The organism is Dactylosporangium sp. NPDC051541 (genome assembly GCF_044454505.1).
GTDB lineage: Bacteria > Actinomycetota > Actinomycetes > Mycobacteriales > Micromonosporaceae > Dactylosporangium.
Map to the genome: position 1 here is coordinate 1 of NZ_JBITDU010000014.1, position 223,166 is coordinate 223,166.

The following is a 223,166-nucleotide window of genomic DNA, read 5'->3' on the forward strand; positions in this document are numbered from 1 at the left end:
GTCACGATGGCGTAGACGCAGGCAAGCACAGGCCCGAGCCGCTCATTACCGCAAACGACTCGAACCGCCGTAGGACACGACCCGCCGTTGCAGTACTAAGAGCTCCTAACACAATGATCGATGCTGGTCCGCGTTGGTGCGATCGATGATCTAGAGTGGCGCTTCGTGCGCAAGGGCGAGCGGCTGCCATGGATGGTGCCGGACGGGTTGTGGGAACGGATCGAGCCGCTGCTGCCGGTGCAGGAGCGCAACTTCCGCTATCCGGGGCGTAAGCGGTTGCCGGATCGGCAGGTGCTGTGCGGGATCCTGTTCGTGTTGTACACCGCGATCCCGTGGGAGTTCCTGCCCCAGGAGCTCGGGTTCGGCTCCGGGATGACCTGCTGGCGGCGGCTCGCCGAGTGGCAGGAGGCCGGCGTTTGGCAGCGGTTGCATGAGTTACTGCTGGCCGAGTTACACGCCGCGGACCAGCTGGACTGGTCCAAGGCGGTGATCGACGGCTCACACGTGCGGGCCATGAAGGGCGGCCCAAAATCGGCCCGAGCCCGGTCGATCGCGCCCGGACCGGCTCGAAACACCACGTCATCACCGACGGCACGGGCATCCCGCTGGCGATCTCCCTCACCGGCGGCAACCGCCACGACGTGACCCAGCTGATGCCGCTGATCGACGCCGTACCACCAGTGCGCGGCAGGGTCGGGCGGCCCCGCCGGCGACCGAAGCAGATCTACGCCGACCGGGCCTACGACTTCGACATCTACCGCGAACGGGTCCGTGCGAAGGGCATCACCCCACACATCGCCCGCCGCGGCGTCGCACACGGCTCCGGACTCGGCGTGCACCGCTGGGTCGTCGAACGCACCATCGCGCTGCTGCACTGGTTCCGCCGACTCCGCGTGCGCTGGGAAGTCCGCGACGACGTCCACGAAGCGTTCATGAGCCTGTGGCCCGGCTGACGTGCAGGGTCCGAATGTCCGGGGTTTGCAGTAGTGCGGCACCGAGTTGCGCGGGGCGTTGTGGTTTGGCCGTTGGCGGTGGTCGAGCGGTTGACCGAGGTCGGTTTCGAGGCGGTGCAGATGCCCGATGAGGGCTGGTGAGCCGGGCAGCGCGGGGCCGGTCCGGGGTGCATGCCGGCTCGGTGGGCTCAGCTCCGGCACTGGCGGCCGGTCCGGAGTTGGCTGCGGCGAGGCTCGTCGGGTTTCCAGCCGTGTGGTGGTTGACCGTGGTGCTCGACGAGGGCGTGGATGTCGGGGCGACCCAGTGCTTGCAACAGTTGCGCGCCGCGGGTGGTGGGGGTCATCGGCGTGGTGACGGTGCCGCGGTTGATCAGGGTGGCGCCGATGTCGTGTTCGAGCCGGTGGATCTGGTTGATGAGCGCGGAGACTTGCGCGCCGGTCGAGTCGGACACTGATTCGCTTCCAATGACGAGGTCGCTGCTGCGATCCGACAGAACTTGCCGTTGCACTGCGCACTGATGGGCCGCCCCAGCCGGGGGAAGTGTTGGGGCGGCGGCATCGCTGAGTTTCACCAGCTGTGATGGAACCGCGTGGGAACGGGATGGAACGCCTGTGAAGTGGGAACCCTGGTGGCGGGAGAGCGATGTGCGACAACGGGTAGCGCCGGAGATGGGGCGCAGGGTCATGCGGTACCTGCTGAGCACCGTCGACACCCTCGCCGGCGGCGTGCACAGGCCCGTCTGAGCGACGGATTCCACGCCCATTCCACCTCCGGCGGCGACACTCGGGCAACCCGTTCTCACGAAGGGACTCCAACATGTCGGAAACCAACCCACTGACGACCCGGGGCCACCGCAAGCTGATACGCGGCGGTGTGCTGGCGACGGCGGCCTCGGCGCTGGTCATGCTGGCCGGGACGCCGGCCTTTGCGTCCGGCGCCCCGATAACGCCGGGCAATCTGCGCGCGGTGCTCGTCGACGGCTCGGTCAACAGCATCGCCTGGGACGCCTCGGTGTCCAGCTCGCTGTTCTCCTACGTCCTGTACAACACCAACCCGGTCACCGGCGAGCGCAGCTACCTGACGGCGACGACCAAGACGAGCCGGACCGTCCGGGATCTCGTGTACGTCGACTGCATCAGAGCCGGCTCTACGCTCCACCTGACCGTCCAGGCGCTGGCCCAGGACCCGGAGCACAGCACGTCCGGGTTCTCCAACCAGCTGGACGTGACCCTCCCGAAGACGGTCCCGCCGAGGGGCTGAGCGTTCGTTGCCCGGGACACCCGTCCCGGGCAACACCCGCCGATGCCCTCCGCCGCGACGCCACCCGGTCGATCCGGCCCAGCTGCCGGCGATGCGATGTCTGAAGCGCCCACTGGACAGTCCTCGTCACGGGTTCACTGGATGGGCTGCGCTTGTGCCACAGTGGCGGCCAGCGCCTGCCGGATCTCGTCGGTTCGGTTGTGCGCGTTCCCACAACCCGTCCGGCACCATCCATGGCAGCCGCTCGCCCTTGCGCACGAAGCGTCACTCTAGATCATCGATCGCACCAACGCGGACCAGCATCGATCATTGTGTTAGGAGCGCTAAGGCGTGTTGATAATTCGCGATCGTCGCTGCCCACAAGGGCCCGTAGCGGCAATCGGTGATGTGGTGTCCGGATCGATTTGACCGTGGGGCCTTGTGGCTCTACGGTGATGCGCATGGCGGACGGCATAGTGCGGCGGCGCGGGCCGGGCCGGGGTGTGTCGTGGCGCTACGACGGTCCCCGCTCGGTGTTGCGGCTGCCGTTGGATGTCCACGATCCACGGGTGCGGCGGCATCTGGAGGGGGTGTTCGCGGCCGGGTTTCGGGTGCGCCGGGCGGTGCAGCGTGATGCGGTGGCGCGGCTGGCCGCGTACCGTCGCACGCTCGCCGGGTCGGCCGCGCCCGGTCCGGCTGCGTCCGGTCCGGTGGCGGTGCGGGAACGGGTCGGGTTGACGCGGGGCGGGCTGGAACGCGCCGCGTACCGGCATGTGGACGCGGCCCCGCATTTACGCCGGTATCTGACCAAGGCTCTGGCGATGCATTTGGCCGACGGGGTGTGGCAACCTCGCCGTCGTCTCCGTCCCCACCGACCCGTCCGGCCCGGCCGGGCTCGTGGCCACCTACCTTGCCAAGCCTGGTGCTGACCGGGAGCGGCTGGCGGCGCAGCAGTTGCGGCAGCGACGATGCAACCGGGCCCTGGACCGCTCCCGCCGCGCCGGCAATCCCGGCCAGTACCGGCTCTCACCGCGCCAGCAACGTCGCGCCGACCGCCGCCACGCGGCGGGTCTGCCACCCGTCACCGTGACCACCCAGGCGGGCCACGACTGGCGAACGCGGCCGGAATCCCGCGGCAGGCCTACCGCAGCAACACCCTGTCCAATGGGTACCGGCACTTACGTGCGCACATGGCCGCCGATGGCGCGGCCCGCACCCAAGCCGGGCACACCCGCGCCCGCACCGCCGCCGCCCGCATCGTCGCCGTCCACGGCCCACACCTGACCGTCGAGGACTGCGATCTCAGCACCTGGGCGCGGCGGTGGGGCCGCGGCATCCACGCCTTCACCCCCGGCATGCTGCTCCACGCGATCAACCACGAAACCACCGAGGTCGCCAAAGTTGCCGGAGGTGGCGGGCTGCAGCGGGCCGGGACCCGGCACACCGCCTGGACCCAGCACTGCCTCTGCGGCACCCGCGTCCCCAAACATGTGCGCCACCGCCGGCACCACTGCCCGGCCTGCGGCCTGACCGGCGACCGGGACCTCACCGCCGCCCTCATCGGCGCCCACACCGTCCTGACCGAACCCGGCGACCCCGGGTCGGCGCGGATCGACTGGGACGCCGCCCACCACACCTTGGCCACCTACGGGGTGGCCGCCATCAACCACGGGCTGCAAGGAGCCCGGACCGAGTCAACCGGACACCACCGCCCCCACCAGCACAACACTGGCGGACCGCGGCCGCAACGCAGCACCAGCCAACCCGGCCGGTGCCGGCGTGCTCGGCGAAATACCGGCACGGTGACCCCGACAACCCCGGACCACCCCCACACCCCGTGCGGGACCACACCGGAACGACGAGGACCACGAACCGGACTGTTGCCTAACCCAGACCCAAAACCTGGGATTACCAAACAGACCTTAGTCGACGATGAGGCCGGCCGCCGCCTCCACCGCCGCGCAGGTGTGGTCGGGCCCCGGTTCGCCACCGGCCCACGCCCGGCCGCGGCTGATCCAGATCGTGCGCAGACCCGCCGCCCGGCCCCCGGCGATGTCGTGGTCCGGGTTGTCGCCGACCATCCAGCCACCGCCGTCGATGCTCAGCCCGCACGCCGCGGCGGCCGCCGCGAACAGGGCCCGGTCCGGCTTGCGGACACCGAGCGCGCCGGAGACGGCCCACCCGTCGACGGCCGCGGCCAGCCCGGTGCGGCGGATCTTCCCGAGCTGGTTGTCGGCCCGCCCGTTGGTGGCGATCGCGAGCCGCCACCCCTGCCGCCGGAGGTCTTCGAGCAGCGCCAGGACTTCGGGACGGACGTTGACGTGCCAGGGCATTGTTTCGCGGTACCCCCGCCAAAGCTCTTCTGTCGGCTCTTCCAATCCGAACTGTGCGCGCACGTCCGCGAAGAAGCGGTCGCGGGCCGTTCCGCCGCCGTTGTCCCGCCGGATCAGCCAGCCCGAAGCGTCCGCCGGCAGATCGTGTGCTCCGGCGAACTCGGCCGCCCAGCGAGCGAAGGCCTCGTCACGGTCGATGAGCGTGTTGTCCAGGTCGAACAGTGCCAGTCGCTGCACAAGTCAGACCCAGACCGTGCCCAGCCACACCAGGACGGCCGCGGCGATCAGCAGCCCGATGTTCAGCCCGATGAGCCGCGCCTCCCCGCGGGACAGGTGCGTGACGATGCCGCCGACCTGGACGAGGACCAGCCCGACGGCCGCGGCGACGGCCAGCCAGGGCGCGACCCCGGTGGCCGGCGGCAGGATGAGCCCGACCGCGCCGAGCAGCTCGAGCACGCCGATCGCCCGCACGGCCGGCATCGGCATCCGGTCGACCCACCCCATCATCGGCAGCAGCTGCTCCCGGCTCTGCACGGCCTTCTTCCCCCCGGCGTACACGTAGAACAGCGCCAGCAGTCCCGCGACGATCCAGTAGGCGATCTCCATGACCAGGGCCCTCCACCAGGATGGTTACTACAAGTAAGGGACCCCATGATGCGACACTGTCGGGGCCCGTACAAAAGGCACACGCGTGTGCGTGAGGCACAAGGGATGGTCATGTCCGACTACGAACACACCTGCCTGATCCGCGGCGACGGCGGCCGCACGATCCGCGCCATCCTCGACCGCATCTGCAACAAGTGGACCCTCCTGATCGTCGCCACCCTCGACCAGAGCACGGTCCGCTTCACCGACCTGCAACACCAGATCCCGGGCATCTCCCAACGCATGCTCACCCTGACCCTGCGCAACCTGGAACGCGACGGCCTGGTAGCGCGCACCGTCCACGCCGAAGTCCCCCCACGCGTCGAATACAGCCTCACAACAACAGGCAAAAGCCTTCTACCCCCAGCCCTAGCCTTAGCCGACTGGGCAATACAAAACGTCCCGAACATCGAAGCCAGCCGAGCCGCTTACGAATCCCGCACATAAACCAAGAACCCCCACTCCCGCCCCCACCCCCACCACCCCCACTCCCACTCCCAAGCTCTTTTCCCCGCCGCAGGCGCCACGAATCGCTACCACCGAATGCCGACCACGACGGACCCGGACCAAACAACGAACCCTGCCACCGATCGGGCGGCCAAATTACGGTCCGCACCACACTACTCCGGTAGCACCCCTCGGCCGAGCTCACATTTGCGGTGCCCCTCCGACCGGAATACATCGGACGCGAAACCACGCAACACCGCCGACTCTTTTCCCGTCCACCTTCGGCAACGGGCGTACGCTCCTCGACCGCCTCCAGCTCTCCGACCGGCTCCAGCGCTCCGACCGGTTCCGGCGCTGCGACCGCCTCCAGCGCTCCGACCGGCTCCGGCGCTGCGACCGCCTCCAGCGCTCCGACCGGCTCCGGCGCTGCGACCGGTCCTGGCGCCGGCGCAACCTGAGCCCGCCGAGCCGCCCAAACCCGCAGCCACTCCTCTTTGGTCACCGGCACGTTACTCCCGAAGGTCCGACGAAGTTTGGCCGAGTGCCGCCGCTCCAACCCCCAGTCGCGCTGTTCTTTATGCTCACGGCGAAACGCTTCAACCAACGGACTGTATTTTCGCGACCGCGTCGGATCGCGCATCGCCGCCACTTCACTCTTGCCGAGAAGACTCATCTGCCCCCGCATGTATTCATTATCGCAAACCTGAAGATCATGCGCATTACCCATTTTTCAGCCGGCTTCCCCGCTCCCCGGCCGGAGGGGCACCGCAAATGTGAGCTCGGCCGATGGTAACTACCGGAGTAGTGTGGTCCGGACCGCAATTTGGTCGCCCGATCGTTGGCCGGGGTCCGTTGTTCGGTGCCGGGCTCGTCGTGGTCGGCATTCGGTGGTAACGATTCGTGGCGCCTGCGGCGGAAGATTGATTTGTTGCGACGGGCGGCGGGTCGGTGCCTGAGCTGTGGTCCCGGGGCGCTGTTAGGCTTCCTTGCCGTGACCGTCACGGGGTGGGGATGGGCGGCGACCCTGGGTGGTCTGGGCGCCATGGTGCTGCTCGACCTGGTGCTCGTGGCCCGGCGGCCGCATGAGCCGTCGATGCGCGAGTCCGGGATCTGGGTCGGCGTCTACATCACCCTCGCGCTGCTGTTCGGGCTGTTCATCCTGTCGATGTGGGGGCGGGACCAGGCCGGCGCCTTCTACGCCGGTTGGCTCACCGAATACAGCCTGTCCGCCGACAACCTCATCGTGTTCGTGATCATCATGGCCCGGTTCCGGGTACCGCGGGCGCAGCAGCAGCGGGTGCTCATGGTCGGCATCATGCTCGCCCTGGTGCTGCGGGGAGGGTTCATCGCCGCCGGCGCCGCCGCGATCGGGCGCTTCTCGTGGGTGTTCTACCTGTTCAGCCTGTTCCTGGTCTACACCGCGGTGAAGATGCTGACCCAGGGCGAGCCCGGCGGCGGGGACGACTTCAAGGAGAACCCCCTGGTGCGCTGGTCGCGCCGGGTGCTGTCGCCGACGGTCGTGGTCCTGGTCGCGATCGGCACCACCGACCTCATCTTCGCCCTTGACTCGATCCCCGCCGTCTTCGGGCTCACGTCGGAGCCGTACCTCGTCTTCACCGCCAACGTGTTCGCCCTGATGGGTCTGCGGCAGCTGTACTTCCTCATCGGCGGCCTGCTCAACCGGCTCGCGTACCTCTCGCTGGGTCTGGCCGTCATCCTGGCCTTCATCGGCGTGAAACTGTTCCTGGAGGCGCTCGAGATGAACAACCTGACGTTCGTCAACGGCGGCGAACCGGTCGGCTGGGCCCCGCACATCGGCATCCCGCTGTCCCTGGCCGTCATCGTCGGCACGCTCACCGTGACCACGGCCGCGTCGCTGATCAAGGCGAAGAAGGACGCCCGGTAGAACTGCTCGTCTAGGCTCGCCGGATGCACCACCTGTCCCGAGCCGACGCCCGCCGGCTGGCCGTGCGCGCGCAACTGCTGGCCGCGCCGCGACCGACGGACCTGTTCGACGTCGTGCGGCACCTGACGGCGGTGCAGAACGATCCGGCCGCGCACGTCGCCCGCTCCGCCGACCTGGTGCTGTGGGGCCGCCTCGGCAACGGGTACGACCCGGCCGACCTGCGCGACGCCCTCGATGAGCAGGCCCTGCTGGAGCTGCACGGCATGATCCACGTGCCGGCGGACCTGGCGCTGTATCGGGCCGAGATGGCGCAGTGGCCCGGCGAGCACGACCATCGGGGCCTCGCGGTGTGGGTGGAGGCGAACACCGGCTGCCGCCTGGACATCCTGGCCCGCCTGCGCGCCGACGGCCCGCTGACCGCGGCGGAACTGCCGGACACGTGCGTGGTCAGCTGGCGCTCGTCCGGCTGGTCGGACAACCGTAACGTGGGCCGGATGCTCGGCGCACTGGTCCACCGCGGTGAGGTCGCCGCCGCCGGCTGGCGCGGCCGCGAACGCCTGTGGGACCTGGCCGACCGCATCTACCCCGACGAGGTCGTCCCGCTCGAAGAGGCCCGCCGGATCCGTGCCGAGCGCCGCCTGCGCGCCTTGGGCATCATGCGCGGGACGGACGCCGGCGACCCGGCCGTGGTGGAGGGCGTCCGCGGCCAGTGGCGCGTGGACCCCGTAATTTTAGACCAGAAATTCCGCGGTGGTACTGTCCTGTTGTCCCCTTTGGACGGTCTGGTCTACGACCGCAAGCGGATGGCGGACCTGTTCGAGTTCGACTACCAGCTGGAGATGTTCAAGCCGGCCGCGAAGCGCAGATGGGGCTATTGGGCGCTGCCGATCCTGCACGGCGACCGCCTGATCGGCAAGCTCGACGCCGCCGCCGAACACCGCGAGGGCGAACTCCGCGTCACGGCGATCCACGAGGACACCCCGTTCCCGAAACCCGTCCGGGCCGCCGTCCACCGCGAGATCCAGGCCCTGGCGACGTGGCTGCACCTCGAACCGGTGCTCCCATGACAGCCACCCCCACCGTTCGAGCTCGTGCGCGACGACGAACGCGGCCCACGCCGGGTCGCCATGGTCGATCGCGGCCGCGCGGTGCACCGTCTGCACCCCTTCGGGCCGCCCATCACCGTCGCCGGGCCGCCCCTCCCCCGGCCGGCGCCGCAGCTCAACGAGCGGCGAGCCAGTCCAGCGCGTCACCGTAGGCGCTCATCACCGAAACGTGCCCGTCGTCGGGCCGCTCCCACCGGACCGCGCCGGGCACCAGGCCCGCGAGCCGCGAGCCATGCCAGACGGGCACCATCCGGTCCTGGTCCCCGTGCACGATCAGCACCGGTACCGCGACGTCGGCCGGGTCGAAGCCCCACCCCGAGACGTACGCGATGTCGTCGTCGACCTGCCCGTCCGGCCCGAAGGCGGCCGCCCGCCCGGCATCCTGGCCGAGCGCACCCCAGTCCCCGTCGAGGGTCGCCCAGTCCGCGTCGGTGAACACCGCCGGGTTGAACTCCGCGTGTGCCGCCTGCTCCAGCCGAGCCGCCCGCCCTTCGAGCGCGGCCCGCAGAGCCCTGTCATCGGCCATCCCGGCGAACCAGGCGTCCTCGTGCGCATACGGCGCCAGGCCGGCGAAGACGGCCGCCGCCCGGACCCGCCCGCCGAGCAACGCCGCGCAGGCGAGCGCATGCGGCCCGCCCCCGGACGCCCCCATGACCGCGAACCCGTCCACGCCGAAGGCGTCCGCCACCGCCGCCGCGTCACCGGCCGCGGACGCGACATCCCGCCCCGGCACGACGGTCGACCCGCCGTACCCGGGCCGCGCGTACGTCACCAGCCGCACCCCGCGCGCAGCCGCACCGGCCAGCAGCGGCGCGATGAACGCCCCGGTGTGCGGCGTGCCGTGGTGCCAGAACACCACCGCCCCGTCGCCGCCGCTGTCGAAGGCCCGCAACACCCGCCCGTCACCAACCACGACATCCCGCTCAATCACCATCTTCCGATCCTAACCAGGCCGGCCACCCTCATGATCAAGCGGCTCTCCGTCGGCTTCCGGATAGGCCGCCGACGATGGTGGTGCCACGCTGTACGCCATCTCGCGAGCGACCCGGAGGCCGGCTTGAAGATCAGTGTGCGGGAAGTGCTGAGTCTGGTGATCGGCCTCGGCGGCGTCGCCCTGCTCGCGAGCGGCATCTACCACCTGCTCGTCGTCGGCACCTGCGGGACGGGCGGCCCCCACGCGATCGCCCGCGAGTGCCCGCCGGGCTCCGGGATGTGGGGCGTCTTCCTCCCGGTCGGCCTGTTCGTGTGGTTCATCGGCCTGTTCGTGAGCAAGGAGGGTCTGGCCAAGCCGGGCGCCGGGACCATCGTGTGGACGGCACTGTTCGCCGGCGGCGGCTTCGGCCTGCTCTTCCTGCTCCTCACGCAGCCCGACCTCGGCCCCGGCTCAGCGGTCGGCGCCGCCATCATGGCCGCGATCTTCCTCCCGCTCGGCCTCGGCGTCTGGGTCCCCACGCTGCTCAAGCTCGTGCGGAAGCGGCGCGGCCGGGCCGAACCGCAGCCGAGCGCCGCCGCGAACGACGGCGACGGCCCGGCCTCGACGGAGCAGCACCTGGACCAGCTGGGGCGGCTGCGGCTGGTCATCGACGGGGCGCTGACGCGAGCCGAGTTCGATCAGGTCGAGCGCGACCCCGCCGGGTGGGCCGGCCGGCTCGCCCTGATCCAGCAGCTGGCCGACCTGAGGGCGTCGGGCCTGCTGTCGGAGGAGGAGTTCGCGGCCAAGAAGCACATCGTCATGCTGGACGGCTAACTGTCGAAGCCGAACCCGATCCGGTCCATCGCGCGCAGCCACAGATTGCGGCGGCCCTCGTTGGCGTCGGCGCTGATCATGGCCTGGCGGGTCAGCTGGACGCCGGCCCAGCGGACCGGCTCCGGCGGGAACGGCAGTGGGTGTTCGCGGACCATCCGGGTGCGGGTGCGCGCGGTCTCGGCGCCGGCCAGCAGGTCCAGCATGACCTCGGCCCCGAACCGGGTGGCGCCGACCCCGAGGCCCGTGAAGCCGGCCGCGTACGCGACCCGCCCCCGGTGCGCGGTGCCGAAGAACGCCGAGAACCGGGTGCACGTGTCGATCGCGCCGCCCCAGGCGTGGGTGAACCGCAACCCGTCCAGCTGCGGGAACGTCGCGAAGAACTGCGCCGCCAGCCGCTCGTAGGTCGCCTTGCGGTGCTCGTAGGACGGGCGCAGGCGGCCGCCGAAGTGATACACCGCGTCGTAGCCGCCCCACAGGATCCGGTGGTCGCGGGTCTGGCGGAAGTAGTGGAACTGGTTGCCGCAGTCGGACAGGCCCTGCCGGCGCTGCCAGCCGATCGCGGCCCGCTGCTCGGCCGTCAGCGGCTCGGTGACCAGGGCGTAGTCGTACACCGGGACGACGTAGGGGCGGGTGCGGCGCAGCAGCGACGGGAACACGTTGGTGCCGAGGGCGACCTTCGCGGCCCGCAGGCGCCCGCCCGGCGTGCGCAGCGTGATCCCGGCGCCGGTCCGGGACAGGCGGGTGACCTGACTGCCCTCGAACACGCGCACCCCGAGACGTTCGGCCGCCGCCGCGAGGCCCCACGCGAGGCGGGCCGGGTGCAGCAGGGCAGTACCCCCGCGATCCCAAACACCGGCCAGGAAGGCCGGCGAGTCGATCTCGTCGCGCAGCGCTCCGGCGTCCAGGAAATCGACGTCGGCACCGAGCGCGCGGGCCGCGGTGGCGTGTTTGCGCAGCATCTCCACGTGGTGCGGGGCGGTGGCGACGTCGAGTCCGCCGGTCCGCTCGAAGTGGCAGTCGATGTCGTACCGCGACAGGGCCGCCTCGATCGCCGCGAGGTTCTCGGCGCCGAGTCGTTCGAGTTCGCCGAGCTCGTCGGGCCAGCGGCGCAGGCCGTTGCCGAGGCCGTGGGTGAGGCTGGCCTGGCAGAACCCGCCGTTGCGGCCGGAGGCGGCGTGGCCGATCCGGTCGCCTTCGACGAGGACGACGTCCAGGCCGGGGTCGCGCTCCTTGGCGATGAGGGCCGTCCACAGCCCGCTGTACCCGCCGCCGATCACCGCCAGGTCGCACTCCAGCTCGCCGGTCAGCGGCGCGCGGGCGGCGGGGCGGTCGGGGTCGTCGAGCCAGTACGGGGTCATGGCCACATCTCGAAGCGCGAGCATGCACTCATCATCACCGTTGTCAACGACGTCGTCAACAGCGTTGACAACACCGTTCGTCACCTCCCGAGGCCCCACGGCCTGGCGGACGGTCCTCCACCTGATCGTCAAAGTGCCCCTGGCGGCCGTGCCAAAGGCACTCGCCCTGTCCAGCTACGGGGGCGCCGCCTGCACCTCGACGACCGGGTCGAGCGGCTCGCGCCCGGCCGCGACCGGACCCGCGAGGTCGGCGACCGGATCATCGCCCCGCTCGGCCTGCACCGCACCCTCACCCTCGGCGCCTGGCCGTTCCTGCCGTCACCGCACGCCACCAACCATCACCAGTTCGCGCCCGGCCGGCGCCGAAAGCCGCCGGGTCGCGGTGCGGCGCCTGATCGATCGCGCCCTGTGCGCGTAGGAAATCGAACCGATTTACGATAGGGAGCGACCCGATGCACCGGACAGGAGCCCTGATTGCGTACCCGAGCCGCGCTGACGCCCGAGCTGATCATCGACGCGGCCAGCCGGCTCGCGGCCACGGCCGGCGCCGACGCGCTCACCGTCAGAGCCCTCGGCAAGGAGCTCGGCGCCGACCCGACTGCGATCTACCGGCACTTCCGGGACAAGGACGAGATCATCCTCGAGGTCGCGGACCGGCTCGTCGCCGCGACCGTCGAGGCGCTCCCGGCCGACCGGCCGTGGCGGGCCCGCCTGGAGTGGCTGGCCCGGCAGACGGTCCGCTTGTTCGTCGCCCACCCGGCGATCGCCCCGATCGTCGCCCTGCGCACCACCCGCCGGCCGGGCGAGTTCCAGACCGTCGAGGCGGTCCTCGGGGCCCTGCGCGAGGCCGGCCTGTCCGACGCCGACGCGGCGATGCAGCACCTCGTCTTCTCCGAGACCATCTTCTCCTACGCCGCGATGTGCAGTGCCTACGCGGCGCTGGACGAGAAGAGCCGGGAGGGTGACGAGGCGGCCTGGTCGCGGGAGTACCGGTCGCTGCCACCCCAGCGCTACCCCAACATCGCGGCCGCGACCGAGTTCCTGGCCGGCATCGACGACGACATGGTCCTGGAGGGCATCGTGCGCGCCCTCCTCGACCGGGTCGAGTCGCTCGGCGCTCGATCAGAGGACCCGGCGGACACCGGGGATGCGGCGGACCGGGCCGGCCAGTAGGAAGCAGGCCGGGACGGCGACCGCGGCGCCCAGGGCAAACTTGGCGAGCGACGGCCAGTCCAGTGTCGTGAGCGCCCAGGCGGCCGCGGTGACGACGACGGCGTGGATGACATAGACGGTGAAGACGTGGCCGGACAGGTACCGGTGCTCGCGGTTGAACCGGGCCCGAAACAGCACCAGCAGGGCGAGGACCAGGCCGACCGCGAACGTCGAGTCCCACAGCGCGTAGAACAGCGAGCCGGCCGTGCCGCGGCCCAGCCACGCCTCCAGGCCACCCGACAGCGCGAGGGGGAAGAAGACCAGTGTGCCGCCGAGCGCCAGGGCCAGGCCGAGCCAGCCGGTGCGGGCCCGCAGCGAGTCCAGCCAGCCGCGGCGCGCGGCGACGATGCCGACCACGAAGAAGCTCACGTACTGCGGAAGGTAGGCGGCGGTGGGGAAGTCGACGACCGGGACCCAGAAGCCGATCGGGATGACGATCCGCAGTGCCCACGTCGCCAGGGCCAGGCCGGCGATGAAGAGGAGCACAGGGCGGTACCGCAGCGGCGTCTGTGGCTTTGGCTCTTCAACGACAGGTCGATTGCGGGTCGCGAACCGGAACGCGGCGTAGCCGGCGTCGAAGATCAGCAGGGCGAGCACGAACCACAGCGGGCCGGAGCCGATCCCGTGCACGTCCCGCCACAGCAGCGGGTTGACGACGAAGTAGAACACCAGGAACGGCACGCCGAGGCGGAGCAGGCGGTCGCGGAGGAACCGGCGCGGACCCTTGCGGTCGTAGGAGGCCGGGGTGAACAGGCCCGCCAGGAGGAAGAAGGCGCCCATGAACCAGGCCTGATTGACGAGCATGAAGAGGGTCAGCAGCAGCGACTCGCCGTCGCTGGTCGGGGTCTCGGTGACGTACCAGGCGTCGAGGCCGCTGTAGACGCCGGCCACGTGATGCACGACCACCAGGGCGATGAGCAGGACCCGCAGGGTGTCCACAAAGTACAAGCGCATGGATATGAAGCTATGAACGGAGCGCGTTTCGCAGTATCCGGCTGGGCGTACAACCGAGTGGGCCTGGCCCCACTCCCCGCCCGGGCCGCGCAGGAGCAGAGTAGAGGGCATGCAGATCTTGACGGGGTTCGTGCGGTCGTGTGCGGTGGCGTTCGTCGCGCTGCTCGTGCCGGCCGTGTGGGCGGGCGCGGCGACCGTGTGCTGCTGGTGGCGCGGCAGCCCGTGGTCGTGGTTCGCGCCGCTGCTGTGGGCCGCGGTCCTGACCCTCCTGCTGACCCGGCCGGTCGGCCGCCTGTTCCGCGCCCTCGTCCGCCGGTTCAGCGGCACCGACATCCCCGCCGGCTACCGCGAGCCCGGGCCGGTGACGAAGCTGTCGACGGGGTACTGGTGGAACGGGCACTCCTACGCGAAGACCCGCGAACGCGCCCAGGAGGAGCAGCGGTGGCGCACCTGGCTCACCGACCCGGCCGTGCGCCGTGACCTGTTCTTCGTGGCCGTCATACCGTTCGCCGGGCTCGTCGCCGCGGTCCCCGGTGCGGCGCTGGTCCTCGCCGTCGTCCTGCGCGGCTGGTGGCTGACCGGGATCGCCGTCGCCGCCGCGGCCGCGCCGTTCGCCTGGCGGGTCGCCGAGCCGGCCGCCGTCCGGTTCCTGCGCCCGTCCCCGGCGATGCGGCTGGCCGAACGCGTCGACGAGCTCACCGCCCAGCGGGCCGACACGACCGTCGCGCAGGCCGCCGAGATCCGGCGCATCGAACGCGACCTGCACGACGGCGCCCAGGCCCGGCTCGTCGCCCTCGGCCTGTCCCTGGCGACGGCCGAGCGCCTCATGAAAACCGATCCGGACAAAGCGGCGGCGGTACTGCGTGAAGCCCGCACCGGCGCCGCGAGCTCCCTGAGCGAGCTGCGGGAACTGGTCCGCGGGATCAGCCCGCCGCTGCTGCACGAGCGCGGCCTCATCGACGCCGTCCGCGCGTTCGCCATGGACAGCCCCCTGGAGACGACCGTCCACACCGAGCTTCGACTGTCAGGCGACACAGGCCCTGTGGGCGGCAGCGCACTCGGCCGGCGGCGGCTTCGACTCGATTTGCCGATCGAGTCCGCGCTGTACTTCGGGGTCGCCGAACTGCTCACCAACGCCGTCAAACACGCCCACGCCGGCCGCGCCACGATCGCCATCAGCCGCGACGACACCAACCTCGTCGTCGAGCTCCAGGACGACGGCCGCGGCGGCGCCAGCGTCGCTCCGGGTGGCGGGCTCGACGGGCTGCGGCGGCGGCTGGCCGTGTTCGACGGCACCTTGGAGGTCACCAGCCCGGCCGGCGGCCCGACCCGTGCGAGGATGACGGTGCCATGCGAATCGTTGTAGCCGAAGACCTGTACCTGCTGCGCGACGGCATGGTGCGGCTCATCGAGGCGTTCGGCCACGAGGTCGTCGCCACCGCCGCCACCGGCGACGAAACGCTCGCCATGCTCCTCGCACACCGCCCGGACGTAGCGATCGTCGACGTCCGGATGCCCCCGGGCCAGTCCGACGAGGGCCTGCGCGCCGCCCTCGCCGCCCGCCGCGAAGTCCCCGGCCTGCCGATCCTCATCCTGTCCCAGCACGTGGAGCAGCTCTACGCCCGCGAACTGCTCGCCGACGGCGCGGGCGGCATCGGCTACTTCCTCAAGGAGAGCGTCTTCGACGCCGACCAGTTCATCGACGCCCTCGAACGCGTGGCCAAGGGCGGCACGGCGATGGACCCGGCCGTGATCGCGAAGCTGCTGTCGAGCGGCTCGTCCAACCGCCGCCTGGAGTCCCTGACCCCGCGGGAGCATGAGGTCCTCTCCCTGATGGCGGAGGGCCTGTCCAACCAGGCCATCGGTCAGCGGCTGTTTTTGAGCGAGAGCGCCATCAGCAAGTACACGACGACGCTCTTCGGCAAATTGGGCCTGGCCGACGACGACTCCAGCAACCGCCGGGTCCTGGCCGTGCTGACGTTCCTCAACCAGTCCTGAGCTCGAGCGTGCGCACGTCCCCCATGACGTCGAGCACGACCAGCCGCCCCTCGACCCGGTAGGACCACGGCGGCTCACCCAATGGTCCTCGTGAGCCGCGTCTGCTTTGGAACGGGATGGAACGGCATACGGGGTAGCACGAACACCACAAGCGCCGGCCAGGCGCCGAGGTCCGAGCACGCCGTACCCGCCGCGCCGGACCCGCGACCCGCCCCAAAACGGGCCCCGGGTCCTGGGTACGAGCCGCCGACCCGGCAGCCTGGCCGGCCCCCACCCGCTTCCGCCCCGCAGCGGTCGTCGTTGCGGCCCTCCTCGCCGACAATGGGCGGATGTCGGTGACGGTGCGCGCGGTGACTGCCGATGATGGCGTGGATCGGGCTCGGCTGTGGCGGGAGGCCGGGCGATACTTCGCGGACCTCGACCCGGAGGCGGCGCGGGAGCCGGACGAGGAGGGTCTCGTCGAGTGGCTCGACGACATCCGGGAACGCGGCGCCGCCGACCCGGCGGTGCTGATGCTCGTCGCCGAGGTGGACGGCGAGGTCGTCGGCGAGGTGGCCGCGCGCCTGCACGAACCGCTGCCGTCGGCCCGGTGGCAGCTGCAGCGGGACCTGGGCCGCCGCCGGGTGCACGTCGGCGTGCTGGCCGTCGCGGACGATGCCCGCCGGGCCGGCGTCGGGACCGCCCTGATGGCCGCGGTGGAGCGGTGGGCCGCCGATCGCGGCGCGGCGGTCATCACGTTGGAGACCGGCCTGAGCAATCCGACCTCGGTGCCGTTCTACGAGCGGCGGATGGGCTACGCCCGCCAGGAGGTTATCTTCCGCAAGGTCCTGCCCTGATCGCTCACGCCCCGAGGTACGCCGCGAGGTTCGCCAGGGAGGAGTGCATCCCGGTGGCGTGGTCCTCGGCGGAGATACCGGCCGGCACGTCCTCGGCCCGGAACACGACCCGCGTGCCGCCCTCCACCGCCGCGACCGCCCACGTCATCGTCATCGTGCCGGCCTGCGCGGGGTCGTCGGAGACGAAGTCGACCGCCTGCACCACCCGCACCCCCGGGACCAGCTCGACGAACCGGGCCTCGACGACGTCGGAGTCGGCGGTGGTCTTGCCCGGCGCGGCGGAGGCGTCGGCGTAGGTCAGCACGAGCCGGTAGGACCCGCCGGGCCGGGCGTCGAACCGCTCGAACCGCCCGCTCATCCCGCTCGGCGGCAGCCAGGACGTCAGCGCATCGGGGTCGACGAGCGCCGCGAAGACCCGCTCGACCGGGGCCGCGAGCACCCGGGACACCTGATCAGTGCGCGCCATGCGTGGCCTCTCTCGCTCGTCCGGCGACTCCACGATACCGGCGGCGGGCCTTTCAGGTGGTCGACAGGAGCCGGGCCGGGCCGTGCGCGGTGGCCAGCCAGTCGTCGAAGGGGACGGGGATGCCGGTGCCGTACCCCTGCGCGTAGTCGACGCCGATCGCGTACAGCGCGTCGAGCACGACCGTGTCCTCGACGAACTCGGCGATGGTCTGCAGGCCCATCTCGTGGCTGATCCGGTTGACGGACTCGACCATGGCCCGGTCGACGCGGTCCGCGACGATCCCGCGCACGAAGGTACCGTCGATCTTCACGAAGTCGACCGGGAACTGCTTGAGGTAGGTGAAGCCCGACAGGCCGCTGCCGAAGTCGTCGAGGGCGAACCGGCAGCCGAGGTCGCGCAGTTCGGCGATGAACGCGACCGCGCGCCCTACGTCGCCGACGGCGACCGTCTCGGTCACCTCGAAGCAGATGACGTGCGGCGGGATGCGGTGCCGGGCGAGTTGCTCGCGGATGTAGTCGAGCAGCCGCGGGTCGCCGAGGGACGCGCCGGAGAGGTTGATCGAGAACGTCTCGCCGGCGCCGTACCGGGTGGCGAGCGGACCGGGTTCGCCGGTGCGGTACCGGGCCGCGAGCCTGGTCAGGGTCGCTCCGATGACCCAGCGGTCGATCGAGGTCATGAGGTTGTACCGCTCCGCCGCCGGCAGGAACACCCCGGGCCCGATGAGCCCGCCGTCCTCGCCGCGCAGCCGGACCAGCAGCTCCCCGAACGCCCCGGACGCGGCGCCGGCCCCGCCGACCGGCACGATCGGCTGGTAGTAGAGGACCAGGTCGTCACGGTTGATCGCGTTCATCAGCCGCTCGGCCCAGTGTGCCTGGTCGCGCTGCCATTCGAGCTGGTCGTCGCCGCTCGACACGACGTGCACGCGGTTGCGGCCGTGGTGTTTGGCGGCGTAGCAGGCGGCGTCCGCGGCCCGCATGGCGTCCTGGGGGTCGTCGGTGTCGGTGAACGCCGCGACGCCCGCGCTGACGCCGACGGAGAAGACGCGGCCCTGATACGGGAAGCGGTACCCGGCGACGGCCTTGCGGATGCGTTCGGCGACCGCGGTCCCGTGCTCGACGGTGCAGCTGGGCAGCAGGATGACGAACTCGTCGCCGCCGACGCGGGCGAGGACGTCGCCGCTGTGCAGCTGGTCGCGCATGAGGTCGGTGACCTGGCAGAGCAGCGTGTCGCCGGCCGCGTGCCCGCAGCTGTCGTTCACGATCTTGAACCGGTCCAGGTCGAGGCAGATAAGCGCGTGGGTGCCCGCGCCGACGGCGGCCAGCTGCCGGTCGAACTCCCGCCGGTTGAGCGCCCCGGTCAGGGGGTCGTGCCCGGCCTCGTACGCCAGCCGGGCCGCGATGCGCCGCTCGCCGTCCTGGGCCCGGTCGGCGAAGCTCCAGTTGACGACGGCCGCGGCGCCGGCGCCGGTGATGAACGCCGCGTGGACCAGGGCCCAGCGCACCGGGTGGTGCCAGGCGTCGGCGTGGCTGTACACGGTCTGCGGCCACAGCACGCCGACGACCGCGTGCTCGACCAGGACGAACCCGGCGGCCAGCAGGAAGACCCGCCACTCCTGGTAGAACGTGATCACGACGAGCATGACGAAGAAGTGGAAGTGCATCTCGATCATGCCGTGGCCGAACTGCACGAGCACGGCCGACGTCCCCATCAGCCCGAGCGTCGCCGCCGCGGCCCGCACGTTGCGCGAGAACACCGGCTGCCCGGCCGCCGCGAGGGCCACCAGCAGCGGGATCACCGCGAGGACGGCCTCGCCCGCGCCGACGTCGCGCACCAGCGCGAACCCGAACAGCCCGGCGATCTGGGCCGCGAGGATCCACAGGATCGCGCGGTGCCGGACCCACCACTCCCGCTCCGGCAGCGGCCGCCCGCTCGGCAGGAGCCGCGCAAGCCGCCGCAGTACGCTCATGCCCTGGTCATCGTCCACCGGAACGCGGCCCCGAACATCCGCAACCAAACCGCACCCGTGAGCGGCCGCGCCCGATCGGCTCAGCCGACCGGCGTCAGCCCCGTCGACGCGCGGAACGAGCCGTCCATCTCGAACGGTACCGACTCGTGCTCGTGCGTGATGAGCCACCGTCCGTCGATGCGGCGCAGACCCAGCGTCACCCGGAACCACATGCTGAAGCTCTCGGTCGCGCCGCGCGGCACCGCGGTCAGGCAGTCGAGACTGGTCGCGAACGCCACGTCACCGTCCGTGGTGATCTCCAGCCGGGTGACCTCCCGCCGCGGCGGGGCCGCGAACGTGGCGATCCAGTCCGCGAGCGGCGCCGGGTCGCGACCGTCGCCGGGCTGCTGCAGCGGCGGCGCCAGCGTGAACTCCACGAACGTGGGCGCGTAGTAGGACAGGATGGCCTCGGCGTCGCCCTGCTCCAGCCGGGCGGCCTTGCCCTCGATGACGTTCCTGATCTCATCCATGCCGGGATGTCGAAACCGACCGGCCCGGCTTCGACATACGGGCAACAGAGAATTTTCGACGTACGGGCAACAGAGGATGGAGCACAGTCGTGAAGTACCTGATCCTGATCCAGTCCAACCCGCAGTCCCTGGCCGTCTGGGAGACGCTCGACGACCAGCAGCGCGCCGACTTCGGCCGCGGCCACCTGCGGCTCACCGACGAGATGCGCGAGGCCGGCGTCCTGGTGGCCAGCGAGGGGCTCGGCGACCCCGCCCTCGCCACCCAGGTGTCGGTCCGCGACGGCCGGACGATCACCTCCGACGGGCCGTTCGCCGAGGTCAAGGAGCACCTGGCCGGCTTCTACCTGATCGACGTCGCCGACCTCGACGAGGCGGTGGCGTGGGCCGCGAAGGCCCCGGACGCCAGGTACACCCGGGTCGAGGTGCGGCCCGTGCTGGACATGAGCGCATGGGACCTGTGACCGGGCTGCCGGAGCTGCTGCGTGAGTGTGCGCCGCCAGTCCTGGCGGCCGTGGTTCGCCGCTACGGCGACTTCGAGGCCTGCGAGGACGCGGTCCAGGAGGCGCTGCTCGCGGCGGCCCGGCAGTGGCCGGAGACCGGGGTGCCGCAGCGGCCCCGGCACTGGCTGATCACGGTGGCCGCCCGGCGCCGGGTCGAGCTGCTGCGCAACGAGACCGCCCGGCGCCGGCGCGAGGAGGCCGTGCGGCACGAGCCGGCGCCGGAGGTCCGCGGCGACGACGAACTCGCGCTGCTGCTGCTCTGCTGCCATCCCGCGCTGAGCGTCCCGGCGCAGATCACCCTCACCCTGCGGGCCGTCGGCGGTCTCACGACGGCGGAGATCGCCCGGGCCCTGCTGCTGCCGGAGGCCACCGTCGGCCAGCGGATCAGCCGGGCCAAGCAGCGCATCCGCGACACCGGCACCAGGTTCGAGCTGCCCGCCCCGGCCGAGCTCGGCGACCGCCTCACGGCCGTCCGGCACGTCCTCTACCTGATCTTCAACGAGGGCTACACGGCCAGCTCCGGCGACACCCTCCATCGGGTGGAGCTGACCCGGGAGGCGATTCGTCTGACCCGGCAGCTGTACCGCCGCCGCCCCGACGACGGCGAGACCGCCGGACTCCTCGCGCTGATGCTGCTCACCGACGCCCGCCGCCCCGCCCGCACCGGCTCCGACGGCAGCCTGATCCCCCTGGCCGACCAGGACCGCGCCCGCTGGGACCGGACCGCCATCGACGAGGGTGTCGCCATCATCACCAGCACTCTGGCCCGCGCCCCGATCGGCCCGTTCCAGCTGCAGGCCGCGATCGCCGCGGTCCACGACGAGGCCGCCGCGGCCGCGGACACCGACTGGCCGCAGATCCTCGCCCTCTACGGCATGCTGCGCGCCCTGGCCCCGAGCCCGATGGTGACCCTGAACCGGATCGTGGCCCTGGCCATGGTCGACGGCCCGCACGTCGCCCTGGCCGCCCTCGAGGCGGCCGCGGCCGACCCGGTCCTGGCCCGCCACTACCGCACCGCCGCCGTCCGGGCCCACCTCCTGGAGCTGACCGGCGACCGGCCCGGGGCCCGGGAGCAGTACCGGCAGGCGGCCCGGCGCACACTCAGCCGCCCCGAGCAGCGCTACCTCGAGTCGCGGGCCGCGCATGGAACCGGGCCCGGCGGGGCATCGGTTGGGGATGGCCGATGAACCCGAGCGCCCGGCGCCCCTGGTCCGCCCCCCGGAGCTGCGAGTAGAGGGGGAACGGTCGGCGTCGCGGCTGGAGCTGTTCTTCGACCTCGCCTACCTCCTCGTCGTGGCCGAGCTGGCGACGGCGCTGGCCGAGGACCTCACGTGGGCGGGCGCGGCGGCGTTCGCGGGCCTGTTCACGGTCACGTGGTGGTCGTGGGTCACGACGACGCTGTACGCCAACCGGTTCGACACCAACGACGTCATCTACCGCCTGGCGAAGCTCGGCACGGCGGCGGCCGTGGTCGGGATGGCGGCCAGCGCGCGCGACGCGGTCGGCGGGAAGGCGGTCACGTTCGCGCTCTGCTACCTGGGCACGAGGCTGCTGCTCCTGGCCCTGTACGCCCGCGCCTACCGGCACGTCGCCGACGCCCGCGCCACGATCCGCATCTACCTGGCCGGCGTCGGCGCCGGCGCGGCCCTGTGGGCGGCCTCGATCGCCGTCGAGGGCCCTGCCCGCTACGCGTTGTGGGCGGCCGGCATCGTCGCGGAAGCGGTTGCCCCGATCCTGGCGACACGATTCGGCGGCGGGGTACCGCTGCACGTCGAGCACCTCCCCGAACGCTTCGGCCTGTTCGTCATGCTGGTGCTGGGCGAGTCCATCATGTCCCTGGCCGCGGGCATCCACGAGACCGACTGGCACGCGGAGGCCCTCTGGCCGGCCGCGATCGCGTTCCTGGCCATCGCCGCCACCTGGTGGAACTACTTCGACCTGGGCGGCGCCGCGGGCAAGCGCCGCCTGGAGTCCGACGGCGACGAGCAGGAGAGCTGGGTCCCGGACGCCTACATCTACGGCCACCTGCCGCTGACGCTGGGCTTGGCCGTGTTCGCGGTGGGTGTCGAGGAGTACATCGTCCACCCCGGGGACGGCGCCCCGTGGGCGCTGCACGGCGGCATGGGTCTGTTCCTGGCCGGTACCGCCGCCGTGGTGGCCGGCACCAACGGCCACTGGCGCGCCGCGTGGCCCTGGCCGGCCGCCGCCTTGCCGGTCGTGGCCGCGGTGGGTGTCATCGACGGCGCCGCCGGCGTGCTACCACCGCCGATAGCGTTGGGCCTGACCGGCGCGGTGGTCGTGGCCACGGTCCTGGCCGGCATCCGGCAGCAACGCCGAGGCCGGCTCCAGACCGCCGAGACCTGACGCCGTGGACCGGCCGCGGACGTGCCGGCCAGACATCCATGCGGCGTCGCGGAAACGAACCACGGTCGAGTGCTCGGTCGTCGCTCCTGCAGCCACCAGCTCTCCAGCAGCGCTTCACCATCGGCAGCCGCTGCGGCCGGAACTCGGCCCGGCCAGGCACTGAGCCCTGTGGTTGCCGAAACGGGATGTGAGACGCCTTGTCGGCCTTGAGGTGCTGGGCGCCCGCGCGACACTCGCGCCGGAGCTGCCGGCGGCGGCCGAGGACATCGCACGGCGCGCAACCGGACGGCAGGTAGCCGGCGTCGCGCGCTTCGCGGCCATGCGTGCGCGCCTTGCTTGATCACCCTGCGCGGGCCGACAACCGGGTTCAGCAGTCGCCGTCCCGATACCGCCGAGTCGCCTCCGCGGTACGCTTCGGTGCCATGCCACCGCCGACGCCCGGTTCGCCGCAGCGGTCCGCGCTCGTGCACGTCGTCGACCGCACGCACGGTGGGAATCTTGTGCAAGGCCGATACGTTCTCACCCGCTTCCACGCTTTCCCGATCATGGTGCGCCGGCCCGAGCGCGGCACGATGACCGCCGAGCAGCAGTGCGGTGCGTGCGGCGAGGTCCTGCCGCTGCGCGTAGTCAGCGCCGGGCGGCGGGCGCTGGTGCGGGCGGTCGCGGTGGTTATCGGGGCCTCGGCGCTCATCGGTGACCCGCGACGTCGGCGAACCCGCTGCCACGCGCCCGGGAACCTGCACCGCAGCGGGCCGGTGGGCGTCAACTCCCCCTGCGATCCACGTTATCGCCGACGACGTCCTCGAGGGCCGGGTCTCCAGGCATCGGGTCGGCATCGGCAGCATGGCGGCCGGTTGCCGAGGCCGGCAGGATGGTCCGAGTCGCGGCCCACGCGTCACGATCGAGACTGCAAGCCACAACGACGGCCGCCACGAGCAGGGCCAGGAGCGCTCCCCACCGCCCGTGCACACTCCCCCACGTGGCGGCGGGAGCTGAGGCCGCGACCACCATCGGCGGCGCGACCGGCGCCACCGCCACGGCCAGCACCAGCCCCAGCGAAGCCGGCGCGGCGACGGGCCCGCCGACCCCGCGAGCCGTGATCCGCCAGCTCAAGGCCCCGGCCGCCAACGCCAGCGCCCCGACGGTAGCCACCTCCAGCGTCAGCCCGGGCACCGGCAGCCGCAGCCCACCAGCGCGAGCAGCGCCCGCATAGGTGACGCCGAGCGCCGCCGCCCACCAGCCGCCGAACACCGCGAGCCCGGCCACGCCCCGGATCGCGGCCGGGAGCCACCGGGGCGCCGGCACGGCCACCGTGGACGGCTTGGCCGGGTCGTCGAACACGAACGCCAGCCCGAGCGCTCCGCAGACGGCGGCGAGCCGCAGCAGATTCGCGTGGTCGTCGGGGCGAAGCGAGAACTCCGTCGCGACCCCGAGCACCGCCGGCACCAGCACGACCAGCAACGCCACCCCGAGGGCCCCGCCGAGCGGCCGGAACCGCATGGCCCGCACGGTGGGCCACACCAGCGCTCGGACCAGAGTGGTCACCCCGCGCACGTGGGACGCTCCTCAACCGGCCCGGCCGCCGCGACCGGGATGTCGAGCAGCTCCCCGAACCGCTCGAGCGGCGTGTCCGCCGAGGCGAGCTCGTCCCAGTGCGCCCGCACGACCGCGGCGACCGCACCGGCCGGCCGCTCGAGCAACGCCAGCCCGGCCGCCGCGTCCCGGTCCGGCACCGCAACGGACGTCAGCAGGCTCTCGTCGAAGAACGAAACCGCACCCCAGGAGCTGGCATCGAGGTCCCGCAGCCCCCGCCCCGCTCCCGGCGTGGCCTGCCCGACAAGCCAGATCAGCAGCGCCCCGCGGGCCCCGCACACCGGCGACTGGGAGGCGACCGCGGTGCCGGTCAGCACCCGGAAGGCGACGGCCGCCGCGAACGAGGCCGCGTCGGCGTCCGAGCCCCAGGACGTGCCCAGCATGACCGCTTCCGGATGGCCGGCGGCGGTGTCGGCCTGCCGCCAGGCCGCGATCCGGGCCTCGTCCTCGGCCCCGCTGGACGTGTAGGACCCGCCGGCGTCCGGCCGGCCGGTGAGCCAGACCCGCTGCCGCACGGCCAGCGCCGGCCCCGCCACGGTCGGCGCGACCCGCAGCACCCCGCGGACCACCTCGTCCCAGTACGGCACCCACGCCGACAACTCCCCGAGCGCGCAATACTCCACCCCGTCGCGGACCCGGCACGACTCGACCGGCGCCGGGTCGCGGGTCACGTCGGCCCGCAGCCGCTCCACCGCCGGGTCCCCGCGGAACTGCACCGCCCCGGCTCCCACGGCGACGACGACCGCGACGGCGAGCGGCACCAGCGTCCGGCGCGCCCCGGCCCGGCCGAGGGTCACCGCGACGAGGACGCCGATCAGCCCCAGCACGTACAGCAGGTGCCATCCCGGCGCTCGCTCCACCAGCGCCGCCGGCAGCGAGTAGCCGCGCCCCTCCGGCGTGACCGGCGTCAGCCGCAGCACCCACGGCCGCCCCTCCGCCCCGGCGATCAGCGCCGCCAGCATGGCGACCGCCAGCACGACGGTCACGAGGGGCGCGATGACGGCCGACCGCACCGTGACGGCCAGCAGCACCCCGACCGCGCCGAACAGCACGATCACGGCCGGCACGAGCGCCACCTCGGCCGGGTCGGGCCGGCCGACGGCGCCGGGCCGCAGCGCGAGGACGCCGAGGCGCGCACCGACGACCGCGGTCGCCACGGCCGCGTAGGGCACCAGCGCCAGCAGCACCGCCCCGGCCCGCCACGGCGCCGGCAGGACGAGGGTCCCGTACAGCTCGTCAGTCCGGTGCCGGTGTGCCCGCAGCGCCGCCAGGTTGGCCACCGCGAGTGCTCCGCTGCCGAGGGCGAACATGGCGAGGACCTCGAGGTCGACGACGGCGTCGTGCAGCACCGCGAAGGGCCCGGTGCCGCCGGCGGCGACGGAGTAGATCCACGGGGCCAGGAACAGCAGCAGCGCCGCGATCGTCAGCGGGTGGCGCACGAACCGGATCGACTCGACCCGCACGAGGGCCCGCATCGCCCGCCGGTGCGAGACCCGCGCGTCGACCGGCGCCGGGGTCAGCAGCTCAGTCATGGGCGTCGACCAGCGTCAGGTAGCCGTCCTCGATGGTCGGCGCCAGCAGCTCCGCGCCGGCCGGCGGGTCGCCGACGTGCCGGAAGTGCCCGGTCCCGGTCCGCCAGGAGGCGAGGGCGGCCGGTTCGCGGGTCCCGCTGGTCCACACCCGCCCCTCGGCCAGCGCGGCCAGGCCCGCCGGTGGGCCGCTGAACCGGACCCGGCCGCGGTCGATGACGATCACGTCGCGGCACAGCGACATCACGTCCTCGGTCTGGTGGGTGGAGAGCAGCACCACCCGCCGCTCCCCCAGGTCGGCGAACAGCTCCCGGAACCGCATCCGCTGCTGCGGGTCGAGCCCGACCGTCGGCTCGTCGAGGATCAGCAGCTCGGGGTCGCCGACCAGGGCCGCGGCCAGCGCGACCCGCTGCCGCATCCCGCCGGACAGGGTCCGGATCCGGGCCCGGCGGTGCTCGTCGAGTCCGACCGCGGCCAGGACCCGGCGCACCTCGGCGTGGCGGGGCCGCCGGTCGGTGAGCTCCTTGAGGATGGCCACGTAGTCGACGAACTCGAACGCGGTGAACCCGAGGTGGAAGCCCGGGTCCTGGGGCAGGTAGCCGAGCCGGCGCCGCACCGCGAGCCGCCCCGGCCCGGTCAGCGGGTCGTGGCCGAGCACCCGCAGCGCGCCCGCGCCGGGCGTGACCGCGGTGGCGAGGATCCGCAGCAGCGTGGTCTTGCCGGCGCCGTTGGGCCCGAGCAGCCCGGTGACGCCGGGGCCGAGCTCGATCGACACGTCGTCGAGGGCGGTGGTGCGCCCGTATCGCAGTGTCAGCCCCCGTCCACTGACGGCGACGGCGGTGCTGGTGGTGGTCAACGGGTCCTCCTCGGGAAGAAGCGCGCCGGGTCGAGCCCCCGGGCCCGGTGGGCGAGCAGCGCGAACGCGACGGCGGCGGCCACGGCGCTGGTCACCTGCCCGGCGGCGGTGAACGGCGCGTTGTAGGTGAGCCCGACCAGCAGCGTCCAGCCGGCCGCGACCGCGACGGCCGCGGACGTCATGCCGAACCGGGTGGCGAGCAGCAGGGCCAGGACCGTCAGCGCGAGCGACGGCAGGAACCAGGCGGCCGCGGCCAGGCTCAGATCGGGCAGGGTCAGGCAGGCCAGGGTGCACAGCGCGGCGGTGGCCGCGACGACCGCGACGACCCGCAGGAACAGCAGCCGCAGCGCGTCGATCGGCGCGACGAGGCCCATCTCGTAGGTCGGGTCGAGCCCGGGCCCGAACGACACGGCGACGCTCAGCAGCGGCAGCATCGGGGCCGCGCCCAGGAACACCATCGGCTCCGCGACCCAGGCCAACGACACGGTCAGGATCAGGGTCAGGGCGATCGCGCCGAGCCACGACAGGCGCAGCGCGGGGGTGGCGACGAGCAGCCGGGCGGTGTGCTCGGGCACCCCGGCCCAGCCGAGGAGCCGCTCGACCGGGCCGGGTCGGGGCGCGTCGAGGGCGGCGTCGAGAGCGGCCCAGCCGTCGCCGAGCAGGGCCGGCTCGGCGAGGCCGGTGAGCTGCTCCCGGCAGGCGGGGCAGGCGACGAGATGGGATTCGACGGACCACAGCAGCGGCGGCCCGCACCTTCCGGCGGCGTAGAGCCGCAGGTCATCGGTGGTCACGTGCCATGACGACGTCATGTCAGCTCCTGGCGAAGTTGCCGGCGGGCCCGCTGGGACCGGGTCTTGACCGTGCCGGGTGGGATGCCGAGCAGCGCGGCGGTCTCGGCGGTGCTGAGCCCGTCGACGACGGTGGCCTGCACGACGGCCCGCAGCTCGGGTGAGAGCCGCGCCAGGGCACCGGCAAGGTCACCGTGCTCGACGCGGGCGAGGACAACCTCCTCGGCCGACGGCTCGTCCCGCCCGCGCAGCCGCGCGAGGAGCCGGGTCAGCCGGTGCTGCGACCCGTGGCCGCGCATGGCGTCGACGAGCCGGCGGGCCCCGATCCGCCACAGCCAGCCGGCGACGTCACCGTCGTGGCGATAGCGCGCGGCGCCGCGCCACACGTCCAGGAACGTCTCCTGCACCACGTCGTCGACGATCGTGGGGTCGGCGCAGCGATATCGCAGCCGCATGGTCAGCCAGACCCCGTGCCGCCGGTAGAAGACCTCGAACGCCGCCCGGTCGCCGGCCGCCACCAGCCCGAGCAGATCGAGATCTCCCGTTTCTTCCCTCACACACCCTCATCGGAACGACCGCCCCGACCGGTTCACACAAACCCGAACAACTTCAATCGAAAATCAACACGAGCCGCTGACGACCAAGAACCAAAGACGGCCAAGACGGCCAAGACGACCAAGAACCAAAAGGGACACGTCAATCGGAAGCCCACATCGACGCGTACGACGACGGCTCAGCCTCCTCGAAGACCAGCAACGTCCGAGTGTTCACCACCCCCGCCATCCCCTGAATCACATCCAGCACAAGCCGCCGCAGATGCTCGTTGTCCCGCGCCCGCACCAGCAGAATCGCGTCGAACTCCCCGCCGACCAGCGCGATGTGCACCACCCCGGGCAGGGCGCGCAGCTGCGGCGCCACAGTACGCCACTCGGCCTGCCGCAGCGTCACCGTCACGTAGGCGGAGGTTCCCATCCCGGCCGCCACGTGATCGACGTCGGCCCGGAACCCCCGGATGACGTTGGCGTCCCGCAGCCGCTGCACCCGCGCATACGCGTTGGCGCGCGAGATGTGCAGCCGCTCCGCCAGGGTGCGCATCGACATGCGGCCGTCGTCCGAGAGCGCGGCCAGGATCCGCCGATCGATGTCGTCCAGCGAGACGACCACCTGTCCACCGCCTTCCGCCCCGAAGCCCGAGAGCCCGGACAAATGGCTCTCTGAACCAGTACCGAAGCCAACATCTTCTCGGATTTTCCCGCAGTGTGGAACACGATTGGCGCAGCGCCCAGGATTGCGGCATGACACGTGACCCCAGTCACCTGCTGCCGTCCGCCGAGCCGATCACCCTCGTCGACGCGAACGGCCAGGCCGTGGACGATCCGGACCAGAAGCGCCCGGACGACTCCACGCTGCTGCGAGCCCTGCGCGCGATGATCGTCGCCCGCCGGCTCAACGACCAGGCCTACGCGCTGGTCCGCCAGGGGCGGCTGGCCGTGTACCCGTCCTCGCACGGCCAGGAGGCCTGCCAGGTGGCCGCGGCGCAGGTGCTCGCCGCGGACGACTGGCTGTTTCCGACCTACCGCGACACGGCCGCCGTCGCCGAGAAGGGCGTCGATCCGGTCGAGGCGTTGAGCCTGCTCAAAGGCGACTGGCACTGCGGGTACGACCCGTACGAGGACCATGTGGCACCGCATGCGACACCGCTGGCCACGCAGCTGCCGCACGCCGTCGGTGTCGCGGTCGCGGCCCGGCTCAAGCAGGAGCCGACGGTGGTCCTGGCCATGTGCGGGGACGGCGGCACCAGCGAGGGCGACTTCCACGAGGCACTGAACTTCGCCGCCGTGTTCCAGGCGCCCGTCGTGTTCTTCGTGCAGAACAACAAGTACGCCATCAGCGTCCCGTTGTCCCGGCAGACGGCCGCGCCGACCCTCGCGCACAAGGGAATCGGCTACGGCGTGCCCGGTGAGCAGGTCGACGGCAACGACATCGCCGCCCTCCTGGCGGTGCTCGGCGCGGCGGTCGACCGGGCCCGCGACGGCGGCGGCCCGCAGCTGGTCGAGGCGCACACGTACCGCATGCAGGCGCACACCAACGCCGACGACGCCCAGCGGTACCGCGACGACGCCGAGGTCGCCGAGTGGGCCCACCGCGACCCGATCACCCGCCTCGAGACGTACCTGCGCGACCGCGGCGTGCTGACCGCGGAGCACACAACCCAGTTCACCGCGGACGCCGAGCGGGTCGCCGACCACCTCCGGGCGGGCATCAACCGCGACGTGGAGCCGAACCCGGCCGACCTGTTCGGCTACGTCTACGCCACCCCCACCACCCAGCTGCGCGAGCAGGCCGCGATGGTCGCCGACGAGCTGGCCCGCGAAGGGGCCACCCGATGACCACCACGCAGGAGCAACCGACGGCGACCGCCACGCACGAGAAGCTGTCGATGGCGCAGGCCCTCAACCGGGCGCTGCGCGACGCGCTGGCCGAGGACCCTACGGTCGTGGTGTTCGGCGAGGACGTCGGCGCGCTCGGCGGCGTCTTCCGGATCACCGACGGCCTGACCGCCGACTTCGGCGAGACCCGCTGCTTCGACACCCCGCTCGCCGAGTCGGGCATCGTCGGCATGGCCGTCGGGATGGCGATGAACGGCCTCAGGCCCGTCGTCGAGCTGCAGTTCGACGCGTTCGCCTATCCGGCGTTCGAGCAGATCGTCAGCCACGTGGCGAAAATGCGCAATCGGACAAAAGGCAAAGTGCGGCTTCCGATGGTACTGCGTGTGCCGTACGCCGGTGGCATCGGCGGCGTCGAGCACCACTGCGACTCCTCCGAGGCCTACTACGCCCATACGCCGGGCCTGCACGTGGTCACGCCGGCCACCCCCGCCGACGCGTACGCGCTGCTGCGAGCGGCGATCTCGTCCGACGACCCGGTCGTGTTCATGGAGCCGAAGAAGCTGTACTGGAGCAAGGAGGAGGTCCAGCTCCCTGCTGATGTCCCCGGGATCGGCCGAGCGGTGATCCGCCGCGAGGGCACCGATGCCACGCTCATCGCCTACGGCCCGTCCGTCCCGGTCGCCCTGGAGGCCGCCGCGGCCGCCGCCCAGGAGGGCCGCAGCCTGCAGGTGGTGGACCTGCGCTCGATCGTCCCGTTCGACGACGAGACCGTGTGCGACGCCGTCCGCCGGACCGGCCGCGCCGTGGTGGTGGCCGAGGCCGCCGGCTTCGCCAGTGTGGCCTCCGAGATCGCCGCTCGCGTGAGCGAGCGCTGCTTCCACTCCCTGGCCGCGCCGGTCCGCCGCGTGACGGGCCTGGACATCCCCTACCCGCCGCCGAAGCTCGAGCACTTCCAGCTCCCGGGCGTGGACCGGGTGCTCGACGCCGTCGACGACCTGCAGTGGGAGCAGTGAGATGACCGCACAGACCTTCCTCCTGCCCGACCTGGGCGAGGGCCTGACGGAGGCGGAGCTGGTCCGCTGGCTGGTGACCGAGGGCGAGCAGGTGGCGGTCGACCAGAGCATCGCCGAGGTCGAAACCGCCAAAGCGTTGGTGGAGGTACCGTCGCCATACGCCGGCCGCGTCGCGACCCTGCACGCGAGGCCCGGCGAGACGGTGGGCGTCGGCCGGCCCCTGATCACCGTGGAGCACCCGGCCGCCGCGACCTACCGCGAGGAGGAGCAGGCCGGCTCCGGCAACGTCCTGATCGGCTACGGCACCGCCGAGCCGGCGACAACCGGCCGCAGACGCCGCCCGCGCACGACCGCTCCGGCCCCGGCCCCCGCGGTCAAACGCCCGCCCGCCACCGCCCCGCTGGTCATGTCGCCCCTGGTCCGCAACCTCGCGAAGACCAACGGGGTCAACCTGCACGAGGTCGACCCCACGGGCCCAGGCGGCGTCATCACCAGGGCCGACGTCGAACGGGCGGCCCAACCGCCGACGCCCGCCGGCGAGCACCGCATCCCGATGACCGGCTTGCGCAAGGCCGTGAGCACCGCGCTCACCCGCAGCCGCCAGGAGATCCCCGAGGCCACCGTCTGGGTGGACGTGGACGCCACGCCGCTGTGGCAGCTCCGCGAGAGCACCGCCGCGGGCCCGGGCCTGCTCGCCTACATCGCCAGGTTCGTGGTGGCCGGCCTGCGGCAGTACCCGGTCCTGAACGCCCGCATCGACACCGCCCGCCAGGAGATCGTCACGACCGACCGCATCAACCTGGGCATCGCCGTCCAGGGCGACCGCGGCCTGGTCGTCCCCGCGGTCATCGGCGCCGAGTCGATGACGACGGCCGACCTGGACCGGGAGATCCGCCGCCTGACCGCCGCCGCCAGGGAGGGCCGCACCACACCGCAGGAACAGTCGGCGGGCACGTTCACCCTCAACAACTACGGCGCGTTCCGCGTCGACGGCTCGGCCGCCATCATCAACCACCCCCAGGTCGCCATCCTGGGCGTGGGCCGCATCATGGACCGCCCCTGGGTCGTGGACGGCGAGCTGTGCGTCCGCAAGATAACCCAGCTGAGCTTCGTCTTCGACCACCGGGTCTGCGACGGCGGCACCGCGGCCGGCTTCATCCGCGCCGTCGCCGACGCGATGGAGAACCCGGCCTCCATCATCGCGAAGCTGTAACCGCTATCGGCCGAGGACCGGCAGGACCACGGCCACCGGCCAGGCCACGGTCAGGGCGCCGGCCGCGACCGTCCGCCACCGCGGGCGGCCCGCGGCCGCGCCGACCGCGAAGTGCAGCGCGAGCAGGACCATCACCAGCGGCGAGATGATGGCCAGGAAGCCCGGTGCGAGCCCGGCCAGCGACGCCGCCGGCATCGGCAGGCACAGGGCGAGCACCGCGGCGTAGCTCCACGGCGGCCCGAGCAGCGCGTGCGCCCCGATGAGGAGGCCCGCGACGGCGAGGCCGAGCAGGGCGATGACCCACCAGTCCGGCCCGTGCGGCGCCACGTCCGTCAGTCCGAAGTGGACAGGCAGGACCACGGCGGCGAGCGCGACCACCGCGAGCAGGGCGGCACCACCGACCGACGGGAGCGAGGGCCGAGCCGGGCGGGCCGGCCGGTGCACCAGCTGCGCCGCCGCGCCGAGCACCACCCCGCACCCGGCGAAGTACCCGGTCAGATACCCGGTCACGGTGTTCGGCAGCAGGTAGGCGAGGCCGACCCCGACCACCTCCCCCGCGATCGGCGCCACCACCACCGCGCCGAGCCGCAGGCCGAGCCGCTCCCGGCGGCCCGGCACCCGGTCCGGCGACACCCGGCCGGACCCGGTCCGCCGCCGGAGCACCAGCAGCGCACCGGTGACGATCAGCAGCCCGCCGGCCAGGCTCAGGATTCCCGGCAGCAGCCGGTCCTTGGCCGCGATGACCGACCGCTCCGGCCGATGGTGCAAGGCCCGGTCCAGCCACTGCGCGGTCTCGTGGTGCGTACGGTCCGCGAACAGCACCCCGATGTGTTCGACCAGCGGCACCGCGACGACCCGTTCGGCACCCATCGCCCGCTCGGTCGCGCCGATCCCGGCGGGCTCGAACGCGCCGTACATCCCGAGCAGGTGCCGCGGCCCGGGCCGCAGCGCCGCCGAAGCGTCGTCCCCGATGGAGATGGCCACGGTCGCCGCGATCGTCTGATCAGCGGCACCGGCCCGCACCACGGCGGCCGCGCCCATCGAGTGCCCGACCAGCGCGACCCGGTCCGGGTCGGCGTCCGCAAGCCCCCGCGCGAACCGGATCACCGCGGCCAGGTCCCGGTCGAGGGCCTCCTGGGTGAGCCGCTCCGGGTTGGCGCCGTGCCCGGCCAGATCGGGCAGCGCGACCAGATACCCCCGCCGGGCCAGGGTGTCCGCGAACGGCCGCATGAGCCGCCCCGACCCGGCGTAGCCGTGCACGACCACCACCACCGGCCGCGCCACCCCGCCGGAGCCCGGCTCAGAACGAACCAGCCGCACCGGTACCGCCCCCACGCGCGCCGACTCGACCCGCAGCCCGTCATCGACGCTCGCAAATCCGATCAGGCCGCCCGCGAGGAGCACGAAACCGAGCACCACCATCAGCCGCGCCTTCAGCATGCGCGGTACGTTACGCGGACGCCGCAGGCGCAGCGACCGCCCCGCCCGTCCAGTGCAGTGCATTGCCGCAGGGCTGCAACAGCGTGCGGCGGGCCGGCAATAGTAGGGTGTGACGGTCCAGATGAGCTCCACCGACCAGGAGCTGTGGTCGGCGACGGCAGCCGGTGATGCGGCGGCCTTCGCCGTGCTGTTCAACCGCTACGCGCGAGCCGTGTACAACCACGCGTTCAAGCTCACGGGCTCCTGGTCGCTCGCCGAGGATGTCACGCAGGCGGCATTCCTGGTCGCGTGGCGCCGGCGCGCGGATGCCCGCCTGGTCGACGGCTCGGCGCTGCCCTGGCTGCTCGTGGTCACCGCCAACACGGCCCGCACCGAGTCCCGCTCCGCCCGGCGCTGGCTCGCGCTGCTGCGCCGGCTTCCGGCCGAGCCCGACACCGGCGCCGATCTGTCCGACGAGGTCGCGGCCCGCGTCGACGACGAACGGCGGATGCGCGGGATCCTGGCCGCCGTGCGCCGGCTGCCGCGGGCCGAGCGGGAGGCGGTCGCATTGTGCGTGTGGTCCGGCGTGTCGTATGCCGACGCCGCCGCCGTCCTCGGCATCAGCGAGACCGGGATCCGTTCCCGGGTCAGCCGGGCTCGCGCCCGGCTCGCCCGCCAGCTGTCCGACGACACCGCGGAGGATCGATGAACGACCTGTTCACTCCACCGGCGGGGCGGGACCTCCCGCCCGGCCGCGCGGAACAGATGCGCGCCGAGCTGCTCGCCGACATCACCGGCCCGGCCCGTCCGGCGCGGCCCGTGCGCGGTCGTGTCGGTGTCGGGCTCGTCCTGGCCGGTGTCGTCGCGGTGGCCGCGACCGGGGTGTCGGCGTGGTCCGGCCGGGGTGGTGAACAACTGCTGGCCCTCGGCCCCGACGAGATGTCGCCGACGCTGCGGGCCGCGGCCGAGCGGTGCCTCCTCGAAGGCCAGGACATGCACCCCCGGCCGCTGGTGGCCAGTGCCGACCTGGCCGTGGGGGCCGAGCGGGCCGACCACGTCGCGCTGCTGTTCCTCTCCGAGCACCACTATTTCGCCTGCGACGAGTGGGACCCGCCGGGCGAGAGCCGATCCATGAGCCTGGCCGCCGACACGGACGGGCCGGCCTGGCACCACGACTGGCTGCCAGGGCCGGTTGACCGGCTGCTGCTGACCTCGACCGAACGCGACGGCGGCGACGTGGTCGTCATCGGGCGGGTCAGCGCACGGGTGCACCAGCTGGTGCTCGATCACGGCGACGGCCGGAAGACGGTTGCGCGCATCGCCGACGGCGCCTTCGGGATCATCGCCCAGGGCGACATCCACGAGGCCGACCACCCAGCACTGGTCAGCTACGACAGCGCCGGCCGCGAGATCGACCGCCGCCCACTGTTTGTCCCCTTCGACCGGCTCGGCCGGTGCTACGTCGACCCGGAAGGAACCATCGTCTACGGCACACCAGGCCCCGCGTGCCGGCCGGCGGAACCCTGGACCCGCTGAACTGCGGCGCGCATCGCCACGGTCGCGCGGTAAGCCGGCCGGTTACGCTACGACGTCGTGGAAGACCGCGCGCATCGCCGCACCGCACGCATCGCCGCCGGCGCTACGGCCGTCCTGTCGTGCGGGCTGCTGGCCCTGGCGATCGCCCGGGGCTGGCTGGGGCCGGACGTCGGGCGCGGCGGCAATTTCTGTGAGGCGGCCCGACCGGGGCTGATCCGGCAGCCGGCCAATACGTTCAGCAATCTCGGCTTCGTCATCGCCGGGCTGCTCATCGCCTGGCGCACGGTGCCGACGCCCGTCAAGGCGCCGATGGCGGGCATTGTCGTGCTGCTCGGGCCGGCCAGCGCGGCAATGCACGCCACCCAGTCGGCGGCCGGTGGGGCGCTCGACATGCTCAGCATGTATCTCATCGCCGCATTCGCCGTGTCCTACGCCGTCATGCGCTGGTTCGGCCAAGGGTACGCACTGTTCGCGGGCGTATTCGTCGGCTGCGTCGCCGGGTGTGCACTGGCCGGGCTCTACACCGCGCCGATCCCCGTTGTCATGTATGCGGGGAACGTCGCCTTCGGCGTCCTGCTCATCACCGCCGTGGCCCTCGAGGTCGCCATCATCCGGCGACGGCGGACCACGAGCCGGCCTTTGTACGCCTACGCCTCCATCGCCGCAATGCTGCTCGCGTTCGCCATCTGGAACGTCACGAACCATGGCCTCTGCGCGCCCCATTCCCTGCTCCAGGGGCACGCCGTATGGCACCTGTTGAGTGCCGTCGCCGCGTATTTGCTGTACCGGTACTACGAAAGCGAGGTGAACACAAATCCGGTAACGCGGCCGGAACATTGAAGACAGTGACTTGTTGCAGCGGGGTGGTTCGGCGGTCACGCCGTGTTCATCTGCTGTCAGCCCGGAACATGGACATTCCACCGGAGTGGGCACAACCGACGCGGGGCGGCCACTGAGCACAACCGGAAGGAATGTCGCTTGAGCACCGTCGACCGCCCCTGCCTCGGCCACGAGCTGATCCAGCAGCGGCCCGCGCTTCACCGTTACGTCACGTCGCTGGTCGCCGCGGACCCGCACCACGTCGAGGACATCGTCCAGGAGACGCTCCTGCGGGCCTGGCAGGACGCCGACCGGCTGGGCCGCGACGCCCGCCCGATCCGGATGTGGCTGTTCCGCACGGCCCGCAACCTGGTCATCGACGCCTGGCGTAAGCGGCGGGCGGTCCCGGCCGGGCTGACGGCCGAGTTCTTCGCCGACCGGCCCGACGGGATCACCATGGACGAGACCGTCTGCGACCGGGTGGTGCTCACCGACGGGCTGCGTCGGCTGCCGCCCGCCCAGCGGGAGATCCTCGTCCACGTGCACCTGCTCGGCCGGGCCGGTGAGGACGTCGCCGGCGGGCTCGGGATCCCCGCCGGTACCGTCAAAAGCCGCACCCACAACGCGATCCGGGCCCTGCGCAGCGTCCTGGAGCAGGCCGCGTGATCGACCTCTTCACCCGCAACCGCGGCCCCGTCAGCCTGCTCATCGGCGGGCTGGGGCTGCTGGTCCTCGCGCTCATCCTGATCTCCCGGGCGGTGCGCCGGGCCGGCGGCTGGAAGGCCGTCCTCCGCCAGGGGCGGCGCGAGATCGCATTGACCGGGTCCGCGGTGGTCCGGCCCTTCAAGACCTGGCAGCGGTACCGCACAAGCCTGCGCCGCCTCACCGAAGCCCTCCGCGACCAGGCGACCCGCGACGTGGCCCGGCGCGCGCTGAGCGCCGCGGCCACGGGCCCGGGCCAGCCCTACGCGGTGCTCGTCGGGCCGGCGGCCGTCGCCGTCCTGCTGGCCGGCCGCGACCCGGGCGCGCCGGAGCCCCCGTTCGCCGCCGACGACGTCGACCCGCGCCTGTGGTGGGCCGACCGCGACGAGCTCCCGGACGAGGCCGGCGGTGACCCGTTGCCGGTCGCCATGGGCGTGGACGGGCGCCGCGGCCGCGACCTCGTCGTCTACCTCGACCTGCGCACCGGCCCCCGCCTCACCGCCGCCACCGGCGACCCGCGCACGGCCCGGGCCCTGATCCAGGCGCTCGCCGCGCAGCTCGACCACGAATTGCCGGAGGGCCAGGTCCAGATCACCGCGGGCGTCCACGCCGAGTTCGCGGGCCCGGACCCGGACACCGCCCTGGACCGCGATCCGGCGTTCCTCGTCGCGCCCGAGCCGCCGGAGCTCACCGACCCCGAGACCCGGATCCTCGCCATCGGCGGGGCCCGCGGGAGCGCGCGACTCCTCGTGGGCGAGCGCGGCGGCCTGGTCCGCATCGCCGGCGTGCCGATCGACATCGAGACCTCGGCGCTGCCGAAGGCCGTGGCCCGGCTCATCAGCGACCCGGCCCCGCCACTGCCGCCGGCCCCGCCTCCGGCAGTACCCCCGGAGCTGGATTTTCTGGAGCCGGAGTCGGTCACCGGCATCTCCATGACCCGTCCATCCACAGTGGACACGCCGGTCGGGGGCGACGACGACTTCGCCGAGCCCGAGTTCGACAACGCCGCGGTCGGGCGGCCCTCCTCGCAGGGAACCAGCGCATGAAGGTCATGCTCACCGCGTACGACGCCGATGAGGGCACCGCCCGCGACCACGTGGTCGACGTCCCCGACGGCGCGACCGTGCGCGGGCTCGCCGAGGCCGTCGAGGGGCCCGTCGCCGCGGGCGGGCGCCGGGTGTTCCTGGGCGATGACCGGCTCGAGCTCGAGGCGCCCGTGCGCGGCAGCGGCATCCGGCCCGGCGGCACCATCGGCCTCGGCGCACCGGCTCCGGCCGTCCGCGGGGTGCGGACCGACCGCACCGCCGGCGGGCCGCGGCTGGCCGAGATCCACCTGGTGTCCGGGCCCGGGGCCGGCGCGACCTGGCTGCTCGGCGCGGGCAGCTTCGAGATCGGGGCCGACCCTCGGTGCGCGATCCGCCTCGACGGGCCCGGCACGCCGCCCGGCGGGCTGTGGGTGACGGTCGCCCCCGACGGGCGCGCGCACTGGAACCTGACCCGGCCCGACGACACCGTCCGGCCCGCCGGGGTCACACCGCCGCCGGACCCGCACCCGGTCACCGGCCTGCCGACGACCGCCCAGCCCAACCGGCGCAGCCACAACAACGAGCGCTGGTCCGACGGCGACGACCTCGCCGTCGGCCCGGCCCTGCTCCGGCTCAGCGCCCCCGTCGACCCGGACGCCGCCGTCACCGCCGCCGCCGACGGGTTCGGCCTGGACTACAACCGGCCGCCGCGGATCGCCCCGCACCTCGACGCCGAGCGGGTCCGGCTGCCGGTGCCGCCCGGGCGCACGCCCCGCCAGCCGTTCCCGATGCTGCTGCTGCTCGCCCCGATCGTGCTCGGCCTGGTCCTCGTCGGCGTCTTCCACTCGTACTTCTACCTCGTCTTCATCCTGTTCACGCCGGTCATGGCGATCACCAACTGGATGGTCGGGCGCAAGACGAACCGCAAGCAGTTCCAGGAGCAGCACCAGCGCTACACCGAACGCCTGCGCAGCCTGGCCGAGGAGATCGACGCCGCCGTCCGGCGCGAGCGGGACGTGCGGTGCGTCACCGGACCGGACCCGGCGACGACGGGCCTCATCGCCACCGGCCCCGGCGCGCGGCTGTGGGAGCGGCGCCGCCGCGACCCCGACCATCTGCTGCTGCGCCTCGGCACCGTCGACGTGCCGTCGGTGAAGGAGATCGACGACCCGGCCCGCGACGAGAACCACCGCACGGTCCGCTGGACGATCCGCGACGTGCCGGTCGGCCTCGAGCTGCCGGAGTGCGGCGTCCTCGGCGTGGTCGGGGCGCATGAGCCGGTGCAGGCTCTCACCCGCTGGTTCGTGGCCCAGTCGGCGGTCCTGCACAGCCCGCGCGACCTGCGGATCGTGGTGCTCACGAGCCCGGAGCGGGCGGAGAGCTGGGGCTGGGTCCGGTGGCTGCCCCACCTGCGCCCGAGCGGCGCGCACGGCCCGCACGCCGCGATCGGCAACGACCCGGAGAGCATCGCCAACCGGGTCGCCGAGCTCGTCGCCCAGGTCCAGGCCCGGCAGCGGGTCCTCGGCTCGTCGATGGGGCGGGCCATGTTCACCGACCCCGACCTGCTCGTCGTCGTGGACGGCGCGCGGGCCCTGCGGGACGTGCCCGGCATGGTGCAGATCCTGGCCGAAGGGCCCCGGGTGCGGATCTTCAGCGTCTGCCTCGACGAGCACGAGCGGCTGCTGCCCGAGGAGTGCGGCGCGGTCGTCGCCGCCGACACTGTGGGCCTGACGCTGAAGCGGACCGGGACCGCGCCCCTCGAGTCGATCCGGCCCGACCTGGTCCCGGTCCCGTGGTGCGACGGGCTCGCCCGGGCCCTGACCCCGCTGCGGGACGTGAGCCCCGAGCACGACGCCGGGCTGCCCCGCGAGGTGCGGCTGCTCGACCTGCTCGACCAGGAGCCCCCGGACCCGGCCGCGCTCCTGGACCGCTGGCGGCGCCGGCCCGCGTCGACGACGTTCGTGCTCGGCAGCGGCTTCGACGGCCCCCTCGCGCTCGACCTCGTCCGGGACGGCCCGCACGGTCTCGTCGCCGGGACCACCGGCTCCGGCAAGTCCGAGCTGCTGCAGTCGTTCGTCGCCTCGCTCGCCGCGACCAACCGGCCCGACGAGCTCACCTTCGTCCTCGTCGACTACAAGGGCGGCAGCGCGTTCCGGGAGTGCGCGCAGCTGCCGCACACCCTCGGCATGGTCACCGACCTCGACGCCCACCTGGTGCAGCGGGCCATGGACTCCCTCGGCGCCGAGCTGCGCCGCCGGGAGCGGATCCTGGCCGCGGCCGAGGCCAAGGACCTGCCGGCGTACCGCGCGAAACGGGCCGCCGATCCGGCCCTGGCCCGGCTGCCGCGGCTGCTGCTCATCATCGACGAGTTCGCGACCCTCGTGCGGGAGCTGCCCGACTTCGTGCCCGGCCTGATCAGCATCGCCCAGCGCGGCCGGTCCCTCGGCATCCACCTCATCCTGGCCACCCAGCGCCCGGCCGGCGCGGTGACCCCCGACATCAAGGCCAACACCAACCTGCGCATCGCGCTGCGGGTCACCGACACCGTCGAGAGCCAGGACATCATCGACACCGGCGAGGCCGTGCACATCTCACCCGGCACCCCCGGCCGGGCCCTGATCCGCGCCGGGCACCGCAGCGCCGTGCCGTTCCAGGCGGCCTGGGTCGGGGCCGAGCGCCCCGGCGCGGACGCGGACACCGGCCCGGTCGTCGCCGACCGGGTGCGCACCGCCGAACTGTCCTGGCAGCGGCTCGGCCGGCCGGTCGAGCTGCCCGTCGAGGACGCCGACCCGCTGCTGCCCGGCCCCGTCGTCCCGACCGACCTGCAGGCCCTGGTGGAGGCGATCCGGGCCGCGGCCGAGCGGCTCGACGACTTCGTGCCCCAGCCGAGCCCGTGGCTGCCGGCCCTCGAGGACGCCGTGCTGTTGGAAGAGCTTCCGGGGGTACCGTCACCGCCCGGGCGTCACGCGAGCGTCCCACCACCGATCCCGTATGCCCTGGAGGACGTGCCCGCGCTGCAGGAGCGCCGGGTCGCCACGGTCGACCTCGCCACGTTCGGCCACCTCTACGTCGTCGGCGCCCCCCGCTCCGGGCGCACCCAGGTCCTGCGCACCATCGCGGCGTCCGCGGCCCGCAAGGCCTCCGTCGCCGACGTGCACATGTACGGCATCGACGCCGCCGGCGGTGGCCTGGCCGCCCTCGACACGCTCCCGCACTGCGGGGCCGTGGTGTCCCGGCACGACATGGAGCGCCTCGAGCGGCTCCTGCGCCGGCTCGGCCGCGAGCTCACCGAACGCCAGGAGCGCTGCGCCGACGCCAACGCCGCCGGCCTCGTGGAGCTGCGCCGCCGCGTGCCGGAGCGGGACCGCCCGCCGCACATCCTGGTCTTCATCGACGGCTGGGACGCCCTGGCCCCGATCCTCGACGAGCACGACCAGGGCCGGCTCCTCACCGACATCACCCGCCTGGTCCGCGAGGGCGCCGCCGCCGGCATCCACGTCATCGCCACCTCGGAACGCGCCCTGCTCGGCGGCCGGCTCGCCGCCCACAACGACCACAAGCTGCTCCTGCGCCAGGCCGACCGCAACGACTACCAGCTGGTCGGCATCCTGCCGAGCAAGGTCCCCGGCACGATCGTCGCCGGCCGCGGCTGGCACGTGCTCAGCCGCACCGAGACGCAGGTCGCGCTCCTGGACCGGGACGACAGCGGCCAGGCCCAGGCGGAGGCGATCCGGCGCATCGGGACGCGCCTCACGGGCAGTACCGATGCCGCGTCCGCTCCTTTCCCGGTAGCACCGTTGCCGGGCCGCGTCGACTTCACCACCGCCTACGAGATGGTCCCGCCGGAGCAGCGCCGCCCCATGCAGGCCCTGCTCGGCATCGGCGGCGACGAGGGCGGCCCGGTGCTCGTCGACCTGACCGCCACCTCCGCGTTCTTCGTCGGCGGCCCCGCCGGCGCGGGCCGCAGCAACGCCCTGTCCGCGATGGCCGTCTCCCTGCTGACCAGCGGCACCGGCCTGGTCGTGCTGACCCCGCGCGACTCACCGCTGCGGGCCCTGGGCCGCCAGCCGAGGGTCCGCCTCTTCGACGCCCCCGACCCGCCCGCCGACGCGATCGCCGCCGCCATGGACGAGCTGACCGGCCCGGTCGTCGTAATAGTCGACGACGCCGACCTGCTCACCGCCCCCGCCGCCGACAAGGTCCTCCGCGACGTGGCCGCCGGCGGCCGCGACAAATCCCGGGCCGTCGTCTACGCCGGCTCCGCCGACGCCCTGTCCGTAGCCCTCGGCAGCTGGCTCACCGCCGCCCGCCGCTCCCGCCGCGGCCTCCTGCTCACCCCCCGCTCGATCACCGAGGGCGACGCCATCGGCACCCGCCTCGTCACCAGCCAGATCCGCACGGCCGCCCCACCGGGCCGAGCCTTCACCGGCGGCCCCACGGGCGTGGCGATCGCCGTCCAGATCCCCCTCACCCTCCTGCGGGAGGACTAGGCGGCTCGTCCCAGGCGACCTGGATGAGTTGCGGCTGGTCGTTGCGGCGGACCAGGAACCCACGGCCCGGGGGCTGCGGGCCGGGCTTGAGCGTCCCGAACAACTGGCCCTCCTCGCGGCTGCCGGACATCTGCAGGCCGGGAGCGTCGATCTCGCGCAGCCGTTGGATCACGGGCTCGTAGAGCGCCCGTGCCGCGCCACCGGTACGCCGGGCGACGATCAGGTGCAGGCCGACGTCGCGGGCCTGGGGCAGCAGGTCGATCAGCGCGGCGACCGGATTGCCGCCCGGGGCGGAGACGAGGTCGTAGTCGTCGATCAGGACAAACACCTTCGGCCCCCGCCACCAGTTGCGGCGGCGCAGCTGCTCCGGGGTGACGTCAGCGCCGGGCAGGCGGTTGTCGATGGCCTGGCGGACCGAGGCGAGCGTATCGGTGAGGGCCGGCCCGGAAGGCGAGTAGACCAGCTGATACTCGGCCGGAAAGGCGCCGAGCAGCCCTCGCCGGTAGTCACCGACCACCAGCTTCGCTTCGTCCGATGTGTACCGGTCCATGATCTGATGGCCGATGAGCCGCAGCAGGTTGGTCTTGCCGGACTCCGCATCGCCGAACACGATCAGGTGCGGTTCGGCGTCGAAGTTCAGGTATACCGGGGCGAGCTGCGCTTCGTTGATGCCGATCGGAATACCCGGCTGCTCGCGGTCGGTGATCCGGGCCAGGTCGGCCACGGGCAGCAGACGGGGCAGCAGTCGCACCTTCGGGGCCAGCGGGTGCGGCCACGCGGCGGCGATGTGCGCCGCCGCGTCGGCCGTCGCCTCACGCAGGTCATCGGCGGAGTCCTTGCCGTCCAGGCGGGGCAGGGCCGCCACGAAATGTAGCCTGTCCGCGGTCAGACCCCGCCCGGGCCGCATCGCGGGGACGTTCAGCGCCGCGCGCCGGTCGATCTCCGACTCGCTGGGGTCGCCGAGGCGCAGCTCCAGCCGGGTCCCGAGCAGGTCGCGCAGGCTCGCCCGGATATCGGCCCAGCGGGTGGCCGCGACGATGACGTGGACGCCGAAGTTCAACCCGCGCGCGGCTACGGCGGTAGCCGTCAGGGCCAGCTCCTCGTACTCCTGACGCAGCGCGTCCCAGCCGTCGATCACGAGGAAGACGTCGCCGAACTGGTCATCGGTGACCTCACCGGTCTGCCGTCGGCGCTGATAGTCGGCCATCGAGTCGATTTTGAGCCGGGCAAAGCGCACCTCCCGCTCATCCAGCACGGCGTTGACTTCAGCCACGGTACGGCGAACCTTCTCAACCTCGTGACGGCGCGCCACCCCGGACACATGCGGCAGCCCGTCGAGGCTTTGCAGACCACCACCGCCGAAGTCGAGACAGAAGAACTGTGTCTCGTACGGAGTCCGGAGCATCGCCAGCGACAGCAGCAGCGAGCGAACCAGGGTGCTCTTGCCCGATTGTGGACTGCCGACAATCGCTACGTTGCCGCCGCCACCGTCGAGCGGCAGCAGCAGCACGTCGCGGCGCTGCTCGAACGGCCGGTCGACCAGGCCCACCGGAACACCCGGCAAGCGGCCGGGCGCCGACTGCGGAATGGTCGTCTGCAGCAGCTTGTCGAGGCTGGGCGAGACGTCGAGCGGCGGCAGCCAGATCTGATGGGCCGGCCGTTGCTGCCCATGCAGCTGGGCGACGAGCAGGTCGAGCGCCGACCAGGACGCCGTGTCGGCGGTGGGCTGCAGGCCAAGGGCCGTCTGCAGGTCCCGATCGAGCGGCTCGGAGACGTAGGCCGCGCGGAAGCGCAGCATCGTGCTGGCGTCCACCTTGAGGTAGCCGTTGCCGGGCGCGGCGGGCAGCTCGTAGGCATCCGGCACGCCGAGGACGATCCGGCTCTCCAGCGGCGAGAATGTCCGCAAGCCGATCCGATACGACAGGTTGGTGTCCAGACCCCGCAGCTTGCCCTCCTGCAGCCGCTGCGACGCGAGCATCAGATGCACGCCGAGGGATCGGCCCAAGCGGCCGATCTGCAGGAACAGGTCGAGGAAGTCGGGCTTGTCCTGCAGCAGCTCGCTGAACTCGTCGCAGATCACCATCAGGCTGGGCAGCGGTCCGAGCGGCTCACCGGCCAGCCGGGCCTGCTCGTACTCGTGCCGGTTGACGTAATTGCCGGCCGATCGCAGCAGTTCCTGGCGGCGTACCAGCTCGCCCCGGAGGGCCTCCTGCATGCGGTCGATGCCGGACAGGTCGTGCCGCAGGTTGGTGATGACGGCACTGGTGTGCGGCAGCGCCGCCATTGGGGCGAAGGTCGCGCCGCCCGTGTAGTCGATGAGGACGAAGTTGACGTCCTCGGAGGAGTGCTCGGCCGCCAGTCCGGCAACGATGCTCCGCAACAGCTCGCTCTTGCCCGCACCGGGCGCACCGACGACCAGTCCGTGCGGGCCCATCCCCCCGTGCGCCGCCTCGTTGAGGTCCAACTCAACCACGGCACCGTCGATGCCGACACCCAGCGGGACGCGGAGCCGCACGTGCCCGGCCCGGCGGGGGCGGCTCCGGCCGATGTGTTCGAGCCGTTCGATGCCGAGCAGTCGCAGCAGACTCACCGGCTGGGCGAGTCCCGGATGTGCGGCCGCCGAAGGCGGACGAGCGGACGGCTGCGGGGTCCGTTGCGCGGTGTCGTCGCCGAGCACCCGCAGCACCTTCTCCGGCTCGGCGAGCGGCGTGCGCGACGACGGCGGCGTGTCCGGCCCGGCCCGCTCCTGCCATTGCCATGCCTGTACCACTCGCAGCAACAGGTCGCGCGCGCCGTCGTCATGACCGGACCCGGCGGCCGAGCGCTCCGGTGGCGGATCGGCCCGAATATCGGGCAGCGCGATGCGGAACACCTGACCGTCCCGAACCGCCCATCCGGGCCGGCCGTGCGGCAGGCGAAGGCGCCGTTCGGTGGGTGACTGGCCCGGTGCCGCACCGCCGGCCCGCAGCTCGATCCGGGTGTGCGCGAGCTCGATGATGTCCTCCGGCAGATCTTCCCAGCGTCGCGCCGAGATGATGACGTGGGTCGCGTAGTCGAGGCCGCTGTTCGCGATCTCCAGTACCTCCGCGGCGAAGGCCGGGAATCGCTCGTTGAACTCACGCCACCGGTCGATGACGAGGAAGACGTCAGGGTGCGGTCCGCCGGCCCCGAGTTGCGCCCGCAGCCGGCGCAGCCGGCTGGCCGACTCGATGTTCATGGCGCGGAACATGCGCTTGCGGGATGCGATGCACTCACGCACCTCAGCGAGTATCGCGTTGACCTGATCGTGTTCGTCGTCGCCGGCCACGTGGCGGATGTGTCGCAGCTCGCGGAGCGAGCCCAGCCGGTTACCGCCGGACTCCAGGCAGTAGAAGGCGACTTCGTCCGGCGTGTGGGTGAGGACGGTCGAGGTGATGAAGGTCTGCAGCAGCGTGCTCTTGCCGCTGCCCGAGCCGCCGACCAGCACGATGTTGCCGTCCTGCCCGGCCAGGTCGAGGGCGACCACCTCGCCGGGCGGCAGCCCCGGCCGGAACGCGCGGCCGATCGGCACCAGCAGCGGCCCGCGCCCGCGCCACTCGACCGCGCAGAGTGACACGTCGCCGGTCGCGGCCAGCTCACCCAGCAGGTCCGCGAGGCGGACCGTGCTGCTGTCGGCGTCCGCGCGGTATCGGATGCCGGGCACCCGGGCGAGGAAGACGTCGTCCTCCACACTCCCGTGCGTGGTCGGCGTCTGCCACGCCGTGTGCTTGGGCAGCTCGGCGCGGACGTAGCGGCCCAGGTCCTCGGGGGTGACGAAGCCCCGTCCGATCAGATCGGCCGCTCCGGTGCTCAACCCCGCGACGAGCACCTCGGTGAACGCCGAGCGGTCGCGACTGCTGCCGGCGTCCTCGGCCTGCTCGACGGCGTTCGTGGCCGTCAGGACGTATCGCCCGCTGCCGGCCTTCAGCTCCTGGTTGACGTTGACCTCGGCGGCTTTCCCGGCCAGGACGTAGGCTCCGCTGTAGCAGCAGTCGAGCAGGATCACGGTGCTCGCCGCGTCGCTCTCCTCCAGCAGCTCACGCAGCCAGGACGCGGAGATCGCGGTCGCCGCGAGCTGGGTCGGCTCGGAGTCGCGGACGGCAAGGAACAGCCGCCCCCGGCTGGAGAGCTGACCATGTCCGGAAAAATAGATCACGACCAGGTCGCCGGGGCCGGCGGCGCCGAGCGCGTCGGCGATGGCCCGTTCGACGGTGGTCTTGTTCTCGTCGCGCAGCAACTCGACCCGGTCGAACGCGCCGATCTCCGGATTGAGCAGGATCACCCGCAGCTCGGCGGCCTCGTCGACCGGCGCCACGAGCTTCGGCAGATGAAGGTAGCCGCTGTTGGCTACGAGGACCGCCAACCGCTGCCCCATGGTCATTCAGTCCTTCGGGGGCCGCAACCCGGGCAGCCGGTCGAGCGCCGCGCCGATCTCCTTGGCGGTGCCCTGCACCACGACCTCGTCGTCACCGCATTTGATCTTGACTATCCCCGCGCGGCGGTGCTCGATCCACACGCGCAGGACAGTCGCGAGCGCCTTGACGGTCGTCGCCGAGAACACACCGGTCAACGCCAGCTTCCCCAGCTCGACCGCGCCGTTCGATTTCATCCCGGGCAACGGCTCCGCGGGCCACGGATGCGCTCCGAGCCGGGCCCGCTGCCTGATCTCGGCGGCCAGCTCGCGAGCCATCGCATCAAGTTCAGCCGGGCGAATTCCGGGATAGCCGGAAATGACGAGCTCGGCATCCGTCATGAGTATCCTTTCCGGCGGCCGACTTCGGACCACGTATCGGCACAAGAATCCTGCCACCTAGCGGGCGAAGAAGCCATCGGCAGATCGACGACGACCACAGCCACTCGAACGATTCATTCCGACTCCGGCGTGATCGAGCCCGAGACGGCCGCCCGGAAGGGGCGGAAGAAGTCGCGGAGCTCCTGGGCGTAGATCTCGGGCTGTTCGAACGGGGCGAAGTGGCCGCCCCTCGGGTGTTCGGTGACGCGGACCGTGTTCGCGATGCGGTCCAGCCACGCGCGGGGCGGGCGGACCAGGTCGCCCGGGTAGAGCGAGAAGCCGGACGGGACCTCGACGCGGCGGGCGTGCTGGGCGAGCGGGATGTCGCCGTTCACGTGGTACATCCGCATCGACGAACCGATCGTGCCGGTCAGCCAGTAGATGGTGATGTTGGTGAGGATCTCGTCCTTCGTGTAGACGGACTCCAGGTCGCCGCCGCAGTCGCTCCAGCTGCGCAGCTTCTCCACGATCCAGGCGGCCAGGCCGGCCGGGGAGTCGGTGAGGCCGGCGGCGGCGGTCTGCGGCTTCGTGCGGTGCATGGCGGCGTAGGCGCCCTCGGCCGCGCCCCACGCCGCCGCCCCGTCGAGGAACTCCCGCTCCGGCGCGGCCAGGTCGGCCCGGTCGCCGGTGTAGACGGGCAGGCCGGCGTCCATGCGGTGCACGGCGATCACGCGGTCCGGGTGGTCGAGCGCCAGATACCGGCTCACGCCGCTGCCGATGTCACCGCCCGCGGCGCCGAACCGCGGGTAGCCGAGCTCGGTCATCAGCCCGGCCCAGCGGCCCGCCACGGCGATCGTGTTCGGGGGCGGGCCGGTCGGGCGGTCGGAGTACCCATATCCGGGCATGTCCGGGACGACGACGTCGAAGGCATCCGCCGGGTCACCCCCGTGGGCGCCGGGGTCCGTCAAGAGCGAGATGACTTTGGTGTACCGCCAGAAGCTGTCCGGCCACCCGTGGCTCAGGACGAGCGGGAAGGCGTCGGCGGTGCCCGCCTTGGCGTGGACGAAGTGGATGCCGTCCGTTTTGTAGCGGGGCAGGGCGTTGAGCGCGGCCTCCCGGGCCGGCCAGTCGAAGCCGTCGGCCCAGTATTCGACGAGCTCGCGCAGGTAGGCCGGGTCCGTGCCGAGCGACCACCCGGCGTCTTCCGGCGCGTCCGGGAAGCGGGTCGCCCGCAGCCGGGCCCGCAGGTCGTCGAGTTCGGCGGGCGTGGCCCGCGGCCGGAACGGCTGGATCATGCTCCGAACGTACCCCGCCGGCCCCGGTTCGTCGCCGGGGCCGGCGAACGGGCGTCAGCTGCCGGCGGAGCGGATCTTCCCGGCCATGTCGGTGTCCATCTCCTCCATCGAGGTCCGGATGTCCCGGAACTGCTTCGCGAAGTCGTTGATGCCCTTCATCGCGGCGAGCAGCGAGGTGTTGAACTTCTCGTAGGACTCCTTCATCGCCGGGCTCGACTGCTGGAACACGAGGCCGTCCTCGAGCAGGTTGGACACGTCGCTGCGCAGCGACTCGAGCATCGGCAGGATGTCGCGGACGGCACCGTCGAGGCGGGTCGACGTCGCCTCGATCTTCTCGTAGTCGAGTGAGATGTTGGGCATGTGCTTGCGCTCCTCAGATCTACTTAAAACGCTGGCGGGTAGTACGTGTCGTCCTCGGGGCTGGTCTTGCTGGTCTCGTCCCACTTCGCGTACCGGTCCGGCCGCGAGTACTCGGTCACCGTGCCGTCCGGCTCGCTGACGGTCATGGTGCCGCCGCCGCCCGGGTTCAGGGCGATGACGGTGTGCGTGGTCTTGCCGTCCCCGTCGGTGGTGTCGGTCGTCGACGAGCCGTTGTCACCGGTCGTGGTCACCGAGTGCGTCTTGCTCCCGTCGCTGAACACGGTGTCGGTGGTGTAGTTCTTGCCGCCGTCGCTGTAGGTGGTCGTGGAGGTGTACTTCTGATCGCCGTTGACGACCGTCGTCTCCTCTTTGATCACGTTGTTGTGCTCGTCCAGCGTCAGGTGGGTGTGCACCGACCCGGTCGAGGTGTTGATCGTCATGTCGGTGGGCGGCGCACCGGGATCGGTGGCGGAGCAGAAGTCGGGCATCTTCCCGTCGGACCCGGGCACACAGTCAGCCCGATGCCCCTGCAGGTAGTCCCACTCGGCCTTCTTGTCCTTCCACCGGTCGAGGTCGAGGGTGGACCCCATCATGCCCATCCCGTCGGCGATCTGCGCGTCGACGTCGAAGTACCCGTCCGCCACGGCCCCGAAGATGTCCCCGAGCTCACGCAGGTCGTCTTCGGCTTTGCTCATGGGATGCTGGGCCCGCAGGTAGAGGCTGCGGAAACTCTCCGCGAGGCCATCGTTGCCGAACACGGTGTCGGTCTCGCCGTATTCGAGGCTGCCCACCTGCGAGAACACGGTGTCCCCGAGCTTGGGCCCGATCCGGTCCGCGAGGTCGTGCAGGTCTTTGCGAGCCTGATGCAACAGTCCATAGTCGATCGCGAAGTCGGGCACGACACACTCCTTGGCTGGACCCCTTACTCAGGACTCCCGCCAAGACCACGTCCGACCCCCGCACCCGGTTCAGTAACTCCTGCTCGCAACCTCGCGACCGGGAACACTCCGCCTCCACCACCGCGACAGCGCCGCAGCCTTCGACCACACCAACCCCTACCTACACATGACCACGCACGCTGTCCGCAGGAATCCGGTTCGCTTCGGGACCCGGACCGGCCCGATCGCCGACCGGCAGCACGGTCAGCACGTCGCCGGCGCCCAGGCCGACGGAGAGGAGCGTTCGGGCATCACGCTGGGTCATGGAGATCGGGCTGTCCAGACGGATCAGGTTCTCGTCGTCATCGCGTTTCGCGAGGACCCAGGCCTCTCCGTAGGTGTACGCACGAACGTGGTCCGAGATCGCGAACCATATCTGGTCCAGGAGCTCCTCGACGGTCGTGTCCCGGCCGACGGGCACGAAGACCTGCGGGCGCATCAGCGCGATGAGGTCGAGTCGCACTAGCACACCGCCCTGGATCAGCTCGCGCCGGGCCTCGGCGACGGCCGCCGTGGTGATCTCGTGGATTTCGGAGGCCTCGATGTACTTTTCGGCCCCGATCCGGTCCAGTGCCGAGGCCGCCGCCGTGGCCGCCGCGACGTCCACCGACTGGATAGAGGTAACGGTGACCGTCGACGGGCTGCGCATCGCATTCACGAACGACTCGACGGGCGTGTGGCGTGAGAAGTCGCCCGGCGCGTAGAGCACGAACGGCCGTTTCCAGAGGATCACGAACAGCCCGACCGCGATCAGAACCGGGAAGGCGACCGAGAAGATCGCGAACAGACCCTGGACCCAGCCGCTCGTGCTCGCGGCCGCCACGCCCGCCGTCAGCTCGGACAGGCCGAGGAACAATGACACGATCCAGAGCGGATTCACCACGCGTGGCGGCCGACTCTGATGGAAGGGCGCAGTTGTCACGAATTCCCCTCAGCTGGGCGCGAGCAGCTCAGGCACGAAACCGTGTACCACGGTACTGACCGCGCGAAGGCCGCGGAACCGGACGTTCCGGCGAACCTTTTCGGGCGCGGCTGGGTGCGCATGCGGCGACGGAGCGGCGGACGCTCACGACGCTTGCGGCACACGTGCACACTGCAATCCACCGGTCCGGCAGCACGCTGGACTTCGGGATGTGGTGGCGCGCACCGGCGAGGGGCAGATGTGGATGACGGCGGCGGGTCGGACTCCTACGGCGCGGTCGACGACCAGCAGAGCTTCGACCCGGCATCGAGGTTCGTGCGGCACCGCCTGGTGTCGGCTGTCCGTACGTGCTCCGTTCTGGTGATGTTCTTCGCCTGGACCCCGTTCACCCTCCTCGTCGACGACGGCCACACGTTCGGTGGCTGGTGGGTGGTCCTGCTCGTGGTGTGGCTGTCGTGCACCGCGTTCGTCGCTGTCGTCGCGGCCATCGAGAAGTGGGCCTGACAGCCGGCCCGTTCGTCACGGTTCGGTAAGGGTCTGGACGGGCGATTTCGCGGTGTACTGAGCCGGTGATGACGCGTCTGTTCCGCCGGCCGCTGGTCTGGTTTGTCGCGCCGGCGTTGGTGTTGCTGCTCGGTGCGGGGCTCTTCTGGTTTCAGCCGTGGAAGCTCGTGACCGACAACGAGGTCAACGAGCCCCTCGCGGCCGTGCCGAGCGCGGTCGGCAGCCCGGAGGTGGCGGCCGCACCCCAGGTGTCGGCGTCCGCGCCACCGGCCGGGCCGGCGGTGGTGCGGCAGGGAGCGTTCGTCAGCCACGAGCACGACACGAAGGGCCTGGCCCGGGTCGTGCGCGACGCCGACGGCGCCCACTCCCTGGAGCTGGTCGGCCTCGACACGTCCAACGGCCCGGACCTGCGGGTCTGGCTCTCCGACCAGCCCGTGCGGGCCGGAACCGACGGGTGGCGGGTCTTCGACGACGGCAACTGGGTCGAACTCGGCCGCCTCAAAGGTAACCGCGGCGACCAGCGGTACGCCATCCCGGCGGCGACGGACCTGCAGCAGTACCAGAGCGTCACCATCTGGTGCAAGCGCTTCTCCGTCTCCTTCGGCGCGGCCGCCCTGGCGCCCGCCGGCTGACACCGAAGGGTAGCGTCGACGCCGTGGAGGCGTTCTCGCGCAACGGGCTGCGGTTCCAGGTGGTGGACGAGGGGCCGGCGGGCGCTGACGCGGTGGTGCTCCTGCACGGGTTTCCCCAGAGTTCGCGGTCGTGGGCCGGTGTGTCCCGGCGTCTGGTCGCGGCCGGCTATCGGGTCATCGCACCGGACCAGCGCGGCTACCACCCGCAGTCGAGGCCCCGGGCCCGGCGGTCGTACCGGCTCCAGGAGCTCGTGGCCGATGTGGTGGCCCTCGTCGATGCCGCGGGCGTCGACCGGGTGCACCTGGTCGGGCACGACTGGGGCGGCGGGGTCGCGTGGATGGTCGCCGCCATGCGGCCCGATCGCCTGCGCACCCTCACCGCCGTCTCCGCTCCGCACCCGCGTGCGGTGGTGAACGCCATGGTGACCAGCCAGCAGTTCCTGCAGGCCTGGCACGTCGGGTTCTTCCAGCTGCCGTGGCTGCCGGAGGCGGCGATCCGAGCGCGCGGCGGCCGATACGCCATGGCGATGCTCAAGCGGTCCGGCCTCGACGACGACCTGGCGAAGGAGTACGCCGACCGGCTCCTCGCCGACCCCGGCCGCCTCGCCGCCATGCTGCGCTGGTATCGCGCCATGCCCCTCGACACCGCCACCGGCCTGCGCACCGGCGCCGTCACCGTCCCGACGACGTACGTCTGGAGCACCGGCGACATCGCCATCGGGCGCCGGGCCGCGGAGCTGACCGGCCGGTGGGTGACCGGCCCGTTCGACTTCAAGGTGCTCGCGGGCGTCTCGCACTGGATCCCCGAGCAGGCACCGGACGAACTGGCCGCACACATCCTGGACCGGATCGGCTGGAGCGACCGGTAAAGGAGCGCGCTGCCCGCCCTCTGCCACCATCGCTCTTCGGCGGAGACCCCGAAACCCGAAAAGTTCGAGCCAGGAACGACCCGCCGCCGGGCCGGTTCTCGTCGGTTGACGATGTGTTGCTCAACGCGGCCGGGGCCGGACTCGCAGCAGTCCGGTCGCGCCGTTGGTGGTGGCCGCACGCAGGGCGACCCAATTGGGTATGAGCTGCGGGCGGGGATCGTGCGGGGGTGCGGGTGGAGGCGAAGCCTTCCCCGCCGCGAGCGAAGCTAGCCAGCCAGCACTGAGCGGAGCGAGCAGGAGTACTGAACCGGGGAAGGGGGTGGTTCGTGGTCTTGGCGAGGCCGGGGAACCCGGGCGGTACAGGCGCATGAGGAGGCGGGGCCGTGGCTCGCCCGACCGACTGGGACAAGGTTGGCCTGGGGTCCGATCCGACGCCGGGGGATCCGGGGCGGATCGACGAGGTCATCGCGTCGATCCGGGAGCTGGGGTCCGTCGCCCGGGAAGTGGACGACGGGCTGGCGGCGGTGCTGGAGACCGCCGGGCCCAACGCGTTCGTCGGGCAGACGGCTGACGCGCTGCGGGAGAAGATCTCCGGGCGGTTGCGGGGGTTCGTCCAGAGCCTCGCCGAGGCGTTCGAGTGGTCGGTCACGGCGCTCACCAATTACAACACCACGCTGCGGGATCAGCAGTGGCGGGCCGACAATGCGCTCACCCAGGCGCGGCCCATGGCCGATGACGATCCCGGCAAGCAGAGTCTCACCGACACCGCCAACAATGCGAAGACCGCGGTTTCGGACGCGGCTTCGACGGCGTCGAACCGGATCGTCGAAGCGTACGAGAACATCAAGCAGCCCGTCTCCGGCTGCGAGGAGTTCTGGGAGATCTTCAAGTGGATCGCCATCGCGCTGATCCTGCCGGCGCTGGTGTTCGGCGGGCCGATCGCGCTCGTCGCGCTCGGGGTCAACATGGTCCTGTTCATCAAGACCGCCGTCGACTTCGCGCAAGGGAAGGCTTCGGCGCTCGAGTTCTTTCTCTCCGCGCTCGGGATCCTGGCGCCCACGACGCGGGCGGTGCCGATCTTCCAGCTCATCAAGACGGGCGCGCAGCTGGCCTGGAACGGGCTCAAGGCCGGCGCGTTCGCGGTGTTCAAGTTCTTCGGCAACACGTTCAAGAACATTGTTTCCCATCCATTTGTACTGTTTCCCGGTCTGCATGACATGGTCGCGCTCAGTGGCAGCTGGGTGAAGGGCGCGGGGTTGTGGGTCCAGGCCGGGATCAAGGACCTGCCGGCGTTCATGGCGACGACGCTGAGCAAGGGCGGGCTGTTCGTCGTCAACGGCGTCAAGGGGATCGGCAACGTCCTGGCCGGCACGCCCGGGTTCATCGCCAAGTTCGCCAACGGCACCTGGGCATTCCTGCAGCGGGAGTTCGGCGGCAACAAGTGGCTGCGGCTGTTCCTGCCGGCCGAGGCCGACGAGCTGCGCCTCGGGGTCTGGAACGCCACGAAGCTCGCCGTGTGGGACCGCGGTGTCCTCGGCAAGCACATCTTCGGCCTGCCCAAGCCGCACCCGGTGCTGCCGGAGCAGCAGATCACCGGCTCCGCGGTCAAGTTCGCGGAGATGCGGGCCGGCGATCTGGCCGTACCCCCGCGCCTGCAAATGCCGAAGCTGACGGACTTCGGCGGGCTCGGGCATCTGGGGCAGAACATGAGCCCGCCGAGCATGCACATCCCGACCACGTTCGGCGACTCGATGCATTTCAGCGGCGACGCGGTCCGCCAGCTCGACGCGCTGATGCTCTCGCCCATGGACACGATCTCGAAGGTCCGGATCGAGGCCTGGGCCGACCGGTCGATGAGCCCGGTGCTGAACAACGTGGACCACATCACGGGGATCAGCTCGGCCGTGCACCTGCAGCCGCCGGCCGTCACGCACCTGGCCGGCAACAACGCCATCTCGAGCACCGTGCACGCGCTCGACCTGCCCAACCTGCACGTCCCGGCGATGGCCAACGGGGCCACGCACACGAGCACCCTGCACGCCCTGGACCTGCCGAACATCCACGTCAACTCGCTGGTCACGACCACGCCGCATCTCGGGGCCACCCCGGCGTCGGTGCACGCGGTCGAGACGCTCGGGTCGGCCGCGGTCACGCCGCCGGCGCTGCACCTGATGAACGGGGCGCCGACGTCGGCCCTGCACGGCGCCGGGTCGCGGATCCTCGACCACACCGGGATGGCGATCAGCGCGCAGCACGTCTCCCTGGACCTGGGCTCGGTCACCCGCCACGTCGAGGCCCCGCCGGTGAACCTGCAGGCCCCTGTGGTCAACGCGATCGTGACCCCGCCCCCGGTGAGCCATCTGGCCACAAGCGCCCCACCGCCCACGTCGGTCACCCACATCGCCGCCACGACGCCGCCGCCCGTCACGCACCTGGTGTCAACGCCGCCCGCCGCCATCCACACGATCGACAACGCGGCGCACATCGTGGCCACCCCACCCCCGGCGGCCATTCACAGCATCGACAACGCGGCCATCCACAGCGTCGAAACCACGTCGTTCCGCGCCGTCGACACGGCGAGCACCACGACCGCCGCGCACGTCGTCGCGACCCCGCCGCCCGTGCACGTCAACCTGGCCCCGGTCGAGCGGACGCCCACCATCGGCGCCGGGCACATCGAAACGGTCGCCCATCCGGCGCCCGCGCATCCGTCGACGGCACATGCGGTACCAACGCCGAATGTGCACTCCGGAAACGTCAACCCGGCCCACTCGGCGGGCGCACCGAAGGTGGACGACCTGGTCGTGGCGGTGCCGGCGGCCAACGGCACCAGGACGTTCGAGAAGGCACCGGCCGTGAACCCGGCCCACAGCGCCGGCACCGACGTGCACACCGCCGCCATCGACCCGAACGCGATCGTGGCCACGGGGCTGGTGCACAGTCCGGCCGGGGCGCGCGGGTTCCAGGGCGGCGGCGACCTGGTGCACGGGGCCGGCCGCCCCGGCAAGACGGTCAGCCTGCCGGCCGGGGGCCTGGAGGCGGCCTGGCGGCGGGACAGCGACCGGCTCGGCGAGCTGTTCGGCGGGGCCGACGACCCGCTGCGGGCAAAGAAGATCGACACGTGGGCGCAGTACACGCGGGCCCGCAACGAGCTCGGCCGGATCGAGCAGACCTGGAACGATCTCATGGACCGGCCGGGCGGCTCGTCGAAGGGGCCGACGGCGGTCGAGGTGCGGGCCGAGCGGACCTACGCGGCGGCCATCGCCCGCGTCGACCGGATCGCCCGCGACCTGAAGAGCCTCGGCATCGACCCGGTGACGATGGACCTGCGCATCGCCGAGCTCACCGCCCAGTCGATCAAGGCGCGGCCGCGGCTGGTCGGTGGCGGGGCGGTGCACTCGCAGCCGGTCGCTGAGGCGTTCGACCCGCACGTGCCGCTGCGCAACCTGGACGGCAGCCCGTCGAACCTGCGGGTCGAGATCCAGATCACGGGCAACGGCACGGAGACGTACCGCGTGGTCGACGCCCAGGACGCGGTCGTACCCCGCTACACGGCGGCGGCCCACGGCGACCTGGGCTTCCAGATCACCGACACGCTCAACGGCAACGAGTTCCGCCGCTACGACGACGCCGGCACCGTCCTCGCCGACGGCCGCCCCGTGCCGGGCCACGCGGACTGGTATCGGGTGGAGCCCCGGGGCCACCCGCCGCACCTCGAGGTGCCCAACGGCTTCCAGGTCACCCCGCACGGCGGCGCCTTCCAGGTCGACGACCTCGCCAACGCCGGGCACTTCGAACGCTTCGACCTGCAGGGCAACCCGACGGCGACGGGCCGCCCGGTCGCCGGCCACAACGGCTGGTCGCATCTGACCGACGCGGCCGGCGGCCGGCATCTGGAAGTGCCGGCCGGGTTCCAGGCCGGCCCGTACGCGGGCGGCGGCTTCCACGTCGACGACCTCACCAACGCCGGGCACTTCGAACGCTTCGACGTCAACGGCAACCTCACCCACACCGGCCGGCCGGTCCCGGGCCACAACGGCTGGTCGCACCTCACCGACCAGGGCGGCGGGACGCACCTCGAGGTCCCGCCCGGCTTCCAGGTCAACCCGCACCCGGGCGGCGGCGCGGCCTTCCAGGTCGACAACCTCACCAACGCCGGGCACTTCGAACGCTTCGACGCCGCCGGCAACCTCACCCACACCGGGCAGCCGATCGCCGGGCACAACGGCTGGTCGCACGTCACCGACCAGGCCGGTGCGACCCACCTCGAAGTGCCGGCCGGGTTCCAGGTCCACGCGCGGCCGGGCGGCAACGGGTTCCAGGTCGACAACCTGACCAACCGGGCGCACTTCGAGCGGTTCGACAACGCCGGCGTCCTGACCCACACCGGCGTGCGGGCCAACGACCTCACCGGCACCCCGGACCGGTTCCTGGTCCACACCACCGGTGGCGGCTGGCACGCGGAGCGCCCCGGCGGCGCGGCGATCCCGCACCTGCGCGTCCAGCGGACCCCGGCGGGCGACTTCCGGGTCACCGACACGCGCGGCCTGCACCATGGCGAGTACCGCGTCCACAACCCCGACGGGGTGCTGCGGCACCAGGCCTTCAACGTCATCCGCGACGGGCAGGCGACGACCCGGCAGTTCGTCGTGGACGTGCCCGGCGGGCGGTGGACGATGCACGACGCCGGGGCCGCGGTCGCGAACCCGGGGCACTTCCAGCGCGGCGCCGCCGACTTCACCGGCGCCGCCAACGGCCGGATCAAGCTGCTGACCGACACCGGCGCGGAAATGTTCAACCGCAGAGTCATTCCTGGTACTGCGCAGACGTTGGACACGTTCCGCACGGTCGGCGGGGCCAAGTGGGGCGGGTCGCGGCCCCAGTGGGCGAAGTTCGACCAGGCCGGGGCCATCGTCGACCACGGTGTCCGGCACTTCGACAACTCGGCCGTGCAGTGGCGCGACGTCAGTCACACCGGCGACCCGTCGCACACGATCCGCACGTCGCTCGGCGGTGGCGAGATCATCGCCACCCGCGGCGCGATGGGCCGCTGGACCTGGCATCGCGTCGACGCCGACGGCAACTCCCTCGCCAACGGCGTGCGCACCGTCCACAACGACGGCGGCTGGACGGACCGGATGGCCGGGGCCGGGGGCGGGCGCGGGCCGATCGCGCAGCAGCAGTACGGGCCCTGGCACGGCCCGGACAAGTCCGGGATGTACAAGGAGTTCGACCTGGCCGGGGGCGCGCCCGCGGCGACCTGGAAGTCGCAGTCGCCGCACGGCAAGGACGCCGGGAAGGTGCAGAACCTCCAGGGCGGCGGCACGCTGGAGACGGCCCGCTGGTCGGAGCAGCGGCCGCCGCACTGGGCCCGGCGCTTCCTGGCCGGCGTCCCGGACGGGGTGTTCCGGGCCCACGGCAACCAGTTCCTGCGCAACGACACCAAGTTTCAGCTGTTCACCACCACCAAGATCGACGGCGCCGGGGTGCGCACCGACGGGTTCCGGTTCGTGTCGATGAGCGACGCCACCTATGACGTCGGGGCGAACGGCGCCTTCCTGCGGTACACCGGCAAGCTCGACCACGGCAACACGCTCAACGTCGGGCACGACATCGTCGCGCTGCCGCCGGTGGCGGCCCCGGTGGCCGGGCGGACCCCGTGGTCGGAGGGAGCCGGGAAGCTCAGCGGCTGGCGGGAGCACTTCCCGGCCGGCCGCGCGGACGGCAAGGTCTGGGAGGACCGCTTCTACGACACGGTGCCCGCGAACGGCGACTGGTACTCGGCCGGCGCGGGCGGGGCCAACGTCCGGGTCGCCCGGGCCGGGTTCACGGACGGCTCGATCCGCGAGTTCCACCGCCCGCCCGCGGTCCCGGCGGCCGGGGCCGCGGCCGACGGCAGCCGCGGGTTCCGCGCGGACGCGTTCGAGGGCCCGGGCCACGGGTGGACGCAGCGCAACATCCACGGTGTCGTCATCGGCCGCTCGGACGAGTTCGCGAATCACGCCCCCGGCGCCAACGCCAACTTCCACGTCGAGGCCCGCGGCGGGGCCGACACCCGGCGCTGGACGTGGACCGACGGCGCCGGGAACACCGGCACCCGGGACTGGGGCCGCGGCTTCAACGGCCCGCACACCACGTTCGACGACTCGTTCCGCGACTTCGACACCGTCAACGGGGTGCAGACCCTGGTCCGGGAGCGGCGGATGCTCGACGGCGGCGCGTACGTCGACGCGTGGCGGGTCGACAACGCGGCCGGCGGGCACCACTGGGAGTGGCGCCGGATCGACAAGTTCGGCAACGTCCACGCGCCGGGCGGCGCGACCCGCGAGTGGTTCAACCCGCGGCCGCCGGGTGGCGGGCCGGGCGCGTTCCAGCCGGAGTGGTTCCCGGGGGCGGCGCGGTTCCAGGACGTGACCACGGTGCCGGGCGGTGCGCAGACCCTGATCCGGGACATCCCGCCGACCAGCATCGGGGACATCGCGCGGGTGCGGGAGTACAACGGCGGCAATCGCGGTGTCTGGAAGGAGTTCGACATGGGCTCCGTCGTGCGGGAGCGCAAGCCCCGGCCCGGCGGCGGGTTCATCGAGAAGGACGCCTGGCGCGGGCAGTGGCGGCAGTACGACAACGCCGGCGCGATCATCGCGCGCCGGGACGACGCCGGCTGGGTCGAGGTCCCCGGTGTCGGGCGCGGCTACGACCTCGCCGGGCGGGAGCTGGACTACCGGGGCTGGGCGTCGGAGATCCGCGGCTTCAACCGGCGCATCCGGGAGAGCAACCGGATGGAGTGGGGCGGCCAGACCGGCGGGATGTTCAACGAGGCGCTGTACAAGCCGTACTGGCAGCACGCCCTCGAGAAGATCGCGTGGGAGTTCGCGCAGGAGTTCCTGCTCGAGTTCACGGCCAACCTCATCGTCAACGCGATCATCGACGCCATCGCCGGCAAGCAGTTCAGCGGCCAGGACGCGCTCAAAGCCCTCACCAACGCGGCCGTCGGCTCCACCGTCAAGTCGGCGGTCGGCGGCCTCATGCACGAGAACCGCTTCGGCGGGATGCAGCGCACCGCCGACCTCAAGGCCGGCCTGGCCAACATCGACGGCGGCAAGCACTGGTTCCGCAAGCCGATGAACCACGACAAGCACTGGAGCAACGAGTGGGCCGGCAACGAGACGGCGACCCGCTGGCGCGGCGGCACCTATGACTTCGCGTTCAACATCCCGGTCGCCGGGCTCTCCGGCTTCGCCAACGGCGCCATCAACGCGGCCGTCTTCGGCTTCACCAACGCCAACGGCGAGACGGTCAAGGTCGCCGGTGGCGCGGCCGCGTTCGACGGCCTGATCGGCATGGCCAGCGGCATCACCGGCGCGGTCACCACGACGATCGGCAAGACACTGTTCAACTCGGGCCTCGGCGGCCGGGCGTTCCACCGCCAGGGCCTGGCCGAGTTCGGCTTCCAGCTGCCGTGGAAGATCGCCGAGAAGCTCGTGACCTCGGAGCTGACCAAGGCGTTCCGAGCCAGCATCAACCCGTGGTACTACCAGGCCGGAGGCGGCAAGTGACGGTCCATCTGGTGGCTCCCGGCCGCCGGGGTGCAATGAAGGACCTGGCGGCGGCGGTACGGGCAGCCGCGCCGGGCGACGAGATCGTCGTCGCACCGGGCCGGTATGCGGAGACGCTGCGCCTGGAGCGGTCGGTGACACTGCGCCCGGAGGCCGGCATCGGCAGTGTGGTGCTCAGCCCGCCCGGCGCCGAACCGGCGCTGCTGGCCGTGGCCGGTGACTGCGCGGTGCACGGGTTCACGATCACCGGGCGGGTCGAGGCCCGGGCCGAGGCCGCGCTGCGGCTGAGCGAGGTCACCATCGAGGGGGTCGCCGGGGCCGCGCTGCACGTGGTCGGGCCGGCCCGGGCCGAGGCCACCGACGTGCGCATCGGCAACGGCGCCGGGATCGTGGTCTCCGGCGACGCGCAGTTCGCGGCCCGGCGGCTGCGGCTGTACGACACCGCCGGCTCGGCGATCCGGCTGCGCGGCTCGGCCCGGCTGGTGCTGCACGACTGCCGCATCGACCGCACCGGGCGCAGCGGGCTGCTGCTCGAGGACGCCGCGACGGCCATGGCCGAGCAGAGCTCGTTCGCGGCCGCGGGGACGGCCGCGGTCCAGGTGAACGGCAGCGCCCGGGCGAAGCTCACCGAGTGCCGGATCACCGGCCCGGGCGCGAGCGGGCTCGTGGTCGCCGACGAGGCGGAGCTCGTCGCCGAGGACTGCACGGTGCGCGACGCCGGCGCCAACGCGCTGCTCGTCACCGGGTCGGGCCAGGCCCAGCTGACCGGCTGCCACCTGGTCGGCTCCACGTTCGGCGCGGTCCACACGGCCGGGTCGGCCCGGCTGAGGCTGGAGCGCTGCCGGGTCGTGCGCGGGGCCGAGCACGGCGTCCACGCCGCCGACGAGGCCGCCGTCGAGATGACCGGCTGCGACCTGTCGGAGCTGGCGATGAGCGGCGTCCACGCGACCGGGTCGGCCCGCCTCAGCGCCCAGGACTGCCGGGTCGACGGCTCCGACATCGGGCTGCAGCTGGCCTCGGCCGGGCCCGCGACCGTCACCAACTGCACCGTCGTGCGCCCCGGCCGGGTCGGGGTCGAGGTGACCGGGGACGGCGCGGTGGTGCTCACCGACATCACCGTGCGGGACGCGGGTGCGGCCGGGATCGTCGTGGACAGCCCGGCCGACGTGCGCATCGACGGCGCCACCGTGCTCGGCGGGGGCGGGTCGGGGCTGGTCGTGTGGACCGGTGCGAAGCCGCGGGTGTCCGGGCTGCGGGTGCACGGCGTGGCCAAGAACGGCCTGTATGTCGCCGACGACGCCGGGGGCTCGTACGAGCGGTACGACATCACCGAGTCGGGGTTCACGGCCGTACACACCGGTGAGCGCGCCACGGCGGCGCTGCAAAAGCCGCTGGAGGCCGACAAGCCCGTGCTGGAGCCGGAGGCCCCGGCGGAGGAGAGCCTCGAGGACCTCCTGGGCGAGCTCGGCGTCCTGGTCGGCCTCGAGCGCGTCAAGCGCGACGTGCACACCCTGGTCAAGCTGATGCAGACGGTCCGCCTGCGCCAGGAGGCCGGCCTGCCCGCCCCGCCGCTGAGCCGGCACCTGGTCTTCGCCGGCAACCCCGGCACCGGCAAGACCACCGTCGCCCGGCTCTACGGCCGCCTGCTCAAGGCCCTGGGCCTGCTGCGCCGCGGCCACCTCGTCGAGGTCGACCGCTCGGCCCTGGTCGGCGAGTACGTCGGGCACACCGGCCCGAAGACCGCCGCCGCCGTCACCAAGGCCCTCGGCGGCGTCCTGTTCATCGACGAGGCCTACTCGCTGGTCCCCCGCTTCGGCGACGACTTCGGCCACGAGGCCATCGCCACGCTGGTGAAGATGATGGAGGACCACCGCGACGACGTGGTCGTCATCGTCGCCGGCTACCCGGGCGAGATGACCCGCTTCGTCGGCGCCAACCCGGGCCTGGCCTCCCGGTTCACCCGCACGCTGCAGTTCGACGACTACGACACCGGCCAGCTGGTCTCGATCGTCGAGCACCAGGCCGGCGAGCACCGCTACGAGCTCACGGCCCCGGCGGTCGAGGGCCTGTCCGCCTACTTCGAGGCCCTCCCCCGCGGCGAGGGCTTCGGCAACGGCCGCCTGGCCCGCCTGGTCTTCCAGGAGCTGACCGAACGCCAGGCGCAGCGGGTGGCCGAGCTGGACGGCGCCGGGGCCGACGACCTGGTCCTCCTGCTGCCCGAGGACCTGCCCTCTTCAAGGAGTGACCGTGCCACCGTCTGAGGACTCGTTCGCGGCCGCGTACGCGCGCAAGCCCGCCACCCCGGCCCGCGGCCTGCTGCCGGAGCGTCGCGTGTGGGTGGCCGCCGGCGGGCTGGCGACGCTGGCGGTGCTGGTGGCGGTGCCGCTGCAGTTCGCCGGCCACACCACCGCGGCCGATCCCCCGACCGGCGGTGAGACGCAGTACGCCTACCCGGCCGCGGTGACGGACACCGAGACGTTCGTGTCACCGCCACCGTCACCGTCGTCGTCGCCGAAAGCGGCTTCGTCGTCGGCCCGCCCCTCCGGCAGCCCGCCGAAGACCACCACGAGCAAACGCCCACCGGCCGCCAGTTCACCGGCCAAGCCGCCGTCGGCCGCGTCGGTCGCCGGGGCGCCACCGGCCATCCCCGGCCGGGCCATCGTCGGCGTCGGGTCGAACCTGTGCCTGAGCGCGAACTCCGGCAAGGACGGCACCGCCCTCACGATCGCCAAGTGCGACGGCTCGGCGGTGCAGCACTGGGAGGCGCTGTCGGACGGCACGGTCCGCTCGGTCGGCCTGTGCATGGACGCCGCGTGGGCCGGCACCGCCGACTTCACCACGATCCAGGTCGCCAAGTGCAACGGCAACCAGGCCCAGCAGTGGCGCCTCAACCCGTCCAACGACCTGGTGGACGTCCAGGCCGACAAGTGCGCCGACGTCTACCAGCAGGGCACCGCCCCGGGCAGTCCGGTCAAACTGTTCCACTGCAACGGCGGGAACAACCAGAAGTGGTACTGGAAATGAGTTTCTCGAAGCGCAGGCACGCGTGCCCGCGTACGCCCGCTCTGCTGTGCTCGCGGGCTGGTCGTCGCGACCGCGCTGATCCCCGGCGACCTGGCCCGCGTCGCCGCCTCGCCGGTCGCCTCCCGCGTCTACGCCCGCGCACCTAGCGGGCCGGCGACGCGGGCGGCTGGAGTACGAAGTCGATGGTGTGCACGGAGTATCGCATCTGTGCCGGACGCGCCGACGCAAGGCCGCCCGCGCTGCTCGTGGCGGCCGGCTCCGGGTCCGGCACCGGCGGCACACTGCCTTCACGACGTCGACGCATCGAGGCCGCGGGCCGGATCGCCGGCCGCCGCAACGCGCCGTCGGCCCCGGTGGAGTTCCGCACGCCGGCCTGCTGCAGCACCCCGACCGCCAGCGGCTGCAAGGTGACGAGCACGACGAAGGACCTCGGTCGAGCGAGCTGCGCCGGAAACCCGGCCGGCCAGCCGACGAGGAGTCCGGTGAGCCGGCCGTCCGGCCCGCGGTCACCCAGCAGAAACTCACCACCCGGCTCAACCGGGAACCCGCTCTGGCCGTTTGCGGTCAGCAATGAGACGCTCGATGCGACACCAACATCGATCACCGATACATACAGCTTCTGATCGCTGTCATTGCGGACGCTGACATAGACCCGCTCCCCGACCCGGAGCACACCGCCGGACAACGGCAACGGCCGCCTGACACCGCCGGCGACGAGGCCCCACTCCACCGCGATCGGCCCATCGAGCCGCGCGTCGAACGGCGCCTCCAGCCAACGCACGGCGGCGGCCCGGGCAATCCGCTCCAGGTTCTCCACCGTCCGACCGGCCTCAGCCTCGTCCGCCGGCGCCAATGCCGTCAGGGGCCCGATCCGGTCGGCGATCGCGCTGCGGCCGCTCGCGTCGAGCTCAACGACGAGACCCGTCTCCTCCTCGGGTCCAGCCGGACGCACGAGTGGGCTAGCCGCCATAGCCTCGGTCAGCAGAGCCGCCCAGCGCTCGTCACCGGGCATCCGAACCCCAACCAGTCCTCCCACCCCGGGCTCAGGCACAGCCACGGCGCCGATCGGCAGGGTAGGCATTGGATGGACCAGGGTGACCGCAGCTTCGGCCGAGAGCGCAGCGATGCGCTCCACGCGCGCGGTCCCGAGCACAGAGGTACCAGCTGCGGGGACCGAGCCTGGCATGATCGTGAACTCGTCGCCGACCTGCGCGCCGAGCAGCCGGGCCCCCTCGAGCACCGCGCGGCCGGGGCCGAAGTCGATGACCGGGAGCGAGGAGACGGCGTCGACCTCCTGCAGCTCGAACGGCAACCGCCGCGAAGGCCCTTCGACATCGGGCCACTGGCCCGGGACAAGGGTCGTCACGCGCCGGCGCACCAGTTCAAGCACCGTCGTCCAGGCAATCGGGATGCTGCCGATCTCGTCCGATGCAAGAATAAGAGACTCCGTGAACACGCTGACCGGTACCCCCGCGTGGTTGAGATACTCGTACGCGGATTGTTCAGGCGCGCAGGCAACGACTCGCACCGCATACGGGTTCTCGATCGGGCCGCGCAGGTGAGCCGCGAATCCACCGGCCATGACCACCGATACGTGATGAGCGACGAGGTCGTATCCGATCCGCCCCTTCGAGAGCCCGGCCACGATCGGTGCCGGCGAGTCGCCGCCTACCGGCGTCAGCCCGGGGGCCTTGTAGCTCATCGGGTCCCATGTCCAGGAACTGTGCCCGGCATGACTGCAATCGAAGATCTCGGTCACGTTGTGCGTGATGTCCGTCAGGCGCCCTACGAGGACCGCCAGCTCAACGAAGGTGATGCCTCGGAAGTCATTGTCGGTCGACTCGGCGAAGTCGGTCGGAACGATGAATTGCAGCGCCGGTTTCGTCCCTCCATCCGGCGGACGGGCCAGGCCACCGTGGCCAGCGTAGTAGACCACGACCACGTCACCCGGCTCGGTTCGGTCGATCAGCTCCTCATAGGCATCGAGGATGCCGGTTCGCGTCGCCGCTGTACCCTCCAGCCTCGTGACTGCAAACTCGCGACGCTCCAGCATGCCGGCCATCGCCGGCACGTCGTTCTCGACGCCGGTCAGACCACCGGTTTGACAGCCGATCAGCAAAGCCGTCCGCCGCGTGGTCGGCCCGGCCGCCGGAGCGTTTTCGGCCGGCTGCGTTGCGGTCGGCCGGCTCGCCCGGGGGCGCAGCGGTGCGGCCACCGTCCACCGGGCGTGGGCAGCGTCGATCGCGGCCGTGTCGGTGCCGGCCGGGAGCACCGGGAGTTCGATCGGCGAGAACGGCAGGCCGCCCTCGGTCACCAGCGTCAGGCGCAGGGCTCCGGAGCCGTCGGCCGCGAGGTCGCGCTCGGCGCGCACCACGAAGCGGACGGGGCCGTAGGTGCCGCCGAAGCGGTGCAGGACGACGCTGGTCGAGCCGAGGGCCTCCACCGCGAACCGGGCGCCGCCCTCCAGGACGCAGCCGACGACGAACTCTTCGCGCTCGTACGCCCACTCGGCCGCCTCGGCGAGGACGACGTCGACTGTCACGAGGTAGTCCTGGCCGGGGCGGGCCGTCCGCGGCCAGTTGACCACAGGCTGGATGGCGACGGTCCGGTCGTTCAATCCGCACCTCCCCGGTCGACCCGCAGCAGGCTGTCGGGGTGTCCGAAGTAGACGTAGAGGAATGCGTGGAAGAAGTCCTCGATCCGGCCGGGCACGCGCGGGTCGCTCGGGCTGCGGCCGATGACGCGTTGCACATGGTACTGCCGCCACGCGAGCAACAGTCCGGACAGGCGGCAATCGACCGCCGTGCCGTCGAGGAGCCAGCGCAGGAACTCGTGGGTCTGATCCAGGCTGACCTCACCGACGGTCGCGATGACGGCCGAGGCGCCCTTGTGCAGGAACACCTCGACGAAGCTGCGGGTCGCCCGGGACACGTTGGCGCCGACCGGTACGACCTTGGCCGTGTTGCACGCGTTCAGGACGACCACCGGGCGGGAGCCGTCGAGCCCCGGCATCAGCGGGCTGTCAAGGTCGTTCATCGGCAGGCCCGCGATGGTGAACCGGTTGGCGTCGTAGGCGTTCTCGCCGTGGCAGTGCAGGATCATCAGCGCGAGCCGGGGGTCCTTGCGGGCCAGCTCGCTCAGCCAGTCGCCGCTGTCGCGCAGGGCCTCGTAGCCAAGGCGCTCGGCCATCCGCGCCACGCCTTCGTTGCGCGTCTTCGGATCGAGCATCTCCAGCAGCAGCAGTCCGCCGCGGATCGCCAGCTCCTCGGCGTCGTAGGCGGCCTGGGACCCCTGGAGCAGCGAACTCCAGCGGGCGATCTCGACGACCGAGCTGAGCCACACCGAGCGGGCCTCGTTGTCCGCGTCCTGGAGGTACATCAGTTCCCACGGGATCTGAAACGGCGTGTTGTCCCACACGACGAGCCGGACCGAATGCGACGCGCGCAGCTCCCGCATCCAGCGCAGCAGCTGGCTCATCTCCTTCCACCAGCCACGGACCTGCCGATAGTCGTCGACCCAGGTCGCGCGCTCGATGATGTCGGCGAGTCCGAGGCCCGGAACCCGCTGCTGGTCGACGTCTTCGTCGCGCGACTCGTGCGTCGCGCCACGGAAGTGGAATGTCAGGCGGAAGCGGGTGAACCCATCGCCCCATGCCGGAACGCCGGACACGCGCAGGAGGGCGATGTCCGACGACAGCTCGCCCGCCAGCGGCACGGCCTTCGGCGGCAGGAGTTGTTCGTCGTCCGGCTCGACGATCGCCGCGGGCGGCACATTCGGCGGCTGCGGCGCCGATGGGCGGACCGTCGTGGTAGTGGCGCGGCCACCCGTGTCGGCGTCCATCCAGCCGGGCATCCCCGGGCGGCCGGCGGTACCTGTGGTCATCGGGCCGCCTCCGGCCGGCTGTCAACGTACGTCACCGAGCCGCCGAGGGCGTAGGCGAGATCCGCGGTGAGACCGGGGTACTGCTCGTCGACCGGCGCCACCACCAGGGAGGCCACGCCGCGCAGGCCGGCGATGGTCCGCGCCACGGCCAGGGCATCGTCGACACCCTCCCGGGCGACGCGGGCAGAGACGCCGCGCTGTGCGGTCGCCTCGAGGGGCACGTTGCCGCGGCCATCGGTGACGAGCACGAGCCGGGCCGATCGGACCGACGCCCAGCCGCGGTGCATGTGCCGGCGCAGCTCCTCGCCGGCCAGTTCGACGGCGGCGGCGAGTGGTGAAGCGGCGCCGGGCGGGCGGCGCAGCGAGTCGACGATCCGAGGATCGGCGATCGAGCGGGCCCGGTACCGCTCCGGCCGCAGTTCGTCGTCGCTGCCCGCATGGCCGAACTCGATGACCGACACCGCGGCGCCCTGGTCGTAGGCCCAGCGCAGGTGCGGTGCCAGTCCTGGGGAGGCGTCCCAGTCGCGAGCCGCGCTGTGATCCAGCACCAGCACCAGCGTCGACTGGGGGCCGTAGCGGCGCCGGCGGCGGCGCAGATCGGGTAGCTCGACCGCTGGCCGGCCGGCTTCCCGGCCGGTGCGCCGCGCCGTCGCCCAGGTACGGACCAGCGACTGGAGCAGGGTCGGCACGACGGCCAGGTCCCGGAAGTCGGTGCCGCGTTCGTGGCCGACGACCGTGCCGATGGGCCGGTACGTGTGCGCCCGGCCGGTGACAGACCAGCGCAGCAGCCGAGGCTCGGCCAGGGCACCGGGGCTTTCCTCCGGATGCAGCTGGTCATGGTAGGCGAACACGAGCGGCGCGCCGACCTCGACCGCCGGGGCGGGCTCGGGCAGCACGACTTCGTCGAACGCCGGTGCGGCGTCGGGCCTGACCGCACGATCCGGGACCGGCTCGACCAGTTCGCGCGGAACCGGCGGGCTCGCGGGTGCCGCAACGGGCGGCCGCGGTTCCGCCGGCCGGACCGGTTCGCCGCCCGCGGTGATGCCGACGAGGACGGCCGCGCGACGAACGTCGGCCAGCTCCACCGCCGGCGAGCCGCGCCGGGCGGCGACCGCACGGGCGGCCCGCGCGAGGGCGAGGCTGCGGCGGACGCTGGGGCGGCCGGTGTCGAGGTCCAGCACGTCGTCCACCCGCTCCGGCGGCCAGGCCGGGCGGGAGCGCGACCCGGCGGCCCGCCCCAGGACCTCGGCCGGGTCCACGCCGCCGGGGTCCATCGTGCGAGGCGCGGCCCGGCCGTCGACGCGGACCGGAAATCGGTCGAGCAGATGCTGGGACAGCGTCGGCAGATCCGGTCCGGCGCACGCGGCGAGCCACCAGCCACGGGCGGGCCGCTGCTCGCTCACGCCGGGACGTTCGATGTCCACGACCCCGGCCCCGAGCGTCGAGACGATCGCCCGGGTCACGGGCGTTCCGGCGCGGGCCAGGTCCGGCACGACCAGCAGCGGTCCGGGCGATCGGCCGAGGAGTCCGGGCCGAGCCGCGATGGTGAACGTGTGCTCGGCGGTCAGCGCCAGGCCCCAGTCGGGCCACAGCTGCTCGTCCGTGGTGTCGGCACCGACGACCGCCGGCTCCGGTGCGACGCCGCCGACGCCGCCGACGGCGCCGGCCGCACGGGCGAGGACCTCGGCGTATGGCAGCAGCAACCGCGGGTCAAGGTCGATGAACAGCACGCCGCCGATGTCGGGCTCGATCGCCAGGCAGCCGATGAGTTCGACCAGAGGATCCGCCGGCACCGGGCTAACCCCGGTCCACGGTGGCCAGGGCTTCGTTGAGCAGATCGTCTTCGGCCTGGCCCCAGCTGCGCAGCGTCCCGGCGTCGGTACTCGGCCGCCGGTGCCGGATCGCCGCCTTCGCCACCCGCCGGAGGTGCTCGACGTCCGCCCGGTCGCTGCCGTCGAGCGCGGCCCGGGCCCGCGCGGCCTGCAGCATCACGTGTTCGCCGCGGTGGCCGATGATCGTGAACGTCTCGGCCACTGCCGCGCACGCCGTGACCAGCCGCTCGTCGTGCTCGACCCGTGGATACCGGTCGCGCGCCACATCGAGCCGGTCGCGCAGTTCGGCGTTGGACCGGTGGTGAGTGCGCAGGAACGTCGAATCCGGATCGTTGCGCGACATGTCAAAGGCGAGAACGGCCTCCAGGATGTCCCTGCGGGTCTTCCGGTCGTTGGCGTCCTGCACCTCGACGACGAGCGCGAAACGATCCTGCAGCTGCGGGCGTAGCGGGCCCTCATCCGGATTCATCGAACCGACGAGCGCGAAGTCGACGTGCTTCGGCTTGTGATCGGCGTGATCGCGCTCGACGGTCAGGATGCCGGTCGCCGCCGTGTCCAGGATCAAGTTGACGATGTGATCGTCGAGCAGGTTGACCTCGTCGATGTAGAGCAGGCCGGACCGGTCGGCCCGTTCGAGCAGGCCCTCACGCCACGGCTCCCGCCGCGGCGCACCGGCATCCGGCTGGGTCTCGTCGCCACCGAGCAGCACGCCGACGTCCCAGCCGCCGAGGACCCGGTCGTCGGTGACGCCGAGCGGCAGCGTGACAGGCAGACTCCGGTGCGCCATGAGGGAGAACGCCCGGATGGTGGTGGACTTGGCGGTGCCGCGCTGCCCCATCGCCAGCACGCCGAGCCGGGCGATGTGCCCGATCTCCAAGGCCTGGCGCAGGTCCTCCTGGCCGACGATCGCCGAGTAGGGCAGGACCGGGATCGCGGCGTCCTCGATGCTCATGCGGTGGCTCCTCCACTCGGCTGCTTGGCCGGCTCCGCGGCGGCGTACGTGAACGGGTGCGGGATGCTCTGCCGCCACAGGTCGCACAACTGCCGGTTCGCCACCCGCTCGTCGGCCGAGTCCTTGGGCCGGGCGAGGCCGAACGCCGGGCCCAGGGCCAGGTGGTGCAGGTCGAACGCGGCCTGGACGCTCTCGCTGTAAGCGAGCGCCGCCGGGAGCGCGCCCAGGTAGGCGACGACCGCCACCACCAACGGCGCGAGGACCAGCAGGAGCCACCAGCGCGCGTCGTACAGGATCGCCGCCGAGGCGATCGCGGCGACGAAGGACGTGCCCGACAGCCGGGCCGTCATGTCAAGCGTGGTCCGACGGTCATCGACGATCGCCTTCGTAGCCGCACTCAGCAGCGGATACAGGCGCGGCCAGGCCACCACAGCGTCCAGCCCGTAGTCACGACCCGCGCGGTCCTCCATCGCGGCCAGGATGTTGCCGAGGCGGGTCGCCCGAACGAGGTGCTCGGCCAGCGGGTAGCGGGTGCGCAGGCGAAGCCCGGCCGTTCCCGCGCGCCACATCTCGGCCGGGTCGTCCGACTTCGGCTCGGCGGCGGCCAGCAGTCGCTTGCGGCGGTCGCGCTGCCGCTCCAGGCTCCAGTCGCCGCCGAGCCGGTCGGGCCACGCCCCCTCGAGGACCCGCACCAGGCCGAGCTGGAACGGCGTGAGGAGCACGGCGATGATCAGCACGAGCAGCGCGACGAAGACGATCTGGGCCGCGGTCAGCTGCGTCGCCGTGCGCCAGGCCCGCGTGAACGAGGTTCCGGGTCCGCGCACGGCCCAGGCCAGCACCAGCAGGTACAGCAGCGCGATATAGGTGGGCAGGTAACCGACCAGGAAGAACCGGGTCCCGATCGCCGCCGGTGGCGTGGGCGCGGACGGCAGCGTCACGGCATCGCCGCCAGGTTTACCGCCATGCGCCCGTGCTCGGGGCAGCGCGGCGCGGTGCGCTCGTCGTAGAAGCTGGCCAGCGACTTGGCCGCGCAGCCCGTCCCCGCGCAGGCGAAGACGACCGGGCGGTATTCGCCCGGCCGGCCGGGCAGCGTGGCGCCGTCGCTGGATCCGGGATCGACGGTCGCGGCCTCACCGGCGGTGCCCGCGTCGCGATCGGCCGAGGCCCGGGTCGCGATGCCGACGTCGAGATGGTCCATCCGCACGAGGATGCCGTTCACGTTGGAACGCCGACGGTATACGGCCCGCAGCTCCCGGCGAAGCCCGGGCAGGTTCTCGCCGAGCTCCACATCCAGCACGGCTTCGTAATCCGTGGCCCCGGCGTCCAGCACGTCTTCGAACTGCTCCCGCCAGACGCCGACCCGGCTGTCCACCACAACGACCTCGCTCACTGTCCGCACCGCTGATCCCATATGCCACTACGGACATCCGGACAGGAACCGCCGATCGGGCGAAGTCACCGGTCCGTACAGCCGCTCCCGCAAACCGTCCAGTGGTACTCGGCACTTCGAGTGCGTTCTGTCAACACTTTCCGAAACATGTATTGACAGCTTTGGTTGCCCGCGAGTGAGGTGAAAGGCAGCATCTCCGCCGCGTGCTGTCCTCTGCGAGGTTTTTGTGCTCAGACGTCGCCTGCTTCCCCGTGTTCTCGCTGCTCTCTCGCTTGTCGCCGGGGTCCTCGTGGCCCTCGCGCCGCCCGTGCAGGCGGCCACCGCGGTGGTCACTGACGGGAACGCCCGGTTCGATGTGTTGTCGCCTTCGCTCATCCGGCTCGAGTATGCCGGGGACGGGGTGTTTCAGAACGGGACGACGTTCAATGTGGTCAACCGGACGTTCGCGGTGCCGTCCTACACGACGTCCGTGACGGCGGACGGGTATCGGCAGATTCAGACCAGTGCGCTGACGTTGCGGTACAAGCAGAACAGTGGTCCTTTCACGGCCCAGAATCTCTCCGTGACGCTGTCGACGGGGGTCGTCGCGGCGCCCGCGTTCCCCTCGTTCTGTGCCTTCAACACCGCCTGTGAGGCCGAGAACGCGCTGCTCACCGGGAATACCTCGCCCGCGTACGACCACACCGGGTACACCGGGTCGGCGTTCGTCGGCGGGCTGGAGAAGACCGGGTCCACGCTCGCCGTCGACGTCAGCAACGTGCCCGCCGCGGGGAGTTACCAGCTGCAGATCCGCTACGCGAACGCGACGGGCGGCGACGGGCAGAACGTCACGCGGACGGTGTCGGCGAAAGTCAACGCCGCGAACGGGCCGCAGCTGAGCCTGCCCCCGACCGCGAGCTGGGACACCTGGGGCACGGCCAAAGCGACAATCAGCCTGCCCGCCGGGACGAGCACCGTCACGGTGGGGCAGAACTCGGGTGACTCCGGGCACGTCAACATCGACAGCATCGCGCTGACGCCGACCGGCGCGACCACCTACCCGACGGCCGCCAACACGCTGCTCACCACCGGATACGGCGCGGGGCCGAAGGACGCGCTCGGCGGCTGGTCGCGGTCCCTGGACAACCCGCGGACGGTGCCGGTGCCGGAGCACCCGGGCATCCTGGCGAAGTCCGGGTGGTACCTCCTCGACGACAGCCGCACCGCGCTGCTGAACGCCGCACATGTGGTGAGCACCCGGCCCGGGCACGGGAACCAGCCGTATCAGGACGGGTACTTCTTCGGCTACGGGCAGAACTTCAAGCAGGGGCTGGCCGACCTCAACTCGATCACCGGCGGCTCGGCGCTGCTGCCCCAGTCCGCGTACGGCGTCTGGTACTCCCGCTACTACGCGTACAGCACGGCCGACTACCAGAACACGCTGCTGCCCACGTTCCGCAGCACGTTCACGCCGATCGACTGGCTCGTCATCGACACCGACTACAAGTCGCCGTCGCAGTGGAACGGGTGGAACTGGAACACCGCGCTGTTCCCCAACCCGCAGGCGTTCATGGACTGGACGAAGCAGCAGGGGCTGAACGTCTCGCTGAACATCCACACCAGCATCGCCGGCAACGACCCGAAGTTCGCGACCGCCAACAGCCAGGCCGGCGGGCTCATCCCGGACGGCGGCAACTACGTGTTCGACTGGTCGAAGCCGGCCCACCTGAGTGCGTACCTGAACCTGCACAAGTCGTTCGAGCAGCAGGGCGTGCGCACCTGGTGGCTGGACTACTGCACCGGCTGCGGCGCGTCCACGGCGTCGGACCCGCACGTGTCCCCGGACACGCTCATCAACCAGGCGTACGCCGACGCGGCCGCGGCCCGGGGGTTGCGCGGGTTCTCGTTCGGGCGGATCGGCGGGGCCGAGTTCGGCAACGACGACTCCAACTTCGCCGTGGGGCCGTGGGCCGAGCGGCGCAACACGATGCAGTTCACCGGCGACACCCCGGCGACGTGGGACATGCTCGCGTTCGAGGCCCGGTTCACGCCGGACGAGGCCGCGGCCGGGTTCTCCAACGTCAGCCACGACATCGGCAGCTTCCACGGCGGGCACCTCGCCGACGACCTCTACGCGCGGTGGCTGCAGCTGGGCACGTTCCAGCCGATCGACCGGCTGCACTCCGACCACGGCGACCGGCTCCCGTGGAACTACACGGGCGCGGCCCAGGCCAGCGCCGAGACGTTCCTGCGGCTGCGCGAGGCCCTGGTCCCCTACACCTACACCCTGGCCCAGCAGGCCAACGCCACCGGTGTGCCGATCACCCGGCCGCTGTACCTCAACTACCCGGGCAGCGCCGAGGCGTACACGAACCCCAGCGAGTACCTCTACGGCGACAACGTCCTCGTCGCCCCGATCACCAGCAGCTCCGGCTCCCGCTCGGTCTGGGTCCCGCCGGGCTCGTGGACCGACTACTTCACCGGCCAGGTCTACAGTGGACCGTCCACGGTGACCTACACGTCGCCGCTGTCGCAGATGCCGGTGCTCATCAAGTCCGGCGGCATCCTGCCGACCCGCACCGACTACGTCGACAACGCCGCCCAGCGGCCGCTGACCCAGCTGACCGTCAACGTGGCGGCCGGCGCGGACGGCACCTTCTCGCTCTACTCGGACGCCGGCGAGGGCGCGCCGACATCCTCCACCCGGGCCCCGCTGAGCTGGAGCGAAGCGGCGCGCACGCTCACGATCGGCGCGCAGACCGGGAGCTACACCGGCGCGCCGACCTCCCGGCAGTACACCCTGCGGCTCTCGAATGCCAACGCCCCGACCGCGGTCAGCGTCGACGGTGTGCAGGTGCCCGAGACGGCCTGGGCGTGGAACGCCAACCAGCGGACCGTCACCGTGACGACGGCCGCCCTGCCGCTCAACGCCCAGCACACGGTCGCGCTGTCCGGGTCCGCGACGGCCAACCCGACCGGCGGCGAGATCGTCGGGGTGGGCGGGCTGTGCCTGGACGTGCGCGGCGGCACGGCCACGGACGGCACGGCGACGCAGGTGTACGGCTGCAACCACACGGCCGCGCAGACGTTCACCTACGGCGGCGACAACACCGTCCGGGTCCTCGGCAAGTGCCTGACCGCCGGGGCCGCGGTCACGATCGGCACGTGCTCCGGCGCGGCCGCGCAGCAGTGGTCGCACCAGTCCAACGGGGCGCTGAGCTCCGGTGGGCTCTGCCTCGACGTGCCGAACGGCAACACCTCGCCGGGGGCGGTGCAGCTGCAGACGTACACCTGCAACGGCTCGGCCGCGCAGCTCTGGAAGCTGCCGCCGGGCCCGGTCACCGGCCCCGGCGGGCTGTGCGTCGATGTGGCGAACGCGTCGCCGGCATCCGGTACCCCCATCCAGCTCTGGGGTTGTAACAACAGCGATGCCCAGCGCTGGTCGGCGGCGGGCGACCAGTCGCTGCGGACCCTCGGCAAGTGTCTCGACGTCGTCAACGGCGGCACCGCCAACGGCACGGCACTGCAGCTGTGGGACTGCAACGGCACCGCGTCGCAGACGTGGACGACCCGGGCCGACGGCACGCTGCTCAACCCGCAGTCGGGCCGCTGCGTCGACGATCCGAACAACAACCAGAAGGCGGGCGACCTGCTGCGCATCTGGGACTGCAACACGACGGCCGCGCAGAAGTTCCGCCTGGGCTAGAGCCGGCGCGTGACGACGCCGATGGTGGTGCTCGCCGGGACCGGGCCGAAGAGCCGGGAGTCGTACCCGGGGCTGTCCCCGAGCACCACCATCGCATCGTCACCTTCGAATGCCGCGATCCGTTTGACGAGCCGGCCGGTGCGCGGCGGCGGGACCGGGCCGGCCTCGACGGTCACGCCCGGCGGCAGCCGCACCGGCCCGGTCGGGCGGTGCAGAACCACGATGTCGCCGACCCGCAGCGGCTGGCCCCGGTAGCGCCGCACGAGCAGCAGGTCACCGTCGTGCAGGGCGGGCTCCATGCTGCCACCGCGGACCCGCACGAGCCGCCACGGCAGCCACCCCAGGGCATGTACATCGACCACAATCACGGTAATTTACGCGGATGCGTCAATCGCTCCACGATGCCGGGCACGCGCTGCGGCTCGGTGTGCGCGCGGCTCCGGCCCTGCTCGCCGGCGACGCCGTGGTCACCCTGCTCAGCGCGGCCGGGCCCGTCGCCACCGTGTGGCTGCTCAAAATCGCCCTCGATGAAATTTCCAGCGGCGGGGGTACTGCCCAGAGGCTGGTCCTCACCATCGGCGGGCTGATCGTGGCCGGGCTGTTCGCCGCGACGCTGCCGTCGCTCGGCACGTTCCTCGAGCACGAGGTCGGCCGCACGGTCGGCCGCCGGGCCCAGTCCGACCTCTACCGGGCCACCGCCCGCCTCACCGGCCTGGCCCGCCTGGAGGACCCCGAGTTCCACGACCGGCTGCGCATGGCCCAGACCGCCGGCCGCTCCGGCCCCGGCCAGGTCGTCCGCGGCGTCATCGGCACCGCCCAGCTGGCGGTGACGCTCGCCGGCATGGTCGCGGTGCTGGCCGCGATCAGCCCCGCGATCGCCGGGCTCACACTGCTCGGCCTGGTCCCGGCCCTGCTCGCCGAGGTCCGGCTGAGCCGCGCGCAGGCGGCGATGATGTGGAGCATCAGCCCGCACGAGCGCCGCGAGTTCTTCTACGCCGAGCTGCAGACCAGCCTGCCCGCTGCCAAGGAGGTGCGGCTGCTGGGCCTGTCCGAGCTGTTCCGCCTGCGCATGCTGGACGAGCTGGCAACGGCCGACGGTGGCCGCCGCCGGCTCGACGCCCGCACGTTGCGCGTCCAGTTCGCTCTGGGCCTGCTTTCGGCGGGGGTACTGGGTGCGGCCCTCGCCTGGGCCGCCCGCGCGGCGTCGCACGGGGCGCTGAGCGTCGGTGACGTGTCGGCGCTGGTGGCCGCCATCGCCGCGCTGCAGGCGACCCTCGCGGGCCTGGTGACCCGGGTCGCGTTGACGCATCATGCGCTGCTGCTGTACCGCCACTTCCGGACCGTCCTGGAGGCGGAGCCGGACCTCCCCCAGCCCGTCCACCCGGCCCCGGTGCCGAAGCTGCGCGAAGGGATCGAGCTGCGCGACGTGTGGTTCCGCTACGCCCCGGACCAGGACTGGGTGCTGCGCGGGGTCACGCTCGTCATCCCGCACGGCCGGGCGGTCGGCCTGGTCGGCCTCAACGGCGCCGGGAAGAGCACCGTCGTGAAGCTGCTGTGCCGCTTCTACGACCCGGAGCGCGGCGCGATCCGGTGGGACGGCCAGGACCTGCGCGAGCTGTCCCTGGAGCAGCTGCGGGACCGGATCGGCGCGCTGTTCCAGGACTACATGGAATACGAGCTGACGGCGGCCGAGAACATCGGCCTGGGCGACGTGGCCGCGATGGCCGACCCCGCGAAGGTGCGGGCCGCCGCCGCCCGGGCCGGCATCGACGCGACGGTGCGGGCGCTGCCGCGCGGCTACGACACCATGCTGTCGAAGATGTTCACCGACACACCGGGCGACGAATCCCCGGGCGTGCTGCTGTCGGGCGGCCAGTGGCAGCGCCTGGCCCTGGCCCGCACCTACCTGCGCGACCGCCGCGACCTGCTCATCCTCGACGAGCCCAGCGCCGGCCTGGACGCCGAGGCCGAGCACACGATCCACCAGGGCCTGCGGACCCACCGGGCCGGGGCCACGAGCCTGCTGATCTCCCACCGCCTCGGCGCGCTGCGCGACGCGGACACGATCGTCGTGCTGTCCGCGGGCCGCATCACCGAGGAGGGCACCCACGACCAACTGCTGGCCCTCGGCGGCGAGTACGCCCGCCTGTTCCACCTGCAGGCCGCCGGCTACCGCTCGGAGCCGGTGGCCTGACCTGGTACGGACGTGGTCAGGCCGCCGCCCGCAGGGCCGCGACCGGCTCCGCCCCGGCCACCGCGGGCGTCGAAGCACGGACGAGGTCGGCGTGCTGGGCCGCCGGGCAGGGCGCGGGCCAGCCGCAGGCCACGCAGGTCCCGTCCCCATCGGCCACGGCCCGGTGCCGCTCGAGGATCTCGGCGGCGGTCCCCGCCAGAACGCTGCCAGCCAGAACAATGTGCGTCACGGCGCCGCACATACCCCACCACTTGCGCCGTCAACCAAATTCGAGCCCCGCGCGTCACTGATCGAGCCGCGCAGTGTTCGCCCGTGGCCGTGGAACGGGATGTCACACATCAACGGGGGAGTCCAGACCTGCGCCGCGGCCCGCGGTGCGTCATCGCGAGGAGTGAACGTGGGGTCCGAGCTGCACTCGGTGAAGGTGCTCGAGAAGTACGACCGTACTGTGACGCTTGGCGTCGAGGTGGTGAACCCCGGCCAGGACGAGCTGTCGGAGAACCTGAGTTTCGCGTTGATGGTGCTGCGCGAGGGCACGGACGGGCATCCGGATGCTCCCCTCGCCGTGGAGGTCGGCTTCCGCGACACCCTCGACGAGGACTGGCTCCAGCTCTACACGCGGGGATTCATCGAGAGCGTGCGATCAATGCCTGAGCGCTCGCTCACCGTCACCGTCACCGACCCGGCCTGGATCGAGCACCTGCGGCCGGGCGTCGAGTTCGCCGGCCGCGCCTTCGCGGCGGCGTCGGACTTCGACGAGTGCGAACCCATCCACCCCGGCCGGACCGACCCCGACGCGCCGGTGCCCGAGGCGTTCATCTCCGTGCCGGGCGCCCTGTGGACGGCCGGCGGGCTGCCCGCGGCGGTGCGGGCGTCGGCATACAGCGCCGGCGCCTACCACGCGCCGGATCTGCGGACCGGGACCCTCAGCGCCGCCGACCTGACGGATCTCGACGGTGCGGTGGTGTTGTACCAGGAGAGCGGCGACGATGTGCCGGAGGTCGGCCTCCTCGCGCTCGACGGCGACTCGATGGCAATCCATTTCGTGCATCCCGGAGTCCATGGCACCACGAAACGATCGCCGTTCACCGGTTCCATCGGCAAGGCGGAGCTGATCGCCGGCAAGCGCCGCGGCTCCCGGCTGCGCTTGTCACGGGTGCTCCGCCACGTGGAACCGGTCCTGCGCGACGTCATCGTCGACCGCGGCGCCGCCACCTTCAGCATCGTGGTGCCGCCCGGCCACACCGGTCTGCGCGCCCTCAGCGAGGAGCGACTCGTCGGCGGCGCGCTGCAGATGATGCTCGCGCCGCTGCGGGCCGGCGACGAGTTCTTCCCGCGACTCGACCCGGCACCGCTGTCGTGGACGGTGGAACGGGAGGTACGGCGGGTGTGCGGCGACGAGCACGGGCAGTTGCCGGAGTTCCTCGGCCACCCGGTCCACCCGCACGACATGGTGGAGCGGCTGGCCCGCGGCTTCATCGCGTCGGCCGAGGTGGTGTCCCGGACTCCGGACCGGATCGGCGACGCCGACGCGCTCGACGCACTGTCCGAGGCGGGGCAACGGGAACTGCTGGAACAGCCGTGGCCGGAGCTGCGACTGCGGGTGACCCCGTATCACGCGGTGTATCTGCGGCACCTGGACGAGCCGTTCGACCCGCTCCCGTTGGGCGGTTTCCTCGCCGCTCAACCGTGGGAAGGCCGGCCGGCGACACCGGCGACGGCACCATAGGCCGGTCCGCTGTGCGGTCCGACAGATCCACTATATGGACGAACCCTCGGTCGGCGGCTTATCCTTGGGCGGCTTCCGATCCGGTACACAAGGTCCGCCTAGTGGTTTGGAGTATCGGCATGCAGTGGAACCGCCCTGCCCTGTTGACGGTCCTGGTCGCCGCCGCGACCACGGCCGCCATCGGTCTCATCTCGATCCTGCCCAGCGCCGCCCACGACCCGCGGGAGCGCGACACCGGCGCTCGCGAGCTGGGTAGCCCGGACTACGGTGTCTGCCGCGGCACCGACGAGCGCTGCTACCACGACTGGGGCAACTTCAACCCGGCCAACGGATACAAGGTGCTGCTGGTCACCCGGACCGCCGGGCCGCGCCACGCGAACCTCGGCCCGGCCCTGGCGCCTGGCCTCAACCCGCCGCTGACGGCCGCGAACGTGGTGCAGAACGGCGTGGTCGCGCTCGGGTCGAAGCACGGGTTCGCGGTGGACTGGACCGAGGACCTCGCCCAGCTCGCCAGCCCGAATCAGCTGTTCAAGTACAACACCGTCGTCTTCTTCTCGACTTCGCGGGACGCGCTCGACGACGCCGCGCAGACGGCGCTGCGGCAGTACGTTCGCGGCGGGGGCGGGTTCGTCGGCGTGCACAACGCGTTCGGGACCGAGTACAACTGGCCGTGGTACGAGGGCCTGCTCGGCGGCGCGAACTACTACGACCACGGTCCGGCCCAGCCCGGCACGGTCCGCGTCGTGGACCGCCGCGACGCCTCGACCGCGGGGCTGCCGGAGCGGTGGCAGCTGCGCGACGAGTGGTACAACCTGGTCCCGTTCCCGACGAAGGTCCGCGTCCTGGCCGAGGTCGACGAGAGCACCCTCGCGCAGGGCGTGACCGGCTCCATGGGCCACCCCGGCCACGGCCGCGACCACCCGGTGACCTGGTGCCAGTACTACGACGGCGGCCGCGCCTGGCTGACCACCCTCGGCCACGACGCCCAGCTGTTCGGCGACGGCACCACGTTCCCGGGCGCCGTGCAGTTCCAGCAGATGCTCGCCGGTGGCATCACCTCGACGATGGGCGCGGCACCGTTCTGCCGCTGACTCCTTGCGGCGGGCGTCACGCCGCCTCCGGCTCCGGCGCCTGCTCCCACTGCTGGTGGATCTCGGTGACGTGGGTGACGATGTGGAACCCGAGCCCGGCCGCGACGCACCCGAGCGCGCCGTACACCATGTTGAGCCACGGCTCGTAGTGGAACAGGACGCTGGCGTTGACGACGGCGAACTCGTGGAAGGCGAACAGCAGCAGCGAGAGCACGAACGTCACCCACCACCCGAGGACCTTCTTCGGCAGCGGCTCGTTGCCCAGTTTGTCGGTGCGGTAGTAGACCTCGGCCACGACGAGCAGCGGCACCCACAGGTTGAGCACCGGCGTGAACCACGAGGCGACCGGCTGTACCTGCGACCACCTCAGGCCGTCGGCGCCCTGCTCCTCGAGGTTCTCCCGGGCGAGGTACAGCCAGAGGATGAACACGATCGCCGTGTACAGCCAGCCGACGATCAGCAGCCACGAGAACAGCGTGTGCACGACACCGGGCTGGTAGTCGTCGAGGGCCCCGGAGAACATGATGGTGCCGAAGTTCAGCACCGCCAGCCCGCCCAGCCCGACCTGACACAACCCGGCGGGAAGCCCGACCCGGGTGCGCGCCTGGCCGGTCGGCTCGGCCTGTTCGCTCATCGACACCAGCCCCCTCGTCGTTGCCTAGAGCATGGCCGACCCCCGCAAGGGCTCACCCTCCTGCGACAGGACCCGCCGCTTCAGCAGCTGCCGCAAGCGCCAGAGCACCGACGAGATTCCGCGACGCGGGAACGGGATCGTGTACGGTGCCGCGAGTTCGGGTACGTAGTCGCATCCCTCCTCCGCGAGGACCGCGACCCGATCGAACCCGTATTTTCCCTGGAACAGGCCGATCTCGTGGACCACGTTCGGCCGCGCCAGGTGCCTGCCTTCGAGCGTGAGGTCATCGGCCGTGAGGACACAGACGGCGAAGGAGCACAGCGACAGGTTGGCCTCCAACGCCTCGGTAACCGCCACGCTGCCCCACGTCTGCCGCTCGAAAAAGTGCACGGGCAGTCCCAGCTCGTTCTCGATCAGATCCTTGACGGCCAGCCAGTCGGAACTCCCGCCGTGCGCGATGAACACCCCGACGGGCTCGACGGGTGCCCGCCGACCGGCATCCAATGACCGGATCAGCTCCTGTGCCACCCGCGGGAACTGCGAGTGGCCGCTGTGCCCGACATACCGAAGTTTGTGCCGGGCCAACGCCATCCCCAGCAAGGCCCCCAGCTCGACCTGCAGCCGGTCGGAGGTGATGACGGCCAGCAGGCCGGCCGCGAACACGTCCCCCGCCCCGGTCGCGTCCTCGACTTCTCCAGCGGTCAGCGCCGATTGCACGTAATGGTCTCGGCGCACACCCGCCTCGTCCCGGATGAAGGTGGTGATCCCGGACGGCTTCTTGACCAGGATCGTCGCGCCGGGCCGGGCCCGGCGCAGCAGTCGATCCGCTACGTCCGTCTCGTCGTCATCGTCGCGATGGTCACCGAGCGCCTCGAACTCCCGCTTGTTGAGCAGCAGGAAGTCCGCGAGCCGTACGATCTCGGCGATGTCGGGGGTAGGGTCTGTCGCCCACACGTGACCAGGGTCGAACGAGATGAGCGTGTCCGGACTGCATTGCCGGACGGCCTCGAGCACGGCTCGCATCCGCGACGGCGTCCGCGGATCGAGGAACGACGTAACGTGCACGACCCGGGCCGCCGAAAGATACTTCACAACCGCCTCGAAGTCGTCCTCGAGATAATCGGCCATGAGTTCGTTGGCGCCGGCGTGGGTGAGCAGCGTGCGCTCGCCGGCCGTGACGAACGAGAAGCAGATCCCGCTGAGTACGTCGGTGTGACGACGAACCCCGGCATTGTCGATCTCCAGGAGCTCGAGTTGGCGGGTGCTCGACATCCCGGGTATCGGCATCTTTCCGGCGACGCCGACGTAGCCGAGCCGTAGCCCGAGCTTCGTCTGCGCGATCGCCGTGATGGCGTTGAACGCCGAACCGCCAAGGTTGACCTTCAGCGACCCGGCGTCGGCCGCCTCCAGTGCCGCGTAGATCACGTCCGCACTGACATCGCGCTCGACGCCCCACTCGATCGGCGCCTCACCTTCGAGAAGGTTGTTGAGCCGGGCGACGAGTGGGGCGTCGCCGGTCGCAACCCGGCGCTGCAGGGTCGAGGCGGTGGCGATGTAGTCCAGATTGAGGGCGCCGACGCCGACAACGTCGAATTCGAACTTGTCTTTCCGGCTCATCTCGCACCATTCTCCTCGAGTAAACCCTCACGTACGAGCATTCGTTCAATCTCAAGGAAGGTTGCATCGACCTGGCCTCGGGAGAACGCCAAACGAATGAGACCGGCCGCGTTGGAGAACACCTCACAGCCGTCTTCCACAAGCATCGCGACACGACCGAAGCCGTATCTCCCCTGAAAGACGCCCGTCTGATGCACGACGTCCTGATCCGCCCGCCCGTGACCGTCGCTCGTCGCGGCGTCCGATGTCAGCACGCACACAGCAAAGCTGCATTTGTTCAGAATCACCCGCATCGCGTCGGCGATCGGTTTTCGCAACTCGGACCGGTCCAGTTCGAACACCACAAGTCCGCAGTCGGACGCAAGAAACTCGCGGACTTCCAGCGATGGTGGCGTGCCGTCATGGGACAGGAACACACCGGACGGACGCGGCCGCGGCCGGGTCAGGCTTTCCCGGATCTGCAGAAATCCGGCGTCCAATGCGGGCAGACCGTCTCCCTGAAGCTTGTGGCGGGCCAAACTCAGGCCCAGGAGGGAGCCGAGCTCCACCTGGATGTCCCGCGAGGCGAATCCCGCGAGCACGGCCGCCGAGAAGATGTCGCCCGCGCCGGTGGCGTCCTCGAGCACACCGTCGGCCCGGAACGGCAGCGCGAGCCGAAACTGCTCGATACTGCGTCCCTGCGGACCGAGCCGGAAGACCTCGACGAAGTCGTATCGCTTGGTGACCAGCACCGCCGCGCCGGGCGCGCATCGGCCCAGCAGGCTGCGGGCCACCTCGGCATCGAGCTGACCGTGCCGGTATCGGCCCAGCGCCTTGAACTCCCGGAAGTTGACGAACACGAAGTCGGCGAGCCGAAGGATGCCGAGAACCGCCGCGGTGGGATTGACCGCCCAGTCGTGCCCAGGGTCGAAGGTGATGCGCAGTGCCGGGTTGAGCTCTTTGGCCCGGCTCAGCACCGCCAGCTGCTCCGGCGGGCTTTCAGGGTCCAGCAATGACGTCACATGGGCGAAGCGTGCCCCGGCGAGGTATCGCGCGATGGGTTCACGGTTCTCGCGCAGATACGTTGCCATGTAGAGGTTCGCCCCCGGGCAGGTCAGCAGCGTCCGTTCGCCATCATCGATGTATGAGAGGCACATGCCGGATGGACGCATCGGCAGCTTGTGCACCCATTGCCGGTCGATGCCGAGCAGATCCATCTGGTGGGCGAAGGAAAGTCCGAGCATGCCGACCTCGCCCATCACGCCGACATAGCCGCATTGCACCCCGGCCTGCATCTGCACGAGCGCGAACACCGTATTCCACGCCGAACCACCCAGCGCTGTTTGCAGCGACGACGTTCCCAGCTGGTCGATGACCGCCAGGATCGTCTCCTCACTGGCCCGGCCCTCGACATTGCGCTCGAAACGAGCGGCCGACTCGCGCACATGGTCGGCCATTCGCTTGGTGAGGCTCGACGCGCTCGCGATGTAGTCGACGTTCAACGCCCCGAGCCCGACCACATCGAGACGACTCCGGGACTCCGCCACGCTGTCCTCCGACGATGTCGCCGTGCGGGTTTCAAGTGTCGCATCGACGCGCGTATGGGGCAACGCTACGTGACGCATACGTCACTCAAGTGAGGGAGGTGCCGTTCAGCGCATCGCCCAGGCGCGCCAGAGCTTCGCGTAGGTGCCGCCGGCGGCGACGAGGTCCGCGTGGGCGCCTTCCTCGGCGACGCGGCGGGCGGTCAGGACGACGATCCGATCGGCCGCGGCGGCCTGGGTGAGGCGGTGGGCGACGATGAGGGCGGTGCGGCCGGCGGTGGCGGCCAGGGCGATGCGGGCCAGGGCCAGCTGCTGGGCCTGGGCGGCGGTCAGCGCGTGGCCGCCCTCGCCGACGACGGTGTGCACGCCCTCCGGCAACGCGCTGACCCAGTCCAGTGCGCCGACCACCGCCAGGGTGGCCTCGGCCGCGCCGGCCGCCTGGATGTCGGCCGCGCTGAACAGCAGGCCGCCGATCGGGTTGAACAGGCGGTGGAACAGGACCGCGGCGGCCGCGGTCTCGCCGACGGTGACGGCTCCGGTGCGCACGAGGAAGTACCCGGCCACGACGATCGCGGCCACGCCCGCGAACTCGGCCCGGTTGACGCGGGCCACGAGCCGGGTGAACAACGTGAAGACGTTGAGCTCGACGTCGCGGGCGCGGGCCGAGGCCTCGTCGATGCCGCGGAGGCGGCGCGGCTCCAGGTGGTAGGCGTGGACCGTCGGCCGGCCGAGCATGCTCTCGACCAGCAGGCGGGCCCGGTCCGCGATGGCGGCGCGCTGGGCGGTGTAGCCCGGTGCCGAGCGCGGCAGGTACCAGCGCAGGCCCAGGACGTACCAGGGAAGCGCGATTGCTCCGGCCAGACCCAGGCGCCAGTCGATGCCCGCCATGGTCGCGAGGCTGAGCACGGCCAGCAACACCGACGAGATCATGGTCGGCAGGATCTCGGTGACGACCCGGTGGACGGCGGCCACGTCGGAGCCGACGCGGGCGAGCAGGTCGCCGCGGCCGGCGCGCTCGAGGGTGGCGGTGGGCAGGCGCAGGGCCCGTTCGACGGTCGCCTCCCGCAGCTCGGCGAGGAGGCGGCCACCGGCCCGGGCGACGAGGTACGTGGCCAGCCCGGCGGTGAGGCCGGCGACGAGCGTGCCGACACCGAGATGCCGCCGGTGCCGGGTGAGCGCCCGCCGCAGCAGGCCCGGGGCGGACAGGGAAGAGCTGATCATCGCGGTGGTGAGGGTACCCTAACTCCGGGCCGGACGACCAGGCAGCCCAGCAGCACGAGCGCGGGCACGATGTGCAGCACGGCCCCCACCCATTCGCCGGCCCCGAACCTTCCACCGGCGATGTACGCGACGATGATCGCCGCCGGCACGGCGTGCATGACGAAGTTCGGCGCGAGGAACGCCCGGGCCAGCCCTTCCTCGCGCCGGCTGACGATCCAGTTCATGACCCCGATGACGACCAGATCCGTCCCGAGGGCCCGCGCGACGAGCAACGCGTGCGCGTCCGGATCGGCTCCGAGCCCGGCCCCCGGCGCGGCCAGCCACACCGCGCCCAGCACCACGATGTCGAGCACGGCAACGACCTTCAACACGAGCGACAGCCTCACAACGCCTCCCCGCCATTAAGCGGGACAGTCATCCCGCTTCGCTGGCGAAGATACGGGATGCTGGTCCCGCTTGTCGAGTATGCCGGGCGGGTGACCCCGACGACGTCCACCTGATGATGCGTCGACCGGCTACGCCGGGGTGGTGACCGCGGAGACGACCATGTCGCCGAGCATGCGGCGGTAGTGGTCGCGGCGGGCCGGGTCGACGGGGTCGCGCTCGAAGATGGCGGTGAAGGTGTATCGGTTGGCGATCCGGAAGAAGCAGTATGCGCTGATCGCCAGGTGCACGTCGACGGCGTCGACGTCCTCGCGGAAGACGCCCTCGGCCCGGCCCCGTTTGAGGATCTGCTCCAGGATGCGGATCGCCGGGCTGTTGAGGGCGGCCAGGCTTTCCAGCTGGGCGATGTGCTCGCCGCGGTGGATGTTCTCGATGCTGACGAGGCGGATGAAGTCGGGGTTGGCCTCGTGATGGTCGAAGGTGATCTCGGCCAGCCGGCGGATCGCGTCGGCGGGGGCCAGGTGGTCGAGGTTGACGCGGGCCTCCGCCTCCCGGATCCGCGCGTAGGACCGTTCGAGGGCGGCGATGTACAGCTGCCGCTTGCCCCCGAAGTAGTAATAGATCATCCGCTTGGTGGTCCGGGTCCGCTCGGCGATGAGGTCGACCCGCGCCCCGTCGTAGCCCCGGTCGGCGAACTCGGCCGTGGCGACGTCGAGGATCTCCCGCCGCGTCCGCTCCGCATCCCGGCGGCGGACGTCAGGCTGATCCATGCCCTCAGTCTCCCACGAGCCGGACGCTGCGCTGCACCCCGAGCTCAGCGAAGCCGAGCGCCCGGGCCACCCGCCGGGACGCCTCGGGCCGCCGAGCGTGACGATGCCGACCCAGCCGGGCGGGCACAGTTGCGACTCCGGCGCGACCACCACCGCGAGGCCGGCGTCCGGGAACGCGACCGGCACCCCGGCCAGGTCGGTCCAGAGCCGCCGGGCCCGGTCGAGGAGCCGGCCGTCAGTCACGGTCGGCCCGCAGCCCGGCCAGGATCAGCCCGGCGAGCTTCCCGATCACCTGCGCGCTGGTGGCCGGGGGCAGCCGCCGCAGCGAGGCGATGGCCAGCAGGCCGGCCCGGACGTCGTCGGCGCCTACGCCGGGGCGCAGCTGCCCGGCCGCCTGGGCCCGGAGCACGAGGACGTTCAGGGCCCGGGTGTGCTCGCGCCGCTGTTCCAGGAGCGCGTCGTCGGCCTGGTCGGCGCGCAGGAGGACCTCGTTGATGGCCCGATCGTGGATCTGCCGCTCGGCGAACCGCAGGATCGTGCCGGACAGGGCCCGCCACGGGTCCGGATCGTCGAGCGCGAGCCGGACCTGTTCGCCGCACGCCGCGACCCGCTCGGCGAGCACCGTGGTCACGAGGTCGGTCCGGGTCGGGAAGTGCCGGTAGAGGGTCGCCACCCCGATCCCGGCCCGCCGTGCGACCTCCCGCATCGGCGCCTCGAGCCCCACCTCGGCGAACGTCTCCCGGGCGGCGGCGACGACCCGGTCCCGGTTGGACCTGGCGTCGGCCCGCCGCATCTGAGACATCTCCGGCCGCCGTCCTTCTCAGTTGGCTCCACGGGCTCCGTTGCCGATCTACGGTACCGGCAGGATCGCCCGCGCAGAGGAGCCGTGTGATGTTCGCAGTGCAGTACGACCGGTTCGGCGGCCCGGAGGTCCTGGCCCTCGGCTCGGCCGCCGCGCCCCGCCCGAAGCCGGGCCAGGTGCGAGTCCGGGTCCGGGCCGCGGGCGTCTCCCCCGCCGACGCCGCCCTGCGGTCCGGGCGCACGCCGATGGGCGCCCGGCTGTCGCTGCCGCACATCCCGGGCGTCGACGCGGCCGGGATCGTCGACGAGCTGGGCGACGGGGTCACCGGGGTGGCCGTCGGGGATGCCGTGTTCGGCGTCGTGGACCTGGGTGTGCTCGGCGGGGCCACGGCCGAGTTCGCGGTGCTGGACGTGTGGGCGGCCAAGCCGGCCGCGATGCCGTGGCCCCAGGCGGGGGCGGCCGGCTCCAGCGTGGAGACGGCGACCCGGGCGCTCGACCGGCTGGACCTGCGGCCCGGGATGACGCTGCTCGTCGACGGGGCGGCCGGGGGCGTGGGGAGCGTCGCCGTGCAGCTGGCCGTGGCGCGAGGGGTACGGGTGATCGGGACCGCCCGGCCGGCCAGTCACGAGTTCGTCGCCGGGCTGGGGGCCACGCCGCTGACCTATGGGACGGGCTTCCCGGCATCCGTGGATCGAGCGTTGGACGTCGCGGGGGCCGGGTCGGTGCCGGCGCTGGTCGCGGTGACCGGTTCGCCGGCGCACGTGGTGACTCTGGCCGACTTCACCGCGGCCGCGCACGGGGTCCGCCTGTCCATGGGGTCGCTCGCCGGTGAACCCTCGGGCGCACACGGCCTGCAGGCCGTGGGCGGGCTGGTGGATTCCGGGCGGTTCACGGTACCCATCGAAGCTGCATTCGCATTTGAAGAGGCCTCGAAAGCCCACACGGCCATCGAGCACGGGCCCCGCCGGGGCAAGATCGTCCTGCTCCCCTAGCATCACAGGCCCAGGTAGACCTTGCGTACGCGGGCGTCGTGGCGGAGGGCGGACGAGGCGCCGGACATCGCGACCGTGCCGTTCTCCACCACCAGGCAGGTGTCGGTCGCCTCGAAGGTCAGCTTGGCGTTCTGCTCCACCAGCAGCATGCTCAGGCCGTCGGCGCTCAGGCGTTGCAGCGCGGCCAGGATCTCCTCCACGAGCTTCGGCGACAGGCCCATCGACGGCTCGTCGAGGAGGAGCAGTGTGGGCCGGGACATCAGGGCGCGGCCGATCGCCAGCATCTGCTGCTGGCCGCCCGACAGCGCGCCGGCCAGCCGGGTGCGCATCTCGCCGAGGACCGGGAACAGGGTGAACACGTCGTGCAGGTGCCGGCGCGTCTCCGCGTTCCACGGCTTCGCGTAGGCGCCCAGGAGGAGGTTCTTCTCCACGGTCAGCCCGGCGAAGACGTGGCGGCCCTCCGGGACGTAGCCGATGCCCTGGCGGACCATGTCGCGGGCCTTGACGCGGGTCAGGTCCCGGCCCTCCAGGCGCAGTGCCGTCACCGTGCGCGGGACCAGGCCCAGGACGGCTTTGAGGGTCGAGGTCTTGCCGGCACCGTTGGCGCCGATGATGCCCAGGCAGCCGCCGGGCGGGACGGTGAAGCTGACCGAGCGGACCGCGCTGACGCCGCCGTAATGCACCGAAAGGTTCTCCACCTCCAGGGTCATCCGTTCACCTCTTCCATGGAGTCGCCCAGGTACGCCTCGATCACCTGGGGGGCGGTGGCGACCTCGGCGGGGGTGCCGTCGGCGATGATGCGGCCGCTGGCCAGGACCGTGACCCGTTCGCACAGGGACATGACGAGGCTCATGTTGTGTTCGATGAGGACGACCGTGACGCCGCTGTCGCGGATGGCCCGGACGATCTCGCTGAGCTGGCGGACCTCCTCGCCGTTGAGGCCCGCGGCCGGCTCGTCGAGCAGGAGCAGCCGCGGGCGCTGGGCCATGGCCCGGGCGATCTCGACGCGGCGCTGGATGCCGTACGGCAATGCACCCGGCCGCGCTCCGGCGAAGCCGGCCAGGCCGAAGCGGGCCAGCAGGTCGTCGGCGTCGCGGCGCAGGGCGCGGTCGCGGCGCCAGACACCGATCGGCAGCAGCAGGTATCGCCAGATCGACCTGGTCCGGGTCTGGTCCAGGGCCACGAGGACGTTCTCCCGCACGCTCAGCGCGCCGAAGAGCCGCAGGTTCTGGAAGGTGCGGGCCATCCCGGCCTGCGCGAGGCGGTAGGGGCTGGCCCCGGTGACCGGGCGGCCGGCGAAGCGCACCTCGCCGGACGAGGCCTTGTAGAGCCCGGTGACCACGTTGAACAGCGTGGTCTTGCCGGAGCCGTTGGGGCCTACGATGCCGCGGATCTCCCCGGCCTGGACCGACAGCGAGACGTCGTCCAGCGCCCGGAGGCCCTTGAACTGCTTGCCGACACCGGCGATCTCCAGGACGCGGCCCTCGGGCGGCGAGCCCGGTGCGAGGCCGGCGAAGGCCCCGAGCTCCGGCCGCTCCCCCGCGGCGCGGCGGCGGTACAGCCGCCGCGGCAGGCCGGCGAGGCCGGTCGGGGCGAAGACGACGACCAGCACGACGATGCCGCCGTAGGCGATCTGCGCGTAGGTCGGGTAGTCGACCAGCAGTTCCCGCAGCACGGAGAGCGCCACCGCACCGGCGACGCAGCCGAACAGGCTCTGCCGGCCGCCGATGATGACCATGGCGAGCAGCAGGAACATGTTGGCGATGCTGAACGTCTCCGGGGCGACGTAGCGGACCAGGCCCGCGTAGAGCACGCCGGCGGCGCCGCCGTAGACGCTGGCCAGCAGGAACGCGGTCATCCGGAGCATCGGCACCTCGACCCCGATCGCCCCGGCCGCGAGCGAGTCGTCGCGCATCGCCCGCATCCGCCGGCCCAGCGGCGTGTTGACCACGAACAGGCCGAAGGCCAGGGCGATCGCGAACACGATGAGCTCGAGGTAGTAGAAGAGGTACTCGCTGCTCAGGTCGACGAAGAACGACGGCACCGGGATGGCGTTGATGCCCTCGGCGCCGCCGCTGATCGACGCGTTCGTCACCCAGTTGGTGAAGGCGACGGCCAGGCCGAGGGTGACGATGCCGAGGTAGTGCGACTGGACCCGCAGCGCCGGGACGCCGACGAACAGCCCGGTCACGGCGGTCGTGGCCAGGGCCAGCCCGGCGGCGCTCCAGAAGCCCCAGCCGGCCGAGGTGGTCAGGATGCCGACGGTGTAGGCGCCGACGCCGAAGAACGCCACCTGGGCCAGGTTGACCTGGCCGGCGATGCCCATCGCGAGCCCCAGGCCGACGGCGAGCAGGGCGAAGATGAGCGTGACGTCGATGACGTGGATGGCGTAGGAGTCGACGCCGTACGGCAGCAGCCAGAGGGCCACACCGACGGCGAGCAGGACCGCGAGGCGCGCCTTCATGCCCGGTTCACCGTCCTCTCGCCGAAGATGCCGGTCGGGCGGATCATGATGACGGCGGTGAAGACCAGGAAGACGACCAGCTCCGAGTAGCCCTGGAAATGGCCCGCCGCGAAGGCGTCCAGGACTCCGATGGCCAGGCCGCCGACGATGGCGCCCGGAATACTGCCGAACCCGCCGAGGATCGCCCCCGCGAACCCCTTGATCCCCAGGGCCGCACCCATGGCCGGGTACACGTACTGCAACGGCCCGACCAGGCCGCCGGCCAGGGCCGCGAGGGCGGCCCCGATGACGAACGCGATCGAGTTGCTGCGGCCGACGTGGATGCCGACGGCGGTGGCGGCCTCGTGGTCCATGGCGACCGCCTGCATCGCGGTGCCGAGCTTGGTGCGCTGCAGGAACAGCATCAGCAGCACCATGGCCAGCGCACCGATGCAGAGCACCACAAGGTCGTATGTCCGGATGCGAAGGCCGAAGACGTCGAGAGGCGGGCTGGAGATGGGCGACGGCACCGCACGGCCCGTCGCCCCCCAGATCATGATGGCGACGGCGTCCAGGACGATGCCGAACCCGATCGTGCCGATGAGCATCAGGTCGAAGTCCTTGTTCTCCAAGGGCCGCAGCACGAACTCGATGACGAACCCGACCAGGCCGGTCACCACGAGGGCGACGACCATCGCGAGGGCGAACGGCAGCCGGGCCGACATGTAGAACGTGGACGCGACGTACGCGCCGAGCGTGACGACGTTGCCGTGCGCGAAATTGACCAGGCCCATCGTGCGGTACACGAGGGAGAACCCCATGGCCACGAGCGCGTAGACGGCGCCGAGGCTGAGCCCGCCGATCAGAGTCTGCAACGTTACCTGCATCTAGACCGCCTGAAGCTTCCCGCCGGTAATAACCCCGATGGACGTGGCGAAGATGCCGACACCCGTGTCGTCGAAGGCGAAGTTGCCCAGGAGCCCTTGATACTTTGTGGCCCGGATGGCGTCGGCAAGGGCTTTGCCGGACGAAACCCCAGAATTCTTGAGAGCGGTCAGCACGATCTGGGTGCCGTCGTACGCCTTGGCCCCGTGCAGCTCGGCGTCCTCGTTGTAGGCGGCCTTGTACGCGGCCGCGAACTTCTTCGACGCGTCGTTGATGTCGTTGCTGAGGTACGGCGAGCTCACGATCGTCCCCTCGACGTTCGCGGCCCCGGCGGTGCTGAGGAACACGGGTGTCCCCTGTGGAGCGGCCCCGGCGAACGGCACCGTGATCCCCAGATCCCGGGCCTGCTTGACGATCAGGCCGGACTCGACCTCCTCGGCCCCGAGGAAGATCAGTTGCGGGTTCTTGCTGCGGATCGTCGTCAGCGCGGCGCTGAAGTCCTTCTGGTCGGTGGTGACGACCTGGTCGGCGACGGGCGTGACGGAGCGGCTTTGCAGGGCCTTGAGGAACGCGTCGTGCTCGCCCTTGCCGTAGGAGCCGTTGTTGGTGATCATCGCGATCGACTTGATGCCCTTGGTGTCCACGATGTGCTTGGCCAGGGTCTCGTCGTAGGTGGTGCTGGTCGGGCCGTTGAGGAACAGGAACGGGCTCTTGACCCCGACCAGGCCGGTCGACTGCCCGGAGGTGATGTTCGGGATCTGCGACTGCTGCAGGATCGGGGCCATCGCGATCGTCACCGCGCTCTCGGCCGTGCCGATCATGGCTACATAGCCCTCGCTGGCGATCTTGCGGGCCAGGTTGGTGCCGACGGTCGGGTCGCCCTGATCGTCGAAGACGTCGAGCTGGACCTGGCGGCCGTTGACGCCGCCGGCCTTGTTCCACTCCTCGACGGCCAGCTTGGCCCCCTTGAGCTCCCAGGCGCCGAGCGAGCTCAGCTGTCCACTTTGGGCGTCGACCAGGGCCAGCTTGATCGGGCCGGCGGCCGGCTGGGCGTCCTTCTGCTGCTCACCGGGGGCGCTGCAGGCGGACAGGGCGACGACGACAACGGTGAAAACACAAGCTAGGCGGATGGACATGTGCGAATCACCCCAACTATTCGAAGAGACCGTGGTAGATGTCCTTGATGTTCCAGTGCCCGGGGGTGGGCACCGGCTCGTTCACCATTGCCACGTCCAGCACCGCCGGTCGGCGGCGGCGCAGGGCGGTCAGCAGCGCGCCGCGCAGGTCGGCGGCGGCCGCGATCTGGTAGCCGTCGGCTCCGCAGGCCTGCCCGAAGGCGGCGAAGTCCGGGCTGTAGGGGTTGCCGTCGGGGTCGGTGAAGACGCAGCCGTACTCCCGGCCGAAGTTCGACTCCTGCAGGTCGGCGATGGTGCCGTGGGCCCGGTTGTTCATGACGACGAACAGCACCGGCAGGCCGCGTTCGACGGCGAGGGGCACGGCCGGCAGCTGGGCGCTCATGCCGCCGTCGCCGACCAGGGCCACGACGACGGCGTCCGGGCGGGCGATCTGCACACCGAGGGCGGCGGCCGGGCCGAAGCCCATGGTGGAGGCGCCGCCGGGGGTGATGAACCGGCCCTCCGGCGGGAGCGGGTAGCACTGGGCGACGCCGTTCTTGTTCCAGCCGACGTCGGTGACGAGGATCGCGTCGGGCGGGAGGGTCTCGCGCAGGTCGAGCAGGATCCGTTCGGGGCGCAGCGGGAACTGGTCGCTGCGGCCGCGTTCGGTGCTGCCGTCGAACAGCGCGGTCCGGGCGGCGGCGATCTGCTCGCGCAGGGCCGGGCGGCGGCGCGGCTGCGGTTCGCCCCGGCGCACGGCGGCGTCGATGGCCCGCACGGCGTGGGTGGCGTCGGCGACGATCCCCAGCTCGACGGGGTAATTTCGGCCTATTTCCGAAGAGTCGATGTCGATCTGGATAAGTCGAGTAGGCGGCATACGCCAGGTGTAGGCCGGGTTCCACGAGCTCGAGTCGGTCTCGGCAAACCGGGTGCCGATCGCCAGCACCAGGTCCGCCTCGAGCGCGTACGTGTTGGTGACCTCAAGCCCCCAGAAGCCGGTCATGCCCATGACGAGCGGGTGCAGGTCGGGCAGCGCACCTTTCGCCATGAGCGAGTGCGCAACGGGAATGTCCAGATGCTCCACAAGGGACAGCAGGGCTTTACGTCCCTCCCCCGGCCCGAGACCACCGCCGAGGTATACGAGGGGTCGTTCGGCCCCCAACAAGAGATCGGCCGCCCGCTGGGCATCGTCGACCGCCAGCGCCGGCACGGAAGCGCGGACCGGCAAACCCGACATATACGAAATGTCACCCAGCTCGCGCGAAAACACATCCATCGGCACGTTCAACAACACCGCACCGGGCCGCCCCGAAGTAGCGGTCCAGAACGCACGTTCTGTGAACCGCGACAGATCCTCGACCCGGTGCACCTGCCACGCGCGCTTCACAAATGGCCGGTAGATCGCCGTCTGATCCGCGTCCGCATGCAGATTGACCTCTTGATGCGGGTGGCGACCGTACATATAGGACGGTACATCGCCCGCGATGACGACGAGCGGCACCGAATCCAGCGCGGCGGTGGCGACGCCGGTGACCGCGTTCATCATGCCCGGCCCGACGTGCACCAGCACGACCCCGACCTTGCCCGAGGCCCGCGCGTAGCCGTCGGCGGCGTGCGCGGCGGCCTGCTCGTGCCGGGCGATGACGAACGAGATGCGGCTGCGGCCGAGGGCGTCGAGCAGGGCGATGTTCGTGTGCCCGCACGTGCCGAAAACGTATTCCACGCCGTAGGCCTCGAGCTGTGCGACCAGAGCTTCGGCGGCGGTCACCGTGATTCCTCCAACGTGATCCAGGTCTTGCCGGGCAGTGCACGAGCCTGCGCGAACGCCTCGGCAACACGCGTCAGCGGAAACCGCCCGCGCAGAATCCGTCCGGGCCGCAGCTCCCCGGCCCGGGCGATGGCCGCCGCGAAGTCCGCGGGATGGTCGTAGATGAGGCAGCCGAGCAGCGACAGCCGCCGCTGGACCACCGCGAACGTCGAGAGCCGCGCCGGAACCGTGCTCTGTCCGATGAGCACGATCCGCCCGTCCGGGGCCGCGTGCTCCACCGCGGTCTCCAAAGCCGGTGGCGCTCCTGAAGTCTCGAAAATTACAGAAAAATGCTGATGTGTCGGTACGGCCGCCGCCCCCAGCGAAATCGCAGTAGCGAGCCGGCCCTCATGCGGCTCCACGACGAACGGCACCGCACCGAGCGCCCGCAGCGCCAGGCAGACCAGCAGCCCCTGCGACCCCGCCCCGACGACGAGGCACCGCTCCCCCGCCCGCACCCCGGCCCGGGCCAGCGCGGCCAGCGCGACGGCGAGCGGCTCGACGCAGACGAGGTCCTCGTCGGCCAGCCCGGCCGGTGCGGGCCAGGCGAAGCGGGCCGGCACGGCGAGGCGGTCGCGGAGGGCACCGGGCTCGTTGATGCCGAGGATCCTCCGCCGCGGGCAGACCGCGGTCCGCCCGCCGAGGCAGGCCGGGCAGTGCAGGCAGGGGAAGTTGGGCTCGACCGCGATCCGCTCGCCGACCCGGCCCGGCGGCACCCGGGCACCGACCGCGACGATGTCGCCGATGGCCTCGTGCCCGATGGGCCAGGGCAGGCCGGGGACCTCCCGCCGGCCGTCGACGACGGTCAGGTCGGACCCGCACACGCCGACCGCGCGGACGGCGACGAGCACGTCGTCCGGGCCGCACGCGGGCTCCGGCCAGTCGTCGGCCACCTCCACCGCGCCGGGCCCGGTCAGGACGGCGGCCCTCATCCGGTGCCCCAGATCGACAGGCCGCGCAGCAGTAGGGTCTTCACCACGGTGTAGTCCTCGATCATGGCGGCCGGCGACTCGCGGCCGAAGCCGGAGTCCTTGACGCCGCCGAACGGGACGTGGTCGAGGCGGTAGTTCGACGAGCCGTTGACGATGAGCCCGCCGACTTCGAGCTCCCGCCAGGCGGTGAGGATGCGGCCGATGTCGTTGGTGAACAGGCCGGCCTGTAGGCCGTAGCGGCTGGAGTTGCAGTCGGCGAGGACGGCGGCGAAGTCGTCGAAGGGCAGCACGGCCACGAGCGCGCCGAACACCTCGCGGCGCACGACGTCGGCGTCGGCGGGCGGGCCGAGCACCACCGTGGGTGCGAGGGTGGCGCCGGTGCGGGTGCCGCCGAGCGGGATCGTGGCGCCGGCCGCGGCGGCCGCGGCGGTCCAGGTGACGACCCGTTCGGCCGCGTCGTCGTCGACCATCGAGCCGACGTCGGTGGCCGGGTCGAGGGGGTCGCCGACCTTCAGCGCCGCGACCTCCTTGGTGAACGCGTCGGCGAACTCGGTGTAGCGGGAGCGGTGGACGTACACCCGCTGCACCGAAATGCAGCTCTGGCCGGAGTTGGTGTATCCGGTCCGCGCGCAGACGGCGGCGGCGAGGGCGATGTCGGCGTCGGCGCAGACGATGGTGGCCGCGTTGCCGCCGAGCTCCAGGACGAGCCGTTTCGCGCCGGCGGCCCGGGCCACGGCGGCGCCCGTCTCGGCGCTGCCGGTGAAGCTGATGACGCTGACCTCGGGGGCCGCGCACAGGGCCGCGCCGACGGCACCGCCGCCGTGCAGGAGCTGGACCGCTTCCGGGGGTGCGCCGGCGTCGCGGAGCAGGCCGACGACGGCGGCGGAGACGGCCGGGGCCTGGGGCGGGGCCTTGACGATCGTGGTGTTGCCGGCGGCGAACGACGCGCCGAGCTTGTGGGCGAGCAGGTTGGCCGGGGCGTTGAACGGGGTGATGGCGAGGGCCACACCGGCCGGGGCGCGGTAGGTCAGGGCGGTGTTGCCGACGCCGCGGGCCCAGCCGGCGACCGGGAGGACGTCGCCGCCGATGCGCCGGGCCTCGGCCGCGCAGACGGCCAGGGTGTCGGCGACCCGGTCGATCTCGCCGCCGCCGTCCTTGACGGGCTTGCCGAGCTCGAGGGCGAGCAGTTCGGCCAGGGCCGCGCGCTGCCGCAGTGCGGCCGCGGCGGCGCGTTCGAGGATGCCGGACCGGGTGGCCGGGGCCAGCGCGGCCATGGCCTGCCGGCCACCATTGTGGGCGTAGTGAACCGCGGTGCGGACCATGGCGTCGTCGGCCCGGACGGCCCGGCTGACCACCGCGCGGACGTAGGGGCCGACTCGCTCGGCCGTGGCGCCATCGGTTGTCCACTCCCCGGCGATCAGGGCAGGAGCAAGAACATCGGGCATGGGCACCCCTCTGACATACCACTGAGCGGCACATCTGGACCGCTGTGCGGACTGGGTGTAACGTACGGGCGGCCGACCTCCGCTGGCAAGGGTCCGGAGCGAGAAAGTTACGTTCAGTCGGACGGCATCGGACCAAGCAATGGAGACGACATGGTGAAGCCCCTGACCGAGGCCCCGGCCGACGGCGAGGCCCAGGGCGTGCGCAGTGTGCAGCGGGCGCTGGACATCCTGACGCTGCTCACGGAGGACCGGCCGCTGGTGTCGATCCGCGACATCGTCGAGGCCACCGGGCTGGCCAAGACCACCGTCATCCGCCTGGTCCAGACCCTCGAGCAGTGCGGCCTGCTGTGGGGCACCGCGGCGGGCTACATGGCCGGCCCGGGCCTGTGGCGCTGGGCGCACCTGGCCCGGCGCAGCTGGGAGCTGCCGCCGGAGACCCAGCGCTCGATGCGCGACCTGGCCGCCCGCCGCCGCGAGACCGTCAACGTCTACGTGGCCCGGGACATCTACCGGGTCTGCGTCGCCCAGCAGGAGAGCCCGCAGCCGCTGCGGCACGTGGTGCACATCGGCGACGAGCTGCCGCTGTGGGCCGGGGCGTCGGCGAAGGTCCTGCTGCGCAACGCCACCCCGGGCCGGCTGCTGCGGATCGCGAAGAGCTCCCCCTACGGCGAGCCGCACACCAAGCGCCTGCGGGAGTGGATCGACGAGGCCGCGCACCAGGGCTTCGCGGCCAGCCACGGCGAGCGCGAGGAGGGCCTGTCCGCGGTCGCGGTGCCGATCTTCTCCCGCGCCGGCGGTGTCGTGGCCGCCCTGTCCCTGAGCGGGCCGACGCTGCGCTTCACCGACGAGCGCATCGCCGAGTTCGCCGCCGATCTCAAGGAGGTCGCGCAGCGGATGACCGAGCGCGGCTTCGACCACCCGCTGGGCAGCTCGTTGTGAAAGGGGCACCGTATGCAGCGACCTTTGGCCGGTATCCGCGTCCTCGACCTGACCAACGTCCTCGCCGGTCCGTACTGCAGCTACCAGCTCATGCTGCTGGGCGCCGAGGTCGTGAAGATCGAGGTGCCGCACCGCGGTGACCTGGCCCGGCAGCTGGGGTCCGACCCGGAGCTCAACCGGCGCGGGCTCGGCGCGTCGTTCCTGGCCCAGAACGCCGGGAAGAAGTCCGTCGAGCTCGACCTCAAGGACCCGGCCGACCGGGGTGTCTTCGAGGAGCTGGCCGGGGCGGCCGACGTGCTGCTGGAGAACTTCCGGGCCGGCGTCCTGGCCCGGCTCGGCTACGACTGGCCGCACCTGCAGGCCCTCAACCCGCGGCTGATCGCGTGCTCCATCACCGGCTTCGGCCAGACCGGCCCCATGAGCCAGGCCCCCGCCTACGACCAGATCATCCAGGGGCTGTCCGGGATGATGAGCGTCACCGGCACCCGTGACACCGCCCCGCTGCGGGTCGGCTTCCCGGTCTGTGACAGCCTCGGCGGTCTGGCCGCGGCCCTGGCCATCGTCGCCGCCGTCGCCGCCCGGCACCGCACCGGCACCGGCTGCCACCTCGACGTGTCGATGCTGGAGGCGTCCATGTCGGCGATGGGCTGGACGGTCTCCAACTACCTCGTCGCCGGCGTGGCGCCCGAGCCGACCGGCGACCAGAACGCCACCGCCGCCCCGTCCGGCACCTTCGACACCGCCGACGGCCCGCTCAACATCGCGGCCAACCGGCAGGAGCAGTTCGAGACGCTGTGCCGGCTCGTCGGCCGCCCGGACCTCGTCACGGACGCCCGCTTCGCCGAACGCGAGGGCCGCAAGGCTCATCGGACCGCCCTCAACGCCGAGCTGAACGCCGCGCTGCGAGGCCGGACGGCACTGGCTTGGGAGCAACTGCTGAATGCGGCGGGGGTACCGGCGGCGAGGATTCTGACCGTCCCCCAGGCGCTCGACACCGAGCAGCTGCGCCACCGCGGCTTCCTGCGCGACCTGCCGTTCCCGGGCGAGGACGGCCGGCGGCTGCGGGTGGTGAGCAGTGGTGTGCTGTACGACGGCGAGCCGCTCACACCCGAAGCGCCGCCGCCGACGCTGGGCCAGCACAACGCCGACGTGCCCGCGCTGCTGGCGGCCTGGCGCGGTGATGCGGCATGACCGACGACGTCACGCAGCGGGTGGCCGACTGGTGGGCCACCTCGGTGTCGCGGGTCGAGCCGGGCGTCATCGAGCTGCGCGGTCTGCCGATCCAGGAGCTCCTCGGGGGTACCTCGCTGACGGAGGCGGCCTGGCTGCTGCTGCGCGGCGAGCGGCCGACGGCGCGGCAGGTCCAGCTGCTCGACGCGGCCCTGGTCGGCTCGGTCGACCACGGCCCGCACGCCCCGTCGATCGCGGTCGCCCGGATGGCGGCGACCTGCGGGGTGGGGCTCAACAACGCGATCGCCAGCGGGGTCAACGTGATGGGCGACGTCCACGGCGGCGCCGGTCAGCAGTGCCTGGAGCTGTACTCGGAGCTCCTCGACGGCGCCGGCGACGACCCCGACCTGACCGCCGCGACCCGGGCGACGGTCGCGCGGTGGCGGGAGCGGTCGAAGTACCTGCCCGGCTTCGGGCACCGGTTCCACCCGCGCGACCCCCGCCGCGACCCGCTGCTGGGCCTGGTCCGGCGGGCCGTCGACGACGGCGTGGTCGAGGGCCGGTTCCTGGCCGCGGGCCTGGCGGTCGAGGCCGCGATCGCCCCCGTGCCGATGAACATCGACGGCGCGACCGCGGTGATCTACGGCGAGCTCGGCTTCCCGGCGCCGCTCGCCCGGGGCCTGTTCGTGCTCGGCCGCACCGTCGGCGTCCTGGCCCACGCGTGGGAGGAGATGCGCGAAGGGCGGCGGATCAAGGGGCCGATCCCACCGGAGATCCGGCCGACATACCGGCCCTGAGGTGGGCGCGGGTGGCGTCGAGGGCGCGGCGGGCGTGCTCCTTCGCGCCGATCTGGGCCACCAGCTGGGCCCGCGGGATCTCCAGGGCGTAGGGGAGGCCGGCCGGGAGTGCGTCGAGGATGCCATGGACGTCGATCCCGCCTTCGCCGGGGAAGAGCCGCTCGAACCGGGCGGTGTGGATGAGGCCTTCGTTCGTCGGCGGCACACCGGCGGGCGCGTCGCACACGTGCGCGAAGTGGAACCAGGCGGCCGGCAGCTGCCGCAGGTCGGCGATGCTCGACCCGGACCGCGCGAAGTGCAGCAGGTCCACCAGGATTCCGGCGTTGGGCTGGTCCGCGGCCCGCACGACCCGGGCCGCCTCGCGCAGGTCCGGCGTCTCGGTCCAGGACGGAAACTCCAGATCGATCGTGAGCCCGAGCGGCCGGGCCAGCTCGCACAGCTCGGCGAACCGGTCGGTCTTGCGGCTCCGGTCGGGGTCCGGCAGCTGGCAGATGACGTGCCGGGCGCCGAGTTCGGCCCCGGCCTCCAGGAACCGCCGGTAGTCCCGCGGCGCCTTCTCGGGGCTGATCCGGGCCAGCTCCACGTCGAGCACCTCGACCCCGGTCGCGGCCAGCCGGACCTTGGTGTGCCGCATCAGGGCCGGATCGGTCGCGAGGGGGTAGTGCGGCTCCTGCGGCGTGACCTGGATCAGGCGCAGCCCCACGTACCGGTAGCCGCCCTCGGCCGCGGCGTCGACCAGCTCCGGCGGCGACAGGCTGAGCGCGGTCAGGTGGGCCAGGGAGTAGTCGTGCCGGTCGGCTGATCCGTGGGCCGCGACCCGCCGCCGCTCCCGGTGCGCGGCCATCCGCACCGGGACGCTGTGCGGGTCGCCGTGGCCCTCGTATCGCCCGACGCGCTGCACGACCGCGAAGAACACCCGGGAGCCGAGCATCTCGGTGTAGAAGTGCAGGTACTCGCCGTCGGCCTCGCGATCGTAGAGGATCGAGTGCTCGCGCAGCTCGGCCAGGCGCTCCGCGGGGAGGTCGAGCCGGGCGTCGAGGTCGTCGTAGTAGTTGTCCGGAATCTGCAGCACAGTGGCACCGACGGCCCGCACGGCTTTGGCGCAGCCGACGATGTCGTCGGTGCGAAACGCGATGTGCTGCGGGTCGGGGACGGCCGGGGCCCAGTCGCCGCGGCGCAGCGGGGCGGTGTTGAGCGCGATCCGCACGGTCCGCCCGGGGTCGGTGACCACCCGGGTCCGGATCAGCCCGAACGGCGCGACCACCTCCGCCGTCTCCTCCGTCCGCAGGCCGAGCACCGTGCGGTAGAACAGGGCGGCCTCGTCGTAGTCGTCGAGGGAGGCGGTGAGTGACACGTGATCGGTGCTCAGGCCGCCGGACCGCGAGGTCTGGCCGGTGCCCGCGAAGTCGCTCAGCCACGAGTCCTCGATGAGGAACACCGCGGTGCCGTCGGGGGCCGCGACCGAGACCAGGTCCGCCTCGCCCATCTCCCGCAGCCGGGGCAGGGCCGGAGCGAGCAGCGCCTCGGCCCGGCGGGCGGCCCGCGGTGGGTCGGCGCTGCGCAGGCCCAGCGCGCAGATCGAGGCCGTGCCGGGCGTGATGGACCGCTGGGCGCCCGAGTTCAGCAGGATCCGGGCCGCGCCGGACTCCCACAGCTGCACCGGTTTCGAATGGTGTTGACCACTGTGGATGAATCCGAGGGCGCCCAGCGCGGCGGCGATCCGCGGCCCCGACACGTCGTCCACGGCGAGTTCGGTGAACGCGTGCCCGCCGAGCGCCGGTGCTGGTGGCAGACTCTCCTGCAGCCCGAGGAGGGAGCGCATGCCGTCGATCGCCGCATACCTGGGGTCGGTCTGGCGGTAGACGTCGCTGAACACCTCGAGCGACAAGGGTCCGCTGTAGCCGGTGCTGAGCACGTGCTCGACGAAGCCGGGCAGGTCGAACGCGCCCATGCCGGGGAAGAGCCGGTCGCTCCTGGAGCGCGGGGATCCGTCGGCGATCTGCAGCAGGAAGATCTTGTCGCCCGGGATCGCGCGCAGCGGGGCCGGATCGTCACCTCGGGACAGCACGTGGAAGCTGTCGATGCACAACCCCAGCGCGGGATGGCTGGCCCGCCGCACCACTCGCCATGCGTGTGCGTGAGTGCACACATACTTGCCCCAGGCGAGCGCCTCGTAAGCGATGCGCAGGCCGCGCCGACCGGCCCGCTCAGCCAGGGTGTGCAGTTGCTCGGCGGCGAGTTCGTCGTCGTCGATGGCGTCGGGCGACACCGACGAGGTGGCGACCAACGTGGTGGCGCCGAGCTCCTCCAGGAGGTCGAAGGCGCGCTCGGCGCGGCGCAGGTTGCGGGCGAACACGGCCGGCGGCACGGCCTCGAGGTCGCGCACCGATTGGTAGGCGGCGATCTCGAGGCCGCGCCGCTCGCACTCGCGGCGCACCCGGGCCGGTGACCACGGCGAGGCGACGAGGTCGCGGTCGAAGAGCTCGATCGCGGTGAAGCGGGCGGCGGCGGCCGCGGCCAGCTTGTCCTCGAGGGTTCCGGAGAGGCAGACGGTGGCGATGGAGAGCATGGCGGTGCCCCCTCGGCGCGGGGTTAACGTACTAGATAGTTACTTATACTCGCGCCGAGGGCGGCGGGGAAGACCGACCTCAGTACACTTCGATCTTGCCGGTCGGGCGGGGGCTGTAGGAGTCGTTGAAGAAGTATTCGCCGGCGCGCGTGAACGTGTAGGTCGCCGACTGCCCGGGCTCGAGCCGGAAGTCGAACAGCCCCTCGAAGAACTGCGTCGCGCTGTGGGCGTTGGCGTTGTCGGCCGGGTTGACGAACATGACGGTCGTGCCCACCGGGACCCGCAGGTGCGTCGGCGCCATGGCGTTGACGGCCGTCGACTCGACGGTGCCGACCTGCCCGGTGGCCGCGTTGTAGGTGCGGGCCAGGATCACCTTGTTGCCGACCGCGGTGCCCTCGACCGGGCCGCCGGACACCGGGCGGCGCACGACCGGCGGCGGCGGGGTGGGTGCCGGGGGGACCGTCCCGCCGAGCTTGAACGACCACAGGAAGTCGCCGCGCGGGGCCGAGTCGCCGTAGGGGATCCCGGTGCCGCCGGCGTAGACGGCGAGGTACTGCTCGCCGCCGGCCTCGTACATGATGGGGCTGCTGCTGATCGCCGCGCCGCACTGAAATCGCCACAGCTCGCGGCCGGTGCGCGCGTCCAGGGCGATGAGGTTGCCGTCGGGCTGGCCGATGAACGCGAGGTCGGCCGCCGTGGTGAGGATGCCGTTGCCGTGGGCCAGGGAGTAGGGCATGCGCCGCTTCCAGCGGACCGTGTTGGTGCTGACGTCGACCGCGACGACGCCGCCGGTCTGGTACTCCCCCGGCGGCCGCAGCCCGTTGCTCGCCTCCGTCAGCGAGTGCGCCGCGGCGACGTAGCCGAAGCCGGTGTACACCAGACCGGTGCTGTGACTGAAGGACTGCGCGGCCCAGTCGGCGCCGCCGCCGTGCCCGGGGATCGACAGGATCGGCACGTCCCAGTGCGGGTCGTAGAGCCGGCCCGGCACGTAGTTGGGCACGGCCCGGTTCGGATCGCCCGGGACCGCCGTGCCGAGGGGCTGGCTCACGACGCGCTGCTCGGTCCAGGCGCCCTGGCGCGGGAACGGCTGCGTCGGCCAGGTCTTCTGCCGGGCGTCCTGCGGCACCGGCCGCTCGTCGATGCCCAGCGGCGCGGAGCCGTCGGTGCGGTCGAGGATGAAGTACATGCCGGACTTGCTGCCGTAGACGACGACCTTGCGGGGCCGGCCGTGGATGCGCACGTCGGCGAGGACGGGCGCCATGGTGTTGTCCATGTCCCAGATGCCGTGGTGGATGGACTGGAAGTGCCAGCGGTACTGCCCGGTCTTGATGTCGAGGGCGACGATCGAGCTGGAGTACAGGTTGGTCCCGCCGCGCAGCGAGCCGTCCTGCGACGAGCGGCTGCCGCGGGCGTTGCCGAACGTCCAGTAGATCAGGCCGAGCTCGGGGTCGAGGGCGGGGTGCATCCACGGCGTGGCCCCGCCGGTCTGCCACGAGTCGCCCTCCCACGTCTCGTTGCCGGGCTCGCCGGGGCCGGGGATGCCCCAGAAGTGCCAGGCCACGGTGCCGTCGGTGGCGTTGACGGCGACGGCGGCGGCCCGGTCGCTGTCGTGGGTGCCGAGGTGCAGCCGGCCGTCGTGGTAGGTGATGGCGACCTTCTCCATGTTGCCGTACCCGTTGATCTGCACCTCCCACACGACGGCCCCGGTGGCCTGGTCGAGGGCGATGAGCCAGTTGCCCTTGCCGTGCGTGAACACCAGGCCCTGGCCGACCGCGACGCCGCGGCGGGTCAGCGTCCCCCGGGTCTGGTGGTAGGTCCACTTGGTGGCACCGGTGACCCCGTCGACGGCGTGCACGTTGCCGAGCGCCGACTCGATGTACAGCATCCCGCCGACGGCCACGGCCGTGCTCTGGTTCGTGCCGGTGGTCAGCCCGCCCTCGATCCGGTTGACCCAGGCCCCGCCGAGCCGGCTCAGGCTCCCGCGCTGGATGCGGATGAGCGCGGAGAAGTTCTGGTTGCCGTAGTTGCCGCCGACCTTGGGAAAGTCCCGGGCCACGGGCGCGGTGCAGGACGCCGGTACGTGCCCGGCCGCCCCGGCTTCCGCGGCGAACCCCGGGGCCACCGCGGCCGCGGCCGCTCCCTTGAGAATCTGACGCCGATCCATGTGCTGCTGCGTCACCGTGCTCCCCTTCCGGAGCGGTCCACTAGGCGGTCCAGTCGGACCACATTTGGTGACGCGAATATAGAACTGTGCCGCTCAATGGGCAAGCAGGACCACCAGGCGGACGGCGGCGATCGCGGGTCAGTCCGGACTGCGGGTGCTGCCGGTGTAGTACTCGAACAGCAGCCCCGCGGCCGAGAAGATCACCAGGACCAGGCCGGCGCCGGCCAGCCAGAACTGCCAGACCGCGATGCCGAAGGCGGCCGTGGCGGTGCCCAGGCCGACCAGGATCGGCCAGTACGAGTAGGGGCTGAAGAAGCCGACGTCCCCGGACCCGTCGGCCGGCTCGGCGTCCTCGCGGTCCTCCGGGCGCGGCGGCATCCGGCGGGAGATCAGATACCAGGAGCCGCCGATCATCGCGCACAGCAGGACCGACAGGAGCAGCGCGACCGTGCCGACCCGCTCCACGCCGCCGTTCATCACGTGGGTCAGCCAGGCGTAGACGCCGGTGACCACCACCAGGAAGCCGCCGATGACCGCGAAGACCCGCCACTCAGCCCTCATCGTCGAGCTCCTGGGCCGGGCGGACCTCGCGCTGCGGGCGGTCCCGGGCGATGTCGGCGATCTGCTTGCCGTACTTGTGGTCGAAGGCCGGCCGCTCCGAGCGGATGCGCGGCAGGAACTCGAAGTTGTGCCGCGGCGGCGGGCAGCTGGTCGCCCACTCCAGGGAGTTGCCGAAGCCCCACGGGTCCGCGACCGCGACCACGCGGCCGAACTTGTATGACCGCCAGACGTTCCACAGCAGGAACAGGGTCGAGATGCCGAGGATGAACGAGCCGATCGTCGAAATGGTGTTGAACAGCGTGAAGCCGTCCGTCGGCAGGTAGTCGGCGTAGCGGCGGGGCATGCCGCGGCTGCCGAGCCAGTGCTGGATCAGGAACGTCATGTGGAAGCCGACGAACATCGTCCAGAAGTGCAGCTTGCCGAGGCGCTCGTCGAGCATCCGGCCGGTGATCTTCGGAAACCAGAAGTACACCCCGCCGAACGCGGCGAAGACGATCGTGCCGAACAGCACGTAGTGGAAGTGGGCCACGACGAAGTACGAGTCGGTCAGGTGGAAGTCGAGCGGCGGGCTGGCCAGGATGACGCCCGACAGGCCGCCGAACAGGAACGTGACCAGGAAGCCGATGGCGAACAGCATCGGCGTCTCGAACGTCAGCTGGCCGCGGGCCATCGTGCCGATCCAGTTGAAGAACTTGATGCCGGTGGGCACCGCGATCAGGAAGCTCAGGAAGGAGAAGAACGGCAGCAGCACCTGGCCGGTGGCGAACATGTGGTGCGCCCAGACCGTCATCGACAGGGCGGTGATGCCGATCGTGGCACCGACCAGGCCCTTGTACCCGAAGACCGGCTTGCGGCTGAACACCGGGATGATCTCGGTGACGATGCCGAAGAACGGCAGCGCGACCACGTAGACCTCGGGGTGGCCGAAGAACCAGAACAGGTGCTGCCACAGGATCGGCCCGCCGTAGGCCGCGTTGTAGACGGTGGCGCCGAGCTTGCGGTCGGCCTCCAGCACCAGCAGGGCCGCGGCCAGCACCGGGAACACCAGGATGATGAGCAGCGCGGTGCACAGGATGTTCCAGGTGAAGATCGGCAGCCGGAACATCGTCATACCCGGGGCCCGCAAGGTGACGATCGTGGTGATGAGGTTGACCGCGCCGAGAATCGTGCCGAGGCCGGAAATCACCAGGCCCATGACCCACAGATCGCCGCCGACGCCGGGCGAGTGCTGCTGGGTGCTCAGCGGCGTATACGCGGTCCAGCCGAAGTCGGCCGCGCCGCCCGGCGTGGCGAACCCGCTCACGACCATGGTGCCGCCGAGCAGGAACAGCCAGTAGGACACCGCGTTGAGCCGCGGGAAGGCGACGTCGGCCGCGCCGATCTGCAGCGGCACCACGAAGTTGGCGAAGCCGATCACCAGCGGCGTCGCGAACAGCAGCAGCATGATCGTGCCGTGCGCGGTGAACAGCTGGTTGTACTGCTCCGGCGAGAGGAACTGCAGCCCCGGCCGGGCCAGCTCGGCCCGCATGAGCAGGGCCATGAAGCCCCCGAGGATGAAGAACGCGAAGGAGGTCACGAGGTACAGCACCCCGATCTCCTTCGCGTCCGTGGTGCGGATCAGCCGGGTGAACGCGGTGCCGGGCAGCGGCCGGTGGACCAGCGGCCCCTCGATGCGGGCCGGGCGCCGGTCCAGCACCGCCGTGGCCGTCCCCTCGCCGTGCGCGTTGCGGACCGGGTCGCCCTCGCGGTCCGGCGCGGCGTCGGTGCGGTACCGATGCGGCTCCGGGATCTTGATCGGCTGGGCGCCGCTGTCCGGTGGCGGCCCGGTCTCCTCGGCCATCGAAGCTCCTCGCAGTCGGCGTCGGGGCGCAACTGCCCGCCGCGGATCGCTCGAAACATCGGCCCGCCTGGCTTGGTTACCGCCGGACGCGACGGGTACCGGACCGGCATGAACGATTTCATGGACAAGGCCAAGCACCTCGCCGACCAGCACGACGACAAGGTCGACCAGGCCATCGACAAGGCCGGCGACCAGGCCGACCAGCGCACCGGCGAGAAGTACTCCGGGCAGATCGACAAGGGCGTCGACTACGCCCAGCAGCACACCGGCGAGGGCGACACCGACCGCTGAGGTCAAAACGTTTGGTGCCGGGGGTGGTGGTTACTGGAGCGGCGAACCGTTGTCGATAAAGGAGTTCGTCATGGTCAGCAGATCCGAATCGCGCGCCTCCGTGGCCGCGAGTGAGCGATCGACCATCCGCACCGTCGCCATGGCCGTGGGTGTTGTCTTCCTGCTCGTTGGCATCCTCGGCTTCATCCCCGGCATCACCACGGACTACGGCGACATGCGGTTCGCCGGCCACGACTCCGGCGCACACCTGCTCGGCGTGTTCCAGGTGTCGATCCTGCACAACATCGTGCACCTGCTCTTCGGCATCGCCGGCATCGCGATGGCCCGGCGCGTGGACACCGCCCGCCTCTTCCTCATCGGCGGCGGCGCCATCTACCTCGTGCTGTTCCTCTACGGCCTGGTCATCGGCCACGGCTCGGACGCCAATTTCGTCCCGGTCAACACCGCCGACAACTGGCTGCACCTGGTCCTCGGGCTCGGCATGATCGCGCTCGGCCTGATCTTCGCCCCGCGCGCCCGCCCGGTCGCCGGCGGACTCGGCCGCTGAGGGGTGCGGCGATGGCACGGGCGACGGTCGCGGCGTCGGGCGAGCACCGCGATGCCGACGGCATCCGGGTCCCGGCCGGCGAGGCCCACGCGTGGTTGGCCGGCCAGAACCAGACGGTGTGCGGGATGTCGCTGTTCCGGGCCCGGCTGCGCGTGTTTCCGCACGTGCCGTGGGAGTACCGGGACACCGACACCCTCAACCCGGGCGACGATGTGCGCTACATCTGCCCGCGTTGCCTGGCCGCGCTGCGGGGTCGCCCGCAGCGCGGCCGGCGCCGCAACTGGACCCGCACGTCACCGCGCCCGTAGCTCGGCGGTCAGCCGGAGCGGGGCCGGCGCAGCGAGGCCCACACGATCTTGCCGGTGGCCGTCGGGGCGCAGCGCCACGCGGAGGCCAGGCCGTCGACGAGCAGCAGGCCGTAGCCGGGCCCGTCGTCGTCGGGGGTGCGCAGCCGCGGGAGGACCGGGCTGCCGTCGCGCACCGCGACCACGAGGTAGTAGCGGCCCAGCTCGACCGAGAAGCCGATCTCCGTGCCGGCGTGCAGCACCGCGTTGGCGACCAGCTCCCCGGTCACCGCCTCGGCCGCCGTGGACAGCACGGTGACGTCCCAGGCCGCGCACGCCTCCGTCACGATCGCTCGGGCCGCCTCGGCCGACGAGCGCAGCGGGGGCAGGAACGCGTGGCGCCGGGTGGGCACCGGATGCGCGGCCCGCTCGGCCAGCGCATCCTGGAGCGACGCGCAGACGGGCAGCCGCCGGCACACGATGACCCGCTGCAGGGCCGCCGCCAGGGCCGGCGAGGGTCCGCAGAGCACGAACGCGGCCCCGGCCGACGACGCCCGCCGGGCCAGCATCGGCAGCACCGACAGCGCCAGATCGGGTCCCGGCCGCAGCCGGGCGACGTCGAGCAGGACGAGGTCGGGCCGGGCGGTCAGGGCCTTCGCGACGGCCTGGCGGAGGGTCGCGGCGCCCGCCGCGTCCAGCACACCGCGCGGGCTCACGACGACGATCGGATAGTCCTCCGTGACGGGGCATCTGAAGCCCCCGCCGACCCCTGTCCGTTCCACGGCACCTCCCGGGTTCGGCCGACGTCCGATCCTGCCGCAGGCCAGACGTGGTGTGCGCCCGTCTACCCCGGACCCGTTCTCCCAAACTGCAAGTTGCCGCAATGCATACCCTCCGACAAATTTGTGTCGGGGCATGCGATTCGGGTACCGCGCACCTCGATGACCATCACCATCGCGCTGTGGCCGTACCACGACGAGGACCGTTTCGAGGTCCGCGGCGCAATGGACTTCGCCGCCGCGCCGCGCCTCCGCCAAGTGATCTTCGACCGCCTCGACCGGGGCCGCCGGCACATCGTGATCGACCTGACCCACGTCCGGCTGATCGACGCCGGCGCCATCCGCGTCCTGCTGTACCTCCAGCAGCGCGCCGAGCAGCGGGGCGGCTCCCTGCGCACCCCCGGCGCCCGCGGCGCGGCCCGGACCGCCCTGGAGATCGCCGGCGCCGCCAAGCAGCTCGGCGCCCACGAGGACGTCACCTTCGGCGACGGCCCCTACGAGTCGCTCGCCACCGGCCCGATCACCACCGGCTGGCCGCCCGCCGTGACCGACGACCTCATCCGCCTCCACGCGGCCGCGCACTCGCCCGCGCAGCACCGCCGGCTGCGCACCACGATCATCGAGACGTGCATGCCGGCCGCACAGCGCCTCGCCCACCGCTACACGCGCTCCACGGAGCCGATGGCCGACCTCGAGCAGGTGGCGTACCTCGGCCTGATCAAGGCCGTCGACGGCTTCGACCCCGGCCGGCTGATCGAGTTCGGCCCCTACGCGGTGGCCATGGTCACCGGCGAGCTCAAGCGCCACTTCCGGGACCGGGCCTGGACGGTCCGGGTGCCCCGCCGGCTGCAGGACCACTGGCAGGCGATCAACCACGCCTGGGACGAGCTCACCGCCCGCCTCGGCCATCCGCCGACCGCCCGCGACCTGGCCGGGCGCCTCGGCATCGACGTCGAGGAGGCCGCCGAGGCCCTGGAGGTCGGCCGGACCTACCGCCCGCTCTCCCTCGACCTGCCGGCCCACGCCAACCAGGTCGAGTCGGCCACGCTCCTCGACCACCTGGGCGCCGAGGACCCGGACCTGGACGGCGTCGACAACCACGAGTCGCTGCACGTGATCATGACCGGCCTGCCCGAGCGCGCCCAGCGCGTGCTGGCGCTGCGCTTCTACGGCGGCCTGACCCAGCACGAGATCGCCGCCCGGCTGGGCCTGTCCCAGATGCAGATCTCACGCATCCTGCGCCAGTCCCTGGCGACGCTGCGCCGCCGCCTCGAGGAGTCCTGAGGCGCGCCCCGACCGGCCCGTCAGCCGGCGCCGTGGGCCCGCCGCCACAGCTCCAGCAGCGCGAGGGGCAAGAGCCGGTTGGCCTCCGCCTGGTCCACGATCTTCATCGCCACAGGTCCTCCCAGCGGCGCCTCTTGCCAGGTCCGGCGGGTGGAAGCAATTCGTTTTCGCCCGACCCGGCGCGGGTAACGGGCGCCCCATGGGGATCGATCGCGCGTACGGGTTCACCGCCCCGCCCGAGGTGGTGTTCGGCAACCTCACCGACCCGGCCCACCTGGACCGCTGGCTGCCCCCGGGCGTGCACGGCGAGCCGGCCGGGTCCGGCGAGGTCCGCCTCCGCGCCGGCGGCGTGCAGGTCCGCTGCGTCGTCGCCACCACGCCGGAGGACATGCGGCTGCAGTGGCACCTGGCCGACCGCGACGACGTGCGGGGCACGGTGCAGGCCCTCGACGGCCCGGCCGGCGGCGCGCAGCTGCGCGTGCGGGTCTCGGCGCCGGACGCGGCGCTCCCGGCCGGGCGGGCCGAGCAGCTCCTCGCCGACGCGGTCGAGCGGCTGCAGCGCGACGTCGAGGACAACCTCACCGCCGGCTGAGGGCTGGCGCCCGTCGCCCGGCCGGGATGGGAGCGGGGCGGAGTCCAGACCTCCCGCCCAGACCGGCCCGGCGCCGCTGCGCAGTTGCGAACCAGGCCCTACTCTCGCGTGGCGGCCTCAACGGTGGCGGCGGGCGCGGTCTCGATGCGGTAGCCGCCGCCGGCGACGGTGCCGATGAGCGCGGGCTCACCGAGGCGCCGGCCCAGGGCCGAGATCGTGATGCGCACGGCGTCGGTGAACGGGTCGGCGCGCTCGTCCCAGGCCCGGGCCAGCAGCTCCGCGGCGCTGACGACGCCGCCGCCGGCGGTGACGAGGACCTCGAGGACGGCGAACTGCTTGCGGGTCAGCGCGACCGGCCGGCCGTCGCGGTGCACCTCGCGGCGCACCGGGTCCAGCCGCAGCCCGGCCAGCTCGTGCACCGGCGGCCGGTCGCGGCCGCGGCGACGGTACAGGGCGCGTAGCCGCAGCACCAGCTCGCGCAGCTCGAACGGCTTGGTCAGATAGTCGTCGGCACCGAGCTCGAGGCCGGAGATCCGGTCGTCGAGCCGGTCGGCCGCGGTGAGCATGAGGATCGGCAGGCCGCTGCCGGAGGCCACGACGCGCTTGGCGATCTCGTCGCCGGAGGGGCCCGGGATGTCGCGGTCGAGCACGGCGATGTCATAGTCGTTGCGGGCGAGCATGTCCACGGCGGTGTCGCCGTCACCGGCGATGTCGGCGGTGATCGCCGAAAGCCGCAAACCATCGCGGACGGCCTCGGCCAGGAACGGCTCGTCCTCCACGATCAAGACCCGCATCCGCTCGATCCTACGAGCGGCGGTATATTGCCCGCATATCAGAATCTGCATACGGCGGAGCAACACGTTGGCGTTTTCACTGGAACGTATGACCTTGAGCGGTATGACCATCTATGGGTGCGAGCCGGACGAGGCTGCCTTGTTCGAGGCCCTGGCACCCCAGTATGGGGTCATGCCGAGAATGACCGATGAACCGGTCGGCGAGGACAACGCCGAGCTGGCCCGCGGCCACCGGTGCATCAGCGTCGGGCACAAGACCAAAATCACCGACGAGACACTGGTGGCGCTGCGCTCGGCGGGCGTGGAGTACGTGTCCACCCGCAGCATCGGCTTCAATCACATCAACGTGCAATTCGCCGAGAGCATCGGCATCAAGGTCGGCAATGTCGCCTATTCACCCGACAGTGTCGCCGACTACACGCTGATGCTGATCCTGATGACGATCCGCTTCGCGAAGTCGACCTTCGCCCGCGCGGAGGTGCACGACTACCGGCTGCACGACGTCCGCGGCCGGGAGCTGCGTGACCTGACCGTCGGCGTGATCGGCACCGGGCGCATCGGCGCGGCCGTCATCGACCGGCTGCGCGGCTTCGGCGTGCGGATCCTGGCCTACGACAGCGTGCCGAGCACCGCCGCCAACTACGTCGCACTGCACGAGCTGCTGCGCCAGAGCGACATCGTCACGCTGCACACGCCGCTGACGCCGGAGACGCACCACCTGCTGGACCGCCGCCGGATCGAGCTCATCAAACACGGCGCGATCATCATCAATACCGGCCGCGGCCCGCTGATCGAGACCGAGGCGCTGGCCGACGCGCTGGAGACCGGCCGGCTGGGTGGGGCCGCGCTGGACGTGCTCGAGGGCGAGGAGGGTATCTTCTACGCCGACTGCAGCAACCGGCCCTTGGAGCACGAGCTGCTGCTGCGGCTGCAGAAGCACCCGGGTGTGCTGATCAGCCCGCACACCGCGTATTACACCGACCACGCTTTGAGCGACACCATCGAGAACTCCATCATCAACTGTGTGAAATTCGAGAGCGGGGACCACCAGCATGGATAAGTTGCGGATCGGCATTCTGTTCGGCGGCACGGGCGAGGAGCACCCGGTCTCCGTCAAGTCCGCGACTGAGGTGGCCAAGCACCTTGACACGACCCGCTACGAGCCGTTCTACGTCGGCATCACCCAGGGCGGCGAGTGGAAGCTCTGCGACGGCCCCGGCCCGGACTGGGAGAGCGGCACCACCCGCCCGGCCATCGTGTCGCCGGACCGCAACGTGCACGGCCTGCTGGTCCTGCAGGACGGCCGCTACGAGACGATCCGCCTCGACGTCGTGCTGCCCGTCCTGCACGGCAAGCACGGCGAGGACGGCGCGATGCAGGGCCTCTTCGAGCTCGCCGGCATCCCCTACGTCGGCTGTGACATCGGCAGCTCGGCCCTGTGCATCGACAAGGCGCTGACCTACCTGGTCGTCAGCCACGCCGGCATCTCCACGCCGACGTTCACGATCGTCACGGCCGACGAGAAGGTCGACGGCGACGAGCTCACCTACCCGGTCTTCGTGAAGCCGGCCCGCTCCGGCTCGTCCTTCGGCGTCACCAAGGTCTCGGCCAAGGAGGAGCTGGCCGAGGCCATCGAGACGGCCCGGCAGTACGACTCCAAGGTCCTCATCGAGGGGGCCGTGCACGGCCAGGAGATCGGCTGCTCGGTCCTGGGCAACGACGGCGACCTGATCGTCGGCGAGCTCGACCGGGTCGCCCTGACGCACGGCTTCTTCCGCATCCACCAGGAGGCGACGCCGGAGACCGGCTCGGAGAACTCGGCGTTCATCGTCCCGGCCGACATCCCGGCCGAGTCCGCCGCGCTGGTGAAGCAGACGGCTCAGGCGATCTACCGGGCCCTCGGCTGCCGCGGCCTGGCCCGGGTGGACATGTTCCTGCTCGAGGACGGCTCGGTCACGCTCAACGAGGTCAACACGTTCCCCGGCCTCACCTCCTACAGCCGCTACCCGCGGATGATGAACGCGGCCGGCCTGCCGCTCGGCGCGGTCCTCGACAAGCTGGTGGCGCTGACCCTGACCGGCACCGCCCGATGACCGACGACTTCGTCTACATCGACGAGTTCGTGCCCGGCGTCCGCTGGGACGCCAAGTACGCCACCTGGGACAACTTCACCGGCAAGCCCGTGGACGGCTACCTGGCCAACCGGGTCGTCGGCACCCGGGCGCTGGGCACCGCGCTGATCCGCGCCGGCGAGCAGGCCAAGGGCCTCGGCTTCGGCCTGCTGATCTGGGACGCCTACCGCCCGCAGCGGGCCGTGGACAACTTCATCCGCTGGTCGAAGGAGCCCGAGGACGCCCGGATCAAGGCCCGGTTCCACCCCAACATCAACCGGGCCGAGATGTTCGAGCTGGGCTACGTCGCCACCAAGTCCGGGCACAGCCGGGGCAGCACGCTCGACCTGACGCTGTTCGACCGGCGCGACGGCGCCCTCGTCGCGATGGGCGGCGACCACGACCTGATGGACGTGCGCTCCCACCACGGCGCCGAGGGCATCACCGCGGCCGAGACGGCCAACCGGCAGACGCTGCGGACCATCATGGAGGACTCGGGCTTCAACGCCTACGAGGCCGAGTGGTGGCACTACACGCTGCGGGACGAGCCGTATCCGGACACCTACTTCGACTTCCCCATCACCGCCAACATCACCGACACCGACCCCGCCCGGGTGATCGTGGCTGTCGGTTAGCCGTCCATCACCGGCCATGCCCGCGTAGCGCCCTTACGCTGCGCGGGCATGAGACTGCGACAGTCCGTCGGCGCCGGCGCGCTGGTCCTCCTGCTCGTCGCCGGGTGTGACTCCGGCCCGTCGGCGGCCGGCCCGGCATCGGCGACGACAACTGCTCCGGAGGCCTCGGCCACGGAGGCGGCCGAGCCCGCCGAGTCCGTCTCGCTGCCGCCCGGCGCGCAGCCGGGACTGGACGACCTCAACGGCGACAGCACCCCCGACCCCACCTGCGGCCAGCAGGACTTCGGCGGCGGGCTGGTCCTGCGTATCCCGTGTACCGTGCCCAACCCGAACGACCCCGAAGACGGCGTCCGGCTGGTCAAGGACTCGCTCTACCGCCTGCCGGCCCTGGACGCCGACCTCACCGGCATCTCCGGCTCGCTGGTCACGGCCCGCGACGCGGCCGGCAAGAAGGTCGTCATCGTGGTCTTCAACAGCGACAACCTCTTCGCCACCGGCTCCGACCAGCTCAGCGAGAACAACACCCTGGCCGCGGTCATCACGTTGATCAACGCGAAGTTTCCCGGCAGCACCATCCAGGTCCGCGGCCACACCGACACGACCGGCACCGCGGCGAGCAACCAGGCCCTGTCCGAGCGCCGGGCCGGCACCGTCAAGGGCTACCTGACCGGCCACGGCACCAGCGCGGCGGCCGTGACGTCGGTCGGCCTCGGCAGCAGCCGGCCCCTGGCCGAGGAGACGAACGCCGACGGCTCCCCCAGCCTGCCCGGCCGCGCCTTCAACCGCCGCGTCGAGATCAGCCTGCGCCGGCCGTGATCGCCGCGGCCACCGCGGCCGGGTCGACGAGCTGGTGGAAGTGCTCGCCCGGCAGGTGCGTGACGGGCCAGCCGCGCTCCCGGGCGTCCTGCGCGACCACCGCGTAGCCCGGGCTGAACAGCACGTATCGGCACGGGTGCCGGGTCCAGGCCGGCGGATTCGGCAGCGGCTCCTCGTAGAACCGCAGCGGCAGGCGCACCTGCTCGGCCGACACCGCCGCCCGGGTCTGCGCGTCCGGAAACAGCGCCGCGACCTCCTCCTCGGCCCACCAGTCCGTCCAGCGCGGCAGGAGGCCGCCGACCGCCATCGCCCGCAGCTCGTCCAGGCGCTGCGGTGGCGCGGCCCGCGTCGGCCCGGCCCGGGCCGGGAGGGCGGCCTCGACGAACACGATCTCGGCGACCGGGCGCGGCGATGCCTCGACGATGGCCGGCACCAGGCGACCGGCGCCGCTGTGCACCACCAGGCGCACGGGCTCGTTCGGGAGGGTGGCGGCGGCCGCGGCCACCATTTCCGCCACGCGCGGGGCGTATGGCGGGTCGCGATCCCACACCGCGGCCAGGGACGGGACCGCGGCGAGCGGCAGGCGGGCCGCGACCGGCGACCAGGACCGCGGGCCGAACAGGGGGCTCGGCACCAGCAGGTGGGCGGCGGTCATACGGCGGCCGTCCGGTGCTCGAGGAGGGCGCGCAGGCGCAGGGGCATCTCCTCCTTCAGGGAGATGACCGTGCTGGTGCGGACCACGTCCGGGATCTGGACCAGGGTGTCGGAGATGCGGTGCAGGTCGTGGGTGTCGCGTGCCACGACCTTCAGGAGCAGGTCGGCCTCGCCGGTGGTGGCGTGGACCTCGATCACCTCGGGGATGTCGTGCAGGGCGGCGATCGCACGGCGGGCCGTCGTCTGGCTCAGGGAGACCGACACGAACGCGGTCAGGCCGCGGCCCAGTGCGGCCGGGTCGACGCGGCGGCTGAAGTCGCGCAGGGCGCCGGTCGTGCGCAGGCGCTGCAGTCGGGCGTGCAGGGTGTTGCGGGCGATGCCGAGGCGGTGGGCCAGGGCGAGGGTGGTGACGTCCGGGTCGTCGTCCAGGGCCAGGAGGATGCGGGCGTCGAGGCTGTCCATGGTGAGCATTTTGGCACTCGCGCGGGCACTGGCAGTACAATATGCGCAGTAGCTTCTGCCTCTGTTGCGCAGAACGGAGTGCGCGACGCACGCTGGGCGGCATGAGCGTGACCTCTGCCGCGCCGGCGTCCCCGGCGCTCCGGCACACCCTGGTCGACGACGTCCTCGGGATCGTCACCGGGACGTTTCTCGCGTCCGCCGGGCTGTTTCTGCTCGCCGCCGGCGGGGCCGTCACCGGGGGCACGGCCGGCGTCGGGCTGCTGCTCGGGCACCTCGTGCCGGTGCCGTTCGCGATCCTCTACGCGGCCGTGACCCTGCCGTTCGTCGTGCTCGCGGTCGTGCGGAAGGGGTGGCGGTTCGCGCTGCGGTCCGGGATCGCGGTCGGCCTGGTCGCGCTGTTCACGCTGGTGCACCCGCGGGTCGTCGGCGTGGACTGGATCGATCCGCTCTACGCGGCGCTGGCCGGCAACCTGGCGGTCGGGGTCGGGCTGCTGATCCTGTTCCGGCACGACTCCAGCCTCGGCGGGTTCAACGTCGTGGCGCTGGTCTGCCAGGAGCGGCTCGGGTGGCGGGCCGGACACGTGCAGCTGGCCCTGGACGGGGCCGTGATCCTGCTCGGCCTGCTGGTCGTGCCGGTCCGGACCGTCGCCGTGTCGGCGCTCGGGGCGGTCGTGCTCAACCTCGTCATCGCCCAGAACCACCGACCCGGGCGATACGTCACGCGCTGATTTGGTTGACCGCCGGAGCGGCCGGGTAGCGGTCGGCCGTGCGACACATCGATTCCTGCGCCGTCTCCCGACGGATGGGTCGCATGCTCCTGATAGGTGCCCGGCCGGGCCCAGTCCACCCCGGCCGGGTGTCCTGCCACGCATCGGGGTTCAGGGGTTGAGGGCCGTCTCACCGTCGTAGTCGAACACCAGATACGCGTGTCCGCCGGTGGTGAGCCGCCGCCTCGAGAGGGTGTAGCGGTAGAGGAGTTCGTCGATCTCGAACTCGACCACCACCGCGTCGCCGGCGTTGACCGTCGCGCCGTCCCGCGGGCCACCGATCAGCACCGCGTTGTCATCCGTGACCATTGGCGCTCGATGCCCGGGCGGCATCGAATCAAACGAATTGCCCGCCGGGCCCGGATGACGGTTGTTTCGGCGGGGGTACCGCCGGGAAGGTCGAACGCTTATGACGGAGGATACGGTGGCCCATCGGGACCTGGTGGTCGTCGGCGGGTCGGCCGGAGGGCTCGACGCGCTGTGTCGCATACTCGCCGACCTGCCCGCGGACCTCCCGGCCGCCGTTCTCGTCGTGCTGCACATCCCGTCGGAGGCGAAGACGTTCGCCGCCGACGTCCTCGGGCGGTGCGGGCCGCTGCCGGCCTCCCCCGCCGTCGACGGTGAGCCGATCGAGCCCGGGCGGATCTACACCCCGGTGCCGGACCGGCACCTGCTCGTGCACGGCGGGCTGATCCGGCTCAGCCGCTCGGCGAAGCAGAACCGGGCCCGGCCGGCCGTGGACGCCCTGTTCCGCAGCGCGGCCCGATGGTACGGGGCGCGGGCGGTCGGTGTGGTGCTGTCCGGGGTGCTCGACGACGGTGCCGCCGGGCTGGCCGCGATCGCGCAGGCCGGTGGGGCGGCGATCGTGCAGGACCCGCTCGACGCCATGTACGCCGGGATGCCGTCCGCCGCGCTGGCCGTGACACCCGCCGCGCAGGCCGCCGCGACCGCGACGCTCGGAGCCGCCGTCGACCGGCTGGTGCGCGAGCCCGTCGCCTGGGACGGCGCCGCCAAGCCCGATCCCGAACTGGTCACGGAGGTAGCCATGGCCGAGAGTGAGCGCGCGGCCGCCACCACCAAGTCCCTGCCGGGCCGGCCGGTCGGCATCAGCTGCCCGGACTGCACCGGCGGGATGCGCCTCGTCGGCACCGCACCGGCGATCCACTACCTGTGCCACGTGGGCCATTCCTGGTCGCCGCACACCCTCATCGCCGCCCAGCAGGAGAAGGTCGAGGCGGCGCTGTGGACCGCGGTGAGCATGCTGGAGGAGCAGGCCCACATCCACCGCGACCTGGCCAACCGGGCCGCCGCCGGCGACGCCGGGCGTACCGTGGCCCATCAGCTCGCCGCGGCCGACGAGATCCTCGGGGCCGCGGCGGTGATTCGCAAGCATTTCCCGGAGCTGCTGCCGGAGGAGCTCCGCTGGAGCGGGGAGTGACCGTTCCCGGCCACTCCCCGCGCTGTTTCACTTGCGGAAGACGAACCAGTCGACATTCACGAAGTCGGCCGGCTGGCCGCTGGTGAACCGCAGATACACCGTGTGCTTTCCGGTGACCTGCGCGACGAGATTGCCGGGCACTTCTTTGAACGTGCTCCAGCCGCCCGTATTCGCGATCGAGAAGCTGCCGATCGGGCTGTTGTTCACATTGTCGACGCGGACCTCCACGGTGCCGCTGACTCCACCCGCCGCGCCGCTGGAGACGCGGGCCAGGAAGTCACGCGGGGATGTGGTGCCGAAATCGACGTTGTTGTACTGCGCCCAGTCCCCGTTGGCGAGGTAGCCGATCTGGTCCGAGCCCGCGACGACGCCGGACTGGGCGTCGTAGGCCTCGGCCTGGATGGTGGCGTAGGCGCTTCTTCCACCCCCGCCCGACGTTGTCTGTGTGGGTGTGGGTGTGGTCGTCGTGCCGCCGCCTCTGCTGTACACGGCGACGTAGTCGACCAGCATCGGCACGCCCGAGGCGGTGGCGCTGGTCGGCGTCGAGTAGCCCGCGACGCCGTTGGGGAACGAACCGCCCATGGCGAGGTTCAGGAGGATGAAGTACCCCTCGTGGCTCGTCATGTCCGACCAGTAGGAGCCGACCTGGTTCTGGTTGACCGAGTGGAACTGCACGCCGTCGACGTACCAGCGCAGCACCTGGGGGCTGACACTGGTGTCCCACTCGATCGCGTAGGTGTGGAAGTTGCCCTGGCAGTTGCTGCCCGGGCAGGCGCGCACGGCGCCCAGGCCGGTGGTCTCGTTGCAGGGGCCGCCGGGGTTGACGCCGCAGTGCAGGGTGCCCCACACCTGGTTGACGCCGTTGACGTTCTCCATGATGTCGAGCTCACCGATGCCGGGCCAGTTCCAGTAGTTGCCCCGGTAGGGCGAGCCCAGCGCCCAGAACGCCGGCCAGTAGCCCGCGGCCGCGCCGCCGGTCACGTTGGGCATCTGCAGGCGGCCTTCGATGCGCAGCACACCGCCGGACGGCGGCTTGAAGTTGGTGCGCTTGGTCTCGATCCGGCCCGAGGTCCAGCTGGAGCCGCTGCGGATCGGGGTGATCCGCAGGTTGCCGGAGCCGTCCAGGGCGATGTTCGACGTGCTGGTGGTGTAGGACTGGATCTCCCCGGTGCCGAAGTTGGCGGGGCCGCCGGGGTACTGCGTGCCGGTGACGAAGTTCCAGTTGTTCGACGACGGGAGCGTGCCGGCGGCGCCGGTGAAGTCGTCGCTCCACTGCAGGGTCCAGCCCGACGGCGTCGTGGGGATGGAGGCGTAGGCGTTCACGGTGACGGCGGCGGCACCGAGCAGCACCGTGGCGGCGGCGCCGATGAGCAGGAGTCGCCGCTGGCGGCGCGGCGACTCGTGGGCGGTGCGCCGCTGGCGGTGCGGCGACCTGAGGGCGGGTTGCATCGAGAAACCTCCAAGAAGCGTCGTGAGAGCGCTCTCAAACGTTTCTAGACGGTTACCGAATCGCTGTCAATCGTCGTCTTTACTGGTCAGAATGTTAACTGTTTCCGCATTCACCATCGTCAAGATCTCATTGAGAGAGCGCTCTCTGAATAGCTCTCCCGCCCCTTCGAGAAGATTGACGAGCGAATTCGCGGCCGTGCGGCCCATGTCGGCCCACTTCGGCCGGGCGACCGTGAGACCCGGTCGCAGCAATGGCCCCACCCCGGACTCGTCATATGCCGCGACATCCAGGTGCGGGGCCGCGCGTAACACGCCGTCCACGAACTGCGGGGCCGCACAGACGATCGCGGTCGGCGGATCAGCCCGGTCGAGCAGTTCCCGGGCCGCGCGGTAGCCGTCGTCATCGCCACCCGGCCCGGCCGCGGCGATGGTGGCCACCTGCCGGTGCCCGCGCTCGCGCAGGTGGGTGACGAGCGACTGGACGCCGGCCGCGCGGTCCGTCCACACCGCGGAGACCCCGGCCGGCGGTTCGTGCGCATCCACGAGCACAAGGGGGTACAACCGCGGCGTTTCGTCCGTTCCGATGAGGATCGCGCCGTCCACGTCCGGCGGCACGACGCCGGCCCCGGTGCCGAACCGGACCACTCGCCCGCGCCGCTCAAGCGTGTCCACAATGGACTCGACCACGATGCCGTAGGGCCCGCTCAACGCGTGCGGACAGCGCACGAACACCACCCCGCCGGCCCGGCTCCGAACGCCTGCCGCCGCGACGAGCAACGCCGGGTTCTGCATGCTGCCCTACCCCCTTGAGAGAGCGCTCTCCGCGCCTTCTGACTGGTGAATGTCGGGCGCTTGAGAGCGCTCTCAACGCTTGCGTTTGTACGCGGACCGCGCAAGGGGTGTCAAGACAGCGGGTCCGAGCCCGGGTCAGGAACCGGCTGGAGCGCGCAGCCCGTCCGCCTCGGCCGCGCTGATTTTCGGGCGCGCCCGGCAGGCCGGATTCTGGCACTCGACGGCGTAGCGGACCCGGATCGGAAAGAGCGGGATGAAGAACAGGCTGAACTTGGTGACGTCACGCAGCAGTAGCATCCGGCCGCCCGCCCCGCACACGCGGCAGACGAGCGCCACCCACCGCAACACTTCCGTCTTCGTCCGGAACCCGAAGATGACCAGCACGACCCCAAGGCTACGCGGCCGCGGGTGGCGCGGCCGCGCCGAAGGTCAGGTCCCGGCGGTCAGACCATGATCGCCTCGTCGGCGTCGGCACCCGGGCGGACGAACAGCTGCGGGACTTCGTGACCGGGCATCCCGTGCAGCATCAGCGCGGCGACGCCCTGATTGAACGCAACCCGGACCGACCGGCCGAAGCCGAGCGCCGAGTAGAACGCCGCCGCGAAGACCGTGGCCGCCCGGTCGTCGATCGGCGCGTCCATGCCGATGATGAAATCGACATGGAGCCCGATCGCCTGTGCCTGGGCCGTGGAGTAGCAGGCGTTCAGCAGCACGACCCGGATCTCCTCGGGTGTGGAGCCGAACACCTGGGCCAGCGCCGCGGGCGTCACCGGCTGCTCGCCACCGTCGGCCGCGGCCAGCAGGATCTCGCCGGACTGCCGTCCGTGAGCACTGAAGTGCACGATGTGCGGCCGATGCTCGTTGATGGCCTGCAGGAGATCGGCCGGGCGCACCGCCCACCTGGTGATCAGCTCGAAGTCGTCGCGGTCCCGGGACAGCCGCAGCTTCTCCGTGATCTCCCGGGCCTCGTCACCGAGCGCCAGCCGCGTGGTGGGCTGAGGGTTGGCCGCCAGCAACAGGATCCGGATGCGCCGGTCTCTGCCGCCGACGGACCGGAACCGGGCGGAACCGGCCGAGGGGTGAAATATGACGTCGCCGTGGATGGCGCCGGCCGCGACCGTGCTGTGCCCGCTCGCCGTGATGTTCTGGACGAACGGAGCCGGCGGATCGGGCTGGTCGGCCTCACGCACCCTTACCTCCACGAATACCTCAGCTGGTCATCGCCGCGAGTTCGGCGTGCATCTCGCGAGCCTCACGTATCTTCTCGGTGAACTCACCCGGGAAGCGGACACCGAGCTGTTCGTACAGTTGAGCCGCCTCACGCGCGGCGGCACTGGCGATCCGCATCCGGCCGCCGAGGCCGGCCACCGTGACATGGTGACACAGGGCATCCGCGAGGGCGGGCAGACGATCCGGGTCCGACGCGGCCAGCCGGCGCCAGATGGCCACGGCCTCCCGGTGCACGGCCAGCGCCGCGTCCCACCGTTCCAGATCGCCGAGCCGCAGGCTCACCGATCGGAGGGATTTTGCCAGTTCCGGCCGGTACGCAGCCGGCTCGGCGCGCGCCAGCTGCCGGTGGATTTCGACCGCCTCGTGGCATGCGGCCAGGCCGTCCTCGAGCCGTCCGCTCTTGCCGAGCCGACCCCCGAGCCACCGCAACAGGTCGGCGAGCGCCGGCCGCGCGCCGAGGCGGCGGTGGATGGCGACGGCCTCCTCTCCGGCGGCCACGGCTTCGGCCACCAGGCCGACGTCCGACCGGCAGCTGGCGAGCGTATCCAGGGCCTCGGCGAGATCTCCGAGGTGCGCGGCCGGGCGGGCGGCGGCCAGCTCCCGGAACGTAGACACGCTCTCCGCGATCACGGCCAGGGCCTCCTCCCCGCGATCGAGGGCGGCCAGGTGGCCGGCGAGATGCTGCAACGACCGGGCGAGTTCCGGCCGGAAGACGGCGGGCAGTTCGGCCGCGCGCTGCCGGCGGATCTGGATCGCCTCGAGCTCCAGATCCAGGGCGTCCTCAGGGAGTTGCAGCTCGGACAGGTGGAGGCTGAGGCTGTCCAGTGCCCCGGCGAGGTTGCCGCGGTGCCGGTCGGGGTTGGCCTCCGCGAGCCGCCGGAACGCCCGCACGGACTCCTCCGCGGCGGCCCGGCCGTCCGCCCATCGTTCGAGGTCGCCGTAGCGGTTGCCGAGATAGTGCGCGGCGATCGCCAGGCCGGGAAGGTTCGCCGCGGGGTTCTGCTCGGCGAGCTGCCGGTGGAGCGCAACCGCCTCCTCGGCCACAGCCAGGGACTCCTCCGGCCGCCCGAGGCCGGCCAGGTGGACGCCGTCGTCGGCCAACGCCGTCGCGAGCGACGACAGGTGCCGGGCCGGATCCTCGTCGGCGAGCCGGCGGCGGATGGCCGTGCCGCGTTCGGCGTGGGTGTACGCCTCCTCGCCCCGGCCCAGCCGCTGCAGGTTCGCGGCCAGGCTGGCCAGCGCCTCTGCCAGTCTGGGCAGAAACCCGGCCGGATCAGTGCCGGTCAGTTCCCCGAACAGTTCGACCGACTCCTCCATCAGCCCAACCGTCTCCTCGAGCCGGCCCGTTGCCCCCAGGCACGCGGCCAGGTTGTGGGCCGAAACGGCAAGGTCGCGCAGGTGCGCGGCCCGGTCGGCCGCCACGAGCGCTCGCCGCAGGTCGTAGGCCTGCTGGGCAGAGGCCAGGGCGTCTTCCACGCGGCCGGCACCGTCCAGCCGCCAGCTGACGTTCGCGTGCAGGTGGGCCTGCACGGCCGGGTCGGTCGCGGTGGCCAGCCGGTGCCCGGCCAGCCGGGTCACCAGGTCGGCGACCCCGACGTCCAGGTCGGCGTGGCGGCCGGGCGGCAGGAACGGCTCCACGGCCGCGAGGACGTCGAAGTCGACGTCGCGGATGGCGGCCAGCGCGGTCAGCGCCGCCCCGCCGGCCTCCACCGCGAGCTGCGGGCTCCGGGTGAGCAGCGGGAACAGGCAGGTGGGTCCGAGGTGCGGCCACCGGTCCGCGGCCGCCGCGAGGAATGTGATCGCCCGGGACAGCCGGCCCGGGCCGGCATCGCCGCCGACCAGCGCCTCGGTGGTCGCCGGAGCCCACGACTGGGCCGGGTAGTCGGCCGGGTGGCCGGGCATGGTCAGGGCGAGGAAGTCCTCGGCGAGCCGATCCGGGTACAGCGGCTCGAGTACGGCTCCCGCCGCCGCCGGCGGATAGCAGGCGGCATGGTCGTCGAGCGCGAGACCGGGATCCGCGGGCAGGCCGATCCGCTCCAGGACCGCCGTGCCCGCCGCCCGGCTGGCCGTCCCGGTCAGCGCCGCGGTGAACACCATCTGGTGCATCACCCGCGGCGGCACCCTGGCCCGGCGCTGGTCGTCGAGGTCGTGGGCCGGATCGCCGTACAGGTCGGCCCAGTGCCGATGCTCGCGGTCCAGGAGATACACGGTCAGGCCGGCCATGTCGGTGGGCGGCCGGCGCTGGTGGGCATGGGCGTCCACGGCCACCAGCGCGGCCATGTGCAGCGCCAGGGTGAGGCCCATCTCCTGGTCGCGCAGCGCGTCCGGCCGGTCCACGTCGGCCGGGTCGAGCCCGTAGCGCCGGGAGAACGCGTCGCGGGCGGCGGAGAACATCTCCAGCCGCGTCCCGTCGTCGTCGCCCAGCGGCTGTACGGGCGAGCTTGAGGTGCCGGACTGCAGGTTGGCCAGCGCGCCCCGCAGCGCGGGCCAGGCGTCGGCGGTACGGCCGAGCAGCAGGATCCGGGCCGGCACGCCGACCCGGTGCAGGATCGTGTTGCTGAACAGCCAGGTGAGGTGGCTGTGCGGCCAGCGGTCGGCGTAATCGACGATGAGGAGCACGCCGGCGGCACCGTCGAGGCGCAGATCCTGGCTGCCCGGCGGCGGCAGGACACTACCCGGGCCGTGCACGGCGGTGATCACTTTCCAGCCGGCCTCGGCCGAGGCAGCGGCGAACTGCGCGGCCAGCCGGGTCTTGCCGGCGCCGCCCGGGCCGTGCAGCCAGTGCGCCGCCAGCCGGGCCGGGCCGTCCCGCCAGCGGGACAGGGCCGCCAGCTCCTCGTGCCGGCCGGTGAACTCGACGACCTCGAACCGGGCGTTGAGCAGCCGGCTGGGCAGTTCGAGCAGCCAGCCGGGATCGCCGCCGGGCGGGCGGGACCAACGCTCGAGCAGATACACCGGCGTGCCGTCACCGAACACGTGGATATCGGCACCGACAGCGCCGTATGCGAAGCCGCCATCGGCGGTGACGTGCTGCGTCATCGACGAATCACGACGTCCAGCCAATCGTAGCAATGGACGGGCGGCAATCCTCCAACCATTGCGTCACGTGCATGTGCTCGGCCGGGCCGGGCTCGTCCTTCTCGCGGCACGGCCCGGCCGAGCGGTTCACCGGCTCAGGACCAGCTTGCCGTTCACGGCGCGGGGCCAGGTCTGATAGTTGCCCGAGAACAGGCGCTGCCCGACCCAGTCGGCGTCGTTGCGGACCAGGTCGCGCGGGATGTAGGCGAAGAAGTTCGCGGCGTCGTCGGTGCTGCCGCTGCCGTCGTAGCGGGCCACGGCCGGGTACGGGTACACAGGGCGGCTGCGCGAAGCATTGTTCGCGATCATCCTGTACGGCGAAGTCCCCCGCTCCACCCAGGACATCAGGGGGGTCATGACGTCGAAGGTGTTCGGGCCCTCGCCGCCGCCGCAGTGGGCCATGCCCGGGAACAGGTACAGGCGGGCGAAGCGGTCGACGGAGTCCCCGCCCATCGCCGCCCGCATCGCGTCCCAGAAGAGCAGCGTGTTCTGCGGGCTGATGTGCTGGTCGTTCCAGCCGTGCCAGAGGATCAGCTTGCCGCCGCCGCGCTGGAAGCGGGACAGGTCGGGGTCGAGGGCGGCCATGTACGACGACGACGGCATGACGGTCTTCCAGAACGACGGCACCGACAGCGCGAAGTTCCCGCTCGCCACGTGCTGGCGCTGGGCCGCCGGGACGAACAGCGTCCACTCCAGCTCCGAGCCTCACTCGTGCGCGATCGCCGGCTCGAGGCGGGTGCCGTGCGCGTCCGTGGCGCCGTCGTGAAACTTGCGCACGACCGTGGCCTCGGCCGCCGACAGGCACGTCGCCGGGTCTTGGCCGGCGCGGCAGCGCATCGTGTCGGGGTCGAAGCGGCACGGCCGCGTCGGGGTCGAAGCGGCACAGCCGCGGGTCGTCGATGACGCCGTCGGTCAGGCCGTCGAGCTTGTCGCACGCGGACAGGACCGCGGCGTGGATGAGCGGGAGCCGGCCGGACAGGAGCACGTAGCGGCCGTCCGGGTTCAGGTTGGCCCGGACGGTTCACGCGTGATGGAACGTGTTCTGCACGGCCATGTTGCTCGCCGGGCGGCGGCGGCCGGGGTCGCGGCCGGGAACGTGGCGGTGAGCGCCAGGGCCAGGACGGTGCGGAGCATGGAAACTCCTTACGGCAGCGGCAGGCGGGGGTAGACGCGGCGGGCGTTGTGCTCGTAGACCTTGGCGCGGTCGGCGGCGCTGAGGCCGAGCGCGTCGACGTAGCGGCGGGTGTCGTCGAAGTGGTGGCCGGTCCGCGGGTCGACGCCGCGGACCGCGCCGACCATCTCGGAGCCGAACAGGATGTTGCCGGCGTCGATGACCGCGAAGAGCAGGTCGATGCCGGGCTGGTGGTAGACGCAGGTGTCGAAGAAGACGTTGGGCATGACCGACGTCTCCAGGGGCGGGCGGCCGAGCATGTCGGCGAGGCCCCGAAACCGGCCCCAGTGGTACGGCACCGCGCCCCCGCCGTGCGGGATGACCAACCGCAGCGACGGGAAGCGCACGAACAGATCCGCCTGGAGGAGCTGCATGAACGCGGTGGTGTCGGCGTTGAGGTAGTGCGAGCCGGTGGCGTGGAAGGCGGGGTTGGTGACGGCCGAGACGTGGACCATGGCGGGGACGTCGAGCTCGCACATGGCTTCGTAGAGGGGGTACCAGCTCGGATCGGTCAGCGGCGGAGACGTCCAGTGGCCGCCGCTCGGGTCGGGATTGAGGTTGCAGCCGACGAACCCCAGCTCCTCGACGCACCGCCGCAGCTCCGGGATCGCGCTTTCGATCGGCTCCCCCGCCGCCTGCGGCAGCTGGCACACACCGGCGAAGCGCCCGGGGTAGAGCCGGACGAGCCGGGCGATGAGGTCGTTGCAGTGCCGGCTCCACGCCGCGCTCGCCGCGGGTTCGCCGAAATGGTGGGCCATGGCGGAGGCGCGGGGCGAGAAGATCGTCAGGTCGACGCCGCGTTGCCGCATGAGCCGGAGCTGGCTGTCCTCGACGGACTCGCGCAGTTCGTCGTCCGTCACGGAAGGGTACGAAGCCGAACGGCCGTCGTACACAACGCTGTCCGGCGCGGTCGTGTAGTGACCGTGACAGTCGATGATCACGGTTCGACCACCGGCGTGCCGTGCGTGTGGAACGTCTCGATCGTCTTGAGGCCCCAGGCCTGACCCTTGGCCCGCTCCTCCCGGGCCCAGCTGATCGTCTTCCAGTCCGGGGCCAGGATCAGCCGCGCGCCCGCGTTGCAGATCTCGACGCGGTTGCCGCCGGGCTCCCAGACGTACAGGAAGAACGTCTGCTGGATCGCGTGCTTGTGCGGCCCCGTCTCGATGTGCACGCCCGCGTCCAGGCAGACGTCGGCGGCGCGCAGGATCTCCTCGCGGGTGTCGGTGGCGAACGCGACGTGGTGCAGCCGGCCGCGGTGACCGGTCCAGTCCTCGGTGTAGACGAGGTCGTAGGTCTTGTTGCCCAGCGAATACCAGATCGCCTGCGGTTCGCCGTCGTCCTTGACGATCCGCTCGGTGCAGCGGGCCCCGAGCACGCCGCCGAGGAACGCGGCCGTGCCGGTGACGTCGGCGGTGAGGTAGTTGACGTGGTCGAGGCGGCGCAGGTTGGCTCCGCGGCCGGGGTAGGCGGCGGCCTGGTTCTTCAGGGCCGGCCGGTCGGTGTCGTCGGCCCGGTACCACTCGACGTCCCAGTACAGCCCGAGCTCGTGGCCGTCGGGGTCGGTGACCACGTGCACATCGCCGAGGTTGTACACGTCCTGGACGACAGTGCGGTCAGGCCCGGCCGCGTCGAACGCCGCCGTCAGCCGGTCCAGAGCCTCCGGACTCGCCGCCCGCAGATACGTCCGCCCGACGCCGGCCCGGTCCCGCCGGATCAGCCGCACGGTCCAGGACTGATAGTCGTCCCAGGTGTGCAAATACACAGAGCCTTGTTCCCGGTGTACTGCCCTGAGCCCCATCAGCCGCACGAAGAAGTCGGCCGACTCCTCCAGCACCGGCGTATACAGCTCGATCGGCCCGACGTGGGCGATGTCCCGGCGGCCGTCCGGGTTGTGCGGGGTCGTCATCCGGTTGCCTTTCCGCTGCGGGGCCAGACGAGGCCGTCGAAGATCTTGCGGGCGGTGCGTACCACGCGGCTGCGCCGCACCCGGGTCGCCGCGCCGCCGAGGTCCAGCTCGATGCCGACGTCGAAGGTGCCGCTGGGGTGCTCGATCCGCACCTCGTCGCCGCCCTCGACCGGTGCGACGGTGCCCGGGGTGCGCACGGCCGCGGCCACGGACACGGCGCCGAGGACCCCGATCGCGGCGTGGACCCGGTGCGGGATGAACGTGCGGGTCGTCACGGTGCCGCCGTGCCGCGCCGGCGAGACGATGCTGAGCTTCGGCACCGTCGTGTCCCGCACGTCCCCGAGGCCCATCGCCGCCCCGGCCGCGAGCCGCACCGCTTCCAGCGTTTCCCGGAGTCGTCGGCGCCCCTCGAGGTCGGCCGGTGTCTCGGTGCCTTCGAGGCCGAGGTCGCCAGCTCGCAGTACCACCACTGGCATTCCGGCGTTTATGCAGGTCACGTCGACACCGGCGAGCTCGTCGACGAGGTTGCCGGTCGGGAAGATCTTCTCCGGACCGCCGGGGAACGTCAGCTCGATGGGTGCGGCCGGGAACGGCGTGCCGGCCATGACCGTGTCGCCGTCGTAGCGGACCCGGCCGTCGGGCGTGCGCACCCGGGCCTCGACCAGGCTGACGGACGGGTTGACGATCCGGATCCGCACCGTCGTCAGGTCGCCGGTGACCGGGACGAGGCCGCGCTCGATCGCGAACGGCCCGACCCCGGCGAGCAGGTTGCCGCAGGTCTGCGCGTCGGTGACGACGGCCCGGTCGGGCACGACCTGCAGGAACAGGTAGTCGACGTCCGCGCCCGGGTCGGTCGAGGGGGCGACGACGGCGACCTTGCTGGTCAGCGGGTGGCCGCCGCCGAGCCCGTCGACCTGCCGCTCGTCCGGCGAGCCCATGATCCGCAGCAGGAGGTCGTCGCGCTCGGGCGGCAGGTCGACGGCCAGGAAGTAGGCGCCCTTCGAACTGCCGCCGCGCATCAGCATGCAGCGGATGCCGCCGGCCGGCGCGGTCATTCCGGGAGCCGTTCCACGTAGCGCACCCCGACCCGGTCGAGCAGCGGCCGCAGGCCGTCGAGGTCGACGCCGAGCACCCCGGCCGCGAGCCGCTCCCGCTTGGCCGCCTCGCCGTCGATGCGCCGGGCCGCCGCGGCGGCGACCGCCGGGCCCGTCGCCGCCGGCAGGGCCAGCACACCGTCGTCGTCGGCGAGCACGATGTCGCCCGGGTTGACGAGCCGGCCGGCCGCGACGACCGGGACGTTGACGGAGCCGGGGCTGGCCTTCACGGTGCCCTGCGCGTGCACGGCCCGGGACCAGACCGGGAACCCCATCGCCCGCAGCTCGGCCAGGTCGCGGACCCCGGCGTCGCTGACCAGGCCGACGACGCCCCGGGCGGCCAGGGAGGTGGCCAGCAGCTCGCCGAACATGCCGTCGGTCGACGGCGAGGTGGTGGTCACGACGAGCACGTCGCCGGGCCGGCAGACCTCGACGGCCGCGTGGATCATCAGGTTGTCGCCGGGGTGGCAGGAGACGGTGACGGCCGAGCCGCCGATCGCGGTCCCGGCCTGGCGGGCCCGGACCTGGGGGCCGAGCAGGCCGACGCGGCCGGCGGCCTCGTGGACGGTCGCGACACCGGCGTCGCGGAGGGCGGCGATGACGCCGGGTTCGGCCCGGTCGATCGATCGGACGACGTAGTGCGCGGCCATGGGGTCAGCTCCGTTGACTGTCGAACTTGATTGTCAACAATTCACCCGGCAATCCCCGATGTCAACCTCGTATCGCCTCTGTTGAACGCTTCACAATTGTTGACGATCTGTGTAACGTCCGCCTCGTCGGCCTCGCCGTCGTCCACAGGAGGACCCCCATGCCCCGACCACACACCCCCACCCGCCGCTCCGTCCTCGCCGTTGCCGCCACCGCCGCGCTGCTGCTCGCCGGATGCGGCGACAATGACGGGGCGGGCTCCACCCCGACGTCGTCCGGCGGCACCACGAAGATCAAGGTCGGCGTCATCGCGATCGTCGACGTCGCACCCATCTACCTCGGCGTCAAGCAGGGCTTCTTCACCGCCGAGGGGCTCGACGTGACCCTCGAGACGGCTCAGGGCGGCGCCGCGATCGTGCCGGCCGTCGTCAGCGGGCAATACCAGTTCGGCTTCAGCAACACCGTCTCGCTGCTGCTGGCCAGCTCCCAGGGCCTGCCGCTCAAGGTCGCCGCGGCCGGCGTCGCCTCGACCGGTACCGACGGCAAGGACTTCGGCGCCGTGATCGTCAAGGCCGGCAGCCCGATCAAGACGGCGAAGGACCTGGCCGGCAAGAAGGTCGCGGTCAACACGCTCAAGAACATCAACACCACGACCGTCAACAACGTGGTGAAGCGGGACGGCGGCGACCCCTCGAAGATCAGCTACACCGAGCTGGCGTTCCCCGACATCACCGCGGCCATCGGCAAGGGCGACGTCGACGCCGGCCAGGTCGTCGAGCCGTTCCTGACGATCGCCACCGGCCAGGGCTACCGGCAGGTGGTGTCCAACTACGCGGGCACCGACCCCGACCTGACCGTCGGCATGTACTTCACCTCGCAGCAGTTCGCCGCCGGCAACGCCAAGGTCGTCACCGCGTTCACGGCCGCGATGCGCAAGTCCATGGAGTATGCGCAGGCCCACCCGGACGAGGTGCGGGCCGTCCTGAGCACCTACACGAAGCTCGACCCGGCCGTCCAGGCGAAGCTGACCCTGCCGAAGTGGCCGAGCGCCGTGGACAAGGACTCGGTGCAGGTCCTGGCCGACCTGGCCAAGGGCGACGGGCTGATCACCAAGCCGCTGACGCTTGACGCGTTGCTGCCCTGATGGACCGGGCGTTGGGACGACCGGCGCTCGGCGCGCTGGGCCTGGCCGTGGTCGCCGCCTTCCTGGAGGCGGCACCGCGGCTGGGCCTCGTCGACCGCGACTACCTGCCGCCGTTCACGTCGATCGCGGCCCGCATCGGCCACCTGGCCACCGAGGGCGACTTCTGGACCGCACTGGGCCAGACCTTGCGCGGCTGGGCGATCGGCCTGGCCGTGGCCATGGCCGCCGGCGTCGTCGTCGGCGTCGCCATCGGCAGCGTGCCACTGCTGCGGGCCCTGACCGCCTCGACGATCGAGTTCCTGCGCCCGATCCCGTCGGTCGCGCTGATCCCGCTGGTCGTGCTGCTCTACGGCAGCCGCCCGCAGTCGGCGCTGGTGCTGGTCGTCTACGCGTCCTTCTGGCCGGTGCTGGTCCAAGTCCTCTACGGCGTGGCCGACGTCGACCCGGTGGTGCGCGACACGGCCCGCTCGTACCGCTTCTCCCGCTGGGCGACGGTGCGGACCGTCGTCTGGCCGACCGCCCTGCCGTACGTGGTGACGGGCTTCCGCCTGGCCGCCGCCGTAGCGCTGATCCTGCAGATCACGGCCGAGCTCATCGTCGGCGTGCCGGGCCTGGGCCAATCGATCGGCGTGGCCCAGGGCTCCGGCGCCGTGGCCGAGACGTACGCGCTGGTCATCGTCGTCGGCATCATCGGCGTCCTGGTCAACATCACCGCCCGGGCCGTCGAACGCCGAATCCTGCGCTGGCACCCCTCGATCCGGAGCGACATGTGAAAGCCATCGGCAAGACCCTCGCGCTGCCGGTCGTGCTGGTGGCGGTGTGGTGGTTCGCGTCCGCCGGGAGCACCGACTTCTTCTGGCCGCCGCTGCGCAGCATCCTCGAAGCGTTTCCGGAGACGTGGTTCGCGAAGGATCCGGTCCTGCACGATGTGCTGCCGAGCCTTGTCCGGCTGCTCGTGGGGTACACCCTCGCCCTGCTCTTCGGCATTGCCCTCGGCGCCGCGATCGGCTCCTCCCCCACGCTGCGCGCCCTGGCCGAGCCGACTCTGGAGTTCTTCCGGGCGCTGCCGCCGCCCGTGCTGATTCCCGTCATCGCGCTGTTCGCCGGGTTCACCGGGTGGACGCCGAAGCTCGTGACCATCGCGCTGGGCTGCCTGTGGCCGATCCTGCTCAACACCGTCGAGGGCGTGAGCTCGGTCGACGAGGTGCTGCGCGACACGGCCCGCTCCTACCGGCTCGGCCGGCTGGCGACCCTGCGCCACGTGATCCTGCGCGCGGCCAGTCCGCGCATCGCCACCGGGGCGCGGCAGGCGCTGTCGATCGGCGTGATCCTCATGGTGATCAGCGAGCTGTTCGGCGCCAACCGGGGCCTCGGGGCGGCGATCGTGCAGTTTCAGCGCGGGTTCGCGATCCCGCAGATGTGGACCGGCATCATCCTGCTGGGCCTGATCGGGGTCGCCCTGTCCGCCCTGTTCCGACTCGTCGAAAACAAGACGCTGCGGTGGTACCGCGGGCAGCGCCAAGCCGAACGGGAAGTGTGACCGATGACGACTCCTGACGTGACGCTGGACGTCGACGGGCTCGCCAAGACCTACGCCGGGCCCGGCCGCACCGTCGAGGCCGTGCGCGACCTGACCTTCCGCATCGAACGCGGCGAGTTCGTGTGCATCGTCGGGCCGTCCGGTGCCGGCAAGACGACGCTGCTGCGGTGCATCGCCGGGCTGCTCGGCGTGAGCGGCGGATCGATCACCCTCGACGGGGCGGCCGTCACCGGGCCGCCGCCGGGCATGGCCGTCGTGTTCCAGGAGTACGGGCGGAGCCTGTTCCCGTGGCTGACGGTACGCCGGAACATCGAACTGCCGCTCAAGGAGAAGGGCCTCGACAAGGCCGGCCGCACCGCCCGGGTCGACGCGGCCCTGGAGGCCGTCGGGCTGCACGACAGCGCCGACGCCCACCCGTGGCAGCTCTCCGGCGGCATGCAGCAACGGGTGGCGATCGCCCGCGCGGTCGCGTATGAGCCGAGCGTCCTGCTCATGGACGAGCCGTTCGCCGCCGTCGACGCACAGACCCGGGCCGACCTCGAGGACCTCGTCCGCACGCTGTGGAAGCGGCTCGGCATCACGGTACTGTTCGTCACCCACGACATCGACGAGTCGGTGTACCTGGGCCAGCGCGTGCTCGTGCTGTCCAACCGCCCGACCGTCATCCTGGAGGACGTCGCGGTGGACCTGCCCGACGAGCGGGACCAGCTGCAGACCCGCTCGTCACCGTCGTTCGCCGACCTGCGCACACACGTCTACGAACTCGTGCAACTGGCGAAGCAGGGGCACCGCCCGGGTGACGGCTGAGGTCTTCGAAGCGGCTTGGCCTTCGCCGTCGACGCGCTGGCACTGCGCGGTCGAGCACCGGCGGATAAACTGGCGCTTTATGGGCAAAATCGTTCTCGTCGCCGCCGTCGTGCTGGCCGCCTCGACCGCGTGTGGCCCTGTCCGGACACCGAGCACGGCCAGCGCGAACACCTGCGAATCGGTGGCACCGCGGGCGAGCAGCTCCGATCGGCCGGCCGCCGTCGCGGACGCCACGAAAGCGTTCCTGAGCACCCTCGACGACGACCAGCGCGGCACCGCGGCGGACCCCGGGGTGCGCCTCGAAACGCTGAGCGCCGTCCAGCGGGCGGCCGCGCTGGGCGTGCTCAAGGTCGGGCTGAGCGACAGCGGATATCAGCAGGTGCTGCACATCACCGGCGCCGCGATCGCCGACTACCGCATCCGGGTGCTCGGCACGCCGGTGTCGACGCAGCCGTGGACCGTGCGGTTCGACGGCCCCGGGCTCTCGCTCGACGTCACCGTCGCCGGCCCCACGATCACCGTCTCGCCGCCGGCCCTGAACGCCCCGACCGGCGCACCGCCATGCTGACTCGGCTACGGTGCCGCGGCCCGCTCCAGCTCCTCCTGCCCGGGCTCCTCCGCGCCGGCTCCGCCCGTCGGCCCGCTGTGCGGTGAGGTGCGCTCGTCGTAGCGGGTGAAGCCGGGCATGATCACGCTGGCGACGGCGACCGCGCCGGTGCAGAGCAGGCCGCCGGCGACGATCGCGGGGCGCAGGCCCACCAGGCCGGCCATCACACCGGAGCGCAGCTGGCCGGCGGTCGGGCCGATCGAGTAGGACAGCAGCTCGATCCCGGCCAGGCGGCCACGCAGGTGGTCGGGGATGGTCTGGTTCCAGATCGTCGAGCGGAACAGGCCGCTCACCATGTCCGCCATGCCGGCCAGGACCAGACAGGCCAGGGCCACGCCGATGTTCGGGGCGAGCCCGAAGCCGGTGATGGCCAGGCCCCAGGCCGCGGCCGCGATGATGACCGCGAGCCCGTGCCGGTGCACCCGCGACGCCCAGCCGCTGGTGAGCGAGATCAGCATGGCGCCGAACGGGAGGGCGCTGTACAGCAGGCCGAGTGCCCAGCGCGCGTGCAGCGCGTCGGCGACGAACGGGAACAGCGCCATCGGCATCGCCAGGAACATCGCCGCGATGTCGACGAAGTAGGTGCCGAGCAGCTCCGGCCGCGACCAGGCATAGCGGGCCCCGCGCGCGATCCCGGCCAGGCTGGGCCGCTCGGCGTGCTCGGACGGCGGGAGCGGGCGCAGCAGGGCCAGGAAGCCGATCGAGGCGAGAAACGTCAGGACGTCGACCGCGTAGGCGGCCGGGACACCCGCGACGGTCACCAGCACCCCGCCGACGGCCGGGCCGGCGACCGCCCCGATCTGGTACCGGATGCCCTGCATCGCATTGGCGGCCGTCTGCTCGTCTCGCGGTACCAATCGGGGCAGCATCGCGTCGAGGGAAGGCCGCTGCAGCCCGTCCAGGGTGGCGACGAGCCCGGCGACGACGTACAGGGGCCAGACGGACGGGTGCGGCAGGAGCGCGTTGACCAGTAGCCCGCCGGTGCACACGGCCATGCCGGCCTCACACCAGAGCACGACCTTGCGCCGGTCGGCGGCGTCGGCGATCGCACCGCCCCACAGCCCGCTGAGCACCATCGGCACCAGCTCGACCACACCGACCACGCCGACGGCCACGTAGGAGCCGGTCAGCTGCTTGATCTGGAACGGCACCGCGACGATCGTGATGAAGCTGCCGAACATCGTGACCATGCCCGACGCCATGAGCAGCCGAAAGTCGCGATGCCGCAACGGCCGGACGTCCATGCGCAAGTGCCGCAGCCGTTTCCACACGGCGCGCAGCCTAATCACGTGGGCGCGGCCGGGCACGCGATTTTAGGATGGCGGCGTGCAATGGACCGATCAGGCGGCAGCGTTCGCCGACAGCTACGCCCACCTGTGCGCGCACACCGCGCCGGACCTACTCGACACGGCCCGGGTGACCGCCGGGGTCCGGGTCCTCGACGTGGGGACGGGCACGGGCACCGTCGCCGCGCTCGCCGTGGACCGCGGCGCCCGGGTGGCGGCCGTCGACGCGGAGCCGAGCATGGTCGAGTTCACCCGGTCGAGGCTGCCCGCGGCCGAGGTGCGGGCCGGCCGGCTGCCGGAGCTGCCATACGGGGACGGCTCGTTCGACGCCGTGGTGGCCAACTTCGTCATCAACCACGTCACCGACCCGGCCCGCGCGGTCGCGGAACTGGCCCGCCTGGCCGCACCGGGCGGGCGAGTGGCGCTGACCATCTGGCCCCGCCCGGCGCCGCCGCTGCAGCAGCTGTGGAACGACGTCCTGGACGCCGTCGGCCTGCCGCCCGCCCCGCCGACCGTCCCCGCCGAGCTCAACTTCCCGCGGACCGCCGAGGGCGTCTCTCAGCTGCTCGACCGGGCGGGGCTCACCGAGATCGACGGCCGCGTGGTCACCTGGTCGCACCGCACGGACCTGGAGTCGTGGTGGATCGGCCCGGTCAGCGGCATGGGCGCGCTGGGCGAGGCCCTGACCGGCCGGGACGCGGCGACGGTGGCGGCGGCGCGCCGGGAGTACGAGCGCCTGGCCGCCCCCTACATCGCCGCCGACGGCGCCCTGGCCCTGCCGACGGCCGCGCTCCTGGCCTACGGCGTCCGATAGGCACTCGATCCGATGCTGCCGGAGCGCTTCGACCCATGTTCGACACGAACATAGTTCCGGCCGCGCTGCGGGCGATGCCGCGGTGGTGGCGCGAGGGCACCGGGTGGCTGGACGAGCTGCCGCGCCTCGCCGGGGAGCAGTGCCGGCGCTGGGGGCTCGAGCCCGACGGTGCTGTCGCGCACGGTTCGAACGCCCTCGTCATCATGGTGACCCGGGGCGGCGAACGGCTCGCGCTGCGGCTGGCCCCGCCGTCCGCCGAGGCTGAGGTCGTCGCGCAGTGTGCGGCGCTGCGGTTCTGGGGCGGGCGGGGGACGGTGCGGCTGGTGGACGCCGATCCGGGGCGGGGCGCGATGCTGCTGGAGCGGCTGTCGGCCGGGCGCTCGCTGCTGGACGAGCCGGTGCGGGTGGCGGTCGTCGAGCTCGGGCGGATGATGCGGCGGCTCGCGGTGCCCGCTCCCGCCGACGTGCCGACCACCGCCGATCGGGTTCGTGACCTGGAGCCCGAGTGGCGGCGGCTCGGTGCGCCCTTCCCGGCGGACGTTCTGTCGGTCGCGTTGAACGTTGTACCTGACCTGCGTCAACGTGGACGAACATCAGCCTCGCTCGTCGATGTTGATGCGACGCCGATGTCGGCCGTCAACGCGGACCTGCACAGTGCGCAGGTGCTGCGCGGGCGGCGGGACGGGCGGGAGGAGTGGCTGGCCGTCGACCCGGTGCTGCTGCGCGGGGATATCGAGTACGACCTCGCGCGGGTGCTCTGGACGCGGCTCGACGAGATGGCCGACGACGAGGTCATCGGCCACTTCGACGCGGCCGTGGCGGCGGCCGAGGTCGACCCGCGGCGGGCGTGGGACTGGGTGGTGTACCGGGCCGTCGACTACTGGCTGTGGGGCCTCGGCCGGGGGCTGACCGAGGACCCACAGCGCTGTCACCGGCTCATCACCATCATGAGGAGCAGGCGACACCGTTGACGTAGATGGTGACCGGGGGTGTGGGTGGGGCGGTGCGGGTGCCGTACATGCCGACCGTAACCGAGCCGCCCGGCGGGATGATGCGGTTCCACGTCGCGTGGGTCAGGGTGGCGGTGGCGGCGGTCTGGGTCCAGGAGGCGTTCCAGGACTGGGTGATGTGCTGGTCGCCGCCGAAACTGAACGTGATCACCCAGTCGACGATCGGGGTGGTGCCGGTGTTGGTGACCGTCACGTCGGCCACGAAGCCCGACGCCCACACCGACGTGTTCGTGAACGTGCCGCGGCAGGACAGGGGCGGCGCCGGCGGGCTCGAGGACGGGGCGGGACCGGAGGAGCTGCCGCCCGGTACCGGGCTGCCGCCGGTCACGAACACCACGTTCGAGGCGATCGAGACGTTGCCGGCGGCGTCGCGGGCGCGGACGTAGAACTGGTCGCGGGCCGAGACCACCGACGCCGAGTAGCTGGTGGCGGATGTGGTGCCCAGCAGCGTCGAGGTGAACCAGCCGTCGAAGCGGTACACGTTGTAGCCGGTGACGCCGACGTTGTCGGTCGCCACCGACCAGGTCAGCGTGGTGCGGGCGCCGCTGGTCGGGTTGGCGGCCAGGTTCGCCGGGGCGGCCGGCGGGGTGGTGTCGCCGGAGGTCGCGACCGGAGTGACGACGGTGAGCTGCTGCGAGGTGCCGGAGCGGTGCCCGAGGTCGTCGTGGGCCGAGATCCAGAACCGGTACTCGGTGCCGGGGCTCGTGTTGATGGTGGTCGTGGTGACGTTGCCGACGGCCACGCTGTAGCCGTAGTCGTTGAACGCCGGCATGTAGCCGATGTCGTAGCCGCTGACCGCGCAGCAGCCGCGGGTCGAGGCGTCCCAGGCGAGGGTCACGGAGCTGGCCGTGGCGGCGGTGGCCCGGAAGTTGGTCGGTGTGGACGGCGGCATCGGCGAGATGTTGGGCACCGACGGGGCGGGCGTGGACGGGGCCGCGGCCGGCGCGGGGCCGGCGGCGGCGGTGGCGGCGATGAGCAGGGCCCCCGCGAACAGGGCGGTCGCGGTTACGGCGGCCAGCCGCAGCGGCGACGGTAACGTTCGGCTCCTCTGCATTAGCCAACCCTGACTATATGCATCGAAGGACGTCAAGTTGCCAGTCCGCTACGGCCGGTGAGTGGCCCGGCGCGGTGAAAGTTCCACGACGGTTTCGTTCAGGTGCCGGCCGGTTGCGCCGATGGTCTCAGCGTCACACGGACGAGACAGCAACTCAGGGGGCAGGGATGAACCGCAACTTCGTTACGCGCACGCTGGTCTTCGCCGGGTTCGCCGCCGCGGCCGCCGCGATCACGGGCGCCACCGCCGCCGAGGCCGCCGCCGCCCCGACCGTCTACGCCAGCCACGGCGCCGTGTACATCAAGCAGGCCGGCCACACCACCCGCCTCACCGCCGACGAGGTCAGCAAGCAGCCGGCCCTCTCCCCGGACGCCACCCAGATCACCTACGTGCACAACGAGACCATCTGGGTCATGAACGCCGACGGCTCCGACCAGCACCAGGTCAGCGACCGCACCGGCTCGGCGCCGAAGTGGGAGGCCAGCGGCGTGCGCATCACGTACACCGCGACCTCCTGCACCGGCGCCCCGGGCACCTTCCGCACCGGCGTCAACGGCGGCGACGCCTCCGAGGTCATGGCCCCGAGCGCCTGCGTCACCGAGGACGCCCCGCTGGTCGGCTACATCAACGGCTGACCCGCCTCCGCACGACGAGCGGACCGGCTCAGGCGTGCGCCGGGAGCGGTGCCCCTGATCGCCGAGAGCCATTCCACGCCGCGTCGGTCATTCGCAGGACGCGCACCCCGAGCAGCCCGAAGACCGCGCTCAGCGCGCCCATGCCGGCGAGTTCGACACCGGGCAGCGGCCCGGGCAGGACCTCGTGAGCCACGACAGCAGCCGTGACGACAGCCGGCCCCCACCAGCCGATCAGCCCCGCCCGCCACGCGGCCCACACCATGGCCAGCAAGGCCAGGGCGAAGCAGAGGATCAGCGGGAAGACCACCGCCCCGAGCACCGGGCTCGCGTTGAGCCGCTCGATGTACGCCACCATCTCCGCCCGGTCGCCCCCGGCGAGTGGCATGGCGATGAGGTAGAACATCGCGATCGCGGCGTGCCCGAACCCGCCCAGGACGGCGAGCACGGCGGCCGCGGCCCCCAGTGCGCTCCCGCGGTCGCGGGCCTGATGCAGGACCGCCGCGGCGGCCGGGACCATGAGCACACCCGAGACCAGCAGCAGCCCGGCGCAGCCGGCGAGCGCGGTCCGGTGCTGCGTCGCGGCGGCGAACATGACCTCCCCGGTGCCGCCCGGCGCGGGGTCGATCGGGCCCTCCAGCAGCAAAAGGGCGGGGAACAGGATCAGGGCCGTGCCCATCGTGCGGCGGCGCAGCCGGCGGGCGGGATACGAGGTGGTCGACACGGTTGGCCTCCCAGAGGCGATCGGGGCCGGCCCGGACGGCCGGTCGGCGCTCACCATCGCCCGGCGACGGGCGCCGCGTCGTCGGCACCGCGGCCCGTCCGCCGTCCACCTCGAGGCGTACGCGGCCGCCCGGCCGGATCGATCGCCCGGCTGACGTGCCACCACTGCTCGTTGCCGTAACGTCACGGCCATGCATCGGTGGATGCCTCGCCCGCTCGACGTGGTCGCCGCCGCCGTGTTCACCGCCGGCACGCAGGCCGAGGTCTGGGCCGGTGTCATCACCGGCGCGCCACGGCCGGTGCTCGCGCTGGCGACCGGGGTCGGCACCGCCGCCGCGGCCTGGCACCGGATCGCCCCGCTCGGCGCGCTGGCGGTGGTGCTGACCGCGCTGGTCGTGGCGCCGGCCGCCATCGGCGCCGACGACAACACCGGCACGGTCTGGTTCGTCGCCGCGTTCGCCGTCATCGTCTCGGCCGGCTTCCACGCCGGCCGGCCGGTCGTCGCGCTGGCCCTGACCCTGGCGCTGCTCGGCACCGCGGTCGTGCTGGCCACCGGGCCGAAGATCGAAGATGTCGTGTACGCCTGGCTGCTCGGCACCGGCGCGTGGCTGGCGGGCCGCACGATCGCCAGCCGGACGCTGCGGGCGGCCCTGTCCGAGCAGCGCGCGCTCCTCGCCGAGCAGCAGGCGGACTGGCGGGCGGCGACGGCCGTCATGGACGAACGCCTGCGCATCGCCCGGGAGCTGCACGACGTCATCGGCCACAACATCAGCGTCATGACCATGCACGTCGGCGGCGTGCGCCGCCTGCTGCGCCCGGAGCAGGCCGGCGAACGCGCGGCGCTCGAGGCGGTCGAGCGGACCGGCCGCGAGGCCCTGGCCGAGGCGCGGCGCCTGCTCGGCGTGCTCCGCGCCCCGGAGCCCGCCGGGGCGGCCCCGGCACCGGGGCTGGACCGGGCCGCCGAGCTGCTCGACGCCGCCCGGGCGGCCGGTATCAGCGCGGCGCTCACCGTGACCGGCCAGGCCCGGCCGCTGCCCGCCGGCCTTGAACTGGCCGCATACCGGATCGTGCAGGAGGCGGTCACCAACGTCCTGCGGCACGCCGGCGCGCATCGGATCGGCTGCACGACCGACTACGGGCCGGCCGCGGTCGGCCTGTGGATCGTCGACGACGGCGACGGCGGGACCGGATCGCGGCGGTCCGGTCACGGTCACGCCGGCATGCGGGAGCGCGTGGCCCTCTACGGCGGCACCATCGACATCGGCCCGCGGGCCGGCGGCGGCTACGCGGTGCACGCCGTGCTCCCCGTGCCGCGGGCCGCCGGCGCGCCCGCGGCCGCCGGTGCGTCGTGACCCGAACCGCCATCCGGGTCGTCCTCGCCGACGACCAGGAGATGGTCCGGGCCGGGTTCCGGCTGATCCTCGCGGCCGAAGCCGACATCACCGTCGTCGGTGAGGCCGTCGACGGCGTGCAGGCGGTCGCGGTCGCGCGCCGGCTGCGCCCCGACGTCACACTGATGGACATCCGTATGCCCCGCCTCGACGGCATCGCCGCGACCCGCCGCCTGCTCGCCGAGGACCCGGCCGCCACCCGGGTCGTCGTGCTGACCACGTTCGACCTCGACTCGCACGTCTACGACGCCCTCCGCGCCGGCGCCAGCGGCTTCCTGCTCAAAAGCGCGCCGCCGGAGGCCCTCGTGCAGGCGATCCGGGTCGTCGCGGCCGGCGCCGGCCTCCTCGACCCCGCCGTCACCCGCCGGGTCATCGAGGCGTTCGGCCGCCATCCCGAACCCGGGCCGGTCCCGCCGGCGGTCGCCACGCTCACCGAGCGCGAGCTCGAGGTGCTCCACCACCTCGCCCGCGGCCGGTCCAACGCGGAGATCGCCGCGACGCTGGTGGTCAGCGAGGCGACGGTGAAGACCCACGTCGCCCGGACGCTCACCAAGCTTGGGCTGCGCGACCGGGTCCAGGCGGTCGTCTACGCCTACGAGCACGGGCTCGTGCGCCCGGGAACCGGCTGAACGCTTAGTCGAGGTCGGCCAGGTCGAGCACGAAGCGATACCGGACGTCGCCCCGCGAAAGGCGGTCCAGCGCCTCGCCGACCCGCGCGGACGGCAGGACCTCGACGTCGGCCGTGATGTCGTGGGCGGACGCGAACGTCAGCAGGTCCGCGGTCCACTTCGTGCCGCCGGTGCCGGACGAGGTCAGGTTCTTGCGGCCGAAGACCAGATCCATGAGGTTCACCTGGGTCGGCAGCGGCGCGCCGAGGACGCTCAGGGTGCCCTCCAGGCCGAGCAGGCGTAGCAGCGGCGAGAAGTCGTGGACGGCGGCGATCGTGTCCAGAATCAGGTCGAAGCGGTTCGCGTTGCGGGCGAGGTCCGCGGTGTCGGTGGTGTTGACGACGTCGGTGGCGCCGAGGCGGATCGCGTCGGCGGCCTTCTGCGGGGTCCGGCTCAGGACCGTCACCTCGGCCCCCAGCGCGGCGGCGAGCTTCACGCCCAGGTGGCCCAGCCCTCCGAGGCCCGCGACGGCGACCCGGCGGCCGGGGCCGATGCCGTAGGCCCGCAGCGGCTCCCACATGGTGATCCCGGCGCACATCAGCGGCGCCGCGGCGGCCGGGTCGAGCGCGGCCGGCAGACGATAGGCGAACTTCGAGCGCAAAACATATTCGCGGCTGTACCCGCCCAAGGTCACCGACCCGTCGACGCGATCCTTCCCGCCGTACGTGACCGTGGCCCCGGCCCGGCAGAAGTTCTCCTGGCCGGCCGCGCACATCGCGCACTCGCCGCAGGAGTCGACGATCGTCCCGACCGCCACCCCGTCACCGACCGCGAAGCCGGTGACGTCGGGGCCGGCGGCCGTGACCGTGCCGGTGAACTCGTGGCCGGGGACGAGGCCGGCGGCTTGCTTGCCGGTCAGGCCGTGCAGCGCGTGCAGGTCGCTGTGGCAGACGCCGCAGAAGTCGACCCGGACCGCGATGTCGTCGGCCCGCAGTTCCCGGCGCTCGATCTCGGCCCGTTCGAGGGCGGTGGACCGGCCGGTGCCCTGCCAGGCGGTGGTGGTGCGCATCGACTGCTCCTCACACGACGATCGAAAATGCAAACAGACTAGTCGGTCTGTTTGCGAGCGTAGGCCGGGCCACCGGGAAAAACAACTACAGTGATCGGCATGCCCAGGCTCCCGTCGACCGCGCGCGGCACCGCGACCAGCCGCCGCATCCTCGACGCGGCGGCCGAGGAGTTCGCGGAGCGCGGCATCGCGGGCGCCCGGGTGGACCGCATCATCGCCGCCGCACAGACCAACAAGGCGCAGCTGTACGGCTACTACGGCAGCAAGGACGGCCTGTTCGACGCCGTCGTGGCCGACCGCACCGACCGCCTCCTGGCCAACGTCCCCTTCGACGCGGCCGACCTGCCGGGCTGGGCCGTCGGCGTGTATGACGAGAACCTGCGCCACCCCGATCTGGTCCGGCTCATCGCCTGGCTCCGGCTGGAGCGCCGCCCCGAGGGCCGCCTGGCCGACTCGCCGCGCGACGAGCCGAAGCTCAAGGCCATCACCGCCGTCCAGGCCGCCGGCCACATCCGCGCGGGCGACCCGTTCGACCTGTTCAACCTGGTCCTCGCGATGGCCTTGGCATGGTCACCGGCGAGCGGCTTCTACACGGCGACCGAGGCCGAGCCGGAGGCCGATCACGAGCGCCGCCGGGTCCTGCTGCGCGACTCGGTCCGCCGTCTGCTGGCGCCGTAGACGCGGAAGGCCCGCAACCGAACGGCACCGCGCACAAAGCCCAGCGTGGCCACCGGCGATACCGAACGTAATGGTGTGAGCAGAGCGTGGCAGCTGTACGGCGCGGCCGGAGGGGTCGTCATCGCGGTGTACTACGCCGTGCTGCACTACGCGCCCGAGGCCGCGCTGGCGCAGACGGCGCTGTACACCAGCGCCGGCCTCGGGTGCATGGCCTGCCTGCTCGTCGCGGCGGCGCGGCACCGGGCCGTCCGGGTGCCGATGCTGCTGTTCGCGGCCAGCTTCCTCGCGGCCGCCTGGGCCGACATCGCCTTCTACTCCGCCGCCCTGCACGGCGAGCCGCCGTATCCGGGGCCGCCCGACGTCGGCTACCTGCTGCAGTATCCCCTCGAGGCGGCGGCGCTGATGCTGCTCGTGCGGCGGCGCACCCCGCGCCACGACCGGGCCACGCTCATCGACGCCGCGATCGTGGCCGCCGGCACCGGGTTCCTGACGTACGTGTTCATCATCGCGCCGACATACATGAACAGCGGGGGCGGCCTCACCCGGCTGGTGTCGCTGGCCTACCCGCTCGGCGATCTCGCCGTCGCCGTCGTCACCGCGCGGCTGCTGCTCGGCGCCGGTCGCCGGCCGGTCGCGCTGCACCTGTTCGCGGTGTACATGGCGCTCGTCAGCTACGCCGACGGCACCTACCTCATGCAGACCCTCAACGGCACGTATCAGGCCGGGAACTTCCTCGACGCGTTCTGGATGGGCGCCGCGGTATGCCTCGGCGCCGCCGTGCTGCACCCGTCGGTGCCGCGGCTGGCCGAGCGGGCCGCGAGCGCGACACCCGACGCCGGCCCGGCCCGGCTCGGCGTGCTGGCCCTGGCCGCGACCGTCGCCCCGCTCACGTCGCTGGGCCTGTACCTGCGCCACGCCGACCCGCAGGTGCCGGTGGCCAGCATCACCTGCACCGTGATGTTCCTGCTCGTCATCGCTCGGATGGCCGGCCTGGTCAGCGCCCAGCGGCACACCGCGGTCACCGACGAGCTGACCGGCCTGCGGACCCGCCGCGCGTTCCAGACCGCCCTGCGGCGCACCGCCCGCCCGGGCGCCCGGGTCGGCGTCCTGCTCATCGACGTCGACCACTTCAAACAGGTCAACGACACGCTCGGGCACCACGGCGGCGACATCGTGCTGGCGGAGGTGGCCGAACGGCTGCGGGCCCGGTCCCGCCCGGGCGACCTGGTGGCCCGCTACGGCGGCGAGGAGTTCGCGATCCTGCTGCCCGGGGCCGGCCCGGAGGACCTGGCCGCGGTGGCCGAGCGGCTGCGGGCCGGGGTCGCCGGCGCCCCGATCCCCCTGCCGGACGGCGGCGAGGTCACGGTGACCATCTCCGTCGGCGGAGCCGACCTGCACACGACGACGCACGATCTGATGCTGGCGGCCGACCGCGCGCTGTATCAATCGAAGGACGCCGGCCGGGACCGGTACACCCCCGCGGTGGCAGTTGTTTCCGCTGGGGCGTGAGGGGTAGCGGGCGCCAATGGGCACCCCCACCGATGTCCGGGCCGGAACCTGGAGTCCCCTGCGGATCGGCGTGTTCCGGGTGTTGTGGCTGGCCGTGCTCGGCAGCCAGGTCGGGACCTGGATGCAGACGGTCGGCGCGCAGTGGCTGCTCGTCGACCGGCCCGGCGCGGCCGCGCTCGTGTCGCTCGTGCAGACCGCCGGCACGCTGCCCGTCGTCCTCCTCGCGCTGCCCGCCGGGGTCCTCGCCGACTCCCTCGACCGGCGGCGCCTGCTGATCTGGGTGCAGCTGTTCCAGCTCGCGATCGGGGTACTGCTCACCGGCCTGACCATCGCCGGGCAGATGACGCCCGCACTGCTGCTCGCGCTCACGTTCGCGCTCGGCTGCGGGATGGCGATGACCAACCCCACGTATCAGGCCGTCATCCCGGAACTGGTCCCGCGGGACCAGCTGCCGTCCGCGGCCGCGCTCGGGTCGATCAGCGTCAACCTGGCCCGGGCGGTCGGGCCCGCGATCGCCGGGGTCCTCATCGCGCACACCGGGGTCGCGGCCGTCTTCGGCCTCAACGCCGCCACCTTCCTCGCGTTCGCGGTCGTGCTGTTCCTGTGGCGGCGGCCGCGCGCCGACGACCCGGCCCACCGGCCGGAGCCGTTCCTGGCCGCCCTGCGCGCCGGCGGCCGCTATGTGCGCCACTCCCCCGCCCTGCGCCGGTTCCTGCTGCGCATCCAGCTCTTCGTCCTGCCCGCGGTCGCGCTGTGGGCGCTGCTGCCGGTCTTCGCCAGTCAGCGGCTGCACATGGGTGCGGGCGGCTACGGTCTGCTGCTGGCCGCCCTCGGCGTCGGCGCGGTCCTCGGCGCGCTGGTCCTGCCGCGGCTGCGCACGGCCCTGTCGGACAACCAGATGCTGGCCGTGGGCAGCCTGATCTACGCGGCCGCGTTGGCGGCGGTCGCCCTCGTGCACGTGCCCGCGGTGGCGGTGATCGCGCTCGTCCCGGCGGGGCTGGCGTGGATGGCCGTGCTGTCCAACGCCAACGCCGGGCTGCAGCTGTTCCTGCCGCACTGGGTGCGGGCCCGGGGATTGGGGACCTATCAAGGGGCGTTCTTCGGCGGGCAGGCGCTCGGCGCGTTCGGGTGGGGGCTGCTGGCCGAGCGGGCCGGTCTCGTCCCGGCGATGCTCACGGCGGCCGGGGCGACCGCGGCCGGGGCCGCGACGATCCGCTTCTGGCCGCTGATCGCCACCAGGCACCTCAACCGCGACCCGGCGACGCCGTGGCCGGAGCCGGCGCTGACGGTGGAGCCGGAGCGGTTCGCGGGGCCGGTCGTGGTCGAGGTGACCTACGTCGTCGCGCCCGCCAACGAGCCCGCGTTCCTGGCCGCCGCGGCGGCGCTGCGGCGGACCCGGATGCGGACCGGGGCCGTGCAGTGGGGGCTGTTCCGGGCCGGGGAGCAGCGGCACGAGCTGACCGAGGTGTATGTGGTGCCGACGTGGGACGAGCACCTGCGCCAGCACACCGGGCGGCTCACCGGGGCCGACGCCGAGGTGGACCACCGGGTCCGGGCCCTGGCCGAGCGGCCGCCCCGGGTGATCCACCTGCTGCCGGCCGGGCTCACTCCGTGACGGTGGCGTCGGCCAGCGCGGCCATGGCCTGGTGCAGGCTTCCGGCTTCGCGCTGCCGCTGCGCGCCCGTACCGTACCCCCGAAGCTTGAACAGGCCGTCTTCGACCAGGGATCGGTCGCCGTGGCGGTCCAGGGCCGGGCCGACGAGGGCGACCAGGTCCTCGACGAGCTCCCAGGCCGGGCGGGCCGCGTGGGTGCGCAGGTCGAGCAGCGTGCCCCCGACGCCGGCGTGGGCGGCGTTCCAGTGGGCGGCGCGCAGCAGGTGCTCCGGCGGCTGGACGACCTCGAATCCGGCGGCGATGCCCGCCACCGCGGTCGACACCAGCGCGCGGGCGAGGCCGGCGATCACGGCCGTCTCGGCGGCGGTCGGGCAGACGTCACCGACGCGGATCTCGACCGTCGGCCAGCGCAGCGACGGCCGGGCCCACCACAGCACCATCGACGCGTCGAGCATGACGCCGCTGGCGACCAGCTCGGCGACGACCCGCTCGTAGTCGTCCAGCGAGCGCAGGTAGGGCGAGGGGCCGCAGCTCGGCCACCGCTCCAGCGCGATCGTCCGCCAGCTGGCGTGGCCGGAATCCCGGCCGGCGTGGAACGGCGAGTTGGCCGTCAGCGCCTGCACGACCGGCAGCCACGGGCGGATCGCGTTGCACACCTGGACGGCGAGCTCGCGGTCGGGGACGCCGACGTGCACGTGGAAGCCGCACAGCGCCGGGTCGTAGGCGATCGGGCCGTAGTGGCGGGCGATCGCGTGGAACCGGGGTTTGTCGACGACCTCGAGGTCGGGCTCGCCGACGGGCGTGGCCGCCACGGCGACCAGCCGGGCGCCGACCGCCTCCGCCGCCGCGCCGGCCGCGATGCGGTTCTCCCGCAGGCGCCGCCGAAGCTCGGCCAGGTCGCCGCAGACCGGGGTCACCATCTCCATCATGCTGCGGCGAAACTCGATCTCGCTGCGCTCGTGCATGGCCGGGTCCAGCGCGGCCCGGGCCGCGTCCGCCCGCGGCGCGTTCAGCCAGGTCTCGGGGTCGAGCAGCAGGAACTCCTCCTCGACCCCGACGGTCAGGCGCAGCTTGGCCACCGTCCGCGCGGTCTCGGCCGGGCTCAGCGCGGTCAGCGGCATCACGCGGCCACCTCCGGGCGGGTCGCGGTCAGGACGGCGAGCGCGATGCGGTCGGCGTGGCCGTAGGCGTGCTCGAGGTTCTCGCTGTAGACGTCGGGGTCGATCTCGCGGTACCGCCACCGCCACCCGGCCCCGCCGAGCCGCTCGGCGACCGCGTCCCGCAGCGGGTCACGGCCGCCGACGATGCCGGTGCCGCTGAGCAGGACCAGCGAGCCGCCCGGGGCCAGGCGCTCCATGGCCGTGCCGAGCACCCGCAGGGGCAGGTCGTGGCCGTGCTCGCCGCCGCCGTCGCGATACGGCCGGCACTCGGGGTCGATCATGAACGGCGGGTTGGACACGATCAGGTCGAAGGCTCCGTCCACGGCGTCGAGCAGATCGCTCTCGTACGGTGTGACATTGGGGGTACCGGCCGTAGCCGCATTGATCCGCGCGTAGTACAGCGCCGCCGGGTTGATGTCGACCGCGATCACTTCCGCCGTGGGCACCCGTTTCGCCACGGCGATCGCGACCGCGCCGCTGCCGGTGCCGATCTCGGCGACCCGGGCCGGGGGCCGCACGGTGCCCAGGTGGGCGAGGACGGCGTCGATCGTGCGGTGCGTGTCGGGGCCGAAGAACACCGCGTCGGCGGCGCAGGCCGGGAACGCCGAGTGGACGAACAGCTCGTCGTCGTAGGAGGAGACCCGGATCAGGCTGTGCCAGCCGTCGTCGTCGTGGCGCAGCTGACCGGCCTGCTCCAGCAGCGTCACCACGTCGTCCGGCAGCGCACCCGGCGCGAACGGGCGGCTCCAGCCGAGCACGTCGGTCAGGCTGCGGGCGCGGGCGTTGCCGGGGCGGGCGTTCACCCGCTCGTGGCTGGCCGGGGTGACGGTGGTGAACCGGTATCCGGTGGCCTTGAGCCGCTCCCCCAGGCGCAGGAGCGCGGTTTCGGCCTCGGCGGGTGCCGCGATCGTCGTCATGGCGTGCGAATTCCCCGAAATCTCATGCTTAACCGAAGTGTGCCCGGGAACTGATCACCCCATGGAGCTTCCGAAGCCGCGCGGGCCACTGTCGGCCACCCTCGTCGACGCGCTCGCCGGCCCGCCGCGCACCCTGCTGCCGGTCGCCGACTCCTCCGGCGACCCGCTCGCCGACGAGGACCTGCAACTGGCCCTGCACATCGGCTACGAGCTGCACTACCGCGGCTTCGACGGCGTCGACGACGAGTGGGAGTGGCACCCGTCGCGCCTGGCCGTGCACCAGGCGGCGGAGCGGCAGTTCGAGGCCGCGCTGCGCGAGCTGGTGCCGATGCCGGACCCGGTTGCCGCGGCCGACGTGCCGCGGGCCCTCACGGCCGTCATGGAGGCCGACGACGCGCCGTCGGTGTCGAAGTACCTCATGGGCCGGGCCACCCTCGAGCAGTTCCGCGAGTTCGTCATGCACCGCTCGATCTACCACCAGCGGGAGGCCGACCCGCACACGTGGGCCATCCCGCGCCTCGGCGGCCGCGCGAAGGCGGCCCTGGTCGAGGTCCAGGCCGACGAGTACGGCGGCGGCCGGGTCGACCGGATGCACGCCGAACTGTTCCGCACCACCATGCGCGAGCTCGGCCTGGACGCCACCTACGGCGCCTACCTGGACCGCGCGCCGGCGATCACCCTGGCCATCAACAACCTCATGTCCCTCTTCGGCCTCAACCGCCGCCTGCTCGGCGCGATCCTCGGCCACCTCGCGATCTACGAGATGACGTCGTCGCTGCCCAACCGCCGCTACGGCAACGGCCTGCGCCGCCTCGGCCTCGGCCCGGACGCGACCCGCTTCTACGACGAGCACGTCGAGGCCGACGCCGTCCACGAGCAGATCGCCGCGCACGACCTGTGCGGCACGTACTGCGCCGAGGCCGGCCCGGAGCAGTCGTCTCTGGTGCTGTTCGGGGCCGCGGCCGCACTGGCCCTGGACGCGCGCTTCGCCGGCCACCTGCTCGATCGCTGGGCGGCCGGCGGGAGTTCGCTGCGCGCTCAGTCATCCACCGCCAACGGGCGCCTGCTCGCCGGTGCGCTGGGCGCCTGAAAGCCGACCACTTTATGGGTACCGTCGCAGAATGGTTTGACCGCGGACCGGCCGCATCGACACAGCGCCACGGTGCGCCGGCCGGGGTCGATCACCTCGCCGTCCTGGGTGACGAGCGTGAACTCGCCCCGCAGCAGCAGCGGTCCGTCTTCGCAGGGCGTGATCGAGGCAGCGTTGTCCATGGTGGGGCAGTGCCCCGCGCGGCGGTGGTGAAACTCGTGGTGAGCTGTCTGCTGCTCACGGCCTGCGGCGACACCGGGGCCCGGGCCGACGCCGCCGCGACGACGGCCCAGCACCTGCTGAGCGCGGTCCGGGACGGCGACGGCGCCGCCGCGTGCGCGATGCTCGCCCCGGACACCGTCGACGAGGTGGCGCGGTCGGCGGGGCAGCCGTGCCCGGACGCGATCACCGGGGAGGACCTGCCCGGGCCGGGGAGCGTCGACCACGTGCGGGTCGACGGCCAGTGGGCGCAGGTGACGCTGAGCGACGACACCGTGTTCCTGGCCAGGTTCCCCGGCGGCTGGCGGGTCGTCGCGGCCGGCTGCCGGGCCCACGGCGAGCGCCCCTATCAGTGCTCGGTCAAGGGAGGCTGACGTGCGGACCCTGTTCACGCTGTGCCTGACCGTCATCGTCGCCGGCCTGGCCGGCATCATCGCGCTGGGGCTGATGCACCGATGATCCGCCGGCTGCGCGAGCACTCCCTGGGCCTGGTCTTCGGCGTGCTGTTCCTGCTGGCCCTCGTCGGGCAGGCGTTCGCCGGGCACGGCGCGTTCAACGCCGAGCAGGCCACCGACGGGCTGCCGCCGGTGTCGCTGCTGCGGTACGTCACGTCGGCCTCGTTCGCGGCCGACGTCGCCGAGAACTGGCAGTCGGAGTACCTGCAGTTCTTCCTCTACATCGTGCTCACGGTGTGGCTGGTGCAGAAGGGCTCCCCGGAGTCCAAGCCGCTCGGCGACGCCGGCACCGAGTCCGACGAGGACCAGCAGGTCGGCCCGCACGCCAACGAGCACTCCCCGGCGTGGGCCCGGGCCGGCGGCTGGCGGCGCCGGCTGCTGTCCAACTCGCTCGGCCTGGTCATGGGCGCGATCTTCCTGCTGTCGTGGCTGGCCCAGTCGATCGCCGGGGTGACCGCGTTCAACGAGCGGCAGCTGGCCGACCTGCAGGACCCGGTCAGCTGGGCCGGCTACCTCACGGAGGCCGACTTCTGGAACCGCACCCTGCAGAACTGGCAGTCCGAGCTCCTGGCCGTCGCGTCGATGGCGATCCTGGCGATCTACCTGCGCCAGCGCGGCTCCCCGGAGTCGAAGCCGGTCGGCGCGGCCCACGGCGCCACGGGCGTCGAAGGCTGATGTTTCGCGGCGGCCGGCGGGGGCAGCGAGCCGCCTGTGTCGCTGGACTACCGGCCGTCGCTCGACGGGCTGCGGGCCGTCGCGCTGGGCGGGGTCCTGCTCGCGCACGGCCTGCCGGCGGCGCTGCCCGGCGGGTTCCTCGGCGTCGACCTGTTCTTCTTCCTGTCCGGCTACCTGATCACCACACTGCTGCTGCGCGAACGGGCGGCGACCGGCCGCATCCGGCTCGGTGACTTCTGGCGCCGCCGGGCCCGCCGGCTCCTGCCCGCCCTCATCCTCGTCGTCGCGTTCGTCGTCCTCGCCGGCCCGCGGCTGTGGCCCGAGCAGGACCCGGCCGCCCTGCACCTGGACGCGGTGTCGACGCTGACCTACTGGGCCAACTGGCGGATGATCTTCCGCGGCGGCGACTACTTCACCCAGACCGCCGCCGCCTCGCCGCTGCAGCACACCTGGTCGCTCGGCATCGAGGAGCAGTTCTACCTGCTGTGGCCGCTGCTGCTGCTCATGGTGCCGCGGCGGGCGCTGGGCGTCGCGTGCCTGCTCGGCGCGGGCGCGGCGGCGGTGGTGACGGCGGTGCTCTTCGACCCGGCCGCGCCCGACCGCGTCTACTACGGCACCGACACCCGCGCCGGTGCGCTGCTCATCGGGGCCGCGGCCGCCACGATCCCGCCGGTGCACCGGGTCCTCGCGGGCCTGGGTGCGCTGGTCCTGGCGATCGCCGCGCTCACGGTGCACGGCGACACGATCGTGCTGTACCACGGTGGATTCACGCTTGTCGCTCTCTGCTCCGCCGCGGTGATCAGTGGCGGCGGCCGCTGGAGCCTGCTCGGCCTGGCGCCGCTGCGGTTCATCGGCCGGATCTCCTACGGCGGCTACCTGTGGCACTGGCCGCTCTTCGCCGTCCTGGACGCCGAGCGCACCGGCCTGACCGGCGGGCCGCTCTTCACCGTCCGCGTGGCCGCCACCCTCGCCGTCGCCACCGTGAGCTTCTACGCCGTCGAGCGACCCATCCGCCGGCCCACGGTGCGCCGCCGGTTCGTCCCCGTCCCCGTCGCGGCCACCGCCCTGGCCGTCTTCGCCCTCGCCGGAGCCCCCGATGCTCCGGTCCAACATCCCAAAGCGGTTTCGGCGGTACCGTCCGTGCGTGCGCCGATCGCCGCGAGCACTCCGGCGCCGTCGCCACCGCCGACGGCGCGGCCCGGGCGGCGGGCGGGCCCCCCGAGAGTCATGGTCATCGGCGACTCGGTCTCGTGGACCCTGGGCGCCTACTGGCCCGCCACACCCGGCCTCGACCTCGACAACCAGGGCGTCCAGGGCTGCGGCATCGCCCCGCTGCCGGACGTGCGCTACGCCGGTGCGCCGCACGCCAACTACCCGTACTGCACCACGTGGGAGTCGCGCTGGTCGACCTCGACCACGGCCGCCGACCCGGACGTGGTGGTGATCCTGCTCGACCGCTGGGAGCTCATGGACCGCAAGCTCGACGGCCGCTGGACCGGCGTCGGCGATGCGAACTTCGACCGGTACCTCACCGCCCAGCTCACCCGGGCCGTCGACCTGACCGCGGCGCACGGCGCGCGGATCGTCCTGCTGACCGCGCCGTACACGCACCGGGAGGAGCGCCCCGACGGCGGCCTCTGGCCGGAGGACCAGCCGGAGCGGGTCGACACCTGGAACCGGCTGCTCACCGCGGTCGCCGCCGGCCACCCGAGCCACCCGGCGCGGCTGGACCTCAACCGGGTGTTGTGCCCGGAGGGCCGTTTCACCTGGACCGTGGGTGGTATCCGGGTCCGCAGCGACGGCCTGCACATCACCCCAGCCGGGGTCCGCCAGGTCGTCGCGCCGTGGCTGGCACCGCAGCTGCTGCGGCTCGCGACGACCTAAGAGGAGGCGGCGGTGCACGAGTTCCTGGCCCGGCACGAGGCGGAGCTGATCGAGCAGCTCGTCGGCTGGATCCGGCTGCGGTCCGTCGCCGGGCTGCCGGAGCGCGCGCCGGACCTGCTGCGCTCCGCGCACTGGCTGGCCGGGGCGCTGCGCGCGGTGGGCTTCCCGGTCGTGGACATCTGGAAGGTCGAGGGCGCACCGGCCGTCTACGCCGAGTGGTGCGCGGCCCCCGGCGCGCCGACGGTCCTCGTCTACAGCCACCACGACGTCCGGGCGGCCAAGGACGACGAGTGGGAGGAGACCCCGCCGTTCGAGCCGGCGGTCCGCGACGGCTACGTCTTCGGCCGCGGCGCCTCCGACGCCAAGGGCCAGATCATCGCCCACCTGTGGGGCGTCCGCGCGCACCTGCACGCCACCGGCCGTGAAGCGCCCGCGGTCAACCTGAAGTTCCTGGTCGAGGGCGAGGAGGAGACCGGCTCCGGGCACCTCGCCGACCTGCTGGCCGAGCACCGCGACCGCCTCGGCGCCGACCTCGTCGTCTTCTCCGACACGCTCATGTGGCGGGCCGACCACCCGGCCGTCTGCACGAGCATCCGCGGCCTGGTCTCGGCCCGCCTCGAGGTGCGCGGGCCGCTGCGGGACGTGCACAGCGGCGCCGTCTCCGGCCCGGCCCCCAACCCGGTGCTGGCACTGGCCCGGCTCATCGGGGACCTGCACGACAAGCAGGGCCGGGTGACACTGCCCGGCTTCTACGACAACGTCACCGGCCCCAGCGAGCGCCGCCGGGCCGAGCTGGCCGCGCTGCCCTTCACCGAGGAGGACTGGCTGGCCCGCTCCGAGACCCGCAGCGCGAACGGTGAGGCCGGCTTCACGGTCCTCGAGCAGCTGTGGGCCCGGCCCGCGGCCGAGGTGCTGAGCCTGCTGGCCGGCGACCCGGTCGGCGCGGCCCGCGGCGCCATCCCGTCCGCGGCGACGGCCGGCTTCAGCATCCGGACCGTCGCCGGGCAGCGGGCGACCGACGTCGCCGAGCAGCTGCGCCGCTGGGTCGAGGCCAACCTCGGCGACCACGTCGACTACGAGCTGAGCATCCCGGAGAAGATGACGGGCGACGCGTACGAGTCCCCCGAGGACCACCCCGCCGTCCTCGCCCTCGCCGCGGCCATGGAGGACGGCTTCGGCCGCCCGGCCGGGCGGATGGGCAACGCCGGCGGCGGCCCGGCCGAGCTGCTCGCCCGCACGCTCGACGCGCCGCTGGTCTTCTTCGGCACCGGCCTGCCCGAGGACCGCTGGCACGACAGCGACGAGCGCGTCTCCGTCGCCATGCTCGTCAACGGCGCGGCGACCCTGGCCCACTTCTGGGACCGGCTCAGCCGCTCGCGCTGACCGCTGCGCCGCTGAGCGCTACGGGCCGTGTACCTGGGGCGTGTCGCCGTTCCACGTGACCTCGTCCAGCCACAGCCGGCGGCCCGGGCTCGTCGAACCCTCGGAGCCGGGCACCCACGCGTGGTACAACAGCCAGGTCTTGCCGTTGCTTTCGACCATCGCCGCGTGGCCCGGTCCGGACGCCTGGCCGTGCGTGGCGAGGAGTGGGTTGCCGGGCGGCTTGCGGCACGGGCCCAGCGGGGTGTCACACGTCGCGTAGCCCTCCGCGTAGTCGGCGGTGTCGTAGGCGTTGGCGGCGTAGAACAGCAGCAGGCTCGGGCCGTGGCGCCACAGGAACGGCGCCTCGACGACGTGACCCTCCCACGGCTCGGTCTGGCGGATCAGCCGCACCGGGTCGCCGGTCAGCGTCAGGCCGTCGGGGCTCAGAGGCTGCGACCACAGCCACGTGTCCCGGCCGATCGCGTTGCCGTCGTTCTTCCACAGGAGGTACCCCCGCGAATCCTGGTCCTTGAACGGGCTCGCGTCGATCGAGCCGCCCTCGTCGGCCTGGCACACCAGGGGGCCGGGCGCCGTCGCGCTGTAGGGTCCCCCGGGGCGCGCGGCGACGGCGGTCGCGATGCACTGCCGGCCGGACGCGCGGTCGGCCACGGTCACGTACAGCACGAACCGGTCCGGCGCCAGCTCGATGATCTCCGGCGCCCAGGTCTTGCCGGGGTCGGCCCACTTCGGCAGCTCCGGCAGCGCGTCACCGGCCGCCGTCCAGTGCCGCAGGTCGGGTGACGTCAGCACCGGCACGTTGCGGCCCTCGGTGTTGGTGTGCACCAGATACCAGGTGTCGCCGACCCGGATGGCCTGCGGGTCGGGGGCGTCGCCGGAGTACACCGGGTTGGTGTACTCCGGCTTCGCGGCCGGTGCCGTGGCCGGATCGGCCGAGCATGCGGCCAGGACGAGGACCAGGGCCAGCAGTGCCCGCCTCATCCCTTGAGCCCGCTGCGGGAGACGCCCTCGATGATGTACCGCTGCGCGAACACGAACAGCGCGAGCGCCGGGACACTGGCCAGGACCGCGCCCGCCATGATGACCGGGTAGTCGCTGACGTACTCGCCCTGCAGCAGGCCCAGGCCCGCGGGCAGGGTCAGCCGGCCGGGGCTGAACAGCACGAAGATCGGCCACAGGAAGTCGTTCCAGTTGGTCAGGAACTGCAGCACGACCAGCGTCGCCAGGGCCGGGCGGGACAGCGGCAGGACCACCCGGGTGAACACCTGCCACTGGTTCGCCCCGTCGAGCAGGGCCGCCTCCTCGATCTCCCGCGGCAGCGACAGGAAGAACTGGCGCAGGAAGAACACGCCGAAGGCGCTGGCGGCACTCGGCACGACGACGACGGTGAGCGTGTCCAGCCAGCCGAACGTGTCGGCGACCAGGAAGCTGGGGACGATCAGCGTCGCCGGCGGCACGAACAGGGTCGCCACGATGAGCGCGAACATCAGCTTGCGGCCGCGGAACCGCATCCGGGCCAGGGCGTAGGCGGCGCACGAGGCGGTCGCCACGACCAGCGCCGCGTTGAGCGTCGCCGCCAGCATGCTGTTGGCGAACCAGCGCAGCACCGGGTTCTGCGAGCCGGGCTCCGAGATGCGGCCGTAGCCGTAGCCGGAGACCGGGTCGGGCAGCCACGTCGGCGGGCTGTGCTGCGCCGCCGGGTAGGTCTTGAGCGACGTCAGCACCATCCAGACCAGCGGGACCACGAACAGCGCGGTGAGCACGACCAGGACGGCGTAGAGCGCGATGCGGCGCACGGTCAGTCCTCCTGGTAGCGGAAGAGGCGGAAGTTGGCGATGCTGACCAGCGCCAGCATGAGCGTCAGGGTCACGCTCATCGCCGCGGCCCGGCCGGCGTCGTTGGACCCGAGGCCCAGGGAGACGATGTACGTCACCACCGTGCGCGTCTCCGTCCCGGGGGCGCCCTGCGTGATGAGGTACGACTGGCCGAACATGTTGGCCGAGGCCAGGATCGTGGTGGTGATGACGAACAGCAGGACCGGGCGCAGGCCCGGCAGCGTCACGTGCCGGAACCGGGCCCAGGCCGAGGCGCCGTCGACCTTCGCCGCCTCGTAGAGCTCGGCCGGGATGTCCTGCAGGCCGGCCAGGTAGATGACGGCGTTGAAGCCGCACGTCCACCAGACCGTGACCCCGACCAGCGAGATCCACACGTACGGGGTGGCGGTGAGCCAGGGCGTGTCCGACGGCAGGCCGAGCGTGCCCATGAGCGCGTTGACGAAGCCGAGGTTGGCGTCGAGCAGGAAGCGCCACAGCAGGCCGATGACGGCGACGCCGAGGACGTACGGCGCGAAGTACACGGCCCGGAAGAACGTGCGGCCCGGGAACTCCCGGTTGAGCAGCACGGCGATGCCGAGCGGGAGCACGACCAGCAGCGGCACCGACGCGACCGTGAAGATCGCGGTGGCGCGCACGCTCTCCCACCAGTCGCCGTAGACCAGCGAGTCGGGCTGGAAGAGCTCCCGGTAGTTGTCCAGGCCGGTGAACGGCTTGTTCGGCAGCGAGAAGTCCCACTGGTGCAGGCTGAGCCACACCCCCAGCCCGATCGGGAGCAGCCCGAAGACGCCGAACACCAGCAGGTACGGCAGCAGGAAGAGGTACGGGGTGGCGCGCCCGTGCGCCACCCCGGGCGCTGCCTTGGAGGCGGCGGCCATGCCGTCAGCTCCCGTACTTCTTCCGGTTGTCCTCCAGCAGCTTGTCGGCCTTGGCCACGCCGTCGTCCAGGGCCTGCTTCGGGGACTTCTTGCCCAGCACCGCCTCGTTGAACGCGGTGTAGAACAGGGCGGTGACGTCGCCGATGCCGGGTGCGGCGGGCGGGAAGACGGCGTCGGGCAGCTCGGCGGCGAGCGTGCTGATCTCGGTGAGCTCCTTGAACTTCGGGTCGTCGCGGACCGCGTTGCGGGCCGGGACCTGCCCGCCGGCCGCCCAGTCCAGGGAGTGCTGGCTGAGCCAGTTGATGAACACCTTCGCCCCGGCGACCTTGTTGGCGTCGGTCTTCTTCTGCTGCACGATGGTGAAGTTGTGCGAGTTGGCCCAGACCGCCTTCTTGGAGCCGATCTGCGGCACCGGGGCCACGCCCCACTGCACGTCCGGGCTCTTCTTGAGGTCGTTGACCTGCCAGATGCCGTTGACGTTGAACGCGTTCTTGCCGCTCTTGAGGGCCAGGTAGTCGGCGTCCTGGCCGACGTTGGCCGGCGAGTGCCCGTCGGCGATGAGTTTCGTCAGCCAGGTGACGGCGTCGACGGCCTCGGTGGAGTTGAACGCGGCCTTCGTGGCGTCGGCGTTGTACAGCGATCCGCCGAACTGGTAGACCAGCGAGTATGCGGTCATCCCGCCGGTGAACTGGAACGGGCTGACCCAGAAGCCCTGGATGCCGGCCCCCTTGAGCGCGGCCAGGGCGGTCTCCATCTCGGCCTTGTTCGTCGGGGGCTTCGCCGGGTCGAGGCCGGCCTGCTGGAACAGGGTCTTGTTGTAGTACAGCCCGACCGGGTGCATGTCGAGCGGGATGCCGTACCGCTTGTTCTGATACAGCCCGCCCTTCCACACGGTCGGGGCGAAGTCCGACTCGGACAGCCCGAGCGCGCCGGCGACGTCGTCGACCGGCTGGATGACCTTGCGAGCGGCGAAGGTGGCCAGCATGTCGATGTGCATGACGGCGATGTCGGGGCCGTTGCCGCTGGACACCGCGCCGGGGAGCTTGGCGTAGTAGTCCTCCCACTTGTAGGTGGCCACGGTGATCGCGATGTTGTTGTGCTCGGTGTTGAACTGGTCGACGAGCTTCTTGAAGATGTCGCCGTCGCCGCCGGTGAAGCCGTTCCAGAGGTTCAGCTGGACCTTGGGCCCGGTGTAGTCCTTGCCACCGTTGCCGGCGGCCTGCGGGGTGTCGTTCGCGTCGTCGCCGCAGGCGGCCAGCCCGAGCGCGGCGGCGCCCAGCCCGAGTCCGTATCCCAGTACGCGGCGTCTGCTGATGGCGGTCATCTAGGTGCTCCTCACAAGGTTCCAGGAAGCGCCGGCCAGCTGGACGGTGATCCGGCCGGCGGGGTCGAGACGGCGGGGTGGGCCGTCCAAGGTGTGGTGCTCGGTCGACGCGAATTCAGGGAACGCGCGCAGGTCGAACTCGACGGTCAGGGGTGTCTCGCCGCGGTTGACGGCAAAGATGGACAGTGCACCGTTTTCCTCGTCGTAAACAGCGACGGTGGACAAACTTGGGACCGGGCCGTATCGCTTGGTGTCGTGCGACGGCGTGACGGGCTCGGTGCGCAGGACCGTCCCGCGGGCGTGCCGGGCGGTCAGCGCGAACGGGTGGAAGATGCTCTGCCGCCACGCCCGCCCGCCGGTCTCGGTCCGGATCGGCGCGATGACGTTGACCAGCTGGGCCTGGCAGGCGACCCCGACCCGGTCGGCGTGGCGCAGCAGCGTGATGAGCAGGTCGCCGACGACCACGGCGTCGGTGGCGGTGTAGTCGTCCTCGATCAGCGCCGGCGCCTCGACCCAGCCGCGCCGGTCCAGGTCCTGCCGCAGCCGCGACTGGTACCAGACGTTCCACTCGTCGAACGAGATCTTGAGCCGCTTGCGGTTGCGCAGCTTCGCGCCCACGTGGTCGGCGGTGGCCACGACCTCGTCGATGAACGCGTCCATGTCCACGGCGGAGGCGAGGATGCTGGCCCGGTCGCCGTCGGACGGGTCGTAGTAGGTGTGCGCGGAGATGTAGTCGACGTGCTCGTAGGTGTGCTCGAGGACGGTCGCCTCCCACGACGCGAACGTCGGCATGCCGCGGTTGGAGCTGCCGCACGCGATCAGGCTGATGCCCGGGTCGAGCATCTTCATCGCGCGGGCGGTCTCCGCGGCCAGCCGGCCGTATTCGCCGGCGGTCTTGTGCCCGACCTGCCACGGCCCGTCGAGCTCGTTGCCGAGGCACCACAGCTTCACACCGTAGGGCTGCTCGGCGCCGTGCTTGCGGCGCCGGTCGGACAGGCTGGTGCCGCCCGGGTGGTTGGTGTACTCCAGCAGGTCCAGGGCCTCCTGCACGCCCCGGGTCCCCAGATTGACGGCCAGCATCGGCTCGACCCCGGCCGCGCGCGCCCACACCATGAACTCGTCCAGGCCGAACGCGTTGGTCTCGACGGTCTTCCAGGCCAGGTCCAGGCGCCGGGGCCGATCCCCGACCGGACCGGTCCCGTCCTCCCACCGATAACCAGAGACGAAATTCCCTCCTGGGTACCGCACGACGCTCACACCGAGCTCCCGGGTCAGCTCCAGCACGTCACCCCGCAGGCCCAGCGGGTCGGCGGTGGGGTGCCCGGGCTCGAAGACGCCGCCGTAGACGCAGCGGCCCATGTGCTCGACGAACGACCCGAACAGCCGCCGGTCGGCCTCGCCGATGCGGAACGCGGGATCGATGACGACGCGTGCGGTGTGCATGGTGGAGTTTTTACAACGTTGTAGGCAACGTTGTAAAGAGGCTTGGTCGCGGTACAGTGCTGGTCGTGCGGCACAGCCTCAAACACGTGGCCGAACGGGCCGGCGTCTCCGTCAAGACCGTCTCCAACGTGGTCAACGGATATCCACACATCCGCCCCGAGACCCGCGCCCGGGTGGAGGCGGCGATCGCGGCGCTGGACTACCGCCCCAACCTGAGCGCCCGCAACCTGCGCCAGGGCCGCACCGGGATCATCGCCCTGGCCGTGCCCGAGCTCGACAACCCCTACTTCGCCGAGCTCACCCGCCACGTCGTCACCGCCGCCGCGACACACGGCTGGACCGTCCTCATCGACCACACCGACGGCGACCCGGCCCGGGAGCGCGAGGTCGCGGCCGGCATCCGCGACCACCTGGTCGACGGCCTGATCTTCAGCCCCCTGGCCCTGTCCACCGCCGAACTGGGCGGCAGCACCCCCACCGTCCTGCTCGGCGAGCGGGTCGACGCGGTCGACGGCCACGGTCCGGCCGATCACGTGGCGGTCGACAACGTCGCCGCCGCTCGCGAGGCGACCGCGTACCTGGCCGGCCTGGGCCGCCGCCGGATCGCGGCCGTCGGGGTGCAGCACACCGCCGAGGGGGTCAGCGCCCGGCTGCGTCTGGCCGGCTACCAGGCCGCCCTGGCCGACGCCGGGCTACCGGCCGACCCCGCACTGCTGGCCCCGGCCGACCGCTGGCACCGCGCCGACGGGGCGGCCGCACTGCAGGCCCTCATGGCCGCGGGGGTCGAGTTCGACGCCGCCTTCTGCTTCAACGACACCCTGGCCCTGGGCGCACTGCGGGCCCTGCACGACGCCGGCCGGCGGGTGCCGGTCGACGTGGCCGTGGCCGGCTTCGACGGGATCGACGACGGGCGGTTCTCGATCCCGACGCTGACCACGGTCGAGCCGGACATCGAGCGGCTGGCCCGGCTCGCCATCGACCTGCTGGCCGAACGGATCTCCGGCTCGTCGGAGCGGCCGCCGCAGGAGTGCCTGGTCCCGCACCGCCTGACGGTCCGCGAGAGCGCTTGATTCGCGGCGCTCGCCGTGATTTGCCGGGCTTCTGCCACGATTTGCCGAGCCTTGGCCACGGCCGGCCGGGCACCAGCCGTAACTGGCCGGGCATTAGCCGTGATTTGACGGGCATTAGCCGTGATTTGACGGGCATTAGCCGTGATTTGACGGGCATTAGCCGTGATTTGACGGGCTTTCGCTGTGGTTCGATGGGCCTTGGCTGTGCTTCGACCCTTCGACCGTGCTTGCCTGGGCCGCCGATTGGTCTGGATTACGCCTCGCCCATGACCAGGCCTTCGATGGTGTGCTTCTGCCGGATCGGGCTCAACTCGTCGACGACGGTGCAGGCAAGATGGTCCCGCACGACCGCCGGCAGCGCGTCGAAGTACTCACGGGTGACGGCCATGTCGTGCCGCTCGTCATTGCCGGCGCCCGGCGCGTCGACCCCCAGGACGAGCACCGGCCGTGACGTGTCGGAGACGTTCTTGGTGCCACGGTGGATGGTCAGCGCCGACCGGGCCGAGATGTCACCCCGGCGCGGATACTTGCGGACGGCCCGCTCCTGGTAGCGCGGGTAGAACTCCTTCGGCGGAAACATGCCGTGCTGAAACGCGGGGTCGTCGTCGAACTGCGTGCCGGGCGCGATCTCGAACGGCCCCATCGCCTCCGTGGTGTCGACCCCCGTGAGGTTGAACGCGAGCGAGTTGAGCCGCCCGGTTTGCCGCGTGACCTCGGGCATCGGGAAGTCACGGTGCCAGGGCTGATCCATAGCCCCTGGCCCGGGCGTGTCGAAGCCGAGCTCCACGATCTTGTACTCCGCGCCGAGCAAGGCCTCACAGACAGCCACGACCCACGGCTGCGAGGCCAGGTCGACGAACCCGCGGAGCTGCTCGGGGTGGATCTCGACGTAGTACCGATTCGGCCCCCGCCCGACCGCCCCGTCCGGCCGGGCGAGCGCCTCTTCCAGCGCGACTTCCATGTCTTCGCGCATCCGGTTGGCCCATTCGGTGCCGAACGCGCCCCGGCACGCGGTGATCCCGTCGCGATAAATGTCGTCGTAGGCCCGCTGCACGTCACTGGCACTCGGCCCACCGACAGCCGCCCCGCTCGATCCACTCGGCGCAGCGGCGGCCTTGGCGCTCGACCCATCGGCAGTCGCAGCGCTCGACCCACTCGGGGCACCGGCGGTCTCGGCGTTCGGCGGGTTGAGGGTTGCCGCGTCAAAGGTGGCGGCCGTGTTTTCGGTTGCCGACTCGTCCACGATCGGGGCGGGGGTGGAGGAAGCGCTGGTGGAAGTAGTCATGTCCTCAGCTTGCAACGTTGCATGCCACGTTGCAAGTGAGGCGGCGGAACGAATTGCAACGTGGCATGCAACGTGGCAAGTGATCCCGTACGATCGGCGTCGTGGGTGCCAGCCTCAAGGACGTCGCACACCATGCCGGCGTGTCGATCCGGACCGTGTCGAACGTCGTCAACGACTTCCCGCTCGTCGCGCCCGCGACCCGGGAGCGTGTCCAGCGGTCGATCGACGAGCTGCAGTACCGGCCGAACGCCGCCGCCCGCACCCTCCGCGGCGGCCGCTCGGGCCTGATCGGGCTGGTGGTGCCGGAGCTCGCGTCGCCGTACTTCAGCGAGCTCGCCGCTCTGGTCACCGAGGCCGCCGAACGCCACTCGTGGACGGTGCTGGTCGAGCAGTCCGGCGGCGACCCGGAGCGGGAGCGCCGGCTGCTGGACGGCGGCCGCGCCCCCGGCGGCCAGTCCGTCGACGGCCTGCTGCTGAGCCCGTGGTCACTGACTCCGGCCGACGTGCGGTCCCGCCCGACGACGGGCCCGCCGGTGGTCCTGCTGGGCGAGCAGGACGCGGACGGCCTCTTCGACCACGTGGCGATCGACAACGTCACCGCCGCGGCCGCCGCGACCCACCACCTCCTGGCCACGGGCCGCCGCCGGATCGCCGCCATCGGCCTGCAGCCCCACCTGGCCAACGGCACCGCCGAGCAGCGCCACCGCGGCTACCGCACCGCCCTGGCCGAAGCCGGCATCCGCCCGGACCCGGCTTTGGAACTTGAGGTCGCGCACCTGCACCGCCCGGACGGCGCCGCCGCCCTCCGCCGCCTGGTCGAGGAGACCCGCCGCTTCGACGCCCTGTTCTGCTTCACCGACCAACTGGCCCTGGGCGCGATGCGAGCGCTGTACCAACTGGGCGCCCGAGTCCCGGAGGACGTAGCCGTAGCCGGCTTCGACGACATCGAGGACGGCCGCTTCGCCACTCCCTCACTGACGACGATCGCCCCCGACAAAACCGCGATAGCCGAAGCCGCCCTGCACTGCCTGGCCGCCAGACTCACCGCCTCCGACGGCACCGCAGTCCCCGCCCCGGCCCGCTCCGTGGTCATCCCGCACCAGCTGGTCGTCCGCGAGAGCACCGCGAGCCGCATACACCGCTGATCGCCATCGCGCCCAGCGGTGTCATCGTCTTCGGGCGCACTGCCAGCCGCGTGCACCGTTGACTCGCACCACGTTGATTTCCGTCAACCACGTTGATTTCGCGGGCCAACGTCAACGTCAACGTCAACGTCAACGGCGATGGCGATGGCGATGGCGATGGCACTCAGCGTCCGGTGGCATCTCGGCGGGCGGCGCGGTCGAGGCCGGTCTGGCGGCGGATTTCGTCGGTTCCGGCGGTTACCTCGTCGATCTGGCCGGCCAGGCTCGGGTGTTGGTGCAGGTGCGGGCGGACCTCCGCGAGCAGGGACGGTAGCGCGGCGGCGTCGGTGTGGCCCAGGGCGGTGTGCAGGCGGAGCAGGTCGGCGGTGGCCGCGGGTGCGAGGTCGGTCAGGCCGCTGACCTGGCCGGCGATCTGGCGTAGGTCGGCTGAGTGGTCGTTGGCCCAGCGGGCTACGGCTCGGGTGCCGGCTCGTTCGTCTCGCTCCGCCCGGACCCGCCCGTCTCTCGTGTCGCCGGGGGTGGCGGTGGTCGCGGCCCGCAGGTAGCGGCGTTCGGCGGCCTGGCGGCTGGCCACGCCCAGGGCCGGGGCCAGGGCCTGCCAGCTCACACCGGCTCGGCGGGCGGCGGCGATCAGGTCGGGTTCCAGTCTCGCCAGCTCGTCCTGGGCGGCGCGCAGCACGACCAGAGTTCGCAGGATCGCCTCCGGATCGGCGGGCTCAGCGGCGGCGGTGACCTGCTCGGCCGTGGCCAGGACGGTGGTGATGGCGGCGGCTAGATCCATGCGGCCTCCTCGTGGCGGACCCAATGACAAGTCATCGTTTCGATGACGAAGGAGTTGTCGTCGGAACGATGACGTGGTACAAACAACGTATCGCGCATTGACTCGTCCGTCGAGTGCAGGAGGTGCAGCAATGTTGATGCGCAGCGAACCCTTCACCGAGGTCCACCGGCTCGCCCAGCAGCTGTTCGGGGCGCCCGCCAGCGGCACCTGGTCACACCCGTCGGCGATGCCCGCGGACGCATACCGCAACGGCGACGAGTTCGTGATCGTGTTCGACCTGCCGGGGGTGGATCAGGACTCCATCGACATCAGCGTCGAGCGCAACGCCCTGACCGTCCGGGCCGAGCGGCGGCCCGTCGACCTCGGCGAGCACGCCCAGATCACGCTGTCCGAGCGACCCCTCGGCGTGTTCTCCCGGCAGATGTTCCTCGGCGACAGCCTCGACACCGAGCGCATCCAGGCGTCGTACCACAACGGTGTGCTGGCCCTGCGCATCCCGATCAGGGAGAAGGCCAAGCCCCGCAAGATTACCGTCGGTTCCACCGACCGCGCCGATCAGAAGGTCCTCAACAGCTGAGACACGGCCACCGTGCCGCCGCCCGGCCGGTCCGAGCGGCGGCACGGCACCCCGCAGGTGGTGATCGAACATGCACACCGGGCTCTCCCCCGAGTGGGACCGCGACTACGACGCCGTGTTCGCGGAGCTGATCAGCGGTGATGACGACCTCGTCCGGGCCGAGTTCACGGACATCACCCACCATGCCGCACGCGCCTCGGCCAGGGTTCGACGGCGGCCGCGGACCCGCCTGTGCGCCGGCCCGCACAGCCGCCTGGCCCGCAACACGTAACACGTAACACGTAACACGTAACAACGAGACCCACCAGTGACACCGAAGACGACGATGCGCCGGCGGCTGCGGGAGCCGTCGGCGCATCGCGGGTATCGCCAGGTTCAGACCGGGGTTTCGAGGTCCGTCGCGGTCTCGGGCGTGATCGGCTTCGTCGTCGCCTTCGCCGTCGTGCGCTTGCGCGGCTTCGGTGCCACCGCACCGTCCAAAGACGACTCGGACGCGGTGCCCAAAGACGACTCGGACGCGGTGCCCAAAGGCGAGTCGGCCCCGGTCACCGCCGCATCCGAAGACGTATCGAACCCGGCCGAGCCCAGACCCGGGCCGGTCGTCGTAGCAACGGCCGGGGTCGGTGAAGGCGTCGTCGTGACGGCCGGGGTCGGTGAAGGCGACGCGAACAGCTCCTGCACCGTCTGCACCGCCTGCCCGGGGGTCGGGTTGGCGCGCAGCCGGCCGGTGCTGGCGACGATCTGGTCGTACTTCTCCCGCCCGGCCCTCGCGCCGAGCACGTAGCCGACGGCCACTCCCGCGGCCACAGTCAGCAGACGCATGCACATCTCCTTCTCATATTCCGCCGGTGGCGGATCAGGCCCGCCCGCGGCGGACGGCGTACACGGTTCACGCACGCCCGCGGCAGGCGGCGTACACGGTTCACGCAAGCCCGCCGCAGGCGGCGTACACGGTTCAGCCCCGCCGGCGGCGGACGGCGTAGACGATGACCACGATGCCCGCGACCGCCCCCGCGATCACGGCCCAGGGCAGCGGCCGGCGAGCCTCAGCGGCGAAATCGGTGTCCCGGACGGTCGCACGCAGGGACGAAGCCGCACTGCCCGCCTTGTCGGCCACCACGCCCGCCGCGCCGCTGGCCTTGTCCGCCACCACGGCCGCGGCGCCGCTCGCCTTGTCGGCCACAACAGCGGCGGCGTCACGGGCCTTCTGCTTGGCGCTGTCGACCGCCTCCGCCGCCGCCGAAGCAGCCCGAGCCTTCACGTCGGTCTTCGCGGCCAGCTGCTCGACGGTGTCGCCGAGCTCGGCGCGGGTCGCGGCGATGTCGGACCGCAGCTCGTCAGGGTTCGGCGCGGTGCTCATGCGCTGCGCCCTTCCCGGACGGCGGCCTTGACCGTGTTGACGTCCTGCTGCACATTCGAAACGGCCTGCTGCGGTACCGGCGGCACGGCCTGCTGCAGCTGCTTGCGGCCCAGCAGCGCGGCCACCCCGGCCGCGGCGAACACCACGACGAGCACGACCAGCACCGCGAGCCAGAGCGGCCAGACGAGGTCCAGCAGCACGACCAGCAGGGTCAGCAGCAGGCCGACCCCGAACCAGGCCAGCACCGCCGCCGCGCCGAACAGCCCGCCGCCGACGCCGGCCCGCTTGCCCTTCTCGACCAGCTCCACCTTCGCCAGCTGCAGCTCGTCGCGCACCAGGGTCGAGATCTGCTCCGCGGCCCGCTTCACCAGCTCGGCCGTCGACGCGGCCCCGTGTGTTCCACCAACATCGGTCACGGCCGTCACCTCCTCAGTCGCAGGACCCGTTCCCTCGCCATTGGGCACACAAACGTTCCGGAGGCCGATTCATCGATCCAGGGGCAGCTCGAGCCACACGTCCTTGCCGTCGCCGGGGTGCTCGTGCACGCCCCAGCGGGCGGCGAGCGCCTCGACCAGCAGCAGCCCGCGGCCGTGGTCGACGTCGGTGTCGGGCGTGTGCCGGGCGAGGGCGGTGGCGTGGCTCTGGTCGTGCACCGCGATCCGCAGGACGCTGCCGGTGCAGGCCAGGTCGATGTGCTCGACCCCGCCGGCGTGCAGGAGGGCGTTGGCGGTCAGTTCGGAGACGAGCAACTCGACGTTGTCGCGCAGCCGGGGCGCGGGCGGCCGGGGCAGCAGCCGCGGCAGGGCGGCCAGGACCCACGCCCGGGCCGCCGCCGCGACCCCGACCTCGTTGCCCCGGCGGGGAACCCACCGGGCCACGTGTCCGGGTGATCTGTGTCCGTCGTCGTTCATCTCCCCCGCCGTTTCACTCGCTCGCATGATGTGGGGTACCCACCGGCGGGCGGCGCACACACGACCGGGCCGGTCACCCGGCGAGGCTGGCCCCCCGCCCGGCGGCGAAGAACTCGCGGGCACTGCGCGGCCCGGCCAGCAGCCCGACGATGGCCAGGCCCAGGCCGCCGAACAACACGACATTGAGCAGCGTCGAGGCGTTCAGGACCGCGATCAGGATCATGCCGACGCCGATGGCCATCGCGAACCAGCGGGCGATCTGGGCGCCGAACCACAGCCGCGCCCCGACGACGCCGCACAGCACGGCCAGGCCGAGGCTGATGCCGGCGTCCTCACCGAACCCGGAGCCGCGGATCGACACCGCCAGGGCGATCAGCGAGAACACCGTGAACAAGGCGAAGATGATCACGACTGCGAGGACCGGCGCCGGCGGGCGAATGCGATTCGTCATGGACAGGTGATCTCCGTCGATGCGCCATCACAAACCGGGGCCGCGACGAGGGTGTTTGCCGTGCGGCCGGCCGGGCACGGATACCGCCATGACCACACCAGACGCCGCGCGGCTGATCGAGCGCGATCACCGCGCGATGGAGGAACTGTTCGACCGGGTCCGCTCGGGCACCGGCGACCGCGTCGCCCTGCTCAACGAGGTCGCGGTCCGGCTCACGGCCCACGCCCGGGCCGAGGAGCAGGAGGTGTATCCGGCGGTCGAGCAGGCCGGACCGGAGGGCGACGACGAGGTCGAGCACGCCTTCGACGAGCACCACGAGGCCGAGTACCTCCTGCGGGCGGCCCGGAACCTGACCGGCTCGCCGCACTTCGACGAGGCCTTCGCGGCGTTCGTGGCGGCCGTGGCCCACCACGTGGAGGAAGAGGAGCAGGAGGTACTGCCGACGCTGAGGAACACCGTGGACGCGGACGAACTCGAACGGCTCGGCACCGCGTTCGAGCAGACCCGCCTGGCCCTCATCGCCGAGCTCGAGCCGCTGTCCGGCCCGCCGGGCACCGTCAACCTCGTCGCGGCCCCGGTCCGCACGACCGCCCGCCTGGCCCGCAACGCCCGACCGGCCCTGCGGGGGTGACGGGCCTCAGCGGCCCCGGCCCTGCTGCGAAGCCCGGTACACCCGGTGCCGCAGCCGCTGCACCCAGCCGGCCGGGGTCAGGTCCGGGGCGGCGTTGACGATCGGGTCGAACGCGAGATCCGCGTCGGTACCGCCGTCCAGGACCGACCCGAACCGCAGCACCGCGAACGACTGCCAGGTGCCCCAGCGTGAGGCGGCCACCAGTGGCAGCTGGACCCCCGGCCCGGCGGCGGTGCCCACGACGGCGTCGAGGGTGGTGCCCAGGCCCGGCTCGGGCTGCGTGGCGAGGAAGACGCGGCGGCCACCGGCGCGATAGGCGAGCAGTGTGCCGTACCGGCCGCCGAAGTCGCGTCTGGGCATCGGCAGGTGGCGCAGGACCGGCACCGACGGGCAGCTGGACAGCAGCAGGTCGACCGGGCGGCCGCCGGCCTCGACGCGGATCGCCAGCCCGAGCACGTCGGGCCAGCCGGTCGGGGTCGGTGCGCCCTTCGACACCCGCACCGTGGCCGGGTGGATGCCCGGCTCGTCGAGCAGCGCGGCGCCCCAGCGGCGGCCGCGGCGGCCGAACGTCACGAGCTCCCCGGTGAACGTCCGGCCCCGCGGGTGCAGCAGCCGGGCCCCGCGCGCGTGGGCGGCCCGCCGGACCGCCGTGGTCAACATGCTCATGTCGCGCCGATACCCCGCACGCCGGCCGTCAATGGTTTGTTTTGCCGCAGGGGCCCTGGGTAGCGGCCGCTGGGAGGGAGGCGAGATGTTCAATCCACTGGATCACAAGGGAATTCCGCTGCAGGACCAGATCCGCAGCTGGCGTGAACTGAACGTGGAGCCGGTCGACCCGGAGGCCGTCGACCCGTACACCCGGTGCCGCATCATCACGATGAACGGCATCGAGGCCGAGGCCATCATGTTCAGCCATCAGTTCGCCCGCGTGTGCCCCGACCCCCAGGTCAAGCAGCTGCTGGCGTACTCCCGCTACGTCGAGAGCCAGCAGCAGCGCACGATCAACTGGCTCCTGCCGGGGCTGGCCAGCGTCCTGGAGACGACACTGGGCTACGAACAGGTGGCCGTCGACCTGACCGCGTGGGTCGCCCGGCACGAGCCCGACCCGTACCTGCGGCAGGCCTACGAGTTCGGTGTGCTGGAGGACTTCGACCACCTGTACCGGTACGCCAACCTCTACGAGATGGTCGAGCGGCGCAAGGCGGAGAAGATCGTGGACGGGCTGACCGAGGTGATGCCGGGCCGCCCGACCGTCCTGGAGCACCGCCACCCGTTCGACGAGGTGCGGGCCCCCTACGACAAGGACCTCGTCGACCCCCGCTCGAAGCTGCACGCGTTGACGATCCTGTCGGCCGAGCAGCAGGTGATGATCTACTACATGAACGTCGGCCCGCAGCACATGGAGCCGATCGCCCGCCAGCTGTACCAGGAGATCAGCCTCATCGAGCAGGAGCACGTCACGCACTACGAGTCGCTGGTCGACCCGGGCGAGACGATGTGGGAGCGGCTGCTGACCCACGAGTACAACGAGTGCTGGCTGTACTACTCGTTCATGGAGCAGGAGAGCGACCCCCGGATCAAGGCGATCTGGGAGCTCCACCTGCAGATGGAGCTGGCCCAGCTGCAGCAGGCGGCCGATCTGCTGCGCCAGTACGACGGCCGGGAGCCCGAGCAGATCGTCGGGGCCGCGGGCGTGCCGGAGCCGCTGCTGTTCGAGCCGAACAAGGAGTTCCTGCGCGGCCTGCTGGCCACCCAGATGGACCTCACGAAGCTCGGCGAGGGCTATGTCCGCGAGGCGCACGAGCGCTTCGAGTGGATGCAGCAGCAGCTGCACGACGGGGCCAAGCCGCCGTCGGAGGAGGTCATCGACCGGCACCGGGAGAAGTTCGGCGACGAGTACCGGATCGAGACCGAGGGCCCGCACCCGGTCGAGGCGCTGCGCGCGCAGCCGGGAGACCGCCGTGCCTGATCAGAAGTCCGTCGTCGCCGACGACGTCGTGGACCTGCTGCTGATCCAGCACGCGCAGGTCGAGGAGCAGTTCCTGCTCGTCATCGGCAGCACCGGGGAAACGAGACGGCAGGCGTTCGACGACCTCGTGCGCCTGCTGGCCGTGCACGAGACGGCCGAGGAGGAGCTGATCCATCCGCTGTCGCGCACCCTGCGAAACGACGCCGTCGTCGACGACCGCCTGGCCGAGGAGCGCCAGGCCAAGGAGACGCTGACGGCGCTGATCGACGCCGGGGTCGACGCCGAGGGCTTCGACACCGGGCTGCTCCTGCTGCGCACCGCGGTCCTGGAGCACGCCCGGCACGAGGAGCGCTACGAGTTCCCGCACCTGCGGGCCCGGGTGCCGGCCGAGCGCTTGCAGCGCCTCGCGACCGCGTTCGCCGCGGCCGAGAAGGTCGCGCCGACCCGCCCGCACCCGGGTGCCGAGTCCGTGAAGGCGAACATCGCCGGCGGCCCGGTCCTCGCGATCGTGGACCGGGTCCGGGACGCGGTGCGCCGGGCCGCCGACGGCAAGAACTGATCGGCTGCGCATGGGACTCCACATGGCCCGGATGAGCGCGACGCAGCGCCGGGCCGCCGTCGCCGCGCCGCGCCCGTTCCTGGGGTTCGTCAGCCGCCTGGTCGGTGTCGGGCGGCTGCGGCTGCACGTGCGGGAGCACCTGGCCGGTGAGGGGCCGGACTGGGTGCTCCTGCACGGGCTGGCCGTGTCGCACCGCTACCTCATGCCGACGGCCGCCGCGCTCGTCCCGGCCTCCGTGCACGTGCCGGACCTGCCGGGCTTCGGGCTGTCGGACAAGCCCCGCGAGATCTACGGGCCGCGCCGGCACGCCGAGGTCGTCGCGGCCTGGATGGACCGGGCCGGGATCGCCACCGCCGGCGTGCTCGGCAACTCGTTCGGCTGTCAGGTCGCGGTGGAGCTGGCGGTGGCCCGGCCCGATCTCGTGTCGGCGCTGGTCCTCGTCGGCCCGACCGTGGACCCGGCCGCGCCGACCGCCGCCGGTCAGGTCTGGCGGTGGCTGCGCGACCTGGCCCGCGAGGACCCGTGGCAGGCTCGGATCCTCGCGGCTGACATCCGCGATGCCGGCCCCCGCCGTCTGCTGGGCACCCTGCGGCGAAGCGTCGAGCATCACATGGCCGAGCGACTGCCTTTGGTGGGTACTGTCCCGACGCTGCTCGTGCGCGGCGAGCGGGACCCGATCGCGCCGCGCCGCTGGCTGGAGCGGGCCGCGCGGCTCACCCCGGTCGCGGCCGTCGCCGAGATCCCGCTCGCCGCGCACAACGCCGTGACGACCGCCGGGGCGGCCGTCGCGGCGCTCGCTCAGAGCTCCGGCACCTCGTGCAGCGCCGCCTCCTCAGCGCTCGCGCCGCCACCGGCCGAGCCGGCGTCGTAGGCGATCGCGTCCTTCTCCTCGTCCGGTCCGAGGCCCTCGTCCGGCTCGACCAGGCGCCCGACTTTGCCGTCGCCGCCGCCGATCCCGGTGTCGTACATGGACACCGGCGAGTCGAGGTTCGGCTCGACCGGCGCCTCGTCGATGACGGTGCCCTGCTCGAGCGCGTCGACCTCGGTCGCGAGGGCGTCGGGGTCGAACGTCTCCTCGGTGCCGGTCACGGGCCGCGCGTCGGGCCGGTCCGCGCCGAGCTCCTCCAGCGCCGGGTCGGGGACCTCCCGCTCGAGTTTCAGGTCGAGCGGCTCGCCCTCGCGGGCCTCCTCCGGCGTCGTGCCGAAGTGGTCGACGGCCAGGGGCCGGTCGTCGCGGTCCAGCGGCAGCGCGCCGGGGTCGGGGCCGTCGGCGATGCGGCCGGACTCGTCGTCGTCGCGGGCGCTGGAGTCGTCGTCGGCGGTGCCGGGCAGGCCGGCCGCCTCCGGGTCGGACACCGGGTTCGGGTAGTCGTCAGTACGCATAGCCGATGTCGTACCCGCCGCGGGTGAGCCCACACACCGCGTTCGTTTGCCGGTCGCCCGCTCGGGTAGCGCTTGGGGCATGACGAGCAACGACACGAACACCGGCGCGGGGCGGCCCGAGGGCGTCTGGCGCGACGAGGAGCGCCTGCCGCTCGCCGATCTGGTCGACGCGGTCGCGACCTCGGCCGACGACGGCCAGACCGACGACGAGTCGGGCAACGACGCGGGCATTCAGCAGACACTCGACGAGGACGGCGGTGCGATGGCCCGCCCGGACTTCACCGGGCGGACCGGGCCCCACTGACTGGCAGTACCAATGCGGCATCGGTTTATGGGGTGAAGACGGTGCGGACACAACCGTCCACTTTGTCTTTGAACATGTCGTAGCCGGCCTGGCCCTCCTCCAGCGGCATGGTGTGTGTGGCCAGGTGCTCGGTCACGAGCTCGTCCTTCGCCATGCGGTCCAGCAGCATCGGGATGTACCGCTGACCGTGCATCTGCGCCCCGCGCAGCGTCAGGCCCTTGTTCATCAGGGCGCCCAGCGGAAACTTGTCGATCAGCCCGGCGAAGACGCCGAGGACGAAGACGCTGCCGCCCTTGCGGCAGTTGTAGATGGCCGAGCGGACCGCGGCCGGGCGGTCGGACTGCAGGCGCAGCTGCTGCTTCACCATGTCGTAGGCGTGCTGGGGGCCGCTCGCGTGGGCCTCCATGCCGACCGCCTCGATGCACACGTCGGGGCCGCGCCCGCCGGTGCGTTCGAGGAGCTCGGCGCTGACGTCGGTCGCGGTGTAGTCGAGCGTCTCGGCGCCGACGTGCTCGCGGGTCATGTCGAGGCGATACCCGTACCGGTCGATGACGATCACCCGCTCGGCGCCGAGCAGCATGGCCGCGCGGGCCGCCATCTGCCCGACCGCGCCCGCGCCCCAGACCGCGACGACGTCGCCGGGCTTGACGCCGCCGAGGTCCGCGCCCATCCAGCCGGTCGCGGCGGAGTCGGAGGCGAACAGCGCCCGTTCGTCGCTGACGCCGTCCGGCACCGCGAACGCGCCGACGTCGGCGAACGGCACCCGGATGTACTCGGCGTGGCTGCCGGCGTTGCCGCCCATGGCGTGGGAGTAGCCGAAGCAGCCGCCCGGTGCCGCGCCCCACAGCTCCTCGGTGATCGCGGGGTTGGTGTTGCCGTTGTCGCAGAGGGAGTACTCCTCCCGGCGGCAGTGCCAGCAGCGACCGCACGCGATGAACGACGACACGACCACGCGGTCGCCGACGCTGTGCTTGCGCACACCCGGCCCGACCTCCACGATCTCGCCGAGGAACTCGTGGCCGAGGACGTCGCCCTGGCGCATGAACGGGATGTACCCGCCGAGCAGGTGCAGGTCCGAGCCGCACGTCACGGTCCGGCTCACCTTGACGATGACGTCGCCGCTGTTGCGGATCTCCGGGTCCGGCACCTCCTCCACCCCGACCTTGTTCACGCCCTGCCACAGCAGCGCCCTCACAGTCGACCCTCCTCGCGTCCGTGCCGGGTCGCATAGGCCAGCGGCGCACCGGTCAGCGTGTGCTTCGTCGTTGCCGGGGCGTCGGGGCGCAGCACCTCGCCGACCTCGGCCAGGGACCGGGCCTCCCGCAGCGCCGCTCGCAGCCGCCGCACCCGCTCCGGGTCGGCGCCCGGTGCGACCCGGGCCGCCAGCTCCGTGCCCCGGTCCCCCGGCGCCGGCTGGATGCGGACCTCGACCGGGAAGCCGAGCTCGTCCAGCGGCGCGGGCAGCGGGTCGAGCTCCTCCGGCGAGCAGTTGACGGTGACGCTGTGCCAGCGGTCGGGGGCGAAGGCGCGGCGGCGGCGGGCCACCAGGACGCCGACGCCCAGGCCGGCCGTGAGCACGACGGCCACCGGGATCGCAGTTCTACGCATATGAGGCGGCTACCCCGCACCACTCCAGTGACACATTCACCGGAATTTGGTTGCCTCCGCGCGGCCCGGGTACACGGCGGCCCATCCCCGCAAGCCATGGAGGAAAGATGGCAGAGGTCGAATACGAGAGCCGGTCCGACGGCGGCGGCGCCCGCGAGAAGGCGTCCGCGGCGCTCGGCACCGCCGGTTCGGCGGTGCGCGACACGGCGGGCACGGCCAAGGACCAGGCCGCGAACGTCGCCGGCGAGGCGAAGGCACAGGCCCGCAACCTGGCCCACGACGTCCGCGACCGCGTCGGCACCGAGGCCCGCAACCAGAACGACCGCCTCGCCGACGGCGTCCGGCGCTTCGCCGACGAGCTCGACGAGATGGTCAGCGAGCGCGGCGACTCCCCGGCCAGCAAGGTCGTGACGCAGGTGTCGCAGGGCGGCCGCCGGATCGCCGACTACCTGGCCGAGAACGGCCCGGAGGGCGTTCTCGCCGGTGTGCAGGACTTCGCGCGCCGCAAGCCGGGCACGTTCCTGCTCGCCGCCGCGGCCGCCGGGTTCGTGGTCGGGCGGCTCGGCAAGGGCGTCTTCAGCGCCCGCGACGACGAGCCCGACCGGGCGGCGGTCCGCCCGTCCGGCCCCACCGGTGACACGCAGCGGCTGACCCCGCCGCCGGCGACGGTCGCACCGGTGGCGCCGGTGCCCGTGACCCCGTACCCGGAGACGCCGTACGTCGAGACGCCGTACACGCAGCCCGCCGTCGTCACCACGACGACGGGGTACCCCGGCCCGGCGGGCCCGCGGCCATGACCGCGCCGCAGTACGACCGGAGCCCGGTGCCCGAGGAGCCCGGCTCGATCGGCGAGATCATCAGTGATATCAGCGAGGGCCTGTCCCGGCTGTTCCGCCAGGAGGTGGAGCTGGCCAAGGTCGAGATCCGGGCCGAGGCGGGCAAGGCCGGCAAGGCGGCCGGCATGTTCGGCGGCGCCGGCGTCGCCGGCCTGCTCACGGCGATCATGTTGAGCTTCGCGCTGACGTACGCCCTCGGCAATGTGATGGATCTGGGCTGGGCCGCGCTCATCGTCGGCGTGCTGTGGGGCATCGCCGCCGCCGCGCTGTTCGCGACCGCCCGCAACCGGGCGAAGGACATCTCCCCGATGCCCAAGCAGACCGTCGAGACACTGAAGGAGGACGCCCGGTGGCTGAAGAACCCGACCACATCCGAGACGACATCGAGGTGACCCGGGCGCAGTTGGCGCACGACGTCGACCGGCTCACCGAACGGACCAGCCCGAAGCGGATCGCGCGGCGGGGCTGGCACAACACGAAGGCGAGGGTGCGCGGCATGAGCGACCGCGTGATGGGTTCCGCTTCCGACGCCGGCAGCACCGTGCAGGACAAGGCGTCCGGCGCGGCGGACACCGTCCGCGACAAGGCGTCGAGCGCGGCCGACTCCGTGCGGGAGACCGCCGGCGACGTCGCGGAGAAGGTCCAGCAGGCCCCGGCCGCCGTGCGGCGGCAGGCGCAGGGCAACCCGATCGCGGTGGGCCTCATCGCCTTCGGCGCCGGGCTGCTCACCGCGTCGCTGCTGCCGGCGAGCGAGCTGGAGAAGCGGGCCGGGCGGCAGGTCCGCGACCACGCCGGCGAGCTGGCCGACGCGGTCCGCGAGCCGCTCACCGAGGCGGCCCAGGACCTCGGCGACCGGGCCAAGCACGCGGCCGCCGAGGTCGGCGACACCGCCCGGGACGCGGCCCAGACGACGGCCCAGGCGGCCAAGGGCACGGCCCGCGACGCCACCGCGGACGTCAAGCAGACCGTCACGTCGTAGCGGATCACGAACTCGCGGGAGACATCGGGGCTGCCCCGTCGGTGTCTCCCGCGTCCGCGTGCCCGCCCCCGCGGGCCGGGCGCGCTATGCCGTCGGGATCATCGCCTCGACCGCGTCGTGGGACCACTCGACCAGCATGAGCGTCGCGTCGTCGGACGGCGGGCCGTCATAGCGGGCCAGGGCCGCGTGGCACAGCCGGCGCAGGGCCTCCGGCGCGGGCAGCTCTCCGGCCGTGCGCTCGAACAGCTCGGCCAGCCGGTCGGCCCCGAACAGCTCGCCGTGCTCGCGGGTCTCGGTGACGCCGTCGGTGTACAGCAGCAGCCGATCCCCGCGCTCCAGCATCTCCTCGCCGACCTCGGCCCGCGCGTCGTCCAGGCCCAGCGGCAGCCGGCGCCCGCCGTCCAGGCTGCGCACCACCTTGCCGTGGCGCAGCAGCAGCGGGCGCGGGTGGCCGGCGTTGACGTAACGCAGCCGCCCGGTCGCGACGTCGAGCTCCCCGATCACCGCCGTGGTGAAGCGCAGCTCCGGCAGGTAGCGCTCCAGCGCCAGGTCCGCGGACCGGGCCAGCGCGACCAGGTCGTCACCGGCCCGCCGGGCGGCCCGTATCGCCGACATCACCGTCGCCGTGCCGAGCCCGGCGCGCAGCTCGTGCCCGGCGGTGTCGTAGATCGCGAAGAACAGCGACGACTCGGCGGAGGCGTAGTCGAAACCGTCGCCGCCGACCTCGTAGCAGGGCTCCAGGATGGCCGAGACGACCATCCGGCGCGACACGAACGTCAGCGGCGGCAGCAGCCGGAACACCAGCTCCGACGCCTCCGACATGCGCCGGGTCCGCTTGACCCTGACCAGCGCGTCCCCGTAGGGAATCTTGGTCGCCACCATGTGGCCGACGAGCTGGGCGAACAGGTCGCAGCCGGCTTGGAAACCCTGGTCGGGCGGGGGTGCGCCACCGCCGGTCGTCAGCCGCAGCACGCCGAGCCGCTCGGTGCCGTCCAGCAGCGGCAGCCACACCTCGGGCCCGTCGAGCACCAGCTGCACCGTCATGAACACCCGCCCCGCCACGGTGGTGTCCACCGGGAGGGGCTCGGGCGTCGCCACCTCCGGCCGCGGCACCGGCCAGAGGGTCCGCTGCTCCTGGTCGACCAGGTAGATCGTGGCGGCCAGTCCGAGCGGCGCGGCGGCCGCGCTCACCTCGGTGGCCAGCTCGTCGGGCTGGGCCAGCCGGGTCCGCTGGAGCAGGTCGGCGACCGCCGCCCGCCAGGGCCAGGGCTCGCGCTGATCGGTGGACGACACCACCCCACCCTCTCGCACAACCGCGCGGGCCGCTCGCCGACCGCGCCGGATAAACTCATCAACGTGCGATCTTCCTTCATCGGCGACGGGGGCAACGGCGACAACGCGGCGGACATGGTCGCGGTGCAGATGCTCGACGGCGACCCGCTCATCGTCCGCGTGACCGGCCGGCTACTGTTCGACACATTGACGCCGCTGGCCGACGCGCTGGCCGCCGTCGACCCCAAAGTTCATCCCCGGGTGATCCTCGACCTCGGGCACGTCCCGCTGGCCGACTCGAGCGCCATGAGCCTGCTGGTGCGCACCCGTGCGGCCCTGGCCGGCACCGGTGGCTGGCTGCGCCTGGCCGCCGTCCAGCCCATGGTCAAGAGCGTCCTGCAGATCACCAACCTGACGTGGATCCTTCCGGTGTACCGCACCGCCGAGGCGGCCGCGGCCGACTGAGCGGACCGGCCGCTCGCGGCGCTGTGTATGCCGCCGCGGGCGCGGGTATGACGAGAGTCGATACCCACGCCTGGAGGTCCATCATGACGACACCACAGGGGCAGCCGCTGCCGCCCGTCGTGCCCGTTGCGCTCACCGACGACCTGGCCGACGACCCGGACCGGGGCGACGGCATCGAGCGCGACGCCGAGGACGGCACCCCGGTCGGCCAGTCCGACCAGCGGGCCGACGTCGAGCGGGCCGGCGGCGACCCCGACGAGGTTTAAGAACCCGGCGACGCGAGGCGCCGCGCTGCCAGCTCGGCCAGCAGCGTGGCGCCGTCGAAGAGCACGCTGTCGTCGAACCGGGCCCGCGGCGAGTGGTTGTTGGGCAGCCCCCGGTGCTCGTCGGCGACGGCCGCGCCCAGGAAGCAGTAGGCGCCCGGCACCCGCTCCAGCACGCGGGAGAAGTCCTCCGAGCCGGGGTCCGGATGCTCCATGTCCTGAAATCGTTCGGAGCCGAACAGGTCGCGGGCCGTCTCGGCGATGAAGGCCGACTCGTGGGGGTCGTTGACCGTCACCGGGTACTCCGGGATGAACCGCACCTCGGCCCGCAGCCCGTGCGCCGCCGCGATACCCTCGCACAGCCGCACCGACTCGGCCGCGATCCGCTCACCGGCCGCGGCGCTGAACGTGCGGACCGTGGCCTCGAAGACCGCCTCGTCCGGGATGATGTTGCGCAGGGTCCCGGCGTGGAACGCGCCGACGGTGACGACGACCGGCTCGAACGGGCTGTAGCGGCGGCCCACCATCGTCTGCAGCGCCGTCACCATCTCGCACGCGGCCGGGATCGGGTCGGCCGCGTCGTGCGGCGCCGAGCCGTGCCCGCCGGAGCCGACGACCCGCACGAACAGGCCGGCCGAGGCCGACATCAGCGGGCCGGGCCGGGCCGCGAAGACGCCGCGGGGAAAGTCGGTGGCCAGGACGTGCAGGCCGTAGGCGGCGTCGACGGGCCGTCCGGCCGCGTGCAGTACCCCCTCTTCGATCATCAGACCGGCGCCGTTGTGGCCCTCCTCCCCCGGCTGGAACATGAACACGACATCGCCGGCGAGCTCCTCGCGCCGGGCCGCCAGCAGGTGCGCGGCCCCGACCAGGCCCGCGGTGTGCAGGTCGTGGCCGCAGGCGTGCATGGCGCCGGGGACCTCGGACGCGTAGGGCAGGTCGGTGCGCTCGGTGACCGGCAGTGCGTCCATGTCGCCGCGCAGCAGCACGACCGGGCCCGGGCGGGCACCGCGCAGCACCGCGGTCACGGACGACAGCGCCCGGCCGGTGGCGACCTCGAGCGGGAGCCCGTCCAGCGCGGCCAGGACCCGGGCCTGCGTGCGCGGCAGGTCAAGGCCGATCTCGGGCTCCCGGTGCAGCTGCCGGCGCAGGTCGATGAGCCGTTCACGAAGTGGCATGAGGATCGTTTCCATCGGCCCGAAGGGTGGTAGAGCACTCCCGTGGGACAGTACCGAATGGATCAGCGTCAGGCACCGCTGCTCGACGCGCTGGAGGAGTACCACCGGCTGGGTCGCTACGGATACACACCGCCGGGGCACCGCCAAGGTCGCGGCGCCGACCCGCGGGCCCGGGCCGCCCTCGGCGCGGACACCTACCGCGCGGACGTGCTGGCCTCGGCCGGGCTGGACGACCGGTCGTCCTCGAACAAGTACCTGTCGACCGCCGAGCGGCTGATGGCCGACGCGGTCGGGGCGCAGACGGCGTTCTTCGCCACCGCCGGCAGTTCCCTGTCGGTGAAGGCGGCCATGCTCGCCGTCGCCGGCGGCCAGGGCCAGCTGCTACTCAGCCGCGACTCGCACAAGTCGATCGTGGCCGGGCTGGTTTTCGCCAGCATCGAGCCGCGGTGGATTCCGGTGCGCTACGACGAGGACCTGCACCTCGCCCACCCGCCATCGCCGGAGGCCCTCGAGGCGGCCTGGGACCGGCACCCGACGCCGCCGGGGCGCTCGTGGTCAGCCCGACGCCCTACGGCACCTGCGCCGACCTGGAGGCCCTGGCCGAGGTCTGCCACCGCCGCGGCAAGCCGCTGATCGTCGACGAGGCCTGGGGCGCGCACCTGCCCCTGCCGACCTGGGCGATGGACGCCGGGGCCGACGTCTGCGTGGTCAGCGTGCACAAGATGGGCTCCGGCTTCGAGCAGGGCTCGGTCTTCCACACCCAGGGCGACCTCGTCGACCCCGCCCACCTGTCGGCCTGCGCCGACCTGCTGATGACCACCAGCCCCAACGTCATCGTCTACGCCGGCATCGACGGCTGGCGCCGCCAGATGGTCGAGCACGGGCACCGGCTGCTGTCCGACGCCCTCGCCCTGACCGCCGACGTCCGCCGGCGCCTCGGCGCCATCGACGGCCTGCGGGTCCTGCACGACGAGCTCGTGGCCGAGGAGGCCAGCCACGACCTCGACCCGATGCACGTGCTCATGGACCTCGCCGAGCTCGGCATCAGCGGCTACCAGGCGGCCGACTGGCTGCGCGAGCACTGCCTGATCGACGTGGGCCTGTCCGACCACCGCCGGGTCGAGGCGACGATGTCGATGGCCGACGACGAGGCCAGCGCCGACCGCCTCGTCGACGCGATGACCCGGCTGGTCGCGGCCGCGCCGGGCCTGCACCGGCCGAAGCCGGTCCGGCTGCCGTCGCCGCAGCAGTTCGAGCCGGAGCCGGTGATCCTGCCGCGGGACGCGTTCTTCGGCCCGGCCGAGCAGGTCCCGGCGGCGAAGGTCGTCGGCCGGGTCAGCGCGGAGCAGCTGACCCCGTATCCGCCGGGCATCCCGGCGGTCGTCCCCGGTGAGCGGATCAGCGCCGAGATCGTCGACTACCTGCGCTCCGGCCTCGCCGCCGGCATGGTCGTGCCGGACGCGACCGACGCGAAGCTCGACACGTTCCGCGTGGTCGCCTGAGGATCTCGGGCACCCCGGCGGAGCGGCCTGCGCCGCCACTGTCAGGACCCCGGCGGAGCGGCCTGCGCCGCCACCGTCGGGCACCCCGGCGGCCGGCCCGAGCTGCGGGCCGGCCGGGAGGCGGGAATCAGGCCGAGCGCGGCTGCTTCTTCAGGTTCTTGAGCTTGCGGGTGTCGCGCAGGTCGACGTAGGGCTCGTCGGTCTCGGAGTGCCCGGCCTGGATGGCCCGGCTGCGCTGCAGCTCCGCGTCGAACTCGGCGCCCAGCAGGATCGCGATGTTGGAGATCCAGAGCCAGATCAGGAAGATGATGATCGCGGCCAGGCTGCCGTACGTCTTGTTGTAGGAGCCGAAGTTGGCCACGTAGAAGCCGAACCCGGCGCTGGCGATCAGCCAGATGACGACGGCGAGGATGCTGCCCGGGCTGACCCACCGGAAGCCGCCGTGCTTGGCGTTCGGCGAGGCCCAGTACAGGATCGCGAACAGCAGCACGACGAGGGCCACGAGCACCGGCCACTTCGCGATGTTCCAGGCCGTCACGGCCGCGCCCCCGGCGCCGACCCAGCGCCCGGCCGACTCGGCCACCGGCCCGGTGAACACCACCAGGAGCGCCGCGGCCGTCAGCAGCACGCCGGTGACGATCGTGATGCCGACCCGGATCGGCAGCGTCTTCCACACCGGCCGCCCCTCCGGCACGTCGTAGATGGCGTTCGAGGCCTGCATGAAGGCGCCGATGTAGCCCGACGCCGACCACAGCGCGCCGACGATGCTGACGACGGCGAGCAGCCCGGCCGTGGACTGCTGCCCCTCCTGCAGGTTCTTGGCCGCGTCGCCGAGGATGGCCCCGGCCGAGCCCGGCGCCACGTCGCCGATGTTGTCGATCACGCGCTGCACGGTGTCCTGGCCGAACAGCCGCAGGACGGTGACGAGCAGCAGAATCCCGGGGAAGATGGACAGCACGCCGTAGTAGGTCAGCGCGGCCGCCCACACCGTGATGCTGTCGTCGCCGAACTCCTTCACGGTGCGCTTGAGCACCTGCCAGTACGACTGCTTCGGCAGCGCGCTGAGCTCGTCCGGCCCCTGCTCGGCGGTCGGCTTGTTCGGCGGGCTCTCGGGCTCGTCGGCGGCCGTGCGCCCCACTTCCCGCGGCTCTTTATCGTCGGCCATGGCGAAACTCCTCACTGTTCAGGTACTGCCATAGCCCTGTTCCCACAGTGAGGTCGGCCAATCGTCTTCCCGTCAGGCGACCGGACGAGTGACGTCGATGTCGTCGAGGTAGCCGCGGAACAGGCCGGTGTTCGCGGGCTGGTCGTAGCCGATGCGGATCTGGTCGACCGTGCCGCCGGCCAGGGGTGTCAGGTTGACCGTGACCCGGTTCCACTGGCCGGTGAGCAGGCGCCCGCCCTGGCCCTGGTACTGCGGGTGGGCCCGGACGCCGTACTGGTCGACGGCGCCGGAGTCGCGCAGGCTGCGGCCGTCGGTGAGGAACAGGTCGAGGGCCACGTACGTGCCGTTCGCCTGCTGCGGGTAGATCCAGTAGGTGAGCGTGGTGCCGGCGGTGATCGCGAGATGGACGTTGTAGAGCCGGTTGTACGAGTACGAGCCGGACGCGCTCAGGTCGTTGCCCGAGTACAGCAGCGCGTAGGTGCCGCCGTGGGCCAGTTCGGCGCGGCGGCCGGACTCCATCTTCGTCAGGCCGCAGCAGTAGCCGCCGACGTTGCTCGAGCCCTGCACGGTGTCGGTCCACGTGAGCTGCTGTACCGTCGCGCCGAAGTCGGTCCGGAACAGCGGCCACGGGCGGCCGGCGCCCAGCACCGGCTGCAGCGCCGAATACCAGGCGTTGGCGAGCTTCGAGTAGCCGTCGTCGGTCGGGTGGATGCCGTCGGCGCCGATGTCGGCCGGGGCCAGGTTGGCGTAGAAGTCGACGAGCCGGACCCGCTGCCCGGCCGCGGCCTTCGCCTGCACGATGCCCGGCACCTTGGCGTTGAACGCGGTGACCCGGGCGTTGACGGCCGCGTCGCGGTTGGGCACGAGCGTCGACACCATGACGGTCGCGGCCGGTGCGGCCCGCAGGATCTGGTCGATCAGGGCGCTGAGCCGCGCGGGCGCGTTGGCCACGTCGTAGTTCTGGATCATGTCGTTGGTGCCGGCGTTGAGCAGCACCACGTCGGGCGGTGTCACGCCTGCCGCCGCGATCCAGGCGTCGGCGCCGGCCGCGACCTGGTCGATGCGGTAGCCGGGGTGGCCCTCGTTGTCCCGGTCGGGGCCGTTGCCGGACTGCTGGGAGCCGACGAAGTCGACCGGGATCCCGGCGTCGTCGGCGAGGTGCCGGCGCAGCTCCTCGCGGTAGCCGTTGCCGTCGGTGGAGGCGGTGCCCCACGTGATCGACGCGCCGAGCGGCAAAATCCGCACCGGCGTGGCCGCGGCGGCCTCGGTAACGGCGCTCGGCCCGGCGACGAGACCGGTCAGGACCACAGCACCCGCGAGCAGCCATCGACGCATGTCGAAAGCAAAGACGACGCGCCACGATCTGTCAAGCATTGACAGAACATAGCCGCGGACGGCAGCCTAGGCCGTGCGGCGCACCGCGAGCAGCGCGATGTCGTCGCCGGCGGCGCCGTCCTGCAGCATGGTCGCCATCACCGTCGTGCACACCTCGTCCGGGCCGGCCGGGGCGACCGCGGCCACGAGGCGGTCGAGGCCCTCGTTGATCGGGTGGGCGCGGCGCTCGACGAGGCCGTCGGTGTAGAACAGCAGCGTCCCGCCCGGCGGCAGCGCCAGGCCGGTGTTGTGCCGGGGCAGGGCCATATCGGTGCCGAGCGGCAGGTTGGGCCGGATCGGGAGCAGTTCGGCGGGGATACCGGGAGCGGCGAACACGGGCGGCGGATGGCCCGCGGCCGACATCGTGATCGTCTCCAGGGTGGGGTCGATGACGGCGTAGATCGCGGTGGCCATGGCTCCCGGCTCAAACCGGTGGATCTTGCGGTCGAGGCGGGTCAGGACGTCCGCGGGGTCGTCGGTCTCCAGGGCGTACGCCCGCAGCGCCGACCGGATGCGGCCCATGACCACGGCGGCCCGCAGGCCGTTGCCGGCGACGTCGCCGACCGCGACGCCGATGCTGCCGGTCGGCAGGTCGAACACGTCGTACCAGTCGCCGCCGACGCCGACGTCGGCGCCGGGCACGTAGCGCACGGCCAGCTCGAGGCCGGCGATGTCGGGCGGGCGGGTCGGCAACAGGCTGCGCTGCAGGGCGTAGGCGGCGGCCCGGTCGAGGCTGTGCAGCCGGGCCTGGGTGGCCGGGGCGATGCGGTCGGCGGCCAGCTGCAGCAGCTCGATATCACCGGCGGTGAAGCGGCGGTAGGTACGGGCACCGACGTACAGCACCCCGATGAGCTGCCCGCCGGTGATCATCGGCACGCCGAGCATCGCGGCGATGTGCTCGTCGATGAGGACCGGGCTGACGACCGTCGTCTGGTCGATCCGCTCGATCGCCAGGGGCTGGGCCCGGGCCGCGACCGTGCCGGCGAAGCCGCGGCCGACGGGGACCCGGATGCCCTGCTGGACCTCGCGCTCCAGGCCACTGGCGGCGGTCGCGATCAGCTCGGTGCCGGTCGGGTCGAGCAGCATCACGGTGGCGGTGTCGGCGTGCAGCAGCTCGCGGGCGCGCACGAGCAGTTCGGCGAGGAGGTCCTCGACGCCGAGCCGGGACAGCGCCGTGTCGGTGATCTGCTGCAGGCGCCGCAGCTGGTCACCACCGGCGAGGTCGGCTGCGGTCATCCGCGGACGACCTCCACGGCCGCGAGCTGGTCCAGGCCGCTGAAGATGAGCAGCGCCTCGTTCAGCGGGCTGATCCGGATGTCGAGCCGCTCGGCGTGCGTGAACAGCGTGGCCAGCGCGGCGCTGTCGAGATAGTCGACCCGGGTCAGGTCGACCAGCAGCCGCGCGCCGGGGCTCAGGGCGTCGCGCAGCCGGGACGCGAACTCCTCGGCGTTGGTCAGGTCGATCTCGCCGACGGCGCTGAGCTGCGCGCCGCCGTCCGCGGTGCGGCCGTTGATGATCTGCAGCGGCGTGGTCATGATGTGATCCTCGTGGACATCTCGACGGTGGTCCCGGTGGCGCCGGTGCGCAGATCGACGTTTTGCATGAGGGCACGCATGAGCTTGAGGCCGTGGCCCCGGTTCGGGTCCGGCTCGTCCCGGGCCGGACGCCATTCACCGTTGTCGACGACGGTCAGGTGCAGGTCCTGGCCCATGGCCCGGGCCAGCAGCCGGACCCAGCCGGCCCCGTTGCGGTGCCCGTGCTCGATGGCGTTCGCGCACGCCTCCCCGGCCGCGACGAGCACCTGCTGGGTGAGCTGGGCACCGACGCCGGCCCGGTGCAGCCAGCCCCGCAGCGCGGCCCGGGTCGGGGCCAGCTCGCTGCTGCGGGCGTCGAAGGACAGGTCCAGCGGGGCCGGGTGCCGGTAGAGCAGCACGGCCACGTCGTCGCTGGCGCCGTCCGCGCCGACCATCTGCTCCATGATCCGGTCGGCCAGCTGCTCGACCGGCAGCGTCTGGTGGGACTGCACGGCCTCGGCGGCGTTGTCGATGCCCACGGTGATCGGGCGGCGGCGGCGTTCGACGAGGCCGTCGGTGTAGACCAGCAGGACGCCCCGGGCCGGGACGACGGTGGCCGACTCGGCCCGCTCCCCGCCCCGCGGCACCCCGATCGGCAGGCCCCGGCCGCCGTTGAGGAGGTTCCGCTCGCCGTCGGGCAGGGCCAGGATCGCCGGCGGGTGCCCGGCGCTGGCGTAGACCAGGCCGCCGTCCTCGGGGTCGAGGATGGCGCAGAACGCCGTGGTGCACGACGCGCCCGGCAGCAGCGCCGCGAACCGGTCCAGGGCCGAGAGGACCTGCGCGGGGCCGGTCGCCTGCAGCAGCAGGGCCCGGGCGGCGGAGCGCAGCTGGCCCATGATGGTGGCCGCGGCCAGGCCCCGCCCGACGCAGTCGCCGACCATGATGCCGATCCGCCCGTCGGGCAGGTCGACGGCGTCGTACCAGTCGCCGCCGACCTCGAGGGGCCGGGTGGCCGGCTGGTAGCGCACGGCGAAGCCGGCCGGCAGCGTGGCCGGGCCGAGGATCGAGCGTTGCAGCGCGACCGCGACCTCGCGCTCCCGGTCGAAGGCGTAGGCCCGGTGCAGGGCCTGGGCGATGCTGCCGCACACCAGCAGCAGCAGGGTCTGGTCCTCGGTGCCGAACCCGCGGGCCGGGTCGAGGGCCAGCCGGATCGCCACCGGGCCCAGCGGCGAGTCGAGGGTGGTGCCGGCGCCGACGGGCCGGCCGGCGGCGCCCATCTCGATGAGGATCCGCGAGTGGCCGAGCTCCAGGAGGTCGTCGGGGACGGCGGGGGCCTCGGCGTCGGTCGCGGCGTCGGCGATCGACAGGGCGCCGGCCCGGACGGTGACGCCGCTCGCGTGCCACTGCCGGCGCAGCTGGGCGGCGGCCGCCCGCAGCACCTCGGGCACCGTCCGGGCGTCGGCGAGGCGCTGGTTCATGGCGTTGAGGGCGGTCTCGCGCTGGGCCGCGGACCGTTCGGTGGTGATGTCGCGCAGGGTCCCGACGAGCATCCGGGCGCCGGCGTCGTCGTGCACCGGGTTGATGGTGACCGCCGCCCACAGCCGGTGGCCGTCGCGATGCTGCAGCGGCAGGACGATCGTCCCGTGCTGCCCGGCCAGGACCTGCCGGGCCTGCTCGGCGACCTGCTCGTCGGCGGCCGGGTCGGTGGGGTCGGGCCACCACGGGTGTGGCGTCGGATACGGCAGCTCGCTCGCCGGGTAGCCGAGGATCTCGGTGAACGCGGCGTTGATCTCGACGATCGTGCCGTCGGCGGTGGCGACGAAGAACCCCTCCTGCAGCGAGTCGATGAGCGCGGTCCGCCACCGGGCGTGGTGGTTGCGCAGCCGGGCCAGGTCGACGTTGGCCCGGACCCGGGCCAGCAGCTCCTGGGCCGCGAACGGCTTGACGAGGTAGTCGTCGGCGCCGGCCGACAGCCCCTCGACGGCGGCCTCCTGCCCGGCCCGGGCCGACAGCAGCATGACCGGGACGCCGGCCGTGCGCGGGTCGGCCCGCAGCGCCGCGACGAGCGCGAGCCCGTCGACGCCGGGCATCATGACGTCGCTGACGATCAGGTCCGGCGGCTCGGCGCGGGCGGCGGCGAGCGCGGCCGCACCGTCGGCGACGGCCGTCACCTCGTAGGCCCCGGCGAGCAGCCGGCGCAGGTAGTCGCGCATGTCGGCGTTGTCGTCGGCGACCAGGACCCGGGTTCGCGGTCCGTCCGCGGCACCCATCGGCGCGACCGGGGCCGGGCCTTCCTCGTCGGCGCCGGGCAGCCAGCGCAGCGCTTCCCGCAGAAAAGGCTCGGCCGTCTCGGTCGCCGAGTCGCTGCCGGTGGCCGGGGCGAGCTGGTCGGCCGGCAGGTGGGCGGCGCCGAACGGCAGCCGGATCGTGAACGTCGTGCCGGCACCGGGCCGGCTGGCCGCCGTGATCGTCCCCCCGTGCAGGTGGACCAGCTCCTGCACCAGCGCCAGCCCGATCCCGCTGCCCTCGTTGGAGCGCGCCCGGGCGGTGGCGATGCGGTGGAACCGTTCAAACAAACGGGGCATTTCTTCCGGGGGTACTCCGATGCCGGTGTCCGTCACCGTGACGACCGCGTCCTGGCCGTGCGCCGCGACCGCGACCCGGATCGAGCCGTCGAACGTGAACTTCAAGGCGTTGCTGAGCAGATTGAGGACGATCTTCTCCCACATGCCCCGGTCGAGGTGGACGGGCCGGTCCAGCGGCGGGCAGTCGACGTCGAGCACGAGCCCCGCGCGCTCCACCGCGGCCCGGAAGACGCTGGCCAGCTCGGCGGTGAACAGCGACAGGTCGACCGGCTCGTAGCTGGCCTGCATGCGGCCGGCCTCGATCCGGGAGAAGTCCAGCAGCGTATTGACCAGCTTGCCCAGGCGCAGCGCGTTGCGCTGGATCACCTCGACCTCGTCGTGCAGGTCACGCCGGCCGGCCGGGAGCCGGTCGCGCAGCTCCTGCACGGGCCCCATGATGAGGCTCAGCGGGGTGCGGAACTCGTGGCTGATGTTGGAGAAGAACGCCGTCTTGGCCCGGTCCAGCTCGGCCAGCTCCTCGGCCCGCCGCTGCTGGGCCTGGTAGCTGCGGGCGCTGCCGATGCCGGTGGCGACGTGCCCGGCGGTCAGCTCCAGGAACCCGCGGTAGCCAGCGTCGGAGAGCCGGTACCGGTTCAGGCCGGCCACCAGAATCCCGTAGGGCGAGCCGCCCTGCTGCAACAGCGGCAGCAGCAGCGCCTGGGCCGGCGGGTCGGGCCAGCCGCCGTCGGGCAGGTCGGTGAACGCGGGCCCGTCCAGCTCGACCAGGACCGGCGCCTGCCCCGCCCCGGCCAGGGGCCAGACCGCGGTGCTGTCCCCGGCGACGAGATAGGCCGGGGCCGCCCGGTGCCCGGTGGGCAGGCCGGTCGCGGCGGCGAGGCGGGCGTCACCGTCGGCGTCGAACAGGTAGGTCAGCGTGAACGGCAGGTCCCGCGGGTTGCGGGCGAGCTGCTCGGCCGTGAAGGCCAGCATCTCCTGCTCGGTGCGCACCACGCTCGGGTCGGAGCCGAGGTCGCGCAGCGTCGCCATCTGCCGCTCGCCGATGACCCGGTCGGTCTCCTCGCTGACGACGCAGAGCATGCCGGTCAGGGCGCCGTCGTCGTCGCGCAGCGGGCTGTAGGAGAAGGTGTGGTAGGTCTCCTCCTTGTAGCCGGAGCGCTCCAGGAACAGCAGCAGCCCCTCGTCCCAGGTCGCGGTGGCGCTGGTGAGCACGGTGTCGATGCGGGGGCCGATGTCGTCCCAGATCTCGGCCCACACCTCGCTGGCCGGGCGGCCCAGGGCCCACGGGTACTTGCGGCCCAGGGTGTCGCGCCGGTAGGCGGCGTTGCAGAAGAACGTCAGGTCCGGCCCCCACGCCATCCACATCGGGAACCGGGATGCCAGCAGGATGCTGACCGCCGTGCGCAGGCTCTGCGGCCAGCCCTCGGGGCCACCCAGCGGAGTCGCCGCCCAGTCGACCGCGGCCAAATCGCGGCCGACCTCGGCGTCCGCGGCGAAGGCGTCGAGGAGTTCAGGTTGGGGTTCCGTCGCCACGGATGTTGAGGGTACCGTCCGGTCCGCTATCCGGCTCAGTTGGCGAGGAATTCGAGGAGGGCGGCGTTGAACGCGTCCGGGTGACTGACGTTGCACCCGTGCGGCGCGCCTGGTAAAACGACGAGCTTGCTGCCGGGCAGGGCCGCGTGGGTGCGCCGCCCCGACCCCTCGTACGGCACGGTCTCGTCGCCGTCTCCGTGCAGTACCAATGCGGGCACTGTGATGTTCTTGAGGTCGTCGCGGAAATCCGTGTTGGCGAACGCGGTCATGCACTCCAGCGCCGGGATCTTGCCCGCCTGCCCGGCCAGGGCGAGGGCCTCCTGGCGCTGCTGCTCGGTCACTTGCAGCTGCCCGCCGACGGAGAAGAACTCGGTGAGGAACTCGTCGTAGAACTTGTCCTTGTTCGCGGTAAGGCTCGCGGTCATCGAGGCGGCCTTGGTCGGCGCGAGCGGCCCGTCCGGATTGTCGGGGGTCTTCATCATGTACGGCGTGACGGCCGCGGCGAACACCACGCTACGGACTCGCTCCGCACCGTAGTTGGCCAGGTACCGAGCCACTTCCCCGCCCCCCATGGAGAACCCGACAAGCGTGGCATCACGGACGTCGAGCTCCTGAAGGACGGTGCGCAGGTCTTCGGCAAGGGTGTCGTACCCGTACCCGGTGAGCGGCTTGTCGCTACGCCCGAACCCCCGCCGGTCGTAGGTGATGGCCCGATAGCCACGCTGCGACAGTGCCGGGACCTGCGCCTTCCAGGACTCCCCGGACAGCGGCCACCCATGCAACAACACAACCGCCCGCCCAGGACCACCGTGATCGTCAACGTGCAGCGCGGTGTCCTTGAGCAGCCCATGGTGCGCAGTGATCTCGGCCATGGAGCCGCCTATTCCCGCCACCAGCCTTTCGACACATCATCACCCCACCAGCGCCCGACGCCCACCCACCCCCCGCCAGGTATGGGGACGGGCTTCGTGCGGAGGTCTTCCGGGCGGTGAGGCTGGTTGGAACTTTGTTCGTCGATTCGGAACTTAGTTCGTCACACGGTAGGGTGCGATGCATGTCGCCGAGGGTTTCGACGCGGAAGCCGCCGATCACGGTTGAGCGGATCGTTGACGCCGCACTTGAGGTTGTCGCCACGACCGGGTACGACGCGTTGACGGTTCGCAGTATCGCGGCGGTGCTGGGGACGGGGCCGGCATCGTTGTACGCGCACGTCGTCAACAAAGCTGACATCGACGCGCTGATCATCGGGCGGCTCTGCGCTGAGCTGGACCTGCCGGAGCCCGACCCGGCGAGCTGGCGGGCGCAGATCCACACGGTGTGCGGCCGGATTCGAGACCAGTACCTGCGCTATCCCGGCATCTCCCGCGCGGCCCTGGCCCTCGCCCCGGGCAACCTCGACACGTTACGAGTGAGCGAGGGCATGCTGGCCATCCTCCTCGCCGGCGGCGTCGCCCCGCAGACCGCCGCCTGGGCCATCGACGCACTGTCGCTGTACGTCGCCGGCTACGCCCTGGAGCGCTCGATGGTCGTCCAGCGCCGCGCGAGCACCGATGACGAGTGGGTCGCCAGCCGCGAGGACCTCGTGCGTACCCTGACCGACCTGCCCGCGGACGAGTTCCCGCAGGTCCGCCGGTACGCCACCGAACTCACCGCAGGCACCGGCCACGAGCGCTTCGACTTCGCCCTCAACCTGATGCTCGACAACCTGGCCGTCGGCATCCCGCAGAAACGCCGCCGCCCATAGAGCCGGGTCAAGCCCAGCACAGCCCAACACGGACCCGGCACAGTTCGACGCGGACCCGGCCACCTCACAAACCCGACGCAGCCCGACGCAGCACGGCCCAGCCACCGCGCCGACGCGGCCCGACGTCACCATCGCGCGGACGCGGCGCAGCCCGGCCCGGCGCGACGCGACGCGGCCCGGCGCGACCCGGCCCGGCGCGACCCGGCCCGGCGCGACCCGGCCCGGCCCGACGCGGCCCGACGCGGCCCGACGCGGCCCGACGCGGCCCGACGCAGCGCAGCCCGGCGCAGCCCGGCCATCACACGGACGCGGCACAGCCCGGCGCGGCTCGACGCGACGCCTGCGCCGTGAAGGAGGCCGTCTACCGTCGGCGGCGGGCGGCGACGGCGGCGGTCACCGTTGCCGCTGTGAGCGCCGCTGCGGCGGAGGCCAGGATCGCGGCTGCGGCGGCGGTCTGGTGTGTCCAGCCGCCGGTGCCGTCCGGCGGTGTCGGTAGTGGTTCGAAGACGTTTCCGCGGTGGGGTGCGACGGGCTCGCGGGACAGGCCGCCGGCTCGCATCAGCGGGCCGACCAGCGCGTCGTAGACGCCGGGCAGGGCTACGAAACCGAAGCGGATGAACCGGTTCGTCCAGCCTACCGTGACCGTGGCGCGCGGGTGTGTGGCGCAGCGGAGGATAGCGCGGGCCACCGTGTGTGGCGAGGCGATCGGCGGTGGTGGGCGGCCGATGCGGCCGGCGAAGTTGGCCGCGTTGCGGTAGATCGGGGTGTCGACGGCGCCCGGCGCGACCAGGCACACGTGGATGTCGGGGGCGTCGCGGGTCTCCTGGCGTAGGACCCGCACCAGGCCGCGCAGGCCCCACTTGCTGGTCACGTAGCTGCTCATGTACGGCGCCGCGATCGTGCCCAGCAGCGAGCCGCCGAAGATCAGGACTCCGTGGCCCTGTGCGCGGAACCGGTGCAGCGCGGTCCGCGCTACCGCTGCGGCGCCGAGCAGGTCGGTGCGTACGACGTGCTCGAAGACGTCGGCGGGCACGTCCTCGAACCGGCCGTACGCCATCACCGCCGCCGTGTCGACCCACACGTCGATGCCGCCGAACTCCGCCACCGCCGTGGCCGCGACCGCGACCAGGCTCTCCGGCTCGGCCAGATCCGCTGGGACGACGCGGACCGGTGCGCCCCGCGCCCGGCAGGCCATTGCGACGCGTTCCAGGCCGGCCCGCGACCGCGCGGCCAGCACCAGGCGGCACCCGGCAGCCGCGAAGGCCAGCGCGGACGCCCGGCCGATGCCGCTGGAAGCGCCGGTGACGACCACGACCCGTTGACGATCTCCATCCCCCACATCTGCTGAGTACCCCGCGCGGCGGTCGTGTCCCATCGGGATTCGGGAACCGTTTGGCGCGGAAACGGGCGGGTAGCCGGTGCGCCATGGTCGATGTCTCGGCGCCACCCCTGCCCGCCGCGATCCAGATCGAGGTGACGTCGGCGTGCAATTTGCGGTGCGCGATGTGCCTCGTGCGGTACCGGCCGCCGGTCAACAAGATCAGTGGGGCGATGTCCCTCGCGATGTTCCGGCGGGTGCTCGACGATCTGCCGGACGTGCGGGAGGTGACGCTGCAGGGGCTCGGGGAGCCGCTGCTGGCGCCCGATCTGCTCGCCATGGTCCGCCACGCCAAGCGGCGCGGCGCGCGGGTCGGGTTCAACTCCAACGCCACGCTGCTCAGCCCGGCGAAGTCCCGGGAGCTCGTCGACGCCGGGCTCGACTGGCTGCACGTGTCGCTCGACGGGGCCGGGCCGGCCGGGTACGAGGCGATCCGGGAAGGTGCGTCCTTCGAGCGGGTCGTGGCGAACCTGCGCGGACTGGTCGCGGCGCGGGCGGCCGCGGGGCGGGTCACGCCGTGGATCCGGGTCGTGTTCGTGGCGATGCGCCGCAACATCGGTGAGCTGCCCGCGCTCGTGGAGCTGCTCGGGGCGGTCGGGGTCGAGGAGCTGCGGGTGCAGAATCTGTCGCACACGTTCGCCGACACCGACCCGGCCGGCGCGTACGCGGACATCCGGGCGTTCGCCGCCGACCAGGCACTGTGGACAGGGGCCGACCGGGCCGCGGCGGACGAGGCGTTCGCGGACGCCGAAGGTGTCGCCGAGCGGGTGGGAGTACACCTGCGAACTCCAAGAACGGAGGCGACCGAGGGGCGGACTGGGCGGTGCACGTGGCCTTGGGACTCGGCCTATATCACCAGCGCCGGTGTCGTCCAGCCGTGCTGCATGGTGATGGGCGACGACCGGGTCAGCCTCGGCCGCCTCGACGAGCGGCCGTTCGCCGAGATCTGGGCCGGGCCGGAGTATCGCGAGTTTCGCCACCGCCTCGCCGGCCCCGGCGAACCACCCGAAGTCTGCCGTGGCTGCGCCCTCTACCAGGGCACGTTTTAGAGCGCTACGCGAGGTCAGGGAAGGCCCCCAGTACCCGTCGAAAGTACCCCGAAACGGATGGCCTCGAGGCGGGTGGCACCGGCCCGATCGATGACGGTGACCGTGGCCGCCTCCGGGTGCGGCTGCCGCACGACCTGCTGCCAGTTGCGGCAGTGGGTGGCGAACGCCTTGGACCGGACCCGCCGGTTGCGCGCCGCCTGCCCCGCGAGCGCCTCGGCCGGGCTGACGTCGAGCAGCAGCAGGTGCACCGGGCGGCGCGCGGTCCGGAAGATCAGGCGCCGGGCCCAGGGCCGGGTGGCGCACTCGTGCACCACGATCGGCCCGGGGCCACGCAACGCGCGGATCAGTCGCACGTAATGGGTCAGGTGCACGACCGGGCGCCAATACTGGTAGGGCACCTGCTGGAAGTACCGCCGCCAAAAGCTTCTGGTTTGATCGGAGTCCAGGACGAGCACGTCCCCGCCGCTCGGGAAGAGGCGGCGCAGCAGTGTGGTTTTGCCGGCCCCGGGGATGCCGGCGACGACCAGCACGGCGTCGCGTTCGTAGTGCAGGCCGGTGACCGGCCGCCGCTCAGCCGCGACGACGGACACGGGACACGACCTGCATGAGGCGGCGGCGGTTCTGCGGCTTGGCCAGCTCCCGCTGCGCCCGCGAGATGAGTTGCTGGCCTCGGGGGGTGCGCAGGAAGCGGCGGATACGGTCGGCGAGCGTAGGCATCGGAGGTCCTTCCCGCCACCGGCGGGTCCGGAGCCCACGAGCCTCCGACCCGTCAGCGGCGACGTTGTGTTCACCTGCTGGGTCGAAGGTCTCGCCCACCTCACGTCAGCCGTGAGGCCCGGTCACCGGGAGCCGCGAGGGCTCCGAACTGACGACGACCGGCGGAGGACTACTCCCCTTCGTAGTAGATGGTACCCGGTGGGCGCTAGGCCACCAAGGCGCGGTCGAGCAGGCGGGCGGCGACGGTGGCGAGACGCTTGCCCTGGTACCGCGCGGCCGTCAGCGTCGCCGCGGTGGGCGCGCCGTCGGCACCCGGGTGGGCGATGCCGTACGGGTTGCCGCGGGCGGCGTGGATCGACGGGTCGGTGTAGCCGGGCGGGATGATGAACGCGCCCCAGTGGTAGAAGGTGTTGTACAGCGCGAGCAGCGTGGACTCGTTGCCGCCGTGCACGTTGCCGGCGCTGGTGAACGCGGTCGCCGCCTTGTCCTGCAGGTGCCCGGCCGCCCAGATCCCGCCGCTGGTGTCGATGAACTGCTTGAGCTGGGCGGCGACGTTGCCGTAGCGGGTCGGCGAGCCGAGCGCGTAGGCGTCGGCCCACACCAGGTCGTCGAGGGTGGCGACCTCGACGTGCGGCGTGGCGTCGACGTGCGCCCGCCAAGCCGGGTTGGCGTCGATCGCCGTGTCCGGCGCCAGCTCCGGGACCCGCCGCAGCCGCACCTCGGCCCCGGCCGCGCCCGCCCCTTCGGCCACCGCCGCGGCGAGGGCGTGCACGTTCCCCGTGGCCGAGTAGTAGATGACAGCGACTTTCGCACCCATGACAGACCCCCAGAAGTGGAACCGATTCCGCTTACATCCTGAAGCGTAAGTGGAATGACTTCCAGTTACAACCCATGCGACGATCGTCACTTAACGCTTCCCCGCAGATCAACCAGGGGACTTCTGGCTCAGGCTGCATACGACCCACTCCCGGAGGAGGTGGCCGCATGTCTTACGCCGTCAGCACCAACACGGTCGCGCTCTACCGTGGCGAGGATGACCCTCGCGGCGTTCTCGTCGCGTCCCGCGGTATGACCGCAGGTCGAGCAAACGAAGGTCCTGACCCCCAGCCCGAGTCTTTGCTTGGCTCTCGTCAAACACCCGGAACAGGTCATCGTCGTGTAGGCGGGCGGCACCAGCACCACCCTCCGGCCCGCCCGCACGCCACGCTCGATCAGCTCGCGCTTCGCCGCGCCGATTGCAGCATCGGCGGCCTTCCGCGCCATCGTCGACTTCGCCAGAAACCTTGGCTTGAAGTCCTCGACGGCGATCACGGCATGGTTGTCGACCACACGTTTCGCCCATTGGCGGACGGCGTGCCGGTTCTGCCTGGCCGCCTTCTTGTACAGCTTCGCGGCCTGCCGCTTCGCGCGCACATAGCCCTTCGAACTGGCGTGGCCTCGCGGTGGGCGTCGCCGGGCCATCTTGCGCTGCGCTCTCGCCAGTTCAGCGGCGCAGCGCCGACGGTAGCCGTGATGGGGCAGATCGTAGGCCGGGTCAGTCGTGGTGGCCGTGGTCGCGACGCCCCAGTCGACGCCGATCGACCCGGCCGCCTCAGGTGCGCCCCGAGCCTCACGGCGAACCACGAACGACGCATACCAGTGCCCGAGCGAGTCCTGGAAGACGCGAACGCTCGACGGTGCGGACGGCAGATCCCTGGACCAGACAACCGGGATGGTGATGCCACCCGCGACCCGCAGACGTCCATCCCTGAGCGTGAATCCGCGCACCGTGTAGTCGAGCGTCGGCAGCGTCCTCGCACGCTTCTTCACGGCGGGACGTCGACGGCCTTTGACCTTGAAGGAATGAGTCAGGGCGAGCCCGTAGGTTCGCAACACCTGCTGCTGGGCAACCTGCGATCCATCGCGCAGCCACGCATTGCGGGCGCGCGCCTCGGTGAGCAGCTTGCACAGCTTCGCAAACGTCGGTTTCCGGCCGGACCGCTGCTGGTGGACGGCCTCATTCCACAGCCAACGACACCGGCCCCATTCGGCTGTCAGTGCGGCAACCGCCGTCGCACCCGGGCGCAGCCGGTAGTTGTACCGCACGACCTCCTCCACACAGGACACTATGCAGCACAGCGTCATACAATGCCGGGACGGATGGGGTCAGGTCGAATAACAATGTCGTCTATCGCTGCCACTCTCACGTGGTCAGGTGTCCGGAGTACCGTCGTCCAGTTTTCAGAAGCGCCGTCGACTCGTCACACCTGCTGCGCCAAGGATTCCCGCAGTTCAAATGCCGCAACGCCAAATACGCTCCCATACCTCTCTACGACTGAAGCCGAGGGCTTCTCGGGTGCTCTGGGCTTCTCGGGTGCTCTCAGGTGACCCGCCGCAAGCCTCTGCCGTTGCCGCTGCTCGACCAGCCCCCGGCCGAGCGCGCCGACGCCGCCCGCAACCGGCAGCGCCTGGTCGACGCCGCCCTGCGCATCGTGGCGGCCAAGGGTGTGGCCGGCCTGGCTCTGGACGAGGTCGCAAAAGAAGCAAGAGTCGGCGTGGGTACTGCCTATCGCCGCTTCGGTGACCTGAGCGGCCTGGCCTACACGCTGCTGGAGGAGGCCGAGGTCCGGTTCCAGGAGGCGTTCCTGGCCGGCCCCCCGCCCCTCGGCCCCGGCGCCGAACCGGCCCCCCGGGTCCGCGCGTTCCTGCACGCGCTGCTGGACCTGCAGGAGGAGCAGTGGGACCTGCGCCTGCTCGCGTCGGTCAAAACCGCGCACGGCTACGCGAACGGCCCGTACGGCGCCTACCACCTGCACCTGACGAACCTGCTGACCGCGACCCACCGCGACCTCGACCCCCGCTACACCGCGAGCGCCCTCCTCGCGCTGCTGCAGCCGGCCCTGCTCGACCACCAGCACCGGGCCCTCGGCCTGAGCATGCCGCAGATCCGGGCCGGCCTGGACACCCTCGTCGACGGGGTGCTCGGCCCCTGAAGTCGCTGGCTCGCGCCCCACCTCGAACCGCGGCTCCGGCTGGAGCTCCTCCTTTGGCGGCGGGGTGCTCGGCCCCTGATGGTGCTAGCTTGCGCCCGCCTCGAAGCGCGGCTCCGGCTGGAGTTCCTCCTCGGCGGCGGGCTGGGCCAGCAGCGGCAGGAGGAGCGGCTCCGAGGCGGCGCCGTCGCGCTCGACCATCTGCGTGAGCCGCTCGACCTCCGGCAGCAGCCGGACCGCGAGGTACAGTTCGCTCGCTCCGGCGACGGCGGCGGCGATGATGAGCCCGGTCACCGGCGCGGCGGCGAGCGCGATCGCGGCGACCACCCCACCCGCGGCCCGGACCCGCAGGCATCGGCGGGGCAGGCTCGGGAACTGCTGGGCGGCCGCGGCGTCACCGGCGGCGGCGATGCCGAACGCGAGGCCGCCGATGGCGATGCTGACCGACGGGTCGGCCTCGGGCATGCGGAGCAGCACGATACCGGCGAGGGCGAGGAGGGCGGGGCCGGCTTGCAGCGCGATCGGTCCGCCGTAGCGGGCCCGCAGCACCTGGCCGCCGCCCGCGCGGCCGCAGGCGGTGCTCAGCAGCCAGGCGCCGAGGCCGACCGCGCCGACCGCCCGCACCGACTCCGGCCAGCTCACCGCGATCGCCGACACGAGCACGCCGAGCAGGCCGAAGCTGGTCACGGCCCACCAGCCGAGGATGCCGTGCAGCGGGCGCGCGTGGCGGCCCAGGGCTTGCAGCTCGTCGTGCATGGGCCAATTGATACCCATGGCCCCGGCTTTGTGAACATATAGGCACCCGTCAGTGGACGATTTCATCCGCCGGTGGCTTGCCCGGGGCCAGCCAGATGGCCGCCCACACGATTTTGCCGCCGTCGTTGCGCAGAAAGCCCCACATGGTGGCGTCGCGGTCCACGATCCGCAGGCCGGCGCCGTGCTCGTCGACCTGCTTGCCCGGCGGAAGCTTCACCGGCGGCCGTGTGTCGTGGTCGCGTACCCCGATGTGCAGGTAGCTGCCGCGCCGGCTGACCGTCAGGTGCAGGTCGGTCCCGGCGTGCCGGACGGCGTTGTGTACGAGCTCGAACACGATCCGGCACGCGGCCGTGGCGACGTCCGGCACCTCCCAGCGCACACACGCCTCGTGGACGAGCAGCCGGGCCTGGCTCGGCGCCCAGTCATCAGGCCCGAGCGCGAGCACGAACCGGTCCGGGGCCGGCGGGCCGTGCCGGGCGGCTTCCCACGCGGCGGCGCGGTCGCTGTAGAGGCGCAGTACCCGGTGCCAGAACGGGTTGGCCAGCCGGGCCCGCAGCTGCCCGCGGGCCGGGACAACGTACATGAGGAACACACCGTGGTCGCGAAACGAACGCTCCTGCGACGCCTGGAACAGGGGCGCCGCCGAGCCCGTCGGGTCGTCGAAATCGGTCAGATCAACGACGACGGCGCGCGGGCACGCCACCAGGGACTTGCCGATGGACGACCGCAGCCGGTGCTTGTGCTCCGTCGACAGCACACCGGCGACCGTGATCCAGATGATCTCGTCCTCGATACGATGCTGAACCGTTACGGTCATCATGGACGAACCATAAAACGAATCCCGGAAACTAAAATCCGTCCCGAGAACGAACAACCATCGCTCAGACGGGCGATCCGCCACGCACGTCGGCGGACGGCTTCCGGGGGATCGACAGCAGCGACCACACCGGCGACAATCGGCCCGAATCGGCAACTGCCCGGCAGAGGCCCGCGAACGGCCGCCGACCGGACCGGATCACCTTCGGCCGCGAGGTCCAGCTGCCGCTACGCGCCCCAGGAGCCAGCGCCGGGCACCTCGCCGCGCCCGTCTTTGGTGCGGGCCGAGACGGCCGGACCGCGCCGACGACATCGGCTCGCCTGGTGGCGGGCCGAGCCCACGATCAGCGCCGGCACCCCGCCGTGGACCGTGGCGGATCACCCAGACGTCGCCTTCGTCCTGTCCCGGACCGATGCCGCAGAGGGCCGGAAGGTCGCCGAGCCCGCCGTAACGGATGGGATCGACATCGCCGCACCCGGAAGCATGAACGCCTTACCCGCGGCGACCTGTTCACGCCGATCGACGTCCTCGGCATCAGCACCGCCCCCAACCTCGCGGCTGACCAGCACTACCGGATCGGCACCGCGATCGCCGCGGCCGCCGGGGCCAGCGTGGTCGCCGCGGCCAGCGCGGTCGCCGCGGCCCGCCTGGTCGCCACGGCCCGCCTGGTCGCCACGGCCCGCCTGGTCGCCACGGCCCGCCTGGTCGCCACGGCCCGCCTGGTCGCCACGGCCCGCGTGGTCGCCACGGCCAGCGCGGTCGACACGATCGCCACGGCCAGCGCGGTCGCCGCGATCGCCACGGCCCGCGCGGTCGACACGATCGCCACGGCCCGCGCGGTCGACACGATCGCCGCGGCCCGCGCGGTCGCCGCGGCCCGCATGGTCGACACGATCGCCGCGGCCCGCATGGTCGACACGATCGCCGTGGCCGCCGTCCAGGGGTTGATGGCCGACCGCCTCGAACGCGCCCGCCGGGTCCTGCCGGCCGTCTGGCACTGGCCAGCCCACAGTCGTGAAGATTACGAGCCGCTGGTCTTCGGAGGGGGTCAGCAGCGTCTCGGACTCGAACTCGAGGGGGCCGAACTCAGGGTGCCGGATGCGCAGCCGGCTCCGCCGTCGCACCGCGACCTCGTGCCGGTCCCACAGCTCCGCGAACTCCCGGCTGCCCGCACGTAGCCGCTCGACCAGGGCGGCCGCGGCCGCGTCGGTGCCGCGCCGGGTCACCGCGGCCCGCAGGTCGGCCACGTGCAGCCGGCTCAGATAGTCGTGCTCCTCCGCGGCGAACGCCGAGCGCAGCCGCGGGTCGTGGAACCAGCGCCACACGATGTTGTGGTCCAGCTCGTGGTCGTGCGGGCCCGGCGAGCACACGTCACCGAACAGCAGATCGGCCAGGTCGTTCTGGGCGAGCAGGTCGCCGAGATCGCTGATCACCTGCGCCGGCACACCGGTCAGTTCGTGCAGGACCGTCAGCAGGGCCGGACGGACGCGCGGGCCCGCGAGCCGACCGGCGGGCGGTCGGTGCCCGGCCAGCAGGTACAGATGGTCGCGCTCGTCGTCGTCGAGGCGCAACGCCCGGGCCAGGGCGCGCAGGAGCTGCGTGGACGGCTGCGGGCTGCGGGCCTGCTCCAGGCGCATCAGGTAGTCGGCGGACATCCCGGCCAGCAGCGCCACCTCCTCGCGGCGCAGGCCCGGTGTGCGGCGGCGCGGCCCGCCCGGCAGCCCGGCGTCCTCCGGCCGCAGAGCCTGGCGGCGCCCGCGGATGAACTCGGCCAAGCCCTGTCGATCCATGCTCCCATCCTGACGCCCCCGCCGTCGGACAGCCAAGGACTGCCGGTCCTAGCCAGGCCGGTCCGATTCACGGCGAGACCGATCCAGCGCAGGCTTGGCGCCATGAAAGCAATCGTGTTCGAACAATTCGGCGGTCCCGAAGTGCTGCGACTCACGCGGGCCGAGGTGCCGCAGCCCGGTCCGGGGCAGGTCCGGCTGCGGGTGCGGGCGGCCGGGGTCAACCAGCTGGACTGGAAGATCCGCAACGGCTGGATGGAGCAGGTGTATCCGACCGCGTTCCCGAAGATACCGGGCCTGGAGGCGGCAGGTGTCGTCGACGCGGTCGGCCCCGATCGGGCGGACCTGGCCGTGGGCGACGAGGTGATCGCCTTGACCGAGACCGGCTCCTACGCCGAATACGCCCTGGCCACCACCGCGGTCCGCAAGCCCGCGGACCTGGACTGGGCGACGGCCGCGGCGCTGCCGGTCGCCGGTGAGACCGCGCTGCGGGTCCTCGGCGCGCTCGGCGTCAAGGACGGTGAGACGCTGCTGATCCACGGCGCGACAGGCGCGGTCGGGGGGCTGGCGGTGCAGCTGGCGGTCGCGAGAGGCGTCACGGTCATCGGCACGGCGGCGCCGAGGAACCATGAGTACCTCAGCTTGCTCGGCGCGCGGCCAGTCGAGTACGGCGAAGGGCTCGTCGAGCGGGTCCGAGCCATCGCGCCGCAGGGCGTCGACGCCGTGTTCGACGCGGCCGGCCAGGGCGCCCTGGCCGACTCGGTCGAGCTGCGGGGCGGCACGAAGGAGCGGATCGTCACGATCGCCGATCCGGCCGCCCGCGAGCTCGGGATCACCTTCTCGAGCGGCGGGACCACCGGTGCCGACGCCTTGGCCGAGGTAGCCCGGCTGGCCGCGGCCGAGACGATGCACGTCGAGGTGGCGCGGGTGTATCCGCTCGCCGAGGCGGCCAGGGCGCAGGAGCAGAGCGCGACCGGACACACCCGCGGAAAGCTGGTCCTAACGATCTGACCGACGCCGCCAGGACACGGGAGCAGAGCACCTCCGGACACACCCGCGGAAAGCTGGTCCCAACGATCTGACCGACGCCGCCAGGACACGGGAGCAGAGCGCGACCGGACACACCCGCGGAAAGCTGGTCCCAACGATCTGACCGACGCCGCCAGGACACGGGAGCAGAGCGCGACCGGACACACCCGAGGGAAGCTGGTGCTAACGGTCTGACAGGGGTAGGCCCAGGTTGTCGCGCAGGGTCGGGCCCAGGTAGTCCTCCTTGACGATGCCGCGCTTGCGAAGGTGGTGGAGCAGGCCGTTGACGACGTAGTCGTGCTGGATCGGGTCGTGCAGCCCGCCGACCGACAGCACGTCGAGCACGCCGGCGCGGAAGCGCTCCTCCACCGCGTCGGCGAGCTGCTCGGGGGTGCCGGCGACGCTCCAGTGGCCGGTGTCCTGCGCGGCGATGATCAGTTCGCGCAGGGTGTAGCCCTGTTTGATGTACCCGCTGAAGATCTCGGCCCGGCCGCGCCGTCGGCCGATGGCGGCCACGTCGGGAAGGAGGCTCTCCGGTAGCGGTCGGTCCAGTGGGGCGTCGGACAGGTCGATGCCGCCGCCGAGCATGTCGGCGAGCCAGCCGCGGCCGGCGTCGAAGTCGAGCGCGTCGTGGCGCTCCCGGACCAGGCGCTGGGCCTCGGCCTCGGTCGCACCGAACGTGGCGTGGAAGGAGCTGAAGATGAGCGGCAGTCCGGGGCGGCGGCCCAGTTCGGCGGCGCGGCCGCGGATGCGGTCCGTGAACTCACGGGCGCTGTCGAGCGTGGACAGGGCGGTGAACACCACCTCGGCGTAGGTGGCGCCGAGCTCGATCCCGGCGGCCGACTGGCCGGCCTGGATGAGTACCGGGCGGCCCTGGGGCAGCGGCGGGAGGTTCAGCGGGCCGGCGACGCTGAAGTACTTCCCGACGTGGTCGATCGCGCGGACCTTGGCCGGGTCGAGGACGGCGCGGCCGTCGTCGCCGAGCCGCAGCGCGCCCGGCTGCCAGCTGTCCCAGAGCGCGTTGACGATGTCGAGGGTCTCGGCCGCCCGGGCGTAGCGCTCCTCGGGGCTGGGCAGACCGCCGGGGCCGTAGTTCTCCTCGCCGATCGAGGACGTGACGAGGTTCCAGGCGGCGCGGCCGTTGCTGACGTGGTCGAGGGTGCCGAAGAGCCGGGCCAGGTTGAACGGATGGTGGAAGGTCGTGGAGACGGTGGCGATGAGCCCGATCGTGCTGGTCACCTGACTCAGCGCGGCGACGTAGACGATGGGCTCCTGCGCCCCGATCGTCCCCTGCGCCCCGAAGGTCAGCAGGTCGGGCACGAACAGCGCGTCGATGCGGGCCGCCTCGGCGAGCGCGGCCACCGTCCGGGCCGTGTCCACTGTGGACTTGTCGGGGTCGAGGGCGAGCTCGTAGGGGCCGGGAAAGCCCCCGGCGCCGGTGACGATACCCAGGGTGCGAGGCGGGCGCGCGGTCATGCCCTGACCTTAACCTATCTTTCCGATGTGAAAAATAGGTCACGGTCCCGCAGGACGGTGCGGCCGTGCTCGTCGACCCACCCGCTGAGCCCCTCGATCGGGGCCAGGAGCGTGCGGCCCAGCGCGGTCAGGGCGTATTCGACCCGCGGCGGCACTTCCGGCTCATCGCGGCCGAGCTGCAGCTGGCCACCGTGCGCTCACAGGTCGCGCTGTCGCCGTACACCGACTTCGAGAACTTCACGACGCTGCGGCCGGGCCCGCGCCGGCTCGACATCCTCACCGCCACGCTGGACCAGGTCGTCGCCTGGCCCGAGGCCCTGGCGGGGCTGCGGCAGTGACCTGAGGCGGCACCAGCCGGTACCGTTGATCAATGCCGACCACCGCGGGCACCGCCCGGCCGATCGTCTTCTACGGCGACCCCGTCCTGCACCGCCGCTGCGCCGATGTCACCGACTTCGACGACGCGCTCGGCGAGCTCATCGACGACATGTTCGCCTCGATGTACGCGGCCAACGGGGTCGGGCTGGCGGCCAACCAGATCGGCGTGGACCGGCAGGTGTTCGTGTACGACTGCCCGGACGCCAACGACGTGCGCCAGGTCGGGCACATCGTCAACCCGGTCCTCGAGGTCGCCTCGGCGCTCGCCCCGCCGGACGAGGGCGACGAGGGCTGCCTCTCGGTGCCGGGCCCGCGGGCGTCCCTGCCCCGGGCCGCGATCGCCACGGTGACCGGCCAGGACCGGCACGGCAACCCGGTCACCGTGACCGGCACCGGCTACTTCGCCCGGTGCCTGCAGCACGAGACCGACCACCTCAACGGGGTGCTGTACGTCGACCGGCTGCCCGAGGAGCGGCGGGAGGAGCTGCTGCGCGAGGCCGGCCTGCGCGTCTGACCGGCACCGCGACCGCGGCCACCACCGCGGTCAGGACCGCGGCGGTGGCGAGGGCGGCGCCGATCCACAGCGTGACGCTCATGCCGTGGACGAACGCCGCCCGCGCCGCCGATCGCAGCGCCGGCTCGCGCACCCCGGCGGCGGCGAGGGCGCCGCGGCGAGGCACTGGAGCGGGCCATCCTGGACGCGATCCTCGAGGAGCTGGCCACGGTCGGCTACGCGCGGCTGACCATCGACGGCGTCGCCCGGCGGGCGCGGACGAGCACGCCGGCGCTGCGATGGTGCGGGACGGGCCGGTGCCGGACGCCGCGGTCGTCGGCATCATCGACGAGGTCGTCGTGCCCCGGCTGACCGGCGCACGGCCAACGCAGGCGTCCTGAGCTGCGCAAACGCGGTACAACAAATTCTTAACGCGGCTCTGGCAGGCTTGTCCGGCCGGTGGTGCAGCGGGGGCGCATCAACGGCACACGAGTCGGGTGTAACGGGCACTTGGGCCGCGGCTACCGCACGGTGGTCAGGTCCAGCAGGTGCCAGGTCATCGTCTCGTTGTCGCCCGTGGCCCACCACACCCAGGAGTCGGACAGGCCCTCGGCGGTGGAGGACGGCCAGGGCGACGCGCCTGCGCGTGGCCAGGTCGCGCATCGTCAGGCGCTCGCTCGACGTGGCGGCCTGGGTCGAGATGGGCGCGGCCAGGAACTCGAACCGGTCCAGCACGGCGATGTCGACGAAGAGCGCCACCTCCCCGTCGGCGTTGATGCTCGCGGTCGATCCATTCCCGGGCGGCGACCAGCGCGACGGCGAGCACCTCGAGCGCGGACGGCCGCCGCCGGGTCCGTACAGCGTCATGCACCGGCTCACGCCACGACACAGAGCGCGAAACCGGTGCATGCGTGAAACCGTCGGAATATCAGCATTGCCGCATACGTGCGGCGGGTTACGGGGTGACCGGCACCGGGGTCGGGGCCTCGGCCTGGGCCCGGCCGCGCAGCGGTGGCAGCCAGCGCACCAGGCGGGCGGTGGCGGGGTTGGAGCCGTAGGCGAGCAGCGTCAGGAACACGCCGTAGACGGGGAGGTGGCCGAGCATCTCGGTGCCGCCGAAGAGCAGCAGCGTGGCGTTGAACGGGATGCCGGCGACGAGGACCGCGGCCTGTGGCAGGGCGCCGGAGATGACGAGCAGGCCGAAGAGCAGTTCGGTGGCCCCGGCGACGGCGACGTAGGTGTCGACGGGCACGTGGATGCCGACGAGCGCGAAGACGTCGAGGCGCGGGAACATGTGCAGGGTCTCGCGGGCCAGGGCCGGGTTGGCCAGCTTCTCCGCGAACGCGAGGGTGATCAGCGCGCCGCCGGCGCCGAGGCGCAGGGCGAGCAGGGCCTTGCGCAGGGTCGCCGGGTCGGGCTCGACGCGGCCGAAGGCGGCGTCGGACGGCGGCACGAACGACAGGAACACGGCCACGCCGAGCAGGTCCATCGCCGAGAGCAGACCGACCGGGCCGGTCAGCAGCAGTGCCAGGGGGCCGGTCAGGGCGAGCAGGATCGCGGCCGGGCGCAGGCGGATGCCGGTGATGAACCACACGCCGAGCGCGCCTTCGAGCAGCAGCAGGGCGGAGCCGCCGGTGAGCTCGTCGACCTCGAGGTCGTGGGTGAGGAAGTGCCCGGAGACGGCCGCGGCCAGCAGCGACACGCCGAGGTGGATGGCGAGCAGGCGCGGCACGTAGGGCACCACCCGGCCCACGAAGCGCAGGAACCCGAGCTCGGGGCTGGGCAGGAAGCGGACCGCGACCCAGCGCCAGAGCGCCGTGGCCAGCAGGACGGCCACGAGCAGGGCCGCGGTCACCGGGCGCAGGACGAAGGACCAGTCGGTCGGGTACTGCCCGGCGTCGGGCACGAACCACTTCTCGTGCGCGGAGGCGGGGGCCGGCAGGGCGAGCAGCGCGGCCGCTGCGAGGGCGACGGCACCCCCGCGCCGGAGCAGTGTCTTCATGCCATTGAGGATGCGGTTGGCGACGCGCACCGGCCCAGAGGCGAAGGTCCCGCGAAGGACGGGACCGGAAAGGACTACGGCACGACGGTGACCGGCCAGCGGCCGCAGCGCACGAGGCGCACGGCGACCGAGCCCGCGAAGCGGTGCCAGGCGCTGGCCGAGCGCCCGACGATCACCGAGTCGGCCCGGACCTGGTCGGCGACGGCGGCCAGCTCGGTGAACGGCTCGCCGGTGCGCACGACCAGCCGCGCGTCGACGGCCAGGCCGGCGATCTGCCGCTCGACCGCGTCGCGCAGCTGGAGCTCGACGGCGTCGTGGGCGTCGACGACGTTGGTGGCGGCGCTGCCGCCGGTGTCCGCGAGGGAGAGCATGGTGGCCGGGAGGGCGCGGACATACACGACGACCAGCCGGCACTGCTGGCGCCGGGCCAGCCCGACGGCGTAGGCGGCGGCCCGCAGCGAGGACGTCGTGCCGTCGATGCCGACCAGGATGGTGGGTCTCACACCGTGAAGCATAATGCCGAAATATAAGCACGTGATATAAAAGTTGTGTGACAGCCAGCGCCCACCACCCCGCCCCGGCCAGCCCGTTCCGTCAGCCCAAGGCGGTCTGGGCGGTGGCCTTCGCCTGTGTCGTGTCCTTCATGGGCATCGGCCTGGTCGACCCGATCCTGCCCGCCCTGTCGACGAAGCTGCACGCGTCACCCAGCCAGGTGTCATTGCTCTTCACCAGCTACCTGCTGGTCACCGCGGTCGCGATGCTCGTCACCAACGCGGTGTCGAGCCGCATCGGCCCGAAGTACACGCTGATCGCCGGTCTGGTGCTGATCGTCATCTTCGCGGCCCTGGCCGGCACCTCCGACACGATCGGCGGCATCGTCGGCTTCCGGGCCGGCTGGGGCCTGGGCAACGCGCTGTTCATCGCCACGTCCCTGGCGGTCATCGTGGCCTCGGCGAGCGGCGGCTTCAGCGGCGCGATCATCCTGTACGAGACGGCGCTCGGCATCGGCATCGCCGTCGGCCCGCTGCTGGGCGGCACGCTCGGCGGCATCAGCTGGCGCGGCCCGTTCTACGGCGTGAGCGTCCTCATGTTCATCGCCCTGGTCGCGACGATCTTCCTGGTCCCGAAGACCCCGCGGCCGGCCGAGCGCACGTCCCTCGCGGCCCCGCTGACCGCCCTGCGCCACCGCGGCCTGCTGATCATGAGCCTCACCGCCATCTTCTACAACTGGGGCTTCTTCACGATGCTCGGATACGCGCCGTATCCGATGCACCTCAACGAGCACAAGCTCGGCCTGGTCTTCACCGGCTGGGGCCTGCTGGTCGCCGTCTTCAGCGTCGCCGTCGCCCCGCGCCTGCAGCGCCGCTTCGGCACCGCCAAGACCCTCTACGCCAACCTGTTCCTGCTCGCCGTCGTCATGGCCGTCATCGCCGCCTACACCGACTCGGCCACCACCGTCATCGTCGCGGTCATCGTGTGCGGCGCGTTCATCGGCATCAACAACACCCTGACCACCCAGGCCGTCATGACGGTTGCCCCGGTGCCGCGCCCGGTCGCGTCGGCCTCCTACGGCTTCGTGCGCTTCATCGGCGGCGGCCTGGCCCCGTTCGTCGCCGGCAAGCTGGCCGAGCACTACAACATCCACGTCCCGTTCTACGCGGGCGCCGCGGCCTTCCTGCTTGCCATCGTCGTCCTGGCGTTCGGCCACCGCATCCTCACCGAGGCCGAGAACGCCGCTTCGGTCGCGGTCGCCGAGCCCGAGCCCGCCGTCGGTGAGATCGTCCCGGTCGGCCGCACCGGCGAGCCGAACGGCAACCGCCCGATCGTCGTCGCCCTGGACGCCGGCCCGTCCGCCGCCGCGGTCACGGCGGCCGCCGTCGAGCAGGCCCGGCGGCTGCACGCCCCCCTCGAACTGCTGCACGTCCACGAGATCGTGGTGGTCGGCGAGGACGCCGCCGACCGCGAGTCCTTCGAGCAGGCCCAGGCCCGGGTTCGGGCCGGTCTGGAAGAGCTGACCGCTTCGGGGGTACCGGCACAAGCCCACATCCTGCGCAGCGTCGCCGACCACGGCCACGCCGGCACGCTGATCGCCCAGCACGCCAAGGCGGTCGGCGCCCAGCTCATCGCCGTCGGCGCCCCCGCGCACAGCGGCGTGGCCCGCCTCCTGGACGGCAGCGCCGGCGACCGCCTGCTCGCCGAGGCCTCCTGCCGCGTCCTGGTCGTCCCCACCGAGCCGGCCCTGCGCTGAGCCTTCGTCAGGTCCCGTCCTGGGCGCGGTCGCGGCGGCGGCCGGTGTAGGCGCGGACGCGGGCCCGGTTGCCGCAGTCGGCGGAGTCGCACCAGCGGCGGCTGTGGTTGCGGGTGGTGTCCAGGAACAGCCACCCGCACCCGTCGCCGTCGCATCGCCGCAGCGGGCCCGGGTCGGGCCGGTGCAGCAGCTCGGCGACGGCCAGGGCGAGGTGGTCCTCGATCGCGGCGGCCGGCGTCTCGGTCAGCGGCAGCCGCTCGCCGGGCGTGGCCCGGGCCAGGGCCGACCGCCAGGCGGCGTGGACCAGCGGGGAGCTCCCGGCGTCGGCCGCCACCCCGTCGAGGTGCGCGTCGACCAGCCGGATCGTCGCGCCGCGCAGCCGGCGGACCCGGTCCAGCACGTGGTCGTCGGCCGGGAGGGACAGCCCGGTCGCGGTCCGGAACCAGTCGGCGAGCAGCGCGGCCGAGCCGAGCCGGTCCACCGACCGGGCCGGGTCCAGCCGCCACGCCATCGTGTTGGCCAGGTCCAGCGCCAGATGGCCGCCGATGAATCTCCACTCGTACGAACTCACATGACCTAATGTACGTTAGACCATGTGAAGAACGAAGGCTGGTCCCAAGGTCTCCGCGTCGGCGTCGGGCTGGCCGCAGGGGCGTTCCTGCTCGCGGTCGGGTTCGGGGCGTTCGCGGTCACGCACGGCTGGCCGGCCTGGCTGGCCATCGCCATGTCCGCCGTCGTGTTCTCCGGCTCGGCCCAGTTCGCCCTGGTGACCGCCCTCGCCGGCGGGGGCCTCGGCCCGGCCCTGGCCAGCGCCGCCCTGATGAACCTGCGGTTCGTCCCGATGGCCGCGGCCACCGCCCCGTTCCTGCCCGGCGGGCCGCTGCGCCGGGCCGTGCAGGGCCAGGCCGTCGTCGACGGCTCGTGGGTCGCGGCCCAGCGCCCCGGCGGCGGCCTCGACCGGCAACTGATGTTCGGCGCGACGCTGGTGCAGTGGCCGGCCTGGATCCTCGGCACCGCCCTCGGCGCCCTGCTCGTCCCCGGCGGCGAGGCCCTCAAGGCCAGCGGCCTCGACATCATCTTCCCCGGCTTCTTCGGCCTGCTGCTCTACGACGCCCTCCGCGCCAACCCGCGCCTGGCCCCGGCCGGCCTGATCGCCGCCGGCATCGCGACCACGTGCCGGTTCCTGCCCCCGGGCATCGCCCTGACCCTGGCCGCCACCGCGGCCGCCCTGAGCCTGCGGGAGAGGAAGCCATGACCGCCATGATCGCCGCCACGATCGCCCTGGCCGCGCTGAACATCCTCTACAAGGCGATCGGCCCGGCCCTGCTCGGCGGCCGCGAGTTCCCCCCGGAGGTCCAGGCCGTCGCCGACGCCCTCCCGGTCGTCCTCCTCGCCGGCCTGCTCACCGTCGACCTCCTCGGCGCCGGCTGGCGCGACTTCGACTGGACCGCCCTGCCCGGCCTGGCCGCGGCCGTCGCCCTGCGCTGGTGGGGCCGCTCCCACCTGCTGTGCATCGTCGCCGCCGTCGCCGTAACCGCCGGCCTGCGCTACCTGCTTGGCATACTCGGCGGGTGACGATCAAGGCGCTGATCTTCGACTTCGACGGTTTGTTGATGGACACCGAGACGACGCTGCTGGAGAGCTGGCAGTGGGAGTGGCGGCGGCACGGCCTGGAGCTCGACCCGGCGGGCTTCTTCGCCGACCACGGCGGCGACGCCAACGAGGCCCGATACACCGCCCTGGCCGCCGCCGTCGGCACCGCCTACGACCGCACGTCCAGCCACACGCTGCGCCAGGCCCACCGGTCCGCGCTCAACGCCGCCCTGCCGCCGGCCCCGGGCATCCTCGGCTGGCTGGACCGGGCGGCCGACCTGGGCCTGCGCCTGGCCGTGGCCAGCAGCTCCCACGTGGACCACGTCGACGCGATGCTCCGCCGGGCCGGTCTGCGCCCCCGGTTCGAGGTCCTCGCGACCGGCGACGAGGTCCGCGCGCCGAAACCCGACCCGGCCGTCTACGTGCTGGCCCTGGACCGGCTCGGGCTGCCGGCGGCGCAGGCGGTCGCCTTCGAGGACACCCCGCACGGTGCGGCCGCCGCACACGGAGCCGGCCTGCGCTGCGTCGCCGTGCCCAACCCGCACGCCGACCCGGCCCGCTTCACCACCGCCGCCCTCATCCTGCCCAGCGCCGCCGATCGGCCACTGGACGCCGTCCTCGCCACACTGTCCTGACCGCCGCATTGATACCGTCCGCACCCGGCGACCGGGCCGTCGATCTGTGCACCACCGGGTGACGCTCCGAGACAATGACTAAGATCGTTGCATGACTCGGCGTTTCGGGGCGGATCCGGCGCCCGGCGGGCTGTGCCTGGTCCAGGACCTGGCCAACAGCGCGCACAACCGGGCGGCCGGGCTCGGCGACGGGCTGGCGGACCGCCGGGCGGCCCGGGGCTGGCTCGCGGACGCCCTCGTGACCTGGGCCGCGCAGACCGGGCAGGCGGCGCCGCGGCTGACCCTCGTCGAGCCCGACCTGGCGCCGCTGCGGCAGTTTCGCGACCGGCTGCGGGCCTGGCTGGGCCGGCGCACCGACGACTTCACGGTGCCGGCGCGGGCGGTCAGGGTGGCGTTGCGGGCCGGGCGCCCCACCTACGCGCCGCAGGGCGACGGTGCCGACGGCGTCGTCGCGCTCGTGCAGGCCGAGTTGCTGCTGGCAGTACACACGGGGAAGTTTTCGCGGTTGAAGACGTGCGCGAACGCGGACTGCGCCGCGGTGTTCTACGACACATCCGCCGACGCGGGGCGGGTCTGGCACGACGACACGAGCTGCGGGCCTCAGTAGCCGAGCGCGCGGGCAGCCAGGTCGCGGACGTCGGCGGCGACCGGCGCCGGCAGGTAGAGGTCGGCCAGGTGCCGGGGCGAGTCGGCGAACAGCATGGCGTACAGGGTCACGGCGTCGAGATAGATCGCGGTGTCGTTGGGGTGCTTGCCGTCCGGCACGATCAGGAACGACGCGCCCCGGGCCGCGATGAGGACCTCGAACTCGTCCCCGATAGGCGCCAGCTGTGTGGGTACCGCCAGGGCCGCCGACAACGCCGCGTAGTTCGCGTCGATCGCCGCCTTCGCCGCGGCCCGCGACGGGAACGGGGCCGGGTCGACGAGGGCCCAGTTCTTGAACAGCACCACGCGGCCGCCCGGCTTCAGCGCGCGGCCGAACGTCGGGGCGTAGAGGTCCAGCAGCGTGCTCCGCGTCGCCTCGGGGTGCAGGGCGACCTGCGTGGAGTACTCCTGCAGCACGACGAAGTCGTAGCGCTTTCGCCCGCTGAGCGCGTCGGCGACGAGCCCGTCGTCCCACGTCTGGCGCAGCGTGTAGCCGGAGTGGATGACCTGGGTCACGTTGACCGTCCGCCCGGCGAGCGCGGCCAGGTGCCGCACCATATCGGGCGTGTCCTCACCGCTGGCCTTGGTGAACGACCCGAGCAGACTGTTGCCGACGAACAGCACGTCCAGCGGCACCGCCGGGTCCCGCATCGGCTGCGCGGCCACGTCGACGAACGGCATCGCCCCGACCGCCGGCCCGCCGGCCGCCACGTGCGGCACCCGCAGCAGCACCCCGGCGATGGCCAGGGCCAGTCCGAGCACGGCGGCGATCCACAGTCGGTGGCGGTACGGCATCGGCCCAGCGTGCGGACCCCCGCGCACCGTGTCAATCACGTGACCGGCCGCAGTTCCCCGCCCCGCTGGCCGACGAACACCAGCTCCGGCCGGGTGGTGTCACCGCGGACCCGTGCGACCCGGCCGGCCCCGGCGTGGCCGGGCGATCCCGAGCGACGCCGCGATTGTCACTCGCCGGGCCGGACGTCAACGAGCACTGCTGAACGGCGTGACCGGACGCTCGAGCCGCTCACCGTCGACGATGTGGTCCACGAACTCGTTGTAGAACGCGACGAGGTCCCGGATCGCGCCCACGGCGGGCAGCGGGTCGGCGTAGTACCAGGCGATGTTCTCCGCTCTCGGCTCGCGCAGCGACCAGTATCCGGCCGTCCCCTTGTAGGGGCAGCCGGTGCGCAGGTCGCTGCGGTCGAACAGCTCCAGCCGCACGTCGCCCGCCGGGATGTAGTAGCGCGTCGGCAGGGTCGTCTCGAAGACCAGCACCGGCGCGCGGGTCTCGGCGACGGTCACGCCCTCGATCTCGACGACGACGTGCCGGCTGCTGGCGATCGCGTCGACGCGCTTGTGCGGGTCGCGCGGGTGGATGAAGATCTCCTCTTCCTCCTCGAACCAGCGGGCCGCCGACCACTCGACGGCGAGGTGCCCGGCGAGGGCCGGATCGTCGTAGCGCCACACCGCGTCGGCCGGCAACGCGTCGGCCCGCACGTCGGCCTCCGGGAAGACATAGCGCGGCACCGGCTTGCCGGCCTCCCAGACCAGCACCGCCCCCCGGGTGTCCACGACTGTCACGTCGTCGCGGCGGCCGCGGACCCATCGGGGGCTGGGCTCGAATCGCAGCTGCGTCATGCCGGCTCCTCAACGGCGGCCACGTAGGGTCGCCCTTCGCGCCACGCGGCCACCCGCTCGGGCCGCCCGAACACCTGAAGGTACTCCTCCACCGCCGTCAGGGCGGTCCGGCCGACGAGGTTGGCCTGGGCGAGCCATCGACGGCCGGCCCGGGCTCCGAGGCCGGCTCAGAACGCGTATGGCCCGGACCGGCCCCAGGCCACCACCAGGGCCAGGATCAGCAGCACCCCGCTCGGCACCAGCGCCGGGAGCTCGTGGCGGCGCAGGTGCATCAGGACGGCGCCGACCATCACCAGTGCCAGCCCGGTCGCCGCGAGGGGCACCAGGACAGGTGCGACACCGATGGCGGCGGGCAGGATCACGCCGATCGCGCCCAGCACCTCGAGCACCCCGATCGCGGTCGGCGCCCAGCGGGGCGCGTCGGCCGCCCAAGGCTGCGCGGCGACGTACTTGTCGTGCGGCCGGGCCAGCTTGAACGCGCCGGAGAACAGAAAGCCGGCCGCGACCAGCGCGGCAACGACCCAGAGAACGATGTTCATGACTCACCATTTCGCCAGATGACTTAAACGTTGAAGTCAAAACTAGGGGCGTTGACTTAAACGTGCAAGTGATCGCTACACTTGTGACGTGACCGACGAACCGCGCTGGCTCGAGCCGGACGAGCTGCGGACCTGGCTGACCCTGCAGGCCGTGCTGGTGCGGCTGCCGGGCGCGCTCGACGCCCAGCTGCAGCGCGACGCCGGGATCAGCCACTTCGAGTACATGATCCTGGCCGGGCTGTCCGAGGCGCCGCAGCGGCGGATGCGGATGAGCCTGCTCGCCGCGATCTCCGAGGGCTCACTCCCCCGGCTGTCCCAGGCCATCGGCCGGCTGGAGAAGCGGGGCTGGGTGCGCCGCACCCCCGACCCGGACGACGGCCGCTACACCCTGGCCATCCTCACCGACGAGGGCCTGGCCAAGGTCGAGGCGACCGCGCCGGGCCACGTCGCCGAGGTCCGCCGCCTGGTCTTCGACCCGCTCAAGCAGGCCCAGCCCCGGCAGCTGCACGACATCTGCGGGCGGGTGATGCGCACCATCGACCCGGACGGCCCCTACCCCGGCGCCCGCCCCTATTAGACCCGGCCCGGCTACACCCGGTCCTGTGCCGTGGACCCGCTGGCCAGCGCCTGGTCGGCGCCCGCGCTGCTCTGCCGCAGCCGGCCGTGCCCGCCGTACCAGTCGATGATCAGCAGCGTGGCGTCGTCGGCGAGGACCGGGCCGGCCACGGCCAGGACGGCGTCGGCCAGGGCCCGGGTCGCCTCGCGGGGGTGCAGGTCGGCCACCCGGCGCAGCTCGGCGGGCAGGTCCAGCTTCGCGGCCTTGCGCTCCCGCATCCCGTCGGTCACGATCACGATCCGGTCACCGGCCTCGAGGGGCACGTCACCGGCCTCGAAGCCGGCCTCGGGCACCATGCCGAGGGGGAAGTTGCGCGGCAGCCGCAGCCGCTCGATCTCGCCCCCGCGGACCAGCAGCGGCGGGAGGTGTCCGGCGTTGATCAGGCTGCAGACGCCGCTGCTGAGGTCGATCCGGCCGAGGACGGCGGTGACGAACGTGCTGCCGGTGGCGGCGTGCTGGGTCACCGCGGTGTCCGCGGCCGCGGCCTGCTCCACGAGGCTCTGGCCGCGACGGCGGGTGTTGCGCAGGCTGCCGACGGCGAGCGTGGCCGTCATGGCACTGGCCACCCCGTGCCCCATGGCGTCGGTGACGCTGAAGTGCAGCGCGTCGCGGGCGAGGGAGTAGTCGAACGTGTCGCCGCCGACGCTCGCGGCCGGCTCGAGCCAGCCCGAGAGGGTGAAGGCGCCGCCCTCGCAGGTGAACGCGCCCGGCAGCAGCCGCCGCTGGATCTCGGCCGACAGGTTGAAGGGGGTGGTGCGCTGGCCCCATTCGAACAGGTCGGTGTGCCGCCGGTTGGCGATCACCACGAACCCGAGCAGGTGCGCGATGCGGCTGATCTCCCGCAGCGCCCGGGCGTCCGGCTCGTCCGGCAGCACCAGCTCGAGGAGCCCGATCGCCTCGCCGCGCTCGGTGACCGGCGCGAGCACCGTCCAGCCGGCCGCCCCGGGGAGCACCTGCGTGGTCTGGGTCCGCAGGGCCTGCTCGGCCGGGCCCCCGTCGAACGGCAGCACCGTCGCGACGTCGCCGCCCTGCCGGCCCGGCTCGTCGTTGGGCACGTAGGACAGCCGGACCAGCGCGCGGCCGCCGAGGTCGGCGATGAGGAAGGAGGCCGACCACGCGTCCAGGCCCTTCCCCAGCTCCCGCGTGATGGCCTCCACCGCGTCGACCGGCGCCGCGTCCTCGACCGCGCCCAGCATCGACGCCATCATCGATGTCCCACTGACCTCCACTCCCGAATCATACGAGTTCCGGCCGCTCGGGGCCGGTCCGGCCACGACCTTGACGGCGCGGCGAATGGTGCTAATAATACTAGCACTATGAGATGGACAGTCGATCACGCTTCGCGGGAGCTGCTGCCCGACCAGATCGCCGCGTGCGTGCGCCGGGGCGTCGCCTCGGGCGAGCTCGCGCTCGGCGAGCAGCTTCCGCCCGCGACCGAGCTGGCCACGGCCCTCTCGGTCGACCGCAACACGGTGCTGACCGCCTACCGGCGGCTGCGCGACGACGGCCTGCTGGAGTTCCGCCGCGGCCGCGGTGCCCGGGTGGCCTCCGCCGTCACCGAGCCGGCCCCGGTCGCCGAGGCCGCCCGGGCCCTGGTGGCCGTGGCCCGCGAGCACGGCCTGACCCGCTCCGACCTGCTCCGCCTGATCGCCAAACTGACCTGAGGGATGGTCCAGCCATGACGGCATACTCGATCTACACCGGCCGGGTCACGAACTGGCCGATCGTGCTGGTCAGCACGGCCCTGGCGGTGCTGCTGCTGATCGGTGGGGCGACGTCGGACGGCTCGGCCCGGGACCTGGCCCTGCCGATCCTCACCGCGGCCGTGATCGTGCTCCTGAACGTCCTGACCGGCATCAGCATCCGCACCGCGGCCGGCCCGAACGGTGTCGCCATCCGGTTCGGCCCGGCCGCCTGGCCCCGCTGCACCTACTCCCTGGACCGCATCGCCTCCGCCGAGGTGGTCGATATCGGCATCTTCCAGGTCGCGTTCGGCTTCTGGTGGACGCCGCGGCACACGTATTGCACCGTCCGCACCGGCCCCGCGCTGCGCCTGAACCTGACCAACGGCCGCCGGGTCACGGTCACGGTGCCGGACGCCCGGGCCGCCGCGGCGGCGCTGCGGGAGGCGAAGCTCAGCTAGCGAGCAGGAAGCGGGTCAGCACGCGGGTGCCGAACTCGAGACCGTCGACCGGCACCCGCTCGTCGACACCGTGGAAGAGTGCCGTGAAGTCCAGGTCGGCCGGCAGCTTCAGCGGCGCGAAGCCGAAGTTGCGGATGCCCAGCAGTTGGAAGGACTTGGCATCGGTACCGGCGGACAGCATGTACGGCAGCAGCCGCGCCCCCGGGTCCTCGGCCGCGATCGCCGCCGTCATGGCATCGACGAGGTGCCCGTCGAACGACGTCTCCACCGGCGGGAGCTGATCCCAGTCGAGCTCGACGTCCGGCCCCAGCACCTCCGCGAGGGTCTTGGCGAAGACGTCCTCCCGGCCGGGCAGCATCCGCCCGTCGACGGTCGCCGTGGCCACCGACGGCACCACGTTCGTCTTGTAGCCGGCGTTGAACATGGTGACGTTGGCCGAGTCGCGCAACGTCGCCCCGATGAGCCGGGCCACGGAGCCGAGCCGGGCGACGGCCGCCTCCGGGTCGTCGGGGTCGAACGGCACCCCGGTCAGCTCGGCCACGCCTTCCAGGAACTCGCGGGTGGCCCCGGTGAGCACGATCGGGAACCGGTGCGCGTCGAGCCGGGCCACCGCGGCGGCGAGCTTGGCCACGGCGTTGTCGGTGTGGACCATCGACCCGTGCCCGGCGGTGCCGCGGGCCTTGAGCCGCAGCCACATGATGCCCTTCTGGGCCGTCTCCACCAGGTAGGCCCGCACGTCGTCGCCGAGCGTCAGCGAGAACCCGCCGACCTCGCTGACCGCCTCGGTGACCCCGTCGAAGAGCTCGGCCCGGTGCTGCACCAGCCACCGCGCCCCGTTGAACCCGCCGGCCTCCTCATCGGCCAGAAACGCGAAGACCAGATCCCGCGGGGGTACCACACCGTCGCGCTTGAACTGCCGAGCGACCGCGAGCGTCATCGCCACCATGTGCTTCATGTCGATGGCGCCCCGGCCCCACACGTACCCGTCGCGGATCTCCCCGGAGAAGGGGTGCACGGACCACTCGGCCGGGTCGGCCGGCACGACGTCGAGGTGCCCGTGCACGAGCAGCCCGCCCCGCCCGGTGTCCGCCCCTTCGAGCCGCACGACGACGTTGCCGCGCCCCGGCCCCGACTCGACGTACTGCGGCTCGTACCCCACCTCGGCCAGCCGCTCCGCGACGTACTCGGCCGCGGCCCGCTCCCCCTTGAGGGTCGCCGGGTCCCCGGTGTTCGTCGTGTCGATCCGGATCAGCTCGCTCGTCAGCGCGGCGACCTCGTCCGCGGCTCTCGTCGTCATGCCGATACCCTACACGCACGATAGGAAATGGAGCTCAGGTCGCGGCCAGGGCCTCGATCGGGGCCAGCCGGGCCGCCCGGATCGCCGGGTAGAGGCCGCCCAGGCCGCCGACCAGCAGCGCCGCGCCGACCGCGCCCGCCGTCGCCCAGGCCGGCACGACCACCGGCCAGCCCTGGCCGGCCGCGTAGCCGGCGGTGACGGCGGCGCCGAGCAGCACCCCCGCGCCGCCCCCGAGCGCGGACAGCAGCAGCGACTCGGCCAGGAACTGCAGCCGGATCTGCCCCCGGGTGGCGCCCAGGGCGCGGCGCAGGCCGATCTCGGCCCGGCGCTCCAGCACCGAGATCACCATGGTGTTCGCCACCCCGACCCCGCCGACCAGGAGCGCCACCGCACCCAGGCCGAGCAGCAGCCCGTCGAGGGTCTCGCCGGCGGCGCGCCGGGCGGCCAGGGCGTCGGAGGGTTTCGAGACCGCGACGGCGCCGGGCGCCCGCGGGTCGGCCGTGGCGGCCAGGACGGCCCGGACCGCCTCGACCCGGTCCTCCCGGCAGCGGGTGTACACCGTCGTGGCGTGCCCGTCGAAGTGCAGTACCGTCGCGGCGACGTCCCAGCCGACCAGGACGGCTGTGTCCAGTTCGGGGGCCAGGGCCACCGGGTCGAGCACGCCGACGACCGTGAACCGCGCGGGGCCGACGAGGATCTCGGTCAGCGGGCTCGGCCGGCCGATGCCGAGCCGGGCGGCCGCGGTGGCGCCGAGCACGGCCGCCGGGTAGCGGGCCGTCGCCGCGTTGAGCCAGGTGCCCACCCGGACGGTGGCCCCGACCGTCGGCGGCAGGCTCAGCCGGGCGGCGAGGACGGCCAGCCCGCTGCTCTCCGCCTTCGGGATGCGGTCGGTGCGGTACACCCGGGCCGTGTCGACGGCGCCGACCGCGGCCACCGCCGTCACCGGGCCGATCCGGCCGATCATCGACTCGGCCTCGGCCGGCAGCGCCACCCGCTGACCGTCCACGGTCTGGCCGGGGGCGACGGTGAGCAGGTTGGTGCCGAGGGCGGCGAGGCGGTCGTCGAGCTGCCGGCGCGACGAGAACGAGATGCCGACGACGGCGACCATCGCCGCGATACCGATGGCGATGCCGAGCGCCGACAGCATGGTGCGCACCGGCCGGGTCCCCAGCCCGGCGGCCCCGGCCCGCACGACGCCCCCGAGCACAGAGCGCCCGCTCGCGGGCCCTCCGCTGCGCTCCGGCCCCGCGACCTCCGAACTGCGCCCATGGTGACCGGCCCCTCCGCTGCGCTCCGGACCGGTCACGCCGGCATCCCCACGGTCAGGCCGGCCCGCAGCCCGGCGCCGCTGATCTCCACCCGGCCGCCGGCGAACAGGCCGGTCTCGACCCGCAGGTAGTGCGTCGACGGGCCGTCCACGACCTCGACGCCGTAGCCGCCCTCGGCCAAGGCGACCAGTGCGGCCACCGGCACGGTGAGGACGTCCGCGCGCCGGTCCGCGGTGAACACGACGGTGACCACGGCCGCGTCGATGCCGGCGGCCGCGGCCGGGTCGGCCAGTGACACGAGCGCCTCGATCCGGGTCTGCGGCGGCGCGGCCGGCCCGGACGCCTCCTCGACGACGGTGGCGACGCGCTCGACCCGGCCCGGCACCGCCCGCCCGTCCGGGAGCCGCACGGCGACCTCCAGGCCGGCCCGGGCCAGCCGCTGCTTCGACACGTCGAGCCGGACCGTCACCCGGTGGCCGGTCCCGGTGTACCGCAGCACCTCCTCCCCACCGCCGGTGGTCTGGTTGACGCCCGCGGTGACCGCGTCGACGCGGATCTCGCCCGGCGCGAACAGCACCCGGCCCAGCTCGACCGCGCCGGTCGCCGGCAGCCCCTGGTCGCGTTGCCAGCGCCGGACCGCGGTGGCGGTGCCGGCCGAGTAGGTGGTGTCGACGGTGAAGCCGGTGTAGCCCAGGGCGGTCAGGTTCTCCTCCAGCTGGCGCACGTCCGGCCCGGTGACGCCCGGCGCCAGGGCACGGTAGGCGGTGACGGCGCCGTAGAGCAGGACGACCGGGGTGTCGTCGACCCGGTACACCGCCTGGCCGCGGGTGATGACGTCACCGGCGAGCGGCGCCCGGGTGACGACGCCGTCGATCCGGCCCGCGAGGGCCGCCGGGGCGCCGTAGCCGAGCTGGCCGGCCTGCTCGTCGGTGTCGAGCATCGTCTGCCGGGTCACCTCGGCGGTCGCCGGCGGGCGGGCGGCCGGGCCCGGTGCGGGGCCGCCCCGGGAGCCGAGCCCGCCCGCGGCCACGGCCGCGGCGCCGGCCGTCAGCACACCCAGTCCCCACAGCAGCGCCGCGGGGCGCGGACGGCGGCTCACCGGGCCGGGGACGGCGAGCGGCCGCCGTGCCGGATGCAGGCGGCCGCGGCCGCGTCGTACTGCGGGTCGAGCCGCACCGACTCGGGCACGTCCCGGTTGAGGTTCGGCTCCGGGTCCGGGAACTCCTCCACGCCGTTGGCGCGCATGCAGCGCGACTCCTCGCGCGCGGCGTCGAGCTTCCGGGTCCGGTCGTCGGCGCTCAGGGCGGTCTCGTAGGCCCGGCACGCCTCGATGGCCTGGTTCAGCACACCGGCGTCGATGGCGCCCTTGTCGTAGCCAGCGCCGGCGCGCACCCCGCCGTCGGCGTCGACCACCGGGTCGGCCTCCGGCACGCCGTGCTCGCGCATGCACCGGGCGTGCCGCAGCCCCTGGTCGTGTGCGCTGAGCGACGTGCTCGCGGCCACCGCGGGCGCACCGCCCGCCGTCGCCACGTCCTTCCCGTCGTCCGCCCGCGTGCACCCGGCCAGGGCCGCCAGCAGCAGCAGCAGCGGCAGGAGCACGGCGATCCGCCTGTTCGTCATGCGCTCCAGTGCACTGAACGGGCGGCAACAGTACCGTTGCGACGTCTGTAACGCCGGTGTAACGCTCTATCGGCGAGACTGGCCGGGTTGTGGAGGTGTGCGGTGCGGGTGCTGCTCATCGAGGACGAGCCGCTGCTGGCCGAGCAGATCGCCGAGGGGCTGCGCGACCAGGGCATGGCGGTCGACCTCGCCGCCGACGGGCTGGACGGGCTGCACAAGGCCGGCACCAACCCCTACGACGTCGTCGTGCTCGACCGCGACCTGCCGCGGCTGCACGGCGACCAGGTGTGCGGGGCGCTGGCCGCGGCCGACGCCGGCCCGCGGGTGCTCATGCTCACCGCGGCCGGCGAGGCGGCGGACCGGGTGGCCGGGCTGACCCTCGGCGCCGACGACTACCTGCCGAAGCCGTTCGTCTTCGCCGAGCTGGTGCTGCGCATCCGGGCGCTGGCCCGGCGGGCCGCCAACGCGCCACGGGTGCTGCGGCGGGCCGGGCTGACCTTCGACACGGCCCGGCGCATCGTCACCCGCGACGGCCGCACACTGCCCCTGACGACGAAGGAGCTTGCCGTGCTGGAGATCCTGATGGGCGCCGACGGTGCCGTGGTCAGCTCGGAGGCGCTGCTCGACCGGGCCTGGGACGAGCACGCCGACCCGTTCACGGCCACCGTGCGGGTGACCGTCGCCCGGCTGCGGCGCAAGCTGGGCGACCCGCCGCTGATCGAGACCGTTGTGGGGGCGGGGTACCGGCTGTGAAACACCCGTCGATCCGCCTGCGCCTGACCGTCGTCTACGCGATCGTGCTCGTGCTCGCCTGCACGGCACTGGTGGCGCTGAACTACTGGCTGCTCTACCACAGCCTGTACGACAACATCCACGACCCGACGCCGGAGCAGGTCGCGAAGATACGCGGCACCGCGACCGACATCGCCCCGGACGCGGCGGAGAAGCTGCGCGCGATCGACATCGACGCGGCGCAGATCGCCGTGCGGCGCCGGGAGACCCTGCTCTCCACGGCCGCCGCGTCGGCCGTCGGGCTGCTCGTCACCGCCGTCGCCGGCCTCGCGGTCTGCTGGATGGCGGCCGGGCGCCTGCTGCGGCCACTGCGCACGCTGACCGCGACGACCAGGCGGATCTCGCAGGACCACCTCCACGAGCGGATCGCGCTCACCGGCCCCCGCGACGAGCTCAAGGAGCTGGCCGACACCTTCGACGCGATGGTCGGGCGCCTGGAGGCGGCCTTCGCCAGCCAGCGCCGGTTCGTCGCCGACGCCGCGCACGACCTGCGCACGCCGCTGGCCGTCGTGCGCAGCGGGATGGAGGTCCAGCTGGCGAAGCGGCCCGGCACCCCCGAGCAGTGGCAGGCCACGGCCCAGCGGGTGCTCACCGCGACCGCCCGGGCCGAGCGCATGCTGGACGGTCTGCTCGCCCTCGCCCGCAGCGACAGCGGCATCGCCGCGACGGAGCCCTGCGACCTGGCCGCGGTTGCGGCCGCCACGGTCGGCGCGGCCGACGAGGAGGCCGACCGGGCCGGCCTCACCGTCACCTGCGACCTGCGCCCGGCCCCGGTCCGCGGCGACCCCGGGCTGCTCGACCGGCTGGTCGGCAACCTGGTCGACAACGCGGTGCGGCACAACCGCCCGGGCGGATGGCTGACGGTCAGCACCGGACGCGACGCCGGGCCGGCCGTCCTCACCGTCCGCAACAGCGGCCCCGTCGTCCCGGCGGCCGCGGTCGACCGGCTGTTCGAGCCGTTCCAGCGGCTGGACCCGGGCCGGGCCGCCGGGACCGCGTCGACCGGCCTCGGCCTGGCCATCGTCCGCTCCATCGTCTCCGCGCACGCCGGCACCATCACCGCGACTCCCAACCCCGGCGGCGGCCTGACCGTCACCGTCACCCTCCCGGCCGCGCCGGTCCCGGAGGATGATTGGCTCGGGCGATGAAGCTGCTGCTGACCTCCGCCGGCCTGCGCAACGCCACACTGCTGGACACGCTGCGCACCATGCTGGACCAGCCGTTCGCCGCGGCCAACGTCGTCTACATCCCCACCGCGTCCATGGCCGAGCCCGGCGACCACGGCTGGGTCCTGGACGACATGACCCGGGTGCGTGCCCTGGGCTGGCGTGAGTTCGACATCCTGGAGCTCAACGGCCTGCCGCCGGAGCTGGTCCGCGCCCGCCTCCGGCACGCCGACGTCATCTACGTCAGCGGCGGCAACCACTACCACCTGGCCCGCAGCATCACCCGCAACGACCTCGCGGCCGCGTTCCTGGAGGCCCTGGAGACGAGGGTCTACGTGGGCCTGAGCGCCGGCTCCATGCTGTTCAGCCGCAACCTGAACGAGCACGGCGCCGACGTGCTCGGCGACGCCGCCGACCTCCACCTGCTCGGCGCCACGACGGTCGAGCCGCCGTTCGCCCGCTTCGACTGGTACCTCAAACCCCACCTGTACTCCCCCGACTTCCCCGACCGCGACGACACCTGGGCCGACACGATCGCCGCCCGCGCCGACTTCCCGATCTACTTCATCGACGACGACACCGCCATCCGCGTCGACGGCGACCACCTCGACGTCGTCTCCGAGGGCCGCTGGCGCCTCACCCCCGCCGATCACGGCGGCGGTCCGCGCACGTAATAACCTCTTATTAATATAGGAAAGATAGGTTAACGGAAGGGCTCTAGCTTAATCTCCTATCGAACCGATGGGTTCAATAGACTTTTAGCTGGAAGGAGCCTCCCCGTGCCCGTCAGTTGGCGATACCTCGGCGGCCGGCTGCTCACCGGGCTGGTCGCGGTCTGGGGTGCGATCACGCTGGTGTTCTTCGCGCTCTACTCGACGGGCAACCCGGCCGTGCTGCTCGTGCCGCCCAACGCGCCGCGCGACGAGATCGACCGGCTGACCCGGCTGATGGGCTACGACCAGCCGCTGCCGTTGCAGTACGCGAAGTTCCTCGGCAACGTGTTCACCGGCCACTTCCCGGACTCGATCCGCTACGGCTCCAGCCCCGTCGGCATCGCCCTGGCCAAGGTGCCGGCCAGCTTCGCCCTCGGTGGCACCGCGCTGGCGCTCGGCGTCCTGCTCGGCGGCCTGATCGGCTACGTGTCCGCGACGGCCAGGTCGCCGCTGCTGCGCCGGGGGCCCCTTGCGGCCGCGGTCGGGCTGGAGGCGGTACCCACCTTCTTCATCGGCATCCTGCTCGTGATGGCGTTCGCGGTCGGGCTGGGCTGGTTCCCGGCCGTGACCGACGGCGCCGACGCCAGCGGGATCGTGCTGCCCGCGCTGACCCTGGCGATCGCGTTCGTCCCGGTCATCGCCCGCGTGTTCCGCACCGCCCTGCTCGACGTCCTGCAGGCCGAGCACATCCGCACCGCCCGGGCCAAGGGCCTGCCGCGGCGGGTCATCATCCTGCGCCACGTCGTCGCCAACGCGCTCGGCACCACCCTCAACGTGGTCGGCATCCAGGCCGGCGTGCTGCTCGGCGGGGCCGTCGTCACCGAGTCGGTGTTCAGCTGGCCGGGCATCGGGCAGCTGTCGATCAACGCGGTCCAGAACCGCGACTACCCCCTCGTCATCGTGTGCGTCCTGGTGATCGCGGCCGGGTTCGTGCTCATCAACCTGCTGGTCGACATGCTGGCCGCGCTCGTCGAACCGAGGCTGCGGTCATGAGCGGGCGGACCCGGCGCACGATCGGGGCCGGCGGCTGGGCCGGCGCGGGCCTCCTGGCCCTCGTCGTCCTCGTCACCGTCCTCGCGCCACTGCTCGTCGGCGACCCGATCGAGCAGGACTTCACCGCCATCCTGCAGGGCCCGTCGAGCGCCCACCCGTTCGGCACCGACGACCTCGGCCGCGACATCCTGGCCCGCACCGTCTTCGGCGGCCGGACCGGCCTCGCGCTCACCTTCCTGGCCGCTACCGTCGCGTCCCTGCTGGGGCTGGCCCTGGCCCTGGTCGGGGCGCTGGCCGGAGGCTGGGTCGACGGGCTCACCGCGCGGCTGGCCGACGTCCAGCTCGCCGTCCCCTCCATCGTCCTGGCCATCGTGGTCCTGTCGTTCATCGGCAACTCGTTCGTGCCGATCGTCGCCGTGCTCGTCCTCGGCTCGTGGGTGCTGACGTTCCGGATCATCCGCGGCCACACCCGGGCCGTCGTCAAGCAGCAGTACATCGAGGCGGCCCGCGTCGCCGGGGCCGGCCCCGGGGCCATCGCCCGGCGGCACCTCATCCCCAGCGTGCTCCCGCTGTTCTTCGTCGCGGTCACGCTGAGCGCGTCGTCGGCGCTGCTGCTGGAGGCGAGCCTGGGCTTCCTCGGCCTCGGCGTCCAGCCGCCGGACCCGGACTGGGGCCAGATGGTCGCCACCGGCCGCGACAGCCTGTCCACGTCGCCGTGGATCGCCGTCTTCCCCGGCCTGGTCGTCGTGCTGACGGCCGTCGCGCTGCAACTGCTCGGCGACGGCCTCGCCGAACGCTTCGTCGGCCGCGGGGCCGTGAACCGGGGAGTCGCGCGATGACGCTCGCCGTTGACACATCGGTGCTGGACGTCCGGGACCTGTCGATCGGACTCGAATCGAACCCGGCGGTGCTCGTGGACCGGGTCAGCCTGCGCCTCGCGGCCGGCCGGACCGTCGGGCTCGTCGGCGAGTCCGGCTCCGGCAAGACGCTGACCGCGATGGCGGTCGCCGGCCTGCTGCCGCCGGCCGTCCGGATCACCGGCGGCACCGTCACCGTGGCCGGGCGGGACGTCCGCGGGCTCACCGAGCGGTCGGCCCGCGAGCATGTCGCGGCCCACGTCGGGGTGGTGTTCCAGCATCCGACGCCGTCGCTCAACCCGCGGCTGCGGATCGTCAAGCAGCTCGTCGAGGCGCTGCCGCCGGGCACACCCCGCGCGGAGCGCCGGGAACGAGCCGGGGAACTCCTGCGGACCGTCGGGATTCAGGAAGTACCAAAGAC

The 223,166-nt window shown here is 72.4% G+C and carries 218 protein-coding genes and 2 pseudogenes (1 of these 220 running past the window's edge); 102 read left to right on the plus strand and 118 right to left on the minus strand.

The features are described from left to right. The first annotated feature begins 192 nt into the window (after positions 1–192). A protein-coding gene (locus ACIA8L_RS42885) for an IS5 family transposase (RefSeq protein ID WP_395914308.1) occupies positions 193–953 on the plus strand; the annotation gives its coding sequence in 2 pieces (ribosomal slippage) (positions 193–526 and positions 526–953; 762 coding nt in all). Between the two features lie 188 nt (positions 954–1,141). On the opposite strand, the gene ACIA8L_RS42890 is transcribed toward ACIA8L_RS42885, so the two are convergent. Then, on the minus strand, positions 1,142–1,525 hold the full coding sequence (locus ACIA8L_RS42890) for a hypothetical protein (protein WP_395913878.1): 384 nt from the start codon (positions 1,523–1,525) through the stop codon (positions 1,142–1,144). A gap of 245 nt (positions 1,526–1,770) precedes the next feature. Here ACIA8L_RS42890 and ACIA8L_RS42895 point away from each other — a divergent pair, with 245 nt between their 5' ends. Further along, the gene (locus tag ACIA8L_RS42895; protein WP_395913880.1) at positions 1,771–2,214 is read left to right on the plus strand and encodes a hypothetical protein; all 444 of its coding nucleotides are present in this window, start codon (positions 1,771–1,773) and stop codon (positions 2,212–2,214) included. A gap of 1,157 nt (positions 2,215–3,371) precedes the next feature. Here ACIA8L_RS42895 and ACIA8L_RS42900 read toward each other — a convergent pair. From ACIA8L_RS42900 to ACIA8L_RS42910, 3 genes are all read right to left on the minus strand, one after another. After that, entirely contained in the window at positions 3,372–3,764 is a 393-nt protein-coding gene (locus tag ACIA8L_RS42900; RefSeq protein WP_395913882.1) for a hypothetical protein, read from the minus strand. A gap of 351 nt (positions 3,765–4,115) precedes the next feature. Then, positions 4,116–4,763 carry an HAD family hydrolase gene (locus tag ACIA8L_RS42905; protein ID WP_395913884.1) on the minus strand — a complete coding sequence of 216 codons (648 nt, stop codon included), beginning with the start codon at positions 4,761–4,763 and terminating at the stop codon, positions 4,116–4,118. 3 nt (positions 4,764–4,766) lie between these two features. After that, complete coding sequence (locus ACIA8L_RS42910; protein ID WP_395913886.1) at positions 4,767–5,132, minus strand: DoxX family protein; 366 nt, start codon at positions 5,130–5,132, stop codon at positions 4,767–4,769. A 111-nt stretch (positions 5,133–5,243) separates the two neighbouring features. On the opposite strand from ACIA8L_RS42910, the gene ACIA8L_RS42915 reads away from it, so the two are divergent. From ACIA8L_RS42915 to ACIA8L_RS42925, 3 genes are all read left to right on the plus strand, one after another. After that, positions 5,244–5,618, plus strand: coding sequence for a winged helix-turn-helix transcriptional regulator (locus ACIA8L_RS42915; RefSeq protein WP_395913888.1), 375 nt, complete (start codon positions 5,244–5,246; stop codon positions 5,616–5,618). Between the two features lie 991 nt (positions 5,619–6,609). Continuing rightward, the gene (locus ACIA8L_RS42920; protein WP_395913889.1) at positions 6,610–7,524 is read left to right on the plus strand and encodes a TerC family protein; all 915 of its coding nucleotides are present in this window, start codon (positions 6,610–6,612) and stop codon (positions 7,522–7,524) included. 23 nt (positions 7,525–7,547) lie between these two features. Beyond that, positions 7,548–8,591, plus strand: a complete 1,044-nt coding sequence (locus ACIA8L_RS42925) for a DNA glycosylase AlkZ-like family protein (protein ID WP_395913890.1) — start codon at positions 7,548–7,550, stop codon at positions 8,589–8,591. A 154-nt stretch (positions 8,592–8,745) separates the two neighbouring features. Here ACIA8L_RS42925 and ACIA8L_RS42930 read toward each other — a convergent pair whose 3' ends face one another. Next, positions 8,746–9,564, minus strand: a complete 819-nt coding sequence (locus ACIA8L_RS42930; RefSeq protein ID WP_395913891.1) for an alpha/beta fold hydrolase — start codon at positions 9,562–9,564, stop codon at positions 8,746–8,748. 123 nt (positions 9,565–9,687) lie between these two features. On the opposite strand from ACIA8L_RS42930, the gene ACIA8L_RS42935 reads away from it, so the two are divergent. Further along, on the plus strand, positions 9,688–10,377 hold the full coding sequence (locus ACIA8L_RS42935) for an SHOCT domain-containing protein (RefSeq protein WP_395913892.1): 690 nt from the start codon (positions 9,688–9,690) through the stop codon (positions 10,375–10,377). Here ACIA8L_RS42935 and ACIA8L_RS42940 read toward each other — a convergent pair. Continuing rightward, complete coding sequence (locus ACIA8L_RS42940; protein WP_395913893.1) at positions 10,374–11,759, minus strand: NAD(P)/FAD-dependent oxidoreductase; 1,386 nt, start codon at positions 11,757–11,759, stop codon at positions 10,374–10,376. The two genes, ACIA8L_RS42935 and ACIA8L_RS42940, sit on opposite strands and share 4 nt — an antisense overlap. A 450-nt stretch (positions 11,760–12,209) precedes the next feature. Here ACIA8L_RS42940 and ACIA8L_RS42945 point away from each other — a divergent pair, with 450 nt between their 5' ends. Beyond that, positions 12,210–12,908: a TetR/AcrR family transcriptional regulator gene (locus ACIA8L_RS42945; protein WP_395913894.1), complete on the plus strand. Its 699-nt coding sequence runs from the start codon at positions 12,210–12,212 to the stop codon at positions 12,906–12,908. On the opposite strand, the gene ACIA8L_RS42950 is transcribed toward ACIA8L_RS42945, so the two are convergent. After that, on the minus strand, positions 12,858–13,901 hold the full coding sequence (locus ACIA8L_RS42950) for an acyltransferase family protein (RefSeq protein WP_395913895.1): 1,044 nt from the start codon (positions 13,899–13,901) through the stop codon (positions 12,858–12,860). The genes ACIA8L_RS42945 and ACIA8L_RS42950 overlap by 51 nt on opposite strands. Before the next feature lie 109 nt (positions 13,902–14,010). Between ACIA8L_RS42950 and ACIA8L_RS42955 the strand changes: the two genes are divergently transcribed. The 3 genes from ACIA8L_RS42955 to ACIA8L_RS42965 all read left to right on the plus strand — a co-directional run bounded on the left by ACIA8L_RS42955 (position 14,011) and on the right by ACIA8L_RS42965 (position 16,735). After that, on the plus strand, positions 14,011–15,267 hold the full coding sequence (locus ACIA8L_RS42955; RefSeq protein ID WP_395913896.1) for a histidine kinase: 1,257 nt from the start codon (positions 14,011–14,013) through the stop codon (positions 15,265–15,267). Continuing rightward, a complete protein-coding gene (locus ACIA8L_RS42960) occupies positions 15,252–15,899 on the plus strand; it encodes a response regulator (RefSeq protein WP_395913898.1) in 648 nt (215 codons plus the stop codon). Before ACIA8L_RS42955 ends, ACIA8L_RS42960 begins: the two co-directional genes overlap by 16 nt. 350 nt (positions 15,900–16,249) lie before the next feature. Then, positions 16,250–16,735, plus strand: coding sequence for a GNAT family N-acetyltransferase (locus tag ACIA8L_RS42965; RefSeq protein WP_395913900.1), 486 nt, complete (start codon positions 16,250–16,252; stop codon positions 16,733–16,735). 4 nt (positions 16,736–16,739) lie between these two features. On the opposite strand, the gene ACIA8L_RS42970 is transcribed toward ACIA8L_RS42965, so the two are convergent. The 3 genes from ACIA8L_RS42970 to ACIA8L_RS42980 all read right to left on the minus strand — a co-directional run bounded on the left by ACIA8L_RS42970 (position 16,740) and on the right by ACIA8L_RS42980 (position 19,676). After that, a complete protein-coding gene (locus tag ACIA8L_RS42970; protein ID WP_395913901.1) occupies positions 16,740–17,201 on the minus strand; it encodes an SRPBCC family protein in 462 nt (153 codons plus the stop codon). Between the two features lie 52 nt (positions 17,202–17,253). After that, the gene (locus ACIA8L_RS42975) at positions 17,254–19,167 is read right to left on the minus strand and encodes a putative bifunctional diguanylate cyclase/phosphodiesterase (RefSeq protein ID WP_395913903.1); all 1,914 of its coding nucleotides are present in this window, start codon (positions 19,165–19,167) and stop codon (positions 17,254–17,256) included. Positions 19,168–19,247: 80 nt separating this feature from the next. Next, on the minus strand, positions 19,248–19,676 hold the full coding sequence (locus ACIA8L_RS42980; RefSeq protein WP_395913905.1) for a YybH family protein: 429 nt from the start codon (positions 19,674–19,676) through the stop codon (positions 19,248–19,250). 89 nt (positions 19,677–19,765) lie between these two features. Between ACIA8L_RS42980 and ACIA8L_RS42985 the strand changes: the two genes are divergently transcribed. From ACIA8L_RS42985 to ACIA8L_RS42995, 3 genes are read left to right on the plus strand one after another with little or no spacing between them, the layout of a single operon-like run. Next, entirely contained in the window at positions 19,766–20,137 is a 372-nt protein-coding gene (locus ACIA8L_RS42985) for a YciI family protein (protein ID WP_395913907.1), read from the plus strand. After that, positions 20,125–21,363 (plus strand): RNA polymerase sigma factor, encoded by a 1,239-nt coding sequence (locus tag ACIA8L_RS42990; protein ID WP_395913909.1) that lies wholly within the window; start codon positions 20,125–20,127, stop codon positions 21,361–21,363. The genes ACIA8L_RS42985 and ACIA8L_RS42990 overlap by 13 nt, the downstream gene beginning before the upstream one ends. After that, entirely contained in the window at positions 21,353–22,540 is a 1,188-nt protein-coding gene (locus ACIA8L_RS42995) for a low temperature requirement protein A (RefSeq protein ID WP_395913911.1), read from the plus strand. The genes ACIA8L_RS42990 and ACIA8L_RS42995 overlap by 11 nt, the downstream gene beginning before the upstream one ends. Before the next feature lie 762 nt (positions 22,541–23,302). On the opposite strand, the gene ACIA8L_RS43000 is transcribed toward ACIA8L_RS42995, so the two are convergent. The 6 genes from ACIA8L_RS43000 to ACIA8L_RS43025 all read right to left on the minus strand — a co-directional run bounded on the left by ACIA8L_RS43000 (position 23,303) and on the right by ACIA8L_RS43025 (position 28,470). Continuing rightward, positions 23,303–24,085 (minus strand): hypothetical protein, encoded by a 783-nt coding sequence (locus ACIA8L_RS43000; protein WP_395913913.1) that lies wholly within the window; start codon positions 24,083–24,085, stop codon positions 23,303–23,305. Continuing rightward, positions 24,082–25,665: a hypothetical protein gene (locus ACIA8L_RS43005; protein ID WP_395913915.1), complete on the minus strand. Its 1,584-nt coding sequence runs from the start codon at positions 25,663–25,665 to the stop codon at positions 24,082–24,084. The genes ACIA8L_RS43000 and ACIA8L_RS43005 overlap by 4 nt, the downstream gene beginning before the upstream one ends. After that, entirely contained in the window at positions 25,658–26,518 is an 861-nt protein-coding gene (locus ACIA8L_RS43010; protein ID WP_395913916.1) for an ABC transporter ATP-binding protein, read from the minus strand. The genes ACIA8L_RS43005 and ACIA8L_RS43010 overlap by 8 nt, the downstream gene beginning before the upstream one ends. Then, entirely contained in the window at positions 26,515–27,327 is an 813-nt protein-coding gene (locus ACIA8L_RS43015; protein WP_395913918.1) for a hypothetical protein, read from the minus strand. Before ACIA8L_RS43015 ends, ACIA8L_RS43010 begins: the two co-directional genes overlap by 4 nt. Next, a complete protein-coding gene (locus ACIA8L_RS43020; RefSeq protein ID WP_395913920.1) occupies positions 27,324–27,863 on the minus strand; it encodes an RNA polymerase sigma factor in 540 nt (179 codons plus the stop codon). The genes ACIA8L_RS43015 and ACIA8L_RS43020 overlap by 4 nt, the downstream gene beginning before the upstream one ends. A 139-nt stretch (positions 27,864–28,002) precedes the next feature. Continuing rightward, positions 28,003–28,470 (minus strand): Lrp/AsnC family transcriptional regulator, encoded by a 468-nt coding sequence (locus tag ACIA8L_RS43025; protein WP_395913922.1) that lies wholly within the window; start codon positions 28,468–28,470, stop codon positions 28,003–28,005. A 131-nt stretch (positions 28,471–28,601) separates the two neighbouring features. On the opposite strand from ACIA8L_RS43025, the gene pdhA reads away from it, so the two are divergent. The 3 genes from pdhA to ACIA8L_RS43040 are packed head-to-tail and all read left to right on the plus strand — an operon-like array spanning position 28,602 to position 31,922. Next, complete coding sequence (gene pdhA, locus ACIA8L_RS43030; RefSeq protein ID WP_395913924.1) at positions 28,602–29,696, plus strand: pyruvate dehydrogenase (acetyl-transferring) E1 component subunit alpha; 1,095 nt, start codon at positions 28,602–28,604, stop codon at positions 29,694–29,696. Beyond that, a complete protein-coding gene (locus tag ACIA8L_RS43035; protein WP_395913926.1) occupies positions 29,693–30,709 on the plus strand; it encodes an alpha-ketoacid dehydrogenase subunit beta in 1,017 nt (338 codons plus the stop codon). Before pdhA ends, ACIA8L_RS43035 begins: the two co-directional genes overlap by 4 nt. A gap of 1 nt (position 30,710) precedes the next feature. After that, entirely contained in the window at positions 30,711–31,922 is a 1,212-nt protein-coding gene (locus tag ACIA8L_RS43040) for a dihydrolipoamide acetyltransferase family protein (protein ID WP_395913928.1), read from the plus strand. 3 nt (positions 31,923–31,925) lie between these two features. Here ACIA8L_RS43040 and ACIA8L_RS43045 read toward each other — a convergent pair whose 3' ends face one another. Further along, entirely contained in the window at positions 31,926–33,362 is a 1,437-nt protein-coding gene (locus ACIA8L_RS43045; protein WP_395913930.1) for an alpha/beta fold hydrolase, read from the minus strand. A gap of 121 nt (positions 33,363–33,483) precedes the next feature. Between ACIA8L_RS43045 and ACIA8L_RS43050 the strand changes: the two genes are divergently transcribed. The 6 genes from ACIA8L_RS43050 (at position 33,484) to ACIA8L_RS43075 (ending at position 41,913) form a co-directional block, all read left to right on the plus strand. Beyond that, a complete protein-coding gene (locus tag ACIA8L_RS43050; RefSeq protein ID WP_395913932.1) occupies positions 33,484–34,050 on the plus strand; it encodes an RNA polymerase sigma factor in 567 nt (188 codons plus the stop codon). Next, entirely contained in the window at positions 34,047–34,877 is an 831-nt protein-coding gene (locus ACIA8L_RS43055) for a hypothetical protein (protein WP_395913934.1), read from the plus strand. The genes ACIA8L_RS43050 and ACIA8L_RS43055 overlap by 4 nt, the downstream gene beginning before the upstream one ends. 57 nt (positions 34,878–34,934) lie before the next feature. Next, positions 34,935–35,717, plus strand: a complete 783-nt coding sequence (locus ACIA8L_RS43060; RefSeq protein ID WP_395913935.1) for a ceramidase domain-containing protein — start codon at positions 34,935–34,937, stop codon at positions 35,715–35,717. Between the two features lie 138 nt (positions 35,718–35,855). Continuing rightward, the gene (locus ACIA8L_RS43065; RefSeq protein WP_395913937.1) at positions 35,856–36,362 is read left to right on the plus strand and encodes a sigma-70 family RNA polymerase sigma factor; all 507 of its coding nucleotides are present in this window, start codon (positions 35,856–35,858) and stop codon (positions 36,360–36,362) included. Next, positions 36,359–37,444, plus strand: a complete 1,086-nt coding sequence (locus ACIA8L_RS43070) for a hypothetical protein (RefSeq protein WP_395913939.1) — start codon at positions 36,359–36,361, stop codon at positions 37,442–37,444. The genes ACIA8L_RS43065 and ACIA8L_RS43070 overlap by 4 nt, the downstream gene beginning before the upstream one ends. Then, complete coding sequence (locus ACIA8L_RS43075; protein ID WP_395913941.1) at positions 37,441–41,913, plus strand: FtsK/SpoIIIE domain-containing protein; 4,473 nt, start codon at positions 37,441–37,443, stop codon at positions 41,911–41,913. The genes ACIA8L_RS43070 and ACIA8L_RS43075 overlap by 4 nt, the downstream gene beginning before the upstream one ends. Here ACIA8L_RS43075 and eccCb read toward each other — a convergent pair. The 6 genes from eccCb to ACIA8L_RS43105 all read right to left on the minus strand — a co-directional run bounded on the left by eccCb (position 41,891) and on the right by ACIA8L_RS43105 (position 50,139). Further along, positions 41,891–46,306, minus strand: coding sequence for a type VII secretion protein EccCb (gene eccCb, locus ACIA8L_RS43080; protein WP_395913943.1), 4,416 nt, complete (start codon positions 46,304–46,306; stop codon positions 41,891–41,893). The two genes, ACIA8L_RS43075 and eccCb, sit on opposite strands and share 23 nt — an antisense overlap. Positions 46,307–46,312: 6 nt before the next feature. After that, complete coding sequence (locus ACIA8L_RS43085) at positions 46,313–46,684, minus strand: hypothetical protein (protein WP_395913945.1); 372 nt, start codon at positions 46,682–46,684, stop codon at positions 46,313–46,315. Positions 46,685–46,797: 113 nt separating this feature from the next. Continuing rightward, complete coding sequence (locus tag ACIA8L_RS43090) at positions 46,798–47,958, minus strand: epoxide hydrolase family protein (RefSeq protein WP_395913947.1); 1,161 nt, start codon at positions 47,956–47,958, stop codon at positions 46,798–46,800. Between the two features lie 54 nt (positions 47,959–48,012). Next, on the minus strand, positions 48,013–48,318 hold the full coding sequence (locus ACIA8L_RS43095) for a hypothetical protein (RefSeq protein WP_350617783.1): 306 nt from the start codon (positions 48,316–48,318) through the stop codon (positions 48,013–48,015). 23 nt (positions 48,319–48,341) lie between these two features. Next, positions 48,342–49,217: a hypothetical protein gene (locus tag ACIA8L_RS43100; RefSeq protein ID WP_395913949.1), complete on the minus strand. Its 876-nt coding sequence runs from the start codon at positions 49,215–49,217 to the stop codon at positions 48,342–48,344. A 160-nt stretch (positions 49,218–49,377) separates the two neighbouring features. Then, positions 49,378–50,139 carry a hypothetical protein gene (locus ACIA8L_RS43105; RefSeq protein WP_395913951.1) on the minus strand — a complete coding sequence of 254 codons (762 nt, stop codon included), beginning with the start codon at positions 50,137–50,139 and terminating at the stop codon, positions 49,378–49,380. Positions 50,140–50,418: 279 nt separating this feature from the next. On the opposite strand from ACIA8L_RS43105, the gene ACIA8L_RS43110 reads away from it, so the two are divergent. The 6 genes from ACIA8L_RS43110 (at position 50,419) to ACIA8L_RS43135 (ending at position 62,763) form a co-directional block, all read left to right on the plus strand. Then, complete coding sequence (locus tag ACIA8L_RS43110) at positions 50,419–50,682, plus strand: hypothetical protein (RefSeq protein WP_395913953.1); 264 nt, start codon at positions 50,419–50,421, stop codon at positions 50,680–50,682. Between the two features lie 65 nt (positions 50,683–50,747). After that, positions 50,748–51,314, plus strand: coding sequence for a DM13 domain-containing protein (locus tag ACIA8L_RS43115; protein ID WP_395913955.1), 567 nt, complete (start codon positions 50,748–50,750; stop codon positions 51,312–51,314). 23 nt (positions 51,315–51,337) lie between these two features. Further along, a complete protein-coding gene (locus tag ACIA8L_RS43120; protein ID WP_395913957.1) occupies positions 51,338–52,183 on the plus strand; it encodes an alpha/beta fold hydrolase in 846 nt (281 codons plus the stop codon). A 383-nt stretch (positions 52,184–52,566) separates the two neighbouring features. Beyond that, positions 52,567–59,739, plus strand: coding sequence for a hypothetical protein (locus ACIA8L_RS43125; RefSeq protein ID WP_395913958.1), 7,173 nt, complete (start codon positions 52,567–52,569; stop codon positions 59,737–59,739). Between the two features lie 35 nt (positions 59,740–59,774). Continuing rightward, positions 59,775–62,000, plus strand: coding sequence for a right-handed parallel beta-helix repeat-containing protein (locus ACIA8L_RS43130; protein ID WP_395913960.1), 2,226 nt, complete (start codon positions 59,775–59,777; stop codon positions 61,998–62,000). After that, positions 61,987–62,763, plus strand: a complete 777-nt coding sequence (locus ACIA8L_RS43135; RefSeq protein ID WP_395913962.1) for a ricin-type beta-trefoil lectin domain protein — start codon at positions 61,987–61,989, stop codon at positions 62,761–62,763. The genes ACIA8L_RS43130 and ACIA8L_RS43135 overlap by 14 nt, the downstream gene beginning before the upstream one ends. Before the next feature lie 142 nt (positions 62,764–62,905). Here ACIA8L_RS43135 and ACIA8L_RS43140 read toward each other — a convergent pair whose 3' ends face one another. From ACIA8L_RS43140 to ACIA8L_RS43165, 6 genes are read right to left on the minus strand one after another with little or no spacing between them, the layout of a single operon-like run. Next, positions 62,906–65,380, minus strand: a complete 2,475-nt coding sequence (locus tag ACIA8L_RS43140) for a caspase family protein (RefSeq protein WP_395913964.1) — start codon at positions 65,378–65,380, stop codon at positions 62,906–62,908. After that, positions 65,377–66,645, minus strand: a complete 1,269-nt coding sequence (locus ACIA8L_RS43145; protein ID WP_395913966.1) for a hypothetical protein — start codon at positions 66,643–66,645, stop codon at positions 65,377–65,379. Before ACIA8L_RS43145 ends, ACIA8L_RS43140 begins: the two co-directional genes overlap by 4 nt. Beyond that, positions 66,642–68,438, minus strand: coding sequence for a hypothetical protein (locus tag ACIA8L_RS43150; protein WP_395913968.1), 1,797 nt, complete (start codon positions 68,436–68,438; stop codon positions 66,642–66,644). The genes ACIA8L_RS43145 and ACIA8L_RS43150 overlap by 4 nt, the downstream gene beginning before the upstream one ends. Before the next feature lie 4 nt (positions 68,439–68,442). Then, positions 68,443–69,429 carry an AAA family ATPase gene (locus ACIA8L_RS43155; protein WP_395913970.1) on the minus strand — a complete coding sequence of 329 codons (987 nt, stop codon included), beginning with the start codon at positions 69,427–69,429 and terminating at the stop codon, positions 68,443–68,445. Beyond that, positions 69,426–70,367 carry a hypothetical protein gene (locus ACIA8L_RS43160; protein WP_395913972.1) on the minus strand — a complete coding sequence of 314 codons (942 nt, stop codon included), beginning with the start codon at positions 70,365–70,367 and terminating at the stop codon, positions 69,426–69,428. Before ACIA8L_RS43160 ends, ACIA8L_RS43155 begins: the two co-directional genes overlap by 4 nt. Further along, positions 70,364–70,819 carry a hypothetical protein gene (locus tag ACIA8L_RS43165; RefSeq protein ID WP_395913974.1) on the minus strand — a complete coding sequence of 152 codons (456 nt, stop codon included), beginning with the start codon at positions 70,817–70,819 and terminating at the stop codon, positions 70,364–70,366. The genes ACIA8L_RS43160 and ACIA8L_RS43165 overlap by 4 nt, the downstream gene beginning before the upstream one ends. A gap of 289 nt (positions 70,820–71,108) precedes the next feature. On the opposite strand from ACIA8L_RS43165, the gene ACIA8L_RS43170 reads away from it, so the two are divergent. Then, on the plus strand, positions 71,109–74,504 hold the full coding sequence (locus tag ACIA8L_RS43170) for a ricin-type beta-trefoil lectin domain protein (protein WP_395913976.1): 3,396 nt from the start codon (positions 71,109–71,111) through the stop codon (positions 74,502–74,504). Here the strand turns inward: ACIA8L_RS43170 and ACIA8L_RS43175 are convergent. Further along, entirely contained in the window at positions 74,501–74,866 is a 366-nt protein-coding gene (locus ACIA8L_RS43175) for a S26 family signal peptidase (protein WP_395913977.1), read from the minus strand. The two genes, ACIA8L_RS43170 and ACIA8L_RS43175, sit on opposite strands and share 4 nt — an antisense overlap. A 20-nt stretch (positions 74,867–74,886) precedes the next feature. Here ACIA8L_RS43175 and ACIA8L_RS43180 point away from each other — a divergent pair, with 20 nt between their 5' ends. Continuing rightward, the gene (locus ACIA8L_RS43180) at positions 74,887–76,698 is read left to right on the plus strand and encodes an ABC transporter ATP-binding protein (protein WP_395913979.1); all 1,812 of its coding nucleotides are present in this window, start codon (positions 74,887–74,889) and stop codon (positions 76,696–76,698) included. Between the two features lie 16 nt (positions 76,699–76,714). Here ACIA8L_RS43180 and ACIA8L_RS43185 read toward each other — a convergent pair whose 3' ends face one another. After that, entirely contained in the window at positions 76,715–76,927 is a 213-nt protein-coding gene (locus ACIA8L_RS43185; protein ID WP_395913981.1) for a hypothetical protein, read from the minus strand. A gap of 168 nt (positions 76,928–77,095) precedes the next feature. On the opposite strand from ACIA8L_RS43185, the gene ACIA8L_RS43190 reads away from it, so the two are divergent. Together ACIA8L_RS43190 and ACIA8L_RS43195 are read left to right on the plus strand one after the other, a co-directional pair. After that, a complete protein-coding gene (locus ACIA8L_RS43190; RefSeq protein WP_395913983.1) occupies positions 77,096–78,427 on the plus strand; it encodes a hypothetical protein in 1,332 nt (443 codons plus the stop codon). 119 nt (positions 78,428–78,546) lie between these two features. Then, positions 78,547–79,518 carry a ThuA domain-containing protein gene (locus ACIA8L_RS43195; RefSeq protein WP_395913985.1) on the plus strand — a complete coding sequence of 324 codons (972 nt, stop codon included), beginning with the start codon at positions 78,547–78,549 and terminating at the stop codon, positions 79,516–79,518. A gap of 16 nt (positions 79,519–79,534) precedes the next feature. Here the strand turns inward: ACIA8L_RS43195 and ACIA8L_RS43200 are convergent, their stop codons facing one another. The 7 genes from ACIA8L_RS43200 to ACIA8L_RS43230 form a co-directional block, all read right to left on the minus strand. After that, complete coding sequence (locus ACIA8L_RS43200) at positions 79,535–80,152, minus strand: DUF4328 domain-containing protein (protein WP_395913987.1); 618 nt, start codon at positions 80,150–80,152, stop codon at positions 79,535–79,537. 24 nt (positions 80,153–80,176) lie between these two features. Then, positions 80,177–81,769, minus strand: a complete 1,593-nt coding sequence (locus ACIA8L_RS43205; protein ID WP_395913989.1) for a PfkB family carbohydrate kinase — start codon at positions 81,767–81,769, stop codon at positions 80,177–80,179. Next, positions 81,766–83,295 (minus strand): PfkB family carbohydrate kinase, encoded by a 1,530-nt coding sequence (locus ACIA8L_RS43210; RefSeq protein ID WP_395913991.1) that lies wholly within the window; start codon positions 83,293–83,295, stop codon positions 81,766–81,768. Before ACIA8L_RS43210 ends, ACIA8L_RS43205 begins: the two co-directional genes overlap by 4 nt. A gap of 105 nt (positions 83,296–83,400) precedes the next feature. Next, the gene (locus tag ACIA8L_RS43215) at positions 83,401–84,513 is read right to left on the minus strand and encodes an ABC transporter transmembrane domain-containing protein (RefSeq protein WP_395913992.1); all 1,113 of its coding nucleotides are present in this window, start codon (positions 84,511–84,513) and stop codon (positions 83,401–83,403) included. After that, positions 84,510–84,884, minus strand: coding sequence for a hypothetical protein (locus ACIA8L_RS43220; RefSeq protein ID WP_395913994.1), 375 nt, complete (start codon positions 84,882–84,884; stop codon positions 84,510–84,512). Before ACIA8L_RS43220 ends, ACIA8L_RS43215 begins: the two co-directional genes overlap by 4 nt. A 144-nt stretch (positions 84,885–85,028) precedes the next feature. Beyond that, on the minus strand, positions 85,029–85,910 hold the full coding sequence (locus tag ACIA8L_RS43225) for a TetR/AcrR family transcriptional regulator (RefSeq protein WP_395913996.1): 882 nt from the start codon (positions 85,908–85,910) through the stop codon (positions 85,029–85,031). After that, on the minus strand, positions 85,903–86,469 hold the full coding sequence (locus ACIA8L_RS43230; RefSeq protein WP_395913998.1) for a TetR/AcrR family transcriptional regulator: 567 nt from the start codon (positions 86,467–86,469) through the stop codon (positions 85,903–85,905). The genes ACIA8L_RS43225 and ACIA8L_RS43230 overlap by 8 nt, the downstream gene beginning before the upstream one ends. Before the next feature lie 89 nt (positions 86,470–86,558). Between ACIA8L_RS43230 and ACIA8L_RS43235 the strand changes: the two genes are divergently transcribed. After that, a complete protein-coding gene (locus tag ACIA8L_RS43235; RefSeq protein WP_395914000.1) occupies positions 86,559–87,461 on the plus strand; it encodes an NADP-dependent oxidoreductase in 903 nt (300 codons plus the stop codon). A 2-nt stretch (positions 87,462–87,463) separates the two neighbouring features. Here ACIA8L_RS43235 and ACIA8L_RS43240 read toward each other — a convergent pair whose 3' ends face one another. Genes ACIA8L_RS43240 through ACIA8L_RS43270 form a run of 7 tightly spaced genes read right to left on the minus strand, consistent with a single transcriptional unit; the run spans position 87,464 to position 96,088 of the window. After that, the gene (locus ACIA8L_RS43240; RefSeq protein ID WP_395914001.1) at positions 87,464–88,171 is read right to left on the minus strand and encodes an ABC transporter ATP-binding protein; all 708 of its coding nucleotides are present in this window, start codon (positions 88,169–88,171) and stop codon (positions 87,464–87,466) included. Then, complete coding sequence (locus ACIA8L_RS43245; RefSeq protein ID WP_395914003.1) at positions 88,168–89,925, minus strand: ATP-binding cassette domain-containing protein; 1,758 nt, start codon at positions 89,923–89,925, stop codon at positions 88,168–88,170. Before ACIA8L_RS43245 ends, ACIA8L_RS43240 begins: the two co-directional genes overlap by 4 nt. Continuing rightward, positions 89,922–90,779, minus strand: coding sequence for a branched-chain amino acid ABC transporter permease (locus tag ACIA8L_RS43250; protein ID WP_395914005.1), 858 nt, complete (start codon positions 90,777–90,779; stop codon positions 89,922–89,924). The genes ACIA8L_RS43245 and ACIA8L_RS43250 overlap by 4 nt, the downstream gene beginning before the upstream one ends. Positions 90,780–90,791: 12 nt before the next feature. After that, the gene (locus ACIA8L_RS43255; protein WP_395914007.1) at positions 90,792–91,925 is read right to left on the minus strand and encodes an ABC transporter substrate-binding protein; all 1,134 of its coding nucleotides are present in this window, start codon (positions 91,923–91,925) and stop codon (positions 90,792–90,794) included. 16 nt (positions 91,926–91,941) lie between these two features. Continuing rightward, entirely contained in the window at positions 91,942–93,672 is a 1,731-nt protein-coding gene (locus ACIA8L_RS43260) for a thiamine pyrophosphate-binding protein (protein ID WP_395914009.1), read from the minus strand. Then, positions 93,669–94,643 carry a zinc-binding dehydrogenase gene (locus ACIA8L_RS43265; protein ID WP_395914011.1) on the minus strand — a complete coding sequence of 325 codons (975 nt, stop codon included), beginning with the start codon at positions 94,641–94,643 and terminating at the stop codon, positions 93,669–93,671. Before ACIA8L_RS43265 ends, ACIA8L_RS43260 begins: the two co-directional genes overlap by 4 nt. Next, complete coding sequence (locus tag ACIA8L_RS43270) at positions 94,640–96,088, minus strand: aldehyde dehydrogenase family protein (protein ID WP_395914013.1); 1,449 nt, start codon at positions 96,086–96,088, stop codon at positions 94,640–94,642. Before ACIA8L_RS43270 ends, ACIA8L_RS43265 begins: the two co-directional genes overlap by 4 nt. 150 nt (positions 96,089–96,238) lie before the next feature. Here ACIA8L_RS43270 and ACIA8L_RS43275 point away from each other — a divergent pair, with 150 nt between their 5' ends. Genes ACIA8L_RS43275 through ACIA8L_RS43285 form a run of 3 tightly spaced genes read left to right on the plus strand, consistent with a single transcriptional unit; the run spans position 96,239 to position 98,994 of the window. After that, positions 96,239–97,027 (plus strand): IclR family transcriptional regulator, encoded by a 789-nt coding sequence (locus ACIA8L_RS43275; RefSeq protein ID WP_395914015.1) that lies wholly within the window; start codon positions 96,239–96,241, stop codon positions 97,025–97,027. Positions 97,028–97,039: 12 nt separating this feature from the next. After that, the gene (locus ACIA8L_RS43280; protein ID WP_395914017.1) at positions 97,040–98,218 is read left to right on the plus strand and encodes a CaiB/BaiF CoA transferase family protein; all 1,179 of its coding nucleotides are present in this window, start codon (positions 97,040–97,042) and stop codon (positions 98,216–98,218) included. Next, positions 98,215–98,994, plus strand: coding sequence for a citryl-CoA lyase (locus tag ACIA8L_RS43285; RefSeq protein WP_395914019.1), 780 nt, complete (start codon positions 98,215–98,217; stop codon positions 98,992–98,994). The genes ACIA8L_RS43280 and ACIA8L_RS43285 overlap by 4 nt, the downstream gene beginning before the upstream one ends. Here ACIA8L_RS43285 and ACIA8L_RS43290 read toward each other — a convergent pair. The 4 genes from ACIA8L_RS43290 to ctaD all read right to left on the minus strand — a co-directional run bounded on the left by ACIA8L_RS43290 (position 98,948) and on the right by ctaD (position 106,128). Then, complete coding sequence (locus ACIA8L_RS43290) at positions 98,948–101,563, minus strand: TIM barrel protein (RefSeq protein ID WP_395914021.1); 2,616 nt, start codon at positions 101,561–101,563, stop codon at positions 98,948–98,950. The two genes, ACIA8L_RS43285 and ACIA8L_RS43290, sit on opposite strands and share 47 nt — an antisense overlap. A gap of 79 nt (positions 101,564–101,642) precedes the next feature. Continuing rightward, positions 101,643–103,727 (minus strand): PQQ-binding-like beta-propeller repeat protein, encoded by a 2,085-nt coding sequence (locus ACIA8L_RS43295; protein ID WP_395914023.1) that lies wholly within the window; start codon positions 103,725–103,727, stop codon positions 101,643–101,645. Between the two features lie 138 nt (positions 103,728–103,865). Then, positions 103,866–104,288 carry a cytochrome c oxidase subunit 4 gene (locus ACIA8L_RS43300; RefSeq protein ID WP_395914025.1) on the minus strand — a complete coding sequence of 141 codons (423 nt, stop codon included), beginning with the start codon at positions 104,286–104,288 and terminating at the stop codon, positions 103,866–103,868. Further along, positions 104,278–106,128 carry a cytochrome c oxidase subunit I gene (gene ctaD, locus ACIA8L_RS43305; RefSeq protein ID WP_395914027.1) on the minus strand — a complete coding sequence of 617 codons (1,851 nt, stop codon included), beginning with the start codon at positions 106,126–106,128 and terminating at the stop codon, positions 104,278–104,280. Before ctaD ends, ACIA8L_RS43300 begins: the two co-directional genes overlap by 11 nt. Positions 106,129–106,236: 108 nt before the next feature. Between ctaD and ACIA8L_RS43310 the strand changes: the two genes are divergently transcribed. From ACIA8L_RS43310 to ACIA8L_RS43320, 3 genes are all read left to right on the plus strand, one after another. Continuing rightward, complete coding sequence (locus tag ACIA8L_RS43310; RefSeq protein ID WP_395914029.1) at positions 106,237–106,419, plus strand: antitoxin; 183 nt, start codon at positions 106,237–106,239, stop codon at positions 106,417–106,419. A 70-nt stretch (positions 106,420–106,489) separates the two neighbouring features. Beyond that, positions 106,490–106,966 carry a DUF4383 domain-containing protein gene (locus ACIA8L_RS43315; protein WP_395914030.1) on the plus strand — a complete coding sequence of 159 codons (477 nt, stop codon included), beginning with the start codon at positions 106,490–106,492 and terminating at the stop codon, positions 106,964–106,966. Positions 106,967–106,977: 11 nt separating this feature from the next. Beyond that, positions 106,978–107,274, plus strand: a complete 297-nt coding sequence (locus tag ACIA8L_RS43320; protein WP_395914032.1) for a hypothetical protein — start codon at positions 106,978–106,980, stop codon at positions 107,272–107,274. A gap of 8 nt (positions 107,275–107,282) precedes the next feature. On the opposite strand, the gene ACIA8L_RS43325 is transcribed toward ACIA8L_RS43320, so the two are convergent. Next, on the minus strand, positions 107,283–108,032 hold the full coding sequence (locus ACIA8L_RS43325; protein ID WP_395914034.1) for an STAS domain-containing protein: 750 nt from the start codon (positions 108,030–108,032) through the stop codon (positions 107,283–107,285). 159 nt (positions 108,033–108,191) lie between these two features. Here ACIA8L_RS43325 and ACIA8L_RS43330 point away from each other — a divergent pair, with 159 nt between their 5' ends. Both ACIA8L_RS43330 and ACIA8L_RS43335 read left to right on the plus strand, forming a co-directional pair. After that, on the plus strand, positions 108,192–109,313 hold the full coding sequence (locus ACIA8L_RS43330; protein ID WP_395914036.1) for a SigB/SigF/SigG family RNA polymerase sigma factor: 1,122 nt from the start codon (positions 108,192–108,194) through the stop codon (positions 109,311–109,313). Between the two features lie 199 nt (positions 109,314–109,512). Continuing rightward, positions 109,513–109,905 carry an SRPBCC domain-containing protein gene (locus tag ACIA8L_RS43335; protein ID WP_395914038.1) on the plus strand — a complete coding sequence of 131 codons (393 nt, stop codon included), beginning with the start codon at positions 109,513–109,515 and terminating at the stop codon, positions 109,903–109,905. Positions 109,906–110,003: 98 nt separating this feature from the next. Here ACIA8L_RS43335 and ACIA8L_RS43340 read toward each other — a convergent pair whose 3' ends face one another. Then, positions 110,004–110,699, minus strand: coding sequence for a response regulator transcription factor (locus ACIA8L_RS43340; protein ID WP_395914040.1), 696 nt, complete (start codon positions 110,697–110,699; stop codon positions 110,004–110,006). Positions 110,700–110,787: 88 nt separating this feature from the next. Between ACIA8L_RS43340 and ACIA8L_RS43345 the strand changes: the two genes are divergently transcribed. From ACIA8L_RS43345 to ACIA8L_RS43360, 4 genes are read left to right on the plus strand one after another with little or no spacing between them, the layout of a single operon-like run. Next, positions 110,788–111,759 (plus strand): D-isomer specific 2-hydroxyacid dehydrogenase family protein, encoded by a 972-nt coding sequence (locus ACIA8L_RS43345; protein WP_395914041.1) that lies wholly within the window; start codon positions 110,788–110,790, stop codon positions 111,757–111,759. After that, entirely contained in the window at positions 111,752–112,792 is a 1,041-nt protein-coding gene (gene vanA / locus ACIA8L_RS43350) for a D-alanine--(R)-lactate ligase (protein ID WP_395914043.1), read from the plus strand. Before ACIA8L_RS43345 ends, vanA begins: the two co-directional genes overlap by 8 nt. Then, positions 112,789–113,445, plus strand: coding sequence for a D-Ala-D-Ala dipeptidase VanX (gene vanX / locus ACIA8L_RS43355; RefSeq protein WP_395914045.1), 657 nt, complete (start codon positions 112,789–112,791; stop codon positions 113,443–113,445). The genes vanA and vanX overlap by 4 nt, the downstream gene beginning before the upstream one ends. Before the next feature lie 48 nt (positions 113,446–113,493). Beyond that, positions 113,494–114,261 carry an OmpA family protein gene (locus ACIA8L_RS43360; protein WP_395914046.1) on the plus strand — a complete coding sequence of 256 codons (768 nt, stop codon included), beginning with the start codon at positions 113,494–113,496 and terminating at the stop codon, positions 114,259–114,261. Here the strand turns inward: ACIA8L_RS43360 and ACIA8L_RS43365 are convergent. Together ACIA8L_RS43365 and ACIA8L_RS43370 are read right to left on the minus strand one after the other, a co-directional pair. Next, complete coding sequence (locus ACIA8L_RS43365) at positions 114,242–114,916, minus strand: alpha/beta hydrolase (protein ID WP_395914048.1); 675 nt, start codon at positions 114,914–114,916, stop codon at positions 114,242–114,244. The genes ACIA8L_RS43360 and ACIA8L_RS43365 overlap by 20 nt on opposite strands. Further along, on the minus strand, positions 114,913–115,377 hold the full coding sequence (locus tag ACIA8L_RS43370; RefSeq protein WP_395914050.1) for an Lrp/AsnC family transcriptional regulator: 465 nt from the start codon (positions 115,375–115,377) through the stop codon (positions 114,913–114,915). The genes ACIA8L_RS43365 and ACIA8L_RS43370 overlap by 4 nt, the downstream gene beginning before the upstream one ends. Positions 115,378–115,478: 101 nt before the next feature. On the opposite strand from ACIA8L_RS43370, the gene ACIA8L_RS43375 reads away from it, so the two are divergent. Next, a complete protein-coding gene (locus tag ACIA8L_RS43375; RefSeq protein ID WP_395914052.1) occupies positions 115,479–116,105 on the plus strand; it encodes a YitT family protein in 627 nt (208 codons plus the stop codon). A 150-nt stretch (positions 116,106–116,255) separates the two neighbouring features. Here the strand turns inward: ACIA8L_RS43375 and ACIA8L_RS43380 are convergent, their stop codons facing one another. Next, positions 116,256–116,453, minus strand: a complete 198-nt coding sequence (locus ACIA8L_RS43380) for a hypothetical protein (protein ID WP_395914054.1) — start codon at positions 116,451–116,453, stop codon at positions 116,256–116,258. 100 nt (positions 116,454–116,553) lie between these two features. Between ACIA8L_RS43380 and ACIA8L_RS43385 the strand changes: the two genes are divergently transcribed. Beyond that, a complete protein-coding gene (locus ACIA8L_RS43385) occupies positions 116,554–117,582 on the plus strand; it encodes a chemotaxis protein CheB (RefSeq protein ID WP_395914056.1) in 1,029 nt (342 codons plus the stop codon). Between the two features lie 27 nt (positions 117,583–117,609). Here the strand turns inward: ACIA8L_RS43385 and ACIA8L_RS43390 are convergent, their stop codons facing one another. From ACIA8L_RS43390 to ACIA8L_RS43445, 12 genes and pseudogenes are all read right to left on the minus strand, one after another. Then, a complete protein-coding gene (locus tag ACIA8L_RS43390) occupies positions 117,610–119,031 on the minus strand; it encodes a carbohydrate-binding protein (RefSeq protein WP_395914057.1) in 1,422 nt (473 codons plus the stop codon). A 66-nt stretch (positions 119,032–119,097) separates the two neighbouring features. Continuing rightward, positions 119,098–119,823: a substrate-binding domain-containing protein gene (locus tag ACIA8L_RS43395; RefSeq protein WP_395914058.1), complete on the minus strand. Its 726-nt coding sequence runs from the start codon at positions 119,821–119,823 to the stop codon at positions 119,098–119,100. Positions 119,824–119,958: 135 nt separating this feature from the next. After that, entirely contained in the window at positions 119,959–120,207 is a 249-nt protein-coding gene (locus tag ACIA8L_RS43400) for a zinc-ribbon domain-containing protein (protein WP_395914060.1), read from the minus strand. A gap of 59 nt (positions 120,208–120,266) precedes the next feature. Further along, positions 120,267–121,013 carry a CHAT domain-containing protein gene (locus ACIA8L_RS43405; protein ID WP_395914062.1) on the minus strand — a complete coding sequence of 249 codons (747 nt, stop codon included), beginning with the start codon at positions 121,011–121,013 and terminating at the stop codon, positions 120,267–120,269. Positions 121,014–121,032: 19 nt separating this feature from the next. Further along, entirely contained in the window at positions 121,033–124,092 is a 3,060-nt protein-coding gene (locus ACIA8L_RS43410; protein ID WP_395914064.1) for a tetratricopeptide repeat protein, read from the minus strand. A gap of 126 nt (positions 124,093–124,218) precedes the next feature. After that, the gene (locus ACIA8L_RS43415; RefSeq protein WP_395914066.1) at positions 124,219–124,785 is read right to left on the minus strand and encodes a tannase/feruloyl esterase family alpha/beta hydrolase; all 567 of its coding nucleotides are present in this window, start codon (positions 124,783–124,785) and stop codon (positions 124,219–124,221) included. Positions 124,786–124,836: 51 nt separating this feature from the next. Then, positions 124,837–124,968 (minus strand): hypothetical protein, encoded by a 132-nt coding sequence (locus ACIA8L_RS43420; protein ID WP_395914068.1) that lies wholly within the window; start codon positions 124,966–124,968, stop codon positions 124,837–124,839. A gap of 88 nt (positions 124,969–125,056) precedes the next feature. Further along, positions 125,057–125,116, minus strand: a pseudogene (locus ACIA8L_RS43425) (hypothetical protein); the annotation flags it as partial. Positions 125,117–125,274: 158 nt separating this feature from the next. Further along, positions 125,275–126,243, minus strand: a complete 969-nt coding sequence (locus ACIA8L_RS43430) for an amidohydrolase family protein (protein ID WP_395914070.1) — start codon at positions 126,241–126,243, stop codon at positions 125,275–125,277. Next, complete coding sequence (locus ACIA8L_RS43435) at positions 126,240–127,208, minus strand: VOC family protein (RefSeq protein ID WP_395914071.1); 969 nt, start codon at positions 127,206–127,208, stop codon at positions 126,240–126,242. Before ACIA8L_RS43435 ends, ACIA8L_RS43430 begins: the two co-directional genes overlap by 4 nt. After that, entirely contained in the window at positions 127,205–128,263 is a 1,059-nt protein-coding gene (locus tag ACIA8L_RS43440; protein ID WP_395914073.1) for a PrpF domain-containing protein, read from the minus strand. The genes ACIA8L_RS43435 and ACIA8L_RS43440 overlap by 4 nt, the downstream gene beginning before the upstream one ends. After that, entirely contained in the window at positions 128,260–128,952 is a 693-nt protein-coding gene (locus ACIA8L_RS43445; RefSeq protein WP_395914075.1) for a 4-carboxy-4-hydroxy-2-oxoadipate aldolase/oxaloacetate decarboxylase, read from the minus strand. The genes ACIA8L_RS43440 and ACIA8L_RS43445 overlap by 4 nt, the downstream gene beginning before the upstream one ends. Positions 128,953–129,110: 158 nt before the next feature. Between ACIA8L_RS43445 and ACIA8L_RS43450 the strand changes: the two genes are divergently transcribed. The 5 genes from ACIA8L_RS43450 (at position 129,111) to ACIA8L_RS43470 (ending at position 133,009) form a co-directional block, all read left to right on the plus strand. Further along, a complete protein-coding gene (locus ACIA8L_RS43450) occupies positions 129,111–130,094 on the plus strand; it encodes an ABC transporter substrate-binding protein (protein WP_395914077.1) in 984 nt (327 codons plus the stop codon). Further along, complete coding sequence (locus ACIA8L_RS43455; protein ID WP_395914078.1) at positions 130,094–130,867, plus strand: ABC transporter permease; 774 nt, start codon at positions 130,094–130,096, stop codon at positions 130,865–130,867. The genes ACIA8L_RS43450 and ACIA8L_RS43455 overlap by 1 nt, the downstream gene beginning before the upstream one ends. After that, on the plus strand, positions 130,864–131,634 hold the full coding sequence (locus ACIA8L_RS43460) for an ABC transporter permease (RefSeq protein ID WP_395914080.1): 771 nt from the start codon (positions 130,864–130,866) through the stop codon (positions 131,632–131,634). Before ACIA8L_RS43455 ends, ACIA8L_RS43460 begins: the two co-directional genes overlap by 4 nt. Positions 131,635–131,637: 3 nt before the next feature. Continuing rightward, positions 131,638–132,441 carry an ABC transporter ATP-binding protein gene (locus ACIA8L_RS43465; RefSeq protein WP_395914082.1) on the plus strand — a complete coding sequence of 268 codons (804 nt, stop codon included), beginning with the start codon at positions 131,638–131,640 and terminating at the stop codon, positions 132,439–132,441. Positions 132,442–132,520: 79 nt separating this feature from the next. Continuing rightward, positions 132,521–133,009, plus strand: coding sequence for a DUF3500 domain-containing protein (locus tag ACIA8L_RS43470; RefSeq protein ID WP_395914084.1), 489 nt, complete (start codon positions 132,521–132,523; stop codon positions 133,007–133,009). A 5-nt stretch (positions 133,010–133,014) separates the two neighbouring features. Here the strand turns inward: ACIA8L_RS43470 and ACIA8L_RS43475 are convergent, their stop codons facing one another. Further along, the gene (locus tag ACIA8L_RS43475) at positions 133,015–134,319 is read right to left on the minus strand and encodes an MFS transporter (RefSeq protein WP_395914086.1); all 1,305 of its coding nucleotides are present in this window, start codon (positions 134,317–134,319) and stop codon (positions 133,015–133,017) included. Between the two features lie 55 nt (positions 134,320–134,374). Here ACIA8L_RS43475 and ACIA8L_RS43480 point away from each other — a divergent pair, with 55 nt between their 5' ends. Together ACIA8L_RS43480 and ACIA8L_RS43485 are read left to right on the plus strand one after the other, a co-directional pair. After that, positions 134,375–135,148: a class I SAM-dependent methyltransferase gene (locus ACIA8L_RS43480; RefSeq protein ID WP_395914088.1), complete on the plus strand. Its 774-nt coding sequence runs from the start codon at positions 134,375–134,377 to the stop codon at positions 135,146–135,148. 35 nt (positions 135,149–135,183) lie between these two features. Beyond that, entirely contained in the window at positions 135,184–136,119 is a 936-nt protein-coding gene (locus ACIA8L_RS43485) for an aminoglycoside phosphotransferase family protein (protein WP_395914090.1), read from the plus strand. Here the strand turns inward: ACIA8L_RS43485 and ACIA8L_RS43490 are convergent. Continuing rightward, the gene (locus ACIA8L_RS43490; protein WP_395914092.1) at positions 136,094–137,212 is read right to left on the minus strand and encodes a cellulose binding domain-containing protein; all 1,119 of its coding nucleotides are present in this window, start codon (positions 137,210–137,212) and stop codon (positions 136,094–136,096) included. The two genes, ACIA8L_RS43485 and ACIA8L_RS43490, sit on opposite strands and share 26 nt — an antisense overlap. Before the next feature lie 167 nt (positions 137,213–137,379). On the opposite strand from ACIA8L_RS43490, the gene ACIA8L_RS43495 reads away from it, so the two are divergent. Continuing rightward, positions 137,380–137,847 carry a TolB family protein gene (locus ACIA8L_RS43495; protein ID WP_395914094.1) on the plus strand — a complete coding sequence of 156 codons (468 nt, stop codon included), beginning with the start codon at positions 137,380–137,382 and terminating at the stop codon, positions 137,845–137,847. A 28-nt stretch (positions 137,848–137,875) separates the two neighbouring features. Here ACIA8L_RS43495 and ACIA8L_RS43500 read toward each other — a convergent pair whose 3' ends face one another. Next, positions 137,876–138,568, minus strand: coding sequence for a hypothetical protein (locus ACIA8L_RS43500; RefSeq protein WP_395914096.1), 693 nt, complete (start codon positions 138,566–138,568; stop codon positions 137,876–137,878). A gap of 190 nt (positions 138,569–138,758) precedes the next feature. Between ACIA8L_RS43500 and ACIA8L_RS43505 the strand changes: the two genes are divergently transcribed. Then, positions 138,759–139,919 (plus strand): sensor histidine kinase, encoded by a 1,161-nt coding sequence (locus ACIA8L_RS43505; RefSeq protein WP_395914098.1) that lies wholly within the window; start codon positions 138,759–138,761, stop codon positions 139,917–139,919. After that, complete coding sequence (locus tag ACIA8L_RS43510; protein ID WP_395914100.1) at positions 139,916–140,587, plus strand: response regulator; 672 nt, start codon at positions 139,916–139,918, stop codon at positions 140,585–140,587. Before ACIA8L_RS43505 ends, ACIA8L_RS43510 begins: the two co-directional genes overlap by 4 nt. A 4-nt stretch (positions 140,588–140,591) precedes the next feature. Here ACIA8L_RS43510 and ACIA8L_RS43515 read toward each other — a convergent pair whose 3' ends face one another. Then, positions 140,592–141,635 (minus strand): NAD(P)-dependent alcohol dehydrogenase, encoded by a 1,044-nt coding sequence (locus tag ACIA8L_RS43515; protein ID WP_395914102.1) that lies wholly within the window; start codon positions 141,633–141,635, stop codon positions 140,592–140,594. 99 nt (positions 141,636–141,734) lie between these two features. Here ACIA8L_RS43515 and ACIA8L_RS43520 point away from each other — a divergent pair, with 99 nt between their 5' ends. From ACIA8L_RS43520 to ACIA8L_RS43530, 3 genes are all read left to right on the plus strand, one after another. Continuing rightward, entirely contained in the window at positions 141,735–142,313 is a 579-nt protein-coding gene (locus tag ACIA8L_RS43520) for a TetR family transcriptional regulator (RefSeq protein ID WP_395914104.1), read from the plus strand. Positions 142,314–142,388: 75 nt separating this feature from the next. Next, on the plus strand, positions 142,389–143,822 hold the full coding sequence (locus ACIA8L_RS43525; protein WP_395914106.1) for a diguanylate cyclase: 1,434 nt from the start codon (positions 142,389–142,391) through the stop codon (positions 143,820–143,822). 16 nt (positions 143,823–143,838) lie between these two features. Further along, entirely contained in the window at positions 143,839–145,437 is a 1,599-nt protein-coding gene (locus ACIA8L_RS43530; protein ID WP_395914108.1) for an MFS transporter, read from the plus strand. Here the strand turns inward: ACIA8L_RS43530 and ACIA8L_RS43535 are convergent. Together ACIA8L_RS43535 and ACIA8L_RS43540 are read right to left on the minus strand one after the other, a co-directional pair. Further along, a complete protein-coding gene (locus ACIA8L_RS43535; RefSeq protein WP_395914310.1) occupies positions 145,427–146,557 on the minus strand; it encodes a glutamate--cysteine ligase in 1,131 nt (376 codons plus the stop codon). The two genes, ACIA8L_RS43530 and ACIA8L_RS43535, sit on opposite strands and share 11 nt — an antisense overlap. Beyond that, positions 146,557–147,513: a methyltransferase gene (locus ACIA8L_RS43540; protein ID WP_395914110.1), complete on the minus strand. Its 957-nt coding sequence runs from the start codon at positions 147,511–147,513 to the stop codon at positions 146,557–146,559. Before ACIA8L_RS43540 ends, ACIA8L_RS43535 begins: the two co-directional genes overlap by 1 nt. 61 nt (positions 147,514–147,574) lie before the next feature. Between ACIA8L_RS43540 and ACIA8L_RS43545 the strand changes: the two genes are divergently transcribed. Continuing rightward, entirely contained in the window at positions 147,575–148,603 is a 1,029-nt protein-coding gene (locus ACIA8L_RS43545; protein WP_395914112.1) for an iron-containing redox enzyme family protein, read from the plus strand. Here ACIA8L_RS43545 and ACIA8L_RS43550 read toward each other — a convergent pair. Continuing rightward, complete coding sequence (locus ACIA8L_RS43550) at positions 148,552–148,785, minus strand: CDGSH iron-sulfur domain-containing protein (protein WP_395914114.1); 234 nt, start codon at positions 148,783–148,785, stop codon at positions 148,552–148,554. The two genes, ACIA8L_RS43545 and ACIA8L_RS43550, sit on opposite strands and share 52 nt — an antisense overlap. Before the next feature lie 9 nt (positions 148,786–148,794). Between ACIA8L_RS43550 and ACIA8L_RS43555 the strand changes: the two genes are divergently transcribed. The 4 genes from ACIA8L_RS43555 to ACIA8L_RS43570 all read left to right on the plus strand — a co-directional run bounded on the left by ACIA8L_RS43555 (position 148,795) and on the right by ACIA8L_RS43570 (position 153,219). Beyond that, positions 148,795–149,196 carry a hypothetical protein gene (locus ACIA8L_RS43555; protein ID WP_395914116.1) on the plus strand — a complete coding sequence of 134 codons (402 nt, stop codon included), beginning with the start codon at positions 148,795–148,797 and terminating at the stop codon, positions 149,194–149,196. An 81-nt stretch (positions 149,197–149,277) separates the two neighbouring features. Beyond that, positions 149,278–149,952 carry a DUF6766 family protein gene (locus ACIA8L_RS43560; RefSeq protein WP_395914118.1) on the plus strand — a complete coding sequence of 225 codons (675 nt, stop codon included), beginning with the start codon at positions 149,278–149,280 and terminating at the stop codon, positions 149,950–149,952. A 36-nt stretch (positions 149,953–149,988) separates the two neighbouring features. Continuing rightward, positions 149,989–151,836, plus strand: coding sequence for an acyltransferase family protein (locus tag ACIA8L_RS43565; RefSeq protein WP_395914119.1), 1,848 nt, complete (start codon positions 149,989–149,991; stop codon positions 151,834–151,836). 12 nt (positions 151,837–151,848) lie between these two features. Next, positions 151,849–153,219 carry a M20/M25/M40 family metallo-hydrolase gene (locus ACIA8L_RS43570; protein ID WP_395914121.1) on the plus strand — a complete coding sequence of 457 codons (1,371 nt, stop codon included), beginning with the start codon at positions 151,849–151,851 and terminating at the stop codon, positions 153,217–153,219. 18 nt (positions 153,220–153,237) lie between these two features. Here the strand turns inward: ACIA8L_RS43570 and ACIA8L_RS43575 are convergent, their stop codons facing one another. The 5 genes from ACIA8L_RS43575 to ACIA8L_RS43595 are packed head-to-tail and all read right to left on the minus strand — an operon-like array spanning position 153,238 to position 158,693. Continuing rightward, positions 153,238–154,197: a glycoside hydrolase family 43 protein gene (locus tag ACIA8L_RS43575; protein ID WP_395914123.1), complete on the minus strand. Its 960-nt coding sequence runs from the start codon at positions 154,195–154,197 to the stop codon at positions 153,238–153,240. Then, the gene (locus ACIA8L_RS43580) at positions 154,194–155,012 is read right to left on the minus strand and encodes a carbohydrate ABC transporter permease (protein ID WP_395914125.1); all 819 of its coding nucleotides are present in this window, start codon (positions 155,010–155,012) and stop codon (positions 154,194–154,196) included. The genes ACIA8L_RS43575 and ACIA8L_RS43580 overlap by 4 nt, the downstream gene beginning before the upstream one ends. Positions 155,013–155,014: 2 nt before the next feature. Then, complete coding sequence (locus ACIA8L_RS43585) at positions 155,015–155,926, minus strand: carbohydrate ABC transporter permease (protein ID WP_395914127.1); 912 nt, start codon at positions 155,924–155,926, stop codon at positions 155,015–155,017. A gap of 4 nt (positions 155,927–155,930) precedes the next feature. After that, positions 155,931–157,250, minus strand: a complete 1,320-nt coding sequence (locus ACIA8L_RS43590; RefSeq protein WP_395914129.1) for an ABC transporter substrate-binding protein — start codon at positions 157,248–157,250, stop codon at positions 155,931–155,933. Further along, positions 157,251–158,693, minus strand: a complete 1,443-nt coding sequence (locus ACIA8L_RS43595; protein ID WP_395914131.1) for an alpha-N-arabinofuranosidase — start codon at positions 158,691–158,693, stop codon at positions 157,251–157,253. A gap of 65 nt (positions 158,694–158,758) precedes the next feature. On the opposite strand from ACIA8L_RS43595, the gene ACIA8L_RS43600 reads away from it, so the two are divergent. Next, the gene (locus ACIA8L_RS43600) at positions 158,759–159,763 is read left to right on the plus strand and encodes a LacI family DNA-binding transcriptional regulator (RefSeq protein WP_395914132.1); all 1,005 of its coding nucleotides are present in this window, start codon (positions 158,759–158,761) and stop codon (positions 159,761–159,763) included. A gap of 253 nt (positions 159,764–160,016) precedes the next feature. On the opposite strand, the gene ACIA8L_RS43605 is transcribed toward ACIA8L_RS43600, so the two are convergent. After that, positions 160,017–161,048: a phytanoyl-CoA dioxygenase family protein gene (locus tag ACIA8L_RS43605; protein WP_395914134.1), complete on the minus strand. Its 1,032-nt coding sequence runs from the start codon at positions 161,046–161,048 to the stop codon at positions 160,017–160,019. Positions 161,049–161,149: 101 nt separating this feature from the next. Between ACIA8L_RS43605 and ACIA8L_RS43610 the strand changes: the two genes are divergently transcribed. Then, the gene (locus ACIA8L_RS43610) at positions 161,150–162,193 is read left to right on the plus strand and encodes a LacI family DNA-binding transcriptional regulator (RefSeq protein WP_395914136.1); all 1,044 of its coding nucleotides are present in this window, start codon (positions 161,150–161,152) and stop codon (positions 162,191–162,193) included. Positions 162,194–162,356: 163 nt separating this feature from the next. Here ACIA8L_RS43610 and ACIA8L_RS43615 read toward each other — a convergent pair whose 3' ends face one another. Beyond that, positions 162,357–162,974 (minus strand): hypothetical protein, encoded by a 618-nt coding sequence (locus ACIA8L_RS43615; protein WP_395914138.1) that lies wholly within the window; start codon positions 162,972–162,974, stop codon positions 162,357–162,359. 130 nt (positions 162,975–163,104) lie between these two features. Here ACIA8L_RS43615 and ACIA8L_RS43620 point away from each other — a divergent pair, with 130 nt between their 5' ends. Together ACIA8L_RS43620 and ACIA8L_RS43625 are read left to right on the plus strand one after the other, a co-directional pair. Beyond that, the gene (locus ACIA8L_RS43620; RefSeq protein ID WP_395914139.1) at positions 163,105–163,551 is read left to right on the plus strand and encodes an Hsp20/alpha crystallin family protein; all 447 of its coding nucleotides are present in this window, start codon (positions 163,105–163,107) and stop codon (positions 163,549–163,551) included. 70 nt (positions 163,552–163,621) lie between these two features. Beyond that, entirely contained in the window at positions 163,622–163,822 is a 201-nt protein-coding gene (locus ACIA8L_RS43625; protein WP_395914141.1) for a hypothetical protein, read from the plus strand. Between the two features lie 104 nt (positions 163,823–163,926). Here the strand turns inward: ACIA8L_RS43625 and ACIA8L_RS43630 are convergent, their stop codons facing one another. The 5 genes from ACIA8L_RS43630 to ACIA8L_RS43650 form a co-directional block, all read right to left on the minus strand. After that, positions 163,927–164,373, minus strand: a complete 447-nt coding sequence (locus ACIA8L_RS43630; RefSeq protein WP_395914143.1) for a hypothetical protein — start codon at positions 164,371–164,373, stop codon at positions 163,927–163,929. 133 nt (positions 164,374–164,506) lie between these two features. Beyond that, positions 164,507–164,911 (minus strand): DUF3618 domain-containing protein, encoded by a 405-nt coding sequence (locus tag ACIA8L_RS43635; RefSeq protein WP_395914144.1) that lies wholly within the window; start codon positions 164,909–164,911, stop codon positions 164,507–164,509. Further along, positions 164,908–165,327: a phage holin family protein gene (locus tag ACIA8L_RS43640; protein ID WP_395914146.1), complete on the minus strand. Its 420-nt coding sequence runs from the start codon at positions 165,325–165,327 to the stop codon at positions 164,908–164,910. Before ACIA8L_RS43640 ends, ACIA8L_RS43635 begins: the two co-directional genes overlap by 4 nt. Before the next feature lie 69 nt (positions 165,328–165,396). Further along, complete coding sequence (locus ACIA8L_RS43645) at positions 165,397–165,789, minus strand: ATP-binding protein (RefSeq protein WP_395914147.1); 393 nt, start codon at positions 165,787–165,789, stop codon at positions 165,397–165,399. Positions 165,790–165,895: 106 nt separating this feature from the next. Next, positions 165,896–166,273, minus strand: coding sequence for a hypothetical protein (locus ACIA8L_RS43650; protein ID WP_395914149.1), 378 nt, complete (start codon positions 166,271–166,273; stop codon positions 165,896–165,898). Positions 166,274–166,361: 88 nt separating this feature from the next. Between ACIA8L_RS43650 and ACIA8L_RS43655 the strand changes: the two genes are divergently transcribed. Beyond that, complete coding sequence (locus ACIA8L_RS43655; protein WP_395914151.1) at positions 166,362–166,904, plus strand: hemerythrin domain-containing protein; 543 nt, start codon at positions 166,362–166,364, stop codon at positions 166,902–166,904. Between the two features lie 6 nt (positions 166,905–166,910). Here the strand turns inward: ACIA8L_RS43655 and ACIA8L_RS43660 are convergent, their stop codons facing one another. Further along, positions 166,911–167,570, minus strand: a complete 660-nt coding sequence (locus ACIA8L_RS43660; protein ID WP_395914153.1) for a phosphodiesterase — start codon at positions 167,568–167,570, stop codon at positions 166,911–166,913. 85 nt (positions 167,571–167,655) lie between these two features. Here ACIA8L_RS43660 and ACIA8L_RS43665 point away from each other — a divergent pair, with 85 nt between their 5' ends. Genes ACIA8L_RS43665 through ACIA8L_RS43675 form a run of 3 tightly spaced genes read left to right on the plus strand, consistent with a single transcriptional unit; the run spans position 167,656 to position 170,303 of the window. Next, positions 167,656–168,873: a hypothetical protein gene (locus ACIA8L_RS43665; RefSeq protein WP_395914155.1), complete on the plus strand. Its 1,218-nt coding sequence runs from the start codon at positions 167,656–167,658 to the stop codon at positions 168,871–168,873. Continuing rightward, positions 168,866–169,432, plus strand: a complete 567-nt coding sequence (locus tag ACIA8L_RS43670) for a hemerythrin domain-containing protein (RefSeq protein ID WP_395914157.1) — start codon at positions 168,866–168,868, stop codon at positions 169,430–169,432. The genes ACIA8L_RS43665 and ACIA8L_RS43670 overlap by 8 nt, the downstream gene beginning before the upstream one ends. 10 nt (positions 169,433–169,442) lie before the next feature. Continuing rightward, positions 169,443–170,303: an alpha/beta fold hydrolase gene (locus ACIA8L_RS43675; RefSeq protein ID WP_395914159.1), complete on the plus strand. Its 861-nt coding sequence runs from the start codon at positions 169,443–169,445 to the stop codon at positions 170,301–170,303. On the opposite strand, the gene ACIA8L_RS43680 is transcribed toward ACIA8L_RS43675, so the two are convergent. Next, complete coding sequence (locus tag ACIA8L_RS43680) at positions 170,231–170,815, minus strand: DUF5709 domain-containing protein (protein ID WP_395914161.1); 585 nt, start codon at positions 170,813–170,815, stop codon at positions 170,231–170,233. The genes ACIA8L_RS43675 and ACIA8L_RS43680 overlap by 73 nt on opposite strands. A 79-nt stretch (positions 170,816–170,894) precedes the next feature. Here ACIA8L_RS43680 and ACIA8L_RS43685 point away from each other — a divergent pair, with 79 nt between their 5' ends. Beyond that, complete coding sequence (locus tag ACIA8L_RS43685) at positions 170,895–171,119, plus strand: hypothetical protein (RefSeq protein WP_395914163.1); 225 nt, start codon at positions 170,895–170,897, stop codon at positions 171,117–171,119. A 25-nt stretch (positions 171,120–171,144) separates the two neighbouring features. Here the strand turns inward: ACIA8L_RS43685 and ACIA8L_RS43690 are convergent, their stop codons facing one another. Further along, positions 171,145–172,314, minus strand: a complete 1,170-nt coding sequence (locus ACIA8L_RS43690; protein WP_395914165.1) for a zinc-dependent alcohol dehydrogenase — start codon at positions 172,312–172,314, stop codon at positions 171,145–171,147. Beyond that, on the minus strand, positions 172,311–172,727 hold the full coding sequence (locus tag ACIA8L_RS43695; protein WP_395914167.1) for a hypothetical protein: 417 nt from the start codon (positions 172,725–172,727) through the stop codon (positions 172,311–172,313). Before ACIA8L_RS43695 ends, ACIA8L_RS43690 begins: the two co-directional genes overlap by 4 nt. Positions 172,728–172,834: 107 nt before the next feature. On the opposite strand from ACIA8L_RS43695, the gene ACIA8L_RS43700 reads away from it, so the two are divergent. Genes ACIA8L_RS43700 through ACIA8L_RS43710 form a run of 3 tightly spaced genes read left to right on the plus strand, consistent with a single transcriptional unit; the run spans position 172,835 to position 174,542 of the window. Beyond that, positions 172,835–173,524, plus strand: coding sequence for a hypothetical protein (locus ACIA8L_RS43700; protein WP_395914169.1), 690 nt, complete (start codon positions 172,835–172,837; stop codon positions 173,522–173,524). Beyond that, on the plus strand, positions 173,521–173,955 hold the full coding sequence (locus ACIA8L_RS43705; RefSeq protein ID WP_395914171.1) for a phage holin family protein: 435 nt from the start codon (positions 173,521–173,523) through the stop codon (positions 173,953–173,955). The genes ACIA8L_RS43700 and ACIA8L_RS43705 overlap by 4 nt, the downstream gene beginning before the upstream one ends. Further along, positions 173,913–174,542: a DUF3618 domain-containing protein gene (locus ACIA8L_RS43710; RefSeq protein WP_395914173.1), complete on the plus strand. Its 630-nt coding sequence runs from the start codon at positions 173,913–173,915 to the stop codon at positions 174,540–174,542. Before ACIA8L_RS43705 ends, ACIA8L_RS43710 begins: the two co-directional genes overlap by 43 nt. Before the next feature lie 84 nt (positions 174,543–174,626). Here ACIA8L_RS43710 and ACIA8L_RS43715 read toward each other — a convergent pair whose 3' ends face one another. After that, positions 174,627–175,835: a PP2C family protein-serine/threonine phosphatase gene (locus ACIA8L_RS43715; RefSeq protein ID WP_395914174.1), complete on the minus strand. Its 1,209-nt coding sequence runs from the start codon at positions 175,833–175,835 to the stop codon at positions 174,627–174,629. Between the two features lie 63 nt (positions 175,836–175,898). On the opposite strand from ACIA8L_RS43715, the gene ACIA8L_RS43720 reads away from it, so the two are divergent. Both ACIA8L_RS43720 and ACIA8L_RS43725 read left to right on the plus strand, forming a co-directional pair. After that, entirely contained in the window at positions 175,899–176,279 is a 381-nt protein-coding gene (locus ACIA8L_RS43720) for an STAS domain-containing protein (protein WP_395914176.1), read from the plus strand. 83 nt (positions 176,280–176,362) lie between these two features. Continuing rightward, positions 176,363–176,545, plus strand: coding sequence for a hypothetical protein (locus tag ACIA8L_RS43725; RefSeq protein ID WP_395914177.1), 183 nt, complete (start codon positions 176,363–176,365; stop codon positions 176,543–176,545). Here ACIA8L_RS43725 and ACIA8L_RS43730 read toward each other — a convergent pair. Beyond that, positions 176,542–177,732 carry a M20 family metallopeptidase gene (locus ACIA8L_RS43730; RefSeq protein WP_395914179.1) on the minus strand — a complete coding sequence of 397 codons (1,191 nt, stop codon included), beginning with the start codon at positions 177,730–177,732 and terminating at the stop codon, positions 176,542–176,544. The two genes, ACIA8L_RS43725 and ACIA8L_RS43730, sit on opposite strands and share 4 nt — an antisense overlap. Positions 177,733–177,774: 42 nt before the next feature. Here ACIA8L_RS43730 and ACIA8L_RS43735 point away from each other — a divergent pair, with 42 nt between their 5' ends. Continuing rightward, positions 177,775–178,350 carry a hypothetical protein gene (locus ACIA8L_RS43735; RefSeq protein WP_395914181.1) on the plus strand — a complete coding sequence of 192 codons (576 nt, stop codon included), beginning with the start codon at positions 177,775–177,777 and terminating at the stop codon, positions 178,348–178,350. Next, positions 178,269–179,219, plus strand: coding sequence for an aminotransferase class I/II-fold pyridoxal phosphate-dependent enzyme (locus tag ACIA8L_RS43740; RefSeq protein WP_395914183.1), 951 nt, complete (start codon positions 178,269–178,271; stop codon positions 179,217–179,219). The genes ACIA8L_RS43735 and ACIA8L_RS43740 overlap by 82 nt, the downstream gene beginning before the upstream one ends. Positions 179,220–179,346: 127 nt before the next feature. Here ACIA8L_RS43740 and ACIA8L_RS43745 read toward each other — a convergent pair whose 3' ends face one another. From ACIA8L_RS43745 to ACIA8L_RS43770, 6 genes are all read right to left on the minus strand, one after another. Then, a complete protein-coding gene (locus tag ACIA8L_RS43745; RefSeq protein WP_395914185.1) occupies positions 179,347–180,384 on the minus strand; it encodes a YihY/virulence factor BrkB family protein in 1,038 nt (345 codons plus the stop codon). Between the two features lie 72 nt (positions 180,385–180,456). Beyond that, positions 180,457–181,719 carry an SGNH/GDSL hydrolase family protein gene (locus tag ACIA8L_RS43750; protein ID WP_395914186.1) on the minus strand — a complete coding sequence of 421 codons (1,263 nt, stop codon included), beginning with the start codon at positions 181,717–181,719 and terminating at the stop codon, positions 180,457–180,459. A gap of 66 nt (positions 181,720–181,785) precedes the next feature. Then, positions 181,786–182,994, minus strand: coding sequence for a PP2C family protein-serine/threonine phosphatase (locus tag ACIA8L_RS43755; RefSeq protein WP_395914188.1), 1,209 nt, complete (start codon positions 182,992–182,994; stop codon positions 181,786–181,788). Then, positions 182,991–183,293: an STAS domain-containing protein gene (locus ACIA8L_RS43760; protein WP_395914190.1), complete on the minus strand. Its 303-nt coding sequence runs from the start codon at positions 183,291–183,293 to the stop codon at positions 182,991–182,993. Before ACIA8L_RS43760 ends, ACIA8L_RS43755 begins: the two co-directional genes overlap by 4 nt. After that, positions 183,290–187,387, minus strand: a complete 4,098-nt coding sequence (locus ACIA8L_RS43765) for a SpoIIE family protein phosphatase (protein ID WP_395914192.1) — start codon at positions 187,385–187,387, stop codon at positions 183,290–183,292. The genes ACIA8L_RS43760 and ACIA8L_RS43765 overlap by 4 nt, the downstream gene beginning before the upstream one ends. Before the next feature lie 35 nt (positions 187,388–187,422). Further along, on the minus strand, positions 187,423–188,259 hold the full coding sequence (locus ACIA8L_RS43770; protein ID WP_395914194.1) for an alpha/beta fold hydrolase: 837 nt from the start codon (positions 188,257–188,259) through the stop codon (positions 187,423–187,425). Between the two features lie 182 nt (positions 188,260–188,441). Between ACIA8L_RS43770 and ACIA8L_RS43775 the strand changes: the two genes are divergently transcribed. Then, entirely contained in the window at positions 188,442–189,131 is a 690-nt protein-coding gene (locus tag ACIA8L_RS43775; RefSeq protein WP_395914196.1) for a TetR/AcrR family transcriptional regulator, read from the plus strand. Between the two features lie 361 nt (positions 189,132–189,492). On the opposite strand, the gene ACIA8L_RS43780 is transcribed toward ACIA8L_RS43775, so the two are convergent. Then, positions 189,493–190,470 carry an SDR family NAD(P)-dependent oxidoreductase gene (locus tag ACIA8L_RS43780; protein ID WP_395914198.1) on the minus strand — a complete coding sequence of 326 codons (978 nt, stop codon included), beginning with the start codon at positions 190,468–190,470 and terminating at the stop codon, positions 189,493–189,495. 86 nt (positions 190,471–190,556) lie between these two features. Between ACIA8L_RS43780 and ACIA8L_RS43785 the strand changes: the two genes are divergently transcribed. Beyond that, a complete protein-coding gene (locus ACIA8L_RS43785) occupies positions 190,557–191,558 on the plus strand; it encodes a radical SAM protein (protein WP_395914200.1) in 1,002 nt (333 codons plus the stop codon). A 14-nt stretch (positions 191,559–191,572) separates the two neighbouring features. On the opposite strand, the gene ACIA8L_RS43790 is transcribed toward ACIA8L_RS43785, so the two are convergent. The 4 genes from ACIA8L_RS43790 to ACIA8L_RS43805 all read right to left on the minus strand — a co-directional run bounded on the left by ACIA8L_RS43790 (position 191,573) and on the right by ACIA8L_RS43805 (position 194,372). Further along, positions 191,573–192,148: an AAA family ATPase gene (locus ACIA8L_RS43790; RefSeq protein WP_395914202.1), complete on the minus strand. Its 576-nt coding sequence runs from the start codon at positions 192,146–192,148 to the stop codon at positions 191,573–191,575. Continuing rightward, positions 192,129–192,275 carry a hypothetical protein gene (locus ACIA8L_RS43795; RefSeq protein WP_395914204.1) on the minus strand — a complete coding sequence of 49 codons (147 nt, stop codon included), beginning with the start codon at positions 192,273–192,275 and terminating at the stop codon, positions 192,129–192,131. The genes ACIA8L_RS43790 and ACIA8L_RS43795 overlap by 20 nt, the downstream gene beginning before the upstream one ends. A 205-nt stretch (positions 192,276–192,480) precedes the next feature. Beyond that, positions 192,481–193,092: an NAD(P)H:quinone oxidoreductase gene (wrbA, locus tag ACIA8L_RS43800; RefSeq protein ID WP_395914206.1), complete on the minus strand. Its 612-nt coding sequence runs from the start codon at positions 193,090–193,092 to the stop codon at positions 192,481–192,483. 128 nt (positions 193,093–193,220) lie between these two features. Next, positions 193,221–194,372: an RNA-guided endonuclease InsQ/TnpB family protein gene (locus tag ACIA8L_RS43805; protein WP_395914208.1), complete on the minus strand. Its 1,152-nt coding sequence runs from the start codon at positions 194,370–194,372 to the stop codon at positions 193,221–193,223. A gap of 266 nt (positions 194,373–194,638) precedes the next feature. Between ACIA8L_RS43805 and ACIA8L_RS43810 the strand changes: the two genes are divergently transcribed. Further along, positions 194,639–195,247, plus strand: a complete 609-nt coding sequence (locus tag ACIA8L_RS43810; protein ID WP_395914210.1) for a TetR/AcrR family transcriptional regulator — start codon at positions 194,639–194,641, stop codon at positions 195,245–195,247. Positions 195,248–195,331: 84 nt separating this feature from the next. Here the strand turns inward: ACIA8L_RS43810 and ACIA8L_RS43815 are convergent, their stop codons facing one another. The 3 genes from ACIA8L_RS43815 to ACIA8L_RS43825 all read right to left on the minus strand — a co-directional run bounded on the left by ACIA8L_RS43815 (position 195,332) and on the right by ACIA8L_RS43825 (position 198,607). Then, on the minus strand, positions 195,332–196,000 hold the full coding sequence (locus ACIA8L_RS43815; RefSeq protein WP_395914212.1) for a hypothetical protein: 669 nt from the start codon (positions 195,998–196,000) through the stop codon (positions 195,332–195,334). Between the two features lie 49 nt (positions 196,001–196,049). Then, on the minus strand, positions 196,050–196,820 hold the full coding sequence (locus ACIA8L_RS43820) for an ATP-binding protein (protein ID WP_395914214.1): 771 nt from the start codon (positions 196,818–196,820) through the stop codon (positions 196,050–196,052). A 374-nt stretch (positions 196,821–197,194) separates the two neighbouring features. Beyond that, positions 197,195–198,607 (minus strand): helix-turn-helix domain-containing protein, encoded by a 1,413-nt coding sequence (locus tag ACIA8L_RS43825; RefSeq protein ID WP_395914216.1) that lies wholly within the window; start codon positions 198,605–198,607, stop codon positions 197,195–197,197. 102 nt (positions 198,608–198,709) lie between these two features. Between ACIA8L_RS43825 and ACIA8L_RS43830 the strand changes: the two genes are divergently transcribed. Further along, positions 198,710–199,615, plus strand: a complete 906-nt coding sequence (locus ACIA8L_RS43830; RefSeq protein ID WP_395914218.1) for an NADP-dependent oxidoreductase — start codon at positions 198,710–198,712, stop codon at positions 199,613–199,615. A gap of 201 nt (positions 199,616–199,816) precedes the next feature. Here the strand turns inward: ACIA8L_RS43830 and ACIA8L_RS43835 are convergent, their stop codons facing one another. Both ACIA8L_RS43835 and ACIA8L_RS43840 read right to left on the minus strand, forming a co-directional pair. Beyond that, complete coding sequence (locus ACIA8L_RS43835) at positions 199,817–201,109, minus strand: NtaA/DmoA family FMN-dependent monooxygenase (protein ID WP_395914220.1); 1,293 nt, start codon at positions 201,107–201,109, stop codon at positions 199,817–199,819. A 14-nt stretch (positions 201,110–201,123) separates the two neighbouring features. Next, positions 201,124–201,264 carry a winged helix-turn-helix transcriptional regulator gene (locus tag ACIA8L_RS43840; RefSeq protein WP_395914222.1) on the minus strand — a complete coding sequence of 47 codons (141 nt, stop codon included), beginning with the start codon at positions 201,262–201,264 and terminating at the stop codon, positions 201,124–201,126. A gap of 36 nt (positions 201,265–201,300) precedes the next feature. Between ACIA8L_RS43840 and ACIA8L_RS43845 the strand changes: the two genes are divergently transcribed. The 3 genes and pseudogenes from ACIA8L_RS43845 to ACIA8L_RS43855 all read left to right on the plus strand — a co-directional run. Further along, positions 201,301–201,447 (plus strand): hypothetical protein, encoded by a 147-nt coding sequence (locus tag ACIA8L_RS43845; RefSeq protein ID WP_395914224.1) that lies wholly within the window; start codon positions 201,301–201,303, stop codon positions 201,445–201,447. A 32-nt stretch (positions 201,448–201,479) separates the two neighbouring features. Next, on the plus strand, positions 201,480–202,001 hold the full coding sequence (gene def / locus ACIA8L_RS43850) for a peptide deformylase (protein WP_395914226.1): 522 nt from the start codon (positions 201,480–201,482) through the stop codon (positions 201,999–202,001). Between the two features lie 189 nt (positions 202,002–202,190). Continuing rightward, positions 202,191–202,265: pseudogene (locus tag ACIA8L_RS43855) on the plus strand (hypothetical protein); the annotation flags it as partial. A gap of 670 nt (positions 202,266–202,935) precedes the next feature. On the opposite strand, the gene ACIA8L_RS43860 reads toward ACIA8L_RS43855, so the two are convergent. Both ACIA8L_RS43860 and ACIA8L_RS43865 read right to left on the minus strand, forming a co-directional pair. Beyond that, positions 202,936–203,982 carry a hypothetical protein gene (locus ACIA8L_RS43860; RefSeq protein ID WP_395914228.1) on the minus strand — a complete coding sequence of 349 codons (1,047 nt, stop codon included), beginning with the start codon at positions 203,980–203,982 and terminating at the stop codon, positions 202,936–202,938. Positions 203,983–204,056: 74 nt separating this feature from the next. Then, the gene (locus ACIA8L_RS43865; protein WP_395914229.1) at positions 204,057–204,485 is read right to left on the minus strand and encodes a universal stress protein; all 429 of its coding nucleotides are present in this window, start codon (positions 204,483–204,485) and stop codon (positions 204,057–204,059) included. Positions 204,486–204,532: 47 nt separating this feature from the next. Between ACIA8L_RS43865 and ACIA8L_RS43870 the strand changes: the two genes are divergently transcribed. Next, the gene (locus ACIA8L_RS43870) at positions 204,533–206,230 is read left to right on the plus strand and encodes an MFS transporter (RefSeq protein WP_395914231.1); all 1,698 of its coding nucleotides are present in this window, start codon (positions 204,533–204,535) and stop codon (positions 206,228–206,230) included. A 7-nt stretch (positions 206,231–206,237) separates the two neighbouring features. Here the strand turns inward: ACIA8L_RS43870 and ACIA8L_RS43875 are convergent, their stop codons facing one another. Next, positions 206,238–206,801: a CGNR zinc finger domain-containing protein gene (locus ACIA8L_RS43875; RefSeq protein WP_395914233.1), complete on the minus strand. Its 564-nt coding sequence runs from the start codon at positions 206,799–206,801 to the stop codon at positions 206,238–206,240. A gap of 24 nt (positions 206,802–206,825) precedes the next feature. Here ACIA8L_RS43875 and ACIA8L_RS43880 point away from each other — a divergent pair, with 24 nt between their 5' ends. From ACIA8L_RS43880 to ACIA8L_RS43895, 4 genes are all read left to right on the plus strand, one after another. Continuing rightward, complete coding sequence (locus ACIA8L_RS43880; RefSeq protein ID WP_395914235.1) at positions 206,826–207,485, plus strand: AzlC family ABC transporter permease; 660 nt, start codon at positions 206,826–206,828, stop codon at positions 207,483–207,485. Then, positions 207,482–207,805 carry an AzlD domain-containing protein gene (locus ACIA8L_RS43885; protein WP_395914237.1) on the plus strand — a complete coding sequence of 108 codons (324 nt, stop codon included), beginning with the start codon at positions 207,482–207,484 and terminating at the stop codon, positions 207,803–207,805. The genes ACIA8L_RS43880 and ACIA8L_RS43885 overlap by 4 nt, the downstream gene beginning before the upstream one ends. Next, a complete protein-coding gene (locus ACIA8L_RS43890) occupies positions 207,802–208,458 on the plus strand; it encodes an HAD family hydrolase (RefSeq protein WP_395914238.1) in 657 nt (218 codons plus the stop codon). Before ACIA8L_RS43885 ends, ACIA8L_RS43890 begins: the two co-directional genes overlap by 4 nt. A gap of 91 nt (positions 208,459–208,549) precedes the next feature. After that, positions 208,550–209,065, plus strand: a complete 516-nt coding sequence (locus ACIA8L_RS43895; RefSeq protein WP_395914240.1) for a CGNR zinc finger domain-containing protein — start codon at positions 208,550–208,552, stop codon at positions 209,063–209,065. Here the strand turns inward: ACIA8L_RS43895 and ACIA8L_RS43900 are convergent. From ACIA8L_RS43900 to ACIA8L_RS43910, 3 genes are all read right to left on the minus strand, one after another. Next, complete coding sequence (locus tag ACIA8L_RS43900) at positions 209,059–209,898, minus strand: hypothetical protein (RefSeq protein WP_395914242.1); 840 nt, start codon at positions 209,896–209,898, stop codon at positions 209,059–209,061. The genes ACIA8L_RS43895 and ACIA8L_RS43900 overlap by 7 nt on opposite strands. 186 nt (positions 209,899–210,084) lie before the next feature. Further along, entirely contained in the window at positions 210,085–210,741 is a 657-nt protein-coding gene (locus ACIA8L_RS43905; RefSeq protein ID WP_395914243.1) for a DUF427 domain-containing protein, read from the minus strand. 167 nt (positions 210,742–210,908) lie between these two features. Then, entirely contained in the window at positions 210,909–211,280 is a 372-nt protein-coding gene (locus ACIA8L_RS43910) for a DoxX family protein (protein ID WP_395914245.1), read from the minus strand. Between the two features lie 88 nt (positions 211,281–211,368). Between ACIA8L_RS43910 and ACIA8L_RS43915 the strand changes: the two genes are divergently transcribed. Beyond that, on the plus strand, positions 211,369–211,857 hold the full coding sequence (locus tag ACIA8L_RS43915; RefSeq protein WP_395914247.1) for a MarR family winged helix-turn-helix transcriptional regulator: 489 nt from the start codon (positions 211,369–211,371) through the stop codon (positions 211,855–211,857). A gap of 11 nt (positions 211,858–211,868) precedes the next feature. Here the strand turns inward: ACIA8L_RS43915 and ACIA8L_RS43920 are convergent, their stop codons facing one another. After that, positions 211,869–213,125, minus strand: coding sequence for a PP2C family protein-serine/threonine phosphatase (locus ACIA8L_RS43920; RefSeq protein ID WP_395914249.1), 1,257 nt, complete (start codon positions 213,123–213,125; stop codon positions 211,869–211,871). Positions 213,126–213,212: 87 nt separating this feature from the next. Here ACIA8L_RS43920 and ACIA8L_RS43925 point away from each other — a divergent pair, with 87 nt between their 5' ends. Together ACIA8L_RS43925 and ACIA8L_RS43930 are read left to right on the plus strand one after the other, a co-directional pair. Next, positions 213,213–213,560 carry a GntR family transcriptional regulator gene (locus tag ACIA8L_RS43925; RefSeq protein ID WP_395914251.1) on the plus strand — a complete coding sequence of 116 codons (348 nt, stop codon included), beginning with the start codon at positions 213,213–213,215 and terminating at the stop codon, positions 213,558–213,560. A gap of 14 nt (positions 213,561–213,574) precedes the next feature. Further along, a complete protein-coding gene (locus ACIA8L_RS43930) occupies positions 213,575–214,039 on the plus strand; it encodes a hypothetical protein (protein ID WP_395914253.1) in 465 nt (154 codons plus the stop codon). Here the strand turns inward: ACIA8L_RS43930 and ACIA8L_RS43935 are convergent. The 4 genes from ACIA8L_RS43935 to ACIA8L_RS43950 form a co-directional block, all read right to left on the minus strand. Continuing rightward, positions 214,032–215,336 (minus strand): M20/M25/M40 family metallo-hydrolase, encoded by a 1,305-nt coding sequence (locus ACIA8L_RS43935; RefSeq protein ID WP_395914255.1) that lies wholly within the window; start codon positions 215,334–215,336, stop codon positions 214,032–214,034. The two genes, ACIA8L_RS43930 and ACIA8L_RS43935, sit on opposite strands and share 8 nt — an antisense overlap. 34 nt (positions 215,337–215,370) lie before the next feature. Continuing rightward, on the minus strand, positions 215,371–216,483 hold the full coding sequence (locus ACIA8L_RS43940) for an ABC transporter permease (RefSeq protein WP_395914312.1): 1,113 nt from the start codon (positions 216,481–216,483) through the stop codon (positions 215,371–215,373). Positions 216,484–216,638: 155 nt separating this feature from the next. Beyond that, positions 216,639–217,703, minus strand: coding sequence for a peptidoglycan-binding protein (locus tag ACIA8L_RS43945; RefSeq protein WP_395914257.1), 1,065 nt, complete (start codon positions 217,701–217,703; stop codon positions 216,639–216,641). Next, a complete protein-coding gene (locus ACIA8L_RS43950) occupies positions 217,700–218,224 on the minus strand; it encodes a hypothetical protein (protein ID WP_395914258.1) in 525 nt (174 codons plus the stop codon). The genes ACIA8L_RS43945 and ACIA8L_RS43950 overlap by 4 nt, the downstream gene beginning before the upstream one ends. A gap of 102 nt (positions 218,225–218,326) precedes the next feature. Between ACIA8L_RS43950 and ACIA8L_RS43955 the strand changes: the two genes are divergently transcribed. From ACIA8L_RS43955 to ACIA8L_RS43980, 6 genes are all read left to right on the plus strand, one after another. Further along, entirely contained in the window at positions 218,327–218,977 is a 651-nt protein-coding gene (locus tag ACIA8L_RS43955) for a response regulator transcription factor (protein WP_395914260.1), read from the plus strand. Further along, positions 218,974–220,164, plus strand: coding sequence for a sensor histidine kinase (locus ACIA8L_RS43960; RefSeq protein WP_395914262.1), 1,191 nt, complete (start codon positions 218,974–218,976; stop codon positions 220,162–220,164). The genes ACIA8L_RS43955 and ACIA8L_RS43960 overlap by 4 nt, the downstream gene beginning before the upstream one ends. After that, positions 220,161–220,856: a Type 1 glutamine amidotransferase-like domain-containing protein gene (locus ACIA8L_RS43965; protein WP_395914264.1), complete on the plus strand. Its 696-nt coding sequence runs from the start codon at positions 220,161–220,163 to the stop codon at positions 220,854–220,856. The genes ACIA8L_RS43960 and ACIA8L_RS43965 overlap by 4 nt, the downstream gene beginning before the upstream one ends. A 105-nt stretch (positions 220,857–220,961) precedes the next feature. Continuing rightward, on the plus strand, positions 220,962–221,888 hold the full coding sequence (locus tag ACIA8L_RS43970; RefSeq protein WP_395914266.1) for an ABC transporter permease: 927 nt from the start codon (positions 220,962–220,964) through the stop codon (positions 221,886–221,888). Next, positions 221,885–222,727 (plus strand): ABC transporter permease, encoded by an 843-nt coding sequence (locus tag ACIA8L_RS43975; RefSeq protein ID WP_395914268.1) that lies wholly within the window; start codon positions 221,885–221,887, stop codon positions 222,725–222,727. Before ACIA8L_RS43970 ends, ACIA8L_RS43975 begins: the two co-directional genes overlap by 4 nt. Beyond that, positions 222,724–223,166, plus strand: the start of a protein-coding gene (locus ACIA8L_RS43980; RefSeq protein ID WP_395914270.1) for a dipeptide ABC transporter ATP-binding protein. 1,111 nt of this gene lie beyond the right edge of the window; 443 of the gene's 1,554 nt are visible here — the first part of the coding sequence; the start codon lies at positions 222,724–222,726; its stop codon lies off the right edge, out of view. Before ACIA8L_RS43975 ends, ACIA8L_RS43980 begins: the two co-directional genes overlap by 4 nt.

What these genes read in the sequence shown, in the direction of transcription:
- ACIA8L_RS42895 (WP_395913880.1), top strand. Translation starts at nt 1,771, where the DNA reads ATGTCGGAAACCAACCCACTGACGACCCGGGGCCACCGCAAGCTGATA.
- ACIA8L_RS42910 (WP_395913886.1), bottom strand. Translation starts at nt 5,132, where the DNA reads ATGGAGATCGCCTACTGGATCGTCGCGGGACTGCTGGCGCTGTTCTAC.
- ACIA8L_RS42915 (WP_395913888.1), top strand. Translation starts at nt 5,244, where the DNA reads ATGTCCGACTACGAACACACCTGCCTGATCCGCGGCGACGGCGGCCGC.
- ACIA8L_RS42925 (WP_395913890.1), top strand. Translation starts at nt 7,548, where the DNA reads ATGCACCACCTGTCCCGAGCCGACGCCCGCCGGCTGGCCGTGCGCGCG.
- ACIA8L_RS42930 (WP_395913891.1), bottom strand. Translation starts at nt 9,564, where the DNA reads ATGGTGATTGAGCGGGATGTCGTGGTTGGTGACGGGCGGGTGTTGCGG.
- ACIA8L_RS42940 (WP_395913893.1), bottom strand. Translation starts at nt 11,759, where the DNA reads ATGCTCGCGCTTCGAGATGTGGCCATGACCCCGTACTGGCTCGACGAC.
- ACIA8L_RS42950 (WP_395913895.1), bottom strand. Translation starts at nt 13,901, where the DNA reads ATGCGCTTGTACTTTGTGGACACCCTGCGGGTCCTGCTCATCGCCCTG.
- ACIA8L_RS42955 (WP_395913896.1), top strand. Translation starts at nt 14,011, where the DNA reads ATGCAGATCTTGACGGGGTTCGTGCGGTCGTGTGCGGTGGCGTTCGTC.
- ACIA8L_RS42960 (WP_395913898.1), top strand. Translation starts at nt 15,252, where the DNA reads ATGCGAATCGTTGTAGCCGAAGACCTGTACCTGCTGCGCGACGGCATG.
- ACIA8L_RS42970 (WP_395913901.1), bottom strand. Translation starts at nt 17,201, where the DNA reads ATGGCGCGCACTGATCAGGTGTCCCGGGTGCTCGCGGCCCCGGTCGAG.
- ACIA8L_RS42975 (WP_395913903.1), bottom strand. Translation starts at nt 19,167, where the DNA reads ATGAGCGTACTGCGGCGGCTTGCGCGGCTCCTGCCGAGCGGGCGGCCG.
- ACIA8L_RS42980 (WP_395913905.1), bottom strand. Translation starts at nt 19,676, where the DNA reads ATGGATGAGATCAGGAACGTCATCGAGGGCAAGGCCGCCCGGCTGGAG.
- ACIA8L_RS42990 (WP_395913909.1), top strand. Translation starts at nt 20,125, where the DNA reads ATGGGACCTGTGACCGGGCTGCCGGAGCTGCTGCGTGAGTGTGCGCCG.
- ACIA8L_RS42995 (WP_395913911.1), top strand. Translation starts at nt 21,353, where the DNA reads ATGGCCGATGAACCCGAGCGCCCGGCGCCCCTGGTCCGCCCCCCGGAG.
- ACIA8L_RS43005 (WP_395913915.1), bottom strand. Translation starts at nt 25,665, where the DNA reads ATGACTGAGCTGCTGACCCCGGCGCCGGTCGACGCGCGGGTCTCGCAC.
- ACIA8L_RS43015 (WP_395913918.1), bottom strand. Translation starts at nt 27,327, where the DNA reads ATGACGTCGTCATGGCACGTGACCACCGATGACCTGCGGCTCTACGCC.
- pdhA (WP_395913924.1), top strand. Translation starts at nt 28,602, where the DNA reads ATGACACGTGACCCCAGTCACCTGCTGCCGTCCGCCGAGCCGATCACC.
- ACIA8L_RS43035 (WP_395913926.1), top strand. Translation starts at nt 29,693, where the DNA reads ATGACCACCACGCAGGAGCAACCGACGGCGACCGCCACGCACGAGAAG.
- ACIA8L_RS43040 (WP_395913928.1), top strand. Translation starts at nt 30,711, where the DNA reads ATGACCGCACAGACCTTCCTCCTGCCCGACCTGGGCGAGGGCCTGACG.
- ACIA8L_RS43045 (WP_395913930.1), bottom strand. Translation starts at nt 33,362, where the DNA reads ATGCTGAAGGCGCGGCTGATGGTGGTGCTCGGTTTCGTGCTCCTCGCG.
- ACIA8L_RS43050 (WP_395913932.1), top strand. Translation starts at nt 33,484, where the DNA reads ATGAGCTCCACCGACCAGGAGCTGTGGTCGGCGACGGCAGCCGGTGAT.
- ACIA8L_RS43055 (WP_395913934.1), top strand. Translation starts at nt 34,047, where the DNA reads ATGAACGACCTGTTCACTCCACCGGCGGGGCGGGACCTCCCGCCCGGC.
- ACIA8L_RS43075 (WP_395913941.1), top strand. Translation starts at nt 37,441, where the DNA reads ATGAAGGTCATGCTCACCGCGTACGACGCCGATGAGGGCACCGCCCGC.
- eccCb (WP_395913943.1), bottom strand. Translation starts at nt 46,306, where the DNA reads ATGGGGCAGCGGTTGGCGGTCCTCGTAGCCAACAGCGGCTACCTTCAT.
- ACIA8L_RS43085 (WP_395913945.1), bottom strand. Translation starts at nt 46,684, where the DNA reads ATGACGGATGCCGAGCTCGTCATTTCCGGCTATCCCGGAATTCGCCCG.
- ACIA8L_RS43090 (WP_395913947.1), bottom strand. Translation starts at nt 47,958, where the DNA reads ATGATCCAGCCGTTCCGGCCGCGGGCCACGCCCGCCGAACTCGACGAC.
- ACIA8L_RS43095 (WP_350617783.1), bottom strand. Translation starts at nt 48,318, where the DNA reads ATGCCCAACATCTCACTCGACTACGAGAAGATCGAGGCGACGTCGACC.
- ACIA8L_RS43130 (WP_395913960.1), top strand. Translation starts at nt 59,775, where the DNA reads ATGAAGGACCTGGCGGCGGCGGTACGGGCAGCCGCGCCGGGCGACGAG.
- ACIA8L_RS43145 (WP_395913966.1), bottom strand. Translation starts at nt 66,645, where the DNA reads ATGACCACAGGTACCGCCGGCCGCCCGGGGATGCCCGGCTGGATGGAC.
- ACIA8L_RS43155 (WP_395913970.1), bottom strand. Translation starts at nt 69,429, where the DNA reads ATGAGCATCGAGGACGCCGCGATCCCGGTCCTGCCCTACTCGGCGATC.
- ACIA8L_RS43180 (WP_395913979.1), top strand. Translation starts at nt 74,887, where the DNA reads ATGCGTCAATCGCTCCACGATGCCGGGCACGCGCTGCGGCTCGGTGTG.
- ACIA8L_RS43195 (WP_395913985.1), top strand. Translation starts at nt 78,547, where the DNA reads ATGCAGTGGAACCGCCCTGCCCTGTTGACGGTCCTGGTCGCCGCCGCG.
- ACIA8L_RS43200 (WP_395913987.1), bottom strand. Translation starts at nt 80,152, where the DNA reads ATGAGCGAACAGGCCGAGCCGACCGGCCAGGCGCGCACCCGGGTCGGG.
- ACIA8L_RS43205 (WP_395913989.1), bottom strand. Translation starts at nt 81,769, where the DNA reads ATGAGCCGGAAAGACAAGTTCGAATTCGACGTTGTCGGCGTCGGCGCC.
- ACIA8L_RS43215 (WP_395913992.1), bottom strand. Translation starts at nt 84,513, where the DNA reads ATGATCAGCTCTTCCCTGTCCGCCCCGGGCCTGCTGCGGCGGGCGCTC.
- ACIA8L_RS43230 (WP_395913998.1), bottom strand. Translation starts at nt 86,469, where the DNA reads ATGTCTCAGATGCGGCGGGCCGACGCCAGGTCCAACCGGGACCGGGTC.
- ACIA8L_RS43235 (WP_395914000.1), top strand. Translation starts at nt 86,559, where the DNA reads ATGTTCGCAGTGCAGTACGACCGGTTCGGCGGCCCGGAGGTCCTGGCC.
- ACIA8L_RS43240 (WP_395914001.1), bottom strand. Translation starts at nt 88,171, where the DNA reads ATGACCCTGGAGGTGGAGAACCTTTCGGTGCATTACGGCGGCGTCAGC.
- ACIA8L_RS43245 (WP_395914003.1), bottom strand. Translation starts at nt 89,925, where the DNA reads ATGAAGGCGCGCCTCGCGGTCCTGCTCGCCGTCGGTGTGGCCCTCTGG.
- ACIA8L_RS43255 (WP_395914007.1), bottom strand. Translation starts at nt 91,925, where the DNA reads ATGTCCATCCGCCTAGCTTGTGTTTTCACCGTTGTCGTCGTCGCCCTG.
- ACIA8L_RS43265 (WP_395914011.1), bottom strand. Translation starts at nt 94,643, where the DNA reads ATGAGGGCCGCCGTCCTGACCGGGCCCGGCGCGGTGGAGGTGGCCGAC.
- ACIA8L_RS43270 (WP_395914013.1), bottom strand. Translation starts at nt 96,088, where the DNA reads ATGCCCGATGTTCTTGCTCCTGCCCTGATCGCCGGGGAGTGGACAACC.
- ACIA8L_RS43275 (WP_395914015.1), top strand. Translation starts at nt 96,239, where the DNA reads ATGGTGAAGCCCCTGACCGAGGCCCCGGCCGACGGCGAGGCCCAGGGC.
- ACIA8L_RS43280 (WP_395914017.1), top strand. Translation starts at nt 97,040, where the DNA reads ATGCAGCGACCTTTGGCCGGTATCCGCGTCCTCGACCTGACCAACGTC.
- ACIA8L_RS43285 (WP_395914019.1), top strand. Translation starts at nt 98,215, where the DNA reads ATGACCGACGACGTCACGCAGCGGGTGGCCGACTGGTGGGCCACCTCG.
- ACIA8L_RS43290 (WP_395914021.1), bottom strand. Translation starts at nt 101,563, where the DNA reads ATGCTCTCCATCGCCACCGTCTGCCTCTCCGGAACCCTCGAGGACAAG.
- ACIA8L_RS43295 (WP_395914023.1), bottom strand. Translation starts at nt 103,727, where the DNA reads ATGGATCGGCGTCAGATTCTCAAGGGAGCGGCCGCGGCCGCGGTGGCC.
- ACIA8L_RS43300 (WP_395914025.1), bottom strand. Translation starts at nt 104,288, where the DNA reads ATGAGGGCTGAGTGGCGGGTCTTCGCGGTCATCGGCGGCTTCCTGGTG.
- ctaD (WP_395914027.1), bottom strand. Translation starts at nt 106,128, where the DNA reads ATGGCCGAGGAGACCGGGCCGCCACCGGACAGCGGCGCCCAGCCGATC.
- ACIA8L_RS43310 (WP_395914029.1), top strand. Translation starts at nt 106,237, where the DNA reads ATGAACGATTTCATGGACAAGGCCAAGCACCTCGCCGACCAGCACGAC.
- ACIA8L_RS43315 (WP_395914030.1), top strand. Translation starts at nt 106,490, where the DNA reads ATGGTCAGCAGATCCGAATCGCGCGCCTCCGTGGCCGCGAGTGAGCGA.
- ACIA8L_RS43320 (WP_395914032.1), top strand. Translation starts at nt 106,978, where the DNA reads ATGGCACGGGCGACGGTCGCGGCGTCGGGCGAGCACCGCGATGCCGAC.
- ACIA8L_RS43330 (WP_395914036.1), top strand. Translation starts at nt 108,192, where the DNA reads ATGACCATCACCATCGCGCTGTGGCCGTACCACGACGAGGACCGTTTC.
- ACIA8L_RS43335 (WP_395914038.1), top strand. Translation starts at nt 109,513, where the DNA reads ATGGGGATCGATCGCGCGTACGGGTTCACCGCCCCGCCCGAGGTGGTG.
- ACIA8L_RS43340 (WP_395914040.1), bottom strand. Translation starts at nt 110,699, where the DNA reads ATGCGGGTCTTGATCGTGGAGGACGAGCCGTTCCTGGCCGAGGCCGTC.
- ACIA8L_RS43345 (WP_395914041.1), top strand. Translation starts at nt 110,788, where the DNA reads ATGACCTTGAGCGGTATGACCATCTATGGGTGCGAGCCGGACGAGGCT.
- vanA (WP_395914043.1), top strand. Translation starts at nt 111,752, where the DNA reads ATGGATAAGTTGCGGATCGGCATTCTGTTCGGCGGCACGGGCGAGGAG.
- vanX (WP_395914045.1), top strand. Translation starts at nt 112,789, where the DNA reads ATGACCGACGACTTCGTCTACATCGACGAGTTCGTGCCCGGCGTCCGC.
- ACIA8L_RS43360 (WP_395914046.1), top strand. Translation starts at nt 113,494, where the DNA reads ATGAGACTGCGACAGTCCGTCGGCGCCGGCGCGCTGGTCCTCCTGCTC.
- ACIA8L_RS43365 (WP_395914048.1), bottom strand. Translation starts at nt 114,916, where the DNA reads ATGACCGCCGCCCACCTGCTGGTGCCGAGCCCCCTGTTCGGCCCGCGG.
- ACIA8L_RS43370 (WP_395914050.1), bottom strand. Translation starts at nt 115,377, where the DNA reads ATGGACAGCCTCGACGCCCGCATCCTCCTGGCCCTGGACGACGACCCG.
- ACIA8L_RS43375 (WP_395914052.1), top strand. Translation starts at nt 115,479, where the DNA reads ATGAGCGTGACCTCTGCCGCGCCGGCGTCCCCGGCGCTCCGGCACACC.
- ACIA8L_RS43380 (WP_395914054.1), bottom strand. Translation starts at nt 116,453, where the DNA reads ATGGTCACGGATGACAACGCGGTGCTGATCGGTGGCCCGCGGGACGGC.
- ACIA8L_RS43385 (WP_395914056.1), top strand. Translation starts at nt 116,554, where the DNA reads ATGACGGAGGATACGGTGGCCCATCGGGACCTGGTGGTCGTCGGCGGG.
- ACIA8L_RS43390 (WP_395914057.1), bottom strand. Translation starts at nt 119,031, where the DNA reads ATGCAACCCGCCCTCAGGTCGCCGCACCGCCAGCGGCGCACCGCCCAC.
- ACIA8L_RS43395 (WP_395914058.1), bottom strand. Translation starts at nt 119,823, where the DNA reads ATGCAGAACCCGGCGTTGCTCGTCGCGGCGGCAGGCGTTCGGAGCCGG.
- ACIA8L_RS43410 (WP_395914064.1), bottom strand. Translation starts at nt 124,092, where the DNA reads ATGACGCAGCACGTCACCGCCGATGGCGGCTTCGCATACGGCGCTGTC.
- ACIA8L_RS43420 (WP_395914068.1), bottom strand. Translation starts at nt 124,968, where the DNA reads ATGCGCTGCCGCGCCGGCCAAGACCCGGCGACGTGCCTGTCGGCGGCC.
- ACIA8L_RS43435 (WP_395914071.1), bottom strand. Translation starts at nt 127,208, where the DNA reads ATGACGACCCCGCACAACCCGGACGGCCGCCGGGACATCGCCCACGTC.
- ACIA8L_RS43440 (WP_395914073.1), bottom strand. Translation starts at nt 128,263, where the DNA reads ATGACCGCGCCGGCCGGCGGCATCCGCTGCATGCTGATGCGCGGCGGC.
- ACIA8L_RS43445 (WP_395914075.1), bottom strand. Translation starts at nt 128,952, where the DNA reads ATGGCCGCGCACTACGTCGTCCGATCGATCGACCGGGCCGAACCCGGC.
- ACIA8L_RS43450 (WP_395914077.1), top strand. Translation starts at nt 129,111, where the DNA reads ATGCCCCGACCACACACCCCCACCCGCCGCTCCGTCCTCGCCGTTGCC.
- ACIA8L_RS43455 (WP_395914078.1), top strand. Translation starts at nt 130,094, where the DNA reads ATGGACCGGGCGTTGGGACGACCGGCGCTCGGCGCGCTGGGCCTGGCC.
- ACIA8L_RS43465 (WP_395914082.1), top strand. Translation starts at nt 131,638, where the DNA reads ATGACGACTCCTGACGTGACGCTGGACGTCGACGGGCTCGCCAAGACC.
- ACIA8L_RS43470 (WP_395914084.1), top strand. Translation starts at nt 132,521, where the DNA reads ATGGGCAAAATCGTTCTCGTCGCCGCCGTCGTGCTGGCCGCCTCGACC.
- ACIA8L_RS43485 (WP_395914090.1), top strand. Translation starts at nt 135,184, where the DNA reads ATGTTCGACACGAACATAGTTCCGGCCGCGCTGCGGGCGATGCCGCGG.
- ACIA8L_RS43490 (WP_395914092.1), bottom strand. Translation starts at nt 137,212, where the DNA reads ATGCAGAGGAGCCGAACGTTACCGTCGCCGCTGCGGCTGGCCGCCGTA.
- ACIA8L_RS43495 (WP_395914094.1), top strand. Translation starts at nt 137,380, where the DNA reads ATGAACCGCAACTTCGTTACGCGCACGCTGGTCTTCGCCGGGTTCGCC.
- ACIA8L_RS43505 (WP_395914098.1), top strand. Translation starts at nt 138,759, where the DNA reads ATGCATCGGTGGATGCCTCGCCCGCTCGACGTGGTCGCCGCCGCCGTG.
- ACIA8L_RS43515 (WP_395914102.1), bottom strand. Translation starts at nt 141,635, where the DNA reads ATGCGCACCACCACCGCCTGGCAGGGCACCGGCCGGTCCACCGCCCTC.
- ACIA8L_RS43520 (WP_395914104.1), top strand. Translation starts at nt 141,735, where the DNA reads ATGCCCAGGCTCCCGTCGACCGCGCGCGGCACCGCGACCAGCCGCCGC.
- ACIA8L_RS43530 (WP_395914108.1), top strand. Translation starts at nt 143,839, where the DNA reads ATGGGCACCCCCACCGATGTCCGGGCCGGAACCTGGAGTCCCCTGCGG.
- ACIA8L_RS43535 (WP_395914310.1), bottom strand. Translation starts at nt 146,557, where the DNA reads ATGCCGCTGACCGCGCTGAGCCCGGCCGAGACCGCGCGGACGGTGGCC.
- ACIA8L_RS43540 (WP_395914110.1), bottom strand. Translation starts at nt 147,513, where the DNA reads ATGACGACGATCGCGGCACCCGCCGAGGCCGAAACCGCGCTCCTGCGC.
- ACIA8L_RS43545 (WP_395914112.1), top strand. Translation starts at nt 147,575, where the DNA reads ATGGAGCTTCCGAAGCCGCGCGGGCCACTGTCGGCCACCCTCGTCGAC.
- ACIA8L_RS43550 (WP_395914114.1), bottom strand. Translation starts at nt 148,785, where the DNA reads ATGGACAACGCTGCCTCGATCACGCCCTGCGAAGACGGACCGCTGCTG.
- ACIA8L_RS43560 (WP_395914118.1), top strand. Translation starts at nt 149,278, where the DNA reads ATGATCCGCCGGCTGCGCGAGCACTCCCTGGGCCTGGTCTTCGGCGTG.
- ACIA8L_RS43575 (WP_395914123.1), bottom strand. Translation starts at nt 154,197, where the DNA reads ATGAGGCGGGCACTGCTGGCCCTGGTCCTCGTCCTGGCCGCATGCTCG.
- ACIA8L_RS43585 (WP_395914127.1), bottom strand. Translation starts at nt 155,926, where the DNA reads ATGGCCGCCGCCTCCAAGGCAGCGCCCGGGGTGGCGCACGGGCGCGCC.
- ACIA8L_RS43590 (WP_395914129.1), bottom strand. Translation starts at nt 157,250, where the DNA reads ATGACCGCCATCAGCAGACGCCGCGTACTGGGATACGGACTCGGGCTG.
- ACIA8L_RS43595 (WP_395914131.1), bottom strand. Translation starts at nt 158,693, where the DNA reads ATGCACACCGCACGCGTCGTCATCGATCCCGCGTTCCGCATCGGCGAG.
- ACIA8L_RS43605 (WP_395914134.1), bottom strand. Translation starts at nt 161,048, where the DNA reads ATGACTACTTCCACCAGCGCTTCCTCCACCCCCGCCCCGATCGTGGAC.
- ACIA8L_RS43615 (WP_395914138.1), bottom strand. Translation starts at nt 162,974, where the DNA reads ATGGATCTAGCCGCCGCCATCACCACCGTCCTGGCCACGGCCGAGCAG.
- ACIA8L_RS43620 (WP_395914139.1), top strand. Translation starts at nt 163,105, where the DNA reads ATGTTGATGCGCAGCGAACCCTTCACCGAGGTCCACCGGCTCGCCCAG.
- ACIA8L_RS43625 (WP_395914141.1), top strand. Translation starts at nt 163,622, where the DNA reads ATGCACACCGGGCTCTCCCCCGAGTGGGACCGCGACTACGACGCCGTG.
- ACIA8L_RS43630 (WP_395914143.1), bottom strand. Translation starts at nt 164,373, where the DNA reads ATGCGTCTGCTGACTGTGGCCGCGGGAGTGGCCGTCGGCTACGTGCTC.
- ACIA8L_RS43635 (WP_395914144.1), bottom strand. Translation starts at nt 164,911, where the DNA reads ATGAGCACCGCGCCGAACCCTGACGAGCTGCGGTCCGACATCGCCGCG.
- ACIA8L_RS43650 (WP_395914149.1), bottom strand. Translation starts at nt 166,273, where the DNA reads ATGACGAATCGCATTCGCCCGCCGGCGCCGGTCCTCGCAGTCGTGATC.
- ACIA8L_RS43655 (WP_395914151.1), top strand. Translation starts at nt 166,362, where the DNA reads ATGACCACACCAGACGCCGCGCGGCTGATCGAGCGCGATCACCGCGCG.
- ACIA8L_RS43660 (WP_395914153.1), bottom strand. Translation starts at nt 167,570, where the DNA reads ATGAGCATGTTGACCACGGCGGTCCGGCGGGCCGCCCACGCGCGCGGG.
- ACIA8L_RS43665 (WP_395914155.1), top strand. Translation starts at nt 167,656, where the DNA reads ATGTTCAATCCACTGGATCACAAGGGAATTCCGCTGCAGGACCAGATC.
- ACIA8L_RS43675 (WP_395914159.1), top strand. Translation starts at nt 169,443, where the DNA reads ATGGGACTCCACATGGCCCGGATGAGCGCGACGCAGCGCCGGGCCGCC.
- ACIA8L_RS43680 (WP_395914161.1), bottom strand. Translation starts at nt 170,815, where the DNA reads ATGCGTACTGACGACTACCCGAACCCGGTGTCCGACCCGGAGGCGGCC.
- ACIA8L_RS43685 (WP_395914163.1), top strand. Translation starts at nt 170,895, where the DNA reads ATGACGAGCAACGACACGAACACCGGCGCGGGGCGGCCCGAGGGCGTC.
- ACIA8L_RS43695 (WP_395914167.1), bottom strand. Translation starts at nt 172,727, where the DNA reads ATGCGTAGAACTGCGATCCCGGTGGCCGTCGTGCTCACGGCCGGCCTG.
- ACIA8L_RS43700 (WP_395914169.1), top strand. Translation starts at nt 172,835, where the DNA reads ATGGCAGAGGTCGAATACGAGAGCCGGTCCGACGGCGGCGGCGCCCGC.
- ACIA8L_RS43705 (WP_395914171.1), top strand. Translation starts at nt 173,521, where the DNA reads ATGACCGCGCCGCAGTACGACCGGAGCCCGGTGCCCGAGGAGCCCGGC.
- ACIA8L_RS43725 (WP_395914177.1), top strand. Translation starts at nt 176,363, where the DNA reads ATGACGACACCACAGGGGCAGCCGCTGCCGCCCGTCGTGCCCGTTGCG.
- ACIA8L_RS43730 (WP_395914179.1), bottom strand. Translation starts at nt 177,732, where the DNA reads ATGGAAACGATCCTCATGCCACTTCGTGAACGGCTCATCGACCTGCGC.
- ACIA8L_RS43735 (WP_395914181.1), top strand. Translation starts at nt 177,775, where the DNA reads ATGGATCAGCGTCAGGCACCGCTGCTCGACGCGCTGGAGGAGTACCAC.
- ACIA8L_RS43745 (WP_395914185.1), bottom strand. Translation starts at nt 180,384, where the DNA reads ATGGCCGACGATAAAGAGCCGCGGGAAGTGGGGCGCACGGCCGCCGAC.
- ACIA8L_RS43750 (WP_395914186.1), bottom strand. Translation starts at nt 181,719, where the DNA reads ATGCGTCGATGGCTGCTCGCGGGTGCTGTGGTCCTGACCGGTCTCGTC.
- ACIA8L_RS43755 (WP_395914188.1), bottom strand. Translation starts at nt 182,994, where the DNA reads ATGACCGCAGCCGACCTCGCCGGTGGTGACCAGCTGCGGCGCCTGCAG.
- ACIA8L_RS43760 (WP_395914190.1), bottom strand. Translation starts at nt 183,293, where the DNA reads ATGACCACGCCGCTGCAGATCATCAACGGCCGCACCGCGGACGGCGGC.
- ACIA8L_RS43770 (WP_395914194.1), bottom strand. Translation starts at nt 188,259, where the DNA reads ATGGCCGAGATCACTGCGCACCATGGGCTGCTCAAGGACACCGCGCTG.
- ACIA8L_RS43775 (WP_395914196.1), top strand. Translation starts at nt 188,442, where the DNA reads ATGTCGCCGAGGGTTTCGACGCGGAAGCCGCCGATCACGGTTGAGCGG.
- ACIA8L_RS43785 (WP_395914200.1), top strand. Translation starts at nt 190,557, where the DNA reads ATGGTCGATGTCTCGGCGCCACCCCTGCCCGCCGCGATCCAGATCGAG.
- ACIA8L_RS43795 (WP_395914204.1), bottom strand. Translation starts at nt 192,275, where the DNA reads ATGCCTACGCTCGCCGACCGTATCCGCCGCTTCCTGCGCACCCCCCGA.
- wrbA (WP_395914206.1), bottom strand. Translation starts at nt 193,092, where the DNA reads ATGGGTGCGAAAGTCGCTGTCATCTACTACTCGGCCACGGGGAACGTG.
- ACIA8L_RS43815 (WP_395914212.1), bottom strand. Translation starts at nt 196,000, where the DNA reads ATGCACGACGAGCTGCAAGCCCTGGGCCGCCACGCGCGCCCGCTGCAC.
- ACIA8L_RS43820 (WP_395914214.1), bottom strand. Translation starts at nt 196,820, where the DNA reads ATGATGACCGTAACGGTTCAGCATCGTATCGAGGACGAGATCATCTGG.
- ACIA8L_RS43825 (WP_395914216.1), bottom strand. Translation starts at nt 198,607, where the DNA reads ATGGATCGACAGGGCTTGGCCGAGTTCATCCGCGGGCGCCGCCAGGCT.
- ACIA8L_RS43830 (WP_395914218.1), top strand. Translation starts at nt 198,710, where the DNA reads ATGAAAGCAATCGTGTTCGAACAATTCGGCGGTCCCGAAGTGCTGCGA.
- ACIA8L_RS43835 (WP_395914220.1), bottom strand. Translation starts at nt 201,109, where the DNA reads ATGACCGCGCGCCCGCCTCGCACCCTGGGTATCGTCACCGGCGCCGGG.
- def (WP_395914226.1), top strand. Translation starts at nt 201,480, where the DNA reads ATGCCGACCACCGCGGGCACCGCCCGGCCGATCGTCTTCTACGGCGAC.
- ACIA8L_RS43860 (WP_395914228.1), bottom strand. Translation starts at nt 203,982, where the DNA reads ATGAAGACACTGCTCCGGCGCGGGGGTGCCGTCGCCCTCGCAGCGGCC.
- ACIA8L_RS43885 (WP_395914237.1), top strand. Translation starts at nt 207,482, where the DNA reads ATGACCGCCATGATCGCCGCCACGATCGCCCTGGCCGCGCTGAACATC.
- ACIA8L_RS43895 (WP_395914240.1), top strand. Translation starts at nt 208,550, where the DNA reads ATGACTCGGCGTTTCGGGGCGGATCCGGCGCCCGGCGGGCTGTGCCTG.
- ACIA8L_RS43900 (WP_395914242.1), bottom strand. Translation starts at nt 209,898, where the DNA reads ATGCCGTACCGCCACCGACTGTGGATCGCCGCCGTGCTCGGACTGGCC.
- ACIA8L_RS43905 (WP_395914243.1), bottom strand. Translation starts at nt 210,741, where the DNA reads ATGACGCAGCTGCGATTCGAGCCCAGCCCCCGATGGGTCCGCGGCCGC.
- ACIA8L_RS43910 (WP_395914245.1), bottom strand. Translation starts at nt 211,280, where the DNA reads ATGAACATCGTTCTCTGGGTCGTTGCCGCGCTGGTCGCGGCCGGCTTT.
- ACIA8L_RS43925 (WP_395914251.1), top strand. Translation starts at nt 213,213, where the DNA reads ATGAGATGGACAGTCGATCACGCTTCGCGGGAGCTGCTGCCCGACCAG.
- ACIA8L_RS43930 (WP_395914253.1), top strand. Translation starts at nt 213,575, where the DNA reads ATGACGGCATACTCGATCTACACCGGCCGGGTCACGAACTGGCCGATC.
- ACIA8L_RS43935 (WP_395914255.1), bottom strand. Translation starts at nt 215,336, where the DNA reads ATGACGACGAGAGCCGCGGACGAGGTCGCCGCGCTGACGAGCGAGCTG.
- ACIA8L_RS43940 (WP_395914312.1), bottom strand. Translation starts at nt 216,483, where the DNA reads ATGCTGTCGGCGCTCGGCATCGCCATCGGTATCGCGGCGATGGTCGCC.
- ACIA8L_RS43950 (WP_395914258.1), bottom strand. Translation starts at nt 218,224, where the DNA reads ATGACGAACAGGCGGATCGCCGTGCTCCTGCCGCTGCTGCTGCTGCTG.
- ACIA8L_RS43965 (WP_395914264.1), top strand. Translation starts at nt 220,161, where the DNA reads ATGAAGCTGCTGCTGACCTCCGCCGGCCTGCGCAACGCCACACTGCTG.
- ACIA8L_RS43975 (WP_395914268.1), top strand. Translation starts at nt 221,885, where the DNA reads ATGAGCGGGCGGACCCGGCGCACGATCGGGGCCGGCGGCTGGGCCGGC.